This window comes from Dyadobacter ginsengisoli DSM 21015 (assembly GCF_059568735.1).
The window spans coordinates 519,041-749,669 of record NZ_JCANTY010000006.1 but is presented as its reverse complement, the minus strand read 5'-3'; the positions used below and the strand labels follow the sequence as shown (position 1 = coordinate 749,669).

Sequence of the window (230,629 nt, the reverse complement as noted above, 5' to 3'; positions counted from 1 at the left end):
CAGAGCCGAATTCGGATAGTTGCTCGACCAGGCCCAGCCCCGGATGCTGTCACAACCTGCATATTCAAAGCTACCCGCGTACTGCGCAGGAGAAGCACAGGTTACACTTTTGGGCGATCCCGGAAGCACATACGTAGTTCCCTTCACCCGCACACTGAGCTGATGAGCCTGCCCGTTCTTCAATGACAATGGCAGCGGGATATTGAAACCATAGTTCTTGGTTCCCTGGCTCAGGTCGCCCCGATAAATCCCTGCTGTTCCTGTTGCCAAAACAGTACTTCCTTCCAGCAGCTCAACCACCAGTGTCGAATCCGGGTAGTTGCTTGCACTTACCCAGCCTGCCATTTTATTACAATCTGCTATTTCGAAATTGCCATTATAAATCGCCGGTGCGGCACAGGTAACTGTCCGCGGCGAGCCCGGGAGGATAAATGTGCTTCCCTGTACCCGAACGCTGAGCTGTCTTGCCTGACCCGTTTTCAGCACACCAGGTAAGGCAATGCTAAATCCGTAGTTCCCCGTTCCGGTCCCGGCCGATTTCAGATCCTGACGGAAAATATTCGCCACAGTTGTCGCCCGGATCACATTATTTTCCAATAGCTCAACGGTCAGAGCCGAATTCGGATAGTTGCTCGACCAGGCCCAGCCCCGGATGCTGTCACAACCTGCATACTCAAAGCTACCCCCGTACTGCACGGGAGCCGCACAGGTTACGCTTTTAGGCGATCCCGGAAGCACATACGTAGTTCCCTTCACCCGCACACTGAGCTGATGAGCCTGCCCGTTCTTCAATGACAAAGGTAACGGGATCTTAAAACCATAGTTTTTGGTCCCCAGATTCAGATCGCCACGATAATTACTGGCTATTGCTGAACCCAATACGGTATTGCCTTCCAAAAACTCTATTTCGAAAGATGAATTGGGATAATTGCTGGCCCACACCCACCCGGTTAAGTTGTTGCAGTCCGCCGTTTCAAAATTACCAACATAATTGCCGGACGCACAATTAATTGTTGCAGGTGAATCTGCTATTAAAAACGTGGTACCTTTTACCCGAACGCTTAATTTATGGCTACGGCCATCTCTCAGACCTATTGGCAATGAAAACGAGTATCCGTAATTTTTGGTCCCAAACGTAAGGTCTTGTCGTGGAATGTTGGCCAGCGTGGTTGCAAGCACCGCGTTGCCCTCCATCAATTCTACAGTCACCGCAGTATTTGCATTATTTTTGTCCCATACCCAACCACCGATGCTGTAACAATCTGCCACCTGAATTTTTCCTTCGTAGGAACAATTCAAGGTCTTGGGTGATCCGGACAGGGCATAGTTGCTACTTCTTATCCTTACGCTTAACTGATGCGTCAGTCCATCATTCAAACGCTCGGGTGTAGAAATACTAAACCCATACTTTCCGGTTCCTTTTCCCTGATTTTTAATGTCTTCTCTGAAAATATTTGCCTTAGCCACTGCATACACGGTATTCCCTTCAACCAGCTCAATCGTCAGATCTGCATCCGCATGATTCTTGTCCCACACCCAGCCCCGAACCTCACTGCAACTCACCACTTCCAGGGATCCCTCATAATTTACAGGTGTTGAGGCTACACTGGAAGCACCTAACGCGTAAATGCTATACGTATCCGGAACAATATTCTTAACAGTGGTTACAGAACCAGAAGTAATGGTGCTGCTTCCCCCTGTAATGGCCAATTGATCAACCATCGACTCTATCTTTTCCCATCTGGATGCAGATCCGTTCCAACCTACAATGGAAATGTGTTCGAGCGAGCTGCCCGTAAGCCCTGCCATGTCACTTTCCGCATTCCACGACAAGGTAATAGAAGTGGGGTTTGCGCCATTTATGTCCCAGAATTCTTTTGAACTTATCTGGGTAACAGACGCGTCCTTGCTGGAAAGTGCAAACGGACCACCTGCTGGCAGGCTCGCAACACCCGGATTATCTCTGAAATAGGCGCCATAAATCCCATCGGCATCTGCCCCAAACGGCCTGAACACGCCCTTATGACCAACCGGAAAACTAAAATTAACAGTGCCGTACTTTTTTACATAACCATCTACATGCCGGGAATTGCTAATTCCGGTCAATGATGACGATTCCGAAAAACTTATGATGCCAAAAGGGCTTGATCTCTGTGTATAAGAAATGCCCGTCAGCTGACCGAATGAGCATGTCCCCAGCAGCAGAAGTATACCGCAAAGTGCGAAACGTAAAGCCTTATATTTCATATTTATCGAATCACAAAAGGGTGAATAATTAACCGGTACTGCTCTCCCGAATAATACCGATGGCAAGTGTCCAAGCACTCAACGCCACTGTGAATTGACGCGAAGCACATTTTCCTATCTGTTGATGCTGTAATCACCGAGGAATTTGAGTTCGCCACCAGCCTTTACCTGGACATCTTTGGCCGTGATATTATGTCCGACGTCAACGACGTGCCCCGGATTGATCTGGACCAGATCCTTTGGCGATGGTACCCTGCCGCTCGACCAGATTTCCGGATTGAGCCAGGACCCCGATGCAATGCTCTGGACGAGTTCAGAGAACAATGAAGTAGTTTTGAAGTTTCTATATAAAATTTGATCAGTATCGTTTGCGGCTGTACCAAACCAGTCATTTAGAATGTCCCCATAAACTCTTCTGAAATCGATCTGCATTTTAATATCTCTGTTCGGGGCTCCTGGTTGAGGAACTGCCGGAAGCAGGCCATTTACCAGATCCGGGTTCGTGCCGACCAATTGCCGTTTCATTCCTGTTCCGATGATGAACATGGGGGCAGCTACACCGTGATCTGTACCTTTTGAAGCATTGGATGTAGCCCGTCTCCCAAAATCGGAAAAAGTCATGCTCAATACTTTCTCTTCTGTTCCCTGTAACTTCAGGTCATTCTGGAAAGCCGAAACGGCGTCCGACAGTTTCTTCAAAAGTTCGGTATGCGTACCTTCCAGGCTATTCGATGCAATCTGATTTGAATGCGTATCGAATCCTCCCAGTGAAACATAGTATATCTTGGATTTAAGTCCACCATGAATTAGTCTGGCAACAATCTTGAGTTGATCCGCCAAATCATTCTTGAGTGACGGATCAGGATATGCCGCCAAATTTCTGCCTGCATCTGCTGCCGCCTTAATCTCCCCCGCATAGCCCACGGCCAAAATCTGTTGTTGACGGATATATGCTATCAGCTCGCCGGCATCACAACAAGGCAAGTTGCTTTCCAGGGAAAGGTCGGGTTCACCAATCATTTGATAGAAGCTGTTGGGATCCTGCAATGTGATTCCCATCGACTCTTCACTTCCCAGCAGTGTTGTAGTGCTGATTTGCCCAATCTGAATCGCCAGAGGATCTTCCATTTCGGCATTGGGATAGTTATTCGGGTATCCCGTAAAGCGATCTTCCAGATAACGCCCAGCCCAGCCGGTGCTCGCATATTGAGTTGAATCGACACCGGTCATCCAGATATCTGTCGACCTGTAATGCGACAAGTCAGGATTAGGATACGAAACAGAATGGACAATTGATAACTTCCCTTCGTCATAAAGTGCCTTCATCCCGGTCATCGCAGGATGAAAGCCTGTTGTGTCGTTACCGGCAAGCTTCAAAATTTGATTTTCTGGTATCGCAATGTTGCTGCGCAATTGGTAATAAGCATCATAGTGTTCGAGTGGTATCACTGTATTAAGCCCGTCATTACCACCACTTAAATATATAATTACCAGGATCCTATCTCCATTCAAGACTGCGGTCCTTCCCAGCGACTGCACGAAAGAGGATCCTTTTGCCAACGATTTAAACCCAAACCCATCCAACATTACCGGAAGCATCATCGAAGATGCCGCAGCGAAAAAGTCTCTTCTTTTCATATCCGCATTTGACTAAAATAGTTGATACTCGGCCATTCTCAGCATGTACTTCAACATTGCCCGGCATCTCCAGAGAATGGTGTTCTGCCGCGAAACGTCAGTGGGAGCCGCTCTGTAAGCATCCCACTCTCTGGTCCATGTTGTTCGCGGACTACTATTCATCATCATGATTCTATCTATTAAGAAATCCTTCTGCATTTGGGTCAATTCCACCGAGTAAAGATTTTTGGAAAACTCTGCCAATACCTGTTCACACGTGATGGCGGGAGATGCACTGACATTTGAAAAGTTGGGCTGAATCGCGGTCAATCTTTTCAAAACGTCTATTTGCAGCACATAATCCGGCTTAATTCTGATATAGGGATAAACCAGCGCATCTGTTCTGGACCCTCTGAACCCCAGCGTTGTTCCGTTAATCCAATTCTTGGAATAACCGGTTTGGAAATACGGAAGAGAACCGAATACCGTAGGCTGATTGAGGAAATTTAGCTGCATGGTATTCATGCTACCCGCTAAAAACTCCATCATCAATCGAAAAGCGCCAGGTTCCGTAGTCATGTTTGGCACGGGCTGATCAAAGTGCCGCATCATGCCAATCATAAACTCGGCAGGAGATTTGACAATGGCCGCGATATTGGATTGATCAAAAAACACGTCACTTGTCAAAAGCTTCTTCAATACGGGCTTGATCTCAAAATTGTTTGAAGGACTGGCGAAAAAATTGGCCAACGGAACGATTACCTGATTTTCTATATCCTGCGTGACGTTCGGGTTGACATACCATCGATAAAGCTTTCTGCAAATGAATTTGGGAGTCTCGGGATGCGCCAGTAACATATTGATCAGATCCAGAAGCTCAGCATCCCCCGCGGCGGCGCCAGTTCGCCCGGTAATGGTGGTTCCGCTGTAGTGTGTAGAGAAAATCTTATCGGCCACATCGTGCCTGTCAGGATTAAAAAAAGAGCCAATCTCCGTAGATCCTGGCACAAAAAAATTCAGGGCCTGCCAACCCGTCAATACCCGTGCAGCAGCCTTGACATCCTCTTCCGTATAATTATGATTCCCTGCAAAATCTCTCTGCCCGACCGTAAAAAGCTCCTGCAACTCTCTGCCATAATTCTCGTTGGGAGAATCCTTTGTGTTTTCGTTCCCATTCTGGAAAATCAACATCCCCGGGTCCTTGGTCATCCCGATGGTCATGTCTTTAAAATTCCCCAATGCATTACTTCTCAGGAATGTTATATACTTGTAAATGAATCGATAGTCTTCCACATTCATCGATGTCACGACAAAGTGGTTCTGCCAAAAAGCGGTTAGCTTTTCCAGTACGGATGGGTTTCCCGTCTGCTCGGTCATTAACCCTATCCACCAATACTGAACATATTTCAAATAAATTGTGGCACGTCCTATGTCAAACGGCTTGCCCATAAACTGCATTCCGGCATCCGCTCTGGCTTCATCCATCTCCACGGGAGGAGGAGGCGACGCAGCACCTGAAACGTTATTAATCAGGATATCAAATGCCTGAGTCGCTGTTTTGCCGGTAAAGTTCACAATCTCCTGCTGAGTAGGTCCAAAGGTCGCCCTCCAGAGCAGATGCGCAGCTGTTTTGGAGGTTAGAGGAGGGGCATAAGTGTCTAAGTAGGCCATGTTCGATAAACAATAACTTGTAATTCTGGACGCAAAAATCCGAAAATCTACACACAAATACAAATTATTTCTACACACAATGGAATACTTTTTTGGGCGCGTGAAAATGGCGTCTGTAAATTCAATTTTATTGACTCACAGAAAACTATCTTTATCAGGAGGGGCCAAAAGCCCTGATTTTGTTGAATACCGGGTGCTACACGCTTTGTAGAAGAAAATCTAGCGCTATATTTTACGTTAACCACCCCCTTTTCGGGTCGAAACTGAACAGATTACCTAGATATTTCGCTTTTGGGGTTGACACCGATCATAAATCCAAAACTCAATTCCAACTCCCAAAAACACCTCCCTACCAGGCGTTTAGCAGGTTTCCGGTCCAAATCCGACAGCATTCGGAATGTCGATTCTGGTAAATTAAGGCAACACTTTGGGCGGACGAACCGTTATGAAGACTATATTACTTAATCCGCTACTACTTATATATTCCCCTTAATATGTGAGGCAGATTACAAATTCCCTTGAAAGGACAATATTTGCCAAAAATAGGACTATAATCAGTTTTGGTAAAGATCACAAACTGCCTATATATAGGCCAACAACAATTTATAGGTCATTCTCAAAAATAATGAGAGTAGCACATTGAAATATTCAAAGAATTGTCGTAGACTTGTAACGCTCAAATTCTTAGCATTCCAACTTAGTCATTCTTGTAGAATTATGTAGTTGGCTGGCTTCGAGAAATCAACTCAACGTTAATATTTATGAAAAATCACTATCCGGGACTCCTGCCCAAGGTTCATTTGTGGCTGGACGTCATACTTCTCAATCTGTCCTTTCTTTTTGCCTATCTGCTGAGATTTGATAACCTCTCGGAGCTCTTTGCAAATGAGTACATCAATTTGCTTCTCATCGCAAATTTGGTGTGGGTATTTACAATCCATGTATTCAAAACCTATTTATTCACCCGGCTTTCTTATCACTTTAATACACAACTTGCTGCTTTTCTAAAGGCTGTTACCGTTCATGGCGCAATTATGACAGCCTTCCTGTACCTGACCAAGCAAGGGGAAGATTATTCGCGATATCAGTTTTTGATGACCTATGGCTTCTTCGTCGCGGCATCTACGCTCGGCAGGGCGACGGCAGTCGTGTCACTCAAAATGTATCGGCAGGCAGGTTACAATTTCAATAGATATGCTATTGTAGGGAAGGGTGATCTGGCTACCCTGATCCGCGAATTCTACAACGAACGAAAAGAACTGGGCTATCGGTATTATGGTATGCTGCAGCTCTCGGAAGAGTCCAGCAAAATTGAAGAGGTAGAAGCATTGGTGAAGGATAAGCAATTGGATTACCTCTACTGCTGTCTATCGGAAATGACAGACGATCAGGTGCGGGAGGTGATAAAAATGGGTGAAAGGCACAAAACGCAAATCCGTCTGGTGCCTGATTTCCGTGGATTTATGATTAATATGGCTACCATCGAGTACCACGACATGTATCCGATCATCCAGATCAATACGAAACCTTTTTCCAGTTTGAATGAGCAGACTGTGAAACGTGCTTTCGATCTGATCTTTTCAACGATTGTAATGATTCTGGGCGCTCCCGTGTTCTTCCTGGTCTGGCTTGCAATTAAAATCACGTCTCCCGGACCCGTTTTCTTCAAACAGCAACGCGCCGGCCGCTGGGGTGAACCATTCTATATCTACAAGTTTCGCAGCATGCATGTAGATGCCGACAAAATGGGACTTAAACATTCACAGGGTGATGGTGACCCGCGTATTACGCCGATCGGTCGTATCCTGCGTAAGTCACGTCTGGATGAGCTTCCGCAGTTCATCAACGTTCTCAAAGGTGAAATGTCCGTAGTTGGCCCACGCCCACTTTACAAATACGATGTGGATATGCTCATGGAAGCGGCTCCCCATGATTTCCAACGATTGCTGACTGTGAAGCCGGGCATTACGTCTATAGGTCAGATCAACGTAGGCTATGCAGACACCGTTGCGAAAAATGTGGAAAGGCTTAAGTACGATCTGCAATACCTGAAATCGTATAGTGTTTTTGATGATGTCCAACTGATTTTCCGCACCGTTCAGGTGATGGTTCTGGGTCGCGGCCAATAAAATCGTTTCAACTAGTATCCAATGAGTTATCTTCAAGTGGCCTCGGTGGGGCCACTTGATTTTTTATATGCCCGTATGGTTAACATCAAACACAATCCCGGGAAAACCATATGAAGGAAAATTTAATCGGCAAATAACAACCTGTCCCTGGGGCATTTTCTATCTTTGCACACAACGTACTTTTAATATTCTCAATGAAAATACTCGTTTTAGGTGCCTCGGGCCAGTTGGGTAGCTGTCTTAAAAAAGTATCAGCCGAAAGGAACATTACAGACATATCTTTTCCGGCCGAGGACAAGGCCAATATTCTCGACAAGGGGCTATTGCAAAATCTCTTTGCCGGGGAAAAACCGGAATTTGTGATCAATTGCGCGGCCTACACCGCAGTGGACAAGGCCGAGGACGATCAGGATACCTGCCGGAAAGTGAACCGTGACGGTGCGGCTTACATAGCCGAAGTTTGTAAACAGTTCAACGCAACTCTGGTCCACGTTTCGACCGATTTTGTTTTCAAAGGCGATGTACCTAAGCTGCTTTCGGAAACCGACCCTGCCGAGCCCGAGAATATCTATGGTCTGACGAAGCTGGAAGGTGAAGAAGCGATCGCCGCTGTGTTGCCGGAGCACTTCACGTTACGCACAAGCTGGCTTTATTCAGAGTACGGCAACAACTTCGTCAAAACCATGCTCCGGCTAGGCCGTGAAAAAGAGCAACTGGGCGTGATCGTGGATCAGGTAGGCTCACCTACTTATGCGATCGATCTGGCAAATGCTATTCTCGACATCATTGGATCCGGTAGCCAATCATACGGTATTTACCATTACAGCAACGAGGGAGTCACTTCCTGGTACGACTTTGCCAAAGCGGTGTTCGATATCAGTGAAACAACCGTGAAGCTGAACCCGGTCAAGACATCGGAATACGTAACCCGTGCGGTACGTCCGGCATACTCGGTCATGGACAAATCGAAGATTAAAGCGACTTTCGGTATCTCGATCCCCTACTGGCGCGAGAGCCTCGGTGTTTGCGTCGGCCGGCTGATTCAGGAAACGGTAAGTTAAGCATTACCGCCCCACAGTGAATTCATAATTCCCGGAGCCCGCTTCGACGATCAGGTGGCTGTCTTCTTTCCCGATGGTTTTGACCAAATCAGAAGAAGATAGCTGCTTTCCATTCAGCAACACTTCCGCATTGGCACCAATAGGAATATGTATGCGCGCGACTGTATTCACGGGCACCAAGACATTGATAATCAGTTTGCCGCCTACTTTGCTCCATTCCGAAGCGATTGTTCCATTAATCGTTCGCAGAGACGCTTTGAGGTGATTGATTCCGTTACTCCCCATTCCTTCCGGCGCAATCTCAGGTCTTACATTGAAAGTCTCAAACCCGGGCCTGGTCATTTGGATACCCGCCGCATGACCGAACATCCATTCACACACCGCCCCGAATGCATAGTGGCTGAACGAGTTCATCGCCGCGTTGTATTTGAATCCATCCTCCTTGGTAAAGCTATCCCATCGCTCCCAGATGGTCGTTGAACCATTTTCAACCTCAAAGCCCCAGGATGGAAATTCTTTGCTCAGGAATAGCTTGTATGCCAAATCCGAATGCCCCGTTGCGGAAAGTGCGGGCAAGAGCGGCTTGGCGCCCAGAAAGCCCGTACCCAGCTTGTCACCATTCTCTTTCAATAACGCCGTGAGATAAGCACCTGCCTTTACCCGCTCTGCCGGATTAATGATGTGCATGTAGATGGCGTTGGCATAAGCTGTCTGTGTGTGCCCGGTAAAACCCAGCGAGCCGTCCACATATCCTGCCCCATTGCCATAGGCCCTCGCATCGCATTGGAAACGGCCTTCCCGATCAACATAATGTTTACGGATCGCCTCCCTAACCTTGTTCCCTGTATCTGTAAATCGCTGCTTGTCTTTGGCATTCCCGATCGCATCGGCCATTTCGGCCATCAAATCGGCGCAGTAGGCGTAATAAAAGGAAGCCAGCATATCGGGCGGGGTTTTCTTGCCAAAAGAAAGCCAGTCGCCAAAACCGCCCTTGGGGTCGATGTCACCGAATGCATTTTCCTTAAACACAAATGTGCCATTACTTCTTTTGTCGAGAAAATCCATAAAGCGGACCATATCGCCCCAGCCATTGCTGATCATGCGCGTATCGGCGTAGGTGCGATAGATCTGGTATGGACAGATGATTCCCGCTTCCATCCAACCGGGTGAAAATGTGTCGGTTTTACGCAGATTGGGCCTTGGCGCGTACAACGGATAGGCACCGGTCTCATATTGACCATCATTTAAATCGACCACCCATTTGGTAAAAAATGAGGCTACGTCGCGGTTGAATGTAGCCGACTTCACGTACACCTGCGCATCGCCAGTCCACCCAATGCGCTCGTCGCGTTGCGGGCAGTCGGTCGGTATATCTACGTAATTGGCTCGCTGGGTCCAGTCGATATTACTGTAAAGCTGGTTGACCATCGCGTTGTCGGTTTCAAATGTACCTACTTTGGGCGTGTCAGAGCCAATGACCAGGCCAGTCAACGTCTGTGATGAAGGCTCTCCCCTTAGTCCCTTTACTTCCACATACTGAAAGCCATGAAAGGTAAATTTGGGCTCCCAGGTTTCACCTGCCGGATCGCCTTTTAATATATAGGTATCTGTCGCACGCGCCATCCGCAGATTCTCGGTCATCAGCCGGCCATCCGGATACAATTTTTCCCCATAACGAAGCCGGACCGTATCCCCTGCCCTGCCTTTAAGCTGTAACCGGACGATGCCCGCAAAGTTTTGGCCGAAATCAAACATGAAAGTTCCGTCTTTACGGTCCGTATGTTTGACCACTTTCAAAGTCTGCGTCACCTTTACCGGCGGACCGGGATATACCTGAATTTTACGCGCGGATTTGTCGGCAAATACCTCTGCTTTCTTCCAGTTCCGGTCATCAAATCCAGCCGTATTCCATCCATTTTCTTCGAGCCGGGCATCGTACGTTTCGCCGTTAAGCAAATCGGATTCAACCAATGCTCCCTGGCTCGCCTTCCAGGTCCGGTCTGTCACAAAAGTCTCCGTCCGGCCATCGGCATACTCCACTTCTAGCTGCGCCTTCAGCATGGGGACCTTGCCGTAAAATGCCCGGACAACAGGATTCTGCACCAGCAACGAATAGCCCAGATAACCCGCGTACCAGCCATAGGACAGCTGGGAAGCCAACGCATTGCCGCCAGGCTTCACATGACCCGTGACGTCATATACCTGATAGTAAACCCGCTTGTCATAATCCGTCCAGCCGGGTGTCAGAAATGCGTCGCCCGCCTTTTTACCATTGATATTGAATTCATACAAACCCAATGCGGTCACATATAGCCGGGCCTTTTTGATATTCTCACCGATCATCACCTCTTTGCGCAGGTAAGGAGTCGGTGGCAGATGATATGTTTTTCCTTTGCCCAAATGATCCAGATCCAGTCCGATCCAGTCCCCTTTCCATTCCGTTGGCACCAGCAGACCCATCTCCCAATGCGAAGCATGACTCCATGGCCCGGCTATCCCGCTTTTGTCCCAGCTCCTGACCTTCCAGTAGCATATCTGCCTCGATCCGAGTTTCTTTCCCTGATACTCAACCTGGGCCGTTGTTCTCCCCAACATTTTGCCCGAATTCCATAAATCTGCCCCGGCTTCGCTGAGCTTGTCCGGTGCGGAAGCTACCAGGACCTGATATGCAGTTTGCCGCTGGTTGTTGTCACTGACCGTAAGCTCCCAGCTCAGGCGCGGGTGCCCGGCATCGGTTACGGGCGACTCTTTATATTCGCAGCGCAGGTAAACCGGGGTAATGCCCTTCGCATAAATCAAAACACTGCTCAATGCCAGCAGTGCCGATAACGTCATTTTTTTCATAGGTCCGTTCTTAAATGCCTAGCGTAGAATTTTTACGCCCTTGGGCCCTTCGATCGTGGATGTGACTGTTCCGTTCGCCTGTTTTTCGTGCCTGATCCTGACGACACCCATGGGCGTCGGATAAGTACCTTCCACCCATTGCAGATCACCCAGGTTGGGCCTGACACGGATCGTTTTACAGCCAGGCTCTATGACGCTGACACCCAGGACATGCTCGGACAACCATGAAGTAGGTCCCGAAGCCCAGCCATGGCACAGGCTATGCCGCAGCTTTTTATAACAATAGGCGCCGAAATCTCCGTGTATATCGTCTTTTCCATCTGGCACCAACTCGTCAATCGGAGCGGCATTTCGGGTCCATGCCAGATCAAAATCTTCCCAAAATGTAGTGGCGCCCATATCCAGCATTCCGCCCCAGTAGGTGCGGATGCAGTTCAATGCGCCGGTATAGTCATTGGCTTTGGCTTTTGCCTGCAACATATAATAACCATAGAAGGTCGAAAAGCGCTCGCAATCGCCCACTGCAATCACCTCCGCATTTGCTTTTTCGGCGGGCATCAATCCGGCCAGCGCCATCAATGCAGCCGCCTGCTTGGAGCCATTCGCATCGGGTACGTACATTTTCATTTGGCCCGCTAAGGTTTTGCAGCGCGTCGCCTGTGCGGGTTCGTCAAGGATCAGGCACAGCTCGGCGCCAGCTTCCAGGGTCATGATCATCATGGCATGCAATCCCGCATGAATACCTTTGGGGTTTTCGCTTGATGGCCAATCTAGAAAACGCGTGCCATCGAGATCTTCTTTATTATCCTTTGTTTTCGCCATCAGCTGATCAAGCAGCGCAACAAGATATTTCTGCTGTTTACGCAGGTATTCGATATCTCCCTGGTTTTTATACAAATCTCTGTGGATCAAAACCCACCACATCGAGTAGGCACTGATCCCATTCATCCAGCCTGGGAGCGGTGTAATGTCGCGGGCCTGATCAAGGCTTTTCGCCACGACCTCGTTTTTACCAAACACGCTGTTGATCGTCATCACTTCCGGGTGCATATCTCCAACCCATACCAGGCGGTCTCGCTTGATTCCGTCCCATAAGAACTCTTGCATATTCAAATGCACAGTATAAGCACCTGTGTTCCAGATAGCGTTCAATTTTTCGTCATTGCTTTTGAAAGACCCCAGATAAGGAATATCCCTGTATTCAAAAACGGCCCTGACTTCCTTGAGCTGTAACTCTCGCTCGGCGTCCACCAGGTCGATGCGGGCAAAACGAAACCCGGAATTACCCACCTGCATTACGCCCAGCCAAGGTACCTGCACGACGAAATCGCGCATCGCGTGGTCATTAGTCGCTCCCTGGACCGTGTCGATATCCGACATGGCCTCACTCACCGACTCCCCAAGCCTGATGCGGACACGGATCGGCCGCTGATCGGCCGGCTGGTCGGTCACGATCTGAATACCACCCTGTATTTCCTTTCCAAAATCGAAGAGAATGCCGGGTTTAGCATCGTCTTTGCTAATGAGCGTACAAAAGTTTTGATGGACCAGATTGGCCTGGCCACTACCCTTTTTAAGCAAATTTGGCGCACCGATCACATTACTACCGCTGCGGTCGGACATCCACACGATGCGTCTGGGCGAAAGGTACTGCCGGATTCTGGAATCGGGCTGCGCTTCAAAACTGTTGTCGAAAATCGGCGGAAGACCTTGGGAATAAGCACCTTTTAAAGCAGCGCCCAATACAAGAAAAAGAATTGCGAAAAGATTTCTCACAGGAGCAGGTTTAGTTGCGGATTGTAATATTCCCGGAAAATAAATAATTATAATCAAGCGAACTAGCCTGTTGTATCCTGTGCGGGCTTTTACCCATATACCTACCGTTAACGCTTCGTTAACATTTATGTATGCTAGATTTATTTCAAAACCGTTCTAATTTTGCTTGTGGTATAATCCCCTGGCTCTGAATCACCGCTAAACCTTTTTTCCTGACCCCATGATCATAAAAGAAAATAGCTCGCAGGATCGCGATGGGCTGCCCCCGTTTGTCAATAGCTGGAAACAGCTTTACATTCTTCTGATCGGCACGCTCGCATTACAGATTGTCCTCTTCTATTTATTTATGACCCGTTTTCAATGAGCACGCTCGACTGGATTGTACTTTCACTTACCCTGTTATTTGTAGTTTTGTATGGCATCTATCGCAGCCGTGAGAAGCACACGATGGATTCCTTTCTGCTCGCTGGGCAATCGATGCCCTGGTACCACGTTACCCTGTCGCTGATGGCTACCCAGGCCAGCGCGATCACCTTCCTGTCCGCGCCCGGGCAGGCCTACACTGATGGCATGCGATTCGTGCAATTTTACTTTGGACTGCCGCTTGCGATGGTGGTACTCTGCGTGACTTTTGTCCCCAAATTCGGCAAGCTTAAAATCTTTACGGCTTACGAATTTCTGGAAGGGCGTTTCGATCTGAGGACCCGCGGACTGACCGCTTTTCTATTTCTGCTGCAACGGGGCTTATCAACCGGGCTCTCCATTTATGCACCGTCCCTGATCCTTTCGGCTATTCTGGGCTGGGATATTACCTGGACCAACATCATATCCGGCGGCATTGTCATGCTCTACACCACTTTGGGCGGCTCGCGCGCAGTGTCACACACACACCTGCAACAGATGGGAATTATCACCATCGGAATGGTCGTTGCCGGCGTCATGGTGGTAAAGTTCCTGCCAGAACAGATCTCGTTCACTGATGCATTGCACGTGGCCGGGAAAATGGGGAAAGTCAATTTGATAGATTTTACTTTCGACCTCAATAACCGTTATAATGTATGGTCGGGACTTATCGGCGGATTCTTTTTGCAACTCTCTTACTTTGGTACCGACCAGTCCCAAGTCGGACGCTTCCTGACTGGCAGCTCGCAGGGCCAAAGCCGCCTCGGATTAGCGATGAACGGCCTGCTGAAAATCCCGATGCAGTTTCTGATATTGCTCGTAGGCGTGCTCGTTTTTGCATTCTACCAGTTCACCAAGCCGCCATTGTTTTTTAACCAGACTGCGGTGGACCACGTCAAATCAACACCGTTTGCTGCCGAGTACCAAGCGCTGGAAAAGAAGCACGACGAGATTCAGAACGAAAAACGTCCGCATGTGATGGCATTGACAGAGGCCATCCGCAAGGACGATCAGACTGCTATCGCGGCATCCAGGGACATTCTCGCCGATTTCGAAAACAAGGTGAAAGACGTGCGCAAAGAAGCTACCACGGTTCTTTCAAAGGCCAACGGCGGGGATACCAACGATGTCAACTACATCTTCCTGCGCTTTGTGATCGATTATCTGCCCATGGGTATGGTGGGATTACTGATCGCGGTGATTCTGCTTGCATCCATGGGCTCGGTTGCTGCCGCCTATAACTCGCTGGCGTCCTGCACAATCGTGGATATTTACAAACGGATGATCCGAAAGGACAATGACAGCCACAATTACGTGGCGGCCTCCCGGTGGGCGACTTTGTTCTGGGGCGTATTCTGCATTGCCGTAGCCCAGTATGCTTCAAGGCTTGGAAGCATGATCGAAGCAGTCAATATACTCGGGTCGCTTTTCTACGGTACCATTCTCGGAATTTTCCTGGTGGCGTTCTATTTCAAAAGCATCGGCAGCAGAGCCGTTTTCTGGGGAAGCATTATCGGCGAGATTTTTGTCATTGTGAGCTACGTCATCGACCTGACCGCATTTTTGTGGCTCAATCTGATTGGATGTACGCTGGTCATTCTTTTCGCCTGGCTGATCGAAAAAATCTGGCCCCAACCGGTGACAACGGCTTAGCACCTGTCGCTGAAATATCCAATCGGGGACAATTCTCTTTAAAAATTAAATATTTTAAAGAAAGTATAGTGCTCAACCGTTTTTTTTCGGTTGTCCAGGAAACTATTCACGCATTTAAATCCTTAATAAGTACAATCGGACAACGGGACAGCCTATACGCAGCTTAACAATGTCACCGATTGTTACAAATTAATGTCTAAACCTACTGGCCATGCAAAAGCCGCTTAATCTTTTCTTATCCGGGGTCAGAATCCTGTTTATTCCGTCGGACAGCTGACCCTGATCCTAGTTTTTTCCAATTGGAGAACCTGTTCATCAACAAGGACTCAAAACACATTTTCTCTGTCCAAATCAAATTTACACCTACATGAATTATTGGTCTAAGCCACAAAAAACACCGCGTTTGGCGCTTAGCTCGGCATTCCTTTTATTGAATTTTCTCAGTACCGTTTTCGCTCAGGGCATTCAGGAAAGTAACCGGGAAGCGCCGGTTTTAGAGCAGGCAACGTTACAGGAAGTTGTTGCTTATGCGATCAAAAATCAGCCGGCGATCCAGCAATCGCTCATCGACGAGCAGATTACCGCCAACCAGGTCCGCAGCAAGCTTGCCGACTGGTACCCGCAGATCGGGTTCAATTATAATTTGCAGCACAACTTCATTGTGCAGACCAGCATCATTGCGGGCAATCCCGTCAAGCTGGGGGTCAACAATGTTTCTGCGGCTCAGTTCACCTTGTCTCAACAGATTTTCAACCGCGATGTACTGCTTGCCAAACGAACGCGCGGTGATGTGCTGTTCGCGGCAAGCCAGAATACGGTGAATAACAAGACAGACCTGGCCGTCAATGTTTCCAAAGCATTTTATGATGTGCTTGCCACCACCCAGCAGATCCGCGTAGCCGACCAGGATATCGCAAGGCTGGAAAGGAGTTTGAGAGATGCGCAAAACCAGTATAAATCGGGTGTGGCCGACAAGATCGACTATAAAAGAGCGACCATCTCACTGAACAACACCAGAGCTAACAGAAAAAGCAACGACGAAGTCCTAAAAGCCAAGGTGGAATATCTCAAAGCACTAATGGGTTATCCATTGGACAAAGCGCTGCAAATCAGCTACGACACCCTGCAAATGGAGAAAGAGATCGGGCTGGACACGTTGCAGGCCCTGGATCTGACCGGACGTATCGAGTACCAGATCCTGACCACGCAGAAGAAACTGGCCGAAGCCAACCTGCTGTATAACAAATGGAGCTATCTGCCCAATCTGTCACTGAACGGAGCCTACAACCTGAACTTCCAGAACAACCAGTTTACCGACCTTTACAATAAGAACTATCCCAACTCTTTCGGCCTGCTTACACTATCGCTGCCGATTTACCAGGGAGGGAAGCGGAAAGCCAATACACGGCAAGCTGAATGGCAGTTGAAGCGGCTGGACTGGGATCTTAAAGGTCTGCAGAACAATGTAAATTCCGAATATGCAAGCGCGTTAGCTAATTACAAAGGCAACCTGACAAACCTGCTGGCTCAGAAAGAGAATGTAGACCTGGCCCAGGAAGTGTATGATGTGATTCAGTTGCAATACAAATCCGGTATCAAGACATATCTGGAAGTGGTGACTTCGGAGACCGACCTTCGTTTGGCACGTATCAATTATTACAATGCGCTCTACCAGGTTCTGGCCAGCAAAATCGACGTTCAAAAAGCGCTCGGACAGATCAACTACCAATAGCGGTCTCTCTGACCACCCTTTTATCTCCTGATTTCCATTGAAAATACTTTTGATAATATGTTTTTAAATACAATGAAATATTATCCCGCCGCTCTACTTGCATTGACAGTGATCTCATGCGGCAAAAAAGAACAGCAACAGCAACCCACCCAGCCACCGGCGGTTCAGGTTAAGCTTACGGAAGTAACCTCATCGCAGGCTTCCTACTATGATGAGTATCCCGGAACCGTGGTTCCCCTCAATGAAGTAGAACTACGCCCGCAGGTGACCGGCTTTGTGACTGCCGTCCATTTTACCGACGGCTCGCGGGTACGGAAAGGCCAATTACTTTATTCCATTGACGCGCAACTTTATGATGCCAATTACGACCAGGCAGTCGCAAACCTGAGCGTACAGGAAGCCAACATGGTCCGCGCACAGAAAGATGCTGACCGCTATCACGAGCTCGAAAAGAACGATGCCGTAGCCAAGCAGCTCGTCGACAATGCGGATGCGGCCCTGGAAGTTGCCAAGAGGCAAGCCGACGCGGCCAAAGCAAATATCAAGGCCGTTCAGACCAGCGTTCGTTACACCAGGGTTGTAGCCCCTTTTGACGGTGTGATTGGCATTTCGGCCGTGAAAGTGGGCGCCCCGGTATCTGCCGGTCAAACCGTGTTGAATACCGTATCGACCGACGGCCAGCTGGCTGTGGATTTTAATGTCGATCAGAAGGAAATATACCGGTTTACTGGGTTGATGAAGTCGCAAAAAGCTTCGGATTCGACCTTCTCCATTAAGTTCGGCACCGATGTGTATCCCGCGCATGGGAAAATCGCGCTGCTCGATCGCGCAGTCGATCCTCAAACCGGAAGTATCAAGGCCCGTCTGATTTTCCCCAACAAGGACGGTCAACTGCGCGCCGGTATGAGCGGAACTGTCATGGTGCTCAACAATGCAAGCGCGAAATCATTGCTGATCCCGTACAAAGCTGTAACCGAGCAGTTGGGTGAGTTCTTTGTGTATGTGGCCGGCGATAGCAGCAAAGTGAGCCAGCGCAAAGTGCTGCTCGGCACGGCCATCGGCCCCAATATCATTATCAGGGAGGGACTTAAAGAAGGTGAGAAAATCGCCGTGGAAGGTGTTCAGAACCTTCGCGAAGGAGCGGTTTTCCAGGAAGGCAAGTAAGCTGTCGGGTCCTTTTACCATTTCATAAACCAGTAAGAAATGATTGCAGATATTTTTATAAAAAGGCCGGTCACAGCGATAGTATCTTCTGTTGTACTGGTTCTCGTGGGGCTGATCGCCCTTACCACTTTACCGGTAGCCCAATACCCCGACGTAACGCCGCCTACCGTTTCCATTAGCGGTAACTTCACAGGAGCGGACGCGCAGACCGTCGAGCAAACGACCACCACGCCGATTGAAACCCAGATCAACGGTGTGCCGGGGATGACCTACATGTCCAGCAACAGTACCAGCAGTGGACAAAGCAGTATCAACGTCACATTTGAAGTGGGTACCGACGTCAACATTGCCGCACTGGATGTACAAAACCGCGTCAGCGTAGCTGAGCCCACACTTCCGGATGCGGTAAAGCGCCTGGGCCTGACCGTGCGCAAGCGTCAGCCGAGTATCATGATCGCATTGGCATTGTACTCCCCCAATGGGACGCACGATGCGCAGTTTATAGGTAACTACGCCAACATCTACCTCAAAGACGCGTTGCAACGTGTAAAAGGAGTGGGTGATATCGTCTCCCGTGCCGACGACTTCGGTATGCGGATCTGGTTGAATCCCGAAAAATTGGCTAACCTGCGCATGACACCTTCGGACATCTCCGCAGCACTGGCCGAACAAAACCTGCAGGTAGCAGCGGGAACCGTGGGTGGTACCCCGCAGCCCAATGCGCAGGCTTTTGAATACAGCGTGTTGACAAACAGCCGTTTGAATACCAAGGAGCAATTTGAAGACATTATTGTCAGGTCTTCTCCCGAGGAAGGAAGCGTAGTTTACCTGCGTGACGTAGCCCGCGTGGAGCTCGGCAAATTTGACTACGGTGTCAATGCATTTGTGAGCGGAAAACCCGCTGCTTTTGTCCTGATTTACCAGGCACCTGATGCCAATGCACTCGATACTTATGAAGGAGTGATGAAGGCATTAACCGAAATGAAGAAGACCTTTCCAAAGGACATTGACTACGTGATTCCCGTAGAAACGGCATCAGTTGTAAAAGTGTCCATTGAAGAAGTACTTCACACGTTCGGAGAGGCGATGCTGCTGGTGGTGATCGTAGTATTCTTGTTTTTGCAAAACTGGCGTGCGACATTGATCCCTATCCTGGCGATTCCCGTATCCCTTATCGGTACATTCATATTCTTCATTCCTTTTGGTTTTACGATCAATACCCTCACACTCTTTGCATTCGTACTGGCAATCGGTATCGTGGTCGACGATGCGATTGTTGTGGTAGAGGCTGTTCAGCATTATATCGATGACAAAAAAATGTCGCCCAGGGCTGCCACCGAGCAGGCTATGAAAGACATTTCCGGACCTGTAATTGCCATTGCGCTTATCCTGGCGGCGGTATTCGTTCCGGTAGGCTTTGTACCGGGGATTGTCGGACGCCTCTATCAGCAATTTGCCATTACGATCGCCGTCTCGGTACTGCTCTCGGCATTTGTTGCGCTTTCCCTGACACCCGCGCTTTGCTCGATCATGCTGCGCCCTTCCAAAGGCGAGGGAGACAAAAAGAACCTGCTTGAAAAATTCTTCGACCGTTTCAATCACTGGTTTGATAAAGTCTCGCATTCCTATACCCGCGGCGTATCGAAATGGATCAAGGCAACACCATTGGTTTTGGTGATGATGGTGTGTCTGTTTGTAGGCCTGTTTTTCCTTTTCAAAAACAAACCTTCTGGCTTTATCCCAGTGGAAGACGAAGGCCGCCTTTTTGTAACCTACGAAATGCAGGAAGCCACTTCGACGACCCGGAACGTAGCGATGATCAAAGACATCATGCAACGGGTATCATCTATCCCCGAAGTGAAGGTCGTGGGTGGTCTGGCCGGACTTAATGTGATCAGCTTTTCGAATAAATCCAACGTCGGAACCATGTTCGTGAGTTTGCATCCCTGGGCCGACCGCAAAGGTGCAGAACACCACGTGCAGGCGGTGATCAAAGAAATTCAGAAACGGACTGCCGATATCAAGGAAGCGCGTGTGCTGGCGATCGCTCCACCTGCTATCCCTGGTCTGGGTGCCACATCGGGTTTTACCTTCCAGTTACAACAATCTACAAGCACGGACAATATCCAGCAATTCGAGGCAGTGGCCCGAAATTTCCTGGGAGCTGTTAACAAACGTCCTGAAATTGCAATGGCTTACACCTTCTTCAATGCAAGGACACCTAGTTATCAGATTGATGTCGATCGCGACAAGACAAAAAAGCTGGGCGTACAGGTCAACGATGTATTCAGTTCTTTATCGACTTTATTGGGTAGCTCCTATGTCAATGACTTCAACCTCTATGGCCGTAACTTCCGGGTCATGGTACAGGCCGACAGCAGCTTCCGCTCGTCGCTGGACAAAATCCAGAAATTTTACGTCCGTAACCGGGCTGGTAACATGATACCGCTCAGCGCGCTGGTCACTTCCAGAGTCGTTGAAAACCCGGCATTGATCTCTCACTATAACATCTACCGATCCGTAGAAATCAACGGAACGCCTAAACCGGGATTCAGTAGCGGCCAGGCGATTACTGCCTTGCGTGAAGAAGCAGCCAAGCTGCCGGCCGGTTATAGCTACGAATTCTCCGGTATGAGTAGCGAGGAGATCAAGGCGGGCGATAGCACGACCACGATTTTTGCCATCTCCATTGTGTTTGTGTTCCTTTTCCTTGCAGCTCTTTACGAAAGCTGGTCTATCCCCTTCTCAGTATTGTTTGCCGTGCCCATCGGGGCATTCGGTTCCATTCTGACGCTGACATTCCTGCCCAATCTGTCCAACAATATCTATGCACAGATCGGTTTGATCACACTGATCGGTTTGGCCGCCAAAAACGCCATTCTGATCGTAGAGTTTGCGAAAGAACGGGTAGATGGTGGTATGGAGCTCGTAAAGGCAACCCTCGAAGCGGTACAGTTGCGTCTGCGGCCGATTATTATGACCTCCCTGGCATTCATCCTGGGCGTACTTCCGCTGGCTTTCGCAAGCGGCGCCGCAGCCGAGTCCCGTAAGACGATAGGCTGGACTGTGTTTGGAGGAATGATCGCAGCGACCTCCCTGGCGATTTTTGTGGTACCTGTTTTATTTGTGGCTATCGAAAAGCTGGTAAGCGGTAAAAAGGGGCAGCAAAACAAACCGGGTAATGTAACGGGCACTGCGGCGCACTGATAACTCCGGCAGCCCACCAGGAAAGCGGACTATGACAGTTGTCATGGTCCGCTTTTTTATTATTTTGGGAAAGAACTTATTATCATAATGTATGTACGTTAAAGAAGTCTTTTCGATTTGGCGACTCCTGAAAGGTATCTGGGTGGGAGTCGTCGCAGTCACATTCTATGCCACGCTGGTCTTCTACCTGTTCAGTTACCAGGGTTGGCATTTCCTCTCCTTCCCCATCTCAATTACCACTATTCTCGGGACGGCATTGTCGCTCCTGCTCGGTTTCCGGACCAATTCAGCTTATGACCGCTGGTGGGAAGCCCGAAAATGTTGGGGGGAGATCGTCAACGACAGCCGTACACTGGGCAGACAGGCAAAAGCATTTGTCCACACCACAAAAGAGGAAAAAGACGCGATTGTCTCAAACATTACACACTTGCAGATTGCCTGGTGCTACGCACTTGCCAATTCGCTGAGGCGAAGCCAGACGCTGGTGTACGCGGACTTGCACCTGACCGCCGAAGAGCTCGCGTATGTCAGCAACCAGGACAATATTCCCAATGCCATCCTGAACCTGATTCAGTCGAAACTTGCGGAGCTGCACGATTCGGGTAAAATTCCCACCCTGCTTTACCAGAATATCGACAATACCGTTCAGCGCCTGTGTGATGCCATGGGAAAATGTGAGCGAATCAAAAACACGGTTTTTCCCACCCAATACAGCTTCTTCATCCATCTGGTCATCTTCATTTTCACGCTGGTACTTCCTATGGGCCTTGTCGAAAGCATCGGCAGGATTGCCATACCGATCACATTTACCATATCTTTCCTCTTCTTTTATGTAGAATGGATCGCTTACATTCTGCAAAATCCATTCGAGAATGCCCCCAATGATATCCCGATGACTTCCCTGTCTCGCAACATCGAAATCAACCTGCTGCAACTGATCGAAGCAGAAAAGATCCCCGAAAAAATCCTTCCCAAAAATGGCGTGGTGATGTAATCAAAAAGGGGCCGACCGCTAAACGGCCAGCCCCTGTCAGTTCTGTTACGATAATTTTACTTCGGCTTTACGTTTGTGTAGAACAAATCCAGGCTCACTCCCGGAGTTGCGTGCTGCTGACTCCCTACCACCAGCCGGTCCACACTCATGCTAAACTGCGTATTCGCGTCACGAAACGACCCTCCTGTGCTGAACGGTCCGCTACGGACTACTAATCCGCCCACGTCACCAGACTCTGTCGTCATGATTTCAGTGGCAAATGAGCTGATGTCAAACAAATAATACTCGTCGTTGTTAACCAGATCGCGCGTATATCTGCTGGCAACAGGCTGGGGTGAGGATGTAGATGCGAGCGTGTACAATGGGACTGGTAACCCGTTCCCGTCTGTATAGAACTGATTATTCTTGTCAACCCGGTAAATATACAGTGCCGGTGGCACCCGCAGGGCGTTGGTTACCGATGCCCTCAATGGCCGGATGCGTAAAAAAGCCTTGTTTATGGCGGTATACTTGGTGTATTTGAAATGTTTCAGATAAGGAAGGTCCACACGCATCATGATGCCGGTCCCTGCCTGCATGAATGCCATGTTCCCTGACTGCGCGGCAGGCAATGACAATCTTTTATTGGCCGGCAACTTAGCCAGCTGCGTGCCGGCAGGGTCTGCTACGATCTGATTATAGGACGCCTCGATTTTAAAAATGGTGGAATCTTTCTTGTATTCGCTGACCAGCGGCGTGTGATAATGAAGTTGCACAGAGGTACTATCCATACCCAAACGCATTTTGAAGCCGATCACCGGACCGTTGTCCGTTGCAGCGGGCATTACCACAAGTCCTTTCACCAAATTGATCCAGTCTGTATTGGAAGTCAGCTTATTGTCTTTGGCCATCTGGAAAATTTGCTTTCCAAGAGCATCCGAAAGCCTTATCTTCAATACATCTGATGTAGTAGGCCTCGGAACAATCCTCACCTTCCCGATAGGCGTCGGGTCATATACAGTCGAGTTGTGATTCCAGTAGGAATTCTTGTCCAGAATATCCGCGAGCAGTTTGTAAATGCTCAGGTTAAGTGCCTGAGTAGTATCCCCATAGCTATAAGAATTATCATAACGCATTGACAGGATCAATGAGTCGTACTCCGCATTCTCGACGATACTCACACCACTTTCAGTTGTAGGCTGAAAGAAGTTCATGGCCCGGACTTTGCCAAAATAAGGATCTTTATAGGTACCAACCAGCATGCGGGAAGGCCCTCCCGTCATGATCGAATCTGCTCCGATCGTAGAAAGCTGGATAGTGACGGTGTCTGACAACAACACTGCGAAATCATCCGGGTTGGGCTGTGCCAGTGATTCAATCTGATCTCCCCATTCACAGGCGCTGAGCGAAAAGGTAATTCCAATTATGACCAGTAGTTTATGAACTGTTGACGATCCCCCGAAGGAATAAGGCTTAAATTTCATTTAGAGCAAGAACAGTAAAAAGTGCAAAAATATCACATGCAAACTTAATTACAACATGATTGAGCGAAATAGGACAAATAAGAAAGTAAAAACAGGTTTGCAACAAAACACAAAATGTACACGTAAGGACCAGCAGAGACTTTTCAACTGTTACGCCGTAATCCAATAAATAGTGGCAGACCGCGAAAGAAACGTAAAAACTGCCCCCGCTATTTCAAACCTTTTGATCTTAGCCGGCGTCATGGTAAGTATTACCAACGTAATGAACGCAACATTGCTCACTGATTCGCGTTGAAAGTAATCGCTGGCTGATTAAAGTTTTGGACAAAAAATATCTGATTATTTTACTTACCAGTATCAAGATGTTATGTTTGCAAAAAATTTAGGTTAAGGAGCTCTTTTGGGTATTTTCCCTACCACAAGCCGCGATCTGAATATTCATCAATCCTCATTATTCATTTGTAACAATTCGTCAAACTATATTTTTCATGTTTAATACCTTAAAAAAGACTTCGTTAGCCCTTCTAGTCGCTTCAACCGCGTTGGTTCAGCTGAGCTGTAACAAAGACGGTGACGATACCGAGAAAACAGGAAACTGGTTCAGAAAGGATCTCCCAAGCTTCGGAGGCGCTATCAGGACTAACTCCGTAAGCTTTGTGATTGGCGACGTGGGCTACATTGGTACAGGTTATACAAACGAGGCGGTTCCCCGCGTAAAGGATTTCTGGGCTTATAATGCTAAAACCAAAATATGGTCACAGACAGAACCCTTTCCCGGAACAGGTCGTAACAACGCTACTGCTTTCGTCCTTAAGGGAAAAGCTTACGTCGGTGGTGGTTACGACGGCGTGCTTGCCATAGACAACGGATACAAAAAAGATTTTTACGAATATGATCCCGCGACCAACAAATGGAAGGCGGTAGCTGATTTCGCAGGAGGCACACGTCAGTTTGCAACCTCTTTTGTCGTAAACGACCGTGCTTACGTAGGTCTCGGCTACAACGGCGTCAATTATTTCCAGGACTTCTACGAGTTTGACCCTAGCTCAGGAACAACCGGCAAATGGTCTGAAATCGCGACGTTCATCGGTGGAAAACGGCAGGGTGCACTCTCGTTCACGATCGGCAACAAAGCGTACGTGGGATTCGGCAAGAGCAATTCAACCGGTTCAACCAAAGATTTGTACAGCTTTGATCCGGCAGGTGGCGCAGGAAAAGGAACATGGAGCCGCATAGAATTCGCTGATGGATTCGATCAGGATGCATTCCCTGCCCGCGCTTACGGTCTGGCGCTCGTAATCAACGGCAAGTCTTACATCATTGGCGGAGAAGGCAGATCTGATGTTTGGGAATATGATCCGGGCGCTAACAGCTGGACAGAAAAAGCATCATTCCCATCCGCTCGTGGCTTTGCGGCAGGGTTTGTGGTAGGCACCACAGGCTATTTCGGTACAGGTAGCGGCACAGGATCAGGCGGTACGGATGATTTCTGGGGCTTTGATCCGGGCTCGCCAGTTAACGACGACGACGATCTGTGATCAAAAGGAATTTTAAAATCCTGATTATAGCTATATTGGCCTTCGCGACAGCCATTTATGTTTTGTTCTTAAAAGGACATCGCATTGATGGGAGCCGCGAAGGCCTTTCCCATTTCAGGGTTGAGGCATTTAGCCAGCAGAATGGATGGGGTTACCGGATCCGGCAAGATACAATGCCGGTTATCGAACAAAAATTTATTCCCGGTGTGGCTGGGACTAATGGATTTATCTCCGAACAGGAGGCCATCACCGTTGGCAAGCTGGTCATACAAAAACTAGATCGCGGTATCTTTCCGCCAACGATCACCGCCGCCGAACTTGATAGCCTGGGAGTTCATCACTGACCTTCACGGAGTTCTGCAATTTTCTACCTGAAGACGTAAGTACCCATGATCGGATTATGATCGGAGTATCTGACATCGGAGAAGGTTTTGAAATCTGTCAGCAAAAGCCGCTTGTCATCGTAAAACTGGTGATCAATGCGGATAAAATAGGGAAGCTGGTTGTAGGTAAACCCAAAGCCTTCTCCCTGCTGCTCAAAACTGTTTTGCAGGCTCTTCCTGAGTTCCCCGTAGACGTAGCCGTAGGGGACCTCGTTAAAATCTCCGCAAATGATCACCGGGTAAGGTGAAGCTTCTATCCAGTTTTGCAGGCGTATGAGCTCATCAGCACGCTGTCTGAAGCCAGTCTTCATCTTTCCGAATGTGGTCTTCCCTTCCCTTTCGATGCCATCCATCTGCTTCTGCTCGACAAGCTTTCCCAGGCTCAGGGTCATCGAATAAAGATGAAGGCCGATGATACGCACAGTATCCTGCCCCACCTTGATATCCGCCTGAATCATACCGTTCTGCGCTTCGAATACAGTATCACGGACAGCTATGATTGGGTATTTTGATAGCATCGCAAGTCCATTGTAGTCACTTTTCTTCCCCTGCTTCCCGTACAATTCCTGGTATTTGTATCCTTTTTTCCGCAAAAATTCACTGTTATCGAAAAGCCCTTGCGGCTGGTTAAAATATTCAGGCATACACAGCACATCGGCCCCGCTCTCGCCGATCCATTGTTTCATTTCCTTAATCTCGTCTTTGACAGCATCTTGCCGCCAGTCGGAGTTTTTCTGAAACACATGCACATTGTAGCTCATCAGTCTGAGCGTCTGTTTCCCGGCCACTTTTTCCCCGGCTTCCTGACGGTTAAAGGCAAAACTTCTTGGCAAGAAAAACGCGCTACCGGCAAGTAATGCCAGCGGTAAAAGGGCCTTTCTTCTTTCGATGACAAACCAGATAGGCAATGAGACTAGGTGAACCACGAAAACTGCCGGAAACGACATCATCATAAAACCCGCTAACCATCCGCTGAACGGCACCCACAGTATCATCATGTAAATCAGCAGGGTATAAAAAGCAAAGCATTGATACAAAAACCACAAGAACCTCTTTATCCCCTTCATTGATCTAAAATCCCTTTTTCAGCAAAAATAACGGATCGACCGGGATTTCTAAGACATCCTTCTATGTTTGCGGAAATGATAAAATAGTTTTATATTTGCATCCTATTCTATTTTGATCGATTGATTGAGGGGGTCTAAATCCCCTTTTTTATTTGTATATATTGTACATGACCGTAAAGGAACATTTGGAAGTTTTACTGGCTCCGCTGCTGGAAGAAGGTGACTGTTTTTTAGTTGATATCGTCATCAAGCCTTCCAAATTAAGCCAGAAGGTATCGATTCTCGTCGATAGTGACGAGGGGATCACTATACAACAATGTACATCCATCAGCCGCAGACTGGCAAAGCAGTTGGAAGAGCTGGAAGTTTTCACAGACGCGTATACGCTGGAAGTTTCCTCCCCCGGCCTGGATCAGCCCTTGGTTTTACCCCGCCAATACAAAAAGAACCAGGGGAGAAATCTCAAGGTTACTTTAAAAAACGGTGAGATATTACAGGGTACTCTTTCCGAAGCGGGAGATGACAACATCACTATTCAACTTGCTGCCCCCAAGAAGAAACCCAAGGTACCTTTGGACGAAGCATCCCTGATCAGACAGATTCAGCTGGATGACATTTCCAAGGCTCTGGTTGAAATCTCATTTAAATAGACTTACGACGCCGGAATAGCGATCCCGGGTTGTGATCAATTATATAATATGTATAACTTAGTATCAGCAAATATTCTTTAACATAGCAATGGATAGCGGAATATTAATTGAATCATTCGCGGAGTTCGCAAGCTCTAAGAACATCGACCGTCCTACGATGATCAGTGTCTTGGAAGAGGTATTTCGTACTATGATTCGCAAGAAATATGGCACCGACGATAATTTTGATGTGATTATCAACCCCGAAAGCGGTGACCTCGAAATGTGGCGTACACGCGAAATCGTTGACGACAATTCCGAAGATATCTGGGACTACAATAAAATCCCGCTTGCGGAAGCACGCAGGATCCAGAGTGACTTTGAGGTAGGTGAAGAAGTAGCAGAGGAAGTAAAGCTCGTGGAATTCGGTCGCCGGCTTGTTCAGACGGCCCGTCAGACATTGATCCAGAAGATCAAGGACATGGAGAAAGAAATCATGTTCGAGAAATACAAGGATCAGGTAGGTGAAATGATTACCGGAGAGGTATACCAGACATTGCGGCATGAAGTGATCATCGTGGACTCGGAAGGCAATGAACTTTCACTTCCACGGACCGAACAGATCTCCAAAGACCGCTTCCGTAAAGGCGAATCGGTGAAATCGGTGATCCATAAAGTTGAAATGAACAACGGTTCTCCCAAGATTACGCTTTCCAGAACATCTCCTGTATTCCTGGAAAGACTCTTCGAAGTGGAAATTCCTGAGATCTATGATGGAATTATTTCTGTACGCAGAGTTGTTCGTGAACCAGGGGAACGTGCCAAAGTGGCCGTAGAATCCTATGACGACAGAATTGATCCGGTGGGAGCTTGTGTCGGGATGAAAGGATCACGGATCCACTCCATTGTCCGCGAATTGGGTAATGAGAATATCGACGTGATCAACTATACCGATAACCTGGAACTTCTGATCAGCCGCGCATTGAGCCCTGCCAAAGTAAGCTCGATGCAAATTGACCGCGATGCAAAGCGGGTATCCGTTTTCCTCAAACCCGATCAGGTCTCACTCGCCATCGGTAAAGGCGGGCAAAATATCAAACTTGCCGGTAAGCTGGTGGGAATGGAAATCGATGTTTTCAGAGATATCGAAGAACAAAATGACGAGGATGTTGACCTGACCGAATTCTCTGACGAGATCGACGAATGGATCATCGACGAACTCCACAAAATTGGTTTGGATACTGCGAAAAGCGTGTTGGCTCTTAATAAAGAGGAACTCGTTCGCAGAACAGACCTGGAAGAAGCAACTGTGGAAGAGGTGATGGATATCCTTCGAAAAGAATTTGAATAAAAAAAACGTAGCGTTGATATTGAATCAACGCTGCAAACAATGCAAAACCTTATTCTACTAAATTGCTAATATGGCAGAAGATAAAATGATGCGCCTTAGCCAAGTGGCACGGATCCTCAACGTGGGTATTACTACGATCGTGGATCATCTGTCTGCCAAAGGGTATAAGGTGGAAAGTAATCCGAATACAAAAATTAATGCCGATCAAATTGAGTTTTTAGCGAAGGACTTCAAATCCAATGACTTGAGAGCTTCTTTGTCACATAAGCCTGTTCCTGCAATGGAGGCGCCGGTGGAAGTCAAAGAAGAAAAGGTCAAAAGCGATGTGGAGGGAATTCTCTATTTCCGTAATACACCAAAAGTTGACGAAAAGCCTGCAGTGGAAGAAAAACCTGCCGAGCCTGCTCAGCAGCCCGCTGTTGAGAACAGACTGCCCGGTATCAAGGTTGTAGGAAAGATCGATCTGGATGCCAAACGTCCTGCGGCACAGCAGCCAACTGCACCCGTGGAAGAACCTAAAACGGAAGCTCCCAAGGAAGTAGTGGCTGAGACCCCGCAACCCGAGCCGGCTCCTGTTGCCCCTGTTCAGGAAGAACCTAAGCCTGAACCCGTTGCAGTTCAGAAAGAACCTGTGAAGGAAATCCCCGTGGAAGTCCCCGTTAAAGAGGAACCCGTCAAACAAGTGGAGGTGCCCGCTCAGGAAGCTCCCAAAGAACAGCAACAGCCTGTTGAGCAGATTCCTGCTCCTGCTGTTCAGAAAAGCGAACCCGCACCAGCGGCCGAACCTGTAACTCCGGTTGCTGAAAGCAATGTAAGCACTCCCGAAGAAGGAACAGGCGAGTCCGAACTGATTGAAGCACGTGGAGAACAACTCAGAGGTTTGCGGGTGGTTGGTAAGATTGAATTGCCTTCGGATAAAGCCAAGAAAAAAGACCCCGTCGCATCAAGTGACACATCTGCCGACAAAAAACGTCGCAGAAAAAGAAAGCGCATCCGTGACGGAGCAGCCGCCCCGGGTGAAAACCGCCCCGCTACCCCCGGTACGCCGACGGCGGAAACTGGTTCAACTGATACAGCAAACCGTAGTCGCCCCGCAACTCCTCCCGCTGGCCAGACTGGCACTCAGCAAGGTGGCCAATCCAGACCGGCAACCGGACAAGGAGGCAATAACCGTGGTGGCAACAACAGTAACAGCGGCAACAATAGTAATCGCAGAGGAAACCGACGCGAGGAAGTTTCCGACAAAGAGGTTTCTGACAATATCAAAGCGACAATGGCACGTATGGGTGGTGGTAACACCAGAAATATGGCCAGAGGAAAAGGAGGTCGCCGCCGTGACCGTGCAGATCAGAACGATCCGAACGGAATGGGAGACGAGGAAACAAAAGTATTGCGCGTAACCGAATTCGTATCAGCCAACGACCTTGCTTCACTCATGGATGTGACGGTACAGGAAGTAATCTCGGTTTGTATGAGCATGGGTATGTTTGTATCGATCAACCAGCGTCTGGATGCGGAAGCCATTACCTTCATCGCCGATGAATTTGGTTTTGAAGTAGCATTCATTTCTGCGGAAGAAGAGGTTCAGAATGATGTTCAGGAAGAGGTAGACGACGAGGAAAGTCTGAAAGAACGTGCGCCGATTGTGACGATCATGGGTCACGTTGACCACGGTAAGACCTCGCTCCTTGATTACATCCGTCAGGAAAACGTAGCCAGTGGTGAAGCCGGAGGAATCACGCAGCACATTGGTGCATATAGTGTAAAAACAAAGACAGGAAAACAGGTAACCTTCCTGGATACCCCGGGTCACGAAGCATTTACTGCGATGCGTGCCCGCGGTGCGAAAATCACCGACGTCGTCATCATCGTAATTGCGGCAGACGATAGCGTAATGCCACAGACTCGTGAGGCGATCAATCACGCCCAGGTAGCCGGGGTACCTATCGTATTTGCCTTCAGTAAGGTCGATAAGGCTGGCGCCAATACGGAAAAGATCCGCGAGGAGCTTGCTAATATGAACTTACTGGTGGAAGAATGGGGTGGAAAGTACCAGACTCAGGAAATCTCTTCCAAATCCGGTCTTGGTGTCGACGAATTGCTTGAAAAAGTATTGCTCGAAGCCGAACTGCTTGAACTGAAAGCTAATCCTGAACGTCGTGCTGCCGGAACTGTGGTAGAAGCATCATTGGATAAAGGCCGGGGGTATGTGACCACCATTCTGGTTCAGACTGGTACACTGAAAGTAGGTGATGTGGTATTGGCCGGTGCACATTTCGGAAAGGTAAAAGCCATGACCGACTATCTGGGCAAACGACTCAAATCCGCAGGACCTTCCATGCCAGTACAGTTACTGGGTTTGAATGGTGCTCCTCAGGCGGGTGACCGTTTCAACGTATTCGAGAACGAGCGCGATGCGCGTGATATCGCTACCAAGCGTGAGCAAATCCAGAGAGAACAGTCAATCCGGACCAGAAAACACATCACACTGGAAGAAATTGGCCGTCGTAAGGCGATCGGTACCTTCCGCGAGCTGAACCTGATTGTAAAAGGTGACGTGGACGGATCCGTAGAAGCACTTTCCGACTCGCTGCTGCAACTTTCAACTTCCGAAGTTCAGGTTAACATTATCCACAAGGCTGTGGGTCAGATCTCCGAATCTGATGTCAACCTTGCAATTGCATCTGATGCGATCATCGTCGGCTTCCAGGTTCGTCCTTCGTCCAATGCGAAGAAAATGGCTGAACAAGATCAAATCGAAATCCGTCACTACTCGGTCATTTACAATGCGATCGAGGAGATCAAGGATGCGATGACCGGTATGTTGGCGCCAACGATAGAAGAGATCATTACCGGAAATATCGAGATACGCGAAGTATTCAAGATCAGCCGTATCGGTACGATCGCAGGTTGCTACGTAACAGACGGTTATGTCAAACGTAACAACAAGATCCGCGTAGTCCGCGACGGTATCGTTCTTTACACTGGTGAAATCGACTCTCTGAAACGTTACAAAGACGATGTTCAGGAGGTGAGAAATGGCTACGAATGTGGTTTGAGTGTCAAAAACTACAACGACATCGAAATCGGTGATATCATCGAGAGCTTTGAACTACGTGAGGTGAAAAGAACGCTCTGATAAAGCGAATTTATATGCAAAAGCCTGCCCCATTTGATGAGGCAGGCTTTTTTCGTGTGTCGGTTCTGGGTCATGAATCCAGCCCGAGTTTCTCTTTGATTCCCATCAGAACGCGGCAGCATTCGGCGTAAAGCTGCGGATTCCCTTTGTCTGTCTGCCAGATGTATCCGTCGATCTCACGCGCATAAATCCTCGCAAAACCGGGATCGTGCTCAGCAACCGAACTGATATTATCCATGATATCAGCATATTTTACCGTCTGCGCAATGGGGCGGGACCCGATAATCCGTACTCCTTCCAACTCCTTACGCTGAGCTCTGTTCAACGCAGGATATTTTTCATGTGTATACTTGTCGGTCATATCATCGACGCCCGAAAGAATTATTTCGTCCTCATCGATGCCATAACCGAGATCGATAAGTTTGGAGGAAAGGTCTGCCAATGAACATGCGGTATCCTCTATCAAATCATGGCATAGCGCGATTTCGGTTTCAAAGCCATTTTTCACAAATCGCTCGACGAGGTCTGCTACGCTCAGCAAATGCGTGTAATATGGTGCTCCTGTGTACTTTCTCTTTTGATTTCCGTGCATATCCTTAACGAAATCAAAAAGCCTCCATTGACGATCGCTGAGCTCCATTGCATTTATCATTACAGGTCAAACCAAGAATTCCCATTCCGGGTATCTCACCGGAGCTAAATGCAATTAAACGAAAAGCCTGCAAACGTCCGCTTGCAGGCTAAAATTATCGTGGTAGGACGTAGCGGGTTCGAACCGCTGACCTCCGCCCTGTCAAGGCGGCGCTCTGAACCAGCTGAGCTAACATCCTCTTTCGTGCCGCGATATTAAATCAATTTTTGTTACGATCCAATTCAAAACGGTAAACTTTCCGGGATGGTATCCGATACAACAGCATTAACCCTACCACGAATATAATCAGCAACGCCAGGATACTGTTGCGCATACTACCTGTAATGTGCTCAACAGTACCGTAAATGAATGTCCCGATCACGATCGCCAGCTTTTCGGTCACATCATAAAAGGCGAAATAAGAAGCCGTATCCGTAATATTTTCTGGGATCAGTTTGGAATACGTAGACCTGGACAGCGACTGGATCCCTCCCATTACCATACCCACGGTGCATGCCACCATGTAAAATTCAATGGCCTCTGTGGTGTAATATGCACCCGTGCATATCCCGATCCATATGGCCACCCCGATCATTAAAGCATAGATATTTCCTATTTTCCCCGAAAGCCAGGCAAAAGTGTACGACCCGGCTATTCCTACCAGCTGGATCAGCAGAACGGTTATGATCAGGCTTTGCGAGGGAAGTTTCAACTCGCTCGCGCCAAAAATGGTCGCTACATACATGACCGTACGCAAACCCATCGTGTAGATGAAAAATGCGCTCAGGAACTTGGCCAGATAGGGCTGTTCCCGAAGGCGTCCATATACTTTACGCAGCTCCTTAAAACCATTGAATACCCAGTTGCCCGATTTGTGCTTCTCTGCCTTTCCTGACGGAAGGTAATGGAAGGGTATCTGAGCAAACAGGACCCACCAAAGCCCGACCGTGAAAAACGAAATCCTCGCAGGAAGCGACTTTTGGGTAATTCCATAAAACTGCGGTGCCAGTACCATGCTCAGGTTGAAAAGCAGCAACAGCACGCTTCCCAGGTAACCCAAAGAAAAGCCCCGTGCACTGTATTGGTCAAAACGGTCCTCGGTCGCAATTTCGGGCAGGTAGGAATCGTAGAAAACAATGCTCCCACTCCATCCGATCAGGCTCAGCCCGAAAAGGAATATGGCCGATGTCAACGTCTCTTTGGTAAAAAAATAAAGTAGCATACAGCTTATTGCACCCGTGTAGCAGAAGAATTGCATAAAGCGCTTTTTCTTGCCTGTAAAATCAGCGATGGCCGTGCACAGCGGCACCAGCAGGGCTGTAATCAGAAAAGAGACAGAAACCGTATAGGAGAATAATACCGAACTTTTGATATGCACGCCAAAAAAATCGATTTCCGGCGTCCCCGATGCACTGAGCGCCGTGGCACTGAAATAAACCGGGAAGATACTGGAAACGATCACCAACGCATGAACCGAGTTGGCCCAATCGTACATACACCATGCATTGATAATGGAGGGGATATTCTTTTTCATTGATAAAAATTTGTACAAAATAAGAAAAGCGACGGATCTTCTCCGCCGCTTTTCCAACAAATCGTGTATCACACCACCAGTTACTTGATGACAGGCTGGAAGACCATCAAAGTCTCCTGCTCTACCCCGTTCACCGGCATTTTGCTTTTCAGTTTCATCTTACTGTTCGAAAGCTCCTGGAGACCAAACTCCCCTGAAAAACCTGAAATCTTGATATCCAGCGTGGCTTCTTCATCAATCAGATACCAGGTTCCCCCATTGATCACCTGGCTGGACCGTTGGTCAATCGCCTTTACGACGGCATTTTGCTGAAATTGGATATCCATCAGCTTAATTCCCTGTGTCTGGGCGTTTAACTGATTGGAAGGAATCTCCTTGCCAGATAAGTCGGTGACAGAATACATGCGCCATGGATAATTGACCAGTATTTTGCTCTTCTCTGTCGGCTGCGGCGTTTCCTCCTTATCTTTGTCCTTGCAGCTAAAAACCAGAACCGATAAAAACAAGAGCGGAACAAATAGAAGTAATCTTTTCATGTTGATTGTATTTTACGTTTCAAGGCAATTTCCTGCATATTTATTAACATTGCCGCCCGTAGTTCCCGGAAAAGTGAAATTGGCGACATTGCAAAAGTAACGAATTTGTCTGTGCAAATCTTATGGCTTTCTATACAAACATCTATTCAAAGGCATTTTACACCGCTTTATTTGGCTTACTGCTCTACACAATACCAGTCAGGAGCCAAAATTGCGAGCCCGATTATGTGCTAAATCCGGTCAAGACCAACAATACCATAGAATGGGGCAAATTTCCGGAGTTCTCCCTTCCTTTCAAGATTATATACAGCGGGCCCCGGTTCGGCGATACGCAATCGCAGCCATTGAAACATGGTTTCAGCCACATTGCCGCATACAGCGGTCCTGAGCCAGGCTCCCTGAATGCCGGCAATCGCGCCGTATTGTGGTATGGAGTAGCCACTTCCAGCGGGAATCAGCCCTGGGCCGATAATACGCTCCGCAGCCCCTGGGGAAATGATACTGCTGCCTACAGGAGCTACTGGGACAACTATGCAGGGACCGTAAACAATGCCGACATCCTTTGCCTGGACATCGAACGCATGCAGCGGGAAGACCGCGATATTCTTGCATTGAAAACCAACAACCTGATCCCTCAGCAATACCGGAACCTGTCCGATGTGGATTTTATCGCCACTTACAAGAGAGATATCCGCTGGTGGTACACCGAGGCCGTCAACCGGCTCCGGGCAAAAGGTGTAAAATCTACCATTACCAGTTACAGCGATGTTCCCATTCGCAACACCTGGCTTAATATCACCTCCAACAGCTGGCAGGACTGGACGACCAACCTCGCCCGTACGCATTACCTTACCCAGGACAACGCAGGAAAAATCGGGGGCAGTTTTTACAATGCCATGGACTTCCTGTCCCCTTCCCCTTATTATTATTATGGCTATGACCATCCTATCGGCAAAGACTATCTCTCTTATCTGCTCTTCAATATAGAAGCCAATACGGCGTGGAGTAATAAACCGGTGATTCCGTTTGTCTGGATGCGGGTACATGACAGCTACGATCCCAACATCCCGCTCATTACGTCATTTATGGCGGAAGCCACGGCGATCTTTCCGTTTTTCTCGGGAGCAAAAGGATTATGGCTTTGGGAAAATCCCTTTCTTTCTGCTGACCGGCAGGAGAACTATGCGCCTTATGAGCATTTTATCAACGGGCTCTACCGGCTATCTGCCTTCAAAGATATGTTCGAGGGAACCTACCAGCTCGTTATCCCGCAGTCTGCACGGGACCATATGCAGCAGCAGAATCCCATCTGGCGGGGCGTCGTGAAGGGCAGCAACATCCTGATCGCCGCGCAAAATCCATATGCGGCAGACAACGTGGAAACGTCTGTAACCGTATCATATCAAAACTGGACGAGAGTCATTACATTAAAAGGCAAGGAAGTGTTTTTATGCAAATTTGACCTGAATGACACCGTTAATGGTAACGAGCCAGCACTATCGACAGTGAATGTATACCCGAATCCTGCGGGACAGGAACTCCACGTCTCGCTCACCAGCGTGCACGGCGCCAACGAGATCGATTTTACGCTGACGAACACCAAAGGACAAAACGTATTGCAACAAAAAATAAAATCATTTGCAGGTGAAACCAGGACGACTATTGTTCTTCCCCGGCTTTCATCTGGCATATATTTTGCCCGTTTTACCGGCAATAACAGAACCATCATCAAAAAGGTAGTAGTGCTGCAATAGCATTCGCCCCCATTCGCATGAACCGTCTTAGTCAACAAACCAGCCCATATCTGCTTCAACATGCCCATAACCCTGTGGATTGGTATCCCTGGGGAGACGAGGCACTGGCGAAAGCAAAAAGTGAAAACAAACCGATATTGGTCAGCATCGGATATTCAGCCTGCCATTGGTGTCATGTCATGGAACGGGAATGCTTCGAAAAGGAAGCTATTGCCGCAGTCATGAATGAGTATTTCGTCTGCATTAAGGTAGACCGGGAGGAGCGTCCGGATGTCGACGCAGTTTACATGGATGCTGTACAGGCCATGGGCGTGCGCGGAGGCTGGCCTCTGAACGTTTTTCTGCTGCCGGATTGCAAGCCGTTCTACGGTGTGACCTATTTGCCCCCGCAAAACTGGGTTCAGTTACTGAAAAGCATTCAGCAGGCCTTTCAGAATCATTACCAGGAGCTTGTCGGCTCAGCAGAAGGCTTTGTGCAGAACATGGTCGCTTCTGAAAGCCTGAAATATGGATTGGTTAATACCACTGTCCAGTTCAACACAGCCGACCTGGATCTGATGTTCGAGCAGCTCCAAAGAAATTTCGATACACAAAAAGGGGGAATGGACCGGGCTCCGAAATTCCCCATGCCGTCCATTTACAAGTTTTTACTACGTTATTTTGATGTAAGCCAGAATCCGGAAGCGCTTGCGCATCTGGAACTGTCATTGAACAGGATCGCATCAGGCGGGATATACGATCACGTCGGCGGTGGCTGGGCGCGCTATTCGGTGGACGAAGATTGGTTTATTCCTCATTTCGAGAAAATGCTCTACGACAATGCGCAGTTGTTGAGCATTTATGCGGAAGCGTACGCGCTCACCAGAAATCCCCTCTACTCGGACCGCATCGAAAAAACAATCCAATGGCTCGATCGTGAAATGCGAAGCCCCGATGGCGGATTCTACTCGGCATTGGATGCGGATAGTGAAGGAATCGAGGGTAAGTTTTATATATGGACAGAGGAAGAGCTTAAAGAAACGCTGGCCGAGGATTTTGGCTGGTTTACAAAGCTGTACCGCATTTCCAAAAACGGAAACTGGGAACACGGCTACAATCACCTGCACCTGACCGAGCCACCGCTACTGGCAGCACGTACCGCCGGAATTCCCACAGAGCAATTTGAAGTGCAATATGAGCAGGCATTACGCAAGCTTGCACACAAACGCAGTGAAAAAGTCAGACCCGGGCTGGACGACAAGATACTCGCTTCCTGGAACGGGCTTTTGATCAAAGGGCTCACCGACTGCTACCGGGCGTTGGGTCATGAACATATCCGCGATCTGGCTGTGGCAACAGGCCATTTCGTTGCAGAGAAAATGACATCGGGCAGCAAATTAAAACACAGTTTTAAAAACGGACTCGCCACCGTCACGGGTTTCCTTGAAGACTATACAGCGGTAATCGAAGGTTACCTGGGGCTTTATCAAATCACATTTGAAGAAGAATGGCTGCACAAAGCCCAGCAGTTAGCCGACTACACGCTCACCAATTTCTTTGACCAATCCGAAGGTTTTTTCCACTTCACAGACACCTACGGAGAAGCGCTGATCGCCCGCAAAAAGGAGTTGTTCGATAATGTGATACCGGCTTCCAATTCGATGGCGGCACAAAATCTGTACACGCTGGGTAAAATACTCGACCGGGACGACTATATCGAGATTGCCGACAAAATGCTCTCAAAAATGACCAAACTCCTGCTGGCGGATGTCCAGTGGGTCACCAATTGGGCCGCATTGTATTGCCAGCGGGCTGCTCCCACTGCCGAGATCGCCATTATAGGTGCTGACGCAGACGAGATGAGAAAGGACTTTGACCGCTTTTTTGTTCCTAATAAAATCGTGATGGGAACTACTACTTCCTCCACTCTGCCTTTACTTCAAAACCGGACGGATATCAATGCCAAAACAGCGATTTACGTATGCTATGACAAAACCTGTCAGCTGCCGGTAACCAAGGTGGAGGAAGCGCTTAGTCAACTCGCCGGCGTTTAAAGCAGCGGAAAATACCGCTCCCGGATCACATTCATATGATGTACCGGATGTCCCAATATGACAAAACCCAGGGCAAGCGGTGAAATCTGGGTCTGATTTGCCACACCATAACGGGAAAGCATCACATGATCCATGTTTTTGAACAGGGTAACGGTGCTCCGCCGCAGCTCGCGAAACTCATCCATCAGATCGGCAATGGTACGGGTAGCGGCCAAAGTATTGGCACCCATAATCTCCTCGTCATAACCCGGCAACGGTGTTTTATCATTTCTTGAAAACCGAAGAGCTCGGTAGGACATGATCCTTTCATTGTCGATGACGTGCTGTAAAATATCTTTTGCGGTCCATTTGTCCGCTGCATAAACCCGGTCGCCCAGCGCAGAAAGTTTATCCGCTTCTGCAAAGACGGCGTCGGGCGTGTACTTTTCAAATGCTTCCAAAATGTCTATGTCTTCGACCAGATTGATATAGCGGTCAAAAAACGGTGGCATCGGGACGATTTCCGATCTTTTCATGGTGTAGTAAATGATTAATGTATTCTGCGATATGGATAGTTGACGCGCTTGGGCTGTGACTTCACATTCCCCTCGATATAGGCGTAAAGCGAGTCGGCGGATTTGAAATCATAGACGATGCGCTGCGGAAAATCATGTTTCAGATTTTCAAACACAAACCGGCTGCCATCGATGGATTTTAGCTTGAACAATACCTGTTTTTCATCGTTCTGCCCCAAAGCAACCGGGGCGTAAACGATCTCTTTTCCTTTCAAATACAGATTTACCTTTTCCAAAGGCAAGGTGTCCTTACCCGTGAGTTTGTAGCTCATTCCTGAAAATTCCGTTTGGCTTTTCCGATTCCACTGTTCGTAAATGTCTCCATTCGTACGTTTATTGAACCAAGTTCCTCTAATGGGCGCCAATTTCTCAAAATCCTTCTGAGTAAACGCACTCTCCTGCGAGAATGCACAACACAGGACAAGCAAATTTACCAGCCCGGATGTAATTACTTCAAAGAGAGTCGAAAAGGTTGCCATAGTCAAGCTGTTTCGATGAATAGGTTTGTCAATATACTAAAATCCGGGTCTTTCAGCGATAACAACTGGACGCATTCCACTGAAATCCAAATAAATGAACCATTTATCCAATATTAATAACCAGAAGTTACTTTATTTCACACAAATTCAGCGTGTTGACGAAATGATTGGACGCTTGCTTATATGTACCTAAAATGCTTACATTTGGTTATAAATCCTCTAAAGTTGAGAAGAATAGCGTCGATAGGGTTACTGGTTTTGCTGCTCTGCAATACGTTTGGGCTTAGCTTTGCCATTCTTTTCTTTGAAAAGGATTATCTGACGGCTTCCGGCGAAGGTACCGGTGACCTGGTCATGAAAATGTACCTTCCCTCTCTTCCCTATTCCGGAAATCTGGAAATCTCCGAGAAAATGAAAGGGTTGATCCGTCAGGATGACCAGTTCTACAACGCCACGCAAATACTGCACCAAAATGATACGTTATATGTCACATTGCAGTCTAACCAGGCCGCCCGCGACCATTTTTTTGAACTGGCTAATGCCATGCAGGTGCTGAATGATCCTCTAAGTGATGGCCCTCAAAGCCCTTATGGAAAAGCAGTCAAATTATTGGGAGATCTGCTGAAAACCTACGTCTCCGGCCAGCAAACATTTGATTTTTCTTCCCTAAGCATTCGAAATCAGCCTGTTTTGGCCCAATATTCCTACGCCGCAGCACATTATCTGCCCTACCAGAGCTTGCTTACCTCGCCTCCTCCCGAAAACCTCTGATTGCTCTTTCCGGATTGTATAACCGCCATTACAACAACAGACACATGTCTGGTAACTGGTCTGTCAGCTGATACCCACACGGTTTCACTCTTACCTATTTAATTAATTTATATCCTATGATACATTCTTTACTAAAAAGAGGATGGCTATTGCTTGCCGGAATAGTGATGTCGGCCGCCGTCCTTCCCTCCGCATTTGCCCAAATGCCTAATGATGCCATTTACATGTCCAAGGGCACTGCTTGCCTGGCCGTTTCGTATACCCACAGCTCATGGGACCAGTACTGGGAAAATTCGCTTAAAAGAGAAAATCTTAATATCGGCACACATACAACCCAAAGTGTGATGCCGATGCTGGCCGTGGGAATAGTGAAAGACCTGAATCTGATCGTTGGAGTTCCTTATATCTGGACTCAGGCCAGCGCAGGTAACCTGAAATGGCAAAAAGGGTTCCAGGATGCTTCCGGTTGGCTCAAATACCGCTTTTTGAACAAATCAGGACTCTCTCTGCACGCAATTGCCGGTGCTTCAATCCCTGTTACCGACTACATTCCCGATTTCCTGCCTATGTCGATCGGCCTGCAGTGTAAAACCGCAACGGCACGTTTGCTTGCCAGCTACCGGCACAAAAGCGGCATTTACCTGACAGCTTCCGGCAGCTATATTTTCAGAAGCAAAATCAAGATCGACCGTGACTCCTACCAGGCCGACGACAAACTTTACAACACCAATAAGGTATCCGTACCCAATGCGTACGATGCCTCGGCAAGACTGGGTTACCTGAAAAAAGCCATACAGGCCGAAGCTTTTTTTGAACACGGAGCTTGTGATGGTGGCGACAATATCCGCCGTAACGACATGCCTTTTCCGACCAACAACATGAAGTCTTCCATGGTAGGAATCTATGCGAAATTCCAACCCAAGAACATCGGCGTTAATGCGCGAGCTTCACATGTGATCAGCGGCCAGAATGTCGGTCAGAGTACCGCTTACACCATTGGTGTTCTTTACCAATTCCGTTACACCAAAGAAGCCAAAAACTAATCCAGAAAAAGACTACGATGAAAATGACATATATATCTGTTCGCCAAGCATTTACACGCCTGCTATTACCAACATTGTCCGTGGCACTGCTATGGTCCTGCTCCAAAACGGTCGACGAACCTACCGCAGGTATCAATACGCCGTCGAGCCTGGAACCAACCGCGGGTACCTGGAAAACTTACGTATTGGGTTCATCCAGTGAAATTGCCGTGGCAGAACCCAATGCGGTTACCACCGACTATTATAAAGCGGAGCTGAAAAAACTAAAGGAAACAGCCGATGCCATTACACCGCAACAGCGCGAACAGGTGAATTACTGGGGCGCTGGGGCCGTTTACCGTTGGAATGAAATCGCAAGGGAACTCTCGGCACGATACAACACCCCGCCCGCATCTACTCCAGATGGGAAATATCCCCTGCCCGACGCCGCCAATCCGCTAAAAGATCCCAAGTTCCCCTTTGCCAATCCGCCTTACGCGGCACGCGCTATGGCTTACCTGAGCGTGGCCCAATACGATGCGCTCTTGAGTGCGTGGAATTACAAATTCAAATACAACCGGAAAGCACCTTCCAAAAACGACTCCTCCATCAAGACGCTGCTGCCTGTAAGTGATCTTCCTTCTTATCCGTCCGAAGACGCCGTCGTAGCAGAAGTATCGTGTATTATTCTCAAAGCAATGTTCCCGGGGGAAGTGGCCTACCTGGATACGAAGCTTGCTGAACACAAAAACAGCAGAATGTGGGCCGGTATGAATGTAGAAAGTGACATCACTGCCGGCTCGGACCTCGGTAAAGCGGTTGGCGCCAAGATAATGGCCAGAGCCAGAGCCGATAAAATGGGAGCTGCCAACAACCAGGCCAAAACCGCCGAGATGATCGCTAATGCGCGAAAAGTGGGCGTTACAGAACCTTGGGTCAGTCAGGAATTTCCTCCAAGGCCCCCGATGCTTCCAACGTATGGCTTTGTGAAGCCCTGGAATTTTGATTCAGCGACCGTGGTTACCCTTCGGCCCGAAGCTCCGCCGGTGATCGGCAGCCCCGCATTCAAAAAGGATATGGATGAATTGCTTGAAATCGCCAAAAATCAAACCCGCGAACAGGCACGCATCGCCAGTTTCTGGTCAGACGGTGTGGGGAGCTATACCCCTCCCGGGCACTGGCACCGCAAAGGAGCAGAGCTCTGCCACGAAAAACAGTTCAGTGAAGTTCGCACTGCCCGTACATTGGCACTGCTGGGCACGACGCTGCAAGACGCCGGTATCTGCTGCTGGGATGTAAAGTATTTTTACTACTACCCACGTCCGAATCAGATGAGCAAAAAGATCAAGACTTCGGTTGGCTTGCCTAACTTCCCCTCCTATACCTCAGGGCATTCGACATTCTCAGGCGCAGCGGCGGAATTACTCGCGCACATTTTCCCGGACCATAAAGCAGAAGTCGACGAAATGGCTTCCGAAGCATCCGTATCGCGGATCTACGGTTTGATCCATTACCGGTTCGACTGTGAAGCTGGATTATCCTCCGGACATAAAATCGGCGCTTACGCTGTTCAGCGCGCCAAAACGGACGGGGCGGAATAATTCATACCTCATTAATATAAGCAGCGGCCCGGGAATTGAAAACACCGGGCCGCTGCTTTACTCCTCAAATCAAATCTGCTTACTCCCGGTCAACCGCTGCCCTTTTAGCAGCCTATCGATCATTCGGGCAATGCGATCCACCTTTGTTTCTTCTTTTTTGGCGCTGTATACCCAATCGCGGAATTCTTTCCGGGCCCCTTCTGCGAGTTTCATAAAGTTTTCGTAGGCTATGGGCTCATCTTGCAGGCAATCGATCAATTCCTCAGGCACTTCCAGATCAGAGTCGTCTGTATATAACACCACACGCACCCAGTCCCCTTCCTTTTTCCCGATCTTCTTTCTGATTTCGGCTTTCACAGGCAGAAACAGCTGGCCGGTACCCATGGGCATGAGCCGATAGCCCATGAGCGGGTAACCATCGATTTGCCCTTTCACTTTCACCATACCAAAGCGTGCTCGCTGATTTTTTGGGACCTCAGAAATGATCACATACGTCCATCCACCTTTCCCCGGGGCCTTTTCGAGCTGATATTGTTTGTCCACCAAAGGCATTTCCATTACTTCTTTTTTTTAGATGATTTGGCGGTTTTATTGAAATGCAGGCATTTTTGAACCCAGGAATCAAACTGTTCACGCGTTGCATATCCCTCGGGATTTACGAAAACGTACCCCGTCATGTTCCTGCCGTTGTGTATCATCGGTTCAACTCCATTCATTTCAAGCGCCGGCTCATATTCATCAGGCCCTATTCTGCAAAGCAGCACGTCATTCCGAACACAAATGCAGAGCTTGTCGTCGACCATAAAAGCCAACCCCTGGAAGAGGATTTTCTCCTCTACCAGGGGCTGACCGGCCAATGCCTCACGGATGCGGTTAGCTATACGCTCATCATAAGCCATAAATCTGCTATACGATATTGTTGATATCAAACGGAAGTTTCCGGATACGTTTGCCGGTAGCAGCAAAGATTGCATTGCCCAGGGCGGGTGCAATGGGCGGAAGCCCCGGCTCCCCTACCCCTCCTGGCACCGAACCACTGTCTACCAGATGAATTTCCATCGGCGGTGTTTCGTTCATGCGCATGATATTGTACTGATGGTAATTGCTCTGGTCGCAAACGCCGTTGGTGAACGTAATGCCGTCTTTGATTGCCGCGGTAATACCCATGACAATGTTACCTTCCGTCTGCGCCTTAACGTTGTCGGGATTTACATAGTAACCGCAATCGATCACCGAAATTACCTTGTCGATTTTCACTCCGCTATCCTTTTTGGAAACCGTAATGCAACAGGCTGAAATGCTGCCGAAAGATTTAAAAACGGCGATTCCTTTTCCGCTGCCAGCCGGCAGCTTCTCATCCCAATTGGCTTTTTGGGCCAAAGTTTCCAATACCTTCCGGAAACGCTCGTCGGGGAGGATTTCCAGCCGCGCTTTCAAAGGGTCTTTTTTTGTCAGGTGCGCCAGTTCATCGATAAAACATTCCTGTCCCCAGCCAAAGTTGGAAGCATATACCGAGCGCCACCATACTACGGGAATGTCGGTTTTTACATTTGTCCAGCTGATTTTCGACGCAGTGCCAAACTGGTACTTGCTATTTCCGGTGCTGATTTCCTCGCTTAACCAGGGATCGGCTTCGTCGTCTTTCAAACCCTTGAATACCTGCCCGACAATGGATTCACCGATGGCATGATGATGGAACCCGGCGATCTTCCCACCTTCAACAAAACCTTGCATATGACTTAACATACCCGGACGATAGGGGCCTTGCGTGATGTCGTCTTCCCTGGTCCAGATCACCTTCACAGGTTTCTTCAATTCCCTTGAAATATGACACGCTTCCAGCAGGAAATCGTGATAAGCCTTTCTTCCAAATGCGCCGCCCAGCAACGTCACGTTGATTTTCACTTGTTCAGGCTTCACTTTCAGATAAGCGCACACGTCGCGCAATGCCCAGTCGGGCCCCTGCACAGGCGCCCATATCTCCACCGAGCCGTCATCCTTCACGTGTACGACCGCGTTCTCGGGCTCGATTGGCGCGTGTGCGAGGAAGGGCGTTTCGTAATGTGATTCCAGTTTGTCTTTCGCAGAGGCATATTTAGCAGCAAAATCGCCTTTCTCTTCAAAATTCACACCCTCCTTTTTAGCAGCCTCGTAGGTAGCCGCATAGTAGCCGGCCGTATCAACCGTTTTGGCATAGTCTCCATTGTCCCATTTGACATTGAGGGCTTTTTTTCCCTTCAACGCGGCCCACCAGTTGGTGGCTACCACCGCTACCGCTTCGGAAGTACGGTGTGGCATCGTACGCTCTGTTTTGATGACCTGCAAAACACCTTTTACTTTCTTGGTTTCGGAGTCATCGATCGACGCGACTTTTCCGTGGATCATCGGTGAATGCACAATGCTGGCATACACCATTCCCGGAATATCGACATCAATGCCGTAAACTGCCTTTCCCGTTACCCGTTCGGGCACATCCAGGCGTTTGTTGTATTTACCGATAATTTTAAAGTCTTTGGGGTCTTTCAGTTTGGGCTCCTTGGGAATTTCCAGCTTGGAGGCATCGTCGGCCAGCTCGCCATAAGTCAAGCTCTTTCCGCTCGCCTTGTGCAAGATTTTGCCATCCTGCGCCACACATTCGGAAACAGGCAAGTTCCATTTTTTCGCTGCAGCGCTCGTCAGCATTTCACGCGCCGCGGCGCCCGCCTTACGGATAGGCATCCACAGTTCACGCACCGAGCTGCTTCCGCCCGACGTCTGGCTGCCGTATTTGCCTTTTCCGTCGCTTTGCACGATCAGCACCTTTTCCAGGCTCACTTCCAGCTCCTCTGCCAATAGTGACGGCACCGCCTGGGTCGATCCCTGCCCCATATCCGGGCGCGGGTTGACCAGCGTGATATTACCCGCCGTATCGATGATAATGAATGGGTTGATTTCCAGTTTCAGAACCGCCGGCGCTATCTTCTTAACGGAAGCGCCCTTACCGAACCCTGAAATGCCGACCGCCAGGCCCAGTGTTGTAAGCCCTGTGGTTTTCAAAAAGTCGCGGCGGGATGTTTGTATATTTTCCAATGTCTTCTAAGGCTAAGGTTGATGATAGGGGATTATCGCTGTCCGATTCCTTTTTCGGCCACTTTCATTTCCTCTGCAGCGCGGTGGATCGCCTTCCTGATCCGGTCGTAGGTGCCACAGCGGCAAAGGTTTCCGCTCATAGCTACGTCAATATCCGCATCCGTAGGTGCCGGGTTGGATTTTAGCAGCGATACGGCCGACATGATTTGCCCCGACTGGCAGTAACCGCATTGCGGAACCTGTTCCTCGATCCACGCTTTCTGGATAATGCTCAGTTTGCCTTCTCCGATGCCTTCAATGGTGGTGATCTTGTCGTTTTTCCCCAGACTTGAAACCGGGGTCTGGCATGCCCTGGCAGGCGCTCCGTTCAGGTGTACCGTGCAGGCACCGCATAGGGCCATACCACAGCCAAATTTGGTTCCTTTCAGGTCGGCAAAGTCTCGTATCACCCATAGCAAAGGCATATCAGGCTCTACATCGACCTTCACCTTTTTGCCATTCAATGATAAATTGTATACAGCCATGGTGATCAGTGGTGATGATTAAAAATGGTGGTGAATAATCCTGTAAAGTATCACAAAACACAGACTTTTACAAGATTGTCCAGCGTGTTTCAGGCTTTCAAAAAAATGAGTTGGCCTAAATGATATGCCTCATGGTTAGTCCTGTTAATGAGAATATTAAGTTTATTCCGATGCGGTTCCCGCGCAAAATCTTCTTCGGAAATCGCCTGATGTTTAGTGAACCATTCAGTAGCATCCAACCCTGCGAAGTACCGCGACAATGTCTCGTTCAAATGCGCCCATTTTACTTTCAGCTCTTCCACCGAAGGGATTTCTTCAAAAGTCCGGTCTGCATTGCGTACAAAAATATCGTCCAGTTCAGGGTAAAGGCGCTGGCCAAGTCCCAATAGCGAAATCATGCCGTCGTTAACAGCCACCAGATGCCCGAGCAGGTAAACCGCGCGGTTCTTGCCTTCGGCCACCGGCTCCATCAGTCTTTCGTCGGAAAGCTTCGAGAGCCATCCGTTCAATCGCTGATTCTGCAGTTCCCAGTTGGAAACGACCATCTTGATAAATAATTCCTGACTCGTTTTCAGGGCGTTGGCTTCGTCTAAAGTGTTCATGGAGTTTAATATAAATGATTTGATGGTTGGATAAATGGATTGCTTTGTTCAAAACAACAAGTTGCGACCCGTCATGGATCGCAATTTGTGTAATTTATTTTTTAATATTTTTTCAGAGCGAGAACCCGTATCGGGCCACCCATCACTCCTTGATGTCTTTGCGCGCCTGGATAAACTCACGGTCAGTCTCTTGCGCCACCGCATCGGGCGGGGAACGGAGCGGTCTTGTCCCGTCCCGCATGCTACCTTCTGTTTTTTACAGGTATCACCAATTTCAATGCTGACCATATCGCATCGATCGCGCATACTTTCACATCAACCAATCCATGAGTCAGCGCCAGGTTCCTCACGACATCTTCCGTCACATCCGTGGGCACTTTTGAAGTCTTTTTGGGCCAGGACACCCAAACCATGCCATTTGATGCGATTTCGCTCTTCAAAGCAGCCATATCTTCCGCCAGACCGGCAGCACCGGTGGTAAAATAGTGAATGAAGTCCTTGACCGACGTGGTCTCCTCCAAAAAGTCAACGTCAGCCGGAAACGTTTCCAGCAGGTCGAAATAATGCTCCGGGGGATCGACCAACCGGACTTTCATGCCGGGTTTGAGTCCCAGTTTTTTAATCAGTGGTGTTTGTGAATAGCCTGCTGGGCTCATAAGGAAGTCTATTGAATGGGTCTTGAAGTTACAGTTTCGCCCTTTATTCCCGAAAGTTTTCTACCCAGATTTCGCCATTCCCTGTGTTTTCAGCTATTTTTAGCGTTTCACCATCTGCCTACCCTTAATCCTCAAATATGATCACCAATGACGCTGTAGTACTCGGCTTGCTGATGCTTATCCTTGCGGCCGTTTTTTATACGGCTTCACTCCGGGGCTGGAAACGGTTCTACACCGTTGTCCCTCCGCTCCTGCTTTGCTATTTTATCCCCGGCCTCCTCAACTCGGTGGGTTTTATCAATGGTACTACCTCGCAGCTCTATCCGGTTGTTTCCAAATATTTCCTGCCTGCATGTCTCGTTCTCTTCACGCTTGGAATGGACTGGAAGTCGCTGGCAAGGCTGGGACCCAAGGCGCTCATTGCGATGCTGATCGGCACGGCCGGCATTATGATCGGAGGGCCGGTCGCGTTATGGATCGTGGGTGCCGTTAGTCCTGCGACAGTCGCCGGCGAAGGCGCCGACGCGGTGTGGCGCGGACTGGCGACCATTGCAGGTAGCTGGATTGGCGGTGGGGCCAACCAGACGGCCCTGCGCGAGGTGTTTCATCCCAGCGATCAGCTTTTTTCACAAATGGTCGCTGTCGACGTCCTTATTGCAGAACTCTGGATGGCAGCATTAATCTATGGCGCAGGCGTTGCGGCACGCGTGGATTCATTCCTGGGAGCCGACAGTTCACAGGTCGAAGAAGTAAAAGCACATCTTGACTCGGATCAGAAGGCCAACGAGCGGAACCCGATGCTCCGGGAATATATCTTCCTGGCCGCCGCAAGCTTCGGAGCAACGGGCGTCTCGCACGGCCTGGCGGAAATCATCACACCGTATCTTTCCGCAAACTATCCGGCGCTCGAAAAATACAGCCTCACATCCACATTTTTCTGGATCATCAGCATTGCGACCTTGATTGGTATCTTACTGTCAATCACACCAGTACGAAAAATGGAACGTTACGGTGCTTCAAAACTTGGATCGGTATTCCTCTATGTGCTGGTAGCGACCATTGGTATGCAAATGGACCTGCGCGCCGTTGCCGATAATCCGGGCCTTTTTGCAATCGGCCTGATCTGGATCTCGATTCATGGTATTATTCTGGTAATCGCTTGTAAATGGCTCAAAATCCCGTTCTTTTTTCTTGCCGTCGGAAGTCAGGCCAATGTTGGCGGCTCCGCGTCGGCTTCGGTGGTTGCGGCTTCATTCCACCCGTCCCTGGCACCGGTCGGTGTATTGCTTGCAATTTTAGGCTACGCAATCGGAACTTATGGGGGGTATTTAACTGCTTTAATGATGCAGTGGGTAAGCAACAACTAACATGGAAGATAACAGCAAACTCGATAAGATCATAGAAGCCCGGATGAAGCTCAAAGCGCGTTTTGAGCAACAAATGGCCCAAACACCATCCGTTTCCGATCCACGGCCGATGGGAAATGGAGAACCCAACCGCCACGGTATGCCGAAGTTGCCCGTTGGACAGACGAGGACCGTCAAATGGCCTGTGCTGGATCTGGGTTTTAAACCCGATATTCCCCTCCGCAAATGGAAGCTCATCGTCGATGGTGAAGTGGAAATGCCTGTTACATTGTCTTGGGACGATTTCATGGCCCTGCCTCAGACCAACGATGTCAGCGATTTTCATTGTGTGACGACCTGGTCCCGAATGGATGTTCCCTGGGTGGGGGTCCGCCTTGCAGACCTCGCGGCACTGGTCATGCCCAAATCTTCCGCCACCCATGTTCTTTGCCATGGCTACGATCAATATACGACCAATCTCTCGCTCGAAGAAGCGCTCAAAGAAGATGTACTGCTGGTCCACAAAGCCGATGGAAAACCGCTCGAACGCGACCACGGCGGTCCGGTGCGGATGATCACCCCGCAACTCTATGCGTGGAAAGGGAGCAAATGGATCAGCCGCATTCAGTTCCTGCCTGCCAATCAGCTTGGATTTTGGGAATTGAGAGGGTACTCCAATACTGCCTACCCCTGGCGGAACGACCGTTACAGCTAAGCAACTCAGAAATCCAGTACGAGTCCATCGTAAGCCAGATGCACATGAGGCGGCAACTCGCTTTCAACTACCGCATGCAATCCCAGTTTGTGGCTGATATGCGTGAGGTACGCGGTTGGAACATTGAGCTTATCGATTAAATCGAGCGCCTGCGACAACGTAAAATGGGAAAGATGCGGCTCCTTCTGGAGTGTGTCGAGCACGAGCACCTGCGAGCCCTTTATTTTCTCCTGTTCTTCTTCGGAAATAAAATTGGCATCGGTAATGTAAGTGAAGTCGCCAATGCGATAGCCATACACCGGTAACTTGTGATGCATGACTTCAATGGGCGTAAATTTTACCCCTGAAACTTCAAAAGGCTCATTTTCGATGGGATGTAGTTCAAAATGCGGGACGCCGGGGTATCTTTTTTCAGAAAAAGCGTAAGCGAACTCGCTTTTGATCTGATTGAGCACTTCCAGCCGGCCATAGAGCGGAATGTCCATTTGCTGCCGGTGGTTAAAAGCCCGGATGTCGTCCAGCCCGGCGGTGTGATCCTTATGCTGGTGGGTAAAGATTGCCGCATCCAGGTCCTTCACATTGGCGCGCAACATCTGCTGGCGGAAGTCCGGGCCGGTATCGATGACGAAAGACTTCCCGTGACTTTGAATCCAGACGGAAGTCCTCAAACGCTTGTCATGCTGGTCACTAGAACGGCAAACGACACATTCGCAGGCAATAACCGGTATTCCCTGCGACGTGCCGGTTCCTAAAAATGTAATCCTCATCAGGCGTTTATTCGGTCAGATGCGCCACCAATTCAACCAGACGGTCAAAATTCAATGGTTTCATCAGCGCATCATCAAATCCTGCTTCTTTAAAATCCTCTTCTGAATAGTTTTTAGCATTACCCGTGATAGCTACGATCGGCGTTTTTGCCTTTTTCTCGTCCGACAATTTGCGGATGCTTCTTGCACACTCCATTCCATCCATCACAGGCATATTGATATCCAATAGAATAATATCAAAATCCTCTTTTTCAAGCAATTGCAGCACTTGCTCGCCGTTTTTCACGGAAGTGATTTCATAATGCTGAAATTCAAGAATCTTCCTCGCCAGGTTTTGAATTACTGAACTGTCTTCGGCAATGAGTACTCGTTTTGTGTATGACATACGATGGGGCAGGTATTGGTTTAATGTTTTTCCCAGGTCAATTTAGATATATTTCATCCAACATCGCAAACCGGTCGGATACGAAGTTTCAAAATTATTCTAAAAAAGTAAATAAACATCCTATACTTTTCCAAAGCGCCCTTTCGGGTGTAAGTTTGCAGTCCGATTTAGCTTATTATCCTTCTTATGTTCAAAAATAAAGTGATCCGATACAGCACGGTCGCGATGGTAATTGCGATACTTGCCTATTTCATTATCGAAAACATCAGCGGCGGCGGCACCTCTGCGGACGATAACTTCAACCCCGCACAATACAAAACGAAGATCCTCGAAGAGCGCGCCACCAAAGACGAGCAGTTCAGAACCGGCGAAGACTCCCCGATCAAGGACAAGGACAACTTTCACGGATTGCATTACTTTCAACCCGACCTTTCATTCCGTGTACAGGCCAATATTTCGCCTTACATGAAGGAGGATAAGGAAGTAATCGTAAAATATACTGACGGAACCAGCGAAAAATACGAGAAATACGGCTATGCCAATTTTACGGTCGGTGGCGAAACCCAGAAATTACTGCTGCTGAAAAACGAAAGTGTCATATCTGTGCTGTTCCGTGACGCCACCAGCGGCAAGGAAACCTACGGAGGCGGCAGGTACCTGGACTATCCTGTTTCCGAGATCAAAAACAATAGCATCGTACTGGATTTCAATAAGGCGTATAACCCTTATTGTGCTTACCAGGAAAGCTACGCCTGCCCCGTCCCACCCGCCGAAAACACATTGACTGTGCCGGTTTACGCCGGTGAGGTGACCGAAGACGCGACGCACCAGTAACTTTTACGTCATAAAAAGCTGTGCCCGGTCGCCCCAACCAGACGCCGTTCAAACTAAATCATTAATTTTGCAGCAGGCATAATCCCGGTTTCCGGTGCCTGAATTCTACTATCATTAAAGCATTCGCATGAAGATCTCTTATAAGTGGCTTAAAGATTTAATTGAAATTACTGAAACACCCGAGGAAATCGACAGGTTATTGACGGGCACCGGGCTGGAAGTCGAAGGTATTGAAGAGATCGAATCCATTAAAGGCGGGTTGCAGGGCGTGGTGATCGGCGAGGTATTGACGTGCGAAAAACATCCGGAAGCCGACCGCCTGAGCCTGACGACCGTAGATGTGGGCGGCGACGCTCCCCTTTCGATCGTGTGCGGCGCACCTAACGTGGCCGCGGGCCAGAAAGTGATGGTAGCGACCATTGGGGCTACATTATATCCAACCGGCAGTGACCAGCCGCTGGTTTTGAAAAAATCCAAGATCCGTGGAGCTGTTTCCGAAGGCATGATCTGCGCCGAAGACGAACTGGGTATCGGCACTTCGCACGATGGTATCCTGGTGCTTGACACAGAGCTGCCTAACGGCACGCCTGCCAGCGAATATTTTGGCATTTCCTCCGACTATCTGATTGAAATCGGACTTACACCCAACCGTGCGGACGCTGCGTCGCATTATGGGGTAGCACGTGACCTGAAAGCGGTTTTGAAGCGCGAGATCACATTACCGTCGGTTGAAGGATTCAAAGTTGACAATCAAAGCCTGTCCATCCCGGTAGAAGTGCGCAATGTGGAAGCCTGCCCTCGCTACACCGGTCTGACGATTTCAAATATCAAAGTAGCCGAGTCGCCCGAATGGTTGAAGCAACGGCTGCACACAATTGGTATCCGGTCGATCAACAACATCGTCGATATTACAAACTACGTCTGCCATGAGCTGGGGCAACCGATGCACGCATTCGATGCAGATAAAGTTTTGGGTAAAAAAGTAATTGTCACCACAATTACTGAGGGCTCCCCATTCGTTACTTTGGACGGAGTAGAGCGCAAAATCTCCGCTAACGACCTGATGATCTGCTGCGAAGGCATTGATGGCAATCCGGAACCGATGTGCATTGCAGGTGTTTTCGGCGGGCTTACTTCCGGTGTTACCGAAACAACTACCTCTATTTTCCTCGAATCAGCTTATTTCTCCCCCGTGTGGGTACGCCGGACCGCACAGCGTTTCGCGTTGAAAACCGACTCATCATTCCGTTTCGAGCGTGGTACCGATCCTAATATGCCGCTTTTCGCATTGAAACGGGCGGCCTTGCTCATCCAGGAAATTGCAGGCGGCACGATTTCTTCTGAGACCGTTGACATCTACCCTGAACCAGTCGCAGATTTCCGGGTGGCTATGAAGTATCGCAATATCGACCGGCTCATCGGAAAATCGCTGAAAAAGGATCTGATCAAGGGCATTCTTGAAAGTCTCGATATCCGCGTGGAGGATGAAACGGAAAACGGCTTCACCGCCGTCGTTGCCCCCTACCGCGTCGATGTAACGCGGGAAGCCGATGTGATTGAAGAAATCCTTCGCATTTACGGGTTCGGGCAAGTGGAATTGTCGGATGCACTCAGCTCCGATTATATTTCCGATTTCCCGGTGAATGATCCGGAAAAACTGAAACTGCGCATCGCTGAACTATTGGTAGCCAACGGTTTCAATGAAATGATCAACAACTCATTGACCAAACCCGAGTACCAGGCATTGTTGGGCGGGAGTCTGCCGGGCAGTCCTGTCAAAATCCTGAATTACCTAAGCGAGGACCTCTCGGTAATGCGTCAGACATTGCTTTTTTCAGGACTTGAAGTAGTCGCATATAACAGCAACCGTCGCCAGAAGGACCTGAAACTTTTTGAATTTGGAAATACCTACCATCAGCTCAATGAAAAGTATGTCGAAAAGGAAAGATTATCGCTTTTCCTGACAGGCAATGCGCATCAGGAAACATGGTTCGAGAAATCGCAAGAAGTGGTTTTCCATGATCTGGCAGGATTCACCAACCAGGTTTTAAATGCACTCAAAATCAAGGATGTGGAAAAGCAAGACGCTGATCCGGCGATTTTCAAAAGGGGTCTGACCCTGGTTGTAAATAAAAAACCGATTGTCTCGCTGGGTCTGCTGAATCCGGCGATAGCCAAGAAACTGGACATCAAGGCGCCGGTTTATTATGCCGACTTCGACTGGGAATATCTGCTGCGTCAGTACAATGCGGCGGTAGAGTACAAAGAAGTACCCAAGTTCCCCGAAGTTCGTCGTGATCTCTCGGTGGTGGTAAACAAGCAGGTTACTTTTGAAGCGCTTCGCCAGGCGGCCTACAAAACCGAACGCAGCCTGTTACGTGCTGTCAATGTTTTTGACGTTTACGAAGGTGCCAATCTGGAAGGCAAAAAGTCGTACTCGATCAGCTTTATCTTACAGGATGAGCAGCAGACACTCACAGACAAGGTGATCGACAAATCGATGCAGCGCCTGATTGCCACTTACGAACGCGAATTCGAAGCCGTGATCAGAAAGTAAACAGTTTTTTCGTTTGTCGGATTTTTCAGTTTAGGAAATGGAAAGGAGCATTGAACGTATTATCGAACATAAATTATCCGACGTCGAGAAGAAACTCGAAATCCTGATCAATCATAAAGAAAAATTAAACTGGTCGATCTCAGAGCTCCAACGTGAAAACGCAGAGCTCAAAGCGGCCAATACAGTACTCAAGGAAGAAGCGAAAGAAATCAGGAAAAAATACACCTCTTTAGAAAAAGACTTTAATAAGTCTAAAAGTTTCGCTAAACTTGTCACTAGTAAACTGACACCAACAGGCGCAATTGCCGAACTGAAAGAATCAGTTGAAAGATATATCCAGGAGATCGATAAGTGCATCGAATTGCTTGAAGATACCTTATGAAAAAAAATAGCATACCTAATCCAGACGTTTCTGTCTTTATAAAACTGCTGGACAGAGGTTTCAAACTGAGCGTTCCGGCGGATCAGGAGAAATTTTACAGGGATGGGTATGAGGTGTTCATGCAGCGCGTGCAACAGCATAAATTAAAAGGAAAAGTATACGGAGACATAGAAGCCATTGCATTGACTTCTATCGAATGCCTGGTGGCATTACAACGGAACCAGGAACAAATGGATGACCTGGTACAGGCTTTTAAAAGCAGAGTGGAAAAACTGGACGAAACCATCGCCAGCGCTATTGAAAGCTGATCCCTATACCTGACCTTTGATTTTACAGTATCTGCAAAAATAATCTTTCAATTTCTTCCATTCTCGGCATTTCAACGCGAGTGTAGTCGGTTAAAACCAACTATATATAACCATTATTGAAATGTCAAATTCTTTGTTCTTCATCGTCATCCTGTCCGATATCATTGCCGTAGGGGTGGGTATTTTCGCAGGTAAGTACATTTTTCAGCGATCTTTTGACGCAAAAGAAAAAGAGGCCCAGGAACGTGCAGCTGAAATTCTCCGGAATGCCGAGGTAGCAGCCGAAAACATCAAAAAAGACCGCATTCTCGAAGCAAAAGAAAAGTACCTCCGTTTGAAAACGGAATTCGAAGAAGACGCCAACAAGAAACGCGGCATCCTGCAAAGCAATGAGCAGAAACTCAAACAACGGGAACAAACCCTCAATCAGAGCCTTGAACAAACCAAACGTAAGGAAAACGAGCTCGACAATCTTAAAAATAACCTGACTCAACAGCTGGACTCGGCCACTAAACGCCGCGAAGAAGCAGAAAAAGCTTTGCAGCAACAAGTTACCCAGCTTGAAAAAATAGCCAACCTTACTGCCGACCAGGCGCGCGACCAGCTCGTAGATGCATTGAAGGCGGAAGCGGAAACACGCGCGGGATCCTACATCAAAAGCGCGATGGAAGAAGCCCGGCTCACAGCCACCAAGGAGGCCAAAAAGATCGTCATTGAAACCATCCAGCGCACTGCCGCTGAACATGCGATCGAAAACTGTGTTTCGGTTTTCAATATCGAAAATGATGACATCAAGGGAAAAATCATCGGACGTGAAGGCCGAAATATCCGCGCATTGGAAGCAGCCACCGGTGTGGAAATCATCGTGGACGACACACCCGAAGCCATTGTAATCTCCGGTTTCGACCCTGTAAGAAGGGAAATTGCCAGGTTATCCCTCCACCGCCTTGTGCAGGACGGCCGTATTCACCCTGCCCGCATTGAGGAAGTGGTTGCCAAGACACGTAAAAACATCGATGACGAGATCGTAGAGATTGGAGAAAGGACTGTGATAGACATGGGTATTCACGGGCTGCATCCCGAGCTGGTGAAAATGATCGGACGCATGCGATTCCGGTCTTCATATGGACAAAACCTGCTGCAGCACTCTCGCGAAGTGGCCAAGTTGTGCGCTACGATGGCTTCCGAGCTTGGCCTGAACACCAAACTGGCTAAACGTGCCGGATTGCTCCACGATATCGGCAAGGTATGGCCTGAAGAATCGGATCTGCCACACGCGATCCTGGGTATGGAGCTTGCTAAGAAATACAAAGAGAATCCGGAAGTATGCAATGCCATCGGTGCTCACCACGATGAGATCGAGATGACCAGTATCCTGTCGCCGATCATCCAGGTTTGTGACGCCATTTCCGGTTCACGTCCGGGCGCCCGCCGTGAAATGATGGAATCTTACATTCAGCGTCTACGCGACCTCGAAAACCTTGCATTATCCTTTGATGGTGTCGAGAAATGTTACGCGATACAAGCTGGCCGTGAACTACGCGTGATCATCGATGCCGACAATGTATCCGACGAAAAAGCAGGTTTACTGTCGTTTGATATCTCGCAAAAAATTGAAAAAGAAATGCAGTACCCCGGGCAAATCAAGATCACTGTGATCCGCGAAATGCGGTCGGTGGCTTACGCGCGTTAACCCAGCATTAGATACATGAATTACTCAAAGCTTACAAGCCCGGAACTATTGGGCATCCGAACGCTCGGAGAACTAAAAAAAGCAGGTTATCAGTCGCGTTCTATCAAGCAGGAGCTGAGAGATAATCTGATTGAAAAAATCAGGAACAAGGAAAATGTCTTCCCCGGAATCTGGGGTTATGAGGAAACGGTCATTCCCGATGTGGAAAGAGCTATACTTTCCATGCACAACATTAACTTTCTCGGCTTGCGCGGGCAGGCCAAGACGCGCATCGCCCGCATGATGGTGAATCTGCTCGATGAGTACATTCCCTACATCAAAAGCTCGGAGCTGCACGACGATCCGTTGGCTCCTCTGTCAAGATACGCCAAAGACGTTGTCGAACAGCAGGGTGATGCCACCGAAATAGCCTGGCTACATCGCGATGAACGATATACCGAAAAACTGGCCACACCGGACGTTTCCGTCGCTGACCTGATCGGCGATGTCGACCCTATCAAGGCGGCTACCCTTAAATTACCTTACTCCGACGAGCGTGTTATCCATTTCGGATTGATCCCCCGCTCCCATCGTGGTATTTTTGTTATCAACGAGTTGCCCGATTTACAGGCACGTATCCAGGTGGCATTGTTCAATATCTTGCAGGAAGGTGATATTCAGATTCGTGGATTCAAATTGCGTCTGCCGCTGGATATCCAGTTTGTGTTCACAGCCAACCCGGAAGATTATACCAACCGTGGAAGCATTGTGACGCCGCTCAAAGACCGGATCGAAAGCCAGATCGTAACGCACTATCCCAAAACTATCGAGACTGGCAAACGCATTACCGAGCAGGAAGCTGTTGTTAAAGACGGGCAAAAATCATTGGTTAAAGTTAACGAGCTGATCAAAACGCTGATCGAACAGGTGGCTTTTGAAGCCCGTGAAAGCGAATATGTGGACAGCAAAAGCGGTGTTTCGGCACGCTTGACGATTTCAGCCTATGAGAGCCTTTTAAGCACCGCTGAGCGCCGCGCACTGATCAACGGCGAAACATCCACCTACGTGCGTATCTCCGACCTTTACGGCGTAGTTTCAGCCATTTGCGGCAAAGTAGAGCTGGTATACGAAGGCGAAGTTGAAGGACCGGTTATCGTGGCGCAGAATCTGATCGGCAAAGCGATCCGGACCCAGTTTCTGAACTTCTTCCCGGATCCCGAAAAAAGCAAAAAGAGCAAGATCAATCCTTACGCAAAAGTGGTGGAATGGTTTGGGGCAGGCAATGAAATGGAAATGCCGGCCGATATGACAGATCGTGAGTATATAGCCCGTCTGAAAACCATCGACGGACTGGATGATTTCGTAGATATGCTAAGCGCTTACGGGGACGCTGACGAAAAGCTGTTTATGATGGAATTTGCATTGCATGGCATGGCCGAGTTCTCTCTGGTCGGCAAGCAAAGCCTCGACCAGGGTATGAAATTCCAGGATCTGGTCAGTAGCATGTTCTCTGGACCCGGTGAAGATGATTATGACTTCGACGAGGACGATGATGACCGGAAACCTTTCTGAGCAATCAGATCCCATAAAAAATGCCCTGTTTCTAGCAGGGCATTTTTTATGAGTATTCCTATTTATAGCGGAGCGCCGTCATCTACTACGTTGGGCTCACTGGTGTCTATCAGCGAATCGGGATCGGTATTCACCTGACCACGGATCTTACCTTCCAACTCGTCCATCAGTTCCGGATTGTCTTTAATCAAAGCTTTTACCGCATCGCGGCCCTGTCCAAGGCGATTACCTTCATAGCTGAACCAAGAACCTGATTTCTTGACGATATCCAGCTCAACCGCCAGGTCGATAATTTCGCCAACTTTGGATATTCCCTCTCCATACATGATATCGAATTCCACCACTTTGAACGGAGGAGCGACTTTGTTCTTCACTACTTTCACGCGGGTACGGTTACCCAGGATCGCGTCGGCGCTTTCCTTGATCTGCCCCACCCGACGGATGTCCAGACGCACAGAAGCGTAATATTTCAATGCATTACCACCGGTTGTTGTTTCAGGATTACCGAACATCACACCGATCTTCTCGCGGAGCTGGTTGATGAAGATACAGCAGCAGCCCGTTTTGTTGATCACACCAGTCAGTTTCCGTAGTGCCTGCGACATCAGACGTGCCTGCAATCCCATTTTACTGTCCCCCATTTCCCCTTCCAGCTCAGCGCGTGGCACCAATGCGGCAACCGAGTCGATCACAATAATGTCAACTGCACCGCTGCTGATCAGATGTTCGGCAATTTCAAGTGCCTGCTCTCCGTTGTCGGGCTGTGAAATCAGCAGATTACTGGTATCGATACCCAGTTTTTCAGCGTAAGAGCGGTCAAATGCGTGCTCTGCGTCAATAAATGCAGCCAGCCCACCCTTCTTTTGTGCTTCTGCAATACAATGCATGGACAGCGTCGTTTTACCCGAAGATTCCGGTCCGTAGATCTCCACGACCCGGCCTCGTGGTACCCCCCCCACTCCCAGTGCAAGGTCAAGACCCAGAGAACCGGTTGAAATGACAGGTATGTCCAGTACTTTGGTGTCACTCAGACGCATCACAGTACCTTTACCGTAAGCCTTATCCAGCTTTTCAAGCGTGGTCTGCAACGCTTTTAGTTTGTTGTCTTTATCAGTGGTTGGTTGTGCCATGAAATGGTAACATAAATTTAGTTTGTACATAAAAAAGCGGCCTTTGTTTTACAAAAACCGCTCGGCAATGGGTCTTCATTGTTTTGTAAAAATATCTAATTCTCATCAAAAGCACAACCCGCTTTTTGCTTAAAAACTTATTTTTTCCCGATTTTTTAGCATTTTACACCGTCTGGCCGGAACGAACCTGAAACCCGATAATCAAGCAGCATCTCTGAGTTATCAAACGGTGCGGAAGCCGTGATTTTCAATGCCCGAAAAGCCTGCCGATTGCCTATTTTTGTTGCAGGATTGCTTTCCCATGGAAAGGATCTGCTATCGCCAAACATTGAAATTGTGATTAAAAAAATATTGCTTGCCCTGTTGGCTGTCCTTTTGATCCTGGGGGTCTGTTACAGAGAGGTTCTTACATATGGTTACTTACAGGCCAGAGGGCAAATCGGAATGCTCATGCAGGTTAAAGATGTGGACGACGTGCTGCTCGACCCCACTTTTCCCGATTCATTGAAAGCGCGGATCAACCTCATCCGGGAGATCAAAAAGTTCGGAGTCGATTCGCTGGGGCTAAGCCCGTCGGATAATTATACTACGTTCTATGATCAACACGACAAACCGCTCATCTGGTTGATTACAGCCTCCGAACGGTACAAAGTAGCCCCCTACCAATGGCATTTCCCGATTGTCGGCACATTTCCCTACAAAGGCTACTTCGATTCAACGCGGGCGGCAGGGGAAGAAAGGATGCTCATTAACAAGGGATTGGACACCGATATAGGTGACGTTTCGGCATGGTCCACCCTGGGTTATTTCAAAGACCCTATCCTTTCCAGCATGCTAAAAAGAAGAGATGGCAGCCTGGCCAACCTCATCCTGCATGAACTGACACATGGTACGCTTTTTGTGAAAAATAATCTCGAACTCAATGAGAATCTGGCAAGTTTTGTCGGTGATCAGGGTGCAATCCGCTTTTTAAAGTATAAATATGGTCGTGACTCCGAACAGTTGCGTATATATGAATATTCAAAACGATACAACGATGCCTATTCTCAACATATGCTTAGGGGTGCGGGGCGCCTTGATAGTCTTTATAAGACATTCGGCAACCATCCCGCTCCCACGCCTCAGAGGGATTCTCTGAAAATGAGGATGATCCGGGATATACTGAACAATACGGACACACTTCTTTCCGGCAAGCGCACGTTAACAAACAAAAACCGCTGGCCTGACGGAAAACTTCCCAACAATGCTTATTTTATCAGTTATCTGACCTATAAGTCAAAACAAAGTACTTTCAGGCAGGAATTTGAGCAAAAGTTTGGCGGGGATCTGAAGAAATATCTAGCCGATTTAAAAGGAAAATACCCTTCCTTGTAACTACGTGATGAGCATGAAAAGATCTTACATTTTACTATTAGCCATTTCGACATTAGCATTTTTACTTTCTTTCCGCCAGTTTGACGAAAATGCGGAGGGGGGGCGCATTGTCCACAACAAGAGCTTCGGGACCGGAGAGCGGGTAGAGTATCGCGTGCACTATGGTTTCATCAATGCAGCCGAGGCAAAAGTTGAGGTGGGCAGAGCCGTTTCCATGGTCAACAACAGGCCTTGTTACCGGGTGAACGTGACCGGTAAAACCGTCGGTGCATTCGACCTGATTTCGCGGGTACGTGACACCTGGCGGTCCTACATCGATACAACCGCCATCCTTCCCCATATGTTCGAGCGGCAGATCCAGGAAAATAAATACCGTAAAGAAGAAACGGTATTTTTCAATCATACCAAAGATCAGGCGATCTCGAATGTAAAGGATGAAAGCAAAACCTACAATGTTCCCAATAATATCCACGACATCATCAGCGGCTATTTTTTTCTGAGGACCATCAATTTTGACAAGATCAACGAAGGTGAAATCATCGAAGTTCCTACATTTTTTGACGGAGAAGTTTACAAACTGCGTATCCGCTATGTGGGTAAGGATGTGATCAAGACTAAGTTTGGCAAGAGCAAAGTGCTCAGACTATCCCCGCAAATCCCTTCGAACAAATTTTTCAAGGGTGAAGAGCCCATGAACCTCTGGGTTTCAGACGACTCCAATAAAATTCCTTTAAAAGCCGAGGTTGATCTTAAAATCGGATCATTGGAAATGGACCTGAAATCCTACAAGGGACTGCGCAAAGACATTGCATGGTTTTGATCCCGGCATCGGGTTCTGTACTGCTGGATTTGACGTAACGGGAAGCAGAGCCGGTTTTTGGTGAACCTGATAAAGGGAATTTCTCGACTGCCGAAGCTTTGATAGAACCTTGCAATGGAAACGATCTCCGGGCTTTCAAAGTCGATGATCAGCGGTTGTTCGGCATGCAGCCGGATGTACTGATCCAGCATCCATGTACGCGCATTTCCCGCCCTGCCGACCTGATCGGATGCATTGAAAATATAAATTACCCTCCCGGAATGACGGATCAGCAGAATCCCGGCATGGATATGTTCCTTTTGTTTGGCATAGATCAATTCCGTAAATCCCATAGTTTGCATTTTGTAGAAGAGGCTCTCAAGTGTCCCGTAAGCGCCACTATGGACACCTCCCGCCATGCCAGGAGCATGATGTTGTTTGAATAATCCGATCAGTGGCTCTATATCCCCGCTCCTTTCGATTTGCCAGTCGTACCTCAGGCTACGTTTCAGATTACTGCGCCGATCCCGGGAGTATTGGCTCAGTATGCGCGGATAACATTTATCCAGGCGCAGCCAATGCGTCGTGCTCACCTGAACGCGGATCTCCGGAAACAGAATTTCCATTTCCTGCAATTGACAGTAATTCTCCGGGTTGAAATAGTAGGAAGAAATGTAGCGAAAATGGAATGACAGTGAGCTGACAAATGCCCTTATTTCCGCATTGGATAACTCGTTCAGGGAAAAAATACCCAGGTACTGGCAAAAAAACGGTTGGTAAACTGCGCGAATGCCAGCTTTCATTTTAACAGGCAGTGGCATGACGATCGAAAAACCGGTAGCTGAGGGCCAGACGAGCGCCTTCCAGGATCGGCAAACGATGTCGAGATAATCGGTATGTGCGTAAATGACAGATTGTCGCGACCTACGGATCAGATCGTTCCAAAGTTCGTTGTCGATTTGGGCGCGGTTTAGCAGGATAGGCTGCATGGGCAGGTAAAGTTCGGTTCTACTTTACCTTATACGCTCATTTCTATTTAAAGTAACTGCGGAGTTTCTGCAAAGTCTCTTCTACATCTGGGGTTTCGTCCATCAACAGATTGATACTCTGGATAGAATGGATCACGGTGCTGTGATCGCGGCCACCGAAATGGTAACCGATCGATTTGAGAGGCAGGTCGGTGTATTCTTTGGCCAGATACATCGCCAGCTGGCGTGGGTAAACGACTTCTTTCTTGCGGCTTTTACTTTTCAGATCAGCAATCGATACCTGAAAATAATCAGCTATGATCTCCTGAATCGTATCGATCGTCACCTCTTTATCTTCGTTCATAACGATGTTGCGCAGCGTGTTTTTCGCCAGTTCAACATCAATATCCCGGCGCGTCAGCGACGCCTGCGCCATGAGCGAAACAATAACTCCTTCCAGCTCCCTAACGTTGGAGTTTACACTATGCGCAATGTACTCGATCACATCATAGTCGATGGAAATACCTTCCGACTGGATCTTTTTCTGGATAATGGCAATACGGGTTTCAAAGTCAGGTGCCTGCAAGTCGGCCGTCAAGCCCCATTTGAAACGCGACAACAGACGATCCTGCAATCCCTGCAGCTCACGCGGCGGACGGTCACTGGTCATGATGATCTGCTTGCCCAGCTGGTGGAGATGGTTGAAGATATGGAAGAATGTATCCTGCGTCTTTTCTTTCCCTGATAAAAACTGTACGTCATCAATAGCCAGCACATCTACTTTCATATAGAAATCCGTGAATTCCTGTAAAGTATTGTTCCGGATGGAGTTGATGAACTGGTTTGTAAACTTTTCAGATGAAACGTAAAGTACCAGCTTATTCTCAAAGTGGTTGGTGATGTAGTTACCAATTGCTTGTACGAGGTGGGTTTTACCCAGTCCCACACCCCCATACATCATCAGCGGGTTAAAAGACGTAAGTCCCGGCCGTTGCGCCACCGCAAACCCGGCCGAGCGCGCCAGCCTGTTACAATCCCCCTCGATGAAATTGTCAAAAGAATAATTGGGGTTCAGATATGTGTCCAGCGTCAGCGAATCCTGGTCTTTTTCCTTCACAATCGTCCCCATACGCGGGTCCGTCGCGAAATTATCCGGCCTGGAATAGTTTGGTGATTTCTGGGTGGAAACATTCATCGTCAGCGGCTGGTGCTTCTCATTTCCGGTATCGACGATAATGGAATACTCCAACAGGCCGTCGCGTCCGATGGCATAATCCAGCGCCTTTCTCAGTAAATTAACATAGTTGTCTTCCAGCCATTCATAGAAAAACTGGCTGGGGACCTGAATCGTAAGCACTTTACCATAAAGCTTTAAGGGACGTATGGGTTCAAACCACGTCTTAAAACTCTGATCCGGAATGTGCTGCTGAATGATCCTCAGGCAGGCATCCCAAACCTGGTCCACCTCTCTATTTGTGCTGATTCTTTCCAATGTATAATTTACCAAACTCTGAGTATCGTAGTTCAAAAGGACGGCAAAGATATAAAAATACCTGATCTCTCCAGACTAATCGAACATTCAATTTAGCAGCTGTCGGGTGTATCTGCAAGCCCGAAAATAAAAACAGCAGCGTAATCGTGTCCAGAAGGTTACAGGAGGCGTTTTGAAATTTCTGTCCCCTGTTTTGCGTACTAAAATTTGTAGTTTTGCTTCCAGGCACAGTGCTTCGATCCACATTACAATACCTGTCAAATGTCAGCAAACCTGTTTTCGGAATTCAGCTCATCGGATAAGGCAACCTGGGAGACACTTGTAAAAAAGGAAGTAAAGGGACGTACACAGGCACTGGATCAATGGAAAATCGCCACTGATCTCTCTATCAGCCCCTATATGACCGACCCGGAAATCGATTGGGAAAAGGTCGGAGCGATACAAATTGTACAAAAGAAAGAACCTGGCTGGCTGAATATGCCACTCGTGGCTGTAACAACTCCTGCCGCCACCAATGCAGCAATCCGTTCTTCCCTGCAATGCGGAGCCGACGGCATTCTGCTCGATTTCTCTGAAAGCAATCCCGATCGGTACGACCTTGCGCATATTTTACAAGGTATCGACTTGAGTGCCACGCCCGTTTTTTTCAGGACGGGCCATCACCCCGGACGTTTGTTCGATCAAATAGCACGCTTCGGAGGACATTACCTGAAAGGCGGGATTGCATTTGACCCCATCACAAAGCATGATGAAACAAATGATCCCCTCCCGGAAATCGCGGCGCTGATCAAGCGCACCAAAAATATGCGGGAGTTCCGGCCGTTGATGATTGCACCACCTGTTTCCGATCAGGAATGCGATCCCGTCTCGAATCTGACGGCTATAATCACGTCTTTTTCCAGGGCTGTTGATCTACTGATCGAAAATGGCGTGTCGCCGTTGCTGGCATTCAACCGGACGTTTTTCTCGGTTCGGGTAAGCACTCAATACCTGACCGAAATTGCAAAACTCCGGGCGCTTCGTTACCTGTTACACCAAATCGCGCGGAAACACGGGTTACCGGCTACGCTTTACAGCCCGTTTATTCATGTCCAAACGCTGCTGCACGAACCGGTAGGGCAAACGGATTTCATGAATCTGGTCAGAACCACATCGGAGGCGATGGCCGCGGTTACCGGAGGTTGTGACGCGCTCACCGTTTTACCATATGATGCTTCGCAAAACAATGCATTTGCCAACCGTCTGGCGTCGAACATTTCGTCTATTCTGAGACATGAAAGCTATCTGGCTAATGTCGCGGACCCTGCTGGCGGAGCGTATTTGCTGGAAACAATGGCTCTTCAACTGGCCGAAAAGGTCTGGGAGAACTTCGCAAGACAATATCCAAAACCTGCTTCTACTAATGAGCCGATCGCATCAGGCCTGATAGCAAATTCGACGCAACAGCCCGTTAAGACTTTCACCCAAACTGCGGAAGGGGTCATATTAAAGCCTGTTTTCACAAAAGCCGATCTGGGAGACTCCGCTCATCCTGCTTTTGGCGCTGGCGAACCCCCATTTCTGCGCGGGCCTTATGCAAGCATGTACATCGAGCGCCCGTGGACGATACGGCAATATGCCGGTTTTTCCACTGCTTCTGAATCCAATGCATTTTACCGCAGGAACCTAGCAGCAGGTCAGAAAGGGCTGTCTGTAGCATTCGACCTGGCGACGCATCGCGGCTACGATTCAGATCATCCGCGCGTAAAGGGGGACGTAGGTAAAGCTGGTGTCGCCATCGACTCCGTGGAAGACATGAAAACCCTCTTCGAGCAGATACCGCTGGATGAAATGTCGGTATCGATGACGATGAATGGTGCTGTGATCCCCGTTATGGCCTTTTTTATCGTCGCAGCGGAAGAACAGGGTGTCCGGCCGGACCAACTTACCGGAACTATTCAGAACGACATTCTGAAAGAGTTTATGGTCCGCAATACCTATATCTACCCGCCCACCCCATCCATGCGGATCGTGGGTGACATTTTCGCTTACGCTTCCCATTTCATGCCCCGTTTCAATTCGATCAGCATCAGCGGCTACCACATGCATGAAGCGGGCGCGCCGGCACACATCGAACTGGCCTACACCCTGGCCGACGGACTCGAGTATATCCGCACCGGACTCGCCGCCGGCATTCCTATCGATGATTTTGCACCCAGGCTTTCATTTTTCTGGGGAATAGGCATGAATCATTTTATGGAAATTGCCAAAATGAGGGCCGCCCGGATGTTATGGGCCAAGATCGTGAAACAGTTTGGGCCGCAGAATGAAAAATCGCTGATACTGCGAACGCATTGCCAAACCAGCGGTTACAGCCTCACTCAACAGGATCCGTTCAACAACGTTGCCAGAACCACAATTGAAGCCATGGCAGCCGTTATGGGGCACACTCAATCTCTGCACACTAACTCATTGGATGAAGCCATTGCCTTGCCAACCGATTTTTCTGCCGGCATTGCCAGAGACACACAGATATTTATCCAGCGGGAAACAGACCTCTGCAAAGCCGTGGATCCATGGGGTGGTTCTTATTACGTGGAGTACCTGACCAAAGAGCTCTCCGAAAAAGCATGGCGACTCATCGAGGAAGTGGAAGGACTGGGCGGTATGACTAACGCTATCGAAACCGGCCTTCCCAAAATGCGGATCGAGGAAGCAGCAGCCCGCAAGCAGGCGCGAATCGATGCAGGCAAGGAGGTGATCGTAGGTGTAAACCGATTTGTTACCAACGACGATCAACCCTTTGAAATTCTTCAAATAGACAATGCAGCCGTACGCGAGGCTCAGATAGCAGGGTTACAGGCCGTCAGAAAAAATAGAAATGCATCGGCAGTGACCGAGGCCCTTGACCGTCTGGCCGGTGCATGCAGTAAACCAGGAGGTAAAGATATGGAGACCAACCTCTTGCACCTTGCCGTGGCTGCGGCCCGTAAAAGAGCTACATTAGGAGAAATTTCAGACGCAATGGAAAAGGAATTCGGCCGGTATCAGTCTGCCATTCGCACCGTTTCCGGGGTATACCAGTCAGAGGCTTCGGAAAATGAAAGCTTTCTATCTGCACGCCGGATGTCCGACGAATTTGCGGCGGCCGAAGGCCGTCGCCCCAGGATCATGGTGGCAAAAATGGGCCAGGACGGTCATGATCGCGGTGCAAAAGTGATCGCAACCAGTTTTGCAGACCTGGGTTTTGATGTCGACATCGCACCGCTTTTTCAGACACCGCAGGAAGTCGCCAAACAGGCCGTCGAAAATGATGTGCACGTTGTCGGGGCGTCGAGTTTGGCTGCCGGCCACAAAACGCTTGTCCCTGAATTGATCCAAGAGCTGAAAAACCTGGGCCGACCTGACATTATGGTGATAGTCGGTGGTGTGATCCCTGCGCAGGATTATTCATTTCTGTACGAAGCCGGCGTAAAAGGTATATTCGGGCCGGGAACCGTGATTTCCGTGGCAGCACAGGAAATTCTGACCAAACTGATGGAAGAAAATTAGTTGATATTCGCAAAAACGAGTGAAGTGCAGTTTCCACCGAATCCAAAGGAATTGGAAAGCACATAGCTGAGCGGATAGTTACCCCGCCATGCCGAAACAGGAGCAGAATCTGACCCTCCGATCGGCTCCTGCACGCTCAGGCTGGGAAAAAGTTCGGAATGGGCGATCGCTAAAATACTGTAAATTGCCTCAACCGCACCCGCCGCCCCCAATGTGTGTCCTGTCATTGATTTTGTAGAACTGTATGGTGGAATGGTTCCGAATAGCTCCGCCAGCCCGTAAAACTCTACCTGATCGTTATTCTGGGTTCCTGTTCCGTGCGCATTCACATAGCCGATTTCCCTGCGGTCTATCCCCGCTATTTGCATCGCCTCCCGCATACAGCGGATGGCCCCGGTGGCTTCATCAGACATGGCTGAGGGGTGATGTGCGTCGTTCGCATTGCCAAAGCCTGCTATCTCTGCATACGCTTTCTTATTACGGGTCAGTTCTTCCGCCTCAAGCACCAGGTAAGCCGCGCCCTCACCCAGGTTCAGTCCGTCACGGCTGACGTCAAAGGGCTTACAGGCAGTATCCGAAAGTATCTTTAATGCATTGAAACCGTTGACAGTATATTTTGCCAGGCTGTCGACGCCACCAACGATCGCTCTCTTGACCCTTCCGGAGCGAATCAGTCTTGCACCCAACATAATCGCATTCGCCGAAGAGGAGCAGGCAGTATTGATGGTGTCCGTAAAACCTTTAATCCGGTACCGGTTCACGAGTTTCAATGTGTGTGCCGAGCAGCCGTAGGATTCGAGGTATTCTGAGCCTTCCGATTTGTGGTTGGCGTCTTCGTAAAGCTGGTCGGTGAGGCACATACCACCGACGGTACTGGCAGATATCAATGCGGTATCCAGCGAAGAAAGCTGGCCTCGCGTTAATGCAGCATCGGCAATGGCTTCTGTGAAGGCCTTGTCGGCAAGCAGGCAGGTACGTGTGTAGCCGGTGGCGGTTTCGAGTTGCTGCGACTTTTTCAATTCGCCGTTGCTCAGTTTCACCTCTCCAAACGGCAGTTGCGAAGCGTACAACGATTCGAAAAAAGCCACGTTCCCGATCCCTGAACGCCCGCTTCGCAAGCTCTCATGATTTTCCGCCACATTATTACCAATGGCGGAAATCATACCCATGCCTGTCACCAACACCCTTCCCATTTATGAATCAAGCTGCTTTTGTGTGCGCGAGAATATACTCGGCCATGTGGTTCACATCCACCAGTATCTTTCTGCCCTCGGCCGGATTGTTGATTTTAATACCATATTCTCTTTCCAGAAGTACCACCAGTTCGAGTGAGTCGATTGAGTCCAGTCCCAGCTCGCCGCCAAAGAGGGGCTCGTCATCTTTAATGTCCTGCGGATTGATATCCAGTAAATTCAGGTATTGTACAATTTGCCCTTTCAGAATGGGCTTCAGGCTTTCTATGTCCATGTCGATTTGTTAGTCACTTTCAAGGTAATAGTCCGGCCTTTTCGGTGCAAGGCAGGATACATCAGCTAGTTCAGGTAGTTACGAACATCAAACTTAAATAATTCTTTCCAACCGTAACTTAAAATATGTGCCAAGTTGGCAAAAGAGGATAAAAATGCCCAGAAACAAAAACACCTTCCTTAACTCCTGCCAGCTGCCCTCTTTAAGAAACAACATGTAAAATCCTTCCAGACACCAGTGCAAGGGTGAAAAATTACTGGCAAACTGCATAAAACCCGGCATCACAAACGTAGGTACGAGTATTCCCCCGATAGCCCCGAAAATAATAATGGATATGGCTCCGAAACCATTAGCCTGCTGCTCTGTTCTGGCAAATGCGCCGATCATCAGAGCATAACTCACTGCCGCCATACTGCTGATAAAAATCACCGCAAAAAGCGCAATCAGGTTGTCCGGAACACTCAGGCGCGGGAGCCCCAGCCCGGGCAGTATCCAGATTCCCATTGAGAACGTCAATGCCACCTGCAATACTGCAACTACCACATAAATCGCCATTTTACTGAACATCACCAGCATAAATGTGGTCGGCATTGTTTTCAACCGGAGAAAGCTTCCACTCACACGCTCCTTGACGATATTGCTGCCCAGCGACACGACCATAAAGAACATGGCGAAAATGGTCCAGGCCGGCACATTGTGCTGGGTCGAATTAGGTATCGAAGTCGAATTGTTGTTCCGGGCAACGATCTGATCGATCGCTACACGGTTCGATATCATTTTCTGCTTGAGTTTTTCGGATTTGTCCGCCAGATCCATGTTTGCATACATCCGGTCGATCATCAGTGAGTTTTCAATCACACTCATGTAGGACTGGATCACGCTCATGACCGAGTAACTGTAATTCTCCTGCAACACAGGATCATTGTAAAAAGAGAGTCTCGGCATTGAGACTTTTTCCCCGGCCCCCTCTCGATGGTCCAGCCCCAGGTCATCCATGAGAATGCCGCTCACGTCTTCCGCATTGCTTTCCAGCCCCGCCGAGAAGCTGCCAGGAATGTATAATGCGATCATTTTTCCCCTGGACAGTAGTTCCGATCGCAGCGACTGCTGCTGAATGTCATTCTGAGAATCTATTTTGAAAAGGCCCGACTTTTCCAGCAATCCTACCAGTTTCTTTCCCTCCCCACCCTGATCGTGGTTCACGACGAGCAACGGTATTTGGTTCTCGTTGACCATCTTGTACGCGCTATCCTGGATGATGGTGATGATGAACACCAGCAACAACGGCATCACGAACATCAAAGCAAGCCCGACCTTGTCGTTGATTAGCAGGAGCAATTCTTTGCGTAATGATGAATATAATTTAAACATAAACTTAGTCGCGATACGCCTCGCCGGTCAGGTTGATGAACAATGACTGCAGGCTGTCGACAGCGTGTACTGCCTTCAGCTCATTGAGTCCACCCGCTACAATGACCTTGCCATGATCGATCAGCGCAATGCTTTTACAAAACTCCTCCGCTTCCGACATATGATGCGAAGTATAGATTATCGTTGTTCCAGCCTCATTTAGCTGTTGCAGGTAGCGGATAATGGCATTCCGACTCTGCACGTCGACTCCTACCGTGGGCTCGTCGAGGAAAAGGATTTCAGGTTCGTGGATGATGCCGATGGCCAGGTTGACACGCCTTTTCATGCCGCCTGAAAACGTACCTACCTTTTTGTCTCCTGCCTTGTCCAGGCCCAGCACTTTCAGCAGATGTTCCCGCCTTTCCTCCAATGCCTTTCTGGACAGATTATACATCGCCCCGAAATAATCGAGGTTCTGGCGCGCGGTCAGCTCCTGGTAGAATGCATATTCCTGGGGAACAAAACCAACTCTGCTTTTTCTTTCTGCTTCCGAATAGGGAATCCCATTAAAAAAAAAACGGACCTGCCCGGAGGAAACGGGAATGATGCCGCAAAGAATGGAGATCAGTGTAGTTTTCCCGGCGCCGTTAGGGCCCAGCAAACCAAAAACCTCCGATTGAAGAATGTTCAGGGAAACACTGGAAAGACTATCCTCTTGCGCGGATTTATACCGTTTAAAAACATCCCTGATTTCAATACATACCTTACCCGTCATATCAAATCCCTGCTTACTTACCCAGTTTCATGCGGGACAACTTTTGGAATGCTTCTTTTTCAACCAGCCGGATATCCAGCAGCATATCGGCAATCTCCTCAAAATCTTTCTGTTCGGTTAGACGGCCTTTGTAAACTCCGGCCATTTTAATGGCACCGGCCCGCCACATATCCCCGGCTTTGGTAAAATTTTCCGAAATATTGGACAAACGGTCGTCCTGCATATAACCTGCGGCCTCTTCCAGGAAAGCCCCGTAAAGGAAGCGAAAACCGCCGCCGCCTGTGCCGATCTCTTCCTGCATGCGGACGATCTGGCCCAGATACAGGCTGGCTTTCCGCAGCCCCAGTTTATCTCTCCATTTGCGGATATGGTTTGAAGTATGGCGAATGCCATCCACGCCCGCAAAATTGCCGGGTATATGCAGCATATCGCGTACATTCCGGCTGATTCCCTTCACTATACCCTTCCGGATCATATCGTCCGTAATGGGTTTAACGCTTTCGGGAAAATAGATATGCCCTTTGGGGGCCAGCGGCCCTTGAGCAAAGCGAACACGTGAAAGCTCCTCTCTCGAAAGCGAAGTCACGTCTTCCATAACCGGATCGCTGACCAGGTAACGGCCCTCTTCTTCGCCGAAAACGATCAGGTTGTGCGCGTTGAAATGGAACCGATATTCTTTGGGAAAGTAAGTGAGGTGAAAAACACCCACCTGGCAGCCTACCGGCACGCCTTCCTTTACTTTCTGATCCAGGTATGCTTCCGCCGAAGCCGGATTCGAGAATTTCTTGCGGGTTACTTCCACGCCCAGCGATTTGCAGGTCCTTTTGAAAATCGCGCCCGGCATCGTCCGGAAGGAGATCGCAGGGCCATTATTAACCGTCAGGAAAGGTATTTGAATGTAAAAAAGGCCGGAACCCATCCCGAAAGCCAGCGGCTCGGTCATAAAGTCCAGGCCGTGGTAACGCAGCAATGCGGTGGTCACCCCGTTTTCGCAATGCGCGGTCTGAACATGGTGAAACTCATCCGTTTGACTATCAATATTCACTGGATCAACCTTTAAAATTTTTCAACTCGCTCACGGTAATGTCGAAAGCCCTGGCATATTTTTCCAGTTTTTTTTCGCTAAGATCTTTAAAAACGGATGGTTTGAAATGTCTTTTAATAAAAAAGGGAAAGATTCCCGTGTAGCCCGACAACACTGCCAAATCCATCAGGCGAAGTTCCATAAAATAATATACAGGGCTTTTTTCACCATTGGCTACCGCCTTTCTGGCCTCTTCCACCCGCTCGTTGACCTCCTCCCAGGCGCTATCCAGTGCCTGTTTTTTGACATCCCAGCCTTTGCTCAAAGCCGTTTCGTACTTGCCGTCATCATTCTTGACGTAGCATACTTCCCGGGTAAATTTGGCAAGGGCTCCCGGGTCCTGGGGAAGATCTTCCTTTTTCATGAATATGGGCAGCTTTTGAAGTTGTTCAATGCCGGCACATCGGGCTTACGCCCCGATCAGCAGACGGTTAGCAAGCAGAACATGTACGAAAAGCGCGAGCTTTCGGGTACTGCGAGCAATATTTTTTCACCCTTTTTCAACGCTTTGCTGTTGAATACCTCTTCGAGCATCATATAAATGGAAGCAGCACCCACGTTGCCTTTCGTCACCAGGTTGGTATACCACTTTTCTTTCGGTATCGGCATTCCATTCTCTTTGAAAAATTCGTCAATCTTACTTTCAAAGAAATAGCTGGAAAGGTGCGGCAGGAAATAGCTCACATCTTCCATCGTCACTCCTTTCTTGACAAGAATATCTTTCAGCTTGGCAAAACCCAATTTAACAATTTTTTCACCTAAAAGCTTCACGTCCTGTTTGATACTGAACACCGACTGATCCTGGATCGCCTCGGCGGTAAACTCCTTGTAGCTTTTCAGCGATCCGTCTTCCAGCTTATCGGCTCCCATGTACATACAAGCCTCTACCTCGTTGGCATAAGAGCAACCCTCGATCCAGTCAATTTTCAACGAGATCCCTTCCACATTAGGCTGCGACTCAACCAGAAATGCACCCGCCCCGTCCGAAAGCATCCAACGCAGGAAGTCCTTCTCAAAAGCCAAATAGGGGTTTTTTTCGAGTTTGACCAACTGCTGCACTTCGTCTTCAAACTGGTCGGCACGCAGTACCGGTGATAGCCGTTCCGAAGCACAGGCAACCGCCTTTTGTTTCTCTCCCAGTTTCACGGCCATATAGGCGTATTTGAATGCATGCATACCTGCGCAACATACACCCGAGGGCGAAACCACTTCAATGGAGCCGGCTTCCGGCAGATTGCCATGTACCATCGAACCATGTGAAGGCATCAGCTGATCGGGGCTGGAAGTGGCACAACTCAGCAGGTCCATCTGGCTGATTTCCTCCGGATTACCCTGAAATAAATTCCTGATCGCCAGAGCGGCCATCTCCGCATTGGTATGCGTGTATGTTCCGTCTTTACGCAACGCGTAGTATCTGTTTTTGATACCATTGTTACGCAGCACAATGGCTTTTGATTTCGAAGGTTTTCCGTTGATGTATCCTAAATATTCTTCCATTTCCTCATTGGAAACGGATTCATTCGGTAAAAACTTGGCAATCCTTGTAATATATGCTTCTGACATTATCATTTGGTTTCTACACCACAAAAGTATTCTTTTTTCTTCTTAATCGCATTGGTCGCAAAGGGTGCGATCAGTACCCGGTATGCTGTGACCAGCACTGGCGCTACCATAAAAAGTGCTACCAGCAGGTAATATTTAAAAAATCCGACAAGCCGTTTTCGCTTGGCAGGCGTCGTCCCCTTCGTCTTGATAAGATTGGCCCAGATCCGGAAAAGTTTCTTGGCCCGCCCCTCGATAAAAAGGATGTCGGTTGGTATTGCAATGAGGCCTGTGGCCATGATCTCTTTTTGTAAACCGGTATAATCGCGGCTCTCAAAAGATTTTTTTACAATCCCCCCGAATCGTGCTGCATTATGGATGTCTTCGTCGCTCACGCCGGGCTTGGGGAAAACGCCCCATTTGCGGTCTTTACGGCCGGTGAGCATCCAATGCAGGATGGTCACGGCACTAATGAGGTTTGAAACGCGGTCCATCAGCGGAATATTGCCTACCAGCCTGCCGCCTGCATCGGCGATCAGTTTTTTGATGCTTTCCTGCGAATTGAGCCACATATTTCTCCCTCCGATTACGGTGACGATCGGCGTCTCCCTAGCCCTGGCTTTGAAGCCTGGACTCTTGAGCAGCGAGGTAATGGGCAGGGACGGCGACAGGAACCAAGGCTGGTACCCGAGCACGATCAGGTCGTATCGTTCTGCGCCAAAATGCAACGGTTGCAGCTCGATCGGATCTTCCTGTACGCATTCGGGCATCTTATCAAAAAACTCGTCACTGGTCCACGGAAATGGGAATGGGCTTGCCGGAAAAATTTCCAGCCGCTCTACTGTTTCAGGTTCGAACGGTTGCAGGAACTGATCGATAATTTCATTTAGCTGACCTGATTGAGAGTAGTTTACGACTAGTATATTTTTCATTTATCGGCAATCCCGTTAATGCATTTCCCTATTTCAGATCCGCTTCCTTTAACACCTTCGAATCCTTCGCGTAATCGACGATTACCGTTTTCAAATCGGCATCCAGCTTGTCGAAGCCCGAAACCACCGCCTGTTTATCGGCATCTATTTCCTTGTTGTATTTCAAAATCCCCGGCGCGTGTTCCTGCACCGTGAGGCGCAGGAAACGGAATTCGGTATTACCGGGGTTGCTCTTGATTTCGTCTTCGAGTAGGTGGGCACCCTTTTTGAACGTCTTGACTTTCCCGCCTACCCCTTTCACAAAACCTGCCTTTTTCATGGTCAGCGCGCCTTTGTAGGCATTCACCTTCGGCGAGCCCTTTTCATTTTCGAGCTTGGCAAGCACCTTGTCAATCGATTCCTCTTCTCCGCTTGACAACGCCTTGTAATATGCTCCTTTATCGAGCTGTGCATTGGCCTTTATTACCACTACAAACAAACAAGCGATGCAAACCACCAAAAACCGCTTCATAACAATGCATATTTACGTATTCGGAATAAAAAAGGATCAGGCATTATGCCTTTTTCCTGCATTCCAGGATCGTGTGGTAGCTATCACCGATCAACGGGTAAGTCTGCACTACTTCAAACCCGGCCTGTGAAACCAGTTCTTTCATCACCTCGATCCTGTACATTTTGCTATTGCCGTTGGCCATAATTGTAAAATACAAAGAGGTTGCCACCAGGCTGTAATGCGCAGCAGGATAATTCTGGTTATCAAAAAATGGTTCCAGGATAAACAAGGTCGTGTTTTCGGAGGCAGCCTGAAAGGCATTTTCCAGGATCTGCACGATCTGTTCTTTTGAAAAACAATCTAGGAATTGGCTCATCCAGATCACATCGGCCCCCTGAGGGATTTTCTGGGTTGTGTCCAGCAAGTCTATCGCGTGGAAATCAATGCGATCGAGCAAGCCACGTTCGGTTGCATTGGCTTTGGCTACATTGAGCTGAACCGGCAGGTCGAGTATTTTAATCCTCACATCCGGGTCATGATCGCAGCAGGCGAACGACCATTTGCCGGTGTTGCCACCTATATCGAAGATCAGTTTTGGCTTTTTGGCGAACACGATTTTCAGCGCGTCGGGAAATGCATTGTCGGAATAATAATGGTCGAACTCGAACCAGGATGTTTTCGCCGGCTCCGGCAGGATCGATAGTCCTTCATAGATCGTGGGCCAGTCGCCTAGTTCTTTAAGACCTTCCGGTTTACCATTCACAATACTGTCGGTCATGTGTTTGGCGCCCAGGTAGCAGACGTCCTGCATGAAATTCATGTTGACGCGGGTCATTTCGTCCTTCAACAAAAAGAAACCTACTTTGCTGATCCTGACGATGTCGTTCTCGATCTCCACCACGCCCAGGATTTCCGCCGCTTCCAGCAACAGGGTCACGCCGTATTCCGAGACATTCACATTTTCGATAATACGGGCCATGCTGACTCCCTTACGGTTTTCGCTGATGTACTGCAAAATGCCCAGGTCCCTGAGCGCTACCACCGACTGGAAGTACATCGGGCCAAACGCTATCTTTTGTGCTTCATATTTGGCTTCAATAGCCGACAATTCTTTTTTCATTGTACGCTTTTATTGTTCCCTGTTTGTTCGGAAGAGGGTATCATCCGGTCTTTGTATCTCTTTTTGTATTTCGCTTTTTTCAGATCTTCTTCATGCCAAACGATATACTTGCCCATCGTGCCGCGGAAGCGTTTGAAAAAACCCTCCTTGTCCGACAGTTTGACAAAACCTTCCTTCACCAAGGCATTGCTATGATCGGCCTTGGGCTCATACACGTTCAAAGTTTTCACCGTGTCGATGACCGTGGGCAAAAGTCCGATCGGCAGCTCAAATTTCTTGATAAACTTCCGCATATAGCTGGTCTGAACAGGATCGGTGGCAAGTGCAATCTTGGAAAAGCCGAGGTCTTTCGCAAGCCGGTACGAATAATATACGTTTTCGGTGCTGTGCTCAGCTTTTTCCTCGGTAAAGAGATGCTCACGCGGAATTCCCAGCGCCTCCGCGTAATTGGCCATTACCCGGCTTTCGATGTAGGGTGTAGCCACAGCACCACCCGAGAAAATGACGTTTTTGGTGTAGCCTTTGGAATAAAGGTAATAAGCCCAGTGGATGCGGAGCTGATGCACCATGTCCCATTTTTCGCCATTGTATGGGAAACCAGGCACAATCACAGCATCATAGGGTGCTTCTTTGGCACCTTTCGTGAAAGCTTTGGCAGCCGAACGGTAGAGCATTTTACCGCAACTGGTAAAGAGCAGACAAACAAACAGCAGGAAAAACGTGTTGGCAAAACGCACAGTAAAGGGTTAGCGGTTTTAAACAGTAAGCTGTGAAACGTTCACCAGACTCAGGCAAACAGATCACAGCTTACAAAAGAATGATATGGTATCGGTAACGAATCTGAGCTTTAAAAATAAACAATTCTATTTACTTTTTAAGCCTTGAATGATTTGCTCCACTTTTTAAAGAGGCTTTTGTCAATCTCCTGGTTGATCTTGTACACGCCTCCGGCCCAATAGTTACGGAAACCGAAGCCACCTGCCTTGCCCTCCACTTTTTCGGTATGCAGAACCTTTTTGGTGGCCAGATCGATAAACGTCACCCAGACGATGAGCTTCTCGGAGGTCTTGTTCAGGCTTTCGACCACGTACACAAGGCCAATGCCATCTTTTTCGCTCAATGAATACTTTGCCACCGCTTTTTTAACCTGATCTTCCGTGAGGGCCGACTCGTCATCCGTGATATTTTTTTCCACATTCACTGATTTGTTGTGCTTCACCATGTCCTCCACCTTCGATTTATATTGATCGTCTTTCAGGGCGAAAGCTTTTTGAAGCGAAAATTTCTTTGGTTCGAGCTCGATCAGATTATTCCAGCTTACGATATGCTGGTTCTGGATCGCCATAGGGTCGGTAAAACCTATTTTACCAATGTATTTGGCTTGCGTAAAATCAAGTCCGAGAAAAACCAGCTTGCTTTTTCCTGAGAAAAGATCAGCCATCGTGTTGTCTGCCGTAGCAACGGTAGCAGAAGCGGCATTAAACAAAACAAACGCAATCAGTAGTAACTTTTTCATAACACGGAGTATTTAGGAACGTTGGTTATTTTAGTTTCTTATCCAGGAACGCTGCCAGCGATTTACCTGCCTTGGCATAGGATTCCGCAATGCGGACGCCCGTATCGAAGTCGAAACCACCAAACTGACCGCCCGGTACGTTTCTCATCCCAATTTCAGCAACTTTCTTCGATTTGTTTGCAGACTCGACCAGATCGATCTCATAGTCCACGTATGCATTTTTGCGCATCACCCCTACGTTGAAGCCCGGTTCCACGAACTTCGTACGGACAATCAGCGTGTATTGTGCATCGGGACGTGACTGAACGGCAGTCAGCCCTTTTTCTTCCATTCCTTTGTTAAACAGCTCTTCGAACTTGGGCTCATAACGGTTTTTACGATCCGCAACCCATGTTTTGGCCCAGGTATCGCCTTTGCCCGCCTCTTTGGAATTGTACTCAGCAGTTTTCTTATCGATATATTCCTGCTCGGTGGCGAACTTTCCAACTCCGAAGCCGGAATAATCGTACTCAACGTTCACGGTTTTCTGTCCTGAAAGTACGGCTACATCGCCTGATCTAAGGTCGATACGTTGCGCGACTGCTGTGTCCGCGGCCAGGAACGTAATGGCCATTACAGATGCGTAAATGAACTTTTTCATGATAGTAGTTTTATTTTTATGGTAATAGAGGGGTCAAATATATATCAATTTTTCAGGTTTGCGTTTCTCCTGTTTGTAGATCCGGAAAGTTAGTTCTTCAGCGGTTACGAAAGTCAATGCCGGAGATACGCGAAGCCTGGATTTGAACAACGAATGCATCATATCCTTGAATACGGTGGTCTGCAACTGCATCGGCAGCACGATGGTGATCTCGTCATTGCCAAACTCGTTTTTTGATACGACAACCTGGTACAATTCGATTTCCTTAACTGCATCGAGCACATCAAAAAGCGCCGGCGGGAAGATAGTCGTTCCCTTGAACTTGATCATCTGCTGCTTGCGGCCAACGACAGGTCCCAGGCGCGGGCTGGTCCGCCCACATGCACAGGGCTGATGGTACACGTGACAAAGATCTCCGGTCTTGTAGCGCAATAAAGGCATTCCCTCAACGCCCAGCGTCGTGACTACCACTTCCCCCATTTCTCCGTCCGGAACCGCATTACCGTCCTCGTCTACCACTTCCAGAATAAGCAGGTCCGGGTTCAGGTGGCCGCCTTTTCCCTCACCGCATTCCGTAAACGCAGCGCCCATTTCGGTGGAAGCGTAGGTAGAGTACAGCTTCACATCCCATTGAGAAGTAATGCGTTTACCGAGCTCATTGAGCGAAAAATCCGGATTACGGATCGGTTCTCCGATACAAATAACGGACTGAATGCTCGACGACCGGAAATCAATATCGTTCGCAATTGCATAGTCGATCAGCCGTGGAATAAACGAGGGAATAGCGATTATGACTGTCGGCGAAAACCGCTGAATCGACTCCCATTGCAGGAATGGTGCCCCCGGGCCCACGCGGATCATCCCCGCGCCCATTTTGCGTGCGCCCATCCAATAGGCCAGTCCGGCCATAAAACGGCGATCGATCGTGGTCATCAGCTGGTAAATATCGTTTTCCGAGCCGCCCGCGCAACGAAACGATTCGGATTCATTGGTCGCCAACCTTTCAACGTCCAAGTCGGTAAGGTAGAACGCCACCGGATCGCTGAGCGTGCCTGAGGTGGTCACAAAATCGGTAATGCGGCTTTTGGGCACGCAAAGGAAATCGTCGTTGTATTGTGCCAGATCGTCCTTGGTGGTAAACGGCAACTGCGACAGATCGGCCAATGATCTGATCGAATCCAGATTGATATTCTGCTCGCGGAAAATGCGCTTATAGTAGGCGGAATAGTTGGAAACGTGCAACAAAAGCTGCTGCAACGCGGGCTGCTGTGTTTCAGGACTCATGGCAATCAAAGGTTTATGGAAAAGCTAGTTGTCGTCAATGTTGATTAACTTCTTCCCTCTGCACTCAGCTATTTTTTTGCTTATCGCTTTCCTCTCATTCAATGAAGAAACTTCACGCTTCAACGCCTGCTCATAATAGCTGATTGCTTTATCAAAATCTTCCTTCTTCTGATGATACTCCCCCAGGAAGAAATACGGAAGGTAACTCTGTGCATTATTGGCGACAAATACCTTCTCATCCTGCGGCGTGAGCGAAAGCGGCGCGTCCAGCATCACATATTTAGTGATTTTCTGCCTCACTGATTTAAATGCCTCAAACTTTTTATAATCCGCCGATTCCAGGAACGGGTCACGGTCGATTTCCAGCGAATCGAAGGACACAAATTGCCCGTGTTTCGCAAAAACGCTATTCAACTCATAACCAACAAACTCCCCCAACTGATAAGGCGGAGCTGATATCCAAAACTCCTTTTTGGCAGGTTTAAACACAATTCCGTGATGCGCAATAAGCTGGTTGAGCAGCTTGGAATTACCATAACCAATGAATTTGTCGTCGATGCCCTTCTGATCGCGCAGAATTTTGGCAGCCTGCCCAACATCCATCGGATACGAACGTTCCATCAGCTGCCTCATGCGGTCGAAACGAGATTTGGAATCTGTGTCTTTGATGTTGTTGATATTGACTGAATCCTTCGCAAATGCATTGCTTTGATAATGGTTGGCACAAACCAGAAAGTCCTTCCCGGAATCGTACACATCCATTTTCTGAGGCGATTTCTCGATGATCACCGCCTTGTCATCCGCCGCCGAGCCGATCAGGAGCGATTCTGAGACGAACGTTTCGCTTTTGGAAGCGATTTCCCGCGCTTCCCCGATGGTAGCGGCATATTGCAGGATTTCCCTGGCTAAAATCGAGATAGGTTCTTTCGCAGCGAATGGAATATCTGATTTAGAAGCATTTAAAGTAACTGCAATACCCTTTTCATTAATGCCGGAGACAACCCCGGTAAGTCCCGCCCATGCGTAGGAAGCAAATTTGTAGCCTTTGTCGGGATTCATGAAAACGATCAGCTTGTCCTCCGCAAACGCATCGCCCATATAGAAATCGAAATTCCGGGCAATGAGCAATGTGGAATCTTTGGTAAGGGCGTGGTTGACGGCGAAAGAAGTGCAGCCGACCATGTTCAGGTCCGTCAATGCGTGACCAATGTCGTGCGCGGCGTGGTAATTCAGAATACGGTAATATTTCGGTCCGATGTAGTTGAACTGATCGGAAAATGACTGCGCAACACCGTAGATCTCCTGCTGGTTTTCCTCAGGAATATATTTATAGATATCCCTGTTGAACCAGCCGACAAAACCTTTGAGTACTTGCAGAAAAGCGGCGCTGGGTATCATTTCCCTGATCCGCCCCACGAAATGCACTTCCTGCTTTTCCATCAGTTCCTTGGCAAGAATCCCGTAAATAAGGCCACGCTCGTACGGCGCCCCTTCGAGATACATTTCCCAGATCCCGTGCTTATTCTTGCGGAGCCAGTTGTTCCCGATACGGTAGTAGTTCTCTCCTACCCTGACACGCTTGTAACTTTCAACAGTTTTTGTACTTTCAAGTTTTGGAGCCGGGACTCTGATTCGCCACAGGAATAGCCCGAAGAGTATTCCGATGACCAGCAGAAAAATGGAGAATGCTTTGAGCGCAGAACGCAGTACTTTGTTTTTGGGCCACATAAAAATCAGCAGACGGGCGCGTTGAAATGCGACAGATCAGATTTCAAAATTAGCAATAAATGGGTATCGTTTCCATAAAAACCGTTTCACCCGTGTCAAAACTGGGAATCTGGCGTATGACCGAATCGTGGCAGGAACTGCGTCAAATACTGGAATTACCATCTTCCGAACAACAAACGCTGGAAACGATCGGCAAGGATACACGAAAACAGGAATGGCTGGCCTGCAGAGTCTTGCTGAAAGAAATGCTCGGACAAAACTTTCTGATCGGCCATGATTCAGAACGCAAACCACACCTGACAGGTAGTGACACGGAGCTATCGATCTCGCATTCGGGCGCGTATGTATGTGTATACCTCAACGAACGCGCGCCCGTGGGGGTCGACATTCAACAAATGAAGCCTTCCATTTCAAAGGGCTCTTTCTATTTCCTGAATGAGGAAGAACAGCAGTGGGTGGATCCGGAGAACAATCTGGAAATGCATCTTATATGGTCGGGCAAGGAAGCTGTGTTCAAATATGCCGGCGATGCGGCTGTCGATTTAAAAAAACATATTACGATAAATCCATTTTCAAGCAACCAAAATGGTCTTTTTGAAGTTAACCTGCAAAAAGCCAATACCCGGGAAACCGTGCTGGTCCGATTTGATTCATTTGAGGACTATGTACTGACCTGGACCATTTAACCTACCCTGTTCAACTACCTTAACCCGTTATGCACCGTTTCTTTACGCTCATCCTGGTGATCCTTGCTGCCAGGCTCTCTGCCCAGACGCCCGCTCTATCCTCCGGCGAAATTTTTCAGAACATCAAAAAACTGAATGTATTGGGTTCCGTGCTCTACATTGCAGCGCATCCCGATGACGAAAACACATTGATGCTCTCCTACTTATCCAAAGATCAGTTGGTCAGGACAGGTTATCTGTCGCTGACACGCGGCGACGGCGGGCAAAATCTGATCGGCTCTGAACAGGGCTATAATATCGGCGTGATCAGGACTCAGGAGTTGCTCGCGGCGAGGCGAATCGATGGCGCACAGCAGTTTTTCTCCCGCGCCTATGATTTCGGTTTTTCCAAGACGCGCGACGAGACCCTGAATTTCTGGGACCGTGATAAGGTGCTTGGAGATGTCGTATGGATGATCCGGAAGTTTCAACCCGATGTGATTATTACACGCTTCCCACCCGACCCGCGTGCAGGTCACGGTCATCACCAAACTTCTGCCTACCTGGCCGAGCAGGGTTTCAGCCTGGCAGCAGATCCGAAAGCCTACCCCGACCAGCTCAGATTTGTCAGGACATGGCAGCCTAAACGTTTGGTTTGGAATACATTCACGCCCGGATTTACCAACAAAGCGCCCAGTGAAGAAAAAAATCCGTTCATCTCCATCGAAATTGGCGGATACAACCCGGTACTGGGAAAATCCTACACCGAAATCGCTGCATTAAGCCGCAGCCAGCATCGTAGCCAGGGTTTTGGAAGCGCTCCGCAACGCGGAGCCAGGATCGATTATTTCCTGCACAAAGAGGGGATACCTGCCGAAAAGAACCTTTTTGATGGTATTGACATCAGCTGGAAGCGTGTGAAAGGCGGCGAAAGAGTACAGGCGCTGATCTTGGCGGCCATTAAAAATTATTCGGTAAACACGCCTTCAGCATCTATTCCGGAACTTCTGAAAATCAATGCAGAACTTAACAAGCTGGATTCAGCCAATATTTACATCAAAACCAAAAAGGAAGAAGTAAAGGAACTGATCCAGCAATGCGCGGGCCTTTGGTTTGAGACCAATCCGAATGATTTTTCGGGTGTCGCAGGGGAAGAAACACGAATTAATATCTCGGTTGTCAAACGGACCGCATACCCCGTAAAGCTCGTATCGCTTCGCTGGACAGGAAAATCGACCGATAGCTTACTCAACCTGCCGCTTGATGCAAATGAACTAAATGCATTCCCTAAAAAAGCACTGCTGCCTGTTTCATTGAAAACTAGCCAACCCTATTGGCTTGAAAAACCAATTGAAAGAGGCATTTTCCAAATCGACAATCAACAGGATATCGGCTATCCTGAAAACCGTCCCGAAACCAAGACTACCTATAAATTTGAAATCGGCGGACAGGAATTTGTTTTTGAAAGGCCGTGGGTCTACAAATCCGTTGACCCGGCGGAAGGAGAGATTTACAGGCCATTTGAAATCCGTCCTCTGGTCACCACGACGATCACCGAACCGGTTTTCATCTTTCCATCCATGGAGGCCAAGACAGTCAGCATTGTGGTAGAGGCGCAGCGGGCCAATGTAAAAGGTACCCTCAAACCGCAAATTCCGGCAGGCTGGAAAGCGATTCCTGAATCGGCAGAATTCAATTTAGCCAACAAATACCAGCAGCAATATTTCTCGTTCATCATTACCCCTCCTTCCGGAAACCAGGAGGCTGTCGTCAAGGCGGTAGCGACAGTAGATGGAAAAAACTATGACCAGTCGGTCAAAACAATTTCCTATCAGCACATTCCCAGCCAAACGATGTTTCCGGCATCGGAGGCAAAATTGGCCAAGGTTGATGTAAAAATCACAGCCAAAAATATCGGCTACATCGCCGGAGCAGGCGACGACGTGCCCACGGCTTTAAGACAAATGGACTGTCAGGTGACGATGTTGAATGAAGCTGGTCTGGCAAAAGACCTGAACGGCTATGATGCGATCGTCGTGGGCGTACGCGCGTACAACACGGAAGCATACCTGAACAATTATCAGGCAAAACTGATGGATTATGTCAAAAACGGTGGCACGATGGTTGTTCAATACACGATACCCGGCGGGCAAAAAGTGAAGCAGATCGGCCCGTTCAATATCGAGCTGGGTCGCGAAAGGGTTACTGAAGAAGATGCGGAAATGCATTTTTTGCAGCCAGAAAATTCTGTTTTGAACTACCCCAATAAAATCACACCGAAGGATTTCGATGGCTGGATCCAGGAACGCGGCCTGTATTTTGCGCAGGACTGGGATAAGAAAAACTATCAGGCGCTCTTCTCGGCCAATGATAAGGACGAAAGTGCCAAAGAAGGCAGCACATTGTACGCCCAATATGGAAAGGGCCACTATATTTACACAGGTTTGTCATTTTTCCGGGAACTCCCTGCCGGTGTAACGGGTGCATATCGCCTGTTCGCGAATATGATTTCGGTAGGAAAAAAGTAATTCAGTATTGAAGAAGGTGATTGTCAGGTGTTGTCAGAAATAGTCAGGTGTAGTCAGAGATAGGGCTATATCTAACAACACCTGACTATTTCTGACAACACATTACTACACCTGACTATTTCAACGCGACGACCAAGGCTTACTTGACGTTCTTTCTTCTATTGCGTTGAAAATCTTCCAGTACAAAGCCGCCCAGCCCTTGCAAATTGCTGTAATAGGCGCGACCGTTGTTGACCTGGGTGAAGTTCTGTACAAACTGTTTGAGGTAGGGATCGGTAGCGATCATAAAGGTCGTCACCGGAATATCCAGCCGGCGGCATTGCGCGGCAAGTGTCAGTGTTTTATTAATGATCTTTCTGTCGAGGCCGAAGCTATTTTTGTAATAGCGGATGCCTTCCTTAAGGCAAGTCGGCTTGCCATCGGTGATCATAAAGATCTGCTTGTTGCGGGTCTTTTTCCGGCGAAGGATATCCATCGCCAGTTCCAAACCGGCCACAGTATTGGTATGATAAGGTCCTACTTCCAGATACGGCAGATCTTTCAGCTGAATTTGCCATGCGTCGTTGCCAAAGACAATGATATCCAAAGAGTCTTTGGGATATTTCGTCCGGATTAGCTCCGCCAAAGCAAGCGCGACTTTCTTGGCCGGTGTGATGCGATCCTCGCCGTAAAGGATCATTGAGTGACTGATATCTATCATGACGACTGTCGCAGTGGTCGTTTTTTGCTCCCGCTCCACCACTTCCAGGTCGTTTTCCATCAGCATGAAATCACCAATGCCGTGGTTGACCTGCGCATTCTTGATCGACTCCGTCATCGAGATCTGATCCAGTGTGTCGCCAAACTGGAAATCCCGGATATCACTGGTAAGCTCATCCCCTGCACCCATGTGAGGCGTATGATGGTTACCCCCGGTTTTGGAGCGTTTCAACTTTCCGAAAATCTCATCCAATGCGCTCTTGCGAATGCTTTTCTCCGCTTTCGGTGTCATGATGAAACCTCCTTCCCCATCCTGCTTTTCCTCGGTAATGTATCCCTTCTTTTTCAGATCTTCGAAAAAATCGCCGATACCGTAGGAGTCATTCGTCAGGTTATATTGTCGGTCGAGCTGGCTCAGCCATGACATTGCCTCGCTGACATCACCGGATGTCATCAGCAGTAGCTGTTGAAAAATATCAAAAAGCTGGTCAAATTTACTGTTCGGCCCTTGTTCTGGCGGAATGTATTGGGTGAAACGATGTCCTCTCATGTCGGCAGGTATAGAAAACAGACGGCTACTTTCAAATGCAATCGAAAGTAGCCGTCAAGTCATTAAATAAGTTTCGAATTATGCCTCTTCTGCGCAGAATTCTTCGAAAGCCATTTTCAAATGTTCAGCAATCATCTGTGCCGAGCGGCCTTCGATGTGGTGACGCTCAACAAAATGGATCAGCTCCCCGTCTTTGAACAGCGCTACGGCCGGCGAAGATGGAGGGTATGGCAATGTGTACTCGCGCATTTTAGCGGTTGCTTCAAGGTCAGCTCCTGCAAAAACAGTTGCCAGGTGATCCGGTTTCACATCGCTGCTTGCCAGCGCCGCTCTCACGCCCGGACGTGCAGCACCAGCCGCACAGCCACATACCGAATTGATCACAACCAAAGCCGTTCCTTTGGTATTTTTCATGAAGTTATCGACTTCGTCAGCAGTTGTCAGATCCTGAAAACCGACGTTAACCAATTCGGCCTTCATGGGAGCCACTAATTGTGGTGGATACATATATTGTAATGTTTAAAAGTTGTTGTTACTATTTTTGTACTTCGGCGTTCGAAATATTGAAGAGCCGACGGCCGAAAGCCGAAGTTCTACATAAACCCAAGTTCCAGTTTGGCCTCCTCGGACATCATTTCTGTGGTATAGGGCGGATCGAAGGTCAACTCCACGCTCACGTCGTTCACACCTTCCACTTCCCTGATTTTCTGCTCCACCTCGCCGGGCAGCGTTCCTGCGGAGGGGCATGAAGGCGAGGTCAGCGTCATCGACACAAATACGTTATTGACCGGAAAGACTTTCAAATCGTAAATCAATCCGAGTTCGTAAACGTCAACCGGTATTTCCGGGTCGTAAACCGTCTTGATGGCCCTGATCACTTCTTCTTTCAATTCTGACTCTGACATCGCAAGTCTTGTTAATTGTTATGCATTCACTGATTTGGCCTGGAAAGCAAAGCCGTATGCTTTCATTTGTTTCAGCATCGCCGCCAGTCCGTTCGACCGGGTTTGTGCCAAATGCTGATGTAAACCGACTCTTTCCATGAAATATACGTCAGCTTTCGCAATTTCCTCGGGCGTATGCCCCGAAAGCACCTTCACCAGCATACTCACCAGCCCACGCACGATAATCGCGTCGCTATCCGCCTCGAATTTCAAAATATCGCCGTCCATGTACGCATTCAGCCACACCCGCGACTGGCACCCTTTGATAATATTTTCCTCGGTTTTGTATTGTTCTTCTAACGGCGGGAACTGCTTGCCGAGGTCGATAATGAACTCGTACTTGCTCTCCCAGTCATCAAACAATTCAAAATCCGAAATTAGTTCGTCCTGTGTTTCGTTTATCGTCATTGTAAAATTCGATTTTATGCTGTCGCTTTGCGTGTCTCGACCCAGTTGATCAGTGAATCTGCCAGTTCAATTCCCGCCTTTGAAATGTCGGCAAGACTATTGCCGTCATAACTCATCGCCAAATGCAATGTCTCGTAAGCTGCATTTAATGAAGTCAGGGCCTTTCTATCTACTTTCCCTAATTCCGCTTTATACCATTCAATGCTCTTCCTCCCCCTCCCTTTATTACCAAGTAATTCATCTAATGCGATCAGTACGCCGCAATAGGCCGAATGCCCGGCCAGTTTTACATATTTTTTGTCCTTATAAAACTTTCCCTCTTTTAACGCTTTGTCTTTAAGGATTTCCCTGGCATTGTTAAGATACCTTCTGGCTTCCTGCAAATTGTCTTTCATAATGTGTACATAGTTTAAAGTAAAACAATGCAGTAATTTAAAAAATTATCCCAACATCCGCTTCACCTTATGCAGGCCCTGAACGAGCTTGTCGATCTCCTCGATTGTGTTGTAAACAGCAAATGACGCACGCGAGGTTCCGGTAATATTGAAGCGGTTCATCAAAGGCTGCGTGCAGTGGTGGCCCGTGCGGACCGCAATGCCCTGCTGATCGAGCAATACGCCGATATCCTGGTGGTGAATGCCGTCGATAACGAAAGATAGCACGCTTACTTTCTCTTTTGCCTGACCGATAATCCTCAACCCTTCGATCTCCTTCACAGCCTCGGTGGCATATGCAAGCAGTTCGTTCTCGTAAGCAGCAATGTTTGGTTTACCCAAAGCATCTACATAGTCCAACGCGAATTTGGCAGCTACCACATCGGCGATATTGGGCGTACCAGCTTCAAATTTGTAAGGAAGTTCGTTATAAGTCGTTTTGGCAAATGTAACTTCCTTGATCATTTCACCGCCGCCACGGTAGGGAGGCATGGCATTCAGCAAATCGCGTTTGCCGTAAAGGATTCCCATTCCCGTTGGGCCGTATATTTTGTGCAGGGAAAGCGAATAGAAATCGCAATCCAGGTCTTGCACGTCAATTTCAATGTGAGAACTGGCCTGTGCGCCATCGATCAGGACTTTTGCACCTACTGCGTGGGCTTTTTGAATGATTTCCTTGATCGGGTTAATGGTACCCAATGCATTGGAAACATGCACGACGGACACAAATTTGGTCTTTTCTGTGAGCAGCTTCTCATATTCATCCATCAACAGTTCGCCCGCATCGTTAATCGGGATCACTTTGAGAATGCAGCCTTTCTCTTCGCAAAGCATTTGCCAGGGTACGATGTTCGAATGGTGCTCCATCGTCGAAATGATCACTTCATCGCCCTCTTTGAGAAACTTGCGGCCGTAGGAAGACGCTACCAGGTTGATACCGTCGGTTGTTCCGTAGGTAAAAATGATTTCTTCCGAATGTTCCGCATTCAAAAATGCCTGTAAACGCTTCCTCGACTGCTCGAATGCAGAAGTAGCTTTCTCAGCCAGATGATGGATACCGCGGTGGATATTGGCATTATAATGCTCATAGTAACCCGCCAGTGCGTCCAGTACCAGTCGCGGCTTCTGGGTTGTTGCCGCATTATCGAAATAGACGAGTTGTTTGCCATTAACGACTTCATTCAGAATTGGAAAGTCGTTTCGGATCGATGCAATATTGAGATTGTGGCTCATTGTAGTTCGTCATTTAAGAAAAATACCCAACCCCAAAAATGGCGGTTGGGTACCAGGAAATGTATTAATTCGGATATCTAAATCCGTTAAAAGCTATTTCGAAGCCAGCTTCTGGATAATCACATTTTCCAGATACTCACGGATCGAGTCGATCTTGATCTGAGAAACGACATCCGCACAGAATGCAAACATCAGCAACGACATCGCCTCCGGCCGGGAAATACCGCGGGACCGCATGTAAAACAATGCCTCCTCGTCGATCTGCCCGGTGGTAGTTCCATGCGAGCATTTCACGTCGTCAGCAAAAATCTCCAGCTGCGGCTTGGTATTCATCGTCGCATCGGGCGATAATACGATATTCTTACAGGATTGGAATGCATTGGTCTTCTGCGCATCCGGACGAACAAATATCTTCCCATTGAAAACACCTTTCGACTTATCCCTCAAAATACCTTTATACAACTCATTGCTTTCCGAATTGGGTTTCTGGTGGTCAGCAACCGTGTGATTGTCGACGTGCTGGGAACCATCCGGGAAGTACAAACCGTACATATGTGCATCGCAATGCTCACCGTCCAGGACGATATTCAAGTTGTTGCGCGTGAATTTGCCATTCAACGTCACAGTACCAGCGTAGAAATGCGAGCGGTCTAGCATACGCACCTGGGTAGTACCCACATGGTAGGCATTCTCGCTTTCATTCTGGACTTTATAATATTGCACATTGGCTTCTTCCCCTACCCGTATTTCCGTCACAGTGTTGGTGAACGACCGTTGTTCGCCCAGCGTCCTGAATGCTTCGGCGAGCTTCACATGGGAATTCTTTCCAACTGAGATGATATTGCGCGGCTGGCTACCTACATGCTGCTCGCGCGCATCGCTCACGAAACGGAGAATAATAGGGTGCTCGACCGACTGGTTATCCGGAATATGAATAAAGACACCATCCTGTGCGAATGCAGTGTTCAATGCCGTAAACGCATCCTCGGCATCTTTGGTAAGCTCATTGAAATGAGAAGCTACCAGGGCAGCATCCTTTTTGTAAGCTTGGGCCAGTGAACTGATCGTGATCTGCTCAACGGGGGAAATGATGGTCGAAAGGCTCTCATTGTAACGCCCATTGACAAAATACAGGATATTGGCTTCCTGACGGGGCACTTTCAGGTCTTCCAGTTCAGCAAGGCCAATGGAGCTTTCTGCATTAAAATCGTAAGAAACGCTGATCAGGTCCTTTACGTTGCTATATTTCCATTCCTCGTTTTTGATCGTCGGGAAGCCCAATTTTTCAAAACGGGCCAGGCCTGCACGCTTTTTCTGGTGAAATTCAGAAGATGCTTCACCATTCATGACAGCTTCACGGGCATGGAAATCCGTGATCAGCCTGGTTTTTAAATCTATTGTCTCGGTACTCATCGATAATTTGGTATGGTGCTTGGTTGGGTCAAGATTTAAATGCGACAATGTCTCTTTGCTTAACCAACCGCTTCAACTTCCGCTTTAATCCAGTCGTAACCTTTTTCTTCCAGTTCCAAAGCCAGTTCTTTCGGTCCCGACTTCACAATACGGCCTTTATACAACACGTGTACATAATCCGGCACGATATAATCCAGCAAGCGCTGATAGTGCGTCACCACGATCGTTGAACGCTCAGGAGAACGCAGCGAGTTAACGCCTTCGGCAACGATACGCAATGCATCGATATCTAACCCTGAGTCCGTTTCGTCTAGGATAGCCAGCTTGGGCTCGAGCACTGCCATCTGGAAAATCTCATTCCGTTTTTTCTCACCGCCGGAGAACCCTTCGTTCAATGCACGTTTCAGCAGCGAGTCGTTCATACTGACCAGCTTAGCCTTCTCGCGCACCATTTTCAGGAATTGCGCGGCATCCAGTGGGTTTTCGCCTTTATATTTACGGATTTCGTTTACCGCCGTCTTCAGAAAGTTAATGGTAGTAACACCGGGGATTTCCACGGGGTATTGGAATGCCAGGAAGATCCCTTCTGCCGCTCTTTCCTCAGGCGCCATTTCAAGAATATCCTTTCCGTCAAATACTACACTGCCACCGGTTACCTCATACTCTTCCCTTCCAGCAAGCACAGAGGCCAAAGTGCTTTTACCGGAACCATTCGGTCCCATAATCGCATGCACTTCACCCGGCTTGACTTCCAGATTGATGCCTTTCAATATTTCCTTACCTTCAATGGAGGCACGCAAGTCATTAATAGAGAGCATAACTAGATTTATACTTAAAAGATAGTTCGTGGTAATTTCCCGCAAAAGTAACACGCTTTCAGCGTAAATGAAAATGAGCGTCAATGTCTTAAAATACGGGCCACTCTTTTTGTACAACCTTTTTGACGGCCGCGTTGTTCCCTCGCGACAGATATTTGTCTATTAAACCCTCACAGAATAAATGAGTTGAAGAACGGCCCGTTTTTAATTACCGAAGAAACATTTACTTTGTGCCCCATGCGTTCCAAACACTTCATTTATGACCACTGACACCGCTCCCGGCCTCTCTATAAACGTTTCCTCCGAAACCGCCACCCTGAGGCGCCTTTTGATCCATAGCCCGGATCGCGGCCTGGGAAAGGTCGTACCGAGCAAGGCACAGGACTGGCTTTTCGAAGACATCGTACACCTCGACACCATGCGGAGAAAAGAGTATGATTATTATGTAAAACTCCTGCTCTTTTTTTTGGACCCCGTAAAAATCAAAGGAAAATTGGCTAAAATCAGTGCGGATGAGACCCGCTCGTTTTTTATTCCAGGAACAGAAAATTACTTTGCCTCAGACTATGTCGTCGACATTCAACGTCTGCTGGGGGAAATCCTGGAAGATGCCAACATAAGAATTAGGCTTACTGCGGCTATCTGCGGTATCGAAAGGTGCTCCTACCACATCCAGGAAGAGCTCAACAATTACGACGCCCACGAACTGGCACGGATTTTTATTTCAGGATCATGTTCGGATAAAAGAATGCTCTTTGCGCCGCTTCCCAACCTGATCTTTACGCGGGATATCGGCATTGTGATCAACGACCACATTCTGCTCAATAAGCCGGCCAAAACCGCCCGGACACGCGAGTCTATTCTGGCTCAGTTTGTATTCTTCCATCACCCCATGTTCGCCCACATTCGCGGAAACCTGATCGAAATACCTGAAAATGAGCGCCATTTTCTGCTCCCCGATGATGAAAAGGCAAGCGATTACCATCGCTGTACGCTGGAAGGCGGCGATGTCATGATGGTGGCAAAGCATCACCTCCTGATCGGCTGCAGTGAACGGACATCGATTTATGCAGCCCAGCAAGTGATGAAAATATTGTTTGAAAAAAATGTAGTTGAAAAGATTACGATTATCAAAATCCCTAAAAAAAGGGACTACATGCATATCGATACGATCTTCACTCAGGTAAAAACAAATGTCTGGGTACTGCTCGGATCACTCGCCCGCCTGGGCGATGAGGCCCGAAAAAAAGATGTGCTGCATTTTCTCGCTCCGGTGGATGCCAACAGGGAGTTCAGGATATTGCAGTTCACAAAAGGTAATGAGCAGCATCCGAAGGAGATAGAAAACCTGGAAGACCTTTTGACTGAAATCAGTGTTGAAGACCTTCACGCGACCGAACCGGTTCGCTTTATTTACTCCGGGGGAAACGAATTCCCTTTCGGTGAGCGGGAGCAATGGACGGACTCATGCAACCTGCTTGCTTTGCGCGACGGCGTCGTGATCGGTTACGACCGGAATGATAAAACGCTCGAAGCATTTAAAAAAGAAGGGTTCCGCGTGATCAGTGCAAAAAGGCTGCTTGAAAAATTCGAAGCCGGCGAGCTCTTCCCCGATAGTCTTGCCGATACATTCATTACATTGCCTTCCGCCGAGCTTTCCCGTGCCCGCGGCGGCTCGCATTGCATGAGCATGCCACTGCTCCGCGAAATTTGATCTTGTAATCGAGCTGTCTGAGTTGTAAATTTACCAGGACTTGTGAAGAAACGTTCTCGCCTTCCCGGTTCAGCCACTTTATCATCTACTCCTATGCGCGTCATCACTTCATCCGCCCAAATTCAGCCTCAGTCGACATGCCGGATCATGATGATCAGGCCGGTGCGGTTTGGTTTCAACGAAGAAACTGCCGGAAGCAACGAGTTTCAGCAGGAGTCCTTTGCACAGCAAACGAGAGATACCGCTCAACAGCAGGCACGGGAAGAATTCAATCTGATGATCGACCAACTGGAAAAAGCCGGACTGGAACTGCATATTTTCGATGATAACGATGATGAGGACCGGCCGGATGCCGTTTTTTCCAACAACTGGGTGTCATTCCATCAAAGCGGAAAGGTAGTGCTTTACCCTATGATGGCCCAAAACCGGCGACTGGAACGCAGGCAGGATATCATTGATACGCTCGCCGCAGATTTTAAAGTCGAAGAAATCATTGACCTCACACATTTCGAAGAACAGGGGAAATTTCTGGAAGGGACCGGGAGTATGGTTTTCGACCGGCGCTATAAAATCGCATATGCATGCCTGTCCCCACGTACGGATATTGATGTGCTTCACGCATTCGCGAATGCGCTTGGATATGAGATCATCGCGTTTTCGGCATCCGACGAGCACGACAAGCCCATTTACCACACGAATGTACTGATGTGCATCGGTGACATTTTTGCAGTCGTCTGCCTGGAAGCGATCAAAGATCCCGACGAAAGGCTGATGGTCAGGTCTGTTTTGGAGGAAACCAACAAGTATATCGTCGAGATCTCGCTGCAACAAGTGCGGCATTTTGCGGGCAACATGCTGATGGTGCGGAATACCAAGTCAGATAAATTCCTGGTCATGTCCACCCAAGCTTACGATTCACTGACAGCCAAGCAAAAACATATTCTCAGCGACTATGCCCGCTTGCTTCACACCGATCTCGCGGTGATTGAAGGGAATGGTGGCGGATCAGCACGGTGTATGATGACCGAAATTCATTTACCTGTCAAATAAAAAATGCTCCGTAACCCCGGAGCATTTTTTACTATTCCATAACCCTCATTAAATTATTAGTCTTTCAAATCAGCCTTCACTTTGGCAACTTTTTCCTTGGTGCTGGCTTTGAACTCGTCCCATTTATCGGCAGTTTCGTTCTGAGCCTTTTTCCAGGACGCCTGCAGATCCTCTTTCTCTCTGTTCAATTCTTCCTTGCGGACTTTCCATTTAGCCTTTTCCTTATCAGCGGCCTTGTCCATTTTAGCATCCGCTTCTTCTATTTTCCGATCGATCTTCCCGATCGCGTCGTCGATGTCCCTTTTTAGCTCATCCTTATCCTCCTTCACCTTAGCTTCAAAATCTGCCCCTGCTTCTTTGATATCCGCCTTGGCATCCGCCACATTCTCCTCCATATCGTTTTTAGCCTCTTCTACGGTTTCCTGAGCCGAGTCTTTGGTTTTATCAGAGCAGCTTGTGAGCGAGAATGTGCCGACCAGCATCATGGAGGCAACAAATACGGTGATCTTTTTCATGTTTTCGAGGTATTAAGTTTGCTTTAAATACAGATAATGAATGCTTGGCAAGCAAAAACCTTACCAGACATTCCCCAGCCTCATGGCACTGTTTATGTAGAAAATTCTTCTCACGCGCATTACATACGTTGAACTTCGCATCACATTGGCAGGTTAACCGGGTAGACTCCCGCTTGAAACTGTTGGCATTTATAAGCAGATTTGCATTTTATTGATATTCCCTAAACTCTTATGCTCAAATTCTCTATTCCCGGATTACTATCTGCCTTCGTGATTTTTACCGATTCCGGACATGTCCGTGCCCAAAGCGATACATTGCAAGCCCGGGAACTACGGGAAATCACCGTGCATGCGTTCGAATCCGCCAAGAACCCGCTTACCACGACTGCGACGGTAGGCATGCTTAGCCCGCGTTCATTAAACCGCTTTTCCAACTACACCTGGGCCAATGCAGTCAACACCATCCCCGGCGTACGGATGGAAGAGCGCTCCCCAGGCAGCTACCGCTTCTCGGTGCGGGGAAGCCTGATCCGCTCACCGTTCGGCGTTCGCAATGTCAAATTCTACTGGAACGGCATCCCGTTCACAGACGCTAGCGGCAACACTCCGCTCAACTCGGTGGACTTTGGCGCCATCCAGAGCATGGAGATCATTAAGGGACCCGGCAGCAGCATTTACGGAGCAGGCACAGGCGGCGTCGTACTAATGCAAAGCCGTCCCGAAAATGAATTTCAAAACCGGGTCGAGCAAAGCGTAAGTTTTGGCAAATACGGATTCCAAAGCCGGAACTCGACATTACAGATTGGTGACATTTCCATTCAATACGGTCATAGCGAACAGGATGGCTACCGCGCCCACAGTAACATGGTCCGCGACGCGATACGCATTACCTCCACGTCCAGGATCGGCGAAAAAGGCTCCTTATCGCTTTTAGGCATGTATTCCGACCTGTACTACCAGACTCCGGGAGGCATTAACCTGGCGCAGTATCAGACCAACCCCAAACTCGCCCGGCAATCGACACCCACCGTACCAGGCAGTCAGACGCAAAAGGCAGCCATTTATACAAGACTGGCTATGCTGGGCGGTAACTATGTGCTGACATTATCCGACTCATGGACACAATCCACTGCACTGTATCTGACCTACACTGATTTCGCCAATCCATTTATTTCCAACTTCGAGAAACGCGATGAAAACGGAATCGGCGGTCGGAACATTTGGCAGAACAAATCAGAATGGGGTAACATAAAAAGTAACTGGACCAGCGGTTTCGAATGGCAGTATGGAAAATCCGCGCAAAGAAATTACGACAACAAAGGTGGCGTAGCGGACAAACAGCAAACTGTGGAAGACATCCGGACTACGAATCTTTCGGTATTCAGCCAACTGGAAGCTATCGTACTCAGCGATCTGACACTGAGTGCCGGTTTGAGTTACAACACTTCCAAATATAAGTACGAGCGTTACTTCCCATTGCCTTTCAATGAGGATCAGAAAACATTCGATGGCATATTTATTCCCAGATTTGCAGCAAACAAAGTCATCGCCAGAAACTGGTCGGTTACCGCGTCTTACAGCGGTGGCTTCTCTCCTCCAACCTTGCAAGAAGTACGCCCATCGGCTGGCGGATTCCGGAAGGACCTGGAAGCAGAAAAAGGAAACAATACAGAGATCGGGATACGGAAAGCCGGAAAAGTCATTTCGGGGGAAATCAGCGTGTATCATTTCGGCCTGCGCAATGCCATCGTCAGAAGAGTGAATGAGGCCGGCGCCGAGTACTTCATCAATGCAGGAAAAACCAGGCAGAACGGCTTGGAATGGACCATCGCCTGGGACATTCTTTCGAACCCGCAATTACCGGCAATGCTCAAACTATGGAATGCCGGAACTTACACCAAATACACCTACGAGGAATTTCAACAGGCAGATGTGGACTTGAGTGGCAAGCTCATTCCGGGCATACCGCGTTTCTCGCAGACCACGGGTCTGGACATTTTGCTCAAATATGGCGTTTCAGCATTTGTAACCTACCAACACGGCGACGCATTCTACCTGAATGACGCCAACACTGTGAAAAACACGGCTTACAACCAATGGACAGCCCGCATAAGCTGGAAAAAAAGCTGGGGACACCACCTTTACAGTGAGTTGTCTGCCTCGGCCGAAAAAGTCAACGCAGGCATTTACAGCCTCGGCTATGACCTCAATGCCTTCGGAAACCGTTATTACAACGGTGCCCCGAAAAACAACCTCTGGGCCGGTTTGAAAATCGGTTGGGAGTGGCAGAAAAATTCGAAATAATGCATTTGTATATCCATATCCCCTTTTGCAGGCAGGCTTGCCATTACTGTGATTTCCATTTCAGTACCAATACAACCAATAAACGCGCTATCGTAGAGGCGATTGCGCGGGAAATCACCTTGAGGAAATCCTATCTGCCGGAAGCGGACATGGAAACCATCTATTTCGGCGGAGGCACGCCTTCGATGCTCGACGAAGCGGAGCTCGATTTGCTACTCAATACAGTCCATAAGCATTTCCATGTTACCCCGGATGCCGAAGTGACGCTGGAAGCAAATCCTGACGACCTCAGCCCCGAACGTCTGAAAAGGTTCTCCACAGAGGGCATCAACCGGCTTAGCATCGGGATCCAGTCCTTCCACGAGCCCCATTTGCGTTTGATGAACCGCATTCACACGGCCACGGAAGCAGAAAAATGTGTAGGACTAGCCCAGGACAGCGGCATCGACAACATTTCAGTCGACCTTATCTACGCCATCCCGGCAGAGGATCATAGCATTCTGCAGCAGGATCTTGAAAAAACTTTCCGGCTTGATGTGCCTCACATTTCGGCCTATTGCCTTACGATCGAGCCGCAGACCGCATTCGGAAGCTGGTTGAAGAAAAAGAAAATCAAGCCGATCGATGAAGAATTTGCCGCCCAGCAGTTTGAAATACTGGTAAAATCTCTCGCCGGGCACGGATACGAGCAATATGAGATCTCTAATTTCGCAAGGAATAGCCGGTACAGCCGGCATAACACCTCCTACTGGCAGCAACACCCTTACCTGGGCGTAGGCCCCAGCGCTCATTCCTATAATGGCGTCAGTCGCGAATACAACATTTCCAATAACGCCAAATACCTCGCTGAAATCGGTCGCATGGTCATACCTGCCACCGTGGAAATCCTCTCTCCGGCGGATCAAACCAATGAGTACCTGCTGACCGGGCTTCGCACCAAATGGGGGGTTGAACTGGAAAAACTCAAAAAGTTGTCCGGAGGCGCATTCAAGGCGCACGAAAACCGGGAACTGGAGGCAATGACCCGGAAAGGCTGGGTCAGGGAGGAGTCAGGGGTATTGATGCTTACCGAGGCCGGTAAATTGTTCGCTGACCGGATCGCAAGCGACCTATTTATTGATTAAATATCCGGTTCGCCGCCCCATGGCAACGAACCGGATATTCTCACTATAACAACTCCGCGTTCAATGTAATCTCCGCATTGAGCAGCTGCGAAATAGGGCATTCTTTCTTAGCCTTATCCGCAACCTGGGCGAACTGTTCCGCGCTGATCCCTGGCACCTGTGCTTTCAGATCGATCGCGCTTTTGGTAACCTGACCTTTAGCCGGATCGAGTGTGACGGTGGCAGTTGCATTCAGTTCGTCAGCGGTAAAACCGGCTGCATTAAGCTCAAAGCTCAATTTCATAGCAAAACAACCGGCGTGTGCAGCAGCGACCAATTCTTCGGGGTTGGTGCCTTTGCCATCCGCGAAACGCGTGTTAAAAGAATACTGGGTATTTTCCAGAACAGTGCTCTGTGTACTGATCGTACCTGTACCTTCTTTGCCGGTACCTTTCCAAATGGCTGTTGCTTTACGGTTAATCATCGTTGTTTCCTTTTAAAGTTTGGTTGATTCGTAAAAATCGTTGTTTTTGGGAAAAGTAGCATGGATGCGATATCTACGCAAGCGATTATATGATTAAAAAATACAATAATGTGTTACCGGTCTCAGTTCCAGTGTATGGTTACTTACGCGGCCGGGAGCGGCGTTTTTTAGTTAACAGAAGTTAATGCCCGATCCGGATTTAAACTTTATAATTGCATCACAATCTAAAAACATATTTTTAATCCAATTCCCAATTTAATTTCTCTCAAGTCATGAACAAAAAACTCTTGCCCCTGCTACTGATACTGGTCACATTGTTCCAAAGTTGCGAGGGACCGAAAGGTGACCCCGGACCGGAAGGAGGCGCCATCGATGTGACCGGCACTACTTTCGACCTCGTGGATGCCGATTTCACCACAGCCAACGAATTTCAGGTGAGCCTCTCTTTTGCCGCCGCCAAACTGACCGTGCTGGAATCCGATGCGGTACTGGTTTATATCCACTGGAACGATGTCGACTCGGGTGGTCAGACTCTGAAAGCTTATCGTCTGTTGCCTCAAACCGCATTCCTGGAGAATGGGATCCTGACTTACAATTTCGATAGAACCAAGAACGACTTTTCGATCTTTCTGGACGGCACCGTCAACCTGAATACCCTGGCCAGCGACTGGACCCAAAATCAGGTTTTTCGTGTCATCGTGATTCCTGCTGATTTCGCAGCCCGTACCAGCGGGGCGTTGGATTACAATGACTACAATGCAGTCGCAAAAGCGCTGAATATCGACGACTCCAAAGTCCGCAAAGTTTCGTTGCAGTAAAATTGAAAATTGCGGATAATTGGCTTTCTCAATTTTTTTTTATAAAATCCGGTAAAAATTACCGGATTTCTTTTTTTCAGTCTATGAAAATTGTCCTGAGCACACTGTTTATCGTTTTGACCGCGGCGTCTGCAATACAAGCACAAACCTTTACAGAAGAAACCAATCAGTATCGGAAAAAATATACGGAGGAATTTCTGCATTCCGATAACTCCCCGTTGAAAGAAGCCGATCTCCCGTATTTACAGTTCTACGCGCCGGACTCGACGTTCCGGGTGGAGGCCAGGTTTGAGAAGAGCAAGAGCAAATCGTTTGAAATGCCCACATACAGCGGGATCAATAAGACCTATGTCAAATACGGAGTTTTGAAGTTCAAAGTTCGCGGAAGGCGGCAAACGCTCACCGTCTACCGCAATCTGAGCCTGCAGACATTGGCCAAATACAAAGATTACCTGTTCATTCCATTCAAGGACAAAACCAGCGGTACCGAAACCTACGGTGGCGGGCGCTACCTCGATCTGAAAACGACCGATCTGAAGGACAATACCGTCGTACTCGACTTCAATAAGGCATATAACCCCTATTGTGCGTACAGCACGGGCTATAACTGCCCCATTCCCCCGATTAACAATCATTTGGCAATTCCCGTCAATGCCGGCGAAAAGAATTTTGCAAAACACCACGAACAGGCTCGGCTGAAATGATCAGTGCAAGCCTGTCCCTTTTTCCCTATTCTTCTTCTGAATATAGGGAAGCGTGATTATTTATCTCAAAATCCTGACCGCACCCAAATAAAAAAGCCTGGCTTTCGAGAAAACCAGGCTATGACTCATCAGGGAAGAACTACCCCTTGATAATTTCCTTTTGCTTCAAAATCCGCTCAAAAACCTTGATATCGTGTTCAGAGGTAAAAATATTGAACGGCAGATACAAGAACTGTCCTTTTGAGATCACAAGCACATACGCATCCTTGTCCTTATACCCTCCGATGATCTGTTCCCATTTCATGACGCTACCTTCCTTCTGGTTGAGCTTCATCAGAATCTGACGGTTGTCGATCTCGTATGAAAATTTCTCAAACATCGGCTTGTATTGCGCGAGCTGTGTAATCCCTGTGAACTGAATCAGCCAGAAAAGCACATACAGGATAGCCCCGACAAAGACGGTAATGTAAATCCAAAGGTTCGGATAAACGCCGGTGAGGTTTATGATCGCGTTGATCAGAATAATGGCCAGTGGGATAAGCCCCCATTTAAGCTGCGTTTTCAGAAAATAACGCATGGCCAGCGCAATGTATTTTTGGGTAGGTAAAGCGTACTTTTTAGTACGAACCGCGGCCGGGTTCGTAGGCATTTGATAGACGGGCTGGTGTTTGTTTACCGAAACTTTGGCCATAACTCAATTTAAATTAACAATCTTTTCTTCCTGTGGCGCCTGTTTATGCGAACGCCTTACGAAATGAAGTGCAAAGTTAGAAAAAAGCATCCGAGATATGAGAAAGCGCCGGAAATAAAAAGCAGTTGTGAGAATTTGGTGTAATTTGTCTTTACTAACTGCGTTGAACATTTGAAAAATGGCATTTTACGGCCATATTCGATGGCGATCACTGCAACACGATAATATCTGAGCTACATGAGTTTCCTTTTTCCGTCTTTCCTGTGGGGTTTGCTGGCTATCTCCGTACCCATTGCCGTCCACATTTTCAATTTCAGGCGGACAAAGAAGATCTACTTCACCAATGTAGCTTTCCTGAAAGCGGTCGAAACGCAAACACGGTCGGTGCGCCAGATCAAGCACTGGCTCGTTATGGCGGCACGTATCCTGGCGATCATTTGTCTTGCATTGGCATTTGCCCAACCCTTCATTCCAGCCAAAAACCAGCTCGCTGTGGATCGGAAAGGGATTACCAGCATTTATCTCGACAATTCGCTCAGCATGGAAAGCGAGTTGAACAATAAGCGTTATCTCGACATTGCGACCGGACGGCTGAGCGATTTGCTGGGCTTGTTCAAAAATGCAGCATCATTACAACTTGTCACCAATGACTTCTCGGCTCAGGAACAGGGCCTTTATCCTGCTGAGAAGCTACGCGACCGGCTTACCACGATCAATCTCTCGAATACGACCCGTACGCTGGAACAGGTTTACAAGCGCCAGGAAAATCTGATAGCCAGACATTCCCATGCAGGTAAAAATCAGCTTTTCTGGTTCTCGGATTTCCAGAAAAGTACCTCCGGCAACCTATCGGCACTCCAGACGGATACTACCAATCAAATTTTCCTGGTGCCCGTCCAGGCCGCAGCTGAAAAGAATGTCTTTGTAGATTCGGCATGGCTCAACACTCCATTCATCCGCGAACTGCAGAACAACATCCTGTTTGTGAAAGTGAGCAATTCAGGAAACCAGGAAGCCCGAAATGTCGTACTTAAACTTAGCCTGGATGGCACTCAAGCCTCCACAGCGTCGGTCAATGTACCGTCCAATGGCAGCGCCACCGCAAAATTCAATTTCAATCTGAAAGGCAAAGGTTACAAGAAAGGGCAGATCACATTCGACGATTTTCCGGTCACATTCGACAACAACTACTATTTTGTGCTAAATGCTTCACCGCTGATCCGGGTGCTTCATATATACGGTCAGAAATCGGAGGGAAACTACATTGAAAATGTGTATGCCAACGACAGCCTCTTCACGCTTCAGAGTTACAGTGCGCAGAATGTCGATCCGGGTCTGATCAAAGATTCGGATCTGGTTCTCCTGGAAGGGGTTAATGCGCTCTCCGGTACATTGCCCCAGGATCTGCAGGACTTCGTACGCGCCGGCGGAAGCCTGGCCCTGCTGCCTCCTCCGTCGCCTGCCGGTGATAGCTATGGCCGTTTTCTGGGGCCTTTCGGCATCAGTGGATTGAATGTTGGAAAAAGTGCCTCCTCACCGCTTCCCCTGGCTGTACCGGATCGTAACAATCCGTTTTTCAGTGACGTTTTTGAAGAGTCGGTCCGGGAAGAGATGAATCTGAATCTCCCGTCGGCAAACCCGGTATGGAATTGGGCTAACGCCGGGCAGTCATTGCTGACCCTTCGCAGCGGACAGGTCTACCTGAATCAACTAACGGCCGGCCTCGGCAAGGTCTATCTCTTTGCCGCTCCGCTTAACCAGGAATTCGGGAACATTGCCCAACATGCTATTTTTGTCCCGGTGATGTACAAGATCGCCGCTTCAAGCGTGCGGCAGCAAAGGACCTCTTATACGTTCGACGAGAGTCCCATCAACCTGCATATTGCAGATACAAAGCCTAATTCTGTATATAAACTCCGAAAAAACAACACCGAGATCATCCCTGTGCAGCGGATTACCGGCAATCAGCTCCTGCTCGAAATCCCCGAAGGCGATCAGCTTGGGGAAGGACTGGTAGCAGGATATTTCGAGCTCGTTCGCGATAACAAGACGGAGCAGATCATAGCGCTCAACCACAGCAACGCAGAATCCAAATTGCAGTACTACTCCCCCGCTGAACTACGGGCCGCATTTTCGGGCCGGAAAAACGTGCAGGTTTTTGATAAGATTGACGACGACTCATTCTCCACAGCATTTCAACAACAAAACATGGGTACCCATCTGTGGCGGTATTTCCTGTTTGCAGCGCTGTTTTTCCTGCTCGCGGAAATTGCCCTGATCAGGTTTGTAAGGTAGCGACCGGATATAAAGTCGGCCATCATTTTTATCTGACTCGTTTTTCCACCAATTTTGCTGGAAAATATAATACGATCAATGCTTTCATCCCGAATTGGAATTCTTGGCGGAGGACAACTGGGCCTGATGCTTTTGCAGGCGGCCGTAGACTGGAATCTGGACATCCACATACTTGACCCGGACGCCGACGCGCCCTGCAAACAAATTGCACCTCATTTTACCCAGGGTTCTTTACAGGATTATGACACTGTCTATAATTTTGGTAAAAACCTCGATGTGATCACCATTGAAATCGAGAAGGTGAATGTGGAAGCACTCGAAGCCCTGGAAAAGGAGGGAAAGAAGGTATACCCGCAGCCATCGGTAATCAGGCAGATTCAGGACAAACGCATCCAGAAACAATTTTACTCTGACCAGCAACTTCCCACAGCCGAGTTTATCCTCACCGAGGACCGGGAAGACACAGCCCGTTATGCATACTTTCTGCCCGCCTTTCACAAGCTGGGTAAAGATGGCTACGATGGCCGCGGCGTTCAACGCCTCGGTTCTGCGGCCGATCTTGATAAAGCCTTTGACAAACCGGGGCTTTTAGAAAAAGCTGTCCCCTTCGAAAAAGAGCTCGCGGTGATCGTCGCAAGGAACGCCAAAGGCGAGATAGAGACCTTTCCGACAGTAGAAATGGTGTTTCATCCGGAACATAATCTGGTAGAGTACCTTTTTGCTCCCGCACAAATTGATGAAACCGTCAATGCGAAGGCGCAGGCAATTGCCCGTAAAACAGCGGAGGCCTTCCAGATAGTAGGACTGCTGGCCGTCGAGCTTTTCCTGACACCAGATGGCGAGATCCTCATCAACGAGGTAGCCCCCCGTCCGCATAACAGTGGCCACCACACGATCCGCGCTAATGCAACCTCGCAATACGAGCAGCATTGGCGGGCTATCCTGAACCTCCCGCTCGGCAGCACGCATGCATACGGGCCGTCGGCGATGGTCAACCTGCTGGGTGAGGCCGGTTATGAGGGGCGGGCTATTTACGAGGGTATGGAAAAGCTGCTCGCGACCCCGGAGGTATTCCCGTTTCTTTACTGGAAGGCCACTACGAAGCCTTTCCGCAAAATGGGCCATATCACTATCATGGATTCGGACATCGAATCGCTGAAAGAAAAAGTAGATTTCGTAAAAAAGAACATTAAAGTAATCAGTAACAAAACCAAGCAATAATATACCAATGGTTGGGATTATCATGGGCAGCCTTTCGGACAGGAAGGTAATGCAGCTAGCCGCAGACGCATTGACGGAACTCGGCATTGCGTATGAAATGGAAATCGTGTCGGCTCACCGCACACCAGAGCGCATGATGGAATATGGCGCGTCGGCTCGCAGCCGCGGGTTACGGGTGATCATCGCAGGTGCAGGCGGTGCTGCGCATCTGCCCGGGATGGTTGCATCACTGACGTCCCTCCCGGTTATCGGAGTGCCGGTACTATCCAGTAATTCCATCGACGGCTGGGATTCAGTACTATCCATTCTTCAGATGCCCGCGGGTGTCCCCGTCGCGACCGTGGCATTGGATGGGGCCAGAAATGCCGGTATACTGGCTGCGCAGATCATCGGAGCGAGCGATCCGGAAGTAGGAAAAAGGCTCGATGCATTCAAAGAAAGCCTGAAAGAGAAAGTCGCGGTTATGAATGAGGAATTGAAAAATCAACTTGGAAACTAGGTTGTCTTTAGTATTTTCGTAGAAAATTAACTCCACTAAAAAATAGAATCCGGCCAGGTTATGGAAGACGAATTCCCTAAGAAAAGAAATGTCCGTCCCACTGAAAAGTCGAATTTGCCTATTGTAACGTTGCTGGTGTTGGTGCTACTGGTATTGGCGATGCTTTATGTTGGCTATGAGTATATTTCTGACAGTTCTTCCAGTTCCGAGGAACTTACATCGGTAGTTGTCGACTCCACAGTGGAAGAAACACCGGCTGAGCCAATCACAGATCAACCGGCACCATCCGAAGAACCGGCCGAGGAGTCCAAACCCGAGCCCGTCAAAGAGACCCCGAAAGAACCGAAGAAAGAAGAAAAACCAGCCATTTCGGCATCTTCTCTCGGTGGTGAACAAATTACGCATACCGTGCAAAGCGGCGAGACATTTTCGAGTATCGCATCCCGTTACAATCTCAAGACAGAAACCCTGCAGGGCCTTAATTCTTCTGTAACGGACGTGAAAGCTGGCGTAACAAAGTTAAAAGTGCAAGTAAAAGCAGTACATACCGTGGGTGCCGGCGACGTCCTCCGGGTTGTGGCAGGCAAATACGGTATCAGCAAAGAAGCTTTAATGAAAGCCAATGGCAAGAGCCGCGATTTTTCAGAAAGAGGTGAAAAGCTCGTCATTCCATTCCCCGACAAGAAATAGATCTGTTTCAAAAGTGTAGATACAAAGAATCCCGAGGCTGACCAGCCCCGGGATTTTCTTTGTACTGACGAAGGGTTTAATATCAGAATATCCTAGTTATTGAATCCTCTCCCGCCACCCGGCATGCGGTCGCCGCCACCCGGAAAGCCCGTTCCGCCATCGAAATCGCGCCGTCTGTAATTGCTGTCGTTCGAAGGCATTTTACCAAAGTTTCGCAGGGTGTAAGTGAATGTGAGCATGGCGTATTGCGTCAGGACCCGGTTGGTAACGTCCTGCACATAAGTCTCGGTCACGTTGCGGCTGATGCTGTTATTCTGTTTGAGAATATCGAAGACGGTCAGTTTTAATTCACCTGCATTGTTTTTAAGGAACTTCTTGCCCACGCTCGCATTCCACAATGTGAAGTTCTGATTGTAACCCGCACCCAATCCGCGATAAGACTGATTGCTGATATCGCTTTGTAAAACAAAACCTTTCCCGAAAATCCAGTTCACCTTGCCGGTGAGGCTCTGCGTGTAATAATTGTTGTTCAGATTAGGTTGAATACTGTTGCGAACCACATTATAGTTGCCGGAATAGGCTACAGTAAAGTCGAGTTTATCGCTGATGTTGCTGCTGACAACAAGCCCTTGTGAAACTGCATACGTATTCGAGAAGTTGGGCACATTGTTGATCAAGCCCGGCGACCGGAGGTAATTGAACCCGGTGGTAAGGTTCAGGTTCAGTTTTAATGGCGCTACTGGTTTCCCGTATGTGAAAAACGACCGTGCATTCCAGCTTCCATCGACGTTGATCGGCGAGGTTAGTTTCGCACCTCTTTCCAGCACAATACCATTAGGCAACGTGGTGGGCTCCTGCGCGATGAATGTCGAGTTTACAATCGCATTGTTGGTCTGCGTCACAAAAAGCATGGCATTGAAGCTGTAAGGCCGTTTGGCACCCGCCAGCGAGTAGCGGAAACTCAGCATGTTCCGGTATTCCTGTTTCAGGTCGGGGTTACCGGCTGTCAGCGATAATGGATTGCTGTTATCCACGACGTTCTGCAACTGCGAGATCGAGGGCTGGTTTGTTGAACTTCGGAAAAAGGCGCGGAATTGTGTGCCGGTTTTGGAACGGTAGTTTACCATCAGGTTTGGTAAAAAGTTGGTAAATGACTGATCCACCTTGTTGTTGACCGGTGCAAGTTGCTGGCTATACAATCCGGTATTCTGGAAATCGACACCCAAATTGGCAGACCAGCTGTTCTTCCGGTAACGATAGCCAAGCCCGGCGCGGTTGGTAATGTAACGATTATCAAAATTGTTAGTCAGCAATGAATCCAGATCCGAGTAGGTACCCTGGTCATAGCTCATATTGTAGGTATCCTTGTTGGAATTGCTGTTGCTGATCGTCAATCCGTAATTGAACTGCAACTGCCCGGTGGTGCTGATGGGTTCGGTATAAACCAGATTGCCTCCTAATGTCAGTCCATCGGAATGGGTAAAGCTACGTTGGTCGATCGTGTCACCGCGCATGGCTGTGTCGGGTAATGTGAGATTATCGAAATAAATGTTCCGGGAATACAGGTCACGACGCCCGTTTTTGTCATTTACCTGTGTGTTGAAGTTAAATGAGATCGTGCGGCCTTTTTTCTCAAATGCGTGGCGGAACAAGAGGTCGTTAGAAAAGTTATAACCCTTGTTCATATTGGCCGAACTGTTGTCCGAGCTGTTGATATTGCTGCCATCAGTAACCAATGTCGTCAACCCCGCCTTTACGCTACCCGAGTGGTTATCCTGAAAACTCAGTCGAGGCGTGATTATCAATGAATTTTTCGGGTCGATGTTATATTCGACACGGAAATTTAGTCTGTGATTCGAGTTCGTGGTGCTGGTCCGGCTGTTTTCGTTGTAGAGCTGGTCCCCTGCCCCGCCTTGTGAAAAATACTGCTGGGCAGTCGACTGGACATTTGTATTGCTGGTCCTGTTAAAGAAATAGCTTCCCGAGATGTCGATCTTCTTGCCGATCTTGTTGGCATAATTCAGACCGAAGGAATTTGTTCCGGTTATCCCGCTTTGGTTACCCACCAGGAAGTTGCCCGCTGACCCGCCCCCGCCACGGTTGCCACCGCCGCCTCCACCGGAAACTCCGAGCAGATCCTGGCTCGAAAAGTTCTGGATATTGATATTATTGCTAAGTCCGATTACCGATATACGCTGATTACCTTTAAAAAAACTCACATTGCCGCCGGCCTGATAGCGGTCATCCAAACCATAACCTGCGAATACCTTTCCAAACTGCCCCATTCTCTTGTCGGCCTTGGTTACGATGTTGATCGTTTTCTGTGCGCTGCCGTCATCGAAGCCCGTAAATTGGGCCTGGTCGCTGAGTTTGTCAAATACTTCTATTTTATCGACTACTTCTGCTGGCAGCGATTTCAATGTCAATGCCGCGTCGTCGCCAAAAAATGGCTTGCCATCCACCAGTACCCGGTTAACGGTTTCCCCGTGAGCAGTCACAGTCCCATTGGTAACGGTAATGCCCGGCATTTTTTGAATAAGGTCTTCCGAAGTAGCATCCGGGTTTGTTTTGAATGCCGCTGCATTAAACTGGGTGGTATCACCTTTTTGCTCCATAGCCGTTACCTGACCTACCACCTTCACTTCTTTCAAATTGGCTACGGATTCGGTCAGCGTGATCATGCCCAGATCCTGGACATCCTTATTGACCGTAACGAGCTGCGTAAAATCCTTGTAGCTTAGATAGGATACTTTTACCAGGTACGTAACCTGTTTAGTCAGTCCTGCAAAAGTAAATTTGCCATTGACATCCGTCGTCACATACTCCGGTTTGGCATCGGGGGTGTTCCGGCTAACAGCCACGTAGGCACCCACAACTGCCTCCCGGCTCACGCTGTCGAGCACGGTACCGGTGATCTGCGCATTTTGCGCCTGGGTGAATGCCGGGGCGATGAAACCGGCGAGCAGGAGGACGAAGAATGTAATTCTGTTCATGACATGTAAAGGTTTATTGCAGGTTAGAGCTCCCTTGCTTACCAAAGTTTAATGCCCTTCGGCAACAAACCCTTACAATCGACAGATTCCGATGTATTTATAGATCAATCCCTGAAATTTACCGACGAAAATCTCCGTCGGCCGGGATTACCCCAGCCATTCCCCCAACAAACCTTTGTAGCTGGCCAGGAATCTCGCATATGCTTTTTCCAATTGAGGTAGTGCTTCAGCCAGTGTACTTGTATCATCCGATTTTAGTCTCCATTCGGCATCACGCGCAATTTCAGCTACCTGAGATACGCCCACAGTCCCCCCGCTTCCCTTCAACGTATGCAGATTGCTCTTGACCGTCTTGATATCTCCGTTCCGATAGGCTTCCAATGCTCCTTCTACCAGTTCGGTGGCTTCACTTACAAAATCGTCAAACACCGACCAGACCAGGTCTGCCCCGCCGATGCCGGCCAGCTGATCGATAATTTCCTTATCCAGTACCGGCAACATCGCTTCCTGCGCGATTTCTTTTTGTATCTGTTCAAGCTTACGGTTTTCCATATTCCCCATCAGCTCCTTTACTTTCTGAACAAGCGTTTGGGCGCGGATTGGTTTTGCGATATAGTCGTCCATCCCCTGGCTCATGAAGCGGTCACGGTCCTCCTTCATCGAATAAGCGGTCATGGCGACAATGGGTGCTAAACCTTTTGCATACCGCTTTTTCAGCTCCTGGGAAGTCTCCACCCCATCCATATCGGGCATCTGGATATCCATGAAGATAATATCATAGCCTTTCCGCCCGGACCTATACCTGGTTTCCACCATTTCAATGGCCTTAAATCCACTTTCGGCCAGATCGACCTCGCAACCCGATTTTTTCAGGATTTCATTCGCCACTTTACGGTTTACCGCATTGTCGTCTACCAGCAGTATCAATGGATGATAGTCACTGAACACGTCCTCTATCGGCGTTTCCTCCATGAGGGTAACCGTACTGACCTGCGCAATGGAGGTTTCCTTCGTTTCGAATGTAAACCAGAAAGTACTTCCCTCCCCGAGTGTCGACTCCACCCCGATTTCGCCGTTCATCAATGCGCAAAGCTGTTTGGAAATTGCCAAGCCAAGGCCGGTACCTCCAAATGACTTGCGGGACGAGTTATCGAGCTGTGTAAAAGAAGTAAACAGGATCTGCCGGTCGGTGGCACTGATCCCAATACCTGAATCCTGCACATCGACCTTGATTTTATGAAACAACCCATCCTTTTTCACCAGAGTCAGGAATACTTTCACCGCTCCGTTCTCCGTGAATTTCAATGCATTGGAAGTCAGATTGGAAAGTATCTGCAGTAGCCTGGTCTGATCCGCTATGATGAATTTCGGAATATCCGGCGCAATATGATAGCTGAGTGTATTGCCCTTGCTCTTCGCGGTTTGTCCGAACAGGGACACGAGTTTGAGCAGCAACTCCTCCACAGAAATCGGCGCCTCGTGCAGTTCCATTTTACCTGCCTCGATTTTCGAAAGATCCAGAATGTCGTTCAGAATATTGAGCAACGTTTCCGAAGAACGCTTAATCGTCAGTACATAATCCTTTTGTTCAACATTCAACGGCGTTTCACCGAGCAGGTCGATCATCCCGATCACCCCGTTCATAGGCGTCCGGATCTCGTGGCTCATATTAGCCAGGAACCCCTCTTTCACCTTCAATGAGCGCTCTGCATGCTCCTTGGCTTTCAGCAATTCCAGTTCATTGCGTTTCAGCTCGGTGATGTCGCGTGCAAGTACAGCCACCTCGGTGGGTTTACCCTTATCGTTGGTGAACATGAGCATATTGATCATGAACTGGCGCTCCGTACCGTCCTTGCGGTACATCGTAATCTCGAAGTTCCGGAGGCTCTTGGTCTTCCTAAGCCTTATCAATGCCGAATGGATACGCTTTTTGTCCGGGAAAAATTCCGTGATTTTGTGCCCGATCACATCCTCGGGCAGGTACCCCAGGCGTTTTAGCACCGATTGGCTGATCATCGTAATCTCTCCCGCCCGGTTGATCCGGCAATAAATATCCTGCAAGTTCTCGAAAATCCCCCTGAAAAGCTCTTCACTATGTCTCAATGACAGTTCTGCTTCCTTTCGCCGCGTGATGTCCCTTGCAATACCCGACACCTCTTCGATGACCCCATCCGCGTAGTGAATGGGGTTAAGGTAAAATTCAAGCCACATCTCCCCCGAATCCTTCCTATCGATTTTGAACTCGAAATATTGCGGTTCTCCGCGCAAAGCCTGCCGGTATTTGGTTTCCAAAGTACGCCGGTTGCTGTTACCCACCATCCGCCATCCGAATTTCTCGGCACTGACCTGGAGTGTAGGCCTGACACCAAGCTGGTTATGAATCAGATCGGCATAATTTCTATTGAATGACGTGAGTTGCAGCGATTTATTTACCGACCAGATCAAATGTGAGCTGCTGTCAAAAATTGCGTTCAGACGTGCCAGGTATTTGCTGAGCTCTTCCTCGTTTTGCTTGCGCGCGATCGCCATTGCTACCTGCCCAGAAATGAATTCCAGAAGTTCCAGGTCACGGGTATCGAACATGTTGGGGTCGTCATAGGACTTGACCCCGATAATGCCCGTCACCCGGTCGCCTATACGCAGGGGTACACAAAGCAGTAATTTCGGCGTGACACCGTAGAGGTAGAGGCTGTTCGTCTTAGCGAGCTGTTCGATGTTTTCGTCGGAAAGGAACAGCGGCTTGTTGGAAGCAATGGCATATTCAGTAAGGCCGTTTCCCAGCTTTCGCTTAGTAAAACGCACATTTCCCCTGAAATACTGGTCTACATAATACGGAAAGTAGATATAGCTCTTGCTGGGATCGTACAGGGCAATGAAAAAGTTCTTCACATCGATGATCTTACCCAGCTCTTCATGAATTCCCTGGTAAAATTCGTCCAGATTCTGCGTATTAACCGTCCAGTTGGCAATGCTGTAATACAGGTTCTGCGCCTTCTCCGCCCTGATTTTCTCTGTAAAATCATTCAGAATACAGCGGAATGCAGTCGGTTTACCATTATCGAACCGGCAATTGACACTTCCTGCTACGAAAACCTTTTTACCCTCTCTGCTTAAAAACACCGCCTCAAAACTCGGGTTGGCAATACCCTGCTCGATCAGTTTCAATTGTTCGAGCGCCTGTTCGCGATGCTGCGGATGCAGAATATCTTCCATGCGCATCGATGCGATTTCATCGAGTCCGTAGCCCAGCACTTCCCGCCATGCCTTGTTGACGAAAATGAACTTACCGTCGACAGCGACCAGCTGTATAAGGTCGCTCGTGTTGTCGACCAGATCCTGTAACTGCGAATTCGACTTCGCGATAGCAGATTCCATTCGCCGTCGACGGGTAATATCATCTCCGACAAGGGTAACGCATTCCACCTCGTCATTTTCCTGGTGCATCAGCACCGAATTGATCGAGAATGTCCGTAGTGTTCCCTTCTGCGCGAGAAACGGGACCTCGCGTTGTTCCAGCTTACGTTTTCCCTGAATACCCTCTTCGAGCATCTGCCTTACCTCATGTTCCTCTTCTTTGGGAATAAGCTTGTCGAAAATGCTGAAACCCACCAGGTCCGTCTCATGCCAACCCGTTTTCATGAGCGCGTGCGGGCTTACGCTGCGTATGGTAAAGTCGGGAGAAAAGGTAATCCCGATCAGGTTTAAATGCTGAAGTGTGTGGTGAATAGTCTGCCAGTCGGTTTGGGATAAAATCAGTTCCATAGGTCCCGTACAATCGCACTTTTAAGGTTCCTTCCAATTCTTTATTCGATAAATCTACGAATTAAGACGTAATTTTGGCTTGTGAAAATGAATTATAAAAAACCGGATACCTCCAAAGTACGGGCCAAAAAGCATTTAGGTCAGCACTTTCTGAAAGATTTAAACATTGCCCAGCGTATCGTGGACGGGCTATCCGGTCATGGCGGTTACGACCGCGTTCTGGAAATAGGACCCGGTATGGGTGTATTGACCCAATATCTGCTTCCCAAGGCAAATTATGCTACCTATGTGATCGAAATCGATACCGAATCGGTAGCCTATCTTGAAAAACATTACCCCGACCTGGCCCCACGCATTATCTCGGGAGATTTCCTCAAATTGAATCCCGATGATTACCTTCCGGGCTCCTTTGCGATCATCGGAAATTTCCCATACAACATCTCTTCCCAGATATTCTTTCGGGCACTGGAGATACGTGACCGCATTCCGGAAATCGTCTGTATGCTGCAAAAGGAGGTAGCCCAACGTATCGCTTCCCCTCCGGGCAATAAGGACTACGGCATTCTCAGCGTATTGCTTCAGGCATTTTATGATATAGACTACCTCGTTTCGGTCCCTCCCGGCGCATTTGATCCCCCTCCAAAGGTACAATCCGGAGTGATCAGGCTCCGACGGAATCAGGTAGCAGCGCTGGAATGCGACGAGAAATTGTTTTTCAGAGTAGTTAAAACGGCATTCAACCAGCGACGGAAGACGTTGAGAAATGCATTAAAACCGGTAGGCGAAATACCGGACCATCCGCTTCTCGACAAACGTGCCGAACAATTGAACGTTCAGGACTTCGTTACGTTGACATTACTTGCGCAAAATTCGCAAGGGCCGAACTAAACCCACTTTGACCGAGTATATTGATGAAGCTATAAGCATTTCGCCAATCGCTAAAAGCTAATTTCCGATGACGTTCGAATTAACCCAGCTATACGTAGATCATATACAGGAACTGATTGAGAAAGAGGACTCTGCGGCCATCCGGTCGGAAATGGAGAATCTTTTTCCGGCAGATATTACCAGCCTGCTTTCCGAGCTGGAAACAGGAAGTGCGAAATTTCTGATCAGTCAGCTCAATATCGAAACCGGTGCCGCCATCCTGGCAGATATGGATCCGGGCGAACGCCGTGATTTTCTGAAAGCCTTTACTTCGGAGGAGATCTCTAAGTTTGTCAACCTGTTTGACTCCGATGATGCAGTGGACTTACTCAACGAGCAGCCCATACGGGTGCGTGAGGAAGTAATCGCATTGCTAGAAGACCGGGAACAAGCCCGCTTCATCCTCGACCTCCTTCACTACGACGAAGATGTGGCAGGTGGTCTGATGCAGAAAGAGCTTGTCAAAGCCAATGTAAACTGGACCGTCAACCAATGCATTGAAGAGCTTCGCAAACAAGCCGAAGATGTTGGCAAAGTGTATGCTGTGTATGTTGTCGACGACTTCGGAAAGCTGCTCGGTCTGCTGTCATTGAAGAAAATCGTGCTGGCCCACAAGAATACGAAGATCGAAAGCCTTTACGACAAAGATGTGATTTTTGTGGAAACCTATCGCCCTGCCGAAGAAGTGGCCGAACTGATGAGGCGTTATGACCTGGACGCATTGCCAGTCGTGAACGTGCAGGGAAAGCTTTTGGGGCGCATTACAATCGATGACGTGGTAGACGTGATCACCGATCAGGCCAGTTCCGATACGTTAGCGATGGCCGGTATCACCGGTGATGTAGAAGAAGATGACAGTATCTGGCAGCAAACAAAGGCTCGTTTACCCTGGCTGCTCGTAGGTATGATGGGGGGTATTCTTGCAGCGAAATTCATCAGCTTTTTTGAGGGCGACCTTAAAATCATCCCGGCTATGGCCGCATTTATCCCAATTATCGGTTCGACAGGCGGGAATGTAGGCATCCAAACATCCTCCATTATCCTGCAGGGTTTAGCCGACAAGACCGGCCTCGACACGTCGCTCGGCCAACGGTTGATTAGAATGTTTGCCGTCGCATCTATCAACGGATTGATTATCAGCGCCATTGTTTTTGGATTCAATATGCTGATCGGGAATGACCTGCAACTGGCGCTGGTCGTTTCAACTGCATTGATGTCCGTTGTATTCCTGGCATCGTTCATGGGCACCCTTACTCCCATACTGCTTGAAAAGATCGGCATTAATCCGGCAGTAGCATCCGGGCCGTTTATCACCACGGCCAATGACCTGATCGGTTATGGCGTCTATTTCGGGTTGGCTCATTTACTTCTGAGGTTGTGATGACAATCAGCCGCTAGCATTCACTCAGGCTGATCGGGATGTTGACAGCGAGGCCGCCTTCCGAAGTCTCTTTATACCGGTTGTTCATATCCAATGCCGTCTCCCACATGGTTTTCACCACATTATCCAGAGAGACTTTCGCATTCTCAGGATTGCTTTGCAAGGCAAGCTGTGCTGCGGTAATGGCTTTAATCGCGCCCATCGTGTTTCTTTCGATGCAAGGAATTTGTACCAGTCCGCCCACGGGGTCGCATGTAAGGCCCAGGTGATGTTCCATCGCGATTTCCGCAGCCATCAGGCATTGTTCCACCGACCCTCCCGATACCTGGGCGAGACCAGCAGCAGCCATAGCCGACGAAACACCTATTTCAGCCTGACAGCCGCCCATAGCAGCCGATAATGTGGCTCCTTTTTTAAAAATGCTGCCAACTTCCCCAGCGGTTAACAGAAACTGGAAAATGTCCTCGTTATTCCCTCCGCAAAACGTAATGTGAAATTGCAGGACCGCGGGAATCACGCCGGCTGCACCGTTGGTGGGTGCCGTAACAACCCTGTTATATGAAGCATTCTGCTCGTTCACCGCCAATGCAAAGCAACTGACCCAGTCGAGTGTGTAATTAAATCCCGACCCGCTGCTGCGGATCAGCTCGACCCATTCGTCACAGCCTGCACATGTACACCCTTTGAGTAGCTTTTCATTCAATGCGGCTGCACGGCGTTGTACGTTGAGTCCGCCCGGCAATACACCTTTATGCTGCGACCCCTGAAAGATACAATCCCGCATGACGCCCCAGATATTCATCAGATCGTTCCGGACCACTGCTTCGTCACGCCATATCTTCTCGTTGTCTAAAACAATTTCCCAAATAGGCTTTCCCGTGAGGCGATGCCACCTAAGCAGATCCGAAGCATGGTCTACCGGATATGGAATCTCCGGACGTTCGGTAGCGGTAGGAGATTCATTTTTTTCCTGTACCACGAAACCTCCGCCTATCGAGTAATAAGTTTCCGAAACATCTCCGAGAGATGCGCAGTGTGCAACGAAAGTCAGTCCATTGGGATGGAATGGCAGGGACTCAGCCTTATTGAAAACGACATCAGTTTTAGGATTGAAATGGATGCGCATTTCGCCATGGAGCAACGTGGATTCCTGTGTAGCGATGTCGTTCAGAATGCGGTCGATAGAGCTTGTTTCGATCGTAACCGGGTCGTACCCGCTTAATCCCAGGATGACGGCGATATCGGTGCCGTGCCCTTTACCTGTTTTGGCCAACGACCCAAAGAGGTGCACCTTGACGGCCTGAACCTCACCCAGCACTCCACGCGCTTTAACGGAGTCCAGAAACTGCTGCGCGGCACGCCAGGGCCCCAGCGTATGCGAACTCGACGGGCCAATGCCTATTTTAAAGATGTCAAAAACTGAAATACGTTCTTCTGTCATTGAAATGGCGTGGGTTAGAAATACTCCTGGATGCAAGGTACAATCGTTCCGTGAGCTGCACTACATTCACGACACCACTTTTTATTCAATAGCTTTGGCAGGCTTTAGAGTATGTTCGGTGATTACCCGTATTTTTGAAGCCTTCAATAGAATCGACCTATTTAACTTATGATTGCAGTAGTCCAACGCGTCAGCAGCGCTTCCGTTACTATTGACGGGCAAATCCGGGGAGAAATCAAAGCCGGCTTCATGGTACTTTTAGGCATCACCCATTTGGATACCGACGAAGACATTGATTGGCTTGGAAGGAAAATCATAGGCCTGCGTGTTTTCAACGACGACCAGGAAAAAATGAACCTGGATTTAAAAACCGTTGCGGGGGACATCCTTTTGATCAGCCAGTTTACTCTTCATGCCAGTACGAAAAAGGGCAACCGACCTTCATTTATCGAAGCAGCAAAACCGGACATCGCCATCCCCCTTTATGAGAAAATGATAGGATTTCTGGGTAAAGAACTTGGTAAGCCCATTCAATGCGGAGAGTTCGGAGCCGATATGAAAGTGTCCTTGTTCAACGACGGCCCGGTAACCATCATCATCGATTCCAAAAACAGGATCTGAAAGAAGAAAATTCATTCATTGGCTATTCCACAGCATCTCATTCACCATCAAAACATGTCTATACAGGAAGCACAGGACCAGGTTGATCATTGGATCAAGACATATGGAGTCAGATACTTTTCTGAGCTCACTAACATGACCATCCTCACCGAAGAAGTGGGAGAACTGGCACGCATTATGGCACGTACCTACGGGGACCAGTCATTCAAAAAATCAGATATGGGGAAGGATCTCGGAGACGAGATGGCGGACGTGCTTTGGGTACTCATCTGCCTGGCAAACCAGACCGGCGTGAATCTCACGGAAGCTTTTGAAAAGAACATGGCCAAGAAAACCGACCGTGATAAAGACCGTCACAAACAGAATATCAAATTACAATAGAACTGCCTTAAACAGAACAAGCCCGGAAACCCGGGCCTGCTCTGTTATCTATTTTCCGAAATGATAATATTACATATCCAATAGCAAACGCATCGGATCTTCCAGAAGCTGCTTCAAGCGAACCAGGAAGCTTACCGAGTCTTTACCATCAATGGTACGGTGGTCGTACGACAATGCAACGTACATAATCGGCCGAACCACGATCTGTCCATCCACCACCACCGCGCGCTCCACGATATTGTGCATACCCAGAATAGCCGACTGGGGCGCATTGATGATCGGTGTCGAAAGCATTGAACCGAACGTACCGCCATTCGTGATCGTAAATGTACCGCCTGACATTTCATCCAGACCCAGTTTACCGTCACGCGCACGAACCGCCAAACGAACGATCTCTTTCTCGATCGCTGCAAACGACAGTGTTTCCGCATTACGGATCACAGGCACCACCAATCCGCGTGGGGTAGACACCGCGACAGAGATATCGGCAAAATCGTTGTAAACCAGTTCTTCACCGTCTATATAGGCATTGATAACCGGGAAGTCCTTCAATGCTACGGTTACCGCTTTCACAAAGAATGACATGAAACCCAGGCCAACCTCGTGTTTCTCTTTAAATTTATCTTTGAATTTGGAGCGCAAATCCATTACCGGCTTCATATCCACTTCGTTGAAAGTGGTCAGCATCGCCGTTTCATTCTTCACTGCTACCAGGCGGCGTGCGATGGTCTTGCGCAACGACGACATTTTCTCGCGACGCGATCCACGTGCACCAGCCGATGCGGGAGCAGCCGGAGCAGCCGGCTTAGCAGGTGCCGACGCAGGTTGCGCAGGAGCAGCCGCTTTTTCCGCCTTCAATGCGTCGTCTTTCATGATTTTACCCCCAGATCCGGAACCGTTCACATCCTTCGGATCGATTCCCTTTTCAGCCAGGATTTTGGCAGCCACCGGTGATGCGTGCTTTTCGCTATACGCTTTTTCAGCGGATGTACCGGCGGCCGGAGTAGTTACCTGCGGTGCTGGCTGCGCAACGGCAGAAGCCCCGGCTCCCTGTTCGATTGTGCAAATCAATGCGCCGATTGAAAGTGTTTCTCCTTCTTTTCCTACAATTCTTAAAGTACCAGCCGCTTCCGCAGGGAGTTCGAATGTTGCCTTATCAGATTCCAGTTCGCAAAGGATTTCATCTACTTCTACATGATCACCGTCCTTTTTGCTCCAAGAAGCAATCGTAACCTCGGTAATAGACTCTCCTACTGCGGGAACTTTCATCTCATAAGATTTACCAGCTACGGCTTGCTCAACTGCTTTTGGCTGAGCTGGCGCAGGGGCACTTTCAGCTGGTGCTGCCGATGCCGCTGGAGCTGCTGCTTCCGCTTTCGGAGCTGTTTCTTTGGGAGCAACCCCATTCGCAGCTTCTATTGTTGCAATCAGATCGCCGATGTTCAGGGTATCACCTTCTTGTGCTTTGATGTGCAAAACCCCTTCTGCTTCCGCCGTCAGTTCAAATGTAGCCTTATCGGAATCAAGCCCACAGATAACCTCATCCATCTTCACAAAATCGCCATCATTTTTGAACCAGTTTCCTATCGTAACCTCTGTAATCGACTCGCCAACGGGCGGTACTTTTATTTCAATTTCAGCCATTTTATGTGCAATCTTGTTATCGAATTAAGTCAAAAATTATAGGAACAATCATTCAAAAGCTCTGTTGATAATCTCCGCCTGCTCCTTGGTATGGATTTTCGAGAAACCTGTCGACGGAGAAGCGCTGGACTCGCGGGCAATCACCTGCAAAGGTTTGGCACCCTTGTACATGCGAAGCATGAATGTCCAACCGCCCATATTGAAAGGTTCTTCCTGTACCCAAAATACCTTCGCGTTCGAATATTTGCTCAAATGAGCGTCAATTTGCGTCTGAGGAAATGGATGCATTTGCTCCAAACGGATGATGGCTACATCGTCGCGCTTGTCCGCCTGCTGCTTCTCAAACAGTTCATAATACAACTTTCCAGTACAGAGCAGCACTTTTTTCACCTTCTTCGGATCTGCATAAGTATCCCCGATTGTTTCCTGGAATGAGCCGTTTACAAGGCTATCGACCGGAGACACGCAAAGCGGATGTCTCAACATCGACTTCGGTGACATGACGATCAATGGCTTCCGGAATGGGAACTTCAACTGTCTGCGCAACAAATGGAAGAAGTTGGCCGGTGTAGTTACATTGGCAACGATAATGTTGTAGTTGGCCGAAAGTTGCAGATATCGTTCAGGACGTGCATTGGAATGCTCTGGCCCCTGCCCTTCATAGCCATGTGGCAACAACATCACCAGACCGGTCCAGCGATCCCATTTGGTTTCGCTCGACGTTACAAACTGATCGATAATAACCTGCGTGCCATTGGCAAAATCGCCAAACTGCGCTTCCCATATTACCAATGCATTGGGATTGGCCATAGAATAACCAAATTCAAAACCCAGAACTCCGTACTCCGAAAGCAGGGAGTTGTAGATCATAAATTGCCCCTGCCCTTCCTGAATATGTTGCAGGCTATTGTAAGGGGCATTGGTTTCCACATCCCGCAACACCGCGTGACGGTGCGAGAATGTACCACGCTGAACATCCTGACCGCTTAAACGGACAATATTTCCTTCGGTAAGAATCGAGCCGTAAGCCAGCAATTCCGCTGTCGCCCAGTTAACCTCTTTTTTGTCAAAGATCATCTGCTCGCGATCCTTGAGCAGTTTATCGATCTGTTTTAATCTGCTGAAATTTTCAGGGGTACTGATGAGTGCTTTGCCAATTTTTTCCAGTACTTCCAACGGCACACCGGTTTCCGGCGATTTCTCAAAATCCTCCGGTTTCGATTTCCGAAGACTGTGCCATTCCTGTTCCAGTTTAGGCATCGAGTAAGGTAATGCCTTTTGCTTCACCATATCCAGACGCTCCTGCAACAGCTGCTTGAACTCCTTATCCATGTTTGCAGCCAGTTGCGCATCTACATCACCACGTTCCGCAAGTGTCTGCTGATAGATTTCGCGTGGGTTCTGGTGGTTCTCAATCGATTTGTATAAAACCGGCTGGGTAAATTTCGGTTCGTCAGCCTCATTATGTCCATGACGGCGGTAACAAACCATATCAATGAAAATGTCCTTATTGAACTTCTGACGGTACTCTACTGCAAGGCGCATGCAGAACACCACCGCCTCGGGGTCGTCTCCATTAACATGCAGCACCGGCGCATCCACGATCTTCGCGATATCCGTACAATAAATAGATGAACGCGCATCAACGAAGTCGGTTGTAAAACCTACCTGGTTGTTGATCACGAAGTGAATGGTTCCACCGGTATAATAGCCGTTCAATGCCGACATCTGGGTTACTTCATACACAATTCCCTGTCCTGCAACAGCCGCATCGCCATGGATAAGTACAGGAAGTACCCGATCGTAGTCGCTGTCGTACATGCCGTCGGCCCGCGCGCGGATATAACCTTCCACCACCGGGTTTACCGCTTCGAGGTGTGAGGGATTCGGTGCCAGTTTCAGGTGTACTTTATTGCCATCTTTGGTTGTGATCTGGCTCGCAAAACCCATATGGTATTTCACGTCGCCATCACCCCAAACCTGGTCGGGCAGGTTTCCTTCAAACTCGTTGAAGATCTGGCCGTAAGTTTTCTGCATAATATTGGCAAGCACATTCAAACGACCGCGGTGAGCCATTCCGATCATGACTTCAACCACTCCCATTTCTGCCGCCTTGTTGATCATTGCATCCAGTGCAGGGATCGTTGTTTCGCCTCCTTCGAGGGAGAAACGTTTTTGTCCAAGATATTTCGTGTGAAGGAAGTTTTCGAAAACAACCGCCTCGTTCAGTTTCGAAAGAATGTGCTTCTTCTCGTCGATCGAGAAAGACATCGTCAATGCTTCTTTCTCTATTTTCTTACGCAACCAGCTTTTTTGCTCGCGATCGCGGATATATAAGTATTCGAAACCAATATTGCTTGCGTAGATGGTTTTCAATGCATCAACGATCTCACGCAATGTAGCCGGACGATCAAAGACCTCCACACCAGCTTCAAAAACGGTATCGAGGTCGTCCGGGCCCAGGTTAAAATCAGCGATGTCGAGTTGCGGACGGCGGTCCTTTCTCTTCTGAATGGGGTTGGTCGTGGCCAGCAAATGGCCTCTTGACCTATAACCACGGATCAGGTGAACTACCTCCATTTCCTTACGGATACGGGCGGGATCCGTTTTACCAACTACCGCTGCTTCCTTACCGTTGGCTGCACCGTTGGCACGTCCGTTACCGTTAATAGGGTATTTTTGATAAAAGTCGTAACCTTCAAAGAATTTTTGCCAGCCTTCGTCTACAGAAGCTGCATCTTGCTTATAGGAATTGTACAATTCTTCAATATAAGCGGCGTCGGAATTTGCTATATAGGTGTATTTATCCATCACAAAAGTGAGTATTTCATTTACGGCACAAAGGTACAAGAGTTATGTAAAGATTACGAATAAAAATATCCTTTTAAGTCAACCTAAAAAACGATTTGGAATGGATCCTGACATCAATATTTCTGAAATCCTTTGGGATTCGGAATAAATTTTAACATGAGTTCGTGAATCCCTTTTGGCCCGGAATAAGACGAATAAATCTGTTCTGCCTGCCTCGTGCTATAAAAATATCCGAGACGAACGTTCCTTCCGACCTGAACCTCAGCGGTTAACTGCAAATAATCCACTTTCGCGGAAACAGAATTATAACCTCCTCCAACCCGGTACGAAGCGCCTATCCCTACCTTTTTATTGAACCAGAATCTCGAACCGAAGTCAGCGCGCAGCTTGTGGTCTTTTTCCTGTATGAACAGTACATGGGGCAACATCATCACCTGCTCACTCAGGTCGTAACTTCCACCTGCCATGACATAAAGTGGACGTCGGTAAAGACTACCCACCGCCTGGTCACCGAACTCCTGCGAAAGCACCTCCGGTTTCGAAATCCCGAAGTACAGATTGTCTGAACGTAGCCAAGCCCCCAGTCCGAAACTACCCAATGCCCGGTTGTTGGCGATAAAAGTTCCGTCCGAAACCGGTAATACATTAATTCCGCCTTGTGCACCCAAACCGAGCTTCCAGGTATCAGATATACCCAAATGAAATGCGAAAGACCCGACAACGGCCGTAGTGGTAAAATAGCTGGTTTGGTCGTTCAGCGCCTGGAACCCCACACCAAATTTCCCGTTCGAGAAAGTACCGTCAGCAGCGAAAGTCTGACTGGAAGGTGAATTCGGGATATTAAACCATTTCCGACGGAATATCGCCGTCATATTGAAATCCTCTCGTACACCTGTAAAACCGGGATTGATAGCCATCGGATTCTGAACGTATTGTTCGTACAATACTTCTCTTTGTGCAAAAGCTGTTTGCAAGGAAGAGCAAATCAGTAACGCCGAAAGGCAGGCTTTCCCCAAAAGATAATTTGTATTTATAGAAAACATCGGCACTAAATTGGTTAACCGGAAACAAAAATGGCAGGAGAGTCGATCTCTTGCCATCTTTATAACTCCCGGATTGGTCGTTTATACTGCTTGATTTAATCAAAAATCGTAACCCAATGTTACGTAAGGGATTGGTTTGTTGGTATAACCGTTGTCCACACCCCAGGCGTAATCAAATTTGGCATAAAAGCCGAAGAGCGTTGTTCTCACCCCTGCTCCGTAACCCATCAGATAAGGATTCTTGTAATTCGTAACTGTCGCCCGGAAAGGGTCGTCCTCGCTTCCGATGATCTGTGTATTCAAGCTGTTGTTCTCACTGAATGGCCCTTTGCCGGTCCAGGCTGTTCCAATATCACCAAAACCAACGATCTGGAAGTTGCGCAGGAAACTCGACGTAATGGCGCCGCGGTAGAGATACTTAACCAGCGGAATGCGCAATTCGGCATTTAATAACATGTAGCTCGTTCCCGAAAGCCTGTTCAGCCTGAATCCACGAAGATTGGTCGCAAAATCGGCAAAGAAAATATCCCGGTTATCGCGTTGGAAGTTGAGCGGATTTTCGCCGGTGCGGTTTTCTTTCTTGTTCCCCAGCCAGTTTTCCATACCGCCGAGAATATTCTGTTTCGGCGCCTTTCCACCCGAATGGCTGGCAGCTGCTCTCACGGCAAAGATCAGGTCACGATGGATTTTCTGGTAGTGACGGAAGTCAAGGCTTACCCGATTGAAGCTTTCATTTCCGTTAGTCATTCCCTGATAGAGATCATAACGGATCTTAAAGCGTGTTCCTTCCATCATGTTCATGCCATTGACACGGGTGTTATCAAATACAAATTCACTCCTCAAACCACCATAGTTGGAAGACAGGTCAGGATTCGGCAGCAGCACGTCGATCATCCTGGTGGATGTGAACATCGGTGATACCGACAAGCGGCTTGTCGTAGAGAATGGATACGAAGCCGTGAACATCAACTGATTGAAACGGTATTTTTGAATCAGTCCCTCGGAGTCATTGTAAAGTGTTCTCCGGTCGATCCTCAGACCAAAGTCGACCCGGTACGTATTGTTGTTGTATTCAGCAAAAAGGTCGCTGTTCCTGAAATTCGATGAGATGAAAAGCCCCGCCTTGATGACGTGATTTTCCAGCAGGTCGTTCATCGAAATGGATTGTGCATAACCAAATCCCCGGATCGGGTCAATGCGCCAATCGGAACTTGCGTCGTTGGTAATGAACAGGCCTTTATAGTTATACGGGCCTTTGATCGCAATATTCTCCCGCGTAGCCTTGGTGCGCGACAAAGCGCCGGGCGTTGTCGGGAAATTGCCTCTGTTTCTCTTGGATTCGAATGCTTTCAGAACATCCTCATCGAATTCATAATTATCGGTATCTACTTCCCCTTCCTTCAAAGCCAGCTTTGGTGCTTGTTCCGCCTGAGAGGTTCCCTTCGTCACCGAGTCGGTCTTGGTAGTAGTCGCAGCGGCGTTGCCGTTGGCCGGATTTCCCGCACTCGCTATGCTCAATGAAGGGGGATTCACAGTCGCATTCAGATCGAACCCGTTTTTAAATGCAGCCGTGTAATAGCCGTCATTCAAATAAGTATATGCCAACGCTCCGCCGCCTGTTTTCAGGTTCACATCCGCATTCCGGATATTCTGTATATAGTTGGTTAGCTGAGAACTTGTTTGAGAAGCCCGGTTATACTTGTACAGATTGTTAACGCCTTTTGCATTCGACAGGTACACCACGTCACTCTCATCGGCATAAACAGCTGTAACTTTGGTCTTCCCTTCGGACGGAACAAGTTTCACTATATTCTCGGACTTGGGAGCTCCGTCATGTTCAAAGATGGTATAGGAGGCCGCGATGGATTTGTAGCTTCCCTTATCACCTGTTCCCAATGAATCAACAGGGCGATTGGATGAAAACACCACTCTTCTGGAAGAACCCTGAATAAATCTCGGCGAGAGATCATCGTAGAGATCGCTGGTGAGCGGCAACGCCGAAGCCCGTGCAACACTGATCAGGAACAGATCATTCTGCCCGGCCTTATCAGCACTGACGGCAAGCATGGTACCATCGTGGGAGACATCCATGTCCACGATCTGGTCTAGCCCCCGGATGTTGCGTTTTAGTTTGATTCTGATTTTTTTGGTACCCAGGTTTTCATACATGTACAGGTTCTTCTTGTCATTTTCAGACGCGAGTATCGTCAGCACATTGTTTCTGGACCAACCCAGCAACGGCGGCTGTGTCTTCATTCTGCCACCGATGATGTCCAGCTTACCCTGGCGGATCACTTTTTTCGAACCCGTCTCGCTGTCGAAAAGGTATACCCGGTAGCGTCCGTTCTTGATCTCGCTGACGGCAGTAAACTTCTTATCAGGAGAAATTTTGATGACAGCACTCGCGTCGGTAACGCTGAATTCGTTCAGCTTATATTTCCAAGTCGGATTGGGGTCGCTGTAAAACTGCTCTGCATTCTTGCTCTGGTTCAGGTAGTAAGCACGCCAGTCGCGCAGAAATCGGTTGTATGATTGAACCCCCAGCGTACTGGTGATACTGGTTTGCTCCGTACGGATAATGCGGGTCAGGTTCAATATATCAGAAATTTTGTCCTTCCCGTAACGTTCCGCGATGTAGTTCCAGATCGAATGCCCGATCAGCGTGGCATCGTCACCGGTCATAAGCGTTGGTTTGCGCACATTGCGGTTTTTGAAGAAGTCACGCATATAGTCGTTCAGTTCCGGCGACCAGCCTTCGGCAATGTAAGCGGCAGTGCCGGACATAAACCATTCCGGCAGGGTAAGCAGCAAGGAGCTCTGCAAAGCTTCCTTCATATTACCGCCATATAGCATATCATAGACGAACAACAGGCTGATGTCCCGCACAAGCTTTTTCCGGAAGCCGATCTGGTCCCCGGTGTAGGCCACCTCTACGCGAGATTGGGAAAGATCCAGCTTTTGCTCATTGAGGTTATCCAGCACCGATAACCCCATATTGCTCTGTTCGAGCTCCGCAGGCGAGTTATAAAGGAAGATTTTGACACGGTTGTAAGGCGTCCATCCCAATATGTCTGTGATTTTATCAAACTCGCTTTCCGCATATTGGGCCGTCAGCTTGGCCAATGCAGTACCACCCTGGTAGTGGTAAATCTCGAAGTTCGTGGTCCGGAATATCTTCCAGTTAAACTTCTTATACTGGACCCGGTTTTTTCCAAAAGTCTCCTGAGAAGGATAGCGTTGTGCTATTGACTCTGTAAATAATCCTAAAACCGCTAATAGACCGATCGAAAAGGTTAATTTGTATATATGTCTTATGCTCATAGTGCTAAGGCTGACTTCAACGGAAATATAACGAAAAATACCTTTTTATATTCACTAGCGGGTTCAATTCTTTACCCTCGGTAAGGTGGTCACAAAACTCTTTTGCCAGAAAAGGAGCGAGCGTGACACCCTTCGTACCTAACCCATTGAAAATAGCTACATTAGAAAATTCCGGATGAATGCCGATCAAGGGTCTTCGGTCCCGGACGGACGGACGTATACCGGCAACGGCACCTTTTAATTCGTATGAAAATTTCAATAATCCCTTCATTTTTGCTTCCAGCTCCTCTGTCGCCTCAGCTGTCGCTTCCCAGTTTAAAGGATCCCAGGAGTATGTCGCTCCTACTTTCATCCTATTTTCAGACACCGGCAATGCGAATATACCCTGATTAATGATGTACGGTTTGAGTGGAACGTTTGTAGAGATTTCCAGGATTTGTCCTTTTACTGGCGCAAATGGAAGCCAATCGAAAAAATCGTTTTCCAAAGCCATAAATCCCTGACAAAAAATCACTGCCCGAAACCGCTTACCGCGCCACCCGATCCATTCTGCATTCCTGTCCAGCTCGGAAGCGTCGAAAGTTGCCTCTGTATACAGACCTGCACTTTCAAAATAGATCCGGCTCGCGTCGAGCAATGCGGGCAGATCGATCCAGCCAGCCTGTACTACCTCCAGACCACCGAAATTTGCATGGACATAAGATAACTCCGCAGCAGGGTCTTGTGCCTTAGAGATATAGGGGCTGATTCCGGGATCCGCTGTTTGTGCCAGGTAGGTATTCTGTTCCTCAATGGACCTGAAAGGTCTGTAGATAGCCGCTTCATGCACCAGTTGGCAATGCAGCCTATCCTCTAATTCTTTGTAAAAGGACTTCGCATACGGAAACAGATCATCCGCAAGCCAGGTTTTGACAAGCTTTTTTCCCGTCAACGGATTGAAAATACCTGCTGCCACGCGGGAGGATGAAGGCAGTGACGCGTCACCGACGACCAGGACTTTTTTCCCGAGGTTATGCAGATGCCAGGCCATGGATGTACCGGCAATGCCCTGCCCAATGATCAGATAATCGTAATCGGATTGCAGCATATCAGGCTTTGGCAGCGGCCCTTCTGAGTGACAGTCCGATCTGCTCGTCGGCAAGCCGTACAACCAGCTCCACCTGTTCGTCCAGGGTCATCAACGAATTGTCTATATAAACAGCATCTGCCGCCTGCATCAGCGGGCTTTCTGCACGATGGGTATCAATGTGGTCGCGCATTCTGAGATTTTCGAGTATTTCTTCCAAACCTACTATATCGCCCTTTTCCATTAATTCCAGTTGCCTCCTTTGTGCGCGGATCAGCGGATCAGCTGTCATAAAAATTTTGAGTTCGGCCTGCGGGAAAACGACTGTACCGATATCCCTTCCATCCATTACTATCCCTTTGGTTTTGCCCATACGCTGCTGCTGCGCCACCAGCGCATGCCGTACACCGGCAATCGCACTGACTTCGCTCACCATTTCCGAAACGTACATTTTGCGGATCTCTTCCTCCACATTGAGTCCGTTTAAATAGGTATCATTCCGACCAAGCTCAGGATGGCGCCGAAAGGTAATTTGAATCTGCCCCAGGACATTTTCGACCTCTTTAGGGTTGGTCAGGCTGATGTGGTTTTGGATAAAATACAGTGTCACAGCCCGGTACATTGCGCCGGTATCTATATAGGGATAATTCAGTTGCTTGGCAACCAGTTTCGCAGTCGTGCTCTTGCCGCAACTGGAGTAACCGTCGATGGCAACGATAATTTTGGGCATATTATAACAATGTAGTTCTGGCAGACCGTAAAACTACCAATTTACAAATCAGGAAATGATCGGATTGATCTTCGCAAAAATAGGGAAAGAATGCAGAGGTAGGGTTGTTGGGAGCAGTTTTTAAAAACGTATTCCTGATTACTCACCGCCCAGCCTTACAAAGAGGTGCTCATCCAATACCTCGTTGTATTTAATAATGGCTTTACGGTGAATCGCTTCCAGATGGTAACCTGCTTTTTCCAAAACGCGCATGGAAGCTTTGTTGGTTTCAAACACGCCCGCGTAAAGCCTGGTAATGCTCGTATTTTCAAAAATCCAGCTGGTCATTTGCAACACGGCCGAGGTCGTGATGTTCAATCCCCAAAAAGACTCACCCAGCCAATAGCCAATTTCCGCATTGTTACGGTGAATATCCTCCTGCCTCAATACACCGATACCGCCTACAAACTCCTCATTGTAATAAATTGCCCGGTGAAAGCTCTCGCCATTATGCCGGCCATTACAGAAATCGATCCAGTAGTGCGCGTCGGATAAAGTATAAGGTGAGGGGAAGTTATCCCTCACCTGTGCTACGACATTTTTGTTATTGGCTAAAAATGCCAGCCTTTCGGCAACGTTTCTTTGAAATAGCCTGAGTGTTACTTGTTCATTCATAAAAACTACTCACCGTCAAGCAAAAAGATCACCATGCTGCGCGCACCATGCGCACCGATGACCAATGATTGCTCAATATCAGCAGTTTTTGACGGACCTGCAATAAAACAACCCCAACCCGTGGTCTCCTGCAAGCGTACATACGCGTCGTGCATATTGTCCACGAGCGCGCTACGCGGGATCAGCAGCGCCAGGTTCTGTGTAATGAATGGTAATGCGCGGTAGGGCAAATGCCGGTCCGAAATCCAGACGGCCCCATTTTCTGCCACCCCGAATTCAGCTCGCAGGATAGCTATTTCAACTGTTTCCAACTCGTGGGGATCCGAAACATTGAGGCTAAAATCGGCCCATTCGGCGAGCTCCGGAATTGTTGTGGCGCGGTTGGCGATCGCCCCGTAAAGCTCATGCGCTTTGTCCGATAGTTCCGCAAGATCCTTTACCACGATCACCTCGGTATAAATGGCCCCAAGCATCTCCCTGAATTTCTCCTCCGTATTGTCATAAAGGCTGTCATACCGCAATTGATCCGGCAATGCGGTCTCGCTGGGTTTGTTTTGCCTGATTTGCTGCAAAATTCTTTCTCGTGAGTTCATGGTTATGCTTTTCGGTTTCTTACATACCAGTCACGGAAACTTTCCTTCGGTGCCTCCGGCATGTCGCGCTGCTTGTACCAAGGGTTCAGGCCGTTATTTACGATAAAGGGGACCGCTCTCATGACAGTCCGTCCAACCCGACCCGACCATTGGTAAAATCGCGGCTGTGCCAGCAATGTCGACATCGCGCGGATCCCTATTTCTTTGCTTTTATGTACATAGCCTTCCTTTGCCAGCACCTGCCTCCATTTGTAGAGCTGATCGTGGATATCAATCTTCACCGGGCATACGTTCGAGCAGCTGCCGCATAATGTACTTGCGAAAGGCAGATCGGCATTCTTTGTCATATCCAGGTTGGGTGCCAGAATAGAACCGATCGGCCCGGCAACTGCATTGTGGTAACTATGCCCGCCACTCCGACGATAAACCGGGCAGGTATTCATACACGCTCCGCACCGGATACATTTCAGCGAGCTCCGAAAATCGGCGCGGCCGAGTTGTGTGCTGCGCCCGTTATCCACGATTACAATATGCATTTCCTGCCCTTCCCGGGGCTTTTTAAAATGGCTACTGTAAGTGGTAATTGGCTGCCCGGTGGCACTCCGCGCAAGCAGACGCAGAAATACGCCCAGGTGCTCCTGCTCTGGAATAATCTTCTCAAAACCCATGCAGGCAATATGGATATCAGCCAGGTGTGCACCCATATCGGCGTTTCCTTCATTGGTACAGACCACAAATCCGCCCGTTTCAGCAACGGCAAAGTTTACGCCCGTCAGTGCTGCACGACGCGTCAGAAACTTGTCACGCAAATGCTGACGCGCGGCTTCGGTGAGGTACTGCGGATCGGTAGCGCCTGCTACCGTGCCCAGATGCTCATGAAAGAGGTCGCCTATGTCTTTCTTTTTCAAATGGATTGCAGGCAGAACAATATGACTTGGGGGCTCATTCCGCAGCTGCACAATGCGCTCGCCAAGGTCGGTATCAATCACTTCGATGCCATTCTTGCCAAGGAATTCATTCATGTGGCATTCCTCAGTCAACATCGACTTGCTCTTTACCATCTTATTGACCTTATGCTGTTTCAGGAGACCGAGGACAATTTCGTTATGCTCGGCAGCATCGGCCGCCCAGTGCACATGAACGCCATTTTCCCTGGCTTTTTGCTCAAACATCACCAGCAATTCATCGAGATGCGAAAGCACATAATGCTTGATACCCGAAGCCGTCTCCCGGAGCTGTTCCCATTCGGGCAGCTGTTTGGAAGATTTATCACGTTTCTGACGCACGAACCACAGGGTTTCGTCATGCCAGTTTACATACGGTTCGTCTTGGTTGAACACTTCGGAAGCTTCCGCGTGATCGATACTTGTTTTGGACATAGCTGCCTTAACAATTTGATAATGGTATTTTAAGAAGAATAAGGATTGCACTTTTCACATTCATTGCACAATTCCAAGTTTGCAATTTGTTTAATAAACAACTTTTTCAAAATCAAAAAATTGCTATTTTATTGTATTGCAATATCTTATAATTTTGAATCACAAAGTTTTTCGATCGGGGCATCGGAGTCTGAAACAAGTTTAGTTTAACTTTTTTTAGACATTTAAATAACAACTCCTATGAAAACCAAAAACACTCTTATTATCGCAGCCTTGACTGGCTTGCTTCTATCAGGATCGGCATTTTCTTCAAATGCGCAGGACAACATCGCTACCGCAGACAAAACTGAAAGCACTTCGACCAAGCTGACCGTTCTGCAGGTTAAACCATTGCAATTCCGTGTTTCTTATAATAATCCAATTTCAAAAAACGTAGTCGTTCGCATTCTGGACAACGAGAAAAATGTTCTTTTCTCAGAAAACAGACGCGTAGATAACAACTATTTGAAATACTTCGATTTATCAACCCTTTTGGACGGCACCTACACGTTTGAAATCACGGATGGTAAAGAGAAGGCTTCACAATCGTTTGATATCTTGACTACAACCAGCCGCGTTGTTTCTTCCATCAACTAATAACGTGGCTCTTCTCAGATTCTGAACCGGCGTGGAGCGCCTGGCGTGGTACGTCCGGCGTGGTACGCAATCCGTAAACTTTGTATAGACCGGGGCTCAATGTATGGGCTCCGGTCTTTGTTTCTGAATGCTGCTGTTCAGGATTTCAGCGATATGTTTTACCTGGACATTTGAATGGCTGCGTTTCAGTATACCCCCCAAATGCATCAGACAGCTCATGTCCGAGCCCGTAATGTATTCCGCTTGGTGACGTAAATGATCGGCCACCCGGTCCTTGCCCATTTTCACCGACACCGCTTCCTCGCTCACACAGAACGTCCCGCCGAACCCACAGCATTCATCTGTCCGGTCGAGGTCGATCAACTGGATGCCTTTTACCTGCTTCAAAAGTGAAACCGGCTTCGAAAAGGGAGCTGCATTCAATTCCGACATCTGGGACAAATGCAGACCGCGTTGCCCATGGCATCCCTGATGCAGCCCTACCCGGTACGGAAACTCCGCTTCGATCAAATCTATTTTCAGGATGTCGGTGATGAACTCGACCAGCTCATATACCCGTCTGCGCAACATCTTCGACTCATCGGCCTTATTGTCGGCCTTAAGATGGTCTTTGATATGCAGCACGCAACTTCCGGACGGAGAAACTACGTAATCGCAATCGTTGAACTGATCGTAGAACAGATTGTCACACGATCGGGACAAATGTTCAAAACCGGAGTTGGCCATCGGTTGCCCACAGCAGGTCTGATTCAGGGGGAACGTTACCCGGCATCCCAGTTTTTCCAGCAATTCCAGTGTGGCAATGCCCACCTGGGGGTAAAACTGATCCACATAACAGGGTATAAATAATCCGATCTTCCAATTTGAGTAATTCATTTTCTACCAAAATTCAATGGTGGCTTGAATGGGATAGTGATCAGAAACGTCCGGATAATTCCTGATGACTTTGTAGTTCTTGATGCGTACCTTGTTGTTAAGCAAAGCAAAAATATAGTCGAGCCGGTCGCCCGGTAAACCTTGATTCCAGGTCTGCATCTGCGACCCATGGGCAGCGTCCTGCCATTTTTTGCGGAACGAAAAATAAGGTTGTTCGTTCGGTCTCGCGCCCATATCCATGCCCAGCAGAACGGGCTGAACACTGTTGACGAGCATCTGATTAATATAAGCGGCCTGCAATGCCCGATCCATCACCGAAGCATATTCCAACCGGGAGTTACAAAACCGGAAGGTCAATCCTCTCGACAACCTGATCAGTCCGCAAAGGAGCACTTTCGGGTCGGAGCCGGCAGTTTTGGGAAGATTGATCACCTGGGTCTTTTCAAATGGCCAACTGGATAGTATTCCTACACCCTGTGTTCCGTTTTCGGAGGTATCGGCGACAGCATATGCATAATACATACCCGTTTGCGCGGCGATCTGCCTCAATTGAAACTGGACTTTCCCCTTCTCCATCAGGCTGTCGACCGCCTGAAGGGCGACCAGGTCGGGGTCATTTTCCTTGATAATCCTTAAAATATCCCTCAAATTGGACTCTTCGGCATCATTTAACCCATGCCGGATGTTAAAACTCATCAGCTTGATCTCCACGGCCCGCCGGGGCTGTGATCCAAGTATAGCGAATGAGGCAAGAAGGATGGACGTCAAGTAAAGTAATCTAATCAACCTGATCGAATGCTAGTTCATACTATAACCTTTATTTTTAGAGGGCAAATATCTGTTCCATCAACACCCATTTTTCCCCGGGTTTGGCAGTAGGCAACGCCTGCTGGTATTTCCACATGAGCTGCTCCCATTCCTGCACCTTCGGATTGGATGCATCCATCCGGGCTTTTGCATCAAAACTGAAATCATCATCCGTTTCCATGATCATGAACAAACGGTTGCCGACCCTGTAAATATCCATTACCGTAATGCCGGCATCCGTAATGCTTTTGTGTATTTCAGGCTGGATCTTTTTGTGATAACCTTCGTACTCCGCGATCATTTGCGGGTCATCCACCAGGTCCACCGCCAGGCAATATCTTTTCATACTCAATACTTATATATCCAGATTATAAAACCGCCTCGCATTGTTCCCCATCACATCCCGTACTTCGTCATCGGAAAACATACTCAGGTAATCAGTGAGAATCCCCTTGGCACCTTCGTATTCTCCTGCCACGAGGCAAACGGGCCAGTCCGAGCCGTACATGATCCGCTCCGGGCCGAAAGCTTCAAAAACCACATCGAGATAAGGCCTGAAATCAGCCTTCTCCCAGTGCATCCATGTTGCCTCCGTTACCATTCCCGACACCTTGCAATGGACGTTCGGCAGTTCGGCCAATCTCCGGATATCCTCGGCCCAGGGCTGCAATTCCTGTGCTTTGATCAGCGGCTTGGCAATATGATCGAGCACAAAATGAACGTTCGGCAATTTGACCGCGAAGTTGAATGCTTCTTTCAACTGGTTATGATAAATGAGAATGTCGTAAGTAAAGTCGAATGCAACCAGCTGTCCTACTCCCCTGATGAATCCGGGTTGAAGCAGGAAACCCTCCGGCTGCCCTTGTGCGACATGCCGGAAACCTTTTAGTTTTTCAAACTGTGAGTACGTTTCCAGCTGGTCATACAGGTTCTCTGCCCGCAGATCGACCCAGCCTACGACACCTTTGATAAAATCATCGGCTTCGGCCAGATGCAACAAAAACTCCGTCTCCGCATCCGACTGCGAGGCTTGTACAGCTATGCATCCATCTATTTTGTTCGCCCTCAGAACAGGCCAGAGATCTTCCGGCAGGAAATTCCGGCGGATCACCTGCATGTCGGGTGTGATCCAGGAGTCCCGTTCTTCGTCAAAAACCCAGAAATGCTGATGGCTGTCTATTGTCATTGTTATATCGCTTTCCAGGCTACCGCTTCCTGCTTTTGAGTACCCAATTTCTGAATGCCCAGTTCAACCACATCGCCGGGTTTGAGGTAAACCTGCGGCTTCATACCCAGCCCCACTCCTGCCGGCGTTCCGGTGGTGATGACATCGCCCGGAAGCAGGGTCATGAACTGGCTCAGGTAACTAACCAGGAAAGGAATTTGGAAAATCATATCGGAGGTACTGCTATCCTGAATCTTCTTGCCATTCAGGCTAAGCCAGAGGTCGAGGTCGTTGGCATTACCTACTTCGTCTGCCGTCACCATGTAGGGTCCCAGTGGCGCAAAGGTGTCATTGCTCTTTCCCTTCACCCATTGACCACCACGCTCCATTTGGAATGCGCGCTCGGAGTAGTCATTATGGACAGCATACCCAGCCACGTAATTCAATGCGTCCGCTTCATCCACGTAGCTGGCTTTCTTCCCGATCACCACTGCCAGCTCCACCTCCCAGTCGGTTTTTTCCGAGTTCCTGGGGATAACAACCTGATCGTTAGGCCCGCATAATGCCGAAGTTGATTTGAAAAAAATAATAGGTTCCTTAGGAAGCTCGGTTGCGCCAGATTCGTATGCATGCTTCGCGTAATTCATACCTATACAAACGATCTTGGACGGGCGCGCAACGCAGGAGCCGTAACGGAATCCATCTTCTACCTTCGGAGCGGAAGCTGCATTGGATTCCAGCCAGCTTTGCAAGCGGGTAATCCCGTCAGTCGCGAAAAATTTCTCATTATAATCTTCGCCAAATGCAGAAACATCCAGCTTTGTTCCATCCGGCAGCTCTACGCCAGGCTTTTCATTTTCAAATGCACCAAATCGAAAAAGTTTCATATACGTACTTCGGCTTTGGGCAGTCGGCCTTCCGCCTTTTGGGGTTTTGGTTACTTCGGCGGTCGATTTTCGTCCGTCGATTTTAAATATTTGTACAAAATAAAAATTTTCAGAAAACTTCGACAACCGAAAGCCGGCAGCCGAAAGCCCTTCCTAATTATTCAACTTCTCAAACCCGCCGTCGATCAGGTAATCGCAACCGGTAATGAAACCTGCCTCGTCGGAACACAGGTACAATGCCAATGCACCGATTTCTTCCGGTTTAGCCATGCGGCCGATGGGCTGCGTTTTCGACAGCTTTTCAAACATTTCCTGCTCCTTACCGGGATAGTTTTTGGAAATAAAACCGTCCACAAACGGTGTATGCACGCGCGCGGGTGAAATGCTGTTGCAACGGATGCCATCGGCCAAGTAGTCCCGGGCGACAGACAATGTCATGGAATAAACCGCTCCCTTGGCTGTCGAATAAGCAAAGCGATCCGGAATTCCTACTGTCGCGGCAATGGACGCCATATTGAGGACTACTCCCCCACCGTTCTCTTTCAAATGCGGGATGGTGGCCATGAGGCAATTGTACACTCCCTTTACATTGATGTTGATCACCCGGTCGAAATCGATCTCCGCCGTGGTGTCGGCCTTTCCGATATGCGCGATTCCTGCGTTATTAACCAGGATATTGATATTTTGCTTCGCCGCAATGGCATTGATTGTATTGACGACATCTGTCTGCTTGGAGATGTCCAGAGCGTGTGCCTCAGCCTGACCGCCCTCGGCAGTGATTTCGCGCACTACTTCGTCGGCAAGGTCAATATTAAGTTCCAGAATGTGCACATAGGCCCCCTGCTTTGCGAACGTTTTGGAGATCGCCAATCCGATCCCGCTCGCTCCGCCGGTTACCAGCGCTGTTTTTCCATTTAGATTGAACATAGTTCTTTTGTTTTTGGTCCCCCGGGTTGAAACCCGGGGTTGATGATGCGTTGTTTATACCGGCAGCGACCTTTTCCAGCTCCTACTTTCCAACCCCTGCTTTCAAGACGGGGATAGGCGGCCTACCGGAACCTGGTGCTGAGGCCAACTTCGGGTGCTTGCCTCACAGCGATACTCCCCGCTTCCAGGGGATGAAATCGTCCTGGCCCAATTGCTGGGCCTTGGTTTGTTCACCGCTTGCCACTTTGATTACATATTCAAGCAATGCCTCGGCGTTTTGTTCGATGCTCTGCGTACCGTCCACAACCGGGCCGCAATCGAAATCGATAACGTCCGGCATGCGTTGTGCCAGTGCCGAATTGGTAGCAACCTTAGCCACGGGGCAGATCGGGTTACCTGTGGGCGTACCCAGGCCGGTAGTGAAGAGAATGATGTTCGCCCCGGCCGCGGTCTGGCCTGTGGTAGCCTCCACATCGTTTCCAGGGGTGCAAACCAGGTGCAGTCCCGATTCCGAAGCTCTCTCGGTGTAATTCAGAACATCAGATACGTAGGCATTACCTCCTTTTTTTGCTGCCCCAGCCGATTTGATGGCGTCGGTGATCAAGCCGTCCTTGATGTTGCCTGGCGATGGATTGAAAGCAAATGCTGAGCCCACGGCTTCCGCTTTGCCGGCGTAGTCACGCATCAGTTTTTCAAACTTCGCGGCTTTTTCCTCCGTTACACAACGGTTTAATAATTCCTGCTCAACACCATTCAGCTCAGGGAATTCGGCCAGCAATGTCTGACCTCCCAATCCTACCACCAGATCCGAAAGGTGTCCGAGAACAGGGTTGGCCGAGATACCGGAGAAGCCATCCGACCCGCCGCACTTCAGACCTACCGACAGCTTCGATAACGGGGCATCGGCCCTTTCGAATTCGTTGATTTTAGTTAAGCCCATAAACGTTTCCTTAATAGCGCCGGACATCAGCGAGTACTCAGTCCCCTTCTGATGTTCAAACGCAAAGAATGGCTTATTAAAATGCGGATCACGCTTACGGATTTCATCTTCGAGTGTTTTAAGCTCCGAATTCTGGCATCCCAGGCTAAGCACTGTGATCCCCGCTACATTGGGATGAACCGCATAAGCAGCAAACAATGAGCATAATGTATTGGCATCCAACCGGGTGCCACCGCAACCGCCTTCATGGGTAAGAAATTTCACTCCGTCCACATTTTTGAACGGCCGTTCCGGTTTCTTACGAGCGACAGGAGCATCTGTAAACGTTTCGAGGCTTTTGATTTTCCGCATATCCCCGGCCTGGTACAAATGCAGGAATTCCCGCACCTGGTCGCGGTACATATCGGTTTGTGCATAGCCAAGCTCACGCTCGAATGCATCCTTCATGATCAAAACATTGCGGTTCTCGCAAAAAACCAGCGGTACCACCAGCCAGTAGTTGTAAGTGCCTACGCGGCCGTCTTCACGATGATAACCTTTAAAAGTCCGGTTTTGCCAATGACTCACGTCCGGCTGTACGTATGTATAAGGTTTGCGGTTGGCAGTACTGTAATCGTGCGCGTCGTGTTTGAGATTGAAGGTGGTGATGGGTTCTCCTTTCTTGATAGGCTGCGTAGCCCTTCCCACCAGTACCCCATACATAATGATGGCGCCTCCGGTTTCAATGTCTTCCGTAACGAATTTATGCTTGGCCGAAACGCCGTATTGAAGTGAATAATGATTTCCCTCCCATGTCACGTCCGCGCCTGCGGGTTGATCTCGCAATGCCACGATCACATTATCGGAAGGGTGAATTTTCAAAAGTTGGGACGCCATAATATGTTCAAGGTGAATGGTAACAAGGTATATTCCAGTGGTATCTAGTTCCGCCAAATAGAATATATCAGCAAAACAACAGAATTATTTGAATACTATGAACTCAGACATTAGCAATTTTTTCAACTATATTGGCATATATTTCTCTTTTACGGTTTTAATCATGTAATTATTTGTGAAACCGCAGCTGCTCAAAGTTCCGAAAGGGCTACAAAAATCATTCAGTATCCGTCGCGACGTGGTACTCTACTTCTATAACCGCTGGCATTACCACCCTGAATTAGAGCTCATTCACATCGAGCAGGGCTCCGGCACCCAGTTTGTCGGCGACAATATCCGAAGTTTCCAGAGCGGAGATCTGCTGCTCATCGGCCCTAACCTCCCGCATTACTGGCGTTGCGATGAAAAGTACTTCCAGCGTGAAAGTAAGCTTTATGCACAGGCAACGGTCGTCCATTTTTCGGAAGATATATTTGGCAAAACCTTCCTGGGATTGCCCGAAAACAAGGCCATTCACGATCTGCTGCTCAAAGCCCGTCTTGGAATGAAGATACTCGGCGAAGGGACCGATAAAGTAAAGGTCCTTCTGCACGAACTCCTCAATCAGAGCAATGGGAACCCCATCATCTCATTATTACAAATACTGGAAACCCTCGCCCAATGCGGCGAGATCAACCTCCTGTCGAACACCCAGTACCAAAACGAGTATGACCAGTACGATACCGACCGGATCAACCAAATTTACCAGTACTCGATTTCCAACTTCCAGAAAAAGATTTCCATTGAAGAAATCGCCGAGGTCGCCAATATCAGTCCGCATTCTTTTTGCAGGTATTTCAAAAGCCGCAGCCGCAAAACCTACTCGCAATTTTTACTGGAACTGCGGATCGGCCACGCCTGCAAATTGCTTTCCGAAACCCGCATTCCGGTGGCACAGGTTTGTTTTGAAAGCGGTTTCAATAATTTCGCCAACTTCAATAAATACTTTAAAATCCATACAGGCAAAAGTCCGATGCAATACCAGAAGGAATTTAGAAAAATCCCTATTTCCGGCCATTTGCCCACCTTTAACGCAGCCTTATGAGAGCCAATCTGATCAATATCTTTGAAAAAAGCATTCAAGAAGCAGAAATCCGTATCGCGGGAAAACATATTGACAAAATAGAAATCCTGGGTCCGGAAAACCCCGCATTACCCTATGCATTACCCGGCTTTACGGATGCGCACGTGCATGTGGAAAGCTCCATGCTCACACCTGCGCAGTTTGCGCGGCTGGCTGTGGTGCATGGGACGATCGCGACAGTGTCCGACCCACATGAGATAGCCAATGTCCTTGGCATTGAAGGTGTGTACTTCATGATCGAAGACGGCAAGCGCGTCCCGTTCAAGTTCTGCTTCGGCGCGCCCTCGTGCGTCCCCGCGACGATTTTTGAAACGGCTGGTGCCGTTGTAGATGCGGATCAGGTAGGTAAGCTGCTTGCCAATGCCAATATAGGCTACCTTGCCGAGGTCATGAACTTTCCCGGTGTACTGCATGAAGATCCCGATATGATGGCGAAAATCAATTGGGCTAAGCATTATAATAAGGTAATAGACGGCCACGCACCCGGCCTTCGTGGCGATGCCGCAAAGCAATATGCCAGTCACGGGATCAGCACCGACCACGAATGCTTCACCTACGAGGAAGCGCGTGAGAAAATAGATTATGGTGTCAAAATCCTGATCCGCGAAGGCAGCGCCGCCCGGAATTTCGAAGCACTGATCCCGCTGATTGACGAGTTTCCCGATAGCATTATGTTCTGTTCCGACGATAAGCACCCCGACAATCTCGTGGAAGGACACATTGATGTACTTGTTAAACGCGCGCTCGCCTCGGGATATAATTTATGGCATGTGCTGCAGGCTGCGTGCGTAAACCCGGTATTGCATTACAGTTTGAATGCGGGCCTGCTACGGGAAGGCGATCCGGCAGATTTCATTCTTATCGATAATCCCGATGAATTTAATGTTTTTGAAACCTGGATTGATGGTGCATTGGTGGCCAGACAAGGCCAGTCGCTGATACCCGATTTACGCAGCGCGCATCCCAATCGCTTCGAATGCGAATCCAGATCTCCCTCCGATTTTATCTGCTCCGCAAAAAATTCCGGGAGCCAGATCAGGGTCATCGAGGCCTTGGAAGGTCAATTGGTTACAAATGAATGGATAACAGCCGGAAAGGTCGTCAATGGCGCCTTGGTTCCCGATCTGGAAAAGGATGTGCTGAAAGTAACGGTCGTGAACCGCTATGCCCCGGGTGTACCGCCGGCGATTGCGTTCATCCGGAATTTTGGGTTGAAAAGTGGCGCACTGGCATCGTCTGTTGCCCACGATTCACACAATATTATATGCATAGGTTGTGATGATGAAAGCATGGCGAAGGCGGTAAACCTGATTATCGGCGCGAAGGGCGGCATCTCGGCAGTCGGAGCAGGTGCAGCACATTTGATCGGGCTTCCAATCGCCGGATTGATGACCGATGAGGATGGTTACAAAGTTGCCGAAGCCTATACGCGCCTCGACGAGTTTGTGAAAAATGAACTGGGATCGACCTTGAAATCACCCTTTATGTCTCTGTCTTTCATGGCGTTACTGGTGATACCTTCTCTAAAACTGAGCGACAAGGGGCTTTTTGACGGGGAAAACTTCAAGTTCACCTCTTTAAGTTTATAAAACACAGTCGTTTTAAGGAAATGGTATCATTAACCTTTGAAATATAATTTTATAATGAAAATATTTTTAAATTATGTTTTTTTATAAATATATTTACAAGTGTAATAATGACATTATTATCAATCATTCCTAACCCCAATTCCAAATCCTTTCCAAACAATGGCTCACCTACGCTACAAGCAAGAAGAAGAACTCTGTTTTTGGGATCAATTCAGAAAAGGCGATGAAAATGCCTATGCATGCCTCTACCGCTCTTACGTTCACATTCTTTACCAGTACTGTTCGCAATTCACGATCGACAAGCCGCTCATCAAAGATTGCATCCACGATTTGTTTGTAGAATTATGGAGAAACCGCATGACGCTCGGTGACACCACTTCGGTCCGCTTTTACCTGATGGCCTCCATTAAGAGGAAACTTGTCCGTCATTTGAATGCACAACAAAAGCATACGAGCAACGAAGATATCCCGGTTGAATACTGGCATATCAACACCCCTTCCCATGAAAATCACCTGATTTCGGAAGAAGAATTCGAATCCACCAACCAGCACCTGAATGTGGCCATCAACGGCCTGCCACGCCGCCAGCGCGAGGCGATCTTCCTCAAATTCTACATGAACCTTAACAATCATGAAATTGCAGATTTGATGAAAATAAATATACAATCGGTTTATAACCTGGTTTTTGGCGCATTGGGTAACCTCAAAAAGCAAATGACACTCGACAGGCTGACTTTTTAATAGCACTCTGTTTAAACGTTTAAATGATACGCATGAAAGCGTGGCGAACTATGCCACGCTTTTTTTGCGTTATTTTAATCTTACATTGACAAACTAATTCCGACACTTCACCCATGACCATGAATACCACTCCCCTCGCCGAACGCCTCCGCCCCCGGACCCTCGACGATTTTGTGGGACAGGAAAAACTACTCGGCCCGAAAGGGCCATTAAGGCGGGCCATATTGCAGAATGCCATACCGTCCATGATTTTCTGGGGACCTCCAGGTGTAGGTAAGACCACCCTCGCATTACTTATCGCAGAAACTACCAAGCGGCAGTTCTACAACCTGAGCGCCATCAGTTCCGGCGTGAAGGACTTGCGCGAAGTATTGGCACGGCCTTCCGGGTTATTTCCAGCCATTTTGTTTATCGATGAGATCCACCGCTACAACAAAAGCCAGCAGGACGCATTGCTCGGCGCCGTTGAGAAAGGTCAGGTCACGCTCATAGGCGCCACGACCGAAAACCCCTCCTTCGAGATCAATTCCGCGTTGCTTTCCCGCTGCCAGGTATACATTCTGGAAGCATTCGGCGAAAAAGAGTTGAAAGGGCTTATTGCACGCGCACTTGAGAAAGATCCGTGGCTCAAAGACAAAAATATCAAATTCAGTTCCTATGATGCCCTGATGCGGCTTTCGGGCGGCGACGGGCGTAAACTCCTGAACCTGCTCGAACTCGTGGTGCTGGCGAAAGGCGACGCCAAAAAGATTGACATCACCGATGAATGGGTAACCGAAGTCGCGCAGCAGAATATCGCCCGGTACGATAAATCGGGCGAACAGCATTATGATATTATTTCTGCGTTCATCAAATCGCTCCGGGGCAGTGACCCGAACGGCGCCGTTTACTGGATGGCAAGAATGATCGTGGCCGGGGAGGATCCCTCCTTCATTGCCCGGCGAATGCTCATTATGGCCTCGGAAGACATTGGGAATGCAAATCCTACGGCGGTGATCATGGCCAATGCGTGTATGCAGGCTGTCAATGTCGTCGGCTATCCCGAATGCCGCATTATTCTGTCCCAAACGGCCGTTTATCTGGCCACGTCTCCCAAAAGCAATGCGAGCTACCTGGCGATCGCCGAAGCTATCGAAGCAGCTACGCGCACGGCGCATCTTCCCGTCCCGCTACACCTTCGTAATGCGCCCACAAAACTCATGAAACAGATCGGTTATGGGAAGGACTATAAGTACTCACATGACTTTGACGGAAACTTCGCAAAACAGGATTTTCTGCCCGACGAATTGCGGGGAACCAGGTTCTTTGAGCCGGGCCAAAATGCCAGAGAAGAGGAAATCAGGAAGAAACTTCAGCACTGGTGGGGCGACTGGTACGGCTACTGATTACCAGGCTTCGTCTTCTTTTCGAATTTACTAAAAGACAGGTCTGGCTTAGCCTGGGGCGATTCCCGCCATTCAATCCCTAGCTTGCGTGCAAGTTCTTCCAGGTTTTCGTCCGTCTCCATATTTTTTACGTATTCCGACAGCAGCTCTTTATCAGGCTTACCATCCGGATAGGCGGCTTCGTTCGGTTCAAGAGGTAAGTTATCCATAAGTTGAGTTATGAAATGCAGCTGGCGATTTCGTGCCATCAAGCGCAATAAAGACGTAAAGGAGCAAAGTTTCCCGGATATTGCAAATGGCGTCTTACATAAAATGTAATGAATACGATTAACTTGCTACAAACGATGAACCTTATCCATATGATCCCGGAAAGCATTCCGCTTTTAGAGCGGCAATTGTTAATCAACCAATGCAAAATTCTCTCCCTCATTGGTGACGAAAAAGAAAAGGAACTTCATGAAAAACGAATCGAAATCCTTGAAAAAGGTTACACCGGGCTTTACCCCAAGGTATTTAACAACCTTTACGAGGAAGTTCCCATCAGTGTGTATAACGAAATCTCCGATATCATGAGCATGTACAGCCGGATCAACGATTCCATCCGGCTGTTGAGCGACAGTGACAAAGAATTGCTGGATCTCGCCTCCCTCGAGTTTGAAGGGTTTGATCAGGACAGTGGCATGCATTACTACATGATGTCCTATCTCGTCGATCGGATGGATGAACACGAGGAGTACCGTGGCAGGGAATTGAAAGCCCACAACAACAGCTGCATGATTAAATATAACCATATGCTGACATTGTTTTTTGACTATGAAAAGCTTAAAAAAAAGCACTATTCTGCAACGGATCTGCAGAGTTTTATCGATCAGGTCAAATCGATTGACAGGAGTGTAACTTCCTGATTCCCGGAGCTTCTACCGCTTAGTAAATGGATGTCGTGAATCGACTACAAAAAATATTATTTCCTAAACAAAAAGCAATGTTTTGAATAAAGAAATCATTAAGTTTGTATCGGAAACCTGTCAAAAGGTTTTCAATAACGTTGAGTAAAATCGAACATCCCGGTTACTTTGTAACTGGGATGTTTTTTTATGGCTATACATTAATGTAGTTGCATTTTTCTCAGCCGATTGGCATTGCGCTTGAAAAACAAACGATCGCTGATGGCGTACCGGTTGTTTGCACTTCTCTTGCTAAGATCGATAGCGAGCCAAAGACCTCCGATCGCCGCTCCCGCAAGCGCTACTGTGAGTAGGACGGGCGCAATGTTGTAGATACTCTGAATTATTTGTGCCATGTTTCGTCATGTAGTCAGGTTCTGACTAACACATCAAAACAATCATACCAGAAAAGTTACCTCTCCCGGAAAAACAGTTACAATCTGGCGTTGAGCACCTTCACATCACAACCCACCACGGAGTTGTTAACGTAGCCGACACTCAGGCCGGAGACATTAGTGGATTTGTTGGCAGGAAGCGGCGTTTTGATCGTGATAACCTTTGAAACCACGACATCCTGCACTTCGTTGAGATATTTGAACTCCACTTCAATGCTCTTTACCGCAGATGCAGATGTGTTCTCGATCACCATATTGTGAATTGCAATACCACCAACCGAGTGCCATTCGTTTTTCGCAACACGGATCTTACTCACCAGCGCATCACGGGACTGCCCGGGCTGAGCCGGCAATGAATCCACTTTGGTTTCCGAATGCACGGCAGGCCTTTCTTTCAGAAAGTCAAACTGTTTGTAATAATAAAGGATGTAAATGAAGCCCAATACAGGTATTATGGCGCTGGTCCACTTCAATACAGGGATAAGAACTTTTTTAAACTTGCTCTTTTTGCCTCTTTTACTTGGCATAGCTAAAAATTAACGTTGGTAAATCGGGGTATTTCAAAAACCAAATATACCGATGAACGGATCAAAGTTGTTTGTTCGCACAATTTTAATAAATAGTTTGTAAAAAAAACAAAACCGCCGGCATTGCCACCAGCGGTTTTGTTTCTGTGTCGTATGAAGAGGACTATAGCCTTACAAATCTTTGTGAACTAACGGTTCCGTCGATGTGTGTCACCTGCACTACGTACGCCCCCGCTACAAGGTTACGTGCGCTGATTCCCGACGAAATTGCATTTGAAGCCTCAAAAACCACCTTTCCGGATGCAGCTACCACTTTTACATTTTTCACCTTACTCCAGTCACCTACATTGAAGGTGAGGTTTTCGGAACTGTTAACCGGGTTCGGGTAAACCAATGCAGTCGCTTTGAAGTTAAGTCTTTCGATACGGCTGTAAGAGAATGTTTCATCCAGATCCACCATTTTCAATCGATAGAGATTGTCACCTCTCAACGGTGTAGCGTCGGTGAAAGAGTAATACCGAGTAACAACGCTTTCCTGATTGGACGCTACCGAACCGATCTTCACCCAGTTTTTTCCATTCTGGCTACGCTCGATATCGAAACGGTCGCTGTTGGTTTCTTCTGAGGTAGCCCAGGACAAAGAAGCCGTTTCACCTTCGGAGATTGCTTTAAAGCTCACCAATGTTACAGGCAACGCATTCTCGATCGTCATCTCAAAAGACGCAACGGCAGTTTGACCGAATTTGTTGGTCGCCTGCACATCGAAAGTATAGGTTCCGTTTTGCCCGGTTGAGGGGGTACCCGAGAACGTTCCGTTCGAATTTAATGTAACCGAGGAAGGCAATGTGCCAGCCATGGTACGGCCACCTGGTGCAGATACCTGGTACAATGCGTAGGTATAGTCAGTCGGCAAACCGCACTGGATGCTAAAACTAGGTGATCCGCCGGATGTAGCTGCAAATAGATTGGCATTTATTGCATCCCCTACACGTCCTGTAGCTACTGTACCACCTGAGAGTACGACCGGTGGGCGCGAGCCCAGCTCATGAATGCGTAAGCCAGTGAAAAGATTCGCGTTCAGGATTGTCACCGACTTCACCACAATGCGGTCGTAACTCACAACACCGCCCGGTGCGAAAGAAATCTGCGCAAGGCTGTTGTTTCCGAACAATGTAAGCAGGTCGAGGTCCAGCAGAAGACTTTCCACAGTACGTGCTGCTCCCACCGCAGTCGCTCCAGAATATGCCTGGATCGTTATATTCTCCAATACCCCCAGATTAACCAGCGCAGCCGGCTTCGATATCGTTGCAACAATCTCGTTGGTTGGAGCAACCGTTTTCCCAAGATAAATCGTTTGCGAAACCGTAGAAGCAAGGGCCACCGTTCCGTTTTGCAGTAGTGAAAAGTTTCCGGGCGTTACGTCCCCATCAATCGCCTTTTCAGGATCTTGCAATGCATCTGTCAATGTGAGCGCAATACCGCTTGCATGGGGATTTACACCTGCATACGCAAATGGAATAGCCTCGCAGGGCGTAAACACAGAGTTCTCATAACTTACCGCGTGCTCGATGGTGAGCGTAATCCGCCCGAGTGCCAACCCTACCAGTGTGCTGGTTGCGTTTGCAAAGTCGAGACCTACAGTAATACTGGTATAAGAATTGGTAGGGGTAACGGCAATATACAAGTTTCCCGCTGCGTCGCGAACAAGTTCCTTCGCGGTTGTACCACCGTTTGACGTGGCCTGAATCGTGTTGTTTTGCAGCAACCCCAGTGCATTGACCAACGAACTCAGGTCAAGGTTCAGGCCTGTCTGGGATAACTCACTGATACGCACATACGTTGTTTTGCCTGCGGGAAGCGCCGGCGAGAACGTCATGGTAAGGGAAGCATCGCTGGTGTAGGTGATAGAAACACCGAGATTAACTACTACGCCAGAAGCCGAAATTGTTGCCGATTGCCCGTTTGGAGCACCGACAGCAAAGTCCTTGTTGTTGACATAAGATGACGCCAGCGCCTCCGAGTGAACAAGTTGGGTTGTTGAAGCTACGTATTGCTGCGCATAAGACGAATTAATGGTTGCAACGCTAACGAGCGCCGCGGCAAAGGCCTTACTAAATCTGTGTAAGACCATTTTTTTTAACAGGTCGCCGATCGAACTTTTCATAGTAGTAGAAATTTAGAATACAGATAAACCGTTACGTGAACAATGAATTAAATACAAGAAAATCAACAAATTATATAATAGAATGCCTTCCCGTTTGATAGCGATTGCGTGCCTGCCATTTCGTAATACATAAAGATTCCGTGTCGCGTATACACATACGCGATCAGCAACTCCTGTATTATTAGTGTGAAGGTGTCGCCTAACGAAAACGGTCAGCCGGTCAGGTAAGATGAGTAAAAAGTGCTTCGGATACGCGTTGTCTTTTTCTGTCTGGTTTGTTCTGTTGATGATTGCTTTATTCAGCTAGTCAATTCGAAAATAAACTAGTTATACTATTTTACACAACTACATAGTACTTGTTTGCAAATGTATCTATAAATAGATCAAAATAAACCCACATATTTTTACTATGATATATGCCCCCAAAAATTAGGGGGATAGAATTAATTTTATCCACGCAATATTTGTAAATTGGAATCGACTCGTTACCGTTAAAAAAGTTTCAATAGGCCCAGGATAGCTATTTTTGGACTTTTTCGAGTATTTAATCTAAAACAGCTGATTATTAAGTAGAAAACCCGCAAAATAGCCCGCAATCCTTTTGTTTAACAGTAACATTTTATGGTGGAATTGTACAAAAAACCACCCTTATGGATTGGCCGTTATAAAATAAAATTAATTCTATGAATATCTCATTAGTTGACGAACACCTCCTGCTAACCGATGCACTACGAAAATTATTAAAACTAAATCCGGAGGTTGACCAGGTAGACACTTATACAAATGCGAAGGATTTTCTGGATGAAAAACGCTCCTGCCCTCCCGACATCCTGGTCATGGATCTGCCATTGAATGGTTTGCACGGACTCGAACTGCTCGACATCTGCCGGGCAACCTTACCCAAAGAAATGCGGGTTATCGTACTTTCGGCTGTGACCGATGTGCAAACCATCAAGCATACAATCCGGCGTGGCGCTAATAGCTTTCTTTCCAAATCAGCCCCTTTTGAAGAGTTCAGGGAATCGATTTTCCAGGTGCGGTCCGGTAAGCAATATATTGGCAAAGCGATCCGGGACAGTTTGATCAATAGTGTTTTTACGGAAGAGCAGGTTGTCCTGCATCTTTCTCCAAGGGAAAAAGAGGTCCTGCAAAAAGTATGTGGCGGTCACACGATCAAGGAAATTGCTTATGAACTTAAACTGAGTGCACACACTGTCCAGTATTACCATCGCAGCGTGATGGACAAACTAAAAGTACGGCGTACCACCGACCTTATCGTGTATGCTATGCAGCACGGTCTTTACATACCGGAGGCCAGATAAACTCAATTATCCAGCCTCCACTATGACTTGAAATTTCAATTAACTAATCATTGGAAAGCCTGCTGTAAAAGTCAGGCATTGGATTCAACGCCACATTTTTCCTCTGGTGCCAATAGGGATAAACCGGCGACTTTTCACTCGCCTCATCCAACTTTCTCACTTGATCCAATGTAAGGTTCCATCCTATGGCGCCCAAATTCTGCTTCAGTTGCTCCTCATTCCGCGCACCAACAACGATATTACTCACCGTGGGTCTTTGCAGTAACCAATTAAGGGCCACCTGAGCCACAGTTTTGCCTGTCTGAGCTGCAACCTCATCCAGGACATCGATAAGGTGGAAGAAAAAGTCCTCGGGAATGGCCGGCCCTTCCCCGCCCCCCTGCGCAATTCTGCCTTCCTCCGGAATCGGCTGGCCTCGACGGTATTTACCTCCAAGCCGCCCTGCCGATAACGGGCTCCAGACTATTGTACCAACTTTCTGATCCAAGCCGAGTGGCATGAGCTCCCATTCAAATTCTCTGCTTAGTAGGGAATAATGCGCCTGATGTGCAATGTACTTTGACCAGCCATATCGCTCAGAAACAGACAGTGATTTCATTAAGTGCCATCCTGAAAAGTTGGAACAGGCAATGTAGCGGATCTTTCCATCGCGGATCAGGTCGTTCAGGGCGCTCAAAGTTTCTTCTACCGGGGTAGTCCCGTCGAATCCATGCATATGGTAAATATCGATATAGTCGGTCTGCAGACGTTTTAGACTGTCCTCGCAGGCCCTGAGCAAATGAAACCGGCTGGATCCGGATTCGTTGGGTTTATTCCCCATTCTGAAAGTCGCTTTGGTGGACAGGATAATTTTATCCCTCAACCCGATGATCGCTTTACCCAGTATTTCTTCTGCCAGTCCCTGAGAATAAACATTAGCCGTGTCAAAAAAATTGAGACCCGCGTCCATGCAAAGGCCGACCAACCTCGCCGCCTCGTCTGTCTGGGTATTGCCCCATGCCTTGAAGAAATCCCCACCGCCACCGAATGTGCCGGTCCCGAAGCTAAGGACGGGTACTTTCAAACCCGACGCTCCTAGTTGTCTGTATTCCATCGAATATTGAGTAAAAACTGGTGAAAAATGTTATAAAACCAGCGTTCCGGCGCGCTGAATGCAGGCTAATGATAGGGTAAAAATCACAAACATCAAACCCAGGCGGGATTCCAGGCTGCGGTCTTGCTCAAAAAAAAGACCGGAAACGATCCGGCCCTTTTAATCTGAATGACGCCCCTTAGCTGGGTCGCCAGTGTTGTACATGGTAATAAGTATTGCAACTCAGTTAGGTTAGTTATGCATATTGGCGGGTTCCTGTGACGGAGATTTAGAAGCCTTTCAAAAAAATATCTTCCCTGAAACTCAGGGAAGATATCCGCATTATTTACTCAACGTTCCTCTATTACTTAACCTTTGAACTCCCCAGCAGGTCATAAACCTGGTGAATCGTCTAGCCTCGGTTCAGAATATTAATCAAATATGCTACCGCCCATCGGATTACAGGAAATTCGATGAGTGACTGGTGTTTTTCGTTTAACATTCGGGAAATACTGCATGATTTACCTGCTAAATCCTCAATCTTATTATCTTTAAAAGATATTTTATACCTATTTGAATTCCCTGACTAAAACTCTTACCCATGAACCGTAGAGAAGCAGTTCAAAGAATCACCTTCCTGCTCGGTGGCGCCTTATCCGCTCCGCTTATGGCCGGTATTGCAGGTGAACGCCTGAATTTCGGCCCGTCACTCGAAGTCTCTGACCAACAGGAGGCATTGCTTGCCGAGATCGCAGATGTCATTATCCCTACCACCGGGACACCCGGAGCGAAGGCAGCCGGTGCCGAGAAATTCATCGTGCGTGTTATGCGCGACTGTTACCCGATCGAAGAGCAGAAAAAGTTCTATGATGGGCTAGCCAAGGTGGATAGCCTTGCAAAGGAAACCCATTCCAAAAGTTTCGCGGTACTTGATGCGACCCAGAAAAACGACATCATTAAAAAAACGACCGTTTCGGACAAACCTTTCTTCCTGGCCATGAAAGGCCTCACCGTTACCGGGTACTTCACGTCAGAGATCGGCGCCACCCAGGCACTCGACTATCTGCCGATTCCAGGCAGGTTCGAAGGCAGCTGGCCAATGCCCAAAGGACAAAAAAGCTGGGCTTTGTAATCATATTCAGTAAAGAACTCGGATGTGCAGGCATCAAGTGGTAACGCCCATGCCGCTGACTCATTCCAAACTCTCTTAACCATGGCGAATCTTAATATTGACGCAAAAAAAGACATCACCTACGACGCTATCGTGATCGGCTCCGGCGTATCCGGCGGCTGGGCGGCGAAAGAACTGACCGAAAAAGGCCTGAAAGTGCTCATGCTCGAAAAAGGTAAAAACCTCGAACATGTCACAGGCTATGAAAATGCATTGAAGGCCCCCTGGGAAACGAAGTACAATGGCCGGCTGACGGTCAAACAAAAAGAGACCCACCCGTTCCTGTCGCGCGATTATCCGTACAACGAAATGACCGAAAAGTACTGGATGAACGACATGGATCAACCGTATGAAGAAGTAAAGCGCTTCGACTGGTTCCGACCCAATATCGTTGGCGGCAAATCCATTATGTGGGGACGGCAGTCATACCGGTTGAGCGACCTCGATTTCGAAGCAAACCTGAAAGACGGCATTGCCGTCGATTGGCCGATCCGGTACAAGGATATAGCGCCCTGGTACTCCTACGTAGAAAAACATGTAGGGATTTCGGGCGAAAAGCTCGGCCTGCCGCAATTGCCGGACAGTGAGTTCCTGGCACCGATGGAGATGTACTTTGTAGAAAAAGAAGTACGCAAGCGCCTTGAAAAAGAATTTCCTGGACGTACTATGACAATTGGTCGCGTAGCCAACCTGTCGCAGCCGACGAAAATCCAGCTGGATGGAGGGCGCTCTCCGTGCCAATATCGTAACCGCTGTTCGTATGGCTGCCCTTACGGCGCTTATTTCAGCACGCAATCGAGCACATTACCGCCTGCCATGAAAACCGGATTGCTGACGCTCCGCCCTGATTCAGTGGTCCGCGAGATCATTTATGATGGCAAAAAATCGGGTGGACGAGCAACGGGCGTGCGTGTGGTCGACAGTGTAACGATGCAGGAACGCGAGTTCTTCGCTAACATTATCTTTGTGTGTGCAAGTGCACTCGCTTCCACCGCATTGTTGCTCAATTCCACCTCCGAGCGTTTCCCGAACGGAATGGGTAACGATTCCGGAGAACTGGGACATAACCTGATGGACCACCACTTCCGCACCGGCGCCAGTGGCACATGGGAGGGGGATCTCGATAAATATTACTTTGGCCGTCGTGCAAACGGCATCTACGTGCCCCGCTACCGCAATATCGGGTCCGACAAGCGCGATTACCTGCGCGGCTTCGGATACCAGGGCGGAGGAGGACGCCAGGGATGGCAGCGCAATGTGGCCGAGCTCGCATTCGGCGCCGATTTCAAGGAGGAACTGACAACGCCAGGCAACTGGACCATGGGCTTCGGGGGATTTGGTGAAACATTGCCTTACCACGAAAACCGTATGTTCCTGAACAAGGAGAAAAAAGATAAGTACGGCATCCCCGCGGTCGTTTTCGATGCAGACCTTCGCGATAACGAGAAGAAAATGCGGAAAGACATGATGAACGACGCAGCCGAAATGCTGGAAAAGTCGGGCCTCAAAAATGTAAGAACCTATGATAACGGATCCTACCTGGGCATGGCGATCCATGAAATGGGGACGGCAAGAATGGGGCGCGATCCCAAAACATCGGTACTGAATGGCAACAACCAGTTACACGCGGTCAAAAACGTGTTTGTGACAGATGGCGCAGCCATGACCTCTGCTTCCTGCGTGAACCCGTCCCTGACTTACATGGCGTTGACGGCCCGTGCAGTAGACTTCGCGGTCAAAGAATCAAAAAAGAAAAACATCTGATGGCTGATGATCAGGCCGGGTCTAACAAACCCGGCCTTTTTTAGCTCTATCCGTGGGAGATTATCGTATAATTATTTGCTATTTTTTGCAACATATTGCAACTTTTTGCAATATGTTATTAATTTGCAGAAAATCCGCATTGTTGTTATGGAGGGAAAACTGAGAATCGACGCCGCTCGCAGAGCTACATTACTTATATTTTTGGTCTGTGGAATTGGGTTGTCCAGCTGGGCACCGATGGTTCCTTTTGCAAAGATCAGACTTGGACTCAACGAGGCAGACCTGGGTGTGGTACTACTCGCACTGGGCGCAGGGGCCATTCTCACAATGCCGCTGACCGGCCTGCTCATCAACAAATACGGCAGCCGAGCGGTAGCCATCGTTTCCGCACTGATCATCGCCTCGTTGCTTCCCTTGTTACTGATGGCCACCACGTCGTATCAGCTGGCTATTGCCCTCTTTGTATTTGGCGCCGGCATCGGCTCGATCGACGTATCCATGAATGCGCAGGCGGTGGTAGTGCAAGAGCGCTTCGGAAGCCATATTATGTCTTCTTTCCACGGTATGTTCAGTTTGGGAGGGCTCATCGGCTCGATTGGCCTCGGATTTCTGATCAAAGCCGGCCTTTCCCCGACCTACGCGGCAGTCTCCATTTCAGCATTGCTGGTATTCATCACGGTCACACAATCGAGATATCTCCTGCCCCATTCGGAAGAAGCCAAACTGGACGGCACCAGCTTCGTACTGCCGAAAGGGCCGGTCGTAGTGCTGGGTATCATGTGTTTTATCCTTTTTCTAGCGGAAGGTTCCCTGCTGGACTGGAGTGCTGTATTCCTGCAATTTTCCCGCGGTTTCGATCCGTCATTTTCGGGAGTCGGCTACGCGGCATTCTCCGTAGCGATGGCAGTAATGCGGCTCACGGGCGACGGGCTTATCCACCGGCTTGGCCCCGCCAAGGTCGTACTTTACGGTACATTGCTTGCGGGAACGGGATTTCTGGTCGCGGTACTGGTACCTTCCTCCATTGCGGCACTGCTCGGTTTTGTGCTGGTCGGGCTGGGCGCTGCCAACGTGGTACCGATCTTCTTTACAGCAGCCGGGCGTATTCCCAACATTCCTCCTTCCATCGCATTATCAGCTGTAACCATCCTGGGCTATTCGGGCCAGCTTGCCGGACCTGCATTGATTGGTATCATTGCCGAAATGACCTCGCTATCCTGGGCGCTCGGACTGGTGGGGATACTACTTTTTGTGGTCGCATTCGGCTACCGGCACCGCGACTAGAATGCCTCGCCCGTAAAAAGGTAGAAACCAGGACCGTCTTTGGTGAAACCTACGTCCAGCCTCAGATAAATATCTTTTTTCGGAAACAGCAGGTAGCGTAGCCCAACGCCACCGGATAACCTCGCGCGGGCGGGCGTGAGCGACCGGATTTCTGGTCCAACTACCGCGGCGCCTGCAAAAACGACCCCACCGAACCGTCTGCTAAATCCGAACGGCAGCCACCGGTGCTCCACCTGCGTGGCAAGCATATTTTTATCACGATAACGGCCATAATAATACCCCCGCATAATCATTTCCCCACCCATCAGGGCCATCTGATTAAAGGGTATATCTCCGGTAAAGAAATTGCCATAAACCTGCCAGGCCAGCACATTCCGCTTCGATAACGGATGGGAACTTCTGACATCCAGGTTGAAGCCCTGAAAATTGTGATGACTTCCTATCGACTGGTTGTATTTCAGAAAAGACAGCTCGCCAAACAGTCCCTTGCGGACATTAAGCACATTATGCCGGTTGTCGTACACCAGCGCTGCCCCGAGACCGATATTACGGGTACCATCGCTACCTAATGGTTCATCGTAGAAATGATCCTCTGGCTGCTCAAATTTGGCATTATACAACTGCTGGTAGTCGATCTCCGGCCCGATGAAAAAATTGGGTCTGACCCGCCGTAACACCCTTTGCCTGACCAACAGGTAATTCGCGTCAATCATCGCAGGCTCCTTGTCCGGAGTCGTATGCCCGATGCCATAATAAAGTAATGGAAACCGCTGAAACCGGGTTCTACCCAGAAAGAACCATTTGTCCTTGTCGCCATAGATCGCGTTATCGAGCCAGATACCATATTGTCCCTCCAACGTTACGAATGTAAAAGCCTGCACTTCGCTCAGGCGGTTCAGCGTATCATTTTTGGCCTGAAAAAGCAGCAAAGAGGAAAGCCCGATTTCAATACTCGTTTCCGGCGCATATCCCAGTGTGGGATAGACCCTGAAACTGGATTTCCCTTCGGAAGTGGTGTCTGAAATAGTCTTTTGCACAAACCGCTTGAACCATCCGTTCTGGGCGGCAGCCGGGCAGACCTGTAACGCCAGCAACAGGGCCGGGTATAAAAAAATACGAACGCTCAATGCGCAACTGGTTAGGTGAGAGAAAGAATTATTCTATTTGAATATAAAAAATCAATCCCATTGGTTGTCAACATTTCGTAATAATCGGGTTGCAAAACCTCAGTAGATGCTGTGTATTACGCATCTTTTGCTCCAAACCATACTTCCTGGAATGAGAAACCGTATTTTACTCCTTTACTTCCTCTTGCAAACAAGCTGCCTGTGGGCGCAAGACAATGACCGGCTATGGTGGAAAAGAAATAATCTCCGGGTCATCCAGATGAACCTCCCCGCCTATGAAGCGGCCACGATCAATGCGGATTCCATAGTTACTGATCTGGTTACCTCCTCGGCCAACGCCCTGCTGATCAACGCCGGTGGAATTATGGCATTTTACCCCACCAGACTGGATTTCCATTACCGAAACCCCTATCTGAAAGATAATCATGTGCTCGCGGACGTCGTCCGTAAATGCCACGATAACGGCATTAAAGTCATTGTCCGCTTCGATTTCAGCCGGGTACATGAAAGCATCTTCAAGGCCCATCCCGACTGGTGCTACATTTCCCCAAAAGGAGAACGCATCATCAACACCGACATGTACGTAGTGTCCATCAATGCGCCATATGTGCAGGAAAAAGCATTTAACATCATCGAAGAGGTCATCAACCTGTTCCCTATCGACGGTATTTTTCTCAATATGCCCGGTTATCAGGTCAATAATCCCTACGAGGGAAAATACCACGGCATTGATCAGAATGAGTACGACAAAAAGCGTTTCGCTGAATTCAGTGGCGGGCAGGTGCTGCCGCTCGAAGAGGACAAAGCCGATCCTTTATTTCAAAAATACCTGGAATTCAAGAAAGTGACTGTAGAAGACTGGTCCGGGCGGCTTCACAAGCTGGTTAAATCCAAAAACGAACAAATCGCAATCTGTACTTATTCCGACAAATTCGTGGACATCATCCGGCACGAATCGCAGAGCATGACCACCCTGCCCTACTGGCCCTACACAGCTTCCGACAATGTGGGTAATGCTGTCAATTCGTTTCCCGACCACGTCATCAGCAATGCAAGTATCCAGCAGATCTCGTTTCAGTCCCGTTACAATGCCGTAGAACCGGAAGAAACGCGCATTCGCCTGTACGAGAACATTGCGAATGGATCGGGGCTCGATATGAGTATGATGGGCGATATGCGTGGCTATGAGGATGAGCGCAACTACCCGGTTTTCAAAAAGGTTTATGGTTTTCACAAAAAGAATGAACCCTATTTTGGTCAATACAGGTCCATCGCTAAAATAGCCGTAATAGCACCGGGAGCCTGGCCCAATGGCGAACCAATGCAAGAATATCGCGGTATTCAACTGATGCTGCGGGAGGCACATATTCCTTTTGACATCGTCGAAGATGGTCAGATCGAAAATCTGGAAGCAAAAGTAAGGAGTTATAAAATGCTCATTCTTCCTGAAATCACATACCTGAAACCAGGTGCGATCCGCATTCTGAAAGAGGCTGCCACCGATGGGACCCACCTGATTGCCACAAACCGTGCCCTGTTCGACAATCCCGAAGCATTGCAGTCACTTTTTGGCGCAAAGATCGGGAAGAAAGATAATGACGGCGCAGGCAATTACCTTGTACCAGACGACCGGAGTATTTTCAAGAGCTTCAAAGGACAAAGCATGTTGTTCTGGAAATTTAACCTGGGCCTTTACGATTTTTCAGGAGCGGACCGCCGATTGCTCCCTGTACTGGCCAAAGGGCGCCCCGGCCCTCCGGAAATCATCGGCGGCCACGATCCTACCGGCTATTATGCCCTGGCCATCAAGAACCATCCCGAAAGCAAGGCGGCACTCTTCCCTGTTAATTTGGGGAAAATTTATTACATGCATGGTTATCAGGAACATAAAAATCTGCTACTCGATCTGATCCGCTATATGTTGCCGGAAGCTACTCAAAGCATTCAGACTAACGCGCCGGCAAGGGTCGAAACCATCTTGAAGGAATTTACGAAAAACACACCCGAAAACAGCCCTGGATCCGGAGCTGACGGTCAGATTTTGCACCTCATTAACCTAACCGGGTTCAGCGGAAATACCTATTTTGAGCCCTTGCCCGTCAACGATCTGCATTTCAGTATCAATATGGCGAAAAAGCCGCGAAAGGTATTTACATTGATGAATCCCAAGCCTCTGAACTTCACCTGGAAGGACGGCGTACTCCGTGTTTCCCTCCTTCGTCTCGACGAATTCGAAAGCATTGTGATGGAATGGTAAACTAAACTGCTCATCCGATATATAAAACCCGGAACGCTTCTGCGCATAGCCCCCTGTTTGTCCTGATCCGTCTGATCGGGAGATAACACTTATAATTTAGGAGCATCCGGTTTGTGGGGCATTTCCCACCCATTGGCACCACGTGTACGCAATTTGCGGCGGTATACTTTATCGTTCGCAGTTACATAAAGCGTATCGAACTCTTTCCCTGCAAAAGCAACATTGGAAGCAGTTCCGTTTGGCGATGGCAGGATCGCATTGACGCGGCCCGTCTGATCGAGAATTTGTACGCCAGCCCGCGTAGCTACATAGATACGTCCATCGCGGTCGCAGGTAAGGCCGTCCGCCCAGGCATTTTCCTCGGTATCACGCACATGCAGCCAGCCAAACTTCTGTTTGTGCGCTAATGCCCCATCCGCCTGAATCTGGTAAGCATACACCCAATGCGATGTGGATTCCGCGACGTACAGCAACGTCTGATCGGGCGATAATGCAACGCCATTGGCGAAGCGTATGCCTTCGTCCACCACCGTTTTGGTACCATCCGGCCTGACCAGGAAAATGGTACTGGGCTTTTCCCATCCGTCGGGAGCAGTTACATACACGTTCCCGTTGTAAGACACCGTAAGGTCATTGCCGGAAATGTCCCGGGCTATTTCTTCACGCTTGCCAGCCCGGTCGTATCTGACGATGGACAGCGTGTTTTTCGCTACCTCATAACGATAGCCGTTCCGGTCGTATTCGGCGCCCGTCGCGCCCAGGGCATCTTCGTTCAATACCTCGGGTTTACCATGATTGACAACTTTGTAGGTTTTTGAATTAGGAATATCCTGAAAGATCAGGTCACCCGCCTCGTTAACTGCACAGCCCTCCGTAAACCTGTACCCCTCGCCTACCAGCTCCCATTCCTGCCCCGGAATGAGCAATGCAGACAAAAACTGATTTTGCGAAACACCCGTTTTCACCTTTTCCGGCCACCCCTTCCAAAGGTATCGCATCGCGTCGGGGAAAACCGCGGTTCCTTGTTTGCCATTATGCCCGCCTTCGCCCCATTGATGCTTCACTTCATAACCTGCGAACGTCAGTGCGCGGAGCATCGTCTGATTCGCCATCCACCAGTCGCCCGCGTAAATATTAAGATCATTGCTGCCGTCCTGCATGTAAATACGAAGGGGTTTCGGCTCAAATTTCCTCAGCAGTGTTGGATAACGATCGGCTCCACGCAGGCCCACATACGTTCCGATCGCGCTGAACACACGGGTGAATGCATCCGGGCGCTCCCAGGCGGCTGTGAATGCACAAACGGCACCGCTGCTCGACCCGCCAATGGCGCGGTCGTTCCCATTTCTGGACAGACGAATGGCCCGCCCGTCGCTCGTCTTCTGCTTTTCGACTTCGGGCAAAATTTCTTCGAGTATAAACCGTGCGTAGGCGTCGCCCAGTCCGTCGTATTCAAAACTGCGGTTGAACCGGTCGTTCGCCTCGCTCGTGTTCCCGGCCTTTACCCGGCCGTGCATGACAAACACCCCGATCGTCACCGGCATTTCCTTGTTGTGGATCAGGTTATCAAACACCGTAGGCGCCTTCCATTGAATGCCATCCTGGTTCACGTACAGACATGCGGGCGTCTCAGGCTTGTATTGCGCGGGCACATATACCCAGTATTCACGCCAGGTCCCGGGGAAAATTTTGGATTGGTCAAATGTAAATTTCAGGACCTCTCCCCTGGGGACATTCGCTTGTTCCAGGGAGGCGGGATCGAACGGATAACTCTCCTCGGGAGCCTGTGCATAGGCGAGATGCACCACAAGGCTTAAAAGTAACAAAAACAAGTGCTTCATGGGGAATGAATTTACTGGTAAGAAATTCGGACAACGGATTACAAATAACTCAGCCACCAGGTCCTTTTCCTTGCCCGGTATTCACCAAACCATTTACAGGGCCAGTAAAGCGCTACCACGATCAGTACCCAGATCAGGTAGGTCTGAGGGAGCGAATATCCGAAATCGTCGGGACGGAATTTGAAAAACAGTTTGTCATCTGTCGCTTGCTCCCAGGTATAACCGGAAAGAAACACCGCAGCCATCGTCATGATGTGAATGACATAGAAGTGCAGCATAAAAAAGAAGAAAGGCACTCTGCCATAGACCGTGCATATGCGGCTGAATGCATTGTCAGTACGTTCGGTGAACGCCAGCAGGATAAGTATCGGCCCCTGGGTCATGAAGGTAAAAAAGAGCGAAGGTGGGTACTTGGTGACATTCAAAAATGACAGGAATGTTTTGATGCCGGTATCCTGTACCGCCCATTTCACCGGGTCGCCATAGCCGTTTACAAGCCTCAAAACAACAAAAAGTAACGTCAGCACCGCGCCGGTCAGGAGTAATATGCGTTTCCGTCGGGCGGGATCGGCATTACGGCGGTACAAAAGTCCCAGCCCGTACCCCGACATCATAATACCCGCCCACGGGAAGATTACGTAAAGGAAAATAACGGCTCCGCCATCACCCCGTGGCAGAAATGTCCCCCTGCCGGTGAAGAATATGCGCAACAAAATATCCGCCGGCGTGTTTTCCTGCAATTGCAGATAATCCAGCAGGTTATGCCCGAGCACCAATGCAAGACCGAGAATCAGGATGGTTTTGGGTGATGCAAACCGTACTGTAAGCCCCAGCACGATCATACTGCCTCCTAATGCCCACAGCACAGCCATAAAAAAGATTTTATAGGTAGGATCAAATGTAAAAGCAAAAGTCATAAACACGATTTCGACCAAGATGAGCCATAAACCGCGTTTGATCAGAAAGGAGGATTTTTCAGCAGCAGTCTTATTCTGGCCCGACAAATAGGCCGACAAACCGGAAAGCATCATAAAAGTCGGCGCACAATAATGCGTGATCCACCGGGTGAAAAACAACGCCGGGGTTGTAGTCGCCAGATCGGTAGGATCCCCGTTAGCGCCTGCGATGTGAAAGAAATCCCTGACGTGGTCCAGGGCCATGATGATGATGATCAGGCCGCGTACCGTATCGATGGAACGTATACGCGTGGTAAGGGCGTTGCTGGTGGCGTACATGACGAATGGGATCTGGAATCAAACTGCCCATAGAAGTAGCCTAAGCGCCTGATTTACTGCCACCCCACAATTGTGCAAGCAACAAAAAATCCCGACGCTCCGCTATTTCACAGCAGGCAGAACGTCGGGATAAGCTAGTCAGAAACCGGTTACAGCAATGCAGCGCCAAAAACACCCGCGCTGTCACCCAGTTTAGGTTTCACGATCGGTGTGGTTACAATGCCTTTGTTGAAAATGTACTTCCGGATGCGCTCGTAACCGGCAGTATAAAGCAGATCGATATTCCCTACTCCGCCTCCGATGACGATCAGGTTCGGATCGATCACGTTGATCAGCGTAGAAATAGCACGACCGTAGTATTCAAGCAAGCGCTCGATCGTCGCCTTTGCGTGTTCATCATTACCGGCATGGTATCTTTCGAGCACGGTTTTCATCGATACCTTTTCGCCGCTCTGTTTTTCATAAAAGCGTTCCAATGCGGGCCCGGCAATAACCTGCTCTACGCAGCCGGCTTTACCGCAATAGCATGGTTCGCCCTCTTCCTCAAGGATATTATGGCCCCATTCGCCACCGATTCCGTGATGGCCTCCGATGATTTTATTATTCACCACCAATCCGCCGCCTACGCCTGTGCCCATGATTACCCCGAAAACGACTTCTGCTCCGTGGTAGTCCTTCCCTGCGCCCATCAGTGCTTCGGCCAGGGCAAAACAATTAGCGTCATTCGCCAACTGGCAGGGAACGCCCAGTATTTTTTCAAGATCCGCCTTCAACGGCATTCCGTTGAGGCAGGTCGTGTTGGAATTCTTCATCAGCTGCGAGTCCGGTTCGAGGACGCCCGGCGTTGCAAAACCGATTTTGACCGGCCGCTCGCCTACCTGTTCCGCCACCATGTCGATCAGCTTTTTGATCTGCGACAAAATATGTTCATACCCGTTTACAGATTCTGTCGGCACACGCATACGCACCACCACTTCCAGATTCCTTTCGGGATCCAGCACTGCACATTCTATTTTAGTACCTCCTAAGTCAATTCCCCAGAGTTTCATTAGCCGTCTTTGAACAAAAAAATTAGATTATAAAAAGAAAACGACAGCCGGAAGCCAGCTGACGAAGCGCTTAATGTGCTTTATAAAATTTATATCCGAACATGAAGATTACCGCGTAGCAGATAATAGGCAGGTAATAGGCCGAAGCCACATCGTGCTCTGCTACCACGCCCATCAGAAACGGGAAAAATGCGCCACCGGCAACACCCATCGCAATGAACGAGGATGCCTGCTGAGTATGCTGTCCAAGATTTTTAAGGCCCAGACTGAAAATCGTCGGGAACATAATGCTGAAAAAGAAGTTAAGCATCATCAGGGCGATAAACGAAGGCCAGCCCCATGCCTGCGCCACGATCAGGCACATAATGATGTTGCCGAACGCAAAGATCGCCAGCAAGCTGTGTGGTGCAATGAAACGCATCAGGAATGTTCCTACAAAACGTCCCACAAGCATCAGCGCCATGAAAACGATCATGTAGTTTCCGGCTACCGCATCGGGGAAGCCCATTTTCTCGTGACCGTAATTGATGAAAAAAGCCCAGGTTCCCCCCTGCGCCGCCACATTGAAAAACTGTGCGATCACGGCCCATACGAAATGACGGTGCTGAAACAACGTCTTTCCAGGTTCCGGATCCACATTCACGGCGTCCGGATCAACATTCACTGCATGGGGATCAATCAAAGCAGGAACCTTCACAAACGAGAAGCAAATGGCGATCAATGCAATCACGCTTCCGATCGCGATATAGAGCATTTTGACCGAAGTAAGGTCGGTACTGCCTTCGGTGTTGTTGCGAAGCAGGAAATAGGAACCAATAGCAGGCCCGAGTATCGCGCCCAGCGCATTGAATGCCTGGGCAAAATTGATACGCTGGTCGCTGGTACGCTGGTCACCCAGCGAGGCCACGAACGGGTGCGCCACAGTTTCGAGCGTAGCCAGCCCGCAACCCAGAATGAAAAGTGCAATACCGAAGAAGGTAAAAGAAGCCGCACTGGCTGCCGGTACAAACAAAAATGCCCCGATCGCAAAAAGCGAAAGACCCAGCAAAACACCATTTTTATAACCGAACCGCTTCATGAATAGCCCCGCAGGGATACCCATGATGAAGTATGCACCGAAAATAGCAAACTGCACAAATGCAGATTGCGTTTTACTCAGACTCAGTACATGCTGAAAATGCTTATTGAGAACGTCTCCCATCGTAATGGCAATTCCCCAGAACATGAAAAGGGATGTTACGAAGACAAGGGTAATGAGGTATTTATTTTCAGTGAACTTGGGCGGGGAGCTGTGGACTGTGCCGGGAGACGGGTTGTTGCTCATTTAGCTGAATAGTAAAATTAAATATTAGGTTCGGTCTATTTTTGCAAATGTAAATCAGAGAAATTTAAAAACTCTATCCAGTCGAACATTTTAACGTCGTGCCCTCCCGGCCGGATATGGAAGCCAATTTGGCCCATTACGGGTGAATTTAGCGCCGGAAAGGGGGCTCCCGGAAAACCATTGGTCCCTAAAAACCGATAAACGGTATCCGAAGCCACGGCCGTCGCAAACTCTCCCGCAGGATCGGCGTTCTTGTCGCCCTCGGCAGTAGCCAAATATACAGGACGTGGTGCGATCAGCGCCAGTACGAAATGCTGGTCAAAAGGCAGCATGGTATCCTGGTCCTTGTACCTGCATAAACTCCGGGCGTACCAATGCGGGAACACCGTGCATAACCGGCTGATATTCTCTCCTACCCCGCGACGGAACTGTTTACCCCCACCCGCTCCCGACTCATTGCTCAGTACCGCAGCAAACCGCCTGTCCGTTGCTCCAGCCCACAATGCCGCTTTTCCTAATCTTGAAAAACCAAATACTGCTGCGCGCTTTGCATCGATCGCCCTGTCTGTTTCCAGGTAATCCATTCCCCGGCTGAGCGCCCAGGCCCAGGCAGCCATGGTACTGAAATTGTCATCCCGTTGCTGCAACTCCGGATAGAGCGGATGAACACCCGTCTGAAATGCATGCTCTTTCCGGTCAGAAGCGATTTCCCCGCGGTACAGGGTCACCAATGCGTACCCTCGCGAGAGAATACTGTCCACGGCCCATTGAGATGCATTCACTCCCCGGCACGCATCGGTGGCTTTGCCGTCCACCGCACAGGGAAACATCCGGCTGTTTTCAACCCAGGCCGTCGTCAGCTTTATCCCCGGGTCTGTATGAACAGCCTGGTTACCAACGAAATTGAGACCGATAATGGCAGGAACCGGGTGTTTTGCCTGATTGGGGATATAAATCAGCAAGTCGAACTTCACTTCTTTGCCTTTCTCCCTGATATGTACGGTAACCTGCTTGCGGGTGGCTTTTCCTCCCAATGCCTTCGGATCGTGGTCAAAAACTTCAAAACGGATGTCCTTGGGCTTGCCGGGCATGACACCGTACATTTCGTGGGTCATCGTTTCGAGAATTTCCTTTCGCCTGCTTTCCCACTCCTTTACCAACTTCACTTTTTCCCCATTGTTGAATGTAAATGGGTCGGGCAATGCAGGATTACCCTCCTGAGCATATAAAAATTTTACTGAAACCAGCAGGCTCAAAACGGGAATGGAAAGAAAGTACTTCATAGCAGAACGGGAACAAGTGACACGAGGCAACTATTTTTTATTGAAATAATTGCTCATAAAAAGCAGCTGATATTGTACGGCATTGTCCCAATAAGGCCAGTTGTGCGCGCCTGGACGGACAATGTAATCGTGGGGAATCTTCCTGTATTCGAGCTGCTTGTGTAGGTTTTCGTTCACATCATAAAAAAAGTCTTCGGAACCGCAATCGATGATCAGCGACAACGCATTGGGTGTCAGCAAATGCAGCATGTTGATGACCGTATTCTTTTCCCATCGCTCAGGTTGCTCCGAATAAGTCCCCAGGCGTTTGGCCATATCCCAATTGTTGGGAAAAGGACGAATATCCACCCCACCGCTCATACTGCCGGCCGCGCCATAAATATCCTGATGCTTAAATGCCAGGTACAATGCGCCGTGCCCGCCCATGCTCAACCCGGTAATCGCCCGGCCTTTGCGGTCTTTGATCGTTTTATAGTTCTTATCAACATAGGACACGAGTTCTTTGGAAACATAGGTTTCAAACTGCGACTGAGAGTCCACGGGGCTATCCCAGTACCAGCTGCTGAACCCGCCGTCGGGACATACGATGATGATATTGTGGAAATCCGCCGCCTTCTGTATTCCGGCCGCCTTACTCACCCAGTTGGCATGGTTTCCGCTGTACCCGTGCAGGAGGTACACCACCGGGAATTCCTTGCCCGAATCGTAACTGTCGGGCCTCACGACGACGACTTTGAAGTTTCTTTTCATAACGGCGCTGTTCACCTCAACGGTGTCGACACGCGACGCAAACACCTGGGAGAAGGATATCAGGCAAAAGGCAAGGAGCGTTAAAACTGTTTTATTCATTTTAAGAGGTTATAAGAGACTGAAAATATGACGAAAGACAGCACTTACTCCCGTAAATCGTGAGAAAATTTTCTACAACTCACGGCGAGGCAGCGCGCTAATCCCGCAAATATTGTAGAATCCGGGGAATAATCCCGGTCCTATCAGGCGGAATGTCGCTGGCATTTAAATTGATATAGTCCTCATATATCTAAAATAACTCTAACTCAAAATTTTAAGACAATGGGAAATCTCCTTTATACAATAGCTGTGATCCTGGTGATCCTCTGGCTGATCGGCTATTTCGGCTTTGCAAGTTTTGGATTAGGCAACATTATCCATATCCTGCTGGTGATAGCAGTCATTGCCATCATCCTCCGTCTGATACGTGGTGACAGGGTTGTGTAGAAGAGGTATCCGACTTACAATAAAGCCCGGGACATTAGTTTTCAATGTTCCCGGGCTTTTTCTTAGATCACATTCAACTGGAACCCAATTGAATGCTACATTGACAAACGCTAAACCTCAAATCTATGCAGTTGATTTTACTCAAACGCAAAGTTCTTCTATTGCTGTTCTCTTTGCTGCCCGTTGCCGGCAGTGTGGCACAGACCTACGTGGGTAATGTCGAATTCACCAGTCAGAGCGGGCTTAATTCCTGGGACCCGGGCTGGAAAATCATCACGGGCAATATTTATGTGACCAGCCTTGCCAGCGACGTCATCACCAGCCTCGCCCCGCTTCAAAACCTCACGACTGTGGGTGGCGCCATTATCATCAGTGAAAATCATTCCATTACGTCGCTGAATGGCCTCGGCAAGATCACTTCCGCCGGAGCTTTGGAAATATCATTTAACGGTGCACTCCAGGATATTAGCGGATTAGGCTCGCTCACAACCGTTTCCGGACCGGTTAGTATCAATGGGAATACGTCACTAATGAGTCTCACCGGCCTCAATAACACTTTGGCTATTAATGGAGATCTGACAATCCGGAACAATCCGGCTCTCTCGTTTTGTAACGTTGCGCCTGTCTGCAATTACCAGAAAAACCATTCCGCATTTACCTATCTGAACGTATCCGGCAATGCCGGCTCGTGTTTCAGCGAAAGCACGCTTTACACCGCCTGTAACGGCCCGCTGCCGGTTGTTCTGACCGAATTTGAAGCCACAGGCGAAGGGCCCGCAGTAAACCTCCGCTGGGCCACCGCCACGGAAACCGCGGCGTTTAATTTCGACGTAGAACGAAGTCAGGACGGACAACAATGGCGGAAAATGGGCAGCATCAGCGCTTTGGGCGAAAGCACGAAACTCACCCGTTATGACTACACCGACACACATCCCTGGCACGGAGAAAATCTGTACCGCCTGCGCATCAACGACCTCGACGGCACCTACGCGTATAGCCGCGTACGTAGCGCCAGGGTTCGTCATGCAGACGCTCCCGCTTATCCGAACCCCTTTTCCGCAACATTATTTCTTTCATCAAAAAATCTATCCCAATGCACCGTTCTCGAACTGATTGATGCGAGGGGGAAAGCAGTTTATAAAACAAAAGGCCCGCTGCCGGCAAGCATTCCGACACACAACTGGCCAACGGGCATTTACATCCTGAGAGGGAAGGGAAATGGCGCCGAATCTGTGAATTATCGGATTGTAAAGGCAGAATAAAATGTAAACACAACTGGCACAGTTGTTTCCGTCCGTTAGCTATGGTTCAACCAAAAAGTTAACATGGAAACGACAATCGAATATAATTATCCGTCAATGGTCAATGCGACATTTGCTGATCGCGGCGACGCGCAGAAAGCCTATGACGAACTGATTTACCGGGGATACAAACCGGAAGAAATCAATGTCATCACTTCGGATGAAACCCATCGTATTCATCATGCAGAAATCGATCATGAAAAGCCCGCGCATTCCACCATTGAAAACGCAGGTATCGGATCGGTCATTGGAGGCACAGCGGGAGCTATCGCTGGAGCTATTGTGGCAATAGGTACTACGGTACTCATTCCCGGCTTGGGCATTGCCGTGGCCGGCCCTCTCCTTGCAGCGTTAACCGGTGCCGGTGCGGGGGGCCTTACGGGCGGTATTGTAGGTGCACTGCATAATAGCGGCGTACTCCACGAGCATGCCGAGGCATTCGAATCCAGCATCCGGGAAGGCGGGGTCGTTATTTCGTTCACGCCCAAGACCGTCGAAGACCGGATGGAGGTCATTACTGCGTGGAACAAATACGGTGCCCGCCAACTGCACGGGAACGAAACGTACTCCACCGGATCATAAAAAGGACCAGCCGGGCGGCTGGTCCTTTCATTTACAGCAAATCTTTGATCCTGATCCAGACGTTTTCGGCCAGGATCTTGTGCCCCTCGGCGGTCGGATGGATGCCGTCTGCCTGATTGAGCTTCACTTCCCCTCCCACCCCTTCGAGCAGGAATGGAATGAGTGTAACGCCTTCATTCTTTTTGGCGAGATCGGCATAAACCGCCCTGAACTCGGATGCGTATTGCTGACCCATATTCGGCGGGATCTGCATTCCTGCCAAAACACGTTTGGCTTCCGGATACTTCGCATGCACCTTATCAAGCATGTCCTGCAAATTCTTTTTGGTTTCTGAAACTGGAATCCCGCGCAACCCGTCATTTCCTCCCAGTTCGAGCACGAATACATCCAGGGGCTGTTTCAGCAGCCAGTCTATCCGGCTGTTGCCCCCTGAAGTGGTTTCACCGCTCACACCGGCATTAATAACTTTGTAATTCAACCCCAGTGAGTCGATCTTCTTCTGGATCAATCCGGCAAATGCCTGGGAAGGATCGTCCAGTCCATAGCCTGCCGTGAGGCTGTTCCCGAAAAAGACTATCACCTTTTTCCGGATGGCCTGCGTCTTGGCAGCCGCCCCCGAAGAATCGGACTTGCTTTCCTTCCCCTCTTTTTTTTCGCTACCACACGAGAGCATTGCGGCCGCCAACATGAGTATTGAAAACTGAAAAAAACGACGATTAGGCTTCATAGTTAATATCGACAAGGAACAGAATTTGATATGAAAAAAGGTGTACCCGGCCATTCGTTCTCTTTTAAAAACCGTTTAAACTATATTTATGAGAAAGAATTGGCTAAAAGAGCCAAATTAGGTTCTTCACGGCGGTCGGGATCCGGCGCCACGCAAACATAAAATAAAAACGATTGATGAATACCATACTCGATCTGCAGGAAGTCAGTAAAACATATAAAAGCGGCGACCGCACCCTCAAAGTACTCGACAGTATCAGCTTTTCCATTGAAACTGGCTCTACCGTATCGATTGTAGGTCCGTCGGGCAGCGGCAAAACGACCTTGCTTGGCCTGTGCGCCGGCCTCGACCGGTCTACGTCGGGAAGTGTGGAATTGCATGGAACGCGCCTGAACGGTATGAATGAAGACCAGCTTGCTTCCGTCAGGAACCAGTATGTCGGCTTTATCTTTCAGAACTTCCAGCTCCTTCCAACGCTCACCGCATTGGAGAACGTAATGGTACCAATGGAACTGCGCGGAGAAAGGAATGTAAAGTCGAGGGCGCTGGATCTGCTCGACAAGGTAGGCCTCGCCGAACGCAGTCACCACTATCCTACCCAGCTCAGCGGTGGCGAGCAGCAGCGTGTATCCCTGGCGCGTGCGTTTTCCAACCAGCCTCAAATCCTGTTCGCCGATGAACCGACGGGCAATCTCGATGCCGAAACCAGCGAAAAGGTAGTCAAACTGCTCTTTGACCTGAACCGGGAGGCGGGAACCACGCTGGTGGTAGTGACCCACGACCTCGAACTTGCTGCCAAAACGCAGCGCATTATCCGCATCAAAGGCGGCAAAATCGTTTAGCATATTCCCGATGAACCCGAATACATTCAATATTTCCTGGCTGCTGCGAATGGCCTGGCGTGACAGCCGAAAAAACCGCTCGCGACTGATCCTCTTTATTTCGTCGATCATCCTGGGCATCGCTGCATTGGTAGCCATTTACTCGCTGGGCGACAACCTGCGCGACAACATCGATAGTCAGGCAGCCACGTTAATAGGCGCAGATCTCTCCATTTACAGCGGGAAGAAAATCGAAGGCAAGGCACTTGCTCTGGTGGATTCCCTGAGTAAGATACTGTCCGAGGAGCGCAGTTTCGCCTCGATGGTCTATTTCAAAAAGTCCGGTGCAAGCCGCTTGGGGCAGGTCAAAGCATTATCAGGCGATTTCCCCTATTACGGAAAATTGGAAACCATTCCGGTATCCGCTGAAAATACCTTCCGCTCACGACAGGAAGCGCTGGTGGATCAGACACTCATGCTGCAATACCACGCGGCGGTGGGCGATTCGATCCAGATCGGCGAGATGACTTTCGCCATTGCAGGTATTCTGGAAAAAGCGCCCGGATCGACAGGTATCACCAGTTCGGTGGCTCCCACGGTTTACATTCCCATGCGTTTCCTCGATCAGACCGGCCTGATGCAGAAAGGCAGTCGCGTCGGATACCGATACTATTTCAAGTATCCGCCAAAAACCGACATCCAAAAACTGGTGAAGGCGCTCGAACCAAAATTCGAAAAATATGACCTCGACTACAACACCGTCCAGAGCCAGAAGGAAGACACGGGCCGCTCATTCCGAGACCTCACCCGCTTTCTTTCGCTGGTGGGGTTTGTGGCATTGCTGCTGGGCTGCATTGGTGTAGCAAGCGCGATACATATATACATACGCGAGAAAATTAACTCCATTGCCATCCTGCGTTGCCTGGGTGTAAAAGCTTCCCAGGCTTTCACCATCTACCTGATCCAGATTGCCGGTATCGGGCTGATCGGCACGATATTGGGAACCATTCTGGGAACCGCCATCCAGCAGTTCCTGCCCGTGGTGATGAAAGACCTGCTGCCATTCGACCTAACCACCGAAATTTCCTGGCCGGCGATTGGCCAGGGCCTGGCGATAGGCGTGCTCATCTCTGTACTTTTTGCATTACCGCCACTGGTTTCGATCCGGAAAGTATCGCCGCTGAATGTACTGAGGGCGGCTGCCGATGCGGCACATCCCGAGCGCGATGCCGTAAGCTGGGCACTCTACGGGCTGATCATCGTCTTTATTTTCGGATTCTCATTCCTGCAAATGCAAACCTGGGTTCAGGCGCTCATCTTCACGGCAAGCATTCTGGCTTCATTCCTTATCCTGTTCGGCATTGCAAGCTTGCTGATGTGGCTGGTCAGGCGCTTCTTCCCGACTTCGTGGAGTTATCTCTGGAGACAAGGTCTGGCGAATTTGTACCGGCCGAACAACCAGACCACTATTCTGATCGTATCCGTCGGGCTGGGCACCTCGCTGATTTGTACCCTGTTTTTTATCCAGACGATCCTATTGACGCGCGTCAAACTTTCCAGCAGCGGTAACCAGCCCAATATGGTGCTTTTCGACATTCAGAACCATCAGAAAGACGGCGTGCTGGCCATTGCCCGGGCGCAGAAAGTGCCGGTAACCCAAAGCGTACCCATTGTGAACATGCGCCTCGATGAAGTGAATGGTAAAACAGCTGCTGATTTCGAAGGTGATACCACTGCCGAGCAGTCGCGCCGGATCTTCGGCCGGGAATACCGGGTAACATTTCGCGACTCCACCACCTCATCCGAGAAAGTCACGAAAGGCAAATGGCAGGGCACTTACCATAAATCGGACCCGTTGATCCCCATTTCTGTCGAACAAGGCTTTGCCGACAGAAGCCATCTGGAACTCGGCGACACCATGGTTTTCAATGTGCAGGGTACGCTGATGCCTACAACCATTTCGAGTATCCGGGAAGTGAACTGGAGCGAAGTCCGCACGAACTTCCTGGTCGTATTCCCGACGGGTGTTCTCGAAGATGCCCCTCAGTTCCACGCCATGCTTCTCCATGTGCCTAACGCGGGGGTGTCGGCACAGTTCCAGCAGGCGCTGGTGACGCAGTTTCCCAACATATCCGTCATCGATCTGGCCCTGATCCTTCGCGTTCTGGACGATATTTTCAACAAGATTGGATTTGTAATCCGCTTTATGGCAGGTTTCAGCATTCTGACAGGACTTGTCGTACTGATCGCTTCTGTGATGATCAGCAAATACCAGCGTATCCAGGAAAGCGTCCTGCTCAGGACACTCGGGGCAAGCCGGAAACAGATCTTTGTCATTACCGCTCTGGAATATTTCTTCCTGGGTTCACTGGCAGCATTCACCGGTATCCTCATTGCCCTGATAGGGAGTTTCTGCCTTGCCAGGTTCAATTTTGAATCGGAATTCAGGCCGGAAATTGTCCCGGTGATCATCATTTTCGTCTTTGTATCCTTCATGACCGTCCTTATCGGCCTGATCAACAGCCGCGGCATCCTATCGCGACCGCCCCTGGAAGTGCTGCGACAGGATGTTTGAGTACTGTTGTTTTTTTATTTTAAGTTCAGAATAAAAACTGAACACACTTGAAATTCGATAATGGGGGAATCTGACTCCTTACCCATTATTCATACTGACTGGTCTTCCTTTAACGAAGAACTTATAGAAGCATTTCCTGATTCCATAACCCGCCCGGCGATATTCCGTAACTTTTCGCTATACATCCACAGGCTTGCTTCCTTGATCGGAACCGAGTTTTATCAATGGATTGACGGAAGCTGTGTCACTCAGAATCTAAATCCGAGGGACATGGACTTTGTAACATTTGTGGGCGCGAATATCTTCTCCAAAATGAGCTTGCTATCGCATTCTTGCAAGATTACAGTCTCAACAAACGCCTGGGCCTGGATGGATATCGAACAATATGAGCAGCTTCTATTCAGCCGATTGAAAAGGCGGCTTAAACATCTTCACTGCCAATTCCCACGATGGAGTCGTCCCATCTCAATTTACCAATTCCTTAAAGACCAATCTTACTGATATCCCTTCTGATCGCCCCATTTTTGGAGCGAAAATGTGGCTTTAATGCAACTTTCCGCTCCATTATCAGACTTTTGGGTGAATAAAATTTACTATTCCTGCGCCGTCCCTTTCCGTATTGATTTCATCCAATTTATTCTTTATATTTTTTCAAACGTTTGCATAAAATTTCAAACGTTTGCATTAGCTATAAAGTAATTTCTATTAATTATCTTAAAAATACAATCTGTAATCTTGTAACCAAGGACCTTTTTTCATTTCTCCCTATGGCTAAAATGTATGCACGTTCCCTATTTCCAATCACAGTAAAATCCAATAATCCACGACTATGAGAAACACTTCGACTCTATCAGTCAGGACCGGGATAATCCGACACTGTCTTCTGCAGGTAACGGCCGTTTGCGGCCTCCATGCGATGGCGGCAGCTGAAATACCGGTTCCCGAAGGCCAGCCCCAAAAACATGTTGAAAGAAACATGAATACTTTGAAAGAGATTACACTTACCGGTAAAGTGATCACCGAGGGGTCCTCGGAAGGCCTGCCCGGTGTTACGGTTGTGATCTCGGAAGCAAACGGCAGCAACAAGCAAGGTGCAACCACCAACGAATCGGGGGGTTTCACTTTCGCCAACCTGCAAACCGGTACGCGATACAATCTGGAATTCAGCTACATAGGATTCGAAAAGCAGAGCCTCGCAGATTTCCTGCTGACCGAAACAAACAACAACTCAATCGAAATCAAGCTAAAAGAATCGGCCTCCAATCTGAGCGAGGTCGTGGTGGTCGGCTACGGCAGCAGTGCCAAAAAAGATATTACCGGTTCTGTCAAGTCACTGAAAAGTGCCGAATTCAACTCGGGTATCATCAACTCTCCGGAGCAGCTGCTTCAGGGTAAGGTATCCGGGGTCAACGTAACGTCCGCTACGGGTGAACCCGGAGGCAAAACAAACATCACCGTACGCGGTCCGGGTGGTGTTCGCACGGGTAGTACCCCGCTGTTCGTTGTCGACGGAATGGCCCTCGACAACAGTGGCACCGGCGGTGATGCCAATCCGCTCAACTTTCTGAACCCGCAGGACATAGAGGCCATCGACGTCCTGAAAGATGCCTCAGCAACAGCCATTTACGGAGCAAGAGGTGCCAACGGGGTCATTCTGATCACCACTAAAAAGGGGAAATCAGGCCAGGCCAACGTCACCTATTCCGGAAGTGTGGGTATTTCAAAGATGGCTCGTCCGCTAGATGTACTTTCCGGACCGGAATTTCTCTCCGAGGCTGCCAAACTCGGTGCCACTGTGATCGACGGCAAGGCCGATACCGACTGGCAGAAGGAAATTTCCCGCACCGCCATGACGTACAACAACAATTTGTCTATCGGCGGAGGCAGTGATAAAATGACTTACTATGCATCTTTTGGTGCACAAAAACAGGAAGGTATCCTGAAAGGGAGTCAGCAGAACCGCTACACCGGACGTGTCAATTTGTCGCAAAAGTTGTTGAACGACCGTGTTACGCTTGATGTAAACCTGAACGCCACCAATACCAAAAACAATCGTCCGAATATTAACGGGATGATCGGTGGCGCCATCACGGCGAACCCGACTTATGCGCCTTATGACGCAGATGGACAGCCCTTTCAGTACCAGGACGGCACCAACCCGCTGATTTCACTCAAACTTTACAAGGAGGTGCTGAGTACCAATCGCGTACTGGCCAGCATTTCGCCCTCGGTAACGATCATTAAAGGCCTGGTTTACAAGCTGAACTTCGGTATCGACAATTCAACGTCGACACAGGATAAGCAAACATTACCCAATACGATTCCTTTTGAAATAGGCCGGTTGGAAAACTACGGTTTAAAAAACACCAACAAACTGATCGAAAACTACCTGACCTACACGCTGAATACGAAGAGCCACAGTTTCGGCGCTTTGTTAGGACATTCTTACCAGCATATTTTCGTACAGGGTAAGAATTTCAGTATCAATAAGTTCCCGATCTCCGACATCGAGCCGATCTATAACCCCGGACTCGGGCAGGATCTCACATTGGTATTAAACCAGCCCGGTGGTTTTGCGACGATCAATGAGCTGCAATCGTTCTTTGGGCGGGTTAACTACGGTTTCAAAGATAAGTACCTGGTAACAGCTACTTTGCGGGTCGATGGTTCTTCCAAATTCGGAGCAAACAACAAATATGGTTCATTCCCATCATTCTCGCTGGGGTGGCGGATTTCCGAGGAGGCGTTCATGAAATCATCGCCTTTCTCGGACCTGAAACTGCGCGCAGGATGGGGATCGACGGGTAACCAGGAAATCCCTTCCAAAATCACACAGGCGCGGTTTACATCGGTGGTGTCAGGGACAGCAAGCTACCCGCTCGACGGCGGTACTACTTATCCGGGTGGCACTACCTACACGCGTCTGGCTAATCCGGACATTCAATGGGAAGTATCCAAACAGACGGACTTGGGGCTTGATTTCGGGTTATTCAAAGGCGCATTGAGCGGTGAGATCGATTATTTCAGAAAAACATCGGAAAAAATTCTGCTCGAAGTGATCCCGGCAGACCCCGTTCAGCCCGCGGGAACTTTCTGGACGAACGTGCCCGACATGCGCATTATCAACCAGGGACTTGAACTGGATCTAAACTACCGCAATGCGCTCGACAATGGTTTGAGATATTCGGTAGGCGGAAACATTACTTTTATCAAGAACCGCGTGGAAAATTCTCCTTACACGGTGATTCCTTCCGGTTCCGCCCAGGGTTCAGGTCTGACATCCGCTACAATCAACGGTTATATCAACGACGAAGCGATCGGTACATTCTATCTGAAAGATTTCATCGGCTTTGACGAGAATGGCATCAGCAAGTTCCGCGATGTAGACGGCAACGGCATTGTCAACGACGCCGACCGCGTAGTGGCCGGAACGGCGTTGCCGACCCGCATGTACAACTTCAACGGAAACATCAGCTTCAAAGGGTTTGAACTGACCGCGAACTTTAATGGCGTGGCCGGAAACAAAGTCTACGACAATACGGCCAACTCCAATTTTTACAAGCTGAAACTGTCGAAAGGCGTCAACGTAACGCGGGAAGCCCTTTCCGAACCCTCGGAATCGATCAACAATGCGGCGCTCGTTTCGACGCGTTATCTCAAGAACGGCTCGTTCCTAAGGTTGAACAACCTCGTGTTGGGTTACAATCTGAATACTGCCAAGCTGGGTATCGGTAAATGGGTTCAAACCGCCCGCATTTCGGTAACCGGCCAGAACCTGGCATTATGGACCAAATACAACGGCTACGACCCCGAAGTAAACAACGACCGTTCGATCGCCGGGATTACCTCTTATGGTATCGATTACCTGAGTTATCCCAAACCGAAAACCGTCATTTTCTCGATCAATCTTGGCTTTTAATTATTGACCCATGAAGAAGAAATTATCACTCATATTCACGGTCGCCGGCCTGCTGATATTCAGCAATGCCTGCACCGACCTGAAAGAAGAAGTGCTGGACGAAACACTCAGCGCAAATCTTTCGGAAGAAGAAACCGTCAATGGCTTGCTGGCACCCACTTATGCGTTGCTCCCCAACCTGTTTCAACATACTACCTATTTTGCATTGCAGGAGATCTCCACTGATGAAGCGATCCTGCCCTACCGCGGCGGTACCGACTGGGGTGACAACGGCATTTACCTGGCATTGCACGGGCATAATACGACCAGCACCGATCCGAACGTAAACAACACCTGGAACCAGCTGGTACAGTCCATTTCGAGATGTATCACGGCCATATCAGGCCTGAAAACAGCAAAATCACCCAATGCGGCGCTTTACGCGGCAGAAGCGCGTGGGATGCGTGCATACTACAATATGGTTATGCTGGATCTTTTCGGGATCGTGTTTGTGAAAGAAGACCCCGGAACAACGTCCACGATCATCCGCGGCGACGAAGCTGTGAAATACATTGAAAGCGAGTTATTAGCTGTTGAGCCCGTTGTACAACCGAAGGCGGCAGTGGGCCCGGGCCGTCTCAATCAGGCAGCCGTTTGGAGCTTGCTGTCACGCCTTTACCTCAACGCGGCGGTGTATCGCAACATTTACGGAGCGACTTTCGATTTCAAACCGGAGGATATGGACAAAGTGATCCAGTATACCGACAAGGTGATCAACTCAGGCCAGGCCAAATTGTCGCCCGACTATTTCGCGATTTTTGGAAACGCCAACCACACCAACGAGGAGCTTATCTTTGCGGTCGACCAGCGCGCCGAACTGAATGGACATAACCGGATGGCTTACTTCTCGATCTCGGGGGACCAATTTCCGCTTGCGGAATTCCCCGGGGCAAACGGAACCGACGGACCCGGCATCACTTCGGATTTCTATCAGACCTGGGTGCAGGCCTACGGCGCGGTGGATCCCTCGCGTGACCCACGCTTCTACCAGCAAAATATGTCGATCTACACCAATGCGGCTGATACTTGTGTAAACGATTCCGATTATAAAATCAACCGTGGTATCCTCCGGGGCCAGCAGTACGGTGCTTTGCGCGTTAATGGCGCATTCCTGAGATGTCCGGATGGCAAGCTGAAAGTGGGGAAACTCACCTACGTCACGCGTAACCGTGCCGACCTTCCGGTGAGTTTCAGCGAAATGATCGATTTTACGACGGCAGGCAGCAACTATAACACCGGCTACCGGGTAGAGAAATATGAATTCAGCAACAAGTCGAACACAGGTCGTAACCGTGGCGAGGCGGATATCGTGATCGTACGTCTGGCCGACGTATACATGATGCGTGCAGAAGCAAAGTTACGCAAGAGCAACGATGCAGCGGGAGCACTCGCCGATGTGAACCTCGTGCGTGCCTCGCGTACCAAAACGCTTGCTCCGCCCGCATTGACCACCATGAATTTGGATCTGCTGTTCCGTGAACGCGGGTTCGAGTTTTATTGGGAAATGTTGCGCCGGCCTGACATGATCCGCTTCGGCAAATATGAAGGCAAATGGACTGAAAAATCCAACAGCGATGTGAAGAAACGGATATTCCCGATCCCGCAGACCGCTATTGACGGAGCTTCCAACTTACCCGGTTATTTGAAACAGAATGACGGGTACTAATCAGGTATGTTAAAAATAAACGGGTGGGCCGGGGTAACTCCTGGCCCGCCCGTTTATCTTTAATATATATCATTTTCTTTTATATTTGCTGTTATTGTAGCTTTGAATAAAGGAATAAATCTGAATCGAAGGCAGACTTGAATGCTGCCGGCGGAGATTTATTAGAATTGCCCTCTGTATCAATCAGAACAGGCCATAAACATGCATTCTTAACTAACAACTACATTTAAATGGCTTATTGGGATCGCTTCATTGCAACAACAATTAGATCGGTGACCCCTCTGCTGTTAGGGTTGGCCAGTATCACCGCTCCGGCGCAAAAATCAGAGCAAGCGAAAACAGCATCCAAGATTGGCGTTTTCCCATTGTCTGCATTTGAGTCGCCACCACCGCTCAGAGCGCCTGCGCCTGATACGGCCAATATAAAACCCGAAAATTTCAAATTTCCGATTATCAACCGGGAAGATATCAGGGATAGGCTTGAAAAAGGAGTACTGCTGCCAAAGGTCGACTGCAAGACCTACTGGGGGTTATTTATATTCCGTGTAAACGGTAGCGGAAAAGTGGACAGTACCTGGTATCGTGGGAATCTGCCCTCTAACGCGACCACTCAGATCCTGGCGAATATTTGCGGAACGGAAGGCGTCTGGCTGATCAAACCAGGCACAAAATCCACGGAGAGAGCCTGGTTCGTATATCCCTATTTTGACACGCGGTCAGTGGTTGAAAAGCAGCTCCAATGCTCGGACACGGAAAGAGAGATGCAAAGAGCGGTATCTGCATTGGCTAATCTTTTTTTCGTAACCTATTATCAGGTACATCGTGATTACAACAGGGCAACCATCATTATGCCCAGTGTCATCGATGGGTCGCACCGACTCTAACGACCGGGATCATGCAGAGCACCTCGAAAGTACTTACGAAATGTCTGATACTAACAGCACGGGCATTTATGATCTTGGAACTTACCCATTATGTCCGCAAAGGCTATATTCGCAGCGACGACTCGCGGATGATCAGCTCCGATGGCAGCACAATGCCTTCATGGGTAAAGTCACCTGATCCGTTCAGCTCGTTCAGAAACAATCTGGAAGCTTCCATTCCTATTTTACGGCCCGGCCGGTGTACAGTAGTAAGCGAGGGGAATGTATAAGCCGAAATCGGTGAGTTATCGAAGCCTACCAAACCGATATCCTGCGGTATCCGGAGGCCCTTGTCCTTGGCAACCCGCATCGCGCCAATCGCCACCTGATCGTTCACCCCAAAAATCGCATCGGGAGGTGTGCCCAGTTCCAGCAGCCGTTTGGTAGGCAGAATAGCACTTTCGACATTAAAGTTGGTATTCAGGATCAGCTCGTCGCGGACGGGCATGTTGTATTTTTTCAAACAATCAATATAACCTTTGAACCGCTGTTCGGACACTGTGAGGCCATTAGGGCCTTTGAGGTGCGCGATCTGTTTGTACCCGATACTGATCAAATGCTCTACGGCCGCAAATGCGCCGTGATAATCGTCCACAGTGGCCCGGCTTGTTTCGAAATCCTCGTACTCGCGATCGATAAAGATCAGTGGTGTTTTTCGCTGGATCACATTCTCCAGATGCTCATAGTAACCGGCGTCATACGTCTCCTGGGATACGGAAAGGAATATGCCTTCGGTACGGTTGGACAGCAGTTTGGAAAGTGATTCCTTTTCGAGCAGGTAACTCTCGTTGGTTACGCAGATATTGAGCGTATAACCCATCGGCTGCAACACCGTATGCAGCCCTTCGATCACCGCAGTTTCGTAGTAATTGCTGATGGTAGGTACCACTACACCGAGCGAAGCGGTTCTTTTGTTAAGTAGGCTCAGGGATACTTCGTTACGCTGATAACCCACCTGTCGAGCATATTCCTGGATGTTTTTCCGGGTATCTTCATTAATGGCCGGATGGTCGTTCAGGGCGCGGGAAACGGTGGATGGCGAGCAGCGAAACCGGCGTGCAATGTCTTTGATCGTAACAGGACGTGAGGAATTCATATATTGATTTATGGCAATTAAATCTTTGAAATTTTTTCAAACGTTTGCATTCAATATTAACATATTTACATTTTGTGTTTAATTTATACAACACTATCATTGTACAAATGTAATGGAATTCGTACAATGAGTAACCTGCTGATCAAGCCGCAAACCGGAACCAAGACCTATCACTCACTCACCAGCCAGCAAGCCGGATGGACCTATCTGAACTTCGAAGCTAAGTTACTGGATGAGGGTGAACAAATTTCCGGCAATACCGGGGATTATGAATATTGTTTCGCTCTGCTAGGCGGTAATTTCAAGGTAGAGGCGGCCGGGCAGGTATGGGAAACACGCAATGGCCGGAAGGATGTTTTCAGCGGCATCGGTCACGCAATGTACCTCTCACGCAACACTGCATTCACACTCACCGCTCAGTCTCCCGCCACCGACATTGCGATCTGCAAGGTACTTTCCGACGAAGATCACCCGCCAAGAATGAAACGTCCCGAAGAAGCGGCGATTGAATTCAGAGGTGGCGATAATGCCAACCGGCAGATCAACAGCCTGCTGGAACCCGGCTTTGATTGCCATAAGATTGTGTGCGTGGAAGTGTATACACCATCCGGTAACTGGAGCTCTTTCCCCGCACACAAGCACGACGAGCGTAAAGTAGATGCCGCAGGAAACCTGATCGAAGCCAATCTCGAGGAAATTTACTTCTACAAGATCGACAAACCACAGGGGTACGCGATCCAGCAGGTGTATACCGAAGACCGGTCGCTCGACGAGATTGTCCGCGTGAAGAACAACGAAGCAGTGCTGGTACCCAGGGGTTATCATCCGGTGGTGGCAGGACACGGATACAATGTGTATTATCTCAATTTTCTGGCAGGAAGCGACCAGTCGCTTGCCAATACCTCCGACCCGGACCACGACTGGATTTACGGAAGCTGGAAGGGATCTGATCCAAGACTGCCGATCGTGACGGCTGAAATGAATGGATGAGTCGGCTGCCGGCAATGAGCTTTCGGCTTTAATGTTCCTGATTAGTAGTTTTTAAATTAAACAATTTGCTGATCGCCGATGGCCGACAGCCGAAGTTCCCCCAACACTATGCGCAAATACGATTTACTGACCCTCGGCCGCTCCTCCATTGACCTGTACTCGGCCAACGTCGGTAGCCCATTTGAAAAAATAGAAGCTTTCAATGCGTTCGTCGGCGGTTGCCCGCTGAATATCGCTACCGGTGCCAGAAGGCTGGGCCTGGATACGGCGATTCTGACTGGCATCGGGAACGATCAGGTGGGGAATTTCATCAAGCACTTCCTGGACCAGGAAGGTATTGTTACTGAATGGGTTCCCACGATCGAAGGCACCAGAAGTTCCGCCGTCGTACTAGGCATTGAACCACCCGACCGCTTTCCGCTCGTGTACTACCGCGAGAATTGCGCCGATATCAACCTGAATATCGATCACGTCTCGGCCATTCCATTTCAGGACTTCAAAGCAGCTGCATTCTCAGGAACCGCATTTAGCAAGGACCCAAGCCGCACCGCGATGTTTTTCGCATTGGAAATGGCTAAAAAGAATGGCGTTACGCGCTTGCTAGACATCGACTTCCGGGCCGATCAATGGTTCGATCCGCGGGCTTTCGGTGTCACGATCCGGGCAGCATTGAGCAGCTTCAACATCGTGGTAGGTACCGAGGAAGAGATACTCGCGACTTTTCTCACCGACAAAGAGCAGCTGCTGATCAAACACCAGCAGATTTCAGCACCTGAAATACGGGGTAATATTGAGAACGCGATCGGAGAAATCCTGGCTTCCGGCGTAGAAACATTGGTTGTGAAGCGTGGCAAAGACGGTGCGTCTATTTTCCAGCCAGGCAAAGCAGAAGTGAAAGTACCGGGCTTCCCCGTAGAGGTATTGAATGTCTTGGGCGCCGGGGACGCATTCTGCGCCGGGTTCTCATTCGGACTTTTACGTGGCAAAGACCTCTATGAAAGCGTCAGGATGGGGAATGCATGCGGGGCGATCATTGTCACGCGGGAAGGCTGCGCGAATTTCATGCCTACCCATGAAGAAGTAATGCAGTTTGTCGAAGGATATGGCGGGTTATAACCCCCAATAAATAACAATTTACATTGCGTGCCTGCCCGTCTTCGTGATCCGGCAAGTAAGCCCCAATCAATTTCCAATGGAAAAGTTAAAGAATTACATCAACGGCCAGTGGGTCGAGAGCCACTCCGATCACTATGTCAATGTCCTGAACCCCGCCAATCAGGACGTGCTTGCACAAGTCCCTTATGGTACTGCGCAAGATGTGGCTGATGCTGTGGCAGCTGCCCATGAGGGCTTTCAGGAATGGAGAAGCACTCCGGTTTCCAAACGGGTCCAATATCTTTTTAAACTTAAGACATTACTCGAAGACAACCTCGATGACATAGCCCGCACCATTACGCTCGAATCCGGCAAGACGTTCATTGAGGGGAAGGCGGAAATGGTACGCGCCATCGAAAACGTGGAAAATGCATGCGGAATGCCCACATTAATCCAGGGACAATTCTCGGAGGATATTGCAAAAGGCATCGACGAATACATGATCCGGCAACCGCTTGGCGTGTGCGCCTGCATTGCGCCTTTCAACTTTCCGGGAATGATCACCTTCTGGTTCCTCCCCTATGCGCTGGCGTGCGGGAACAGCTACATCATCAAGCCTTCTGAAAAAGTACCCTTAACGATGACCAAGATCGTGGCTTTAATGGACCAGCTGGATCTGCCGAAAGGTGTCCTAGGACTCGTTCAGGGTGCGCGCGAGGTCGTCGATGCATTGCTCGAACACCCCGTGATCAAAGGCGTCAGCTTCGTGGGCTCATCGAATGTCGCACGTTACGTATATGCCAAAGGTTCAGCAAACGGCAAGCGGGTGCAGGCACAGGGCGGCGCCAAAAATCCGGTCATCATTTTGCCGGATGCGGACATTGACATGACTTCACAGATCGTCATCGACAGCGTGTACGGATGTGCCGGACAGCGCTGCCTGGCAGCTTCCACGATCATCACCGTGGGCGAACACAAGGACATTACGGAAAGCCTCGTCGAGTCGGCTAAAAGCCGCAAAACCGGCTTCGGGCTCGACTCCGACGTACTCATGGGGCCTGTGATCACGGCAGAAAGTAAAAACCGTGTTCACGGACTGATAGACAAAGGATTGAACGAAGGCGGACGTTTGCTGGTCGATGGCCGCAATGCGGCTGTCAGCGGCTATGAAAACGGAAATTTCATTGCGCCTACGATCATCGAGGATATTCCGCTGGACGGCGAGCTGGCAGCTACCGAAATCTTCGGTCCGGTGCTCAGTCTTGTCCACATCAACACCATCGACGAAGCCATCCGCTTTATCAATGCGGGCAAATACGGAAACATGGCTTGCATTTTCACAAGCAGCGGCCTCAACGCGAGAAGGTTCCGTCATGAGGCAGAAGCGGGTAACATCGGCATTAACATCGGTGTGGCCGCACCGGTTGCACAGTTCCCATTCTCCGGTTGGAAAGACAGCTTCTACGGCGACCTCCATGGGCAGGGCAGCCACGCTGTCGAGTTTTTCACCCAGACCAAAGTCGTCATCGAGCGATGGCTGAAAGAATGGAACAGAAAGTTCTAGAAACCGAAGCATAACAACCCTAACATTAATCATTCACCATTAACCCCCGGGTCTAAACCGGGGGCAACTCCGCGAGATGACAAAAAAACTTAAAACCGGTGTGATCGGCCTGGGCCGGATAGGCCAGATCCACCTCAGCAACCTTGTGCTCCACATGCCCGACGCGGAGGTGATCATCGCTTCCGATCTCTCCCCCGCTGCGCATGCATTTGCCTATGACCTGGGTGTGCAACAGGTAACCACCGACGCTTACGAAGTGATCAATCACCCGGACGTCGAAGCCGTTATCATTTGCTCTCCAACACCCTTTCACGTGCCCTATACGGTCGCTGCTGCGGAAAAAGGCAAGCATATCTTCTGCGAAAAACCGCTGGATGTGACTTTGGAGGCTATCCTGGCAGCCGAAAAGGCCGTTGCGGAAAACAATGTCAAGCTCATGCTCGGTTTCAACCGCCGTTTCGATGCCAACTTCAACAATGTGAGGCACCTGGTGGCGAACGATAAAATCGGTGAGCCTCATATCCTGCGCATTACGAGCCGTGACCCGGCACCGCCACCGGTAGAATATCTGAAAGTGTCTGGTGGCATTTTTCTTGATATGTCCATCCACGACTTTGATATGGCCCGTTACATCGTCGGCAGTGAAGTAAAAGAAGTGTTTGTAAAAGGCGATGCGCTGATCCATCCTGAAATCAAGGAATTCGGGGATATCGACACGGCGGTGATCGTACTGACTTTTGAAAACGGGGCCATCGGGGTGATCGACAACAGCCGTAAGGCCGTTTACGGGTACGATCAGCGCCTGGAAATTTTCGGATCCAAGGGAATGGCCAAGGCTGAGAACAATACGACCGACACGCTGATCCATTTCGACAGCAATGGCGGGCACAGCTCCCTACCGCTGCATTTCTTCCTGGAACGCTACGAAACCGCTTACCGGGTTTGTCTCAAAACATTCATTGATTGTGTACTGAAAGACACTCCTTCCCCAGTCGACGCGCATGACGGCCTGATGGCTACCGCTATCGGGATCGCGGCAATGAAGTCGCTGACCGAAGGCCGCAGTGTAAGGCTCGACGAAGTGTTGCAATATGCAACCGCTCCAGTGTGAGAGGTTACTGTTCAAAAATTCATAAGTTTGAGTCCATTAAACCAAACCTGGATCCCGATTTAATCAACTAACCCTTTCAACAAGCATGTCCACTACCGGTCTGCAATCGCTGGATTATATAGTATTCTTCATCTATCTGATAGGCGTATCCGCTTATGGTTATTGGATTTACAAAAAGAAAAGTTCTAAAGAGGTTAGTTCCACCGACTACTTTCTCGCCGAAGGCTCCCTCACATTCTGGGCTATCGGCGCATCGATTATTGCTTCCAACATTTCAGCAGAGCATTTCATCGGGATGTCGGGGTCGGGTTTCGCGATAGGCCTGGCCATTTCGTCCTACGAATGGATGGCCGCCGCCTCGCTGATCGTCGTTGCATTGTTTATCCTACCGGTTTATCTCAAAAACAAAATATACACGATGCCGCAATTCCTCCGGGAACGCTACAACCCTACCGTAGCGACGATCATGGCGGTTTTCTGGCTTTTGCTATATGTTTTTGTAAACCTTACTTCCATCCTGTACCTCGGTGCACTGGCGCTGGAAGTCACTGCCGGACTGGACTTCCAATACGGCATCATCGGGCTGGGTATTTTCGCTGTGGTCATCACCATCGGCGGCATGAAAGTAATCGGCTATACGGATGTGGTGCAGGTGATCGTACTGGTACTCGGTGGCCTGGCAACTACCTATCTTGCCCTGGACCTGGTTTCGCAACATTTCAACAAACCCGGGATTTTCAACGCACTTTCGGTATTGCGCGAACAGGCTGATTCGCATTTCCATATGATCCTTCCAAAGGAAAACCCCTTTTACAAGGATCTTCCCGGACTATCGGTCATCATAGGAGCGATGTGGATCAACAACCTGGCCTATTTTGGTTGCAACCAGTATATTATCCAGCGCAGCCTCGGGGCTAGTCTGCCTACTGCAAGGAAAGGCATTCTTTTCGCCGCACTGCTCAAACTGCTCATTCCGATCATCGTGGTAATTCCGGGAATTGCGGCTTTTGTGTTGTATCAAAATGGCATGTTTCAGCAAGAAATGCTCGATACACACGGCGCTGTTAAGCCCGACCACGCATATCCAGTGCTGCTGAACCTGTTACCTGCCGGTCTGAAAGGAATGGCATTTGCCGCACTGACTGCCGCCATCGTGGCATCCCTAGCTGGTAAAGCCAACAGCATTTCGACGATTTTTACCCTCGACATTTACAAACAGTACATTGCACCGCATTCGAGCGAGCGGCAACTCGTACGGGTAGGACGTTACACGATCTATGTCGCGATGGGAATTGGCGTCATTGTCGCGCCCCAGTTGAGAGTGCTCGATCAGGCTTACCAGTTCATCCAGGAGTACAGCAGCTTCATTACCCCCGGTGTGTTTGCGATCTTTATCCTGGGTATGTTCTGGAAACGGACTACTTCGGCTGCCGCATTGACAGCTGCATTGCTGACGATTCCTTTGTCGACAGCCGGAAAATTCCTGGCACCGGAGGTCCCGTTCCTGGATCGGATGGGAATCATTTTCCTGGTCCTTTGCGCGGTGATTGTTGTCATCACCCTCGCAGATCCGAAAAGCAAAACCAACCCCAAAGGTCTGGATATCGAAGCATCGATGTTCCGTCCGGGCAAGAGTTTTGTCATCGGCTCGATCATGATCTGCGGCGTGCTGGCAGCTTTGTATACCGTGTTCTGGTAGGTGGCTTGTGTTGAAATATTTCGGCTTGACCTAATTTACCCGGCCTGAGAATGTGTGCCGGCTTTCAATTAAATCAAACTCTTACAAACGGTAACCGACGATTGCCGAAAGCCATTCAAAATGCTCCTGACTACCCACCAACTCTTCCGGCAATGTTACGGCCGCTATGCGATACCGGCGGTGAATGTGTTTTTCATGGAAGAAATACACGGGCTATTTGCAGCGGCACAGGAAGCGAATGCACCTTTTATCGTGCAGACCACTCCTTTTGCACGCGAATACGCGCATCCGGACATGCTGCTTTCGATGATCGCTTCGGCTGCACGCATTTATCCGGACGTAGTCTACGCCGTTCACCTCGATCACGGATACGAAGAACACATATTCAATGCCATCGAGAGCGGCGGCTATACATCCGTGATGATAGACGCTTCGCATGATGATTTCGAGACAAACGTAAAGCGCACCCGAGCTGTGGTAGTGACAGCACACGCCCGCGGTATCAGTGTAGAAGCGGAACTCGGCGTACTGGCGGGTGTAGAGGACGACCTTACCGTCGACGCCGCGCATTCCTTTTACACCAACCCGCAGCAGGTCGAGGATTTCGTGAATGCAACCGGATGCGACTGCCTCGCCATCGCGGTTGGGACCAGTCACGGGGCCTATAAATTCTCCGGCGGACAGGGCTTGCAATTTCACATTCTCGAAGAGATACAGCAACGCCTTCCCGGCTTCCCGTTGGTCCTGCACGGTGGGTCCAATGTAGTACCCGAAGTCATCGAACGCATTAATGCAGCCGGTGGCCAGCTAAAAACCGATGCCAAAGGGGTGCAGGAAGAAGAAATCAGGAGAGCAATCCCGCTGGGAGTCTGCAAGATCAACATCGCCACCGACACCCGGCTGCTATGGACTATGGTAAACCGTGAGTTTTTCCGCGACCGCCCCGATGAATTCGCGCCCACAACACCCGGGAAAATTTTTATGGAATCATATAAAAAGTTTATACTGAAAAAGTTTGAGCTCTTCGGTTGTACAGACAAAGCGGGCGATTTTAGTATTAAGAGTAGATGAATCTGTTCGAACAGCAAAAAATCAACAACATGACAAGACGACTTACCGTAGCACAGGCTACCATCATGTTTCTAAAAAATCAACACATCGAACGCGACGGGATCGAAGAACCGTACTTCGGAGGGTGCTTCGGGATATTCGGCCATGGAAATGTGGCCGGGCTGGGCCAGGCATTGCAGGAAAACCCTGATTTTCGTTACTACCAATGCCGGAACGAGCAATCGATGGTACATACGGCCGTCGCTTATGCGAAGATCAAAAACCGGCTTGGCGCATTTGTCTGCACTACGTCCATCGGCCCGGGTGCTACCAATATGATTACGGGCGCGGCACTCGCGACGATCAACCGTCTGCCTGTTCTTTTGCTTCCGGGCGATATTTTCTCAACCCGCGAGCCCAATCCCGTTCTGCAACAGCTGGAAAGTGCTGCTACCCAAGATATTTCCGTTAATGATTGTTTCAAACCGGTTTCCAAATACTGGGACCGCATCAACCGGCCCGAGCAACTGATCTACTCGCTGCCGGAAGTGATGCGCGTACTCACATCACAGGCTGAAATGGGCGCCGTGACGCTGTCGATGCCGCAGGACGTACAAACCCACGCCTACGACTTCCCCGAAGAACTGTTCCGGAAACGCGTATGGCATGTTGGCCGGCCCCGTCCGGATGTCCCGACATTAAAAAAAGCAGCTGAATGGATCAGAGCAGCCAAAAAGCCGGTAATCGTAGCGGGCGGAGGGGCCATTTACAGTGGCGCGACGGAGGTATTGCATGCTTTGGCCACCCAAACGGGCATCCCCGTGGGCGAGACTTTCGCTGGCAAAGGCGCAGTACGGTATGATGCGCCTTACAGCATCGGCGGTTTGGGAGCGACAGGTACCAAATATGCCATCGACATTGCCAATGAAGCCGATGTGGTGATTGGTATCGGAACCCGGTACAGCGATTTCACCACAGCTTCGAAATCGCTTTTCAAGAACCCCGATGTGAGGTTCATCAATATCAACATCAGCGAATTCGACGCATATAAACATGCTGCATTGCCCGTGATCGGCGACGCTAAAGTTACACTGGAAGAATTAACCGGCTTGCTGGGCGACTACCGGGTCCCAGCCGCCTACCGCGAACACGTAACTGCCGTCAACAAAGCGTGGGATGACGAGGTGGCGCAGATCTATGCCGAAGGTAACGGCAACGTGCCGCCGATCGATCAGGCAGTGGTGATCGGCACCCTGAACAGCTTCATGAACGACCGTGATGTAATGATCAATGCGTCGGGCAGCGCGCCGGGCGACCTGCACAAACTCTGGCGTGCAACGGATCCCAAGAATTTCCACCTCGAATACGGTTATTCCTGCATGGGCTATGAAATCGCCGCCGGTCTCGGCGCCAAAATGGCTGACCCAACCCGCGAGGTATATGTGCTCTGCGGCGACGGCGGCTACCTGATGAACAACCATGAAATCGTGACTGCCATTCAGGAAGGGGTGAAATTCACGATACTGCTGCTCAATAACAATGGATATGCGAGTATCGGCGGTCTATCCGAAAGTATCGGAAGCGAGCGGTTCGGGACGATGTATAAGTACCGGGAAGATAACTCCGGACAACTTTCAGGTGGCTTCCTGCCCGTTGATCTCGCCAAGAATGCCGAAAGCCTGGGCGCTTACGTGATCCGGGCTACTGACCGTCTATCGCTGGAAGACGCATTGGCCGAGTCGAGAACGACAGACCGTGTTACTGTTATTTACATCGAGACCAGCCTGTACCGCACCGTGAAAGGTTATCATGCCTGGTGGGAAGTCCCCGTAGCCGAAGTATCGACATCTCCTTCGGTTCAGCAAGCATTTGAGACTTACCAAGAGAACAAGAAAACGCAACGTATTTTTTTATAGTAGAGAAGTGGGAGACAAAGAAAGAAGGAGGAAAGGAAGGGTGTTTTCACTAATTCCTTTTCCCCTTCCTCCCTTTTACCCCTTCCCCCTTTCACCCTTTCTTCCTTTCAAAAAATGAACTTCGAAAATATTCACCTGGGCGTTGCTCCTATTAACTGGACCAACGACGATATGCCGGAGCTCGGCGGCGAAAATACCTTTGAGCAATGCGTCAGCGAAATGGCGCTGGCTGGTTTTACAGGTTGTGAAGTAGGCAACAAGTTTCCCAGAGATACCAATGTTTTGAAAAAAGCATTGGAATTGAGGGGACTGCAAATATGCAACCAATGGAACAGCTATGAACTCACCACCAAGTCGCTGGCCGAAAACCGAAAGAATTTTACCCAATTGCTGGACTTCCTCGAAACCATGGGCGCAAAAGTGATCGGCGGCGGCGAAACGGGCAACAGCTGCCAGGGACAAATGGACGTGCCGGTTTTTGAAGGCAAGGGAATGCTCAACACCAGGGACGAATGGGACAGTTTCACTTTCGGGTTGAATGAGCTGGGTAAAGTCGCGCGCGACAGAGGCATGAAACTTGCCTTTCACCATCACATGGGTACTTGCGTGCAGACGGTGGCCGAAACCGACCGGCTATTGAATGAAACCAACCCCGATTACGTGTATCTGAACTACGACTGCGGGCACTTCTATTTTGCGGGAGAAGATCCGGTTGCTGCGCTGAGAAAATACATTGGCAGAACGGCGCATATCCATTTGAAAGACGTCCGCCAAAACATCCTGCAACGCGTGCATGACGAGCGCCTGAGCTTTCTGACCGCCGTCAAAAATGGCGTCTTCACCGTTCCCGGTGACGCAGAAGGTTGCATTGATTTCCCCGCTCTTTTCTCGATTATCAAGGACAGCGACTACCGCGGCTGGATCGTACTCGAAGCGGAACAAGATCCCGCCAAAGCGAATCCACTGGAATACGCCATCATCGCAAGGAATTTCTTCAGAGGCCTGACCGGCATTTAAGCCTGGCATCCGCTCATCCATCGCCACTGGCCCGGCATCGGTTTTCGCATTTTCAAAAACCGCTGTACCAGTGGCGATAATTTTTCTCTCCGATCCAGCGCATCCTTCGCCACATTTCCCGGGACAGATACGTAACAGATGTATGATTGATTCATCAACTTCTGTTACAAGATAGCCTATGCAATAGCAGTTTACATTATTCTTTAAACTGACTAATATGTTACATATCAAAAAGCTACATCTTCTCTATGTGCTGGGTATCGCGTTTGTCGTGGCAGGGTGTGAGGACAAAGACGTCGATCCTACGGCCACCGCTACGCTCGACTCCACCAGTGCTGCGGATTACCCGGCTATTAATACCTGGCTATATGAGATAATGAACGATGCCTATTTCTGGTACAAGGAACTCCCGGCACAAAACACCCTCGACGCCAGTATTGATCCTCATCAGTATTTTGAAAAGATGGTCTATGAGCGAACTGCCGTAGACCGCTTTTCAGCAGTAACCGACGACATCGATGCTTTGCAGGACGAGTTCAACGGGATCAGCAAGATATTCGGCATCAGCTATACGCTGTCATACATCGACGCCGGCAACGCTAATATCGCAGCCTTTCTGAACTTTGTGGTAAAAGAGAGCCCAGCCGAAGCGGCCGGCCTGAAAAGAGGTGATATTCTCTTGAAAGTAAATGGAATACAGCTCACGACCACGAACTACACGTCCTTGCTGGGCGACGCTGAAACAGCCACATTTACGCTGGGAAAAGTATCCGGCTCCACCATCGTTGCCGGTGACCAGACAGTGACCATGACCAAAGCGCAGGTTAATGAAGATCCCGTGCTCTTCTCTTCCGTCATTACGAAAAGCGATTATGGCAAAACGATCGGCTACCTGGTTTACACCCAATTTGTTCCGGGTACCGGTGCCGACGAATCCAAGTACGACAACGAATTGCGCCAGGTATTTGCCAGTTTCAAAAGCAAGGGCGTTAACGAGCTCGTGCTCGACCTGCGCTTCAATCCGGGCGGCTACATCAGTTCTGCCGAAACGCTCGCCTCGCTTATTGGCACCGGTGTATCGGAGTCAAAGACCTTCTATAAGGAGCAGTGGAACGACAAATACACGGCTTACTGGCAAAAAATGCAAGGTACCAATGCACTGAAATATCCTTTCCTCAACGAAGCCAGCAACATCGGAAGCAACCTGAACCGGGTATTTGTCCTGACATCCAACGGAACTGCATCGGCGAGCGAGCTGGTGATCAACGGATTAAAACCTTACATGAGCGTGATCAGGATCGGCGAACATACAGCTGGTAAAAATCTTTTCGGCTCGCTCATCAGCGACGATCAGGAAAGATGGAAATGGGGAGTGTATGTGATGCTCGGCCAAACGGCAAATGCAAACGGGGAATCCGATTATGGCACGGTTAACGGCATGACGCCTGACTATGAAGTGGAAGATTCAAAAGTCCCCTACCTGCCATTCGGTGATGAAAACGAAACGCTGCTCCGTAAGGCACTGGACGTAATGGGCATTCCAGCTCCCACCGGACAGCGACTGGCAGCCACCAAGACAGTCGATCCATTCCGGAAAATGCTACGCGACGACCTCCGTACCCAAGAAAACCGCATGATCCGAACCGGTTCTGTTCAATTGATTCCATAGTAAATTCTCTCATACGTGTGTTGTTCAAACGGGCCTGCGGTTGCGGGCTCGTTTTTTCATGCCCAACCGTTCCATCAAAAAACGCAGGTGCTGTCATCGATTTCAGCGTATTTCACGTAATTTTGATTCCCATTTTTACTCACGTTCGATTCGCAGGGCTATGATATGAAGTCGAGAGTTCTACATATTTTTCTAATTTTCGCTTTTTACCTGCCTTTTGTTCAGGCACAAACCGGCAAACAAACCTATCGTTTTTACAAGGATTTCAAAGTAGCTTACCCGGAATGCGGCCCTGACCTGACGCAGGTTCAAGTCCCGGGCTCATGCGGAGCAGGAAACTCGCCCGGAACATTTGTAGAGGACGCCCTTCCCTGTGGTGTCAAAAGGTTTGTATATCACAACAATATGAACTGGGGTGTTATGTACCCTAATTCTGATGGTCTGGTTACTGAAACCTATACGATCCAGATGTACATTAAGGTGACCGACTGGGGGAAATCATGGGCGCGTATCATCGATTTCTCAAACGGCGGGCTCGACGACGGCATTTATTTCAAAAATCGCGGAGGAACCGCAGAGCGCTGCCTCGATTTTTACCCCAATGGAATCGTAGGAGCATGCCCCTTTTTCAATACCTCTACCTACTACCTGCTGACTTTTACCCGCGATGGCCAAACCGGCATAATGGATGTCTACGTGGGTAACACCCTGTTTGCCACTTACAACGACTCCGAAAAAAACTACGTAGGCAAAGCAGGAGTGCCCATTTACATTTTCCGTGACGACCGGCAGGTTTCCTGCGAATCGGGGCAAGCCAACTTTGCATATCTGGCGTTTCATGGCCAGTATTTTACAAAAACAGATGTAGACAAAGCATTTTCTGAAATTTGCTTTGAAGCCAACATCAATCCCTATGCCGACTTTTCTATTTCTCCAAATCCCAGCTGCGGCTTTCCCAAAAACATCGATGTAAAGTACACAGGCCCTATCCAGGCTGGTACCGGCTATGACTTTACATGGAACTGGGATGGAGCACGGGTGATATCTGGTTCGGGAATCGGCCCGTATGTGGTGAGTTGGGACACGGGCGGGATCAAGTATGTAACGCTGACGGTCACCAGCAAAACCTGCGGTAATCCGCTGGTCAATACGAAGCAGACCATTATCAGCAACCTGAGCCTGACTACGGCCGTCACGCCCGGAAGCTGTGATACAGGCACCGAAGGCATTGTTACCCTCACCGGAGCAGATGGCCAGGCCCCATACCAGTATTCGGTGGATTCGGTCAATTACCAGGCAGGCAATGTTTTTAAGTTGCCAGCGGCTTCCTACCGTGTATTTGTCAAAGACGGAAATAATTGCACGGTTGCAAAAAATGTCGACGTGCAGTTTGCCAGCGACATGATGGTGCGGACAATGCCCGACACTGTCATTTGTGAGGGAGGGTCGATCCTTTTGGCAACAGAGAGCAACGGGCAGTCCTTCGCTTGGCTACCCCAGGATGGGCTGGACAACAGCGCGGCCTTAGCACCGACTGCCTCACCCGTTGTTACCACGCAATATGTCGTAAATGCCACCAAAGGATACTGTACCCAAACGGACACAATCAATATCCGCGTCTCCCCCAAAATCAATGTGAAGACAACGCCGGATGCACTTGTGGAATACAATGTCCCGTTCCAGCTCACGGCTTCGTCACCGCAGATCAAAGATTACACACAAACTGTTTTCGCATGGAGCCCGGCAACGGGGCTTAGCGACCCGGCCAGCCAAAGTCCCGTTGCGATCCTTCAGGAAAATCAATCTTATAGGGTCGAGATAACTTCCGAGCTTGGATGTAAAGGTTCTGGTCAGGTCAACCTGTCTGTTAAACGACAGGAAAGCATTATCATCCCGACTGCGTTCTCCCCAAACGGAGACGGCCGTAACGAAGTCCTGAAACCGGTTGTCAACGATATCGAATCGATCCGGTATTTCCGCATTTACAACCGTTGGGGGCAGATAGTTTTCTTCACCGATCAGCTGGATACCGGCTGGGATGGCTATTTCAAAGGAAATGCCCCGCTCACGGGCACCTATGTGTGGGAGATAGAAGGGGTATCGAACAAAGGCAAGGTGGTCAGCAAAAAAGGCTCTGTAATACTGCTCCGGTAGTTACATAAAAAACGTCCTTCCGCAAGCAGAAGGACGTCGCATTCATTTCAAAACTCGGATCAGCGGCTGATCCAGCTGAATTCGTATTCCAGATCGGGGATCCTCGTCCGGTCGGCAACCCTTCTGAGGCGGGTTGGTAATGCCATCAGATAGTCCCTTGCCTTTTCGGCCCTTTCGTTAATCCCCTTGATCGACCCGATCTGCCATTCAGTTAGCAAATCGTCGAATATATCGATGTAATCCTGTGTCGTGTATACACCCAGGCGTTGCGCTGCATCCGAAAAATGGGAGAAGGTCTCTCCCATTTTCACGCCTGTCTCACGCATGAAATGCGCGGGCATGACAATCTTCTTCTTCATCATATCTTCCAGGGCCAGTAGCAACTCGGAAGGATCCACTTCGATAATGCGGCTGACAAAAGTTTTGTACGCCTTCGCGTGGCGCATTTCGTCCGAGGCGATCACCCCGCATATTTTTGACAGATGCGGATTCCCGAATTTTTTAGCCAATGTCGCTGTGCGCCGGTGGGATACATTCGTCGCCAGTTCCTGGAATGAGGTATAAATGAAGTTCCGGTAGGGATCGCGGTCGGTTCCGATATCGAAACCATCGGCGATCAGGTATTGGGTTGATACCTCCATAGCGCGCATGTTCACGCGGCCCGAGAGGTAAAGGTATTTGTTCAGCAGATCCCCGTGACGGTTTTCTTCCGCCGTCCAGGCCCGTACCCACTTTACCCAGCCCGATTCAGGCTCTCCCACCTGATCGATCCCGATCACATCCACCAGCCACGATTCATATGTAGGCAAGGCCTCCTCTGTGATCGTATCGCCGATGAGCACGGCAATATAGTCGTACGGTAAATCACGGCAACTCTCTTGCAACAGCTTCACCTCGTGAACGAAATTCTCATCTCTCGAATCGGGAAGAAAATCAGCCGGTTGCCAGTTTTCCTCGATCGGTTTCAGGTATTCTCCAATCAGCCCGTCGAGGTCATTGCCTATATGTTTCATTACTTCAAGCCTCTCAGCTGAAAGCGTGCTATCCATTGGTATTTCGATTTAAACACTATTGACTATTTTACAAATAACGTGAATTATACGTAAGTTTTGAATGACAATTGTCATTTCGGGTTTTAGAATTTAGAATAACCAAAATAGATTTCGATTATTTTTGCAAAAAAAAATAAGAATGAAAAAAATCCTCGATTACCTCTTAAGTGCCCTCTACCTGATCCATTTCGGTCTTACATTGTTAATATTCCATGTTATCCAGGTTATCGCGTTCAATGTCTTCGGAAAGAAGGCACACAAGGTGTCGGTCGACTGGCTTAACTTCTCCCTTACCTTTGGTCTCTACCTGACCGGCGCACGTATCACACTCAAAAACCTTGCCCGGCTGCCTGACGACCGCCCCCTCATATTCGTTGCCAACCACCAGAGCAGCTACGACATTTCTCCCGTATACTGGTTTATGAGAAAATATAGCCCCCGGTTTGTTTCGAAGATCGAACTCGCCAATGGTGTTCCGAGCATCTCCTACAATCTTCGCAAAAGTGGTGCTGCGCTGATCAACCGGAAGGACGGTAAGCAAGCCATTACGGAAATCGCACGCCTGGGCAAGCTCATCCAGGACGAAAAGGCCTCGGCCATTATCTTCCCGGAAGGTACCCGCACAGCCAGCGGCGAAATGAAACCATTCCAGCCGGGCGGCGTCGCAACGTTGCTCAAAAGAGCCCCGGACGCGCTCATTGTTCCAGTCGCTATCGATGGTACCGGAGCGTTTAACCCCAAAGGAGTATTCCCGCTCAAATCATTCGCGAACCTCAGTTTCACAGTGCTTCCAACTATCGAACCAAACGGGCGGAAGGCTGAGGAAATCCTCTCTGAGGCCCAGGAAGCCATTCGTAAAGAAATTAACCGCTGATTTACAGCCCCTTAAAAAGTGGTTTCATTGCCTTAACAATCGTTAACAATCCGCCTTTAAACTTCTGCGCCAGGCAGCCCTCTAACCCACGAAAACTTTAAAACTTTTGGGTTATGAAAAAGATACTTTTTGCCGCAGTGGTTCTTGCATTAGGATTCACCAATGCTTCCGCCCAATATGGTCCCCGTGGTGACTATCGTGAGGATTATCGTGATGGTTATAGCCGTGAGCGCATGAGCGATATCAACCGGATGCAACGGGAAGCCCGGCAACATATAGCCAATGGTGTGCAATGGGGCACACTCACATCCCGCGAAGCCAACGCACTGATGAATCAATACGAACGCATCGAGGCCAAAGAACGAAAATTCGCACGTCACGGACGCCTCTCGCCCCGCGAAGAAAGAATTCTCCGTGAAGATCTGCTGCAACTAATGTCAGACACCCGCCGTCTGGGTAACGACCGCGATCGCTGGGCCCGCGACCGTCACGGAAGAGGTAGATATTAAGTTTTTTGAAGAATAGTTGAAGGTTTAGGGTAATGCAAAAAGCGTCAGGCCGATGATCTGACGCTTTTTTATTCGTTTCGGAAATACCGCACCAGTTTGACATGGGATTTCTCAAATCGTTCGCGCTGATAGAACCGGTGCGCTTGTTCGCGGGTAACACGGGAAGTAACTTCCATTTGAATCGCCCCCTCGTTTCTGGCAAAAGCGGTAACATGGTCCATCAGCGCCTTGCCGACCTGTCGGGAGCGGTATTCCGGCCTCACATACATCTCCTGAATTTCCGAAACCAATGCGGCATGATGGAGAAGCGGCTGAATATGACAGCTCACCATTCCCACAGGCTGCCCGTTGTGCCCGGCCAGAAAATAAGTGATGTTTGGGCTGACGATATTACGGTTGAATGCTGCATCAAAAGCCTCCCGGTCGAGGATGGCATTTTCGAGATCGCAGATCATGTCATAGATGACTGCCCGATCTTCTATGGTTGCTTTCCGAATGGATATTTGTGGCTGCAAAGAAATAACTGTGTTGAATGGAGTGGCCCAAATTACAGTTCAAAGGGCAGAAAGGCAAGGACAACCCTATTTCTCAGGCCAAAGAACCGGCCCTCTCTTGCCATCTCCCCGGGATACTATTCACAAATGCCATCACTTCTTCCTGGGTGTATTTGCCGGGATCCACCCGGGAGCCATCGCAGTGATACGCCACACAACCGATACAGGACATGTAAATGAGGCTATAATCAAACACCACCTCACCTTTGATTTTACCCATCGCAATCGTAAGTACATCGTCCTGCTTCTTCACCTTCGCATCGGCGATGATCGCTTTCAGCCAGGGAGGTTACGAACCGGGTCTTTCACCCCGCAAACTTCGATATTGGAAGACACAGTCTTGTCTTTGCAGCAGAAAATGAGTACCAGAAAAAGGAATAGTAAACGACTTTTCATGATATAGGAGTTTAGGAAGTGCGTACAGAAACCGGACACCGCTTCATTCCGAATCGTTGTGAGAGTATCTGGTTTCAATTAGAATTATTTACATACAAATAATTTGAATTTAACAATCGGTTACAAAATTTTGAATTACATTTGGGCCATTCGTGTCAGCCTGACTTTATGAAACATATTCTATTAGCCATTGCTTTTATCGTTTCCATTCAATGCCGCGGTCAAATTACCTTCATCGATACCAATACGTCCTGGGACACGCTTTCCAAACAGGCAAAACAGGAAGACAAACTCATCTTTATCCACTTCGAAAACAGCAAATGTATTCAATGCAATGAGGTAGCCTCAAAGGGCTTCAGTGGTGCAATTCTGAAAGATCAGTTTGACGAAAATTTCATTTCCATCCGCTGCAATGTAGCAACACCCAATGGCCAGAACCTGATGCAAAAATTCAGGATAAGAGGCTCGCTGCTATCGTTGTTCGTCGATCCGGACGGTAATATCCTGCACATCAACAACGGTTCTACGAGTTCGTCGGAGACTTATTTGGACGCAGCCGATGTAGCAATAGGAAGAAAAGGTAAAAAACAGCTGGCCGACTTTGATAAAGAATATAATGCTGGCGAAAGAGGCACTGTGTTTTTAAAGGAGTACATGATCAAAAGACGTGAAACCTCCATGTCCATTGATGATCTTCTGGACGAATACGTGGCAGCTCTTCCACCCGATTCTTTGCGTAATTTTCAAATTGTCCTGGGAATTTTTGAACTGGCTCCTTCTTTAAATAGCTATGCTTACAAAGCCGTTCAAACCGGCGCGCCGCGTGCGCTGATCGACAGCATTTATAATTCCAGTCTCCCCGACAAACGTAAAGCACTTAATGACGGTATTATTGAAAACTCATTCCGAAATGCTGTCCAGAGACGAAATGAAGAATTTGCCTACCGGGTGGCGATGTTTACGAGGGATACCTACGAAGACGATCCTGGCCAGGGTGAAATTGCGCTTATGAAGTCAATGGTGCGTTATTACTATATGGTTCGCGATACGGCCCGCTATTTCGCACATACCCAAAGGCTGATGGATTCCAAATACATGCCGTTGACGATCGATTCACTCAATGCAATGGACGATGCGGCATTTAGAGTCAAAACGGCGCCCAAATTGCCCGCTGGCAAAAATCCGGTACACAGCATGCAGGTCAGGGCAATCGGGATCATGCCGCCCTCCCAGTTCATTTCCCATGATCTGAATGAGCATGCCTATCGATTTTACGAACTGACCAGGGACAAAGCGCTGCTGGAAAAAGCGCTGACATGGTCGAAAAAATCGATGGAACTGGCAGAGGGAAGAGCAAAAAAGGGTTTTACCCCTTTCAAACTAGGTTTTCCGGAATACATGGACACCTATGCGCACATCCTGTATCGGCTGGACCGAAAAGTTGAAGCCATCGAATGGCAGACCAAGGCACTTGAAGCACAGAAAATCACGGGAATGGCATATCAGTACCTTGAAGTCCCGCTTAACAAGATGAAGGCCGGCACGTTGTAATGCCCGCCGCCCATGTTTCACACTACACAAACGCACTTTCTCCTGTAATAGCCCTTCCCACGATGAGCGAGTTGATTTCTTTCGTCCCTTCGTAGGAATAAATCGCTTCGGCATCCGCGACAAACCGGGCAATGTCGTATTCCAGCAGTATACCATTACCACCGAACAACTCGCGCGCGTGGTCCACGATCGAGCGCATACGCAGCGTGCAAAACACTTTTGCCAAAGACGCGTGCTCGTCGGCAAGCTGGCCGGCATCCTGCAATTGGGACAGGCGATATACCATTGTTTGCATAGCTGTAAGGTCTCCCAGCATTGTCACCAGCAGGTCTTGTACCAGTTGAAAACTCGCGATCGGTCGGCCAAACTGCTTACGCTCCGTGGTATATTTCAATGCGAGCTCATAAGCACCGCGCCCACAGCCCACAGCCTGCCAGGCTACGCCTGCACGCGTCATACGCAGGACATTCGCGGTATCTTTAAACGAATTTGCATTCTGAAGGCGGTCTGTCTCGGAAACCCGGCAGCCGGTCAGCGTGATCACTGCGTTTTGAACAGTCCGCAACGCCATTTTATCCTCCATTTTTTCCGCCTTAAAACCCGGGTTTTCCTTGCGGACGATAAAACCTTTAACCTGGTTGTCGCCCAGGTCGCGCGCCCAAATGATCGTAATGTCGGAGAATGTCGCGTTGCCGATCCATTTCTTTTGCCCGTTGATCACCCATTCGTCACCTTCTCGCTGGCAGGTCGTTGTAAGGCCACCTGCCACTCCCGATCCCACCTCCGGTTCAGTAAGCCCGAATGCCCCGATCAGTTCCATGCGCTGCATTACAGGCAGCCATTGCTGCTTTTGTTCTTCGGAACCGCACAGATAAATGGATCCCATCGCCAGCCCGCTGTGTACGCCGAAGAAGGTGGAAATGGACGAATCTACCCGTGCCATTTCCATGGCTATAAATCCTTCAAGCAGCGCCGAGCGGCCTGCACAGCCGTATCCGTTGTAGGTAAGTCCGCAAATATCCAGTTTGACCATTAATGGAATAATGTGCATCGGGAAATGCGCCTTGTTCCAGTAATGATTGGCGATCGGCCGGATTTCGGTTTCCATAAATGTCCGGACTTTGAGCTGGATTTCCCGTTCTTCCGGATTTAAGGTCGATCCAAGCTCGTAAAAATCACCGTTTACAGGTGGCGGAGTCCTCTTTTTACCGGAACCGGCCTGCATGAATTTCAACATCTTCCCCAGATCCTCCTCACTCATTTTCGAAACGACACCCATCAGCTGGTTCAGGTCGACTTTTTGAGATAACTTATTGACGGCCTCAATATCAACGGATTTGAGCAGGTTACGCAATTGGGAAATCGATTTGAAAAGATTCATGAGCAATCGGGACAGTTGATTTTTACAAAGAGTCAGCTGCAAACGCAGTTCTACTGAACGCCTTTAAAAAAGTAGCTCCAAATGCGGGAACGGAAATTGCATTTACTTAACATAAACACAACTGTCATGAAAACGAAATCCGAAGACAACGTCGAAGGTGGCTCCCCCAGCAAGGGCGGCCCCAAAGGTAAATCCAAGCAAAAAGACGACAGCCGCAAGCCCTCCGGATTATTGAAACAGGAGGCTATTCAAAAGTCTGAAAAAGGCAACATGACCCAAAAGAAAGGATACAACGAAACCCCGGAAACCGTTCCGGTGAAAGGGAAACAGGTCTGACTTTCAATCTATTTCATAGACGCTTCCAGTGCAGCCGCAAGATATACCATGGGTGCATTCCAGTTGATCGCGATCTCATTGGAAGCATAGGAACACTCGTGATCTGTGAATGACTCATCGGCAAACTTGCTGGGGTAGGTTGTGCATTTATCCTGCTGACCAGGATTAGGCCCGCCCGAGAGTAATCCGGGCACGGGATCGGCGATACCATCTGCAATGGAAAGCCGGTGGTGCGGGTGCATCACTTTTTGGGAACCGAACCCGGTCAGAAAGCAGTAGCCGGTCGCGTTCCTGCCCAACAGGTAGTCGAGGTTGCCCAATGCCGCATCACGATATTTCTGGTCCTTTGTCAGCCTGTAAGCATACAGCAACGCAATCCCCTGATTGGCCGCAACAGAGCTGCTGCCCCAGGAATAATCCCTGGCAGATTTGCCCATCACGGTGTGGTAGGGTTGCTTTTCCAGATCTTTCATCAGGTCATCCGCAAAGTGTTGCAGATTCGCTTTCATCGCGTCGGAAAGCTTTGTGGGTACACTCACATCGAAATGCGGCCGGAGCAGTGTATAGTAAGCCAGCGTCCTGACCTGGCTCCACGTTGGTAATGCGAGAGGCTGCGGCAACCCAAAGTCTATTTCCCCGATGTAGGCCGGCTTTCCGGTCAATACAAACATTTCGGCTGCAGCCCAGGCCCATTCATCGGCCGCATCACGATCCCCGTAGGCGCCCGTTACTACGTCGGGGTCAAATGCCTTGTTCAGTTCATCCTGTTTGTAAAAGAGCTTTGGATTCTTTTTGGCCCACTCCCACCCTTTCACGGCGGCTGTTGTACATGAATCTGCCAAACCCGGAAATCTATTGTCGAAACCTTTAAAAACCCTTGCCGCCTGCGCCATGACGGCCACGAGATCAAGCGTCGCGATGGTGTTCTTCTGCACCACATAACGTGGATTTTTCGCAGCATCGGGCATCACCATCCCGTCGAAACGCGGATTAGTCAGCTTATGATAAACGCCGCCGTCATCCGGGTCCTGCATGGTCAGCATCCAGCGCAGGTTCCACACCACCTCATCGAGGAGATCGGGAACGCCGTTATTGCTTTCCGGAATATTGATATTGAAATCTTCAAAATAGAGCGGGTAATCTTCGTATAAAGACAACAATGTCCCCATTGTGATCCCCGAGTTGACGATATATTTATTGTAGTCGCCGGCATCGTACCAGCCACGCGGAGAGTTGATCACGGCATTTTCCGGCCGGTTAGGGGAAACAGCCGAGGCGTGTATGAGTATTTTGGTGTCCGGATGACCCGCTTTCCGGGTCCATTTTCCGGCGTACTTTTCCGGAAGATCGATGGATGCGCGCTGATAATAAAACCCCTTTAATGAGGCCTCGGCTACCTCACGGTGAATACGATCGCCGATTTTGAACGGGGCGGATTTCCCTAAACCCGGAATATTAACGACATAATTACCAGGCCGTCTCAGCTGCGAAAAGTCCGCAATGCGCGTCGATTTTCCTGAATGATGGCTGGTGCGTACCGGGCCCAATTTGCCTTTAAAAATGGCTTTACCCGACTTGGCGTCCCTCACTTCGAATGCATCAAAAGCCGCTGAGGCAACTATTGCGAGTTTCGGAGCGCGCAGGTAGAAACCTACCTGGTTCATCCGGATTAAACCCGAATGCTCCTGAGCCTGGACAGGTAATAGGAAAAACAACAATGCCGGCAGTAAAAGGGCAAAATTCCGGGTAAACTTCATGTTCGTCTTCAAGTGTTTATGACCACAAAGTCACCCGCGACCGAACTTTACCTCAATCCTGCAACTCTTTTACCGGATGATCTATATTGGTACCCGTCACGACCAAACGATGATACTCGCCCCATTTGCGGAGTTCTTCAATCAGCGGTTCGAGTGATTTGCTGTGTTCGGTACGCTCGTACTCGATCACCGGCGGAAATGAATCGTACACCTTACGTTCCACCAGTAAGTTCATTTCCAGCTCTTTCAATTCCTTCGAAAGCATGCGCGGTGTAATGTTCGGAATAGCATTCTGAATCTCCATAAAGCGCTTATGTCCGAGTCCCATGGCAATGAGGATAGAAATCTTCCATTTCCCGCTGATGACATCCAGCGCATCCCGAACCGGCAAAATCATTTCGCGACACTCGGGATGGCCTTCTTTAAAATTGGCTTTCTTATTGTTCATCTTTGAAAATGCTTAGGATCTCGGCGATCATTTCCTCATAGGTATCGTAGCGGCTCTCGTCATAGCATCCCAATGGATCTGTGAGCACGTGCGCAAGGCATTTGTTGCAATAGCTGCACGGCTTGGGTGCCTTGTCTGAACCTCTTGCAAATATAATGGGTAAATCGGGGTTGGCGATAAGTGGTCTGGCGATCGTTACGGCATCACAGGCACCACTTGTAATGGCATCGCGGATCACCGAAGCGGTCTGAAAGCCTCCTGTGCAAAGCACGGGTATCGATACGGCTTTCCGTATCTGTTCGCATTCAACGAGGTTAACCCCTTCCATAGCAGCTGGTTGCCTCCTGGCCCAAAGCCATTTTATTAGTGGACGCAAAAGACCGGAACGAAACGAGAGGTAGTTGAGGCAGGACAATTTTCCGCTCCGGATCATCGATGTGTAAGTATCAACAGCCGTTTCGACAGGTAATGGGCCGACCGGATTTCTTGGATGGGGAAATTGGCTTCCGACGGACACGTGGAGTGCGTCCACTTCTTCCGCTTCCAGCCACTTGGCAAGCTGCACACCCTCTTCCAGCGTATTTCCCTTGCCAAAATTCAAAAAGTAGTCGTTATGATAATCCGCGGCATTGAATTTAACCTGCAAATGATAGTCACGCCCAACCTCTTTGCGGATTTCGCGCACTACTTCCATTAAGAAACGGCTCCGGTTCGTGAGCGTTCCGCCGTATTCATCTTTTCTGGTATTGATGGCAGAGCTGAGAAACTGTGTAAACAGATAGCCATTTGAAGCATGCAATTCGATACCGTCCATTCCAGCTATTCGTGCCCGCCCGGCGGCTTCCCGGAATTTGCGGACAGCTGTCTGAATGTCGGCAAGCGTCATGGCCCTACTGGTCAGGCCATGAAAATGCTCCATGCCGCCGACGGGTCCCAGCGGTGTCCTGAATTGATTTTCGACACCCTTGATGTCCTGCTGGCGACCCGACATGGAGAGCTGGCCGATAAACCTGCAGTCATACTCATGTACGGCCCGTACCAGTTTCGACCAGAAAGGAATTCTGCCATCGTTATCCAGCATGGCATAATTTGGAAGTATACGTTGTGCTGGATCTACGGGAATGTGGGAGCTAATGATTGCACCCACCCCTCCTTTCGCAAACCTCGTTTCCCAATTGATGCGGGCAGGAGTACCGGAACCATCATAGTTATCGATACGTCCCGAAATGCTCGATCGCAGAATCCGGTTAGGAATGACCAGATTTTTAAACTTTAACGGCTTGAATATCGGATCATCCATGAACATCTGTTGAATGCAACGATACTACTTATTTATCCCAATATGCTTATCGGTGTTTGCTGTGGCTCCAACTGTTTCCCAAAACTATGATCATCTGCCATTTTGAAACCCATATGAGCATACCTTGCTGCCAGATTGCTTATGACGTCTGCCTGAGCAAGTGTGGGCACCCCGACCGAAAAATCCTTATCATACCCACCGACAGCCAGCAGCATCGTTTCCGCCATGCACGCGAACGAAACTCCCTTCGGCAGACCAAGTTGTCCGATCCGGTTGGTCTTCAGGCCCGGTACAGACACCAGCCCGCCATCGATGACCCGCACATCAGGCCTTTCTTGTATCAGAGACTCTCTCACATTTCTAGGCTGTGTTGCGTCAAGCACTACACAATCAATTTTGAGAAAACCCGGTTGCAACAGACATCCCGACTCGCTTGTTACCAGTACAACGATGTCGGCTTGGCAGATATCCGAAATGGAAATTGAAGTATCGAGCCTGGCAAAGGGATCGATGGCGTGGAGCTCGCCCCGCAGGTTTTCCAGCCTCCGGCTATTTCGGGCTATCAGAAGATATTCCACATCCTGTGCCTCTCTTACTGACAGCTGGCATAATAAAGAACCTACGCTCCCGGTGGCTCCCACAATCGCAACCTTCGGTCTTCTCATTCCGTGAAAGTCAGCGAGCAGGCCCGATAGCCTCTCCTGGATCGTCAACGCCGTAAAGGCATTGCCGTTGGTCACCGCGTATCCGGGAGAGCCGGCGAGCAATTTACCTCCGAGCGTAACGGGAGACGTCAACCCGCCCAGACCTATTATTTTCGCGCCCTTTCGCGATGCAAAATCCGCTGCCTGCCGGATAACGGGCAACATATCCCGTTTCTGCTCAAGAAGCTGCTTCCCGGAGTAAGGAATCATGACGATAAAACCATCCGGCTCAACCGATTCAGCCATTATCCGGACCTCGCTCCATATAAACGAAGGCAGTGGTCGCTTTCGGAGTGTCCGCTCATATAGTTGGTTGGGAATCCAGCCGAACGGCCGGGCCATTGTACCCAGATCCTCACGATAATCACGCAAATGGACCAGGAAGGCAAATTTGGTTGGAGGCATTCTGTTCCACAATCCGGCCCCTACATACACTCCTTTGTTAGTACTCACTTCCATCACCTCTATCAGATCAATATTGAGAATCTCAAAATTAATCGAAAAGAAAGGTCCTACCCTATCCCGATAAGGAAACGGAGTCAATAACTATTTAACGGTCAACATGTTACCGCTAGTGGATTTGATTTACATTACATTCTTGGGCCCTACTGAATCATAAACCACCACTTTCTCCCACAAATGTTCGTATTCCTTGATAAAATCCAGGTGAATGGGATGAGTCTGGTAAATCTCTTCCTCTAAGATGTTCTTGAAAAAGCACATCCAGGAAATGGAATAATCTCTTACTATTACGGATCGGTTAGTATGGGCAGGTTTTCCGATATGTGCATACTGGATCATGGGGACTTTGGCAAGTTTATGAAGCCCTTCCAGCAATTGCGCCTCGTGCTGTGCATTGCTGGGCTCTTTCAGATAAAAGTAAACGTGATGGATAAAGAGCTCTTTATTCTTTTCGGGCTCAACAGCGAGGTCAGAGACAGAGGCGAGTGATACTAACCCTGCCTTTTGGAGGAATTTTCTTCTTGATTGATCTTCCATGAATTGTAAAGAGAGAAACTAAAATCAAGGATACTGTTAATTTGTACATTATCAAAATTCAGAGACTTCCTGCCAGCTCGCCACCGAGCCGTACAAGTTCGGTTACTGTCTTCCAATTGCGGGTAGTGGCTGCCATTTTCAGCTTGCTCTCGAAGAAATTGTTGTTCAGCTTCGTCCGGCCATATCCGTTCGGGCAAAACAGATACAGCGTCTTTCCTGAAAGATGAAATTCGTCCGGAAAGTATTTGTCCTTTTCAATTTTGGAGATTCTTTCTATCTCTGGTAGGGTAGCCAGAAAGGTGGCATGCAGTTTAGTAATGTCCTCCTGCCTGTCATTGACAAACGGATTATTTTCAAAAACCTCCGTCATATCCTGTAACGCCAGCACGAGGACCGGAATCTCCATTTTCAGGTCTCGCCTCAAAAATGCCGTAATCTCATCCGCCAATATACCCGGCTCCGATTTTTTGTGATTGAAAAGAACGTTTCCGCTTTGGATATAGGTTTTAACATTCCCGAATCCGGCTTCTTCAAAAGCCCTCTGTAAGACCGGCATCTTGATCATGCCAGCACCCCCGACATTGATTCCCCTTAAAATAGCGATATAGGTCTGCATAAAAACATTTTGAAACTAATTGTTAAAAATTTATACTATTTCGGGATTACAAACAAAAGTAAACACGAAATGTCGAGGTCTTTCTATAAAAACTACTCTCAATTTAACCCTTATGAAAATAACAAAAAGAGATCTTGCTGTTGCCTCTATCACCGCCTCCTTCACAATGACCTGCATTTTTGCCCATCCTAAAATCAGTATTCTGGAATCATCCATTTTTGATTGGAACAACATTGCTGTCAAAAACACCAAAATCGGCTCCGTCCGAACATTTTTTCGGTCGCAGACAGCCACATTGGACGAGCTGGAATGCCACGTGACCAGTTTAAACCCTGGTGAAGCGTCCCATCCCCCGCATAAACATCCGGAAGAAGAAGTGATTATCATCAAAGACGGGACGCTCGAAGCCCTCGTCAATGGAGAGAAGAAAAAAGTCGGTCCCGGCTCCGTTGTTTTCCAGGCTGCGAATCAAATGCATTCGATCCGGAATGTCGGCACAACTACCGCCACCTATCACGTGCTCAGCTGGCATTCTCCGGGTACCATGGAACGATAGTACTCACCTATAAAAAGATAGCCAACGAGATCTTCGTTGGCTATCGTCTTGCGATCTGCTATTCACAAACTATTCGGTTTTCCCATATGCAGTCGCCAGGTCATTCAACGTGGCGTCTTTCAGGTGCTCGGAGGCAATGACCATGCGGTAACGGAATGTCGTCGATTCTCCTTTCCTCAATTTAAAATTCAACGTTTCCTTACCATCGCTGAGTGCTTTCATACCCAGTGGATTAACCGCAAACAAGCCATAGCCGCGGGCGTGCCAGTAAGCTGGATAACCTACGTTCTTAGGATGATCGATCATGGCAATACTGATGTTCTCATCCTTAATCTTGCCCGTCAGGTTACACCAAATCGCACGTTTACCCCAAACAGTTTCACCTTCTACACCATTGCTGTTGCGATAGTTGCCCGTAATGCCTTCATTGTTCATTTTAGGCACTTTGGTAGCAATACCGCTGGCGTCTGTGAAAATTTCAGGTTTATTGGAAGGCAATTCTAGCTCGCGTGCCACGCGGATCGCGTACATGCCATCCTTTACGTCGGGCATATTGACTTCCGGAAGCACAGCTGTCAGCGTCGTAGTGCGGTCTATGATACGGGTATCACCCTTTCCACTGAATGTGTACGTTGTCGTTTCTTTTAAGGTAAGCGTACCATTCTTGTCGACCCAGTCAGCGGTCACTTTCAGCTCGCCTTTGTCTTTACCACCTTTTGCGGAAGTAATGCCGGTATGGATGATGGTGCCATAGGCGCGTTTGTTATGGTCTACTGCGTCGGAATTGTTCCAGTAGTCGTTGCCATTGACATCTTCGTAGTTCAGCCAGATCCCCACATGGTGCGGATGATCTACGCGCTCACCCCCACGCGGATCGAGCGGCCAGCCGCGTGTGACAACGGTACCTTTTGCAGTCATAACAGGATACAATACTGCCTTTTTCAGCACTTTCTCCCCGGGATAATAATAGGACGTAAAAGGCTTTCCGTCGATTTTTACCTCAACTTTGTGTTCCTTGTCGTTCCGGACCAGATCCACTTTCTGCGCATTGGCGACACTTGCCCACGCAGCCATGGAAACGGTAGCCAGTGCGATCCCTGTATTTTTAAGATTCACGTGAATGTTCTTTAAATGAATGCACTGATTAGCTCAAAACGATCTCCTTTTTCTTCGGATCCCAGCTTACACGCTTACCGGTATGCAATGCCTTGGTAGCCATAATGTTAGCCACCGAGTGATTAAAACCGACACGCGCCGGAGCATTGGACTCTTTACGGCTGCGGATACATTCCATCCAGTTGCGCATGTGCAATGAGGTCATCGGATCGGCACCGGTATTGGCGTCGGTTGCGATCTTGTCACCGGTTTTGAGCGACATTTCAGGCAGCAGATTCGCTTGCAGGCCCATTCCTTTTGCATCCTTTTCTTTCAATCCGCCCTCAGAGGTGATCTTGTTCGTATCGAGGTTAATCATACCTCCGTTTGAGTAATAATACTCCTTCACTCCGCCAGCCTCATTGTTGAACCGGGATGAATAAATTACCTGGAAGCCTTTGCTCTTGTCGTCGAATGGCCCGTATTCAAATGCGGCACTGAAAGTATCGACGTTGGTACGACCGTCTTTCCAGGTATAGATTCCGCCATTGGCGACCACGTTACGCGGTGCATCGAGGCCCGAAAACCAGTGTACCGTGTCGATCTGGTGTGCCATCCATTGTCCCGGAATACCCGAAGAATAAGGGTAGAACAAACGGAATTCGAGGTAGTAGCGCGGGTTCCATTCCACTTTCGGACGGTTCATCAGGAATCGGTCCCAGTCGGTATCTTCCTTGCGGATTTGCGCGACGAGGTCCTTACGTCTCCAGCGACCAGGCTGGTTTACGTTCCAGGTCATTTCAACGGTAGTAATATCCCCGAATTTACCGGACTTGATGTATTCGTAAGCAGCCCAATAGTTAGGCGCACTACGGCGCTGAGATCCAACCTGCACGATCTGCTTCGACGCTTCCACGGCCTTCAATGCCACTTTTGCATCTTCCAATGTTTCGGCGAAAGGTTTTTCGACATACACGTCGCGACCCGATTTCACGGCTTCCGCGCAATGCAATGCGTGTTGAAAATCCGCGGTACTGATGATGACCGCGTCTACATCCTTCCGGGCCAGCAGCTCCTCATTATTCCGTGCCTTTACGAACTCGTTGGAAGCGTATGCCTTACCCTTCATAAAAGCTTCTGCCTCATCGCGACGACGGTTCCAAAGATCGGAAACGCCCATGAACTCGAAGTTCAGTTCTTTGGCATGATCTGAAAAGGAAGGTGCCAGCGAACTGCGGAAGCGGTCTGAAAAACCGATAATACCCACCCTGACGCGATCATTAGCCCCTAGGATACGACGGTAGCTGGCCGCTCCGAAAGCACTGGTGCCTACTGCGACACCCGCAGAAGCCAGTGCTGCATTTTTAAGAAAATCCCTTCTACTGGTCATGATATTGGATTGAATAAAAGTTAACCTTGGATTGCTTTTTGCCTTACTTCTGTCGGCAATCGTTTGTAAATAACGGATGCCGGATTATCTACTGTAATTTTCTTCCTTTTTTCGCTCGGTCCCGATTATTTTATCTCGCGTACCTTCAGGCTGCGGAAAAATACATTATCGCCATGATCCTGCAACAACAGGTTACCTTCCTGAGACATCCCGAAGCCCTCGAACTTGGCGAACTTCGAACCGGCGACAAACTCCTTGAACTGTGGGGAGCCTCGTACGTATTCGACCACCTTATAGCCATTCAGGTAATGCTGTACCGTTCCATCCTTCTGAACGACAATGCGGCCCTGGTTCCATTCTCCGATCTTTTTCACTGCATTCTTCGGCCGGTCGGCGGGGATTACGTCGTAAAAAGACGCAATGGTGCGATTCCCGTTTTTACCGAGTTTGGCATCCGGGTGCCGTTCATCGTCCAGCACCTGGTATTCGCAGCCAATACCCGATTTACCATTGGAATTAAACTTCTGATCTACAAAATACTTCACCCCACTGTTGGCACCTTCCGTGAGTTTGAATTCAAATGCGAACTCGAACGCAGGCCCATAGAGCTTACGCGTAACAATGTCGTTTCCTGTTTCTGAACCGTCGGATTTGGAAATGGTGATCGCACCGTCCTGGTAGTTCCATCTTTTAGACGGGAATTCGGTGCCGCCGTACGAGCGCCATTGATCGGCCGATTTGCCATCATATAACAAGGACCAGCCTTGTGATTTTTCGGCAGCGTCGAGGCCGTTGGGCGTTAGGTTCACGATACGGATGTTGCTCGCAGGACTTGGTTTCAGGTTTGAAGTTTTGATACGGACATTTTTCCAGCTCACCTGGGTTCCTTCCAGGTCTTTGTTACCGATGGCGTGTACCTGCAAACAGATAAAGCCGACCGGCGTCATATCATCAATGACATGCGCCACGGGCACGCCATTCAGGAAAGTGCGAATGGAGTTTCCGATCGCTTCGATGCGGTATTTATTCCAGGCTTCTTTTTTGAATGCCTTTTTGCCCTCCGGGTTAAGATCAAGCGGATACAGCCAACCACGGCGTGCTTCGTCATAAATACCTGCGGAATACGCACGGTCGCTCGGATCGATCTCCACCTGATAGCCATGCACGCGGCCATTCTGGTATTCCGGTTTCGATAAACTACGGATCTGTATTCCGGAATTCAATTTGTTATCGACCTTCACTTCAAGTTCAAGGATAAAATCACCGTAATCCTTTTCGGTCGTAAGAAATGAGTTGGGCGTACCCATCACGGAAGTCCCTACAATGGCTCCGTCTTTTACTTCATATTTTGCCTTTCCGTTAAGTTGTTTCCAGCCGGTCAGGTCTTTGCCATTAAACAACTCCTGCCAGCCGTCTTTCGATTTCTGAGCTTGAAGAGTGTAGCACGATAAAAGCAAGACTAGGGAGAGCAGTGGTAACCTGATTTTTTTCATTGCGTTGAATAATGATGATGGATAACTGAAAAGCACAAAAGGGTACCTTATCTCATATCAGTTATTCTCTAGTAACGATATATTGATAAGAATACCCTTACAAATCCAGTTCAGACTAGCAGCTAAACCGGATATTTAAGCACTTCTGTAATATATTTCCTGTTGATGTCGGCGCAGATCAGCGGTGATTTCTCAGGATCCGGTACTCCGTCGAGTTCTACCACTGCCCAGCCTTTGAAACGGATCTTGTCCAGGGCAGTAAAAACGGCGGGAACATCCACTCTGCCCTGTCCCAACTCCACAAATTTGTAGCCGCTTTTGGTCTCGGCAGGTTTGGTATCTTTTAAATGCAGCGAATGAAGAATGCTCTTGTATTTAACGATGGCTTCATGAGGTTCACCGCCACCTTGTTTGTAATGCGCAATATCAAGCAGCAACTTGATGTAACGCGGATCCATGGCCTGCACGATCACATCCACTTCCTCCGGCGTTTCACCCAGCTGGTTCATGTGATTGTGATAAACTGCCTGCACACCCAAATCCGCCGTCTGCTTACCGATCTCATTCATGACCTGAGCAAGCTTTTTCAGTTCTTCGACCAACGGCGCCCGATCTTTCGGACGCAGACTGTTTGTCAGCTGCATTGCATTTCCACCCAAAGCTTTCACAAAACTCGCATGCGCGACGTGCGTATCTACCGTGCTCTCAAACTTGGCCGGATCCACATCCACGTTGCCACTCGAAAACATGCAAAGCGTCAGCTTATTTTTGACCAGTGCATCTTTCAGTTCGGAAACCTTGGTTCGGTATGGCCCGAAAGTATTGGCCCGCAGCTGAATGCCCTTGAAACCCAGACCGGAGAGGTCAGTCATTGCCTGCTCGTCCTTTCCACCCCAGGTAATAGCCGAATAGCCTATTTTAATATCGCCTTTTTTTACCGCTGCTTCGAGCCAGCTGTTGCTTGCGCATGTCATGGCGGCGGCCAGCGCGGAGTTTTGTAGAAAATTACGTCTGTTCATGACAGGTTTGATTTAGTAACAAAGGATTATCAAGTTTCCAGACGACATAAAACAATAATGACCCGCTATTTGCGGGCCATTGCTTTCAAGTTTATTTCGGGATCTCGGTCAGCGGCGGGATATTCTTCTCGTGACCTGCATATCCTTTGTTCTGGTTGATCCTGCCCTGGGTGTTTCCGTCGATCGCCGGCTGTGGGATGGGCCAGAGCACGTGGTACGGGCTCATGGTGTATTCGTCGGCGTGCCTCGTCTTGACACCTTTGTTGTAAAAATCATTTTTTGCCATCACGCGGTCGTAAAAGTAATTATCGTCGGAGAACTTGTCTAGTGTGTAGGTTTTTCCGTTCGGCGCGGGCTTACCGGTTTTCGCGAAAATATAGGCAATTCGGGTAAGTTCGGTTTTCCGCGGTTCCTCAAAATACAACTCCCGTGCACGCTCATCCAGAATAGTACCGATGTTAATTTTCGCTGCCGGAAGCGGTGCACAGTTGGCGCGAGTGCGTACGGCATTCACGTCTTCGGCCGCTTTGGCAAGGTCACCTTTCCATGCATATGCCTCGGCGCGCAGCAGGTAGGTTTCTGCTAACCGGAACACATACCAATCTGAGCTACCTCCCTGGGGCTGCACCCGTAGCGGATCCTCGACGAAGAGCTTATAATTAGGCCAGTCGAACCAGCAACGGATCGTATCGATCGTCAGAATAACGCCTTCCGCATTTTTTAGCTGCAGGTTTTTATTGTAGTAGCTGTCCTTGTCTTTCAGTGCCGGATTGTTGTACAGAATGTCCTCCATCCTCGTCCAGTTCCCTGGAGCATGGCGAAGGTCGTTCTTATCATCCCATATCTGGTTTTGGGAATAATCTGTTGGGCGCAAACGACCGATACCCCGGCCGAATTTGACGACCTGATCGATCTCAATTCCATAAGTATCGATCGTTCCACGATTTCCGTTCGGCGTATTGATGTTATTAAACCAAAGAGGAACACCATTCCGCATGATCAGCGTACCTCCGTCGACATTGCCCTCGATATTCAAACGGTCGATCACCAGCATGAGTCCTTCGGTATTGGTTGCCAATGCCTTGTTTTGCGGACGATGCAGGTCCCAGACCACATTCCGTGTAGCGTCATTTGCGTTGACGCCGAAACGCGTCGTCATCAGTTTATGCGTTCCGCCGTCGATTACGTTGCTGGCAGATTTGATCGCATCGTCGAACAGGCCCAGTGCCAGGTTCACTTTCGTAAGCAAATGACTGACCGAGCCCTTGTTCACGGTGCCTTTGTCTGTCACAGCCGGAACCCACTGCTCCGCGAATTCCAGGTCTGTTTTCATCTTTTGCAGGATAACTTCCCTTTTGGTGCTCTGAAAATCCAGCTTGGGTCCGTTGATCTCTTCCAGGATCAGCGGAACATCTCCAAACTGCTGGGTAAGGCGATAATAGCGCGCAGCGCGATGGAAGTAGGCGGCGCCCAGCAGTTCGTTTTTCTCTTGCTCATTTTTGTACGCAGGCAAATTGATACGGGAAATGGCGGTGTTGGCGTATTTGATTCCCTTATAGCCTTCGAGCCAGTACCAACCGATGCGGTTATAGTCGATACTATTAAGCTGTGCATCCGGCGTAATGAGCAGGTTCAGGTTCTGGGCCGGCCCCGATTTGTCCGTGGTACCTTCCACGGCAATGTCCGAGAATATCGATTCGGTGATCATCGGCATGTTGTCGCCGTACCATTCCTGCCGCAGGTTACGCTCGCAGGCGACAAGGGTTGCCTTCAGACCAGCCAGGTCTTTAAAGGTGAGATCCGGCTCGAAAAACGACAGGGGTTCCGGTTTGAGCCAGGTTTCCTTGCATCCCGTGACGGCCAAACCCGCACAAAAGATGCCGGATATCAGCCAATACTTTGATATATGATTAAACATAACGCATGTTGCTTTTTGAGTGATAGTGATTACAGGGTGATATCCAGCCCGATCGTATAGATCCTGGGACTGGGTACCGAGGTGGCAATGCTGGCATTGGTGGTGCCATTGGTGCCATTCTCCGGATCCCAGAAGTCCCATTGAGGTGCCCAGAAGCTGATATTGCGTACGTTGCCATAAATGCGCAGGTTTTGTACGGCCGCCTTTTGTGAAATATTCTTGGGAATGGTGTATGCGACCGAAAGATTTTCAAACCGTACAAATGATTTACTGCGGTACACACTATAACCGGTGGCTGACCCTTCACTGGAATAGAGCCTCGCCCATTCATTGGACCTGTTTTCCTCCGTCCAGTAAGGAAACACATAGGAACTGGTACGGTCTACGAAGCCGTCGCGGTTTTTCATCTGGTTAAAAGCCCCTTTCTGGCCCCAGTAGGAATAGATCATGAATGATACGTCGAGGCTTTTGAATAGCTTGAATTCATTTCGGAACGTCCACCTGAAACGCGGAGAAGTATAACCCAAAAACTCCTTGTCGTCGTTGGTGAATTTGCCGTCGTTGTTGACGTCCTTCAATTTGAAATCACCCGGTTTGACGCCATATTTCGTGGCTTCTGCCTCTTCTTCTTTCTGCCAGATACCCAGGATGCGGTAGTTCCAGATTTCATCCAAAGCATGCCCGATAAACCAGCGGTTTGTGATATCATCCGCTTCCCTGCGGCCGGTCACATTCCCAGAGCCGTCTTTGATATCGACATAATTCCCGTACAGGTGAACGATCTTGTTCCTGTTCAGCTGAAAATTCAGGGTGCTTCGCCATGAAAAATTTTCCCGTTTCATGTTGTTGGAATTCACGCTGATTTCCAGACCCTTGTTTTGCACCTCACCGAGGTTATCCCAAACATTGTCAAATCCCAGAATGTTGGGCAAAGCACGTTTCACGAGCAGGTCTTTGGTCGTCGACTTATATACTTCAATGCTTCCGTCAACGATGTTATTGAAGAGGGCAAAGTCGAGACCTACGTTCAATGCGTTGGTTTTCTCCCACTTGAGATTCGGATTCGCCATCCGGCTGACGTAAAGCTGGCTGACCTGGTAAACCGTACCGTCGGGCTTCACATGCAGATATTTTCCGCTGGCCAGGTCGGCCAGTGCGTCGTATCGGGGGATATCGCGGTTACCGTTATTTCCATACGAAACACGCAGTTTTCCGTAGCTCAGCCATTTACTGCTTAAGAAGTGTTCGTCTGTGAAAACCCACCCCAGAGCGGCCGAAGAAAACACCGCGCGGGGGTTTTTCTGCCCGAATGCCGAGTAGCCATCCCTACGGCTTGATATCGTCAACATGTATTTGTCCTTGAAAGAATAGAACAAACGTGCCATCAATGCATCAGCTGTGCTCGTCTGATCGTCGGTGTAGACGATCGGCAGACCTCCTGCTTGTATATTGTGGTAACCCAGCACGTCTGTGGGTGCGAACCCTTTATTGGAAATGGTGTCGCGCCAGCTTCTGAACCGCTCGGCATTAGCCAGAAAGGTGAGGTCGATATTATGTTTCTGATTGATTGTTTTGCTCCATTTCAGGATGTTATCCACCTGCCAGTTAAACACCGTGGAATCCTTCCGGGATGCGCGCCCCCCTTCCGCTGCCCATTCGGCATGCTTCGCTGATTCGGCATTGTAGCGGTGGGTGTAATCAAAACGCGGAGTAAAGTTCAGCTGATAAGTGAACCCGAGCGGCAGGTTCACCTTGGCAAAAATCACCGAATTCAGCGTTTGAGCGCCTTGGTCGCGCTGGGTGAAACCCGGTGCATAGTAGGGGTGGTTTCCTCCGCTGGCTTCCCCGTTGGGCCGCCAGGAGTAATTTCCATTTGCATCAAACTCCGATCCCCACGGCGAAAGTACCCGGGCGAGGTCATAATTCACAGGTACCTGACTTTCGTCCCTTCTGGCAAATTGGGTGTTCATACCAACCGTCAGGAATTTATTGACCTTGCCCTCGAGGTTCAAACGGGCGCGAACGGTGCTGTATTTGTCTCCTACAATAATTCCCTCGTTGTTAAGGTAACCCAGTGACATGTAATAGGAAATACGCTCATTTCGGCCCGACAAACTCACCGTATGATCCTGGCGAAAGCCTTTTTGAAAAACCTTGCTATACCAGTCGACGCTCCTCCCGTCTTTGTAGTTCTGGATTTCCGCAGGCTGCATTCCCAGACGCTGCAGCCACACCGTCGTCGGATCACCTTTGGAGCCGTCGTATGCCAGCCATTCGTCCAGTGTCACACCGGCAGGCAGTTCGCCGGGGTTGGTGAAGCGTGCAGGCTGGGCCGTAGCGTTAATGTTGCGCATGACCTCCTGCCGCCATGTAATAAAACCTTCGGGACTGAGTACCGGCTGATTTTTGGCGACCTCTGCAAATCCGAAATTACTGTTGATGTTGATTACAGGCTTTCCTTCCTTACCCTTTTTAGTGGTAATCAGGATAACCCCGCTTGCAGCCTTCGCACCAAACACGGCCGAGGAACTGGCATCCTTCAACACATCGATTGTCTCGATATCGTTGGGATTGATGTCCTCCAAACCTCCGTAATAGATCGTACCATCGAGGACGATCAGGGGGCTCGAACCAGCATTGATAGAGTTCTGGCCGCGAACGGAAACATTTCCTCCCCCTTTTGCCGAAGTTGAAAGCCCAACATTCATTCCCGGAACGTTTCCTCTCAGCACATCCTGCACCGACTGCGGATTTTCATTTTCGAGGCGAGTCGCATTCACCTGTGACACCGCGCCGGTGAGGTCACGTTTCTTCTGCGTGCCGTAGCCGACCACGACTACTTCATTCAGCGTTTTCTGATCGGTGGCCAGCAGAATATCGAGCACGCTCGCATTACCCGTTTCCTGCTCCTGCGTAACATAACCTACTGCCGAAAAAACAAGCGTGGCAGAATTTCCGGTAATTTCAATGGCATACTTTCCGTCGGCATTGGTCGTGGTACCCTGGGTTGTTCCTTTGATGACAACGGTAACACCCGGAATGGAAGCGTTGCCCTCTCTGGCCAGCACTGTTCCGGTAATAGTCTTGTCCAGCGGAACGATACGGCCAGCCCTTTCCGCGGGCTCTTCAGTGGCACCTGCGAATACAGGAGGGTACATACATATCGAGAACATGCATACCCTGCTCATACGCCGCAAACACGTGGTAAATCGTTTTGTGATGTGCATAGGTCTGGTAGAATTTAGATGATATAGAGATGAAATATACCACCCTGACGCCTCGCATTCCAGCCTGCCCGCACCGCGGGTTAGTCCTATTTTCTAAACGGATAGTCTCATTGATCCTACGGTAGTGTTTTTTTCAATCCGGGAGTTTTTAAAAGCAAAGAGGACGGCTGCATAGCGCAACCGTCCTCTTGATTGGAATACTTCAGGAACCTATCAGTATCCCGGGTTTTGCGGGAATACCGACTTGCCATCAGATGTTTTTGCACTCCGGTCAATTTGTGTCTGAGGGATTGGTCTCAACGCATGATGCGCTTGGATATTGGACGCCTGCGGGTTGTATTTCTTCACTCTTTCTACCAGGAGCCCCCAGCGTTTCAGGTCCAGCCAACGGGTTTGCTCGCCAGCCAGTTCTCTCGCACGCTCTTCAATAATCGTCTCCATCGTAAGGTCTTTTGCATCAATCAGCATTTTTTCCTTTTTCCCTGGCCAGCCCGCACGGTATCTTACCATGTTCAATGCTTCGGCAGCACCGGCCTTATCGCCCGATTGCAGTAATGCTTCGGCGAGCATCAGGTAAACATCTGCCAGGCGCACCACGTAGTAGTCACGGCTGCCCGGTTCATAGGTCATGTCAGGACGTTTGGAATCGAAGAACTTCTGCAATGTCGGGAACAAAGCTTCCGAGTATTTACTTGGCACCAGCACCTGGTATTTTTTTGTCGCGCGCACCTCTTTAGTCATTTCATAACCCGGAATGAAGATCGTCGTATCGCCAGCTGCAAAAGTCACCTTTGTTTTAGAATCGTCAAACGACGCTGCGTTGTAAGTGCCGGGATTGTTGGAAAGCCATGTATCACGGAACGTCTTCTTGTAACGCGAGTCGTTGACGCGGTCAGCGAAAACGGTGTTGAGCAGGTACTCGGTCGGTCTCAAACGTTTGAAAGGACGTCCCCAATAGGTATCGCGCTTCATACCTGGCTGCACATCATATTGCATCCCGAAATAAAGGTGCAAACTATTACCGGTTCCGTTCGTCAAGGCGTCGCTCGTATATTGCACTGCGAACACAACCTCTGAATGGTTCTGGTTGTTTTCATCAAATACAGCCGAAAAATCGTCGAGCAGCTTGTACCCGTATTTGGTAGAAACTTCTTTCAACAGCTCAGCCGCTTTGGTAAAATCGTCAGCCGCCTTTTCGGTTGAATACCCTTTTGCCAGGTACACTTTCGCCAGCAGGGCTTGCGCGTGAGGCTTAGTAGCCCGACCATAATCGGTCGACTGCGCCTTTGCTTCAAGATCTGTAACGGCCTCGCTCAGGTCCTTGATGATCGCTGCGTACATCTCCGCGTCCGTGGCACGCTTAGTTTCCTTTGTTGGTTCTAGGGTTTCATTAAAGTAAAGATCTACGCCACCGTATTGCTGATGCAGGATATAGTAATAATGTCCTCTCAAAAACTTGGCTTCCGCGATGCGCAGCTTCTTGATATTATCGGCAATACCTGTCACATTCGGAGCACGTTCGATGACTGCGTTACAGGTGTTAATTCCTCTATAAAGCTCGTCCCAGGTTGTCGCCAAATAGTCCACAGTCGGGTTCAGCTGGCCATCGTAAAAATGGAAACCCTTATAACCACCATCCGCACCGGTCGCGTAAATGTCAGTACCATATTCACTCATGGTCAGGCCCTGCTGCGTAGCATAGTAAAACCGCAGCGATGAATAAGCCGCCTTAACGCCGTCTTCAAAGCCTTTGGGGGTGTTCAGGTAATCGGTACCTACACCTGAGATGATCTCTTCATCCAGCACATCCTTACACGCCTGCCCTGACAGCATCAATGCCGCCATGCCACATACCAAAATCGATTTTCTTATATTTTTCATTTGTCAATATCTTTTAAAATTTCTAACCCGGGCTTTCTTAGAATCTGGCATTCACACCGAATGTGATTACCATTGTAGCAGGAGTTATACCTGTACCTCCCGCTGCCAGGCCAGTAGTTTCCGGATCAACACCATTGTATTTGTTGCGGTATTTAGCCCAGATAAATGGCTGCTGAATGCTAGAATACAAGCGCAGTGATTCCATTCCCAGTTTTTTCGAAAAATCCGACGTGAGTGTGTAGCCTACGTTCACGTTTCTCAATTTCAGGAACGTTCCATCGAAGTAAGTAAGCGTACTGCCATAAACTGGAAATTCCTGATTGCTTTTCGGACGTGGAAACTCATTGGTCGGATTGTTGGGCGTCCAGTAATCCACCTTCATTTGTTGGTAGCGGCCTGCCAAAGCATTGTTGTTTCTGTGAAACTCGCTGCGAATCAGGTTACCGACACGTGCAAAAAAGAAGAACGAAAGGTCGAAGTTCTTGTAGCTGAAACGGTTGGTAATACCGCCGCTGAAATCAGGAACGTCTGAACCGATGATCTCGCGGTCGTTGGCGTTGATCTTGCCGTCGCCGTCAATGTCTTTCAGCTTGATCTGGCCCACTTCGCTCGCAACAGCTTTGGCGGCGTCCGCCTCACTGGTCTGCCAGATCCCAATTTTTCTATAGTCGTAAACCGTACTTAGCGGACGACCGATGAACCAGCCATTACCTACGTCATCCACTTTTCCATTGTAAAGCGACAGGATAGCTTCGGTATTTTTGGTGAACGTGAAATCAGTGCTCCATTTCAAGCCGCCTGGAGAGTTGATATTAGTGGTAGTCAAACTTAGTTCGATACCGCGGTTGCGGGTCTCACCCACATTACGGGTAACCGCCGCATATCCCCGGGATCCTGGCAACTGATCCGATAGCAGCAATGCAGTAGTGTTGGTTTGATAAAATTCCAACGAGCCCTGAACCTTTCCATGAATAAAGCTGAAATCCAGACCTACGTTAGAAGTGGCTGATGATTCCCAGCGCAAATCCGGGTTTCCGATCCTGTCGCCACGATAGCCATAAGCTGGCGTCGTGTTCCATGCATAACTGGTCCGGCTAAGGAACGCCTGTGTCTGATAAGGAGCCAAACCAGTATTACCCACTTTACCCCAACCGGCACGTACTTTAAGGAGGTCGATCCAACTAACGCTTTTAAGGAAATTTTCATTGGCCAGGTTCCAGCCTACCGCGATACCCGGGAAGTTACCGTACTTGCTGTTTTCACCGAAACGGCTCGAACCATCACGGCGCATGGTTATTGTTACCAGGTATTTATCATTATAATCATAGTTTACACGGGCCATGTAAGAGTTGATCTGCCATGGAATGTAGCCGCTCGTCGGAGAGAATATGGTCGTTGCCGCTCCGAGATTGTAAAATGATTGTGTCTCAACCGGAACCCCCTGAACGCTCGCACTAAAAATCTCTGCGCGATCTTTCTGGAATGAATGTAACAATGTCACATTCAAATTATGCTTTCCTCCGAAGGTTTTGCTATAGTTGATAATATTCTCCAAAGTCCAGTTGAAAGCGAACCCTTGCAGTACTTTTGCCTGCGAATCTCCTCCTTTTCGAGCGTTCGTTTGTGAGCCGATAAATCGTCCATAACGGCTGAGAGTAAAATCAGGGCCAAAATTGACACGATATTTTAACCCTGGCAAAATACTGAACTCTGTGTAAAGGCTATTGAAAATACGGTAGCGCTTGAGCTCGGCAACCTGCGCGCCCGGAACCAGTTCCGCAAGCGGGTTAGTCAGCAACGCGTCATTGGTAGGTGAGAAAATCAGCTTGCCATTATCGTCATAAGGTACGGCCAACGGATTCTGGTTAATCGTCATTCCGTAAGTATTCAGGGAGTCACCGTTACGGATACTGTTCATCATATAGGACGACAAACCAACCTTCAACCATTTATTTACCTGATGATCAACATTTGACCGCAGCGAAAGACGGGTGAAATTCGCTTCTTTTACTACACCTTTGTCGCGGAAATAACCTCCGGAAATATAAAACTGTGTGCGGTCGTTTCCTCCCTGGACACCCACCGAATGATTCTGCATCACGCCCGTTTTCACAACCAGATCCTGCCAGTCGGTACTGGTGCCGTTGGCGATACCTTTCGCCACATTGGGATCGCCACCGAGTACCGCCACTTTCGCATCTGCTTCGGCATTGATCACCCCGGTCGGTATCGCATTGCCTGCTGCGTCCTTGTAACCGCCCGTGGCACGGTAGGCTTCGCGAACGAATTCAGCGAATTCAGCTCCCTTGAACAGATCCACTTTGTCGAGCGCTTTGGAAACGCCCACGTAGCCATCATAGCTAACAGTGGTTTTGCCCTTCTGACCGCCACGCTTGGTAGTCACGATTACAACGCCGTTTGCACCGCGCGAACCGTAGATCGCCGTCGCAGTCGCGTCTTTCAAAACCTCCATCGACTGGATGTCATTGGGGTTCATATCTTCATAACCACCCGCTAGCGGTATCCCGTCCACAACATATAAAGGATCATTACCCGCGTTGAACGAACGACGGCCGCGGATCAGGATTTTCGGAACTGTTCCGGGCTTGGAGCCAGATTGGGTCACATCCACCCCGGCAGCACGTCCCTGCAGGGCCTGTCCCAGGTTGGTAATAGGCATTTCATTGATTTCCTTGGCACCTACCGAAGAGATTGCCCCGGTAAGCTGACTTTTTTTCTGGGTACCGTAACCCACCACAACCACTTCGGTCAGGGTTTTCTGGTCACTTGCCAGTACTATATCGACTATGCTTTTATTACCGACAGCTATTTCCTGCGTGACAAAACCGACCGCCGAAAACACAAGTACGGCATTGTCGTCCGGGATACTCAATTTGAAAGCGCCGTCAACATCGGTGTTCGTACCGGTTTTAGTGCTTTTCACGACCACCGAAACGCCGGGTATGGGCAGGTTGTCCTCCGCTGCCGTCACTTTTCCGGATACATTTCTGTCGACTACTCTGACCGTTAGGTTTGTTGGCCTCATTGCATAGGCTTGCCCTGTAAAACCCGTCATTACCGCACCAGCCATCGCCCATCTCATCATACAGTGGCCAATACTCGTAAAGTTTCTTTTCATACGCATTGATTGTTTAACCATTAATAGTTCATCACTCACTTTTTAATTGACGATCACTCGATAGCGTAGCCCTTACAAAATAATTATATATTTTCCATAAATAGTTACAAATACATATACAGTTACTTAACACAGAACTGTAACTATTCTGATAATATGCTTACTTGAAAGAGGCTTAGGGATGATACAATTCGTTGATTTTCGCCGATCGCACTTATTTGAACAATTTCAATAAGTACATTATTTGTACTTATAGTACAATTTGAAAATCAATCTGAGGATAGATATTCGGGGAGAGATTTGAAAACGATACGCGAAGTTTATTTATGCAATCGTTGTCGGGAACGTTGCCAGAATAGGCACGATCCAATAAATTATTATAAGATATTTACATAAAGCGATACAAAACTGTCATCCAAAGTTAAAGGGCGCCGTCTTTACATTGTATTATTTAAAGATTATTTTACCTTCCCCCTCGATTAAAAATGCTTATGAAACGCTCCGCGAGTCTCCTGTCGCTGGTAAGTATTTCTGCATGTCCCTTCATTCCGTTGCGATAGGCCAGAGATATTCCGTAACGGGTATTGAGCTTTTTAGGTAAATCGATGTATCCCCAATAAAGGCTGTCACGACCAGCAATTGTGGACAATTGACTCAGTTTTCCTTCCAATAAACCATACTCTTTGAAAGGGAAACCATCCATTTTTACGAACGTAGTCTGACCGACCTGTAATTTCCCCAGATTGGTTTGAGGTATCTTCACGAGTCCTCTATAATCACCATTCAACGGCTCTACTGTCATCAATTCCTGACCTGCCGTGACATATTGCCGTTCTTGCCAGGGTGCTGAGTAGGAGACGCTGCCCGATACCGGAGATGCGAGGATATATTTTTGTTTCCAATCTTCAAGCCTGCTCTCGAGTGTGTTAACCACCTGCAAGAAAATGCTTTTCTTCTCTCTAAGTGCATTATCCAGTTCCAACGACTCCCTACGCTTGGCTATCTGTGCAGATTTATTCTGAACCAGCGAAGCCGACAAATTTTTTAAAGGCATTTCTCGCGCGATTAGTTTGGCTTTCTCGCGTTTGAAGTCCATTTCAGATATTACCTTACTGTTAAACAGCTTTTCCTGTATTTTGAATTCCTCTGTTGCCAGACCAAAGTCCGCCGTCTGAAGAGCCAGCTGATCTCGCAAAATTTCCTCCATGGAAATCAAATCGTCCCGATCCTCCAAAATCAGCGCTTTCTTTTCAATGAAAATGCCTCCTCTCAAAAAAGCCTGAATTTCGGTCAATTGCTGGTTGAAGACTTCAAAATCATGCTGGACTTCACCTAACACAGGATAGGATTTGACCTCAAAATCCGTGATGTAATGCCAATTCCCTTTATGAATCGCCTGCTTAATCGTCCTGATCGATGACGATAGTCTCAAAATTTGCTCCGGCTCACCGGTACTTTCTGCATATGCCAAAGGCTGTCCTTCCTTAACTTTTTGTCCATCCCTGACCAGAATTTTCGCCAATTTACCATCAACCCGTACAACCACTGCCCTTGGCGCGTCTATGACGGACAGTGTAAACGGAACAACAATGACATCCGGATAACGGATGAGCCATGTACCTAAGAAAAGAAAAATAAAGAGAATAAAAAGCAAAGTAATCCCCCATCTCACCACCCATCGAGGGGGTTTGCTAATAATTTCATGGATTTCCTCACTATGCAGTTCAGGAAATAGCTGAGATGTTTCCTGACCAGGTTCCATTGTAGTGTACATACAGTTGGTCCGTTAACCTTTCGCAAGTTCTAGCTGATTACTTACCAGTTCGAAGTATTTTCCTCTGAGTCTGATCAATTCATGATGTGTACCGGTTTCGACAATCTCGCCTTTCTCCATAACCACTATCTGATCGGCATGCTTGACGGTGCTAAGCCGGTGTGCCACGACCACAACCGTACGACCTCTGAAAAAAGACTCAAGATTCTTGATAATCACTGCCTCATTACTCGCATCCAGCGAATTCGTTGCCTCATCGAACAGCAAAACCGCCGGATTTTTATAAATCGCCCTTGCTATCAGTATTCGTTGCTTTTGTCCTTGGCTAATGCCATTCCCTTCTGCACCGATTTTAGTATAAAATCCCATTGGCAGCCCTTCGATGAACTCAAAAATGTTAGCCATTTGTGCCGCCTGATACAGTCTGTTTTGATCTATCAGGTCATGTCCAACAGCAATATTCCTGGCAATAGTATCTGAAAAAATAAAGCCATCCTGCATTACAACTCCGCATTGCTGCCTCCAAGCTCTATGGGATAAATTTTTCAGCGCAAGTTCTGATTGTCCGGGGTTTACCGCAAAATGGGGTTGGTCATGTTCGATTTTTCCGGCAAAGTTTCGATCCTGAGGTTCAGTCAGCACAATAGTGCCTACCTGAGGCTCGTAGAAACGGAGCAAGAGCTTAAGCAATGTCGTTTTGCCGCTGCCGCTTGTTCCCACAATTGCCGTTGTTTTGCCATGTGGGATCGTGAGATTTAAATTTTTTATAACAGATTCGCTTCCCGCCCCGGGATATGCGTAACTCAGATCTTTGATTTTGATATTCTGCTTATGATTCCACTCCTTCCTGGTTTGCCTCGTCAATGGCTCCTCATCCTCCAACTGATGTACCTCATTCAACCTTTCCAAACTGATTTGCGCATCTTGCCAGGATTGAAGAAACGTGATCATCTGTTCAATAGGCGCATTGAACTGTCCGATGATATACTGCACTGACATCATAGCTCCGAGCGTTAACTGACCATCTATTACTGCCTTCGCTGCCAAAAAAGTGATAAAAACGTTCTTCGTCTGATTAATCAGCAACGAGCCGGCTTGTTGGATTTGCCCCAGCGACAAGCTTTTGACATTCCATTTGAAGAGCCTGCCCTGAATCCTTTCCCACTCCCAGCGTTTGGAAGTTTCTGCTCCCGCCAGTTTAATGTCCTGCATTCCCTGAATCAACTGAATAATTTGATTCTGATTTCCAGCTGCTATTCCAAAACGCTTCACATCCAGTTTGCGGCGTTGTTTCAAAAAGAGTGTCACCCACACTGTATATATTGTTGAGGCTACAAGCACCACAAAAAAAATAGTTACATGATAAAAGGCCAGGATTAGTCCATACACAGCTAAATTGAACAGCGAAAAAAGAATGCTTAGGGTCTGACCAGTCAAAAAGCCCTCGATTCGCTTATGGTCACCGATTCGCTGCATGATATCCCCAAATTGCCTGACGTCAAAAAAGGAGACCGGTAGCCGGGTCAGTTTCGCGAGAAACTCAGATAAAATGGTAAGGTTCAGCCGCACGCTGATGTGAAGCAGAACCCAGCTCCTAAGGAAATCAACTGCGCTGGAACACAACATTAAGGTAATCTGAGCTATGAGAATCAGGTAAATCAGCGAAATATCCTGGGTACCGATACCTATATCAACAATGCTCTGGGTTAAAAAGGGGAAAATGAGAGACAATCCGCTCCCGATCAACATGGACAAGCCCAATTGAAGCACCAGACTCTTGTAACGCCAGAGATAGCCGATCAACTGCCCGAAATTTAGTCCTTTGACCACTTCCTCTTCTAATTCATAAAATCTGGGGGTAGGATCGATCAGTAACGCTAAACCTTCCTCGCTGTTCTGGTTTCGGTTAATCATCCAAAACCTGAGAAATTCAGCGGAACTATACGTATTTAGTCCACCTGCGGGATCCGCGACATAGAACGTCAGCCGCTGATCCACACTCTTCGATACCGGAGGTACCGTCCTGCCTCCGTAATCTGCTTTGTCTTCCCAAAGCGCCTCCACTGCCAATTGGCTGTTCCGCCCTCCCTTCACCTCTTTAAGAGCCTCTTTATCAACCAATCTCGACTTCGTCACTTTGTAAAGTACAACAAAGTGATTCTGCCCCCAATGCAGAATACAAGGGAGCGGAACTTCATGTACCAGCATATCCAGCGTGGCCCTGATTCCGACTGTTTTAAATCCTATCGATTCCGCTGCCTCTGCGATACCCAACATCGAAACACCTTCCCGACTTATCTGTGATTTCTCTCGAAGTGTCTGGGCTGTAAAATGTTTTCCATGATACTTTGCGACCATACGAAGACATGTAGGTCCGCAGTCCATGTGATCGAGCTGCTGGTAATAAGGAAATTCTTTGGCCATGTGTCGGAGATCTTGAGATACTCATTCTAGCTATTAACCGAACTCTGGACATGCCAGGGGAGTGTTCCGTTAAATTTCTGGTGCATAAATCTGTTGCCTTTCAGAAAAAAATCGGCGTTAGGCAGTCTGCCTGGGGTGAGGCGATAATTACAGGTATGGAGCCCGGTAGTCTCGTAGCGAGGAAACTCCTTACTGATCCGCCTGAAAAAGGACCGGTCGGCACCCAGCGTGTGATACCAGGAATTTCCAACCTGTGCGAGCACTTTTCGCCTGACACAATAGCAATTCGTATCGACCAGAAACGAAAATCTGCTAGAAAATGAGGGATATGGTCCTATACTTTCACAATCGTCGTTCGTGACAAACATGTTGTCGTGTGTATATATCTTTCTAAGGCTGTATGCCCAATCCAATTTCTTGTCCTCGATCAAACCAACCAACGACTCTACGTGATCTTCTTCAAACCAATTGTCTTCGTCCAGGAACAATACATAGTCGGAGTTATTCAGAAATGACATCGCTGCGTAAATCCTGTGCCCGTTGAATCCATGATTGCCGGTATTGAACGGCAAGGTCAGCACACTTGTTTTGTCGGATCCCGCCTCGCTGATGATAAGCCTGCTTGCCTGCTCAAAAAAAGGCCCGTCTACGACCACGACATGGGAAAGGTCTTTATAATTTTGATTATTTACGCTGGTCAAAGCATCCGCCAAACATGCCTTACCAGTCGTTGGGGTAATGATGGACACTCTCCGTCGTTTTTTATAATGAACTCTGAAAATATTATCGATACGTGCTTCCGCATCGATTTTGCGCCTGTCATTATGCTTTCCCCCGGTATTAAAATAGTTACCCAACGTTTTCGCAAGATCAACCAACGTTGCCCTCAACCTCAACATATAAGGAAATATTAAAAACTTCAATTTTCGGAAATACATCAGTAAAATTGATTAGCCGCGATTATCGATACCATTATGCAATGCAACATTTATTCAACCGGAGCGATCGCAGTCATATAAGCCAACTGCGATCGCCTAAGCATTATTCCGGCTTAGTGAAATACAGGCGTACAATACGCGGAGCAGGAGAAGCTTGAGTCCCCATATCCACCCAAGTCTTTACACCCACTTTCCGCGGAATTTCTACAACTGCTTTCGTCCCCTTCGCATGGACCTGGGGCATTCGAACTGTAAGTTGTAAAGTATCCGCCTTCGGGATGGTTTTCGTCATAAATAAACCAGCTCGCGGATAGATTGCAATTGTAAAAATCCCCTCCTTTGATTTCTTTCATTTCTGACCTTGTCAGCGCGAATGAGTCAAATCTTGATAGTGACATACTTGAAACAGTTTTAGTTAATAACATATTGATGATTTTCGAAAATCCTAAGTCGAAAAATTTACCGATTCTTTGGATAGATAATGAACATATTTAAAGTCGCTCACACTATACATTTCCGGAACTTGAACTCCGTTAAAGAATAAACTTGGAGTCGATCTTACTCCGGCAATCCGGCTCCATCGTTCATGAAGTTTAAGTTGAGCCACATTCTCTTTTGAAATCATCGCTTCCGGATATTTTTTATTCCATTTGTCGTAGTCTTGAAAGATATCCTGATACCAACTGAGTAAACGCTCTCCGGGATCCGACGCCGAAAATATTTTAGATGCAACCCGTAGCGACGCGGGCGAACCGCCAATTAGTATAAATTCACATCTTACATGGTCGGAAAACATCAATAGATCATTGATATCCTTATGCATCAATGCACAGGGTGTACACTGTGGATTTGTAACAATTGTCAACACATGCTCCGCTGCCGGATTACCGACCTTAATTGTGTGCATTCCTTCCATCAAAGGAGGCATCGGCTTGGCATCGCCGAATATGGAATTAAAAACACCACTCGAAAATTTAATCTTCCTAAAATAATATTTAATTGCACTATATTCCTTCACGATCCGAAAGGAATCTTTCATCAACGCCCAAACAACTATTGGCAACAGGTAGGACAATATAAGTAAATCAATATTGACAATCCTGGCCGACCAAATCGCCTGATCATACATCGTTGCAATTCCAAAAAATTCAACCCAAAGAACAATTAATACAGACGTGCACAACAAACAGGCACGCCGCGCAACAAACAGCTGATAATAAACCGAGTAAGCTGTAAATGGCAAACTCACCAGATTCATAATGATAAGCGCATCTTTAACTTCATCCATTCCAAGCACAATTCCGCATAAGCCTATAATTGCCCCTCCGGCAAAATAAAAATACCCCACTTCTGCCCAGGATAACCATTTAGTAACATATGCCGCTTTCGATTGAAGCAGATCGGTACAATTGGCAAGTGTTCCCAATGAGCAAAATTTATTAACAAATGCATTGCCCGGATCAATACTTTGCCAGAGCAGAATCAAGGAAATCAAAAGCCCAACGCAATTAACAGACGTCAGAAAATTCAAAAGAGACGATACTTCGGCGGAGCGGGGTAAAATAATATTCAACGCCAAAAATAAAGCTAAAACCAGTCCGGACAAAACTAACGGAGTCCGCCATACGTTGTCCGGTTTATGAAAATTTTTTGCCTTCTCTGCATATCGGAAAGATTCCTCATTCGGCTCGATTATTAAAGTAACTCCGTTCCATCTCTGTACAAACGATTCAAACGTTTCCTCGCGCCAGCCGCGCTCGGGGTCTAACCATTGCACCATATTGTCATCAATTTTCCTGATTGACGCAAAGATTCCGTTGTGAACATCCAGATGAACCAGAGCGGGCAACGGCACTTCTCTCAGCTGCTCTGATGAAATACGTGCAGCGATGTTGGGTATCTGCCACTCCAGAAGGCAATCGCTAATGGCTGCAACACTGGGAAATTCCGGATGACCAGACAGGCCGTCTTTGATAAAGGACGATGGAATGGTAAGCCGATGTGCATACAATGCATGTTCAACTGCGATAAAGATGTTCTTCGTTTGATTTTCTTTCTTCATGCCCATTAAATATATTCCTGATCCGAAATAAGGTATCATCTGTTCCATAAGCCAGCAAAGCTTTACTGCGGAATGTGTTCACATTCTTTTGAAACGAGTCGTCTTCAAGCATCTTTTTCAGTTTACCTCTGATCTCCACAACACTTTCGATCCTGAGTACCCCTCTCATTCCCAGCTTATGGTGAATTATTTTTTCACTATTATCATTTTGATCATATGCTAAGTCCAATGGATATATTAACATTGGTACGCCATAAAAAATACTTTCCTTTACAGACCCCAATCCTCCATGGGTCACAAAAAGGTCCGCATTTGCAAGTACCTGCTTTTGCGGAACGTATTGAAAAATGGATGTATTAGGTTTTTTTTTGTGTGTCTTCTCAAAAAATTCCTTCACGACACCATTGACCGCAATAACCAAATGAATATCCGTAAAATTCAGCAACGCATCTTGTAACCGAACCAGAAAGCTGATCAGCAATGCATCGGATTGTTGATCATATGTCCCAAAGGAGCAATATATGATTTTTGTTCCGTTTAACCGCTTTATCTTAATTTCCTCAAACTCCCTTGTAAAATTCGGGTCCGGCTCTTTGTCCTTTCCATTCTCCTGAATACAAAATCCGAGGTAATGCTGTGTGTCAGTGGCAGAATTCCCAAAATACTCCAGTTCAGAAGGCGCGAGAATCAATTCCGGAATATTTTTAAACAAACACCGACCAAATTTGTTAAAAAAAAATGGATGATTTTCCGAAACCCCGCTCCGCTTAACTATTTTTTTCAACTGCCTTGTTTCAGCGAGATTAAGGGCGATGTCGAGTAGGTTAAAAAAATTTCTATCCCTGCCTCTTTTTCTAACCGTGTTCCCGTTTGATTTACTATCTCCCGCGCCAGTCATCAACTGTTCGGCATAAGTTGACAGCATCGGGTTTAAAAACACATATTTTATGTTTTTAAATTTTTCATATAATACCAGAAAATCGGTGCTATTAAAAATATCTATTATTATGACATCCGGTGCGATATTTTCAACCAGCTCCAACAATTCTGCTTGCCTATGCCTGTATATATCCTCTCTGAGTATACAGTTTAACAATGCCCATCTGCTATTCTTTTTTTTAAAATGCTGTATGTAAAAACTTTCCATTCCAACAGCTACCCGAAAAGAACCGGTAAAAACCGAATTGAAACCATTTATATGTACAATTTCAGCTAACGCGGTGTTCGTAACGGCGAAATAGATATTATAGTCATCTTTGACCATGTCTGCCAAGTACATGGTTGGGATTATATGGCTGTGAATTGATGCAGGTATAAAGAGAATGCTTTTCTTCATATCGATACTAATCATTGGCAAACTTAAATTTCCCCCAAGAATAATACCACAAAATATCCGTTCATTTTGCTATAAAAAGTTGTGCATTTACACGTAACACAGCACCAGATTCATAAAAGTTATTTTACAAAAGGTAGTGAATAAAAAAAAAGTGATAATATTGAACAATTTCAGTTATTAATAGTAACATTACGACACCATATTTGTCACCAACATTCTACACACTCAAAGTTGTGCCATGGAAATTGGAGTCCTGCTTCGAAAACTACGCGATGAACTCAGAATGTCTTCGCGGGAAACTGCCGAAAAAATCGGAGTTACGCAGAGTACATATCTGGACTGGGAGCATGACAAGTCGTCCCCAACGATTAAGATGTTTTTCAGGATAGCAAAGGCATTCAACATTTGCCCGATTGAGCTAATGTCTCTCCTCAGCGGCAAAACCCGGTCAAATGCAGGGGAGCAACAGATAGAAATCAACCAGCTGACCGAACTGGTGAAAAATATACAGCTGTATCTCAATCAGCGAAACACAGAAAGTATGATAAATTTAGGCCAATCTGACAGGCTCCCGCCGGCAAGGACATACTACTAATCCTCTTTTCAGGAATTGCCCAGTATAAAATAAAATACAAAGATCAAGAACGTGACCGACATCAGAATAAGAATAATATTACGGGCAGAAAGGCCCCGGTCCTGAACACCCGGGTTACCCACGGTGTCACGATCCCCCATGATATCGAGTGAGCTCATAATCCTTCCCCAGATAGAGTTTACTTCCTGGCCGCTGAGGCTGTCGGGTCGCCAGTCGGAAGCGATCAGTACCAGTTCGCGGGCTCTGGCTACCGTGTCCTTTTGCGAGGGATATTTCAGGATCCAGTTTTCCCAAAAAGATCGGATGGGTGGATCATCCGGAAACCGTACCCATCTTATGAAGAGGTTTTCCATTGCCAACTCCTCAGCCGATAACTCTGAAAACGGTTTCATTTTATAGTAGATTGAATTTTACAGCTTTCTCAAACCGTTATCCGGAATTATGCAAATCCAGTATTATTTGTTTGTTAAGCTTTACTACTAAAAAAGTAAGGGAATAATGGTTTATACTCGCTGACCGAGCGGTTTTAGAAGGGCTCCGTAACCATATTTTCGACCTCCCGGTCCATATGCTAATTAAATATTACCACAAATAATTAGACATATCCTATTTACATGACAATATCTGCCACTTTTCCCGCGGCTCTGTTCAGGAAATTTTTATCAAAAAACTCATCCTGCTGTATCCCGGTACGATAACTGAATAATCCGTTGTGCTTTTCTGGCAAACAGTATATGTACCATTCAAAATTGTCTTGGTTCAAACCAAAAGACCGAAGACGATGAAGATAATATGCTACATTACCTAATGGCTCCGCTGCCTGCCATCGTACCTGAACGCCCAGGACACTATGCTCTGGGACGGCGAAATACCTGTCCCTCTTTCCTGTAACAAGCCGTACGGAAGTATCATTTCTGGTCCCGACGTTTTATGGCGGGAATTATTATTTCCGTGCATCCTGCATGTGACCTGTACGCGATCTCGCCGCCTACCACGGGTGAGCCGTAAATTACTAGTGTATTAATAGTCAGACCGGAAGAAAAAAAACCACTGCTGTTGAGGAGTTTTTAAAATTGAATACATTTGCAAAAAACACACTATCACTCGTTCATCTTGCAAAAGTATTCACATTTCTCCGAGGAAGAGCTACTCCCGTTGCTATCAGAAGGCGACCGGCTTGCATTCAAGCAGTTATACACTTCCCACTACCGTGGCATTTTCTCATATGCATTAAAATTCACCAAATCAACAGATCTGGCGGAAGATATCGTGCAAGACGTCTTTCTTAAAATCTGGGAAAACAGGGAAACACTCAGCGAAA

At 48.7% G+C, this 230,629-nt stretch carries 187 protein-coding genes, 1 tRNA gene and 2 pseudogenes (1 of these 190 only partly in view); 83 read left to right on the top strand and 107 right to left on the bottom strand.

All coding sequences use genetic code 11. The annotated features are described in order from the left end of the window. The 3 genes and pseudogenes from BP71_RS24830 to BP71_RS24820 form a co-directional block, all read right to left on the bottom strand. Positions 1-2,247, bottom strand: a pseudogene (locus BP71_RS24830) (T9SS type A sorting domain-containing protein); the annotation flags it as partial. A gap of 114 nt (positions 2,248-2,361) precedes the next feature. Continuing rightward, positions 2,362-3,885, bottom strand: a complete 1,524-nt coding sequence (locus tag BP71_RS24825; RefSeq protein ID WP_496384268.1) for a DUF1501 domain-containing protein — start codon at positions 3,883-3,885, stop codon at positions 2,362-2,364. Between the two features lie 12 nt (positions 3,886-3,897). Further along, complete coding sequence (locus BP71_RS24820) at positions 3,898-5,535, bottom strand: DUF1800 domain-containing protein (RefSeq protein ID WP_496384267.1); 1,638 nt, start codon at positions 5,533-5,535, stop codon at positions 3,898-3,900. Between the two features lie 761 nt (positions 5,536-6,296). Here BP71_RS24820 and BP71_RS24815 point away from each other — a divergent pair. Both BP71_RS24815 and rfbD read left to right on the top strand, forming a co-directional pair. After that, positions 6,297-7,664, top strand: a complete 1,368-nt coding sequence (locus BP71_RS24815; RefSeq protein ID WP_496384266.1) for a sugar transferase — start codon at positions 6,297-6,299, stop codon at positions 7,662-7,664. A gap of 194 nt (positions 7,665-7,858) precedes the next feature. Further along, positions 7,859-8,725, top strand: a complete 867-nt coding sequence (rfbD, locus tag BP71_RS24810) for a dTDP-4-dehydrorhamnose reductase (RefSeq protein ID WP_496384265.1) — start codon at positions 7,859-7,861, stop codon at positions 8,723-8,725. Between the two features lie 3 nt (positions 8,726-8,728). Here rfbD and BP71_RS24805 read toward each other — a convergent pair whose 3' ends face one another. Both BP71_RS24805 and BP71_RS24800 read right to left on the bottom strand, forming a co-directional pair. Next, on the bottom strand, positions 8,729-11,569 hold the full coding sequence (locus BP71_RS24805) for a family 78 glycoside hydrolase catalytic domain (protein ID WP_496384264.1): 2,841 nt from the start codon (positions 11,567-11,569) through the stop codon (positions 8,729-8,731). A gap of 18 nt (positions 11,570-11,587) precedes the next feature. Continuing rightward, on the bottom strand, positions 11,588-13,345 hold the full coding sequence (locus BP71_RS24800) for an alpha-L-rhamnosidase-related protein (protein WP_496384263.1): 1,758 nt from the start codon (positions 13,343-13,345) through the stop codon (positions 11,588-11,590). A 220-nt stretch (positions 13,346-13,565) separates the two neighbouring features. Between BP71_RS24800 and BP71_RS24795 the strand changes: the two genes are divergently transcribed. The 6 genes from BP71_RS24795 (at position 13,566) to BP71_RS24770 (ending at position 22,497) form a co-directional block, all read left to right on the top strand. Next, positions 13,566-13,709: a hypothetical protein gene (locus BP71_RS24795; protein ID WP_496384262.1), complete on the top strand. Its 144-nt coding sequence runs from the start codon at positions 13,566-13,568 to the stop codon at positions 13,707-13,709. Beyond that, entirely contained in the window at positions 13,706-15,400 is a 1,695-nt protein-coding gene (locus tag BP71_RS24790) for a sodium:solute symporter family protein (protein ID WP_496384261.1), read from the top strand. The genes BP71_RS24795 and BP71_RS24790 overlap by 4 nt, the downstream gene beginning before the upstream one ends. 367 nt (positions 15,401-15,767) lie before the next feature. Beyond that, positions 15,768-17,132 (top strand): TolC family protein, encoded by a 1,365-nt coding sequence (locus BP71_RS24785; protein WP_496384260.1) that lies wholly within the window; start codon positions 15,768-15,770, stop codon positions 17,130-17,132. Between the two features lie 57 nt (positions 17,133-17,189). Then, on the top strand, positions 17,190-18,296 hold the full coding sequence (locus BP71_RS24780) for an efflux RND transporter periplasmic adaptor subunit (protein WP_496384258.1): 1,107 nt from the start codon (positions 17,190-17,192) through the stop codon (positions 18,294-18,296). Positions 18,297-18,335: 39 nt separating this feature from the next. Then, complete coding sequence (locus BP71_RS24775; RefSeq protein WP_496384256.1) at positions 18,336-21,503, top strand: efflux RND transporter permease subunit; 3,168 nt, start codon at positions 18,336-18,338, stop codon at positions 21,501-21,503. Between the two features lie 91 nt (positions 21,504-21,594). After that, complete coding sequence (locus BP71_RS24770; protein ID WP_496384254.1) at positions 21,595-22,497, top strand: bestrophin family protein; 903 nt, start codon at positions 21,595-21,597, stop codon at positions 22,495-22,497. Positions 22,498-22,553: 56 nt separating this feature from the next. Here the strand turns inward: BP71_RS24770 and BP71_RS24765 are convergent, their stop codons facing one another. After that, positions 22,554-23,960, bottom strand: a complete 1,407-nt coding sequence (locus BP71_RS24765; protein ID WP_496384252.1) for a DUF4270 family protein — start codon at positions 23,958-23,960, stop codon at positions 22,554-22,556. A 488-nt stretch (positions 23,961-24,448) separates the two neighbouring features. Here BP71_RS24765 and BP71_RS24760 point away from each other — a divergent pair, with 488 nt between their 5' ends. Both BP71_RS24760 and BP71_RS24755 read left to right on the top strand, forming a co-directional pair. Further along, positions 24,449-25,498, top strand: coding sequence for a Kelch repeat-containing protein (locus BP71_RS24760; protein WP_496384250.1), 1,050 nt, complete (start codon positions 24,449-24,451; stop codon positions 25,496-25,498). Continuing rightward, on the top strand, positions 25,495-25,842 hold the full coding sequence (locus BP71_RS24755) for a DUF4907 domain-containing protein (protein WP_496384248.1): 348 nt from the start codon (positions 25,495-25,497) through the stop codon (positions 25,840-25,842). The genes BP71_RS24760 and BP71_RS24755 overlap by 4 nt, the downstream gene beginning before the upstream one ends. 23 nt (positions 25,843-25,865) lie before the next feature. On the opposite strand, the gene BP71_RS24750 is transcribed toward BP71_RS24755, so the two are convergent. Then, on the bottom strand, positions 25,866-26,948 hold the full coding sequence (locus BP71_RS24750; protein WP_496384246.1) for an endonuclease/exonuclease/phosphatase family protein: 1,083 nt from the start codon (positions 26,946-26,948) through the stop codon (positions 25,866-25,868). Between the two features lie 167 nt (positions 26,949-27,115). Between BP71_RS24750 and rimP the strand changes: the two genes are divergently transcribed. From rimP to infB, 3 genes are all read left to right on the top strand, one after another. Continuing rightward, the gene (gene rimP / locus BP71_RS24745) at positions 27,116-27,598 is read left to right on the top strand and encodes a ribosome maturation factor RimP (protein WP_496384244.1); all 483 of its coding nucleotides are present in this window, start codon (positions 27,116-27,118) and stop codon (positions 27,596-27,598) included. Positions 27,599-27,686: 88 nt separating this feature from the next. Next, positions 27,687-28,928, top strand: coding sequence for a transcription termination factor NusA (gene nusA, locus BP71_RS24740; RefSeq protein WP_496384242.1), 1,242 nt, complete (start codon positions 27,687-27,689; stop codon positions 28,926-28,928). A 70-nt stretch (positions 28,929-28,998) separates the two neighbouring features. Next, positions 28,999-32,067, top strand: a complete 3,069-nt coding sequence (infB, locus tag BP71_RS24735) for a translation initiation factor IF-2 (protein WP_496384240.1) — start codon at positions 28,999-29,001, stop codon at positions 32,065-32,067. 70 nt (positions 32,068-32,137) lie between these two features. On the opposite strand, the gene BP71_RS24730 is transcribed toward infB, so the two are convergent. The 4 genes from BP71_RS24730 to BP71_RS24715 all read right to left on the bottom strand — a co-directional run bounded on the left by BP71_RS24730 (position 32,138) and on the right by BP71_RS24715 (position 34,768). Continuing rightward, positions 32,138-32,707, bottom strand: a complete 570-nt coding sequence (locus BP71_RS24730; protein WP_496384238.1) for an HD domain-containing protein — start codon at positions 32,705-32,707, stop codon at positions 32,138-32,140. A gap of 112 nt (positions 32,708-32,819) precedes the next feature. Continuing rightward, a tRNA-Val gene (locus tag BP71_RS24725) sits at positions 32,820-32,897 on the bottom strand. A 21-nt stretch (positions 32,898-32,918) separates the two neighbouring features. After that, positions 32,919-34,232, bottom strand: coding sequence for an MFS transporter (locus tag BP71_RS24720; protein WP_496384236.1), 1,314 nt, complete (start codon positions 34,230-34,232; stop codon positions 32,919-32,921). An 80-nt stretch (positions 34,233-34,312) separates the two neighbouring features. Beyond that, a complete protein-coding gene (locus BP71_RS24715; RefSeq protein WP_496384234.1) occupies positions 34,313-34,768 on the bottom strand; it encodes a hypothetical protein in 456 nt (151 codons plus the stop codon). Between the two features lie 122 nt (positions 34,769-34,890). On the opposite strand from BP71_RS24715, the gene BP71_RS24710 reads away from it, so the two are divergent. Next, positions 34,891-36,522, top strand: a complete 1,632-nt coding sequence (locus BP71_RS24710) for a T9SS type A sorting domain-containing protein (RefSeq protein WP_496384232.1) — start codon at positions 34,891-34,893, stop codon at positions 36,520-36,522. Between the two features lie 17 nt (positions 36,523-36,539). Then, positions 36,540-38,555, top strand: a complete 2,016-nt coding sequence (locus BP71_RS24705; RefSeq protein WP_496384230.1) for a thioredoxin domain-containing protein — start codon at positions 36,540-36,542, stop codon at positions 38,553-38,555. Here the strand turns inward: BP71_RS24705 and BP71_RS24700 are convergent. Both BP71_RS24700 and BP71_RS24695 read right to left on the bottom strand, forming a co-directional pair. Continuing rightward, on the bottom strand, positions 38,552-39,070 hold the full coding sequence (locus BP71_RS24700; RefSeq protein WP_496384228.1) for a DinB family protein: 519 nt from the start codon (positions 39,068-39,070) through the stop codon (positions 38,552-38,554). The genes BP71_RS24705 and BP71_RS24700 overlap by 4 nt on opposite strands. A 14-nt stretch (positions 39,071-39,084) precedes the next feature. After that, positions 39,085-39,588, bottom strand: coding sequence for a DUF6265 family protein (locus tag BP71_RS24695; protein ID WP_496384226.1), 504 nt, complete (start codon positions 39,586-39,588; stop codon positions 39,085-39,087). Positions 39,589-39,813: 225 nt separating this feature from the next. On the opposite strand from BP71_RS24695, the gene BP71_RS24690 reads away from it, so the two are divergent. The 3 genes from BP71_RS24690 (at position 39,814) to BP71_RS24680 (ending at position 42,982) form a co-directional block, all read left to right on the top strand. Beyond that, a complete protein-coding gene (locus tag BP71_RS24690) occupies positions 39,814-40,359 on the top strand; it encodes a hypothetical protein (RefSeq protein WP_496384224.1) in 546 nt (181 codons plus the stop codon). 116 nt (positions 40,360-40,475) lie between these two features. Next, positions 40,476-41,402: a hypothetical protein gene (locus tag BP71_RS24685; RefSeq protein WP_496384222.1), complete on the top strand. Its 927-nt coding sequence runs from the start codon at positions 40,476-40,478 to the stop codon at positions 41,400-41,402. A gap of 17 nt (positions 41,403-41,419) precedes the next feature. After that, positions 41,420-42,982 carry a phosphatase PAP2 family protein gene (locus BP71_RS24680; RefSeq protein ID WP_496384220.1) on the top strand — a complete coding sequence of 521 codons (1,563 nt, stop codon included), beginning with the start codon at positions 41,420-41,422 and terminating at the stop codon, positions 42,980-42,982. A gap of 69 nt (positions 42,983-43,051) precedes the next feature. Here BP71_RS24680 and BP71_RS24675 read toward each other — a convergent pair whose 3' ends face one another. The 6 genes from BP71_RS24675 to BP71_RS24650 form a co-directional block, all read right to left on the bottom strand. After that, complete coding sequence (locus BP71_RS24675; protein ID WP_496384218.1) at positions 43,052-43,540, bottom strand: YdeI/OmpD-associated family protein; 489 nt, start codon at positions 43,538-43,540, stop codon at positions 43,052-43,054. After that, on the bottom strand, positions 43,540-43,881 hold the full coding sequence (locus BP71_RS24670; RefSeq protein WP_496384216.1) for a TfoX/Sxy family protein: 342 nt from the start codon (positions 43,879-43,881) through the stop codon (positions 43,540-43,542). The genes BP71_RS24675 and BP71_RS24670 overlap by 1 nt, the downstream gene beginning before the upstream one ends. Before the next feature lie 7 nt (positions 43,882-43,888). After that, positions 43,889-46,051: a xanthine dehydrogenase family protein molybdopterin-binding subunit gene (locus tag BP71_RS24665; protein WP_496384214.1), complete on the bottom strand. Its 2,163-nt coding sequence runs from the start codon at positions 46,049-46,051 to the stop codon at positions 43,889-43,891. 32 nt (positions 46,052-46,083) lie between these two features. Then, positions 46,084-46,575, bottom strand: coding sequence for a (2Fe-2S)-binding protein (locus BP71_RS24660; protein WP_496384212.1), 492 nt, complete (start codon positions 46,573-46,575; stop codon positions 46,084-46,086). Positions 46,576-46,664: 89 nt separating this feature from the next. Continuing rightward, positions 46,665-47,177, bottom strand: a complete 513-nt coding sequence (locus BP71_RS24655; protein WP_496384210.1) for a DinB family protein — start codon at positions 47,175-47,177, stop codon at positions 46,665-46,667. A gap of 242 nt (positions 47,178-47,419) precedes the next feature. Beyond that, positions 47,420-47,833, bottom strand: coding sequence for a DUF3052 domain-containing protein (locus BP71_RS24650; RefSeq protein WP_496384208.1), 414 nt, complete (start codon positions 47,831-47,833; stop codon positions 47,420-47,422). 137 nt (positions 47,834-47,970) lie between these two features. Here BP71_RS24650 and BP71_RS24645 point away from each other — a divergent pair, with 137 nt between their 5' ends. Both BP71_RS24645 and BP71_RS24640 read left to right on the top strand, forming a co-directional pair. Continuing rightward, positions 47,971-49,200: a DUF819 family protein gene (locus BP71_RS24645; RefSeq protein ID WP_496384206.1), complete on the top strand. Its 1,230-nt coding sequence runs from the start codon at positions 47,971-47,973 to the stop codon at positions 49,198-49,200. 1 nt (position 49,201) lies between these two features. Then, positions 49,202-49,894, top strand: coding sequence for a molybdopterin-dependent oxidoreductase (locus BP71_RS24640; RefSeq protein ID WP_496384204.1), 693 nt, complete (start codon positions 49,202-49,204; stop codon positions 49,892-49,894). 5 nt (positions 49,895-49,899) lie between these two features. Here the strand turns inward: BP71_RS24640 and BP71_RS24635 are convergent, their stop codons facing one another. Together BP71_RS24635 and BP71_RS24630 are read right to left on the bottom strand one after the other, a co-directional pair. After that, a complete protein-coding gene (locus tag BP71_RS24635) occupies positions 49,900-50,661 on the bottom strand; it encodes an MBL fold metallo-hydrolase (protein WP_496384202.1) in 762 nt (253 codons plus the stop codon). Positions 50,662-50,668: 7 nt separating this feature from the next. Further along, positions 50,669-51,046: a response regulator gene (locus BP71_RS24630; RefSeq protein WP_496384200.1), complete on the bottom strand. Its 378-nt coding sequence runs from the start codon at positions 51,044-51,046 to the stop codon at positions 50,669-50,671. A gap of 186 nt (positions 51,047-51,232) precedes the next feature. Between BP71_RS24630 and BP71_RS24625 the strand changes: the two genes are divergently transcribed. From BP71_RS24625 to BP71_RS24600, 6 genes are all read left to right on the top strand, one after another. After that, a complete protein-coding gene (locus BP71_RS24625; protein ID WP_496384198.1) occupies positions 51,233-51,880 on the top strand; it encodes a DUF1684 domain-containing protein in 648 nt (215 codons plus the stop codon). Between the two features lie 127 nt (positions 51,881-52,007). Then, on the top strand, positions 52,008-54,437 hold the full coding sequence (gene pheT, locus BP71_RS24620) for a phenylalanine--tRNA ligase subunit beta (RefSeq protein WP_496384196.1): 2,430 nt from the start codon (positions 52,008-52,010) through the stop codon (positions 54,435-54,437). Between the two features lie 37 nt (positions 54,438-54,474). Beyond that, entirely contained in the window at positions 54,475-54,819 is a 345-nt protein-coding gene (locus BP71_RS24615; RefSeq protein WP_496384194.1) for a hypothetical protein, read from the top strand. Next, a complete protein-coding gene (gene zapA, locus BP71_RS24610; RefSeq protein ID WP_295930150.1) occupies positions 54,816-55,127 on the top strand; it encodes a cell division protein ZapA in 312 nt (103 codons plus the stop codon). Before BP71_RS24615 ends, zapA begins: the two co-directional genes overlap by 4 nt. Positions 55,128-55,248: 121 nt before the next feature. Beyond that, positions 55,249-56,820, top strand: a complete 1,572-nt coding sequence (gene rny / locus BP71_RS24605; protein ID WP_496384192.1) for a ribonuclease Y — start codon at positions 55,249-55,251, stop codon at positions 56,818-56,820. Between the two features lie 15 nt (positions 56,821-56,835). Further along, positions 56,836-58,371, top strand: coding sequence for a P-loop NTPase family protein (locus tag BP71_RS24600; protein WP_496384190.1), 1,536 nt, complete (start codon positions 56,836-56,838; stop codon positions 58,369-58,371). Between the two features lie 62 nt (positions 58,372-58,433). On the opposite strand, the gene recA is transcribed toward BP71_RS24600, so the two are convergent. Next, positions 58,434-59,501, bottom strand: a complete 1,068-nt coding sequence (gene recA, locus BP71_RS24595) for a recombinase RecA (RefSeq protein WP_496384188.1) — start codon at positions 59,499-59,501, stop codon at positions 58,434-58,436. A gap of 336 nt (positions 59,502-59,837) precedes the next feature. On the opposite strand from recA, the gene BP71_RS24590 reads away from it, so the two are divergent. Continuing rightward, positions 59,838-60,875 carry an aminopeptidase gene (locus BP71_RS24590; protein ID WP_496384186.1) on the top strand — a complete coding sequence of 346 codons (1,038 nt, stop codon included), beginning with the start codon at positions 59,838-59,840 and terminating at the stop codon, positions 60,873-60,875. 13 nt (positions 60,876-60,888) lie between these two features. Continuing rightward, positions 60,889-61,695 carry a DUF3108 domain-containing protein gene (locus tag BP71_RS24585; RefSeq protein ID WP_496384184.1) on the top strand — a complete coding sequence of 269 codons (807 nt, stop codon included), beginning with the start codon at positions 60,889-60,891 and terminating at the stop codon, positions 61,693-61,695. Here BP71_RS24585 and BP71_RS24580 read toward each other — a convergent pair. Beyond that, the gene (locus BP71_RS24580; protein ID WP_496384182.1) at positions 61,659-62,663 is read right to left on the bottom strand and encodes a GNAT family N-acetyltransferase; all 1,005 of its coding nucleotides are present in this window, start codon (positions 62,661-62,663) and stop codon (positions 61,659-61,661) included. The two genes, BP71_RS24585 and BP71_RS24580, sit on opposite strands and share 37 nt — an antisense overlap. 43 nt (positions 62,664-62,706) lie before the next feature. Continuing rightward, positions 62,707-64,134, bottom strand: coding sequence for a chromosomal replication initiator protein DnaA (gene dnaA, locus BP71_RS24575; RefSeq protein ID WP_496384180.1), 1,428 nt, complete (start codon positions 64,132-64,134; stop codon positions 62,707-62,709). A gap of 261 nt (positions 64,135-64,395) precedes the next feature. Here dnaA and BP71_RS24570 point away from each other — a divergent pair. Continuing rightward, positions 64,396-65,496 (top strand): annotated as a pseudogene (locus tag BP71_RS24570) (methylmalonyl-CoA mutase family protein); the annotation flags it as partial. After that, positions 65,479-67,665: a methylmalonyl-CoA mutase gene (scpA, locus tag BP71_RS24565; RefSeq protein WP_496384280.1), complete on the top strand. Its 2,187-nt coding sequence runs from the start codon at positions 65,479-65,481 to the stop codon at positions 67,663-67,665. The pseudogene BP71_RS24570 and the gene scpA, both read left to right, overlap by 18 nt. Here the strand turns inward: scpA and BP71_RS24560 are convergent. The 15 genes from BP71_RS24560 to BP71_RS24490 form a co-directional block, all read right to left on the bottom strand. After that, complete coding sequence (locus BP71_RS24560) at positions 67,662-68,858, bottom strand: beta-ketoacyl-[acyl-carrier-protein] synthase family protein (RefSeq protein WP_496384178.1); 1,197 nt, start codon at positions 68,856-68,858, stop codon at positions 67,662-67,664. The genes scpA and BP71_RS24560 overlap by 4 nt on opposite strands. A 7-nt stretch (positions 68,859-68,865) precedes the next feature. Then, positions 68,866-69,132, bottom strand: coding sequence for a phosphopantetheine-binding protein (locus BP71_RS24555; protein ID WP_496384176.1), 267 nt, complete (start codon positions 69,130-69,132; stop codon positions 68,866-68,868). A 93-nt stretch (positions 69,133-69,225) separates the two neighbouring features. Further along, complete coding sequence (locus tag BP71_RS24550; RefSeq protein ID WP_496384174.1) at positions 69,226-70,503, bottom strand: ABC transporter permease; 1,278 nt, start codon at positions 70,501-70,503, stop codon at positions 69,226-69,228. A gap of 4 nt (positions 70,504-70,507) precedes the next feature. Then, positions 70,508-71,257: an ABC transporter ATP-binding protein gene (locus BP71_RS24545; protein WP_496384172.1), complete on the bottom strand. Its 750-nt coding sequence runs from the start codon at positions 71,255-71,257 to the stop codon at positions 70,508-70,510. A 13-nt stretch (positions 71,258-71,270) separates the two neighbouring features. Continuing rightward, positions 71,271-72,302 (bottom strand): BtrH-related acyltransferase DarH, encoded by a 1,032-nt coding sequence (darH, locus tag BP71_RS24540; RefSeq protein ID WP_496384170.1) that lies wholly within the window; start codon positions 72,300-72,302, stop codon positions 71,271-71,273. Positions 72,303-72,306: 4 nt separating this feature from the next. Continuing rightward, complete coding sequence (gene DarG / locus BP71_RS24535) at positions 72,307-72,705, bottom strand: flexirubin biosynthesis protein DarG (protein WP_496384168.1); 399 nt, start codon at positions 72,703-72,705, stop codon at positions 72,307-72,309. A 56-nt stretch (positions 72,706-72,761) separates the two neighbouring features. Then, positions 72,762-73,904, bottom strand: coding sequence for a dialkylresorcinol biosynthesis protein DarB (gene darB, locus BP71_RS24530; RefSeq protein ID WP_496384166.1), 1,143 nt, complete (start codon positions 73,902-73,904; stop codon positions 72,762-72,764). Between the two features lie 2 nt (positions 73,905-73,906). Continuing rightward, on the bottom strand, positions 73,907-74,815 hold the full coding sequence (locus tag BP71_RS24525) for a hypothetical protein (RefSeq protein ID WP_496384164.1): 909 nt from the start codon (positions 74,813-74,815) through the stop codon (positions 73,907-73,909). 28 nt (positions 74,816-74,843) lie between these two features. After that, the gene (locus BP71_RS24520; protein WP_496384162.1) at positions 74,844-75,326 is read right to left on the bottom strand and encodes a hypothetical protein; all 483 of its coding nucleotides are present in this window, start codon (positions 75,324-75,326) and stop codon (positions 74,844-74,846) included. Between the two features lie 43 nt (positions 75,327-75,369). Next, positions 75,370-76,428: a methyltransferase gene (locus BP71_RS24515; RefSeq protein ID WP_496384160.1), complete on the bottom strand. Its 1,059-nt coding sequence runs from the start codon at positions 76,426-76,428 to the stop codon at positions 75,370-75,372. Then, positions 76,425-77,165, bottom strand: a complete 741-nt coding sequence (locus BP71_RS24510) for a YdcF family protein (protein WP_496384158.1) — start codon at positions 77,163-77,165, stop codon at positions 76,425-76,427. The genes BP71_RS24515 and BP71_RS24510 overlap by 4 nt, the downstream gene beginning before the upstream one ends. Positions 77,166-77,302: 137 nt before the next feature. After that, positions 77,303-77,944: a hypothetical protein gene (locus BP71_RS24505; RefSeq protein ID WP_496384156.1), complete on the bottom strand. Its 642-nt coding sequence runs from the start codon at positions 77,942-77,944 to the stop codon at positions 77,303-77,305. 25 nt (positions 77,945-77,969) lie between these two features. Then, complete coding sequence (locus tag BP71_RS24500; RefSeq protein WP_496384154.1) at positions 77,970-78,584, bottom strand: hypothetical protein; 615 nt, start codon at positions 78,582-78,584, stop codon at positions 77,970-77,972. Positions 78,585-78,617: 33 nt separating this feature from the next. After that, a complete protein-coding gene (gene flxY, locus BP71_RS24495; RefSeq protein WP_496384152.1) occupies positions 78,618-79,868 on the bottom strand; it encodes a flexirubin biosynthesis putative acyl-CoA ligase FlxY in 1,251 nt (416 codons plus the stop codon). Between the two features lie 24 nt (positions 79,869-79,892). Further along, entirely contained in the window at positions 79,893-81,596 is a 1,704-nt protein-coding gene (locus tag BP71_RS24490) for a C45 family autoproteolytic acyltransferase/hydrolase (RefSeq protein WP_496384150.1), read from the bottom strand. 92 nt (positions 81,597-81,688) lie between these two features. Between BP71_RS24490 and BP71_RS24485 the strand changes: the two genes are divergently transcribed. After that, the gene (locus tag BP71_RS24485) at positions 81,689-82,282 is read left to right on the top strand and encodes a 4'-phosphopantetheinyl transferase family protein (protein ID WP_496384148.1); all 594 of its coding nucleotides are present in this window, start codon (positions 81,689-81,691) and stop codon (positions 82,280-82,282) included. Between the two features lie 29 nt (positions 82,283-82,311). Then, positions 82,312-84,789 (top strand): PIG-L family deacetylase, encoded by a 2,478-nt coding sequence (locus tag BP71_RS24480; RefSeq protein WP_496384146.1) that lies wholly within the window; start codon positions 82,312-82,314, stop codon positions 84,787-84,789. 139 nt (positions 84,790-84,928) lie between these two features. Here the strand turns inward: BP71_RS24480 and BP71_RS24475 are convergent, their stop codons facing one another. The 8 genes from BP71_RS24475 to sufC all read right to left on the bottom strand — a co-directional run bounded on the left by BP71_RS24475 (position 84,929) and on the right by sufC (position 91,288). Further along, entirely contained in the window at positions 84,929-86,038 is a 1,110-nt protein-coding gene (locus BP71_RS24475) for a vWA domain-containing protein (protein ID WP_496384144.1), read from the bottom strand. 78 nt (positions 86,039-86,116) lie between these two features. Then, positions 86,117-86,545: a BrxA/BrxB family bacilliredoxin gene (locus BP71_RS24470; RefSeq protein ID WP_496384142.1), complete on the bottom strand. Its 429-nt coding sequence runs from the start codon at positions 86,543-86,545 to the stop codon at positions 86,117-86,119. Positions 86,546-86,631: 86 nt separating this feature from the next. After that, positions 86,632-86,943 carry an SUF system Fe-S cluster assembly protein gene (locus tag BP71_RS24465; RefSeq protein WP_496384140.1) on the bottom strand — a complete coding sequence of 104 codons (312 nt, stop codon included), beginning with the start codon at positions 86,941-86,943 and terminating at the stop codon, positions 86,632-86,634. 18 nt (positions 86,944-86,961) lie between these two features. Beyond that, entirely contained in the window at positions 86,962-87,390 is a 429-nt protein-coding gene (locus BP71_RS24460) for a SufE family protein (protein WP_496384138.1), read from the bottom strand. 14 nt (positions 87,391-87,404) lie between these two features. Beyond that, the gene (locus BP71_RS24455; RefSeq protein ID WP_496384136.1) at positions 87,405-87,785 is read right to left on the bottom strand and encodes a DUF5618 family protein; all 381 of its coding nucleotides are present in this window, start codon (positions 87,783-87,785) and stop codon (positions 87,405-87,407) included. 45 nt (positions 87,786-87,830) lie between these two features. After that, positions 87,831-89,057 (bottom strand): SufS family cysteine desulfurase, encoded by a 1,227-nt coding sequence (locus BP71_RS24450; RefSeq protein WP_496384134.1) that lies wholly within the window; start codon positions 89,055-89,057, stop codon positions 87,831-87,833. Positions 89,058-89,150: 93 nt separating this feature from the next. Beyond that, positions 89,151-90,470, bottom strand: coding sequence for a Fe-S cluster assembly protein SufD (gene sufD / locus BP71_RS24445; protein WP_496384132.1), 1,320 nt, complete (start codon positions 90,468-90,470; stop codon positions 89,151-89,153). 59 nt (positions 90,471-90,529) lie between these two features. After that, entirely contained in the window at positions 90,530-91,288 is a 759-nt protein-coding gene (gene sufC / locus BP71_RS24440) for a Fe-S cluster assembly ATPase SufC (RefSeq protein ID WP_496384130.1), read from the bottom strand. 259 nt (positions 91,289-91,547) lie between these two features. Between sufC and BP71_RS24435 the strand changes: the two genes are divergently transcribed. Next, positions 91,548-93,002 carry an arginine deiminase family protein gene (locus tag BP71_RS24435; RefSeq protein WP_496384128.1) on the top strand — a complete coding sequence of 485 codons (1,455 nt, stop codon included), beginning with the start codon at positions 91,548-91,550 and terminating at the stop codon, positions 93,000-93,002. 93 nt (positions 93,003-93,095) lie between these two features. Then, positions 93,096-94,052, top strand: coding sequence for a citrulline utilization hydrolase CtlX (gene ctlX, locus BP71_RS24430; RefSeq protein ID WP_496384279.1), 957 nt, complete (start codon positions 93,096-93,098; stop codon positions 94,050-94,052). A gap of 56 nt (positions 94,053-94,108) precedes the next feature. On the opposite strand, the gene BP71_RS24425 is transcribed toward ctlX, so the two are convergent. Continuing rightward, a complete protein-coding gene (locus BP71_RS24425) occupies positions 94,109-94,567 on the bottom strand; it encodes a hypothetical protein (protein WP_496384126.1) in 459 nt (152 codons plus the stop codon). 231 nt (positions 94,568-94,798) lie between these two features. Between BP71_RS24425 and BP71_RS24420 the strand changes: the two genes are divergently transcribed. Together BP71_RS24420 and hemW are read left to right on the top strand one after the other, a co-directional pair. Next, positions 94,799-96,871, top strand: a complete 2,073-nt coding sequence (locus BP71_RS24420; RefSeq protein WP_496384124.1) for a TonB-dependent receptor — start codon at positions 94,799-94,801, stop codon at positions 96,869-96,871. Further along, on the top strand, positions 96,871-97,995 hold the full coding sequence (hemW, locus tag BP71_RS24415) for a radical SAM family heme chaperone HemW (protein WP_496384278.1): 1,125 nt from the start codon (positions 96,871-96,873) through the stop codon (positions 97,993-97,995). Before BP71_RS24420 ends, hemW begins: the two co-directional genes overlap by 1 nt. A 43-nt stretch (positions 97,996-98,038) precedes the next feature. Here hemW and BP71_RS24410 read toward each other — a convergent pair whose 3' ends face one another. Next, the gene (locus BP71_RS24410) at positions 98,039-98,458 is read right to left on the bottom strand and encodes an OsmC family protein (protein WP_496384122.1); all 420 of its coding nucleotides are present in this window, start codon (positions 98,456-98,458) and stop codon (positions 98,039-98,041) included. A gap of 272 nt (positions 98,459-98,730) precedes the next feature. Between BP71_RS24410 and BP71_RS24405 the strand changes: the two genes are divergently transcribed. Together BP71_RS24405 and BP71_RS24400 are read left to right on the top strand one after the other, a co-directional pair. Beyond that, the gene (locus BP71_RS24405; RefSeq protein ID WP_496384120.1) at positions 98,731-99,276 is read left to right on the top strand and encodes a hypothetical protein; all 546 of its coding nucleotides are present in this window, start codon (positions 98,731-98,733) and stop codon (positions 99,274-99,276) included. An 83-nt stretch (positions 99,277-99,359) separates the two neighbouring features. Continuing rightward, complete coding sequence (locus BP71_RS24400) at positions 99,360-99,980, top strand: DUF1684 domain-containing protein (protein ID WP_496384118.1); 621 nt, start codon at positions 99,360-99,362, stop codon at positions 99,978-99,980. Positions 99,981-100,119: 139 nt separating this feature from the next. On the opposite strand, the gene BP71_RS24395 is transcribed toward BP71_RS24400, so the two are convergent. Continuing rightward, positions 100,120-100,671: a YcxB family protein gene (locus BP71_RS24395; RefSeq protein ID WP_496384116.1), complete on the bottom strand. Its 552-nt coding sequence runs from the start codon at positions 100,669-100,671 to the stop codon at positions 100,120-100,122. Positions 100,672-100,908: 237 nt separating this feature from the next. Between BP71_RS24395 and BP71_RS24390 the strand changes: the two genes are divergently transcribed. The 4 genes from BP71_RS24390 to BP71_RS24375 all read left to right on the top strand — a co-directional run bounded on the left by BP71_RS24390 (position 100,909) and on the right by BP71_RS24375 (position 105,376). After that, a complete protein-coding gene (locus BP71_RS24390) occupies positions 100,909-102,966 on the top strand; it encodes a BatA domain-containing protein (RefSeq protein ID WP_496384114.1) in 2,058 nt (685 codons plus the stop codon). Between the two features lie 78 nt (positions 102,967-103,044). Further along, the gene (locus tag BP71_RS24385) at positions 103,045-104,187 is read left to right on the top strand and encodes a 5-(carboxyamino)imidazole ribonucleotide synthase (protein WP_496384112.1); all 1,143 of its coding nucleotides are present in this window, start codon (positions 103,045-103,047) and stop codon (positions 104,185-104,187) included. A gap of 7 nt (positions 104,188-104,194) precedes the next feature. Then, positions 104,195-104,686: a 5-(carboxyamino)imidazole ribonucleotide mutase gene (purE, locus tag BP71_RS24380; RefSeq protein ID WP_496384110.1), complete on the top strand. Its 492-nt coding sequence runs from the start codon at positions 104,195-104,197 to the stop codon at positions 104,684-104,686. Between the two features lie 60 nt (positions 104,687-104,746). Beyond that, positions 104,747-105,376 carry a LysM peptidoglycan-binding domain-containing protein gene (locus BP71_RS24375; protein ID WP_496384108.1) on the top strand — a complete coding sequence of 210 codons (630 nt, stop codon included), beginning with the start codon at positions 104,747-104,749 and terminating at the stop codon, positions 105,374-105,376. 92 nt (positions 105,377-105,468) lie between these two features. Here BP71_RS24375 and BP71_RS24370 read toward each other — a convergent pair whose 3' ends face one another. Continuing rightward, positions 105,469-108,369, bottom strand: a complete 2,901-nt coding sequence (locus BP71_RS24370; RefSeq protein WP_496384106.1) for an outer membrane beta-barrel protein — start codon at positions 108,367-108,369, stop codon at positions 105,469-105,471. Positions 108,370-108,516: 147 nt separating this feature from the next. Next, positions 108,517-112,131 (bottom strand): PAS domain S-box protein, encoded by a 3,615-nt coding sequence (locus BP71_RS24365; protein WP_496384104.1) that lies wholly within the window; start codon positions 112,129-112,131, stop codon positions 108,517-108,519. Between the two features lie 87 nt (positions 112,132-112,218). Between BP71_RS24365 and rsmA the strand changes: the two genes are divergently transcribed. Both rsmA and mgtE read left to right on the top strand, forming a co-directional pair. After that, positions 112,219-113,019: a 16S rRNA (adenine(1518)-N(6)/adenine(1519)-N(6))-dimethyltransferase RsmA gene (rsmA, locus tag BP71_RS24360; RefSeq protein ID WP_496384102.1), complete on the top strand. Its 801-nt coding sequence runs from the start codon at positions 112,219-112,221 to the stop codon at positions 113,017-113,019. Positions 113,020-113,086: 67 nt separating this feature from the next. Beyond that, positions 113,087-114,439, top strand: a complete 1,353-nt coding sequence (gene mgtE / locus BP71_RS24355; protein WP_496384100.1) for a magnesium transporter — start codon at positions 113,087-113,089, stop codon at positions 114,437-114,439. Between the two features lie 13 nt (positions 114,440-114,452). Here the strand turns inward: mgtE and BP71_RS24350 are convergent, their stop codons facing one another. Continuing rightward, positions 114,453-115,880: an L-serine ammonia-lyase gene (locus BP71_RS24350; protein ID WP_496384098.1), complete on the bottom strand. Its 1,428-nt coding sequence runs from the start codon at positions 115,878-115,880 to the stop codon at positions 114,453-114,455. Between the two features lie 168 nt (positions 115,881-116,048). On the opposite strand from BP71_RS24350, the gene dtd reads away from it, so the two are divergent. Together dtd and BP71_RS24340 are read left to right on the top strand one after the other, a co-directional pair. Then, positions 116,049-116,501, top strand: coding sequence for a D-aminoacyl-tRNA deacylase (gene dtd, locus BP71_RS24345; protein WP_496384096.1), 453 nt, complete (start codon positions 116,049-116,051; stop codon positions 116,499-116,501). Positions 116,502-116,555: 54 nt separating this feature from the next. Continuing rightward, entirely contained in the window at positions 116,556-116,882 is a 327-nt protein-coding gene (locus tag BP71_RS24340) for a nucleotide pyrophosphohydrolase (protein ID WP_496384094.1), read from the top strand. Positions 116,883-116,951: 69 nt separating this feature from the next. Here the strand turns inward: BP71_RS24340 and odhB are convergent, their stop codons facing one another. The 9 genes from odhB to BP71_RS24295 all read right to left on the bottom strand — a co-directional run bounded on the left by odhB (position 116,952) and on the right by BP71_RS24295 (position 130,123). Beyond that, positions 116,952-118,526, bottom strand: a complete 1,575-nt coding sequence (gene odhB / locus BP71_RS24335; RefSeq protein WP_496384092.1) for a 2-oxoglutarate dehydrogenase complex dihydrolipoyllysine-residue succinyltransferase — start codon at positions 118,524-118,526, stop codon at positions 116,952-116,954. Between the two features lie 48 nt (positions 118,527-118,574). Continuing rightward, the gene (locus tag BP71_RS24330) at positions 118,575-121,337 is read right to left on the bottom strand and encodes a 2-oxoglutarate dehydrogenase E1 component (protein ID WP_496384090.1); all 2,763 of its coding nucleotides are present in this window, start codon (positions 121,335-121,337) and stop codon (positions 118,575-118,577) included. Between the two features lie 113 nt (positions 121,338-121,450). Next, positions 121,451-122,380, bottom strand: a complete 930-nt coding sequence (locus BP71_RS24325; RefSeq protein WP_496384088.1) for a PorP/SprF family type IX secretion system membrane protein — start codon at positions 122,378-122,380, stop codon at positions 121,451-121,453. A gap of 99 nt (positions 122,381-122,479) precedes the next feature. After that, entirely contained in the window at positions 122,480-125,701 is a 3,222-nt protein-coding gene (locus BP71_RS24320) for a hypothetical protein (RefSeq protein WP_496384086.1), read from the bottom strand. Between the two features lie 16 nt (positions 125,702-125,717). After that, positions 125,718-126,788: an NAD(P)/FAD-dependent oxidoreductase gene (locus BP71_RS24315; protein WP_496384084.1), complete on the bottom strand. Its 1,071-nt coding sequence runs from the start codon at positions 126,786-126,788 to the stop codon at positions 125,718-125,720. A gap of 1 nt (position 126,789) precedes the next feature. Continuing rightward, positions 126,790-127,497: a (d)CMP kinase gene (gene cmk / locus BP71_RS24310; RefSeq protein ID WP_496384082.1), complete on the bottom strand. Its 708-nt coding sequence runs from the start codon at positions 127,495-127,497 to the stop codon at positions 126,790-126,792. A 138-nt stretch (positions 127,498-127,635) separates the two neighbouring features. Next, positions 127,636-128,151: a GNAT family N-acetyltransferase gene (locus BP71_RS24305; protein ID WP_496384080.1), complete on the bottom strand. Its 516-nt coding sequence runs from the start codon at positions 128,149-128,151 to the stop codon at positions 127,636-127,638. A gap of 5 nt (positions 128,152-128,156) precedes the next feature. After that, entirely contained in the window at positions 128,157-128,744 is a 588-nt protein-coding gene (locus BP71_RS24300) for a LutC/YkgG family protein (RefSeq protein ID WP_496384078.1), read from the bottom strand. A gap of 2 nt (positions 128,745-128,746) precedes the next feature. Further along, on the bottom strand, positions 128,747-130,123 hold the full coding sequence (locus BP71_RS24295) for a lactate utilization protein B (RefSeq protein ID WP_496384076.1): 1,377 nt from the start codon (positions 130,121-130,123) through the stop codon (positions 128,747-128,749). 240 nt (positions 130,124-130,363) lie between these two features. On the opposite strand from BP71_RS24295, the gene BP71_RS24290 reads away from it, so the two are divergent. After that, positions 130,364-130,759 carry a hypothetical protein gene (locus BP71_RS24290; RefSeq protein WP_496384074.1) on the top strand — a complete coding sequence of 132 codons (396 nt, stop codon included), beginning with the start codon at positions 130,364-130,366 and terminating at the stop codon, positions 130,757-130,759. Positions 130,760-130,855: 96 nt separating this feature from the next. Here the strand turns inward: BP71_RS24290 and BP71_RS24285 are convergent, their stop codons facing one another. From BP71_RS24285 to BP71_RS24255, 7 genes are all read right to left on the bottom strand, one after another. Beyond that, complete coding sequence (locus BP71_RS24285; RefSeq protein WP_496384072.1) at positions 130,856-131,635, bottom strand: (Fe-S)-binding protein; 780 nt, start codon at positions 131,633-131,635, stop codon at positions 130,856-130,858. Between the two features lie 3 nt (positions 131,636-131,638). Next, entirely contained in the window at positions 131,639-132,403 is a 765-nt protein-coding gene (locus BP71_RS24280; protein ID WP_496384070.1) for an endonuclease/exonuclease/phosphatase family protein, read from the bottom strand. A gap of 55 nt (positions 132,404-132,458) precedes the next feature. After that, positions 132,459-132,788: an L-rhamnose mutarotase gene (locus tag BP71_RS24275; RefSeq protein ID WP_496384068.1), complete on the bottom strand. Its 330-nt coding sequence runs from the start codon at positions 132,786-132,788 to the stop codon at positions 132,459-132,461. Positions 132,789-132,797: 9 nt separating this feature from the next. Then, positions 132,798-133,628: an amidohydrolase family protein gene (locus BP71_RS24270; RefSeq protein WP_496384066.1), complete on the bottom strand. Its 831-nt coding sequence runs from the start codon at positions 133,626-133,628 to the stop codon at positions 132,798-132,800. Positions 133,629-133,630: 2 nt separating this feature from the next. After that, entirely contained in the window at positions 133,631-134,494 is an 864-nt protein-coding gene (locus BP71_RS24265) for a fumarylacetoacetate hydrolase family protein (protein ID WP_496384064.1), read from the bottom strand. Between the two features lie 153 nt (positions 134,495-134,647). Next, the gene (locus BP71_RS24260; protein WP_496384062.1) at positions 134,648-135,421 is read right to left on the bottom strand and encodes an SDR family NAD(P)-dependent oxidoreductase; all 774 of its coding nucleotides are present in this window, start codon (positions 135,419-135,421) and stop codon (positions 134,648-134,650) included. 163 nt (positions 135,422-135,584) lie between these two features. After that, entirely contained in the window at positions 135,585-137,237 is a 1,653-nt protein-coding gene (locus tag BP71_RS24255; RefSeq protein ID WP_496384060.1) for a UxaA family hydrolase, read from the bottom strand. Between the two features lie 175 nt (positions 137,238-137,412). On the opposite strand from BP71_RS24255, the gene BP71_RS24250 reads away from it, so the two are divergent. The 4 genes from BP71_RS24250 (at position 137,413) to BP71_RS24235 (ending at position 142,075) form a co-directional block, all read left to right on the top strand. Further along, the gene (locus BP71_RS24250) at positions 137,413-138,321 is read left to right on the top strand and encodes an AraC family transcriptional regulator (RefSeq protein WP_496384058.1); all 909 of its coding nucleotides are present in this window, start codon (positions 137,413-137,415) and stop codon (positions 138,319-138,321) included. After that, positions 138,318-139,949 carry an adenine deaminase gene (gene ade, locus BP71_RS24245; protein ID WP_496384056.1) on the top strand — a complete coding sequence of 544 codons (1,632 nt, stop codon included), beginning with the start codon at positions 138,318-138,320 and terminating at the stop codon, positions 139,947-139,949. The genes BP71_RS24250 and ade overlap by 4 nt, the downstream gene beginning before the upstream one ends. A gap of 159 nt (positions 139,950-140,108) precedes the next feature. Beyond that, positions 140,109-140,690, top strand: a complete 582-nt coding sequence (locus BP71_RS24240) for an RNA polymerase sigma factor (RefSeq protein WP_015815162.1) — start codon at positions 140,109-140,111, stop codon at positions 140,688-140,690. A gap of 113 nt (positions 140,691-140,803) precedes the next feature. Then, positions 140,804-142,075, top strand: a complete 1,272-nt coding sequence (locus tag BP71_RS24235) for a replication-associated recombination protein A (RefSeq protein ID WP_496384053.1) — start codon at positions 140,804-140,806, stop codon at positions 142,073-142,075. On the opposite strand, the gene BP71_RS24230 is transcribed toward BP71_RS24235, so the two are convergent. Next, positions 142,069-142,284 carry a hypothetical protein gene (locus tag BP71_RS24230; protein WP_496384051.1) on the bottom strand — a complete coding sequence of 72 codons (216 nt, stop codon included), beginning with the start codon at positions 142,282-142,284 and terminating at the stop codon, positions 142,069-142,071. The genes BP71_RS24235 and BP71_RS24230 overlap by 7 nt on opposite strands. 108 nt (positions 142,285-142,392) lie before the next feature. Here BP71_RS24230 and BP71_RS24225 point away from each other — a divergent pair, with 108 nt between their 5' ends. After that, positions 142,393-142,980: a YfbU family protein gene (locus BP71_RS24225; protein ID WP_496384049.1), complete on the top strand. Its 588-nt coding sequence runs from the start codon at positions 142,393-142,395 to the stop codon at positions 142,978-142,980. 200 nt (positions 142,981-143,180) lie between these two features. Here the strand turns inward: BP71_RS24225 and BP71_RS24220 are convergent, their stop codons facing one another. From BP71_RS24220 to BP71_RS24210, 3 genes are all read right to left on the bottom strand, one after another. Next, entirely contained in the window at positions 143,181-143,375 is a 195-nt protein-coding gene (locus BP71_RS24220) for a hypothetical protein (RefSeq protein ID WP_496384047.1), read from the bottom strand. Between the two features lie 77 nt (positions 143,376-143,452). Then, positions 143,453-143,941: a hypothetical protein gene (locus tag BP71_RS24215; RefSeq protein ID WP_496384045.1), complete on the bottom strand. Its 489-nt coding sequence runs from the start codon at positions 143,939-143,941 to the stop codon at positions 143,453-143,455. Between the two features lie 163 nt (positions 143,942-144,104). Next, a complete protein-coding gene (locus tag BP71_RS24210) occupies positions 144,105-146,105 on the bottom strand; it encodes a putative Ig domain-containing protein (RefSeq protein ID WP_496384043.1) in 2,001 nt (666 codons plus the stop codon). Between the two features lie 683 nt (positions 146,106-146,788). Between BP71_RS24210 and BP71_RS24205 the strand changes: the two genes are divergently transcribed. Continuing rightward, positions 146,789-147,427, top strand: coding sequence for a response regulator transcription factor (locus BP71_RS24205; protein WP_496384041.1), 639 nt, complete (start codon positions 146,789-146,791; stop codon positions 147,425-147,427). 43 nt (positions 147,428-147,470) lie between these two features. Here BP71_RS24205 and BP71_RS24200 read toward each other — a convergent pair whose 3' ends face one another. Then, on the bottom strand, positions 147,471-148,520 hold the full coding sequence (locus tag BP71_RS24200) for an aldo/keto reductase (RefSeq protein WP_496384039.1): 1,050 nt from the start codon (positions 148,518-148,520) through the stop codon (positions 147,471-147,473). 580 nt (positions 148,521-149,100) lie between these two features. On the opposite strand from BP71_RS24200, the gene BP71_RS24195 reads away from it, so the two are divergent. The 3 genes from BP71_RS24195 (at position 149,101) to BP71_RS24185 (ending at position 152,718) form a co-directional block, all read left to right on the top strand. Continuing rightward, positions 149,101-149,631, top strand: coding sequence for a gluconate 2-dehydrogenase subunit 3 family protein (locus BP71_RS24195; protein WP_496384037.1), 531 nt, complete (start codon positions 149,101-149,103; stop codon positions 149,629-149,631). Between the two features lie 81 nt (positions 149,632-149,712). Continuing rightward, positions 149,713-151,434, top strand: a complete 1,722-nt coding sequence (locus tag BP71_RS24190) for a GMC oxidoreductase (RefSeq protein WP_496384035.1) — start codon at positions 149,713-149,715, stop codon at positions 151,432-151,434. Between the two features lie 147 nt (positions 151,435-151,581). Further along, positions 151,582-152,718 carry an MFS transporter gene (locus tag BP71_RS24185; protein ID WP_496384033.1) on the top strand — a complete coding sequence of 379 codons (1,137 nt, stop codon included), beginning with the start codon at positions 151,582-151,584 and terminating at the stop codon, positions 152,716-152,718. On the opposite strand, the gene BP71_RS24180 is transcribed toward BP71_RS24185, so the two are convergent. Then, entirely contained in the window at positions 152,715-153,845 is a 1,131-nt protein-coding gene (locus BP71_RS24180; protein WP_496384031.1) for a BamA/TamA family outer membrane protein, read from the bottom strand. The two genes, BP71_RS24185 and BP71_RS24180, sit on opposite strands and share 4 nt — an antisense overlap. Positions 153,846-153,996: 151 nt before the next feature. Between BP71_RS24180 and BP71_RS24175 the strand changes: the two genes are divergently transcribed. After that, a complete protein-coding gene (locus BP71_RS24175; RefSeq protein WP_496384029.1) occupies positions 153,997-156,102 on the top strand; it encodes an alpha-amylase family protein in 2,106 nt (701 codons plus the stop codon). Between the two features lie 89 nt (positions 156,103-156,191). On the opposite strand, the gene BP71_RS24170 is transcribed toward BP71_RS24175, so the two are convergent. The 6 genes from BP71_RS24170 to BP71_RS24145 all read right to left on the bottom strand — a co-directional run bounded on the left by BP71_RS24170 (position 156,192) and on the right by BP71_RS24145 (position 163,683). Beyond that, positions 156,192-157,943 (bottom strand): SMP-30/gluconolactonase/LRE family protein, encoded by a 1,752-nt coding sequence (locus BP71_RS24170; protein WP_496384027.1) that lies wholly within the window; start codon positions 157,941-157,943, stop codon positions 156,192-156,194. Positions 157,944-157,981: 38 nt separating this feature from the next. Next, positions 157,982-159,178 (bottom strand): acetyltransferase domain-containing protein, encoded by a 1,197-nt coding sequence (locus BP71_RS24165; protein ID WP_496384025.1) that lies wholly within the window; start codon positions 159,176-159,178, stop codon positions 157,982-157,984. Between the two features lie 149 nt (positions 159,179-159,327). Further along, the gene (locus BP71_RS24160; RefSeq protein ID WP_496384023.1) at positions 159,328-160,227 is read right to left on the bottom strand and encodes an ROK family protein; all 900 of its coding nucleotides are present in this window, start codon (positions 160,225-160,227) and stop codon (positions 159,328-159,330) included. Positions 160,228-160,297: 70 nt separating this feature from the next. Then, positions 160,298-161,551 (bottom strand): L-fucose:H+ symporter permease, encoded by a 1,254-nt coding sequence (gene fucP, locus BP71_RS24155; protein WP_496384021.1) that lies wholly within the window; start codon positions 161,549-161,551, stop codon positions 160,298-160,300. 35 nt (positions 161,552-161,586) lie between these two features. Then, positions 161,587-162,834, bottom strand: coding sequence for a glucuronyl esterase domain-containing protein (locus BP71_RS24150; RefSeq protein WP_496384019.1), 1,248 nt, complete (start codon positions 162,832-162,834; stop codon positions 161,587-161,589). Positions 162,835-162,864: 30 nt separating this feature from the next. After that, complete coding sequence (locus BP71_RS24145; protein ID WP_496384017.1) at positions 162,865-163,683, bottom strand: alpha/beta hydrolase; 819 nt, start codon at positions 163,681-163,683, stop codon at positions 162,865-162,867. Between the two features lie 222 nt (positions 163,684-163,905). Here BP71_RS24145 and BP71_RS24140 point away from each other — a divergent pair, with 222 nt between their 5' ends. The 3 genes from BP71_RS24140 (at position 163,906) to BP71_RS24130 (ending at position 165,953) form a co-directional block, all read left to right on the top strand. Beyond that, positions 163,906-164,070 (top strand): lmo0937 family membrane protein, encoded by a 165-nt coding sequence (locus BP71_RS24140; protein ID WP_295927853.1) that lies wholly within the window; start codon positions 163,906-163,908, stop codon positions 164,068-164,070. A gap of 125 nt (positions 164,071-164,195) precedes the next feature. Beyond that, entirely contained in the window at positions 164,196-165,332 is a 1,137-nt protein-coding gene (locus BP71_RS24135; RefSeq protein ID WP_496384014.1) for a T9SS type A sorting domain-containing protein, read from the top strand. A gap of 63 nt (positions 165,333-165,395) precedes the next feature. Further along, positions 165,396-165,953: a hypothetical protein gene (locus BP71_RS24130; protein WP_496384012.1), complete on the top strand. Its 558-nt coding sequence runs from the start codon at positions 165,396-165,398 to the stop codon at positions 165,951-165,953. Positions 165,954-165,984: 31 nt separating this feature from the next. On the opposite strand, the gene BP71_RS24125 is transcribed toward BP71_RS24130, so the two are convergent. Then, positions 165,985-166,680: an arylesterase gene (locus BP71_RS24125; protein ID WP_496384010.1), complete on the bottom strand. Its 696-nt coding sequence runs from the start codon at positions 166,678-166,680 to the stop codon at positions 165,985-165,987. Between the two features lie 176 nt (positions 166,681-166,856). Between BP71_RS24125 and BP71_RS24120 the strand changes: the two genes are divergently transcribed. From BP71_RS24120 to BP71_RS24095, 6 genes are all read left to right on the top strand, one after another. Then, positions 166,857-167,522, top strand: a complete 666-nt coding sequence (locus BP71_RS24120) for an ABC transporter ATP-binding protein (RefSeq protein WP_496384008.1) — start codon at positions 166,857-166,859, stop codon at positions 167,520-167,522. Between the two features lie 10 nt (positions 167,523-167,532). Then, positions 167,533-170,076: an ABC transporter permease gene (locus BP71_RS24115; protein ID WP_496384006.1), complete on the top strand. Its 2,544-nt coding sequence runs from the start codon at positions 167,533-167,535 to the stop codon at positions 170,074-170,076. A gap of 60 nt (positions 170,077-170,136) precedes the next feature. Next, positions 170,137-170,577 carry a DUF6932 family protein gene (locus tag BP71_RS24110; protein ID WP_496384004.1) on the top strand — a complete coding sequence of 147 codons (441 nt, stop codon included), beginning with the start codon at positions 170,137-170,139 and terminating at the stop codon, positions 170,575-170,577. A 382-nt stretch (positions 170,578-170,959) separates the two neighbouring features. Further along, positions 170,960-173,995, top strand: coding sequence for a SusC/RagA family TonB-linked outer membrane protein (locus BP71_RS24105; protein ID WP_496384277.1), 3,036 nt, complete (start codon positions 170,960-170,962; stop codon positions 173,993-173,995). A 10-nt stretch (positions 173,996-174,005) separates the two neighbouring features. Further along, on the top strand, positions 174,006-175,700 hold the full coding sequence (locus BP71_RS24100) for a RagB/SusD family nutrient uptake outer membrane protein (protein ID WP_496384002.1): 1,695 nt from the start codon (positions 174,006-174,008) through the stop codon (positions 175,698-175,700). A gap of 272 nt (positions 175,701-175,972) precedes the next feature. After that, entirely contained in the window at positions 175,973-176,584 is a 612-nt protein-coding gene (locus BP71_RS24095; protein ID WP_496384000.1) for a hypothetical protein, read from the top strand. A gap of 103 nt (positions 176,585-176,687) precedes the next feature. Here BP71_RS24095 and BP71_RS24090 read toward each other — a convergent pair whose 3' ends face one another. Next, on the bottom strand, positions 176,688-177,719 hold the full coding sequence (locus BP71_RS24090) for a LacI family DNA-binding transcriptional regulator (protein ID WP_496383998.1): 1,032 nt from the start codon (positions 177,717-177,719) through the stop codon (positions 176,688-176,690). Between the two features lie 126 nt (positions 177,720-177,845). Here BP71_RS24090 and iolB point away from each other — a divergent pair, with 126 nt between their 5' ends. The 10 genes from iolB to BP71_RS24040 all read left to right on the top strand — a co-directional run bounded on the left by iolB (position 177,846) and on the right by BP71_RS24040 (position 191,984). Beyond that, a complete protein-coding gene (gene iolB, locus BP71_RS24085) occupies positions 177,846-178,709 on the top strand; it encodes a 5-deoxy-glucuronate isomerase (RefSeq protein WP_496383996.1) in 864 nt (287 codons plus the stop codon). 108 nt (positions 178,710-178,817) lie between these two features. Next, positions 178,818-179,825 (top strand): 5-dehydro-2-deoxygluconokinase, encoded by a 1,008-nt coding sequence (gene iolC / locus BP71_RS24080; RefSeq protein ID WP_496383994.1) that lies wholly within the window; start codon positions 178,818-178,820, stop codon positions 179,823-179,825. A 76-nt stretch (positions 179,826-179,901) separates the two neighbouring features. Beyond that, positions 179,902-181,368, top strand: coding sequence for a CoA-acylating methylmalonate-semialdehyde dehydrogenase (locus BP71_RS24075; protein WP_496383992.1), 1,467 nt, complete (start codon positions 179,902-179,904; stop codon positions 181,366-181,368). Positions 181,369-181,444: 76 nt separating this feature from the next. Then, entirely contained in the window at positions 181,445-182,479 is a 1,035-nt protein-coding gene (gene iolG / locus BP71_RS24070; protein ID WP_496383990.1) for an inositol 2-dehydrogenase, read from the top strand. A gap of 85 nt (positions 182,480-182,564) precedes the next feature. Continuing rightward, positions 182,565-184,178, top strand: coding sequence for a sodium:solute symporter family transporter (locus BP71_RS24065; RefSeq protein ID WP_496383988.1), 1,614 nt, complete (start codon positions 182,565-182,567; stop codon positions 184,176-184,178). Positions 184,179-184,298: 120 nt separating this feature from the next. Next, positions 184,299-185,249: a class II fructose-bisphosphate aldolase gene (locus tag BP71_RS24060; RefSeq protein WP_496383986.1), complete on the top strand. Its 951-nt coding sequence runs from the start codon at positions 184,299-184,301 to the stop codon at positions 185,247-185,249. 29 nt (positions 185,250-185,278) lie between these two features. Continuing rightward, positions 185,279-187,144, top strand: coding sequence for a 3D-(3,5/4)-trihydroxycyclohexane-1,2-dione acylhydrolase (decyclizing) (gene iolD, locus BP71_RS24055; RefSeq protein ID WP_496383984.1), 1,866 nt, complete (start codon positions 185,279-185,281; stop codon positions 187,142-187,144). Positions 187,145-187,258: 114 nt separating this feature from the next. Further along, the gene (gene iolE, locus BP71_RS24050; protein WP_496383982.1) at positions 187,259-188,161 is read left to right on the top strand and encodes a myo-inosose-2 dehydratase; all 903 of its coding nucleotides are present in this window, start codon (positions 187,259-187,261) and stop codon (positions 188,159-188,161) included. A gap of 217 nt (positions 188,162-188,378) precedes the next feature. After that, positions 188,379-189,830, top strand: coding sequence for a S41 family peptidase (locus BP71_RS24045; protein ID WP_496383980.1), 1,452 nt, complete (start codon positions 188,379-188,381; stop codon positions 189,828-189,830). Positions 189,831-189,995: 165 nt separating this feature from the next. Next, a complete protein-coding gene (locus tag BP71_RS24040; RefSeq protein WP_496383978.1) occupies positions 189,996-191,984 on the top strand; it encodes a T9SS type B sorting domain-containing protein in 1,989 nt (662 codons plus the stop codon). 59 nt (positions 191,985-192,043) lie between these two features. Here the strand turns inward: BP71_RS24040 and BP71_RS24035 are convergent, their stop codons facing one another. After that, entirely contained in the window at positions 192,044-193,033 is a 990-nt protein-coding gene (locus BP71_RS24035; protein ID WP_496383976.1) for an acyl-ACP desaturase, read from the bottom strand. Positions 193,034-193,175: 142 nt separating this feature from the next. Between BP71_RS24035 and BP71_RS24030 the strand changes: the two genes are divergently transcribed. Further along, positions 193,176-193,910, top strand: coding sequence for a lysophospholipid acyltransferase family protein (locus BP71_RS24030; protein WP_496383974.1), 735 nt, complete (start codon positions 193,176-193,178; stop codon positions 193,908-193,910). Positions 193,911-194,023: 113 nt separating this feature from the next. Then, complete coding sequence (locus tag BP71_RS24025) at positions 194,024-194,419, top strand: hypothetical protein (RefSeq protein ID WP_496383972.1); 396 nt, start codon at positions 194,024-194,026, stop codon at positions 194,417-194,419. Positions 194,420-194,487: 68 nt separating this feature from the next. On the opposite strand, the gene BP71_RS24020 is transcribed toward BP71_RS24025, so the two are convergent. Then, the gene (locus BP71_RS24020) at positions 194,488-194,934 is read right to left on the bottom strand and encodes a GNAT family N-acetyltransferase (protein ID WP_496383970.1); all 447 of its coding nucleotides are present in this window, start codon (positions 194,932-194,934) and stop codon (positions 194,488-194,490) included. 73 nt (positions 194,935-195,007) lie between these two features. Beyond that, positions 195,008-195,226, bottom strand: a complete 219-nt coding sequence (locus BP71_RS24015; protein WP_496383968.1) for a hypothetical protein — start codon at positions 195,224-195,226, stop codon at positions 195,008-195,010. Positions 195,227-195,537: 311 nt separating this feature from the next. Between BP71_RS24015 and BP71_RS24010 the strand changes: the two genes are divergently transcribed. After that, a complete protein-coding gene (locus BP71_RS24010; protein ID WP_496383966.1) occupies positions 195,538-196,920 on the top strand; it encodes a thioredoxin family protein in 1,383 nt (460 codons plus the stop codon). A 22-nt stretch (positions 196,921-196,942) separates the two neighbouring features. On the opposite strand, the gene BP71_RS24005 is transcribed toward BP71_RS24010, so the two are convergent. After that, positions 196,943-198,301, bottom strand: coding sequence for an acyl-CoA dehydrogenase family protein (locus tag BP71_RS24005; protein ID WP_496383964.1), 1,359 nt, complete (start codon positions 198,299-198,301; stop codon positions 196,943-196,945). Between the two features lie 126 nt (positions 198,302-198,427). Between BP71_RS24005 and BP71_RS24000 the strand changes: the two genes are divergently transcribed. After that, positions 198,428-198,637 (top strand): hypothetical protein, encoded by a 210-nt coding sequence (locus tag BP71_RS24000; protein ID WP_496383962.1) that lies wholly within the window; start codon positions 198,428-198,430, stop codon positions 198,635-198,637. Between the two features lie 8 nt (positions 198,638-198,645). On the opposite strand, the gene BP71_RS23995 is transcribed toward BP71_RS24000, so the two are convergent. The 6 genes from BP71_RS23995 to BP71_RS23970 all read right to left on the bottom strand — a co-directional run bounded on the left by BP71_RS23995 (position 198,646) and on the right by BP71_RS23970 (position 204,461). Continuing rightward, complete coding sequence (locus BP71_RS23995) at positions 198,646-200,394, bottom strand: glycoside hydrolase family 9 protein (RefSeq protein WP_496383960.1); 1,749 nt, start codon at positions 200,392-200,394, stop codon at positions 198,646-198,648. A gap of 52 nt (positions 200,395-200,446) precedes the next feature. Continuing rightward, a complete protein-coding gene (locus tag BP71_RS23990; RefSeq protein WP_496383958.1) occupies positions 200,447-200,842 on the bottom strand; it encodes a winged helix-turn-helix transcriptional regulator in 396 nt (131 codons plus the stop codon). Next, the gene (locus BP71_RS23985; RefSeq protein WP_496383957.1) at positions 200,832-202,142 is read right to left on the bottom strand and encodes an NADH:flavin oxidoreductase; all 1,311 of its coding nucleotides are present in this window, start codon (positions 202,140-202,142) and stop codon (positions 200,832-200,834) included. Before BP71_RS23985 ends, BP71_RS23990 begins: the two co-directional genes overlap by 11 nt. A 32-nt stretch (positions 202,143-202,174) precedes the next feature. Then, entirely contained in the window at positions 202,175-203,305 is a 1,131-nt protein-coding gene (locus BP71_RS23980) for a shikimate dehydrogenase (RefSeq protein WP_496383955.1), read from the bottom strand. 126 nt (positions 203,306-203,431) lie between these two features. Continuing rightward, on the bottom strand, positions 203,432-203,845 hold the full coding sequence (locus BP71_RS23975) for a Dabb family protein (RefSeq protein WP_496383953.1): 414 nt from the start codon (positions 203,843-203,845) through the stop codon (positions 203,432-203,434). 58 nt (positions 203,846-203,903) lie between these two features. Beyond that, positions 203,904-204,461: a DUF1697 domain-containing protein gene (locus BP71_RS23970; protein WP_496383951.1), complete on the bottom strand. Its 558-nt coding sequence runs from the start codon at positions 204,459-204,461 to the stop codon at positions 203,904-203,906. 112 nt (positions 204,462-204,573) lie between these two features. Between BP71_RS23970 and BP71_RS23965 the strand changes: the two genes are divergently transcribed. After that, positions 204,574-205,017: a cupin domain-containing protein gene (locus BP71_RS23965; RefSeq protein WP_496383949.1), complete on the top strand. Its 444-nt coding sequence runs from the start codon at positions 204,574-204,576 to the stop codon at positions 205,015-205,017. Positions 205,018-205,086: 69 nt separating this feature from the next. On the opposite strand, the gene BP71_RS23960 is transcribed toward BP71_RS23965, so the two are convergent. The 13 genes from BP71_RS23960 to BP71_RS23900 form a co-directional block, all read right to left on the bottom strand. Continuing rightward, positions 205,087-206,091 carry a DUF6807 domain-containing protein gene (locus BP71_RS23960; protein ID WP_496384276.1) on the bottom strand — a complete coding sequence of 335 codons (1,005 nt, stop codon included), beginning with the start codon at positions 206,089-206,091 and terminating at the stop codon, positions 205,087-205,089. 70 nt (positions 206,092-206,161) lie between these two features. Continuing rightward, positions 206,162-207,502: a Gfo/Idh/MocA family oxidoreductase gene (locus tag BP71_RS23955; protein WP_496383947.1), complete on the bottom strand. Its 1,341-nt coding sequence runs from the start codon at positions 207,500-207,502 to the stop codon at positions 206,162-206,164. Positions 207,503-207,627: 125 nt separating this feature from the next. Continuing rightward, a complete protein-coding gene (locus BP71_RS23950) occupies positions 207,628-208,995 on the bottom strand; it encodes a 3-keto-disaccharide hydrolase (RefSeq protein WP_496383945.1) in 1,368 nt (455 codons plus the stop codon). Positions 208,996-209,117: 122 nt separating this feature from the next. Beyond that, positions 209,118-210,014: a sugar phosphate isomerase/epimerase family protein gene (locus BP71_RS23945; RefSeq protein ID WP_496383943.1), complete on the bottom strand. Its 897-nt coding sequence runs from the start codon at positions 210,012-210,014 to the stop codon at positions 209,118-209,120. A 91-nt stretch (positions 210,015-210,105) separates the two neighbouring features. Then, positions 210,106-211,932 (bottom strand): RagB/SusD family nutrient uptake outer membrane protein, encoded by a 1,827-nt coding sequence (locus tag BP71_RS23940; protein ID WP_496383941.1) that lies wholly within the window; start codon positions 211,930-211,932, stop codon positions 210,106-210,108. Between the two features lie 29 nt (positions 211,933-211,961). After that, entirely contained in the window at positions 211,962-215,090 is a 3,129-nt protein-coding gene (locus tag BP71_RS23935) for a SusC/RagA family TonB-linked outer membrane protein (RefSeq protein ID WP_496383939.1), read from the bottom strand. Positions 215,091-215,372: 282 nt separating this feature from the next. Next, positions 215,373-217,040: a RagB/SusD family nutrient uptake outer membrane protein gene (locus BP71_RS23930; protein WP_496383937.1), complete on the bottom strand. Its 1,668-nt coding sequence runs from the start codon at positions 217,038-217,040 to the stop codon at positions 215,373-215,375. A gap of 37 nt (positions 217,041-217,077) precedes the next feature. Then, positions 217,078-220,131 carry a SusC/RagA family TonB-linked outer membrane protein gene (locus BP71_RS23925; protein ID WP_496384275.1) on the bottom strand — a complete coding sequence of 1,018 codons (3,054 nt, stop codon included), beginning with the start codon at positions 220,129-220,131 and terminating at the stop codon, positions 217,078-217,080. Positions 220,132-220,642: 511 nt separating this feature from the next. Then, a complete protein-coding gene (locus tag BP71_RS23920; protein ID WP_496383935.1) occupies positions 220,643-221,953 on the bottom strand; it encodes an HlyD family secretion protein in 1,311 nt (436 codons plus the stop codon). A 12-nt stretch (positions 221,954-221,965) separates the two neighbouring features. Then, complete coding sequence (locus BP71_RS23915; protein ID WP_496383933.1) at positions 221,966-224,377, bottom strand: peptidase domain-containing ABC transporter; 2,412 nt, start codon at positions 224,375-224,377, stop codon at positions 221,966-221,968. Positions 224,378-224,403: 26 nt separating this feature from the next. Next, a complete protein-coding gene (locus tag BP71_RS23910) occupies positions 224,404-225,276 on the bottom strand; it encodes a glycosyltransferase family 2 protein (RefSeq protein WP_496383931.1) in 873 nt (290 codons plus the stop codon). Positions 225,277-225,760: 484 nt separating this feature from the next. Then, a complete protein-coding gene (locus tag BP71_RS23905) occupies positions 225,761-227,425 on the bottom strand; it encodes a vitamin K epoxide reductase family protein (RefSeq protein WP_496383929.1) in 1,665 nt (554 codons plus the stop codon). Beyond that, positions 227,334-228,713 (bottom strand): glycosyltransferase, encoded by a 1,380-nt coding sequence (locus tag BP71_RS23900; protein WP_496383927.1) that lies wholly within the window; start codon positions 228,711-228,713, stop codon positions 227,334-227,336. Before BP71_RS23900 ends, BP71_RS23905 begins: the two co-directional genes overlap by 92 nt. Positions 228,714-228,951: 238 nt before the next feature. On the opposite strand from BP71_RS23900, the gene BP71_RS23895 reads away from it, so the two are divergent. Further along, entirely contained in the window at positions 228,952-229,308 is a 357-nt protein-coding gene (locus tag BP71_RS23895; RefSeq protein WP_496383925.1) for a helix-turn-helix domain-containing protein, read from the top strand. Positions 229,309-229,316: 8 nt separating this feature from the next. Here the strand turns inward: BP71_RS23895 and BP71_RS23890 are convergent, their stop codons facing one another. Continuing rightward, on the bottom strand, positions 229,317-229,700 hold the full coding sequence (locus tag BP71_RS23890) for a hypothetical protein (protein WP_496383923.1): 384 nt from the start codon (positions 229,698-229,700) through the stop codon (positions 229,317-229,319). A gap of 691 nt (positions 229,701-230,391) precedes the next feature. Between BP71_RS23890 and BP71_RS23885 the strand changes: the two genes are divergently transcribed. Then, on the top strand, positions 230,392-230,629 hold the start of the coding sequence (locus BP71_RS23885; protein ID WP_496383921.1) for an RNA polymerase sigma factor. 386 nt of this gene lie beyond the right edge of the window; only the first 238 of its 624 coding nucleotides appear in the window; it begins with the start codon at positions 230,392-230,394; its stop codon lies off the right edge, out of view.

Bases quoted from the DNA above. Each gene is read 5' to 3' on its own strand.
- BP71_RS24825 (WP_496384268.1), bottom strand. From the start codon at position 3,885: ATGAAAAGAAGAGACTTTTTCGCTGCGGCATCTTCGATGATGCTTCCG.
- BP71_RS24820 (WP_496384267.1), bottom strand. From the start codon at position 5,535: ATGGCCTACTTAGACACTTATGCCCCTCCTCTAACCTCCAAAACAGCT.
- BP71_RS24815 (WP_496384266.1), top strand. From the start codon at position 6,297: ATGAAAAATCACTATCCGGGACTCCTGCCCAAGGTTCATTTGTGGCTG.
- rfbD (WP_496384265.1), top strand. From the start codon at position 7,859: ATGAAAATACTCGTTTTAGGTGCCTCGGGCCAGTTGGGTAGCTGTCTT.
- BP71_RS24805 (WP_496384264.1), bottom strand. From the start codon at position 11,569: ATGAAAAAAATGACGTTATCGGCACTGCTGGCATTGAGCAGTGTTTTG.
- BP71_RS24795 (WP_496384262.1), top strand. From the start codon at position 13,566: ATGATCATAAAAGAAAATAGCTCGCAGGATCGCGATGGGCTGCCCCCG.
- BP71_RS24790 (WP_496384261.1), top strand. From the start codon at position 13,706: ATGAGCACGCTCGACTGGATTGTACTTTCACTTACCCTGTTATTTGTA.
- BP71_RS24785 (WP_496384260.1), top strand. From the start codon at position 15,768: ATGAATTATTGGTCTAAGCCACAAAAAACACCGCGTTTGGCGCTTAGC.
- BP71_RS24780 (WP_496384258.1), top strand. From the start codon at position 17,190: ATGTTTTTAAATACAATGAAATATTATCCCGCCGCTCTACTTGCATTG.
- BP71_RS24775 (WP_496384256.1), top strand. From the start codon at position 18,336: ATGATTGCAGATATTTTTATAAAAAGGCCGGTCACAGCGATAGTATCT.
- BP71_RS24770 (WP_496384254.1), top strand. From the start codon at position 21,595: ATGTACGTTAAAGAAGTCTTTTCGATTTGGCGACTCCTGAAAGGTATC.
- BP71_RS24765 (WP_496384252.1), bottom strand. From the start codon at position 23,960: ATGAAATTTAAGCCTTATTCCTTCGGGGGATCGTCAACAGTTCATAAA.
- BP71_RS24760 (WP_496384250.1), top strand. From the start codon at position 24,449: ATGTTTAATACCTTAAAAAAGACTTCGTTAGCCCTTCTAGTCGCTTCA.
- BP71_RS24750 (WP_496384246.1), bottom strand. From the start codon at position 26,948: ATGAAGGGGATAAAGAGGTTCTTGTGGTTTTTGTATCAATGCTTTGCT.
- rimP (WP_496384244.1), top strand. From the start codon at position 27,116: ATGACCGTAAAGGAACATTTGGAAGTTTTACTGGCTCCGCTGCTGGAA.
- nusA (WP_496384242.1), top strand. From the start codon at position 27,687: ATGGATAGCGGAATATTAATTGAATCATTCGCGGAGTTCGCAAGCTCT.
- infB (WP_496384240.1), top strand. From the start codon at position 28,999: ATGGCAGAAGATAAAATGATGCGCCTTAGCCAAGTGGCACGGATCCTC.
- BP71_RS24730 (WP_496384238.1), bottom strand. From the start codon at position 32,707: ATGGAGCTCAGCGATCGTCAATGGAGGCTTTTTGATTTCGTTAAGGAT.
- BP71_RS24720 (WP_496384236.1), bottom strand. From the start codon at position 34,232: ATGAAAAAGAATATCCCCTCCATTATCAATGCATGGTGTATGTACGAT.
- BP71_RS24715 (WP_496384234.1), bottom strand. From the start codon at position 34,768: ATGAAAAGATTACTTCTATTTGTTCCGCTCTTGTTTTTATCGGTTCTG.
- BP71_RS24710 (WP_496384232.1), top strand. From the start codon at position 34,891: ATGGCTTTCTATACAAACATCTATTCAAAGGCATTTTACACCGCTTTA.
- BP71_RS24705 (WP_496384230.1), top strand. From the start codon at position 36,540: ATGAACCGTCTTAGTCAACAAACCAGCCCATATCTGCTTCAACATGCC.
- BP71_RS24700 (WP_496384228.1), bottom strand. From the start codon at position 39,070: ATGAAAAGATCGGAAATCGTCCCGATGCCACCGTTTTTTGACCGCTAT.
- BP71_RS24695 (WP_496384226.1), bottom strand. From the start codon at position 39,588: ATGGCAACCTTTTCGACTCTCTTTGAAGTAATTACATCCGGGCTGGTA.
- BP71_RS24685 (WP_496384222.1), top strand. From the start codon at position 40,476: ATGATACATTCTTTACTAAAAAGAGGATGGCTATTGCTTGCCGGAATA.
- BP71_RS24680 (WP_496384220.1), top strand. From the start codon at position 41,420: ATGAAAATGACATATATATCTGTTCGCCAAGCATTTACACGCCTGCTA.
- BP71_RS24675 (WP_496384218.1), bottom strand. From the start codon at position 43,540: ATGGAAATGCCTTTGGTGGACAAACAATATCAGCTCGAAAAGGCCCCG.
- BP71_RS24670 (WP_496384216.1), bottom strand. From the start codon at position 43,881: ATGGCTTATGATGAGCGTATAGCTAACCGCATCCGTGAGGCATTGGCC.
- BP71_RS24660 (WP_496384212.1), bottom strand. From the start codon at position 46,575: ATGGCTGTATACAATTTATCATTGAATGGCAAAAAGGTGAAGGTCGAT.
- BP71_RS24655 (WP_496384210.1), bottom strand. From the start codon at position 47,177: ATGAACACTTTAGACGAAGCCAACGCCCTGAAAACGAGTCAGGAATTA.
- BP71_RS24650 (WP_496384208.1), bottom strand. From the start codon at position 47,833: ATGAGCCCAGCAGGCTATTCACAAACACCACTGATTAAAAAACTGGGA.
- BP71_RS24645 (WP_496384206.1), top strand. From the start codon at position 47,971: ATGATCACCAATGACGCTGTAGTACTCGGCTTGCTGATGCTTATCCTT.
- BP71_RS24640 (WP_496384204.1), top strand. From the start codon at position 49,202: ATGGAAGATAACAGCAAACTCGATAAGATCATAGAAGCCCGGATGAAG.
- BP71_RS24635 (WP_496384202.1), bottom strand. From the start codon at position 50,661: ATGAGGATTACATTTTTAGGAACCGGCACGTCGCAGGGAATACCGGTT.
- BP71_RS24630 (WP_496384200.1), bottom strand. From the start codon at position 51,046: ATGTCATACACAAAACGAGTACTCATTGCCGAAGACAGTTCAGTAATT.
- BP71_RS24625 (WP_496384198.1), top strand. From the start codon at position 51,233: ATGTTCAAAAATAAAGTGATCCGATACAGCACGGTCGCGATGGTAATT.
- pheT (WP_496384196.1), top strand. From the start codon at position 52,008: ATGAAGATCTCTTATAAGTGGCTTAAAGATTTAATTGAAATTACTGAA.
- BP71_RS24615 (WP_496384194.1), top strand. From the start codon at position 54,475: ATGGAAAGGAGCATTGAACGTATTATCGAACATAAATTATCCGACGTC.
- zapA (WP_295930150.1), top strand. From the start codon at position 54,816: ATGAAAAAAAATAGCATACCTAATCCAGACGTTTCTGTCTTTATAAAA.
- rny (WP_496384192.1), top strand. From the start codon at position 55,249: ATGTCAAATTCTTTGTTCTTCATCGTCATCCTGTCCGATATCATTGCC.
- BP71_RS24600 (WP_496384190.1), top strand. From the start codon at position 56,836: ATGAATTACTCAAAGCTTACAAGCCCGGAACTATTGGGCATCCGAACG.
- recA (WP_496384188.1), bottom strand. From the start codon at position 59,501: ATGGCACAACCAACCACTGATAAAGACAACAAACTAAAAGCGTTGCAG.
- BP71_RS24585 (WP_496384184.1), top strand. From the start codon at position 60,889: ATGAAAAGATCTTACATTTTACTATTAGCCATTTCGACATTAGCATTT.
- BP71_RS24580 (WP_496384182.1), bottom strand. From the start codon at position 62,663: ATGCAGCCTATCCTGCTAAACCGCGCCCAAATCGACAACGAACTTTGG.
- BP71_RS24560 (WP_496384178.1), bottom strand. From the start codon at position 68,858: ATGGGAAGGGTGTTGGTGACAGGCATGGGTATGATTTCCGCCATTGGT.
- BP71_RS24555 (WP_496384176.1), bottom strand. From the start codon at position 69,132: ATGGACATAGAAAGCCTGAAGCCCATTCTGAAAGGGCAAATTGTACAA.
- BP71_RS24550 (WP_496384174.1), bottom strand. From the start codon at position 70,503: ATGTTTAAATTATATTCATCATTACGCAAAGAATTGCTCCTGCTAATC.
- BP71_RS24545 (WP_496384172.1), bottom strand. From the start codon at position 71,257: ATGACGGGTAAGGTATGTATTGAAATCAGGGATGTTTTTAAACGGTAT.
- DarG (WP_496384168.1), bottom strand. From the start codon at position 72,705: ATGAAAAAGGAAGATCTTCCCCAGGACCCGGGAGCCCTTGCCAAATTT.
- darB (WP_496384166.1), bottom strand. From the start codon at position 73,904: ATGTCAGAAGCATATATTACAAGGATTGCCAAGTTTTTACCGAATGAA.
- BP71_RS24525 (WP_496384164.1), bottom strand. From the start codon at position 74,815: ATGAAAAATATACTAGTCGTAAACTACTCTCAATCAGGTCAGCTAAAT.
- BP71_RS24520 (WP_496384162.1), bottom strand. From the start codon at position 75,326: ATGAAGCGGTTTTTGGTGGTTTGCATCGCTTGTTTGTTTGTAGTGGTA.
- BP71_RS24515 (WP_496384160.1), bottom strand. From the start codon at position 76,428: ATGAAAAAAGAATTGTCGGCTATTGAAGCCAAATATGAAGCACAAAAG.
- BP71_RS24505 (WP_496384156.1), bottom strand. From the start codon at position 77,944: ATGAAAAAGTTACTACTGATTGCGTTTGTTTTGTTTAATGCCGCTTCT.
- BP71_RS24500 (WP_496384154.1), bottom strand. From the start codon at position 78,584: ATGAAAAAGTTCATTTACGCATCTGTAATGGCCATTACGTTCCTGGCC.
- flxY (WP_496384152.1), bottom strand. From the start codon at position 79,868: ATGAGTCCTGAAACACAGCAGCCCGCGTTGCAGCAGCTTTTGTTGCAC.
- BP71_RS24490 (WP_496384150.1), bottom strand. From the start codon at position 81,596: ATGTGGCCCAAAAACAAAGTACTGCGTTCTGCGCTCAAAGCATTCTCC.
- BP71_RS24480 (WP_496384146.1), top strand. From the start codon at position 82,312: ATGCACCGTTTCTTTACGCTCATCCTGGTGATCCTTGCTGCCAGGCTC.
- BP71_RS24475 (WP_496384144.1), bottom strand. From the start codon at position 86,038: ATGAGAGGACATCGTTTCACCCAATACATTCCGCCAGAACAAGGGCCG.
- BP71_RS24470 (WP_496384142.1), bottom strand. From the start codon at position 86,545: ATGTATCCACCACAATTAGTGGCTCCCATGAAGGCCGAATTGGTTAAC.
- BP71_RS24465 (WP_496384140.1), bottom strand. From the start codon at position 86,943: ATGTCAGAGTCAGAATTGAAAGAAGAAGTGATCAGGGCCATCAAGACG.
- BP71_RS24460 (WP_496384138.1), bottom strand. From the start codon at position 87,390: ATGACGATAAACGAAACACAGGACGAACTAATTTCGGATTTTGAATTG.
- BP71_RS24455 (WP_496384136.1), bottom strand. From the start codon at position 87,785: ATGAAAGACAATTTGCAGGAAGCCAGAAGGTATCTTAACAATGCCAGG.
- BP71_RS24450 (WP_496384134.1), bottom strand. From the start codon at position 89,057: ATGAGCCACAATCTCAATATTGCATCGATCCGAAACGACTTTCCAATT.
- sufD (WP_496384132.1), bottom strand. From the start codon at position 90,470: ATGAGTACCGAGACAATAGATTTAAAAACCAGGCTGATCACGGATTTC.
- sufC (WP_496384130.1), bottom strand. From the start codon at position 91,288: ATGCTCTCTATTAATGACTTGCGTGCCTCCATTGAAGGTAAGGAAATA.
- BP71_RS24435 (WP_496384128.1), top strand. From the start codon at position 91,548: ATGACCACTGACACCGCTCCCGGCCTCTCTATAAACGTTTCCTCCGAA.
- ctlX (WP_496384279.1), top strand. From the start codon at position 93,096: ATGCGCGTCATCACTTCATCCGCCCAAATTCAGCCTCAGTCGACATGC.
- BP71_RS24425 (WP_496384126.1), bottom strand. From the start codon at position 94,567: ATGAAAAAGATCACCGTATTTGTTGCCTCCATGATGCTGGTCGGCACA.
- BP71_RS24420 (WP_496384124.1), top strand. From the start codon at position 94,799: ATGCTCAAATTCTCTATTCCCGGATTACTATCTGCCTTCGTGATTTTT.
- hemW (WP_496384278.1), top strand. From the start codon at position 96,871: ATGCATTTGTATATCCATATCCCCTTTTGCAGGCAGGCTTGCCATTAC.
- BP71_RS24410 (WP_496384122.1), bottom strand. From the start codon at position 98,458: ATGATTAACCGTAAAGCAACAGCCATTTGGAAAGGTACCGGCAAAGAA.
- BP71_RS24405 (WP_496384120.1), top strand. From the start codon at position 98,731: ATGAACAAAAAACTCTTGCCCCTGCTACTGATACTGGTCACATTGTTC.
- BP71_RS24400 (WP_496384118.1), top strand. From the start codon at position 99,360: ATGAAAATTGTCCTGAGCACACTGTTTATCGTTTTGACCGCGGCGTCT.
- BP71_RS24395 (WP_496384116.1), bottom strand. From the start codon at position 100,671: ATGGCCAAAGTTTCGGTAAACAAACACCAGCCCGTCTATCAAATGCCT.
- BP71_RS24390 (WP_496384114.1), top strand. From the start codon at position 100,909: ATGAGTTTCCTTTTTCCGTCTTTCCTGTGGGGTTTGCTGGCTATCTCC.
- BP71_RS24385 (WP_496384112.1), top strand. From the start codon at position 103,045: ATGCTTTCATCCCGAATTGGAATTCTTGGCGGAGGACAACTGGGCCTG.
- purE (WP_496384110.1), top strand. From the start codon at position 104,195: ATGGTTGGGATTATCATGGGCAGCCTTTCGGACAGGAAGGTAATGCAG.
- BP71_RS24375 (WP_496384108.1), top strand. From the start codon at position 104,747: ATGGAAGACGAATTCCCTAAGAAAAGAAATGTCCGTCCCACTGAAAAG.
- BP71_RS24370 (WP_496384106.1), bottom strand. From the start codon at position 108,369: ATGAACAGAATTACATTCTTCGTCCTCCTGCTCGCCGGTTTCATCGCC.
- BP71_RS24365 (WP_496384104.1), bottom strand. From the start codon at position 112,131: ATGGAACTGATTTTATCCCAAACCGACTGGCAGACTATTCACCACACA.
- rsmA (WP_496384102.1), top strand. From the start codon at position 112,219: ATGAATTATAAAAAACCGGATACCTCCAAAGTACGGGCCAAAAAGCAT.
- mgtE (WP_496384100.1), top strand. From the start codon at position 113,087: ATGACGTTCGAATTAACCCAGCTATACGTAGATCATATACAGGAACTG.
- BP71_RS24350 (WP_496384098.1), bottom strand. From the start codon at position 115,880: ATGACAGAAGAACGTATTTCAGTTTTTGACATCTTTAAAATAGGCATT.
- dtd (WP_496384096.1), top strand. From the start codon at position 116,049: ATGATTGCAGTAGTCCAACGCGTCAGCAGCGCTTCCGTTACTATTGAC.
- BP71_RS24340 (WP_496384094.1), top strand. From the start codon at position 116,556: ATGTCTATACAGGAAGCACAGGACCAGGTTGATCATTGGATCAAGACA.
- odhB (WP_496384092.1), bottom strand. From the start codon at position 118,526: ATGGCTGAAATTGAAATAAAAGTACCGCCCGTTGGCGAGTCGATTACA.
- BP71_RS24330 (WP_496384090.1), bottom strand. From the start codon at position 121,337: ATGGATAAATACACCTATATAGCAAATTCCGACGCCGCTTATATTGAA.
- BP71_RS24325 (WP_496384088.1), bottom strand. From the start codon at position 122,380: ATGTTTTCTATAAATACAAATTATCTTTTGGGGAAAGCCTGCCTTTCG.
- BP71_RS24320 (WP_496384086.1), bottom strand. From the start codon at position 125,701: ATGAGCATAAGACATATATACAAATTAACCTTTTCGATCGGTCTATTA.
- BP71_RS24315 (WP_496384084.1), bottom strand. From the start codon at position 126,788: ATGCTGCAATCCGATTACGATTATCTGATCATTGGGCAGGGCATTGCC.
- cmk (WP_496384082.1), bottom strand. From the start codon at position 127,497: ATGCCCAAAATTATCGTTGCCATCGACGGTTACTCCAGTTGCGGCAAG.
- BP71_RS24305 (WP_496384080.1), bottom strand. From the start codon at position 128,151: ATGAATGAACAAGTAACACTCAGGCTATTTCAAAGAAACGTTGCCGAA.
- BP71_RS24300 (WP_496384078.1), bottom strand. From the start codon at position 128,744: ATGAACTCACGAGAAAGAATTTTGCAGCAAATCAGGCAAAACAAACCC.
- BP71_RS24295 (WP_496384076.1), bottom strand. From the start codon at position 130,123: ATGTCCAAAACAAGTATCGATCACGCGGAAGCTTCCGAAGTGTTCAAC.
- BP71_RS24290 (WP_496384074.1), top strand. From the start codon at position 130,364: ATGAAAACCAAAAACACTCTTATTATCGCAGCCTTGACTGGCTTGCTT.
- BP71_RS24285 (WP_496384072.1), bottom strand. From the start codon at position 131,635: ATGAATTACTCAAATTGGAAGATCGGATTATTTATACCCTGTTATGTG.
- BP71_RS24275 (WP_496384068.1), bottom strand. From the start codon at position 132,788: ATGAAAAGATATTGCCTGGCGGTGGACCTGGTGGATGACCCGCAAATG.
- BP71_RS24270 (WP_496384066.1), bottom strand. From the start codon at position 133,628: ATGACAATAGACAGCCATCAGCATTTCTGGGTTTTTGACGAAGAACGG.
- BP71_RS24265 (WP_496384064.1), bottom strand. From the start codon at position 134,494: ATGAAACTTTTTCGATTTGGTGCATTTGAAAATGAAAAGCCTGGCGTA.
- BP71_RS24260 (WP_496384062.1), bottom strand. From the start codon at position 135,421: ATGTTCAATCTAAATGGAAAAACAGCGCTGGTAACCGGCGGAGCGAGC.
- BP71_RS24255 (WP_496384060.1), bottom strand. From the start codon at position 137,237: ATGGCGTCCCAACTTTTGAAAATTCACCCTTCCGATAATGTGATCGTG.
- ade (WP_496384056.1), top strand. From the start codon at position 138,318: ATGAGAGCCAATCTGATCAATATCTTTGAAAAAAGCATTCAAGAAGCA.
- BP71_RS24240 (WP_015815162.1), top strand. From the start codon at position 140,109: ATGGCTCACCTACGCTACAAGCAAGAAGAAGAACTCTGTTTTTGGGAT.
- BP71_RS24235 (WP_496384053.1), top strand. From the start codon at position 140,804: ATGACCATGAATACCACTCCCCTCGCCGAACGCCTCCGCCCCCGGACC.
- BP71_RS24230 (WP_496384051.1), bottom strand. From the start codon at position 142,284: ATGGATAACTTACCTCTTGAACCGAACGAAGCCGCCTATCCGGATGGT.
- BP71_RS24225 (WP_496384049.1), top strand. From the start codon at position 142,393: ATGAATACGATTAACTTGCTACAAACGATGAACCTTATCCATATGATC.
- BP71_RS24220 (WP_496384047.1), bottom strand. From the start codon at position 143,375: ATGGCACAAATAATTCAGAGTATCTACAACATTGCGCCCGTCCTACTC.
- BP71_RS24215 (WP_496384045.1), bottom strand. From the start codon at position 143,941: ATGCCAAGTAAAAGAGGCAAAAAGAGCAAGTTTAAAAAAGTTCTTATC.
- BP71_RS24210 (WP_496384043.1), bottom strand. From the start codon at position 146,105: ATGAAAAGTTCGATCGGCGACCTGTTAAAAAAAATGGTCTTACACAGA.
- BP71_RS24205 (WP_496384041.1), top strand. From the start codon at position 146,789: ATGAATATCTCATTAGTTGACGAACACCTCCTGCTAACCGATGCACTA.
- BP71_RS24200 (WP_496384039.1), bottom strand. From the start codon at position 148,520: ATGGAATACAGACAACTAGGAGCGTCGGGTTTGAAAGTACCCGTCCTT.
- BP71_RS24195 (WP_496384037.1), top strand. From the start codon at position 149,101: ATGAACCGTAGAGAAGCAGTTCAAAGAATCACCTTCCTGCTCGGTGGC.
- BP71_RS24190 (WP_496384035.1), top strand. From the start codon at position 149,713: ATGGCGAATCTTAATATTGACGCAAAAAAAGACATCACCTACGACGCT.
- BP71_RS24185 (WP_496384033.1), top strand. From the start codon at position 151,582: ATGGAGGGAAAACTGAGAATCGACGCCGCTCGCAGAGCTACATTACTT.
- BP71_RS24175 (WP_496384029.1), top strand. From the start codon at position 153,997: ATGAGAAACCGTATTTTACTCCTTTACTTCCTCTTGCAAACAAGCTGC.
- BP71_RS24170 (WP_496384027.1), bottom strand. From the start codon at position 157,943: ATGAAGCACTTGTTTTTGTTACTTTTAAGCCTTGTGGTGCATCTCGCC.
- BP71_RS24165 (WP_496384025.1), bottom strand. From the start codon at position 159,178: ATGTACGCCACCAGCAACGCCCTTACCACGCGTATACGTTCCATCGAT.
- BP71_RS24160 (WP_496384023.1), bottom strand. From the start codon at position 160,227: ATGAAACTCTGGGGAATTGACTTAGGAGGTACTAAAATAGAATGTGCA.
- fucP (WP_496384021.1), bottom strand. From the start codon at position 161,551: ATGAGCAACAACCCGTCTCCCGGCACAGTCCACAGCTCCCCGCCCAAG.
- BP71_RS24150 (WP_496384019.1), bottom strand. From the start codon at position 162,834: ATGAAGTACTTTCTTTCCATTCCCGTTTTGAGCCTGCTGGTTTCAGTA.
- BP71_RS24145 (WP_496384017.1), bottom strand. From the start codon at position 163,683: ATGAATAAAACAGTTTTAACGCTCCTTGCCTTTTGCCTGATATCCTTC.
- BP71_RS24140 (WP_295927853.1), top strand. From the start codon at position 163,906: ATGGGAAATCTCCTTTATACAATAGCTGTGATCCTGGTGATCCTCTGG.
- BP71_RS24135 (WP_496384014.1), top strand. From the start codon at position 164,196: ATGCAGTTGATTTTACTCAAACGCAAAGTTCTTCTATTGCTGTTCTCT.
- BP71_RS24130 (WP_496384012.1), top strand. From the start codon at position 165,396: ATGGAAACGACAATCGAATATAATTATCCGTCAATGGTCAATGCGACA.
- BP71_RS24125 (WP_496384010.1), bottom strand. From the start codon at position 166,680: ATGAAGCCTAATCGTCGTTTTTTTCAGTTTTCAATACTCATGTTGGCG.
- BP71_RS24120 (WP_496384008.1), top strand. From the start codon at position 166,857: ATGAATACCATACTCGATCTGCAGGAAGTCAGTAAAACATATAAAAGC.
- BP71_RS24115 (WP_496384006.1), top strand. From the start codon at position 167,533: ATGAACCCGAATACATTCAATATTTCCTGGCTGCTGCGAATGGCCTGG.
- BP71_RS24110 (WP_496384004.1), top strand. From the start codon at position 170,137: ATGGGGGAATCTGACTCCTTACCCATTATTCATACTGACTGGTCTTCC.
- BP71_RS24100 (WP_496384002.1), top strand. From the start codon at position 174,006: ATGAAGAAGAAATTATCACTCATATTCACGGTCGCCGGCCTGCTGATA.
- BP71_RS24090 (WP_496383998.1), bottom strand. From the start codon at position 177,719: ATGAATTCCTCACGTCCTGTTACGATCAAAGACATTGCACGCCGGTTT.
- iolB (WP_496383996.1), top strand. From the start codon at position 177,846: ATGAGTAACCTGCTGATCAAGCCGCAAACCGGAACCAAGACCTATCAC.
- iolC (WP_496383994.1), top strand. From the start codon at position 178,818: ATGCGCAAATACGATTTACTGACCCTCGGCCGCTCCTCCATTGACCTG.
- BP71_RS24075 (WP_496383992.1), top strand. From the start codon at position 179,902: ATGGAAAAGTTAAAGAATTACATCAACGGCCAGTGGGTCGAGAGCCAC.
- iolG (WP_496383990.1), top strand. From the start codon at position 181,445: ATGACAAAAAAACTTAAAACCGGTGTGATCGGCCTGGGCCGGATAGGC.
- BP71_RS24065 (WP_496383988.1), top strand. From the start codon at position 182,565: ATGTCCACTACCGGTCTGCAATCGCTGGATTATATAGTATTCTTCATC.
- BP71_RS24060 (WP_496383986.1), top strand. From the start codon at position 184,299: ATGCTCCTGACTACCCACCAACTCTTCCGGCAATGTTACGGCCGCTAT.
- iolD (WP_496383984.1), top strand. From the start codon at position 185,279: ATGACAAGACGACTTACCGTAGCACAGGCTACCATCATGTTTCTAAAA.
- iolE (WP_496383982.1), top strand. From the start codon at position 187,259: ATGAACTTCGAAAATATTCACCTGGGCGTTGCTCCTATTAACTGGACC.
- BP71_RS24045 (WP_496383980.1), top strand. From the start codon at position 188,379: ATGTTACATATCAAAAAGCTACATCTTCTCTATGTGCTGGGTATCGCG.
- BP71_RS24040 (WP_496383978.1), top strand. From the start codon at position 189,996: ATGAAGTCGAGAGTTCTACATATTTTTCTAATTTTCGCTTTTTACCTG.
- BP71_RS24035 (WP_496383976.1), bottom strand. From the start codon at position 193,033: ATGGATAGCACGCTTTCAGCTGAGAGGCTTGAAGTAATGAAACATATA.
- BP71_RS24030 (WP_496383974.1), top strand. From the start codon at position 193,176: ATGAAAAAAATCCTCGATTACCTCTTAAGTGCCCTCTACCTGATCCAT.
- BP71_RS24025 (WP_496383972.1), top strand. From the start codon at position 194,024: ATGAAAAAGATACTTTTTGCCGCAGTGGTTCTTGCATTAGGATTCACC.
- BP71_RS24010 (WP_496383966.1), top strand. From the start codon at position 195,538: ATGAAACATATTCTATTAGCCATTGCTTTTATCGTTTCCATTCAATGC.
- BP71_RS24005 (WP_496383964.1), bottom strand. From the start codon at position 198,301: ATGAATCTTTTCAAATCGATTTCCCAATTGCGTAACCTGCTCAAATCC.
- BP71_RS24000 (WP_496383962.1), top strand. From the start codon at position 198,428: ATGAAAACGAAATCCGAAGACAACGTCGAAGGTGGCTCCCCCAGCAAG.
- BP71_RS23995 (WP_496383960.1), bottom strand. From the start codon at position 200,394: ATGAAGTTTACCCGGAATTTTGCCCTTTTACTGCCGGCATTGTTGTTT.
- BP71_RS23990 (WP_496383958.1), bottom strand. From the start codon at position 200,842: ATGAACAATAAGAAAGCCAATTTTAAAGAAGGCCATCCCGAGTGTCGC.
- BP71_RS23985 (WP_496383957.1), bottom strand. From the start codon at position 202,142: ATGGATGATCCGATATTCAAGCCGTTAAAGTTTAAAAATCTGGTCATT.
- BP71_RS23980 (WP_496383955.1), bottom strand. From the start codon at position 203,305: ATGGAAGTGAGTACTAACAAAGGAGTGTATGTAGGGGCCGGATTGTGG.
- BP71_RS23975 (WP_496383953.1), bottom strand. From the start codon at position 203,845: ATGGAAGATCAATCAAGAAGAAAATTCCTCCAAAAGGCAGGGTTAGTA.
- BP71_RS23970 (WP_496383951.1), bottom strand. From the start codon at position 204,461: ATGCAGACCTATATCGCTATTTTAAGGGGAATCAATGTCGGGGGTGCT.
- BP71_RS23965 (WP_496383949.1), top strand. From the start codon at position 204,574: ATGAAAATAACAAAAAGAGATCTTGCTGTTGCCTCTATCACCGCCTCC.
- BP71_RS23960 (WP_496384276.1), bottom strand. From the start codon at position 206,091: ATGGCTGCGTGGGCAAGTGTCGCCAATGCGCAGAAAGTGGATCTGGTC.
- BP71_RS23955 (WP_496383947.1), bottom strand. From the start codon at position 207,502: ATGACCAGTAGAAGGGATTTTCTTAAAAATGCAGCACTGGCTTCTGCG.
- BP71_RS23950 (WP_496383945.1), bottom strand. From the start codon at position 208,995: ATGAAAAAAATCAGGTTACCACTGCTCTCCCTAGTCTTGCTTTTATCG.
- BP71_RS23945 (WP_496383943.1), bottom strand. From the start codon at position 210,014: ATGAACAGACGTAATTTTCTACAAAACTCCGCGCTGGCCGCCGCCATG.
- BP71_RS23940 (WP_496383941.1), bottom strand. From the start codon at position 211,932: ATGTTTAATCATATATCAAAGTATTGGCTGATATCCGGCATCTTTTGT.
- BP71_RS23935 (WP_496383939.1), bottom strand. From the start codon at position 215,090: ATGTACCCTCCTGTATTCGCAGGTGCCACTGAAGAGCCCGCGGAAAGG.
- BP71_RS23930 (WP_496383937.1), bottom strand. From the start codon at position 217,040: ATGAAAAATATAAGAAAATCGATTTTGGTATGTGGCATGGCGGCATTG.
- BP71_RS23925 (WP_496384275.1), bottom strand. From the start codon at position 220,131: ATGGCTGGTGCGGTAATGACGGGTTTTACAGGGCAAGCCTATGCAATG.
- BP71_RS23920 (WP_496383935.1), bottom strand. From the start codon at position 221,953: ATGTACACTACAATGGAACCTGGTCAGGAAACATCTCAGCTATTTCCT.
- BP71_RS23915 (WP_496383933.1), bottom strand. From the start codon at position 224,377: ATGGCCAAAGAATTTCCTTATTACCAGCAGCTCGATCACATGGACTGC.
- BP71_RS23910 (WP_496383931.1), bottom strand. From the start codon at position 225,276: ATGTTGAGGTTGAGGGCAACGTTGGTTGATCTTGCGAAAACGTTGGGT.
- BP71_RS23905 (WP_496383929.1), bottom strand. From the start codon at position 227,425: ATGGAACAGATGATACCTTATTTCGGATCAGGAATATATTTAATGGGC.
- BP71_RS23900 (WP_496383927.1), bottom strand. From the start codon at position 228,713: ATGAAGAAAAGCATTCTCTTTATACCTGCATCAATTCACAGCCATATA.
- BP71_RS23895 (WP_496383925.1), top strand. From the start codon at position 228,952: ATGGAAATTGGAGTCCTGCTTCGAAAACTACGCGATGAACTCAGAATG.
- BP71_RS23890 (WP_496383923.1), bottom strand. From the start codon at position 229,700: ATGAAACCGTTTTCAGAGTTATCGGCTGAGGAGTTGGCAATGGAAAAC.